At 70.9% G+C, this 230,686-nt stretch carries 183 protein-coding genes, 8 tRNA genes, 1 rRNA gene and 5 pseudogenes; 120 read left to right on the top strand and 77 right to left on the bottom strand.

The genetic code is table 11. The features are described 5' to 3' along the window. Positions 1-43 precede the first annotated feature (43 nt). Entirely contained in the window at positions 44-646 is a 603-nt protein-coding gene (locus AB0F88_RS00985) for a helix-turn-helix domain-containing protein (RefSeq protein ID WP_362675975.1), read from the top strand. 221 nt (positions 647-867) lie between these two features. Here the strand turns inward: AB0F88_RS00985 and pruA are convergent, their stop codons facing one another. Together pruA and AB0F88_RS00975 are read right to left on the bottom strand one after the other, a co-directional pair. Then, complete coding sequence (pruA, locus tag AB0F88_RS00980) at positions 868-2,493, bottom strand: L-glutamate gamma-semialdehyde dehydrogenase (RefSeq protein WP_362675973.1); 1,626 nt, start codon at positions 2,491-2,493, stop codon at positions 868-870. Beyond that, entirely contained in the window at positions 2,493-3,419 is a 927-nt protein-coding gene (locus tag AB0F88_RS00975) for a proline dehydrogenase family protein (protein ID WP_362675971.1), read from the bottom strand. The genes pruA and AB0F88_RS00975 overlap by 1 nt, the downstream gene beginning before the upstream one ends. Positions 3,420-3,513: 94 nt before the next feature. On the opposite strand from AB0F88_RS00975, the gene AB0F88_RS00970 reads away from it, so the two are divergent. After that, positions 3,514-4,584 carry a helix-turn-helix domain-containing protein gene (locus tag AB0F88_RS00970; protein ID WP_362675969.1) on the top strand — a complete coding sequence of 357 codons (1,071 nt, stop codon included), beginning with the start codon at positions 3,514-3,516 and terminating at the stop codon, positions 4,582-4,584. 7 nt (positions 4,585-4,591) lie between these two features. Here the strand turns inward: AB0F88_RS00970 and AB0F88_RS00965 are convergent, their stop codons facing one another. Continuing rightward, the gene (locus AB0F88_RS00965; RefSeq protein WP_362675967.1) at positions 4,592-5,341 is read right to left on the bottom strand and encodes a glycoside hydrolase family 16 protein; all 750 of its coding nucleotides are present in this window, start codon (positions 5,339-5,341) and stop codon (positions 4,592-4,594) included. 111 nt (positions 5,342-5,452) lie between these two features. On the opposite strand from AB0F88_RS00965, the gene AB0F88_RS00960 reads away from it, so the two are divergent. Then, positions 5,453-6,403, top strand: coding sequence for a hypothetical protein (locus AB0F88_RS00960; protein ID WP_362675965.1), 951 nt, complete (start codon positions 5,453-5,455; stop codon positions 6,401-6,403). A gap of 211 nt (positions 6,404-6,614) precedes the next feature. Here the strand turns inward: AB0F88_RS00960 and AB0F88_RS00955 are convergent, their stop codons facing one another. From AB0F88_RS00955 to AB0F88_RS00945, 3 genes are all read right to left on the bottom strand, one after another. Next, a complete protein-coding gene (locus tag AB0F88_RS00955; protein ID WP_362675963.1) occupies positions 6,615-7,769 on the bottom strand; it encodes a glycosyltransferase in 1,155 nt (384 codons plus the stop codon). A 140-nt stretch (positions 7,770-7,909) separates the two neighbouring features. Continuing rightward, a complete protein-coding gene (locus AB0F88_RS00950; RefSeq protein ID WP_362675961.1) occupies positions 7,910-8,863 on the bottom strand; it encodes an MEDS domain-containing protein in 954 nt (317 codons plus the stop codon). Positions 8,864-9,050: 187 nt separating this feature from the next. Next, on the bottom strand, positions 9,051-10,910 hold the full coding sequence (locus AB0F88_RS00945; protein ID WP_362675958.1) for a SpoIIE family protein phosphatase: 1,860 nt from the start codon (positions 10,908-10,910) through the stop codon (positions 9,051-9,053). Positions 10,911-11,035: 125 nt separating this feature from the next. Here AB0F88_RS00945 and AB0F88_RS00940 point away from each other — a divergent pair, with 125 nt between their 5' ends. Continuing rightward, positions 11,036-11,755, top strand: a complete 720-nt coding sequence (locus AB0F88_RS00940; protein WP_362675956.1) for a GAF and ANTAR domain-containing protein — start codon at positions 11,036-11,038, stop codon at positions 11,753-11,755. A gap of 90 nt (positions 11,756-11,845) precedes the next feature. On the opposite strand, the gene AB0F88_RS00935 is transcribed toward AB0F88_RS00940, so the two are convergent. Further along, the gene (locus AB0F88_RS00935; RefSeq protein ID WP_329093567.1) at positions 11,846-12,217 is read right to left on the bottom strand and encodes an STAS domain-containing protein; all 372 of its coding nucleotides are present in this window, start codon (positions 12,215-12,217) and stop codon (positions 11,846-11,848) included. Positions 12,218-12,412: 195 nt separating this feature from the next. Between AB0F88_RS00935 and AB0F88_RS00930 the strand changes: the two genes are divergently transcribed. Further along, a complete protein-coding gene (locus AB0F88_RS00930; protein WP_362675953.1) occupies positions 12,413-13,189 on the top strand; it encodes a SigB/SigF/SigG family RNA polymerase sigma factor in 777 nt (258 codons plus the stop codon). A gap of 74 nt (positions 13,190-13,263) precedes the next feature. After that, complete coding sequence (locus AB0F88_RS00925; RefSeq protein WP_362675950.1) at positions 13,264-13,764, top strand: ATP-binding protein; 501 nt, start codon at positions 13,264-13,266, stop codon at positions 13,762-13,764. Positions 13,765-14,268: 504 nt separating this feature from the next. Here AB0F88_RS00925 and AB0F88_RS00920 read toward each other — a convergent pair. The 4 genes from AB0F88_RS00920 to AB0F88_RS00905 all read right to left on the bottom strand — a co-directional run bounded on the left by AB0F88_RS00920 (position 14,269) and on the right by AB0F88_RS00905 (position 16,672). Then, positions 14,269-14,466, bottom strand: coding sequence for a hypothetical protein (locus AB0F88_RS00920; protein WP_350967358.1), 198 nt, complete (start codon positions 14,464-14,466; stop codon positions 14,269-14,271). Positions 14,467-14,468: 2 nt separating this feature from the next. Further along, on the bottom strand, positions 14,469-15,317 hold the full coding sequence (locus AB0F88_RS00915) for a hypothetical protein (RefSeq protein WP_362675946.1): 849 nt from the start codon (positions 15,315-15,317) through the stop codon (positions 14,469-14,471). Positions 15,318-15,323: 6 nt separating this feature from the next. Beyond that, positions 15,324-16,031, bottom strand: coding sequence for a hypothetical protein (locus tag AB0F88_RS00910; protein ID WP_362675944.1), 708 nt, complete (start codon positions 16,029-16,031; stop codon positions 15,324-15,326). 179 nt (positions 16,032-16,210) lie between these two features. Continuing rightward, positions 16,211-16,672, bottom strand: coding sequence for a hypothetical protein (locus tag AB0F88_RS00905; protein WP_362675941.1), 462 nt, complete (start codon positions 16,670-16,672; stop codon positions 16,211-16,213). A gap of 110 nt (positions 16,673-16,782) precedes the next feature. Here AB0F88_RS00905 and AB0F88_RS00900 point away from each other — a divergent pair. From AB0F88_RS00900 to AB0F88_RS00890, 3 genes are all read left to right on the top strand, one after another. Next, positions 16,783-16,859 (top strand) — tRNA-Pro (locus tag AB0F88_RS00900). A gap of 1,210 nt (positions 16,860-18,069) precedes the next feature. Next, the gene (locus tag AB0F88_RS00895; RefSeq protein WP_362675938.1) at positions 18,070-18,858 is read left to right on the top strand and encodes a hypothetical protein; all 789 of its coding nucleotides are present in this window, start codon (positions 18,070-18,072) and stop codon (positions 18,856-18,858) included. A 111-nt stretch (positions 18,859-18,969) separates the two neighbouring features. After that, complete coding sequence (locus tag AB0F88_RS00890; protein ID WP_362675935.1) at positions 18,970-19,791, top strand: APH(3'') family aminoglycoside O-phosphotransferase; 822 nt, start codon at positions 18,970-18,972, stop codon at positions 19,789-19,791. A 14-nt stretch (positions 19,792-19,805) separates the two neighbouring features. On the opposite strand, the gene AB0F88_RS00885 is transcribed toward AB0F88_RS00890, so the two are convergent. The 5 genes from AB0F88_RS00885 to AB0F88_RS00865 all read right to left on the bottom strand — a co-directional run bounded on the left by AB0F88_RS00885 (position 19,806) and on the right by AB0F88_RS00865 (position 25,129). Continuing rightward, the gene (locus AB0F88_RS00885; RefSeq protein ID WP_362675932.1) at positions 19,806-20,651 is read right to left on the bottom strand and encodes an IS5 family transposase; all 846 of its coding nucleotides are present in this window, start codon (positions 20,649-20,651) and stop codon (positions 19,806-19,808) included. Positions 20,652-20,688: 37 nt separating this feature from the next. Further along, positions 20,689-21,513, bottom strand: coding sequence for a hypothetical protein (locus AB0F88_RS00880; RefSeq protein WP_362675929.1), 825 nt, complete (start codon positions 21,511-21,513; stop codon positions 20,689-20,691). A gap of 494 nt (positions 21,514-22,007) precedes the next feature. Further along, positions 22,008-22,610, bottom strand: coding sequence for a hypothetical protein (locus AB0F88_RS00875; RefSeq protein ID WP_362675926.1), 603 nt, complete (start codon positions 22,608-22,610; stop codon positions 22,008-22,010). A gap of 594 nt (positions 22,611-23,204) precedes the next feature. After that, a complete protein-coding gene (locus AB0F88_RS00870) occupies positions 23,205-23,486 on the bottom strand; it encodes a hypothetical protein (protein WP_362675923.1) in 282 nt (93 codons plus the stop codon). 965 nt (positions 23,487-24,451) lie between these two features. Next, the gene (locus AB0F88_RS00865) at positions 24,452-25,129 is read right to left on the bottom strand and encodes a hypothetical protein (protein ID WP_362675920.1); all 678 of its coding nucleotides are present in this window, start codon (positions 25,127-25,129) and stop codon (positions 24,452-24,454) included. 426 nt (positions 25,130-25,555) lie between these two features. Between AB0F88_RS00865 and AB0F88_RS00860 the strand changes: the two genes are divergently transcribed. From AB0F88_RS00860 to AB0F88_RS00840, 5 genes and pseudogenes are all read left to right on the top strand, one after another. Continuing rightward, positions 25,556-26,227, top strand: coding sequence for a hypothetical protein (locus tag AB0F88_RS00860; RefSeq protein WP_362675917.1), 672 nt, complete (start codon positions 25,556-25,558; stop codon positions 26,225-26,227). 463 nt (positions 26,228-26,690) lie between these two features. Then, positions 26,691-26,849: a hypothetical protein gene (locus AB0F88_RS00855; RefSeq protein ID WP_362675914.1), complete on the top strand. Its 159-nt coding sequence runs from the start codon at positions 26,691-26,693 to the stop codon at positions 26,847-26,849. A 39-nt stretch (positions 26,850-26,888) separates the two neighbouring features. After that, positions 26,889-27,053, top strand: a complete 165-nt coding sequence (locus tag AB0F88_RS00850) for a DUF305 domain-containing protein (protein ID WP_362675912.1) — start codon at positions 26,889-26,891, stop codon at positions 27,051-27,053. A 187-nt stretch (positions 27,054-27,240) separates the two neighbouring features. Continuing rightward, positions 27,241-28,143, top strand: coding sequence for an IS982 family transposase (locus AB0F88_RS00845; protein ID WP_362675910.1), 903 nt, complete (start codon positions 27,241-27,243; stop codon positions 28,141-28,143). A 20-nt stretch (positions 28,144-28,163) separates the two neighbouring features. After that, positions 28,164-28,328 (top strand): annotated as a pseudogene (locus tag AB0F88_RS00840) (transposase); the annotation flags it as partial. Positions 28,329-28,479: 151 nt separating this feature from the next. Here the strand turns inward: AB0F88_RS00840 and AB0F88_RS00835 are convergent. The 4 genes and pseudogenes from AB0F88_RS00835 to AB0F88_RS00820 form a co-directional block, all read right to left on the bottom strand. Then, the gene (locus tag AB0F88_RS00835; protein ID WP_362675907.1) at positions 28,480-29,574 is read right to left on the bottom strand and encodes a hypothetical protein; all 1,095 of its coding nucleotides are present in this window, start codon (positions 29,572-29,574) and stop codon (positions 28,480-28,482) included. A 48-nt stretch (positions 29,575-29,622) separates the two neighbouring features. After that, the gene (locus tag AB0F88_RS00830; protein WP_362677881.1) at positions 29,623-32,163 is read right to left on the bottom strand and encodes a LamG-like jellyroll fold domain-containing protein; all 2,541 of its coding nucleotides are present in this window, start codon (positions 32,161-32,163) and stop codon (positions 29,623-29,625) included. 399 nt (positions 32,164-32,562) lie between these two features. Next, a pseudogene (locus AB0F88_RS00825) lies at positions 32,563-32,850 on the bottom strand (DNRLRE domain-containing protein); the annotation flags it as partial. Between the two features lie 18 nt (positions 32,851-32,868). Continuing rightward, positions 32,869-34,023 (bottom strand): hypothetical protein, encoded by a 1,155-nt coding sequence (locus tag AB0F88_RS00820; protein ID WP_362675904.1) that lies wholly within the window; start codon positions 34,021-34,023, stop codon positions 32,869-32,871. A gap of 925 nt (positions 34,024-34,948) precedes the next feature. On the opposite strand from AB0F88_RS00820, the gene AB0F88_RS00815 reads away from it, so the two are divergent. Both AB0F88_RS00815 and AB0F88_RS00810 read left to right on the top strand, forming a co-directional pair. Further along, positions 34,949-35,398 carry a hypothetical protein gene (locus AB0F88_RS00815; RefSeq protein WP_362675901.1) on the top strand — a complete coding sequence of 150 codons (450 nt, stop codon included), beginning with the start codon at positions 34,949-34,951 and terminating at the stop codon, positions 35,396-35,398. Positions 35,399-35,874: 476 nt separating this feature from the next. Beyond that, positions 35,875-36,021 carry a DUF305 domain-containing protein gene (locus AB0F88_RS00810; RefSeq protein ID WP_362675898.1) on the top strand — a complete coding sequence of 49 codons (147 nt, stop codon included), beginning with the start codon at positions 35,875-35,877 and terminating at the stop codon, positions 36,019-36,021. Positions 36,022-36,030: 9 nt separating this feature from the next. On the opposite strand, the gene AB0F88_RS00805 is transcribed toward AB0F88_RS00810, so the two are convergent. From AB0F88_RS00805 to AB0F88_RS00765, 9 genes are all read right to left on the bottom strand, one after another. Continuing rightward, positions 36,031-37,071, bottom strand: coding sequence for a thiopeptide maturation pyridine synthase (locus AB0F88_RS00805; RefSeq protein ID WP_362675895.1), 1,041 nt, complete (start codon positions 37,069-37,071; stop codon positions 36,031-36,033). Positions 37,072-37,076: 5 nt separating this feature from the next. Further along, on the bottom strand, positions 37,077-37,916 hold the full coding sequence (locus AB0F88_RS00800) for a lantibiotic dehydratase C-terminal domain-containing protein (protein ID WP_362675892.1): 840 nt from the start codon (positions 37,914-37,916) through the stop codon (positions 37,077-37,079). Then, positions 37,913-40,099, bottom strand: a complete 2,187-nt coding sequence (locus AB0F88_RS00795; protein ID WP_362675889.1) for a lantibiotic dehydratase — start codon at positions 40,097-40,099, stop codon at positions 37,913-37,915. Before AB0F88_RS00795 ends, AB0F88_RS00800 begins: the two co-directional genes overlap by 4 nt. 69 nt (positions 40,100-40,168) lie before the next feature. Next, a complete protein-coding gene (locus AB0F88_RS00790) occupies positions 40,169-40,342 on the bottom strand; it encodes a hypothetical protein (RefSeq protein ID WP_156046007.1) in 174 nt (57 codons plus the stop codon). 18 nt (positions 40,343-40,360) lie between these two features. Then, positions 40,361-41,689 (bottom strand): hypothetical protein, encoded by a 1,329-nt coding sequence (locus tag AB0F88_RS00785; RefSeq protein WP_362675885.1) that lies wholly within the window; start codon positions 41,687-41,689, stop codon positions 40,361-40,363. 8 nt (positions 41,690-41,697) lie between these two features. Continuing rightward, positions 41,698-43,518, bottom strand: coding sequence for a TOMM precursor leader peptide-binding protein (locus AB0F88_RS00780; RefSeq protein WP_362675883.1), 1,821 nt, complete (start codon positions 43,516-43,518; stop codon positions 41,698-41,700). Then, complete coding sequence (locus AB0F88_RS00775; protein WP_362675880.1) at positions 43,515-45,017, bottom strand: hypothetical protein; 1,503 nt, start codon at positions 45,015-45,017, stop codon at positions 43,515-43,517. The genes AB0F88_RS00780 and AB0F88_RS00775 overlap by 4 nt, the downstream gene beginning before the upstream one ends. Before the next feature lie 58 nt (positions 45,018-45,075). Further along, positions 45,076-45,381, bottom strand: coding sequence for a sulfotransferase (locus AB0F88_RS00770; RefSeq protein WP_362675877.1), 306 nt, complete (start codon positions 45,379-45,381; stop codon positions 45,076-45,078). Between the two features lie 18 nt (positions 45,382-45,399). Beyond that, positions 45,400-46,302, bottom strand: coding sequence for a phosphotransferase (locus tag AB0F88_RS00765; protein ID WP_362675874.1), 903 nt, complete (start codon positions 46,300-46,302; stop codon positions 45,400-45,402). A gap of 487 nt (positions 46,303-46,789) precedes the next feature. Here AB0F88_RS00765 and AB0F88_RS00760 point away from each other — a divergent pair, with 487 nt between their 5' ends. The 6 genes from AB0F88_RS00760 to AB0F88_RS00735 all read left to right on the top strand — a co-directional run bounded on the left by AB0F88_RS00760 (position 46,790) and on the right by AB0F88_RS00735 (position 52,207). Then, entirely contained in the window at positions 46,790-47,167 is a 378-nt protein-coding gene (locus AB0F88_RS00760) for a hypothetical protein (protein ID WP_362675871.1), read from the top strand. A gap of 374 nt (positions 47,168-47,541) precedes the next feature. Continuing rightward, the gene (locus AB0F88_RS00755; RefSeq protein ID WP_362675868.1) at positions 47,542-47,868 is read left to right on the top strand and encodes a hypothetical protein; all 327 of its coding nucleotides are present in this window, start codon (positions 47,542-47,544) and stop codon (positions 47,866-47,868) included. Between the two features lie 119 nt (positions 47,869-47,987). Then, on the top strand, positions 47,988-48,293 hold the full coding sequence (locus tag AB0F88_RS00750; protein WP_362675865.1) for a TraR/DksA C4-type zinc finger protein: 306 nt from the start codon (positions 47,988-47,990) through the stop codon (positions 48,291-48,293). A 53-nt stretch (positions 48,294-48,346) separates the two neighbouring features. After that, positions 48,347-49,921: a helix-turn-helix domain-containing protein gene (locus AB0F88_RS00745; protein WP_362675863.1), complete on the top strand. Its 1,575-nt coding sequence runs from the start codon at positions 48,347-48,349 to the stop codon at positions 49,919-49,921. A 150-nt stretch (positions 49,922-50,071) separates the two neighbouring features. Continuing rightward, complete coding sequence (locus AB0F88_RS00740) at positions 50,072-51,316, top strand: FAD-dependent oxidoreductase (RefSeq protein ID WP_362675860.1); 1,245 nt, start codon at positions 50,072-50,074, stop codon at positions 51,314-51,316. Positions 51,317-51,406: 90 nt separating this feature from the next. After that, positions 51,407-52,207 (top strand): HAMP domain-containing sensor histidine kinase, encoded by an 801-nt coding sequence (locus AB0F88_RS00735; protein WP_362675857.1) that lies wholly within the window; start codon positions 51,407-51,409, stop codon positions 52,205-52,207. A gap of 164 nt (positions 52,208-52,371) precedes the next feature. On the opposite strand, the gene AB0F88_RS00730 is transcribed toward AB0F88_RS00735, so the two are convergent. The 6 genes from AB0F88_RS00730 to AB0F88_RS00705 all read right to left on the bottom strand — a co-directional run bounded on the left by AB0F88_RS00730 (position 52,372) and on the right by AB0F88_RS00705 (position 59,345). Continuing rightward, positions 52,372-52,983, bottom strand: coding sequence for a DUF6461 domain-containing protein (locus AB0F88_RS00730; RefSeq protein ID WP_362675854.1), 612 nt, complete (start codon positions 52,981-52,983; stop codon positions 52,372-52,374). 298 nt (positions 52,984-53,281) lie between these two features. Then, positions 53,282-55,207 (bottom strand): beta-L-arabinofuranosidase domain-containing protein, encoded by a 1,926-nt coding sequence (locus AB0F88_RS00725; protein ID WP_362675851.1) that lies wholly within the window; start codon positions 55,205-55,207, stop codon positions 53,282-53,284. An 18-nt stretch (positions 55,208-55,225) separates the two neighbouring features. Then, on the bottom strand, positions 55,226-56,035 hold the full coding sequence (locus tag AB0F88_RS00720) for a carbohydrate ABC transporter permease (protein WP_362675848.1): 810 nt from the start codon (positions 56,033-56,035) through the stop codon (positions 55,226-55,228). After that, positions 56,032-56,988 carry a sugar ABC transporter permease gene (locus tag AB0F88_RS00715; protein ID WP_362675845.1) on the bottom strand — a complete coding sequence of 319 codons (957 nt, stop codon included), beginning with the start codon at positions 56,986-56,988 and terminating at the stop codon, positions 56,032-56,034. Before AB0F88_RS00715 ends, AB0F88_RS00720 begins: the two co-directional genes overlap by 4 nt. 2 nt (positions 56,989-56,990) lie before the next feature. After that, complete coding sequence (locus AB0F88_RS00710; protein WP_362675842.1) at positions 56,991-58,256, bottom strand: extracellular solute-binding protein; 1,266 nt, start codon at positions 58,254-58,256, stop codon at positions 56,991-56,993. A gap of 66 nt (positions 58,257-58,322) precedes the next feature. Continuing rightward, positions 58,323-59,345 (bottom strand): LacI family DNA-binding transcriptional regulator, encoded by a 1,023-nt coding sequence (locus AB0F88_RS00705; protein ID WP_362675839.1) that lies wholly within the window; start codon positions 59,343-59,345, stop codon positions 58,323-58,325. Between the two features lie 710 nt (positions 59,346-60,055). On the opposite strand from AB0F88_RS00705, the gene AB0F88_RS00700 reads away from it, so the two are divergent. From AB0F88_RS00700 to AB0F88_RS00690, 3 genes are all read left to right on the top strand, one after another. Then, positions 60,056-60,862 (top strand): endonuclease/exonuclease/phosphatase family protein, encoded by an 807-nt coding sequence (locus tag AB0F88_RS00700; protein WP_362675837.1) that lies wholly within the window; start codon positions 60,056-60,058, stop codon positions 60,860-60,862. Positions 60,863-61,271: 409 nt separating this feature from the next. Then, positions 61,272-61,565 carry a metalloregulator ArsR/SmtB family transcription factor gene (locus AB0F88_RS00695; protein WP_362675834.1) on the top strand — a complete coding sequence of 98 codons (294 nt, stop codon included), beginning with the start codon at positions 61,272-61,274 and terminating at the stop codon, positions 61,563-61,565. Continuing rightward, entirely contained in the window at positions 61,562-61,948 is a 387-nt protein-coding gene (locus AB0F88_RS00690; RefSeq protein ID WP_362675831.1) for a VOC family protein, read from the top strand. The genes AB0F88_RS00695 and AB0F88_RS00690 overlap by 4 nt, the downstream gene beginning before the upstream one ends. Positions 61,949-62,105: 157 nt before the next feature. On the opposite strand, the gene AB0F88_RS00685 is transcribed toward AB0F88_RS00690, so the two are convergent. Further along, positions 62,106-62,179, bottom strand: a tRNA-Glu gene (locus AB0F88_RS00685). Positions 62,180-62,181: 2 nt separating this feature from the next. Continuing rightward, a tRNA-Tyr gene (locus AB0F88_RS00680) sits at positions 62,182-62,262 on the bottom strand. A 194-nt stretch (positions 62,263-62,456) separates the two neighbouring features. Between AB0F88_RS00680 and AB0F88_RS00675 the strand changes: the two genes are divergently transcribed. From AB0F88_RS00675 to AB0F88_RS00665, 3 genes are all read left to right on the top strand, one after another. After that, a complete protein-coding gene (locus AB0F88_RS00675; protein ID WP_362675828.1) occupies positions 62,457-63,806 on the top strand; it encodes a lipase in 1,350 nt (449 codons plus the stop codon). Positions 63,807-63,860: 54 nt separating this feature from the next. Continuing rightward, positions 63,861-65,108 carry a histidine kinase gene (locus tag AB0F88_RS00670; RefSeq protein ID WP_362675825.1) on the top strand — a complete coding sequence of 416 codons (1,248 nt, stop codon included), beginning with the start codon at positions 63,861-63,863 and terminating at the stop codon, positions 65,106-65,108. 61 nt (positions 65,109-65,169) lie between these two features. Then, the gene (locus AB0F88_RS00665) at positions 65,170-65,787 is read left to right on the top strand and encodes a response regulator transcription factor (RefSeq protein WP_362675822.1); all 618 of its coding nucleotides are present in this window, start codon (positions 65,170-65,172) and stop codon (positions 65,785-65,787) included. Positions 65,788-65,877: 90 nt separating this feature from the next. On the opposite strand, the gene AB0F88_RS00660 is transcribed toward AB0F88_RS00665, so the two are convergent. The 3 genes from AB0F88_RS00660 to AB0F88_RS00650 all read right to left on the bottom strand — a co-directional run bounded on the left by AB0F88_RS00660 (position 65,878) and on the right by AB0F88_RS00650 (position 71,342). Continuing rightward, the gene (locus AB0F88_RS00660) at positions 65,878-67,566 is read right to left on the bottom strand and encodes a PQQ-dependent sugar dehydrogenase (protein WP_362675820.1); all 1,689 of its coding nucleotides are present in this window, start codon (positions 67,564-67,566) and stop codon (positions 65,878-65,880) included. A gap of 204 nt (positions 67,567-67,770) precedes the next feature. Further along, positions 67,771-69,630 carry an ABC transporter ATP-binding protein gene (locus AB0F88_RS00655; protein ID WP_362675817.1) on the bottom strand — a complete coding sequence of 620 codons (1,860 nt, stop codon included), beginning with the start codon at positions 69,628-69,630 and terminating at the stop codon, positions 67,771-67,773. A gap of 260 nt (positions 69,631-69,890) precedes the next feature. Then, a complete protein-coding gene (locus AB0F88_RS00650; RefSeq protein ID WP_362675814.1) occupies positions 69,891-71,342 on the bottom strand; it encodes a HAMP domain-containing sensor histidine kinase in 1,452 nt (483 codons plus the stop codon). A gap of 830 nt (positions 71,343-72,172) precedes the next feature. Between AB0F88_RS00650 and AB0F88_RS00645 the strand changes: the two genes are divergently transcribed. From AB0F88_RS00645 to AB0F88_RS00585, 13 genes and pseudogenes are all read left to right on the top strand, one after another. Beyond that, the gene (locus tag AB0F88_RS00645; RefSeq protein WP_362675811.1) at positions 72,173-74,323 is read left to right on the top strand and encodes a BTAD domain-containing putative transcriptional regulator; all 2,151 of its coding nucleotides are present in this window, start codon (positions 72,173-72,175) and stop codon (positions 74,321-74,323) included. Between the two features lie 212 nt (positions 74,324-74,535). Further along, positions 74,536-74,751 (top strand): annotated as a pseudogene (locus AB0F88_RS00640) (helix-turn-helix domain-containing protein); the annotation flags it as partial. 54 nt (positions 74,752-74,805) lie between these two features. After that, positions 74,806-75,363: an AfsR/SARP family transcriptional regulator gene (locus AB0F88_RS00635; protein ID WP_362677879.1), complete on the top strand. Its 558-nt coding sequence runs from the start codon at positions 74,806-74,808 to the stop codon at positions 75,361-75,363. A 377-nt stretch (positions 75,364-75,740) separates the two neighbouring features. Then, the gene (locus tag AB0F88_RS00630) at positions 75,741-75,881 is read left to right on the top strand and encodes a hypothetical protein (RefSeq protein WP_362675808.1); all 141 of its coding nucleotides are present in this window, start codon (positions 75,741-75,743) and stop codon (positions 75,879-75,881) included. Next, positions 75,878-76,399, top strand: a complete 522-nt coding sequence (locus AB0F88_RS00625) for a PaaI family thioesterase (protein WP_362675805.1) — start codon at positions 75,878-75,880, stop codon at positions 76,397-76,399. The genes AB0F88_RS00630 and AB0F88_RS00625 overlap by 4 nt, the downstream gene beginning before the upstream one ends. 26 nt (positions 76,400-76,425) lie before the next feature. Continuing rightward, on the top strand, positions 76,426-77,829 hold the full coding sequence (locus tag AB0F88_RS00620) for an acyltransferase domain-containing protein (protein WP_362675802.1): 1,404 nt from the start codon (positions 76,426-76,428) through the stop codon (positions 77,827-77,829). A gap of 6 nt (positions 77,830-77,835) precedes the next feature. Continuing rightward, positions 77,836-83,805, top strand: coding sequence for an SDR family oxidoreductase (locus AB0F88_RS00615; protein WP_362675799.1), 5,970 nt, complete (start codon positions 77,836-77,838; stop codon positions 83,803-83,805). Further along, complete coding sequence (locus AB0F88_RS00610; RefSeq protein ID WP_362675797.1) at positions 83,802-85,148, top strand: cytochrome P450; 1,347 nt, start codon at positions 83,802-83,804, stop codon at positions 85,146-85,148. The genes AB0F88_RS00615 and AB0F88_RS00610 overlap by 4 nt, the downstream gene beginning before the upstream one ends. A 5-nt stretch (positions 85,149-85,153) precedes the next feature. Continuing rightward, complete coding sequence (locus AB0F88_RS00605) at positions 85,154-87,580, top strand: KR domain-containing protein (RefSeq protein WP_362675793.1); 2,427 nt, start codon at positions 85,154-85,156, stop codon at positions 87,578-87,580. 23 nt (positions 87,581-87,603) lie between these two features. After that, positions 87,604-88,836 (top strand): cytochrome P450, encoded by a 1,233-nt coding sequence (locus AB0F88_RS00600; RefSeq protein WP_362675790.1) that lies wholly within the window; start codon positions 87,604-87,606, stop codon positions 88,834-88,836. A 38-nt stretch (positions 88,837-88,874) separates the two neighbouring features. Continuing rightward, the gene (gene asnB / locus AB0F88_RS00595; protein ID WP_362675787.1) at positions 88,875-90,704 is read left to right on the top strand and encodes an asparagine synthase (glutamine-hydrolyzing); all 1,830 of its coding nucleotides are present in this window, start codon (positions 88,875-88,877) and stop codon (positions 90,702-90,704) included. A gap of 749 nt (positions 90,705-91,453) precedes the next feature. Beyond that, positions 91,454-92,557: an AfsR/SARP family transcriptional regulator gene (locus tag AB0F88_RS00590; protein WP_362675784.1), complete on the top strand. Its 1,104-nt coding sequence runs from the start codon at positions 91,454-91,456 to the stop codon at positions 92,555-92,557. Beyond that, on the top strand, positions 92,554-93,501 hold the full coding sequence (locus AB0F88_RS00585; protein WP_362675782.1) for a hypothetical protein: 948 nt from the start codon (positions 92,554-92,556) through the stop codon (positions 93,499-93,501). The genes AB0F88_RS00590 and AB0F88_RS00585 overlap by 4 nt, the downstream gene beginning before the upstream one ends. A gap of 148 nt (positions 93,502-93,649) precedes the next feature. On the opposite strand, the gene AB0F88_RS00580 is transcribed toward AB0F88_RS00585, so the two are convergent. After that, positions 93,650-94,618 (bottom strand): helix-turn-helix domain-containing protein, encoded by a 969-nt coding sequence (locus tag AB0F88_RS00580; RefSeq protein ID WP_362675780.1) that lies wholly within the window; start codon positions 94,616-94,618, stop codon positions 93,650-93,652. A 242-nt stretch (positions 94,619-94,860) separates the two neighbouring features. Here AB0F88_RS00580 and AB0F88_RS00575 point away from each other — a divergent pair, with 242 nt between their 5' ends. From AB0F88_RS00575 to AB0F88_RS00565, 3 genes are all read left to right on the top strand, one after another. Continuing rightward, the gene (locus tag AB0F88_RS00575; protein WP_362677877.1) at positions 94,861-95,721 is read left to right on the top strand and encodes an alpha/beta hydrolase; all 861 of its coding nucleotides are present in this window, start codon (positions 94,861-94,863) and stop codon (positions 95,719-95,721) included. A 103-nt stretch (positions 95,722-95,824) separates the two neighbouring features. Beyond that, positions 95,825-96,160 (top strand): metalloregulator ArsR/SmtB family transcription factor, encoded by a 336-nt coding sequence (locus AB0F88_RS00570; protein WP_362675777.1) that lies wholly within the window; start codon positions 95,825-95,827, stop codon positions 96,158-96,160. After that, positions 96,160-96,906 (top strand): cation transporter, encoded by a 747-nt coding sequence (locus tag AB0F88_RS00565; RefSeq protein WP_362675774.1) that lies wholly within the window; start codon positions 96,160-96,162, stop codon positions 96,904-96,906. Before AB0F88_RS00570 ends, AB0F88_RS00565 begins: the two co-directional genes overlap by 1 nt. A 79-nt stretch (positions 96,907-96,985) precedes the next feature. Here the strand turns inward: AB0F88_RS00565 and AB0F88_RS00560 are convergent, their stop codons facing one another. After that, on the bottom strand, positions 96,986-97,906 hold the full coding sequence (locus AB0F88_RS00560; protein ID WP_362675771.1) for a LysR family transcriptional regulator: 921 nt from the start codon (positions 97,904-97,906) through the stop codon (positions 96,986-96,988). A gap of 71 nt (positions 97,907-97,977) precedes the next feature. On the opposite strand from AB0F88_RS00560, the gene AB0F88_RS00555 reads away from it, so the two are divergent. After that, positions 97,978-98,874 (top strand): dihydrodipicolinate synthase family protein, encoded by an 897-nt coding sequence (locus tag AB0F88_RS00555; RefSeq protein ID WP_362675768.1) that lies wholly within the window; start codon positions 97,978-97,980, stop codon positions 98,872-98,874. A gap of 16 nt (positions 98,875-98,890) precedes the next feature. Here AB0F88_RS00555 and AB0F88_RS00550 read toward each other — a convergent pair whose 3' ends face one another. Then, entirely contained in the window at positions 98,891-99,775 is an 885-nt protein-coding gene (locus AB0F88_RS00550) for an SDR family oxidoreductase (RefSeq protein ID WP_362675765.1), read from the bottom strand. Between the two features lie 164 nt (positions 99,776-99,939). Beyond that, positions 99,940-101,244 carry an MFS transporter gene (locus AB0F88_RS00545; RefSeq protein WP_362675762.1) on the bottom strand — a complete coding sequence of 435 codons (1,305 nt, stop codon included), beginning with the start codon at positions 101,242-101,244 and terminating at the stop codon, positions 99,940-99,942. 79 nt (positions 101,245-101,323) lie between these two features. On the opposite strand from AB0F88_RS00545, the gene AB0F88_RS00540 reads away from it, so the two are divergent. Continuing rightward, positions 101,324-102,223 (top strand): LysR family transcriptional regulator, encoded by a 900-nt coding sequence (locus tag AB0F88_RS00540; protein WP_362675759.1) that lies wholly within the window; start codon positions 101,324-101,326, stop codon positions 102,221-102,223. Positions 102,224-102,353: 130 nt separating this feature from the next. On the opposite strand, the gene AB0F88_RS00535 is transcribed toward AB0F88_RS00540, so the two are convergent. Then, positions 102,354-103,562, bottom strand: coding sequence for an erythromycin esterase family protein (locus AB0F88_RS00535; protein ID WP_362675756.1), 1,209 nt, complete (start codon positions 103,560-103,562; stop codon positions 102,354-102,356). Positions 103,563-103,639: 77 nt separating this feature from the next. Between AB0F88_RS00535 and AB0F88_RS00530 the strand changes: the two genes are divergently transcribed. Then, the gene (locus AB0F88_RS00530; protein WP_362675753.1) at positions 103,640-104,326 is read left to right on the top strand and encodes a MerR family transcriptional regulator; all 687 of its coding nucleotides are present in this window, start codon (positions 103,640-103,642) and stop codon (positions 104,324-104,326) included. Between the two features lie 249 nt (positions 104,327-104,575). Here AB0F88_RS00530 and AB0F88_RS00525 read toward each other — a convergent pair whose 3' ends face one another. From AB0F88_RS00525 to AB0F88_RS00510, 4 genes are all read right to left on the bottom strand, one after another. Continuing rightward, entirely contained in the window at positions 104,576-105,697 is a 1,122-nt protein-coding gene (locus tag AB0F88_RS00525; protein WP_362675750.1) for a sugar-binding protein, read from the bottom strand. 67 nt (positions 105,698-105,764) lie between these two features. Then, positions 105,765-107,054: a multiple monosaccharide ABC transporter permease gene (gene mmsB / locus AB0F88_RS00520; protein WP_362675747.1), complete on the bottom strand. Its 1,290-nt coding sequence runs from the start codon at positions 107,052-107,054 to the stop codon at positions 105,765-105,767. 5 nt (positions 107,055-107,059) lie between these two features. Then, on the bottom strand, positions 107,060-108,607 hold the full coding sequence (gene mmsA / locus AB0F88_RS00515) for a multiple monosaccharide ABC transporter ATP-binding protein (protein ID WP_362675744.1): 1,548 nt from the start codon (positions 108,605-108,607) through the stop codon (positions 107,060-107,062). Positions 108,608-109,366: 759 nt separating this feature from the next. After that, the gene (locus tag AB0F88_RS00510) at positions 109,367-110,380 is read right to left on the bottom strand and encodes a LacI family DNA-binding transcriptional regulator (RefSeq protein ID WP_362675740.1); all 1,014 of its coding nucleotides are present in this window, start codon (positions 110,378-110,380) and stop codon (positions 109,367-109,369) included. Positions 110,381-110,907: 527 nt separating this feature from the next. On the opposite strand from AB0F88_RS00510, the gene AB0F88_RS00505 reads away from it, so the two are divergent. Both AB0F88_RS00505 and AB0F88_RS00500 read left to right on the top strand, forming a co-directional pair. Then, the gene (locus AB0F88_RS00505; protein WP_362675737.1) at positions 110,908-116,598 is read left to right on the top strand and encodes a GH92 family glycosyl hydrolase; all 5,691 of its coding nucleotides are present in this window, start codon (positions 110,908-110,910) and stop codon (positions 116,596-116,598) included. A 128-nt stretch (positions 116,599-116,726) separates the two neighbouring features. Continuing rightward, positions 116,727-117,701 (top strand): NAD(P)-dependent alcohol dehydrogenase, encoded by a 975-nt coding sequence (locus AB0F88_RS00500; RefSeq protein WP_362675734.1) that lies wholly within the window; start codon positions 116,727-116,729, stop codon positions 117,699-117,701. A gap of 68 nt (positions 117,702-117,769) precedes the next feature. Here AB0F88_RS00500 and AB0F88_RS00495 read toward each other — a convergent pair. Further along, a tRNA-Met gene (locus AB0F88_RS00495) sits at positions 117,770-117,841 on the bottom strand. Between the two features lie 269 nt (positions 117,842-118,110). Here AB0F88_RS00495 and AB0F88_RS00490 point away from each other — a divergent pair. Then, entirely contained in the window at positions 118,111-118,452 is a 342-nt protein-coding gene (locus tag AB0F88_RS00490) for a hypothetical protein (protein WP_362675731.1), read from the top strand. 129 nt (positions 118,453-118,581) lie between these two features. Here AB0F88_RS00490 and AB0F88_RS00485 read toward each other — a convergent pair whose 3' ends face one another. Beyond that, positions 118,582-119,133 carry a calmodulin-binding protein gene (locus AB0F88_RS00485; protein ID WP_362675728.1) on the bottom strand — a complete coding sequence of 184 codons (552 nt, stop codon included), beginning with the start codon at positions 119,131-119,133 and terminating at the stop codon, positions 118,582-118,584. Between the two features lie 250 nt (positions 119,134-119,383). Here AB0F88_RS00485 and AB0F88_RS00480 point away from each other — a divergent pair, with 250 nt between their 5' ends. After that, positions 119,384-120,055 (top strand): DUF1524 domain-containing protein, encoded by a 672-nt coding sequence (locus tag AB0F88_RS00480; RefSeq protein ID WP_362675725.1) that lies wholly within the window; start codon positions 119,384-119,386, stop codon positions 120,053-120,055. After that, the gene (locus AB0F88_RS00475; protein ID WP_362675722.1) at positions 120,052-120,327 is read left to right on the top strand and encodes a hypothetical protein; all 276 of its coding nucleotides are present in this window, start codon (positions 120,052-120,054) and stop codon (positions 120,325-120,327) included. Before AB0F88_RS00480 ends, AB0F88_RS00475 begins: the two co-directional genes overlap by 4 nt. A 144-nt stretch (positions 120,328-120,471) precedes the next feature. On the opposite strand, the gene AB0F88_RS00470 is transcribed toward AB0F88_RS00475, so the two are convergent. The 5 genes from AB0F88_RS00470 to AB0F88_RS00450 form a co-directional block, all read right to left on the bottom strand. Next, positions 120,472-122,721: a hypothetical protein gene (locus AB0F88_RS00470; protein WP_362675720.1), complete on the bottom strand. Its 2,250-nt coding sequence runs from the start codon at positions 122,719-122,721 to the stop codon at positions 120,472-120,474. 174 nt (positions 122,722-122,895) lie between these two features. Then, a complete protein-coding gene (locus AB0F88_RS00465) occupies positions 122,896-123,825 on the bottom strand; it encodes a hypothetical protein (RefSeq protein WP_362675717.1) in 930 nt (309 codons plus the stop codon). A 216-nt stretch (positions 123,826-124,041) separates the two neighbouring features. Further along, a complete protein-coding gene (locus AB0F88_RS00460) occupies positions 124,042-124,248 on the bottom strand; it encodes a hypothetical protein (RefSeq protein ID WP_362675714.1) in 207 nt (68 codons plus the stop codon). 501 nt (positions 124,249-124,749) lie between these two features. After that, on the bottom strand, positions 124,750-125,853 hold the full coding sequence (gene manA / locus AB0F88_RS00455) for a mannose-6-phosphate isomerase, class I (RefSeq protein ID WP_362675711.1): 1,104 nt from the start codon (positions 125,851-125,853) through the stop codon (positions 124,750-124,752). Further along, the gene (locus AB0F88_RS00450; RefSeq protein WP_362675708.1) at positions 125,850-125,993 is read right to left on the bottom strand and encodes a hypothetical protein; all 144 of its coding nucleotides are present in this window, start codon (positions 125,991-125,993) and stop codon (positions 125,850-125,852) included. The genes manA and AB0F88_RS00450 overlap by 4 nt, the downstream gene beginning before the upstream one ends. A gap of 479 nt (positions 125,994-126,472) precedes the next feature. Here AB0F88_RS00450 and rfbC point away from each other — a divergent pair, with 479 nt between their 5' ends. Next, positions 126,473-127,075, top strand: coding sequence for a dTDP-4-dehydrorhamnose 3,5-epimerase (rfbC, locus tag AB0F88_RS00445; RefSeq protein WP_362677875.1), 603 nt, complete (start codon positions 126,473-126,475; stop codon positions 127,073-127,075). Between the two features lie 15 nt (positions 127,076-127,090). Here the strand turns inward: rfbC and AB0F88_RS00440 are convergent, their stop codons facing one another. Beyond that, the gene (locus tag AB0F88_RS00440) at positions 127,091-128,074 is read right to left on the bottom strand and encodes a TetR/AcrR family transcriptional regulator (protein WP_362675705.1); all 984 of its coding nucleotides are present in this window, start codon (positions 128,072-128,074) and stop codon (positions 127,091-127,093) included. A 254-nt stretch (positions 128,075-128,328) separates the two neighbouring features. On the opposite strand from AB0F88_RS00440, the gene AB0F88_RS00435 reads away from it, so the two are divergent. Further along, positions 128,329-129,873: an MFS transporter gene (locus AB0F88_RS00435; RefSeq protein ID WP_362675702.1), complete on the top strand. Its 1,545-nt coding sequence runs from the start codon at positions 128,329-128,331 to the stop codon at positions 129,871-129,873. Here AB0F88_RS00435 and AB0F88_RS00430 read toward each other — a convergent pair. After that, positions 129,779-130,831, bottom strand: coding sequence for a carboxymuconolactone decarboxylase family protein (locus AB0F88_RS00430; RefSeq protein WP_362675699.1), 1,053 nt, complete (start codon positions 130,829-130,831; stop codon positions 129,779-129,781). The two genes, AB0F88_RS00435 and AB0F88_RS00430, sit on opposite strands and share 95 nt — an antisense overlap. Before the next feature lie 239 nt (positions 130,832-131,070). Between AB0F88_RS00430 and AB0F88_RS00425 the strand changes: the two genes are divergently transcribed. Then, positions 131,071-132,276, top strand: coding sequence for a sensor histidine kinase (locus AB0F88_RS00425; RefSeq protein ID WP_362675696.1), 1,206 nt, complete (start codon positions 131,071-131,073; stop codon positions 132,274-132,276). 37 nt (positions 132,277-132,313) lie between these two features. Continuing rightward, entirely contained in the window at positions 132,314-132,985 is a 672-nt protein-coding gene (locus tag AB0F88_RS00420; RefSeq protein ID WP_362675693.1) for a response regulator transcription factor, read from the top strand. A 27-nt stretch (positions 132,986-133,012) separates the two neighbouring features. Here the strand turns inward: AB0F88_RS00420 and AB0F88_RS00415 are convergent, their stop codons facing one another. The 4 genes from AB0F88_RS00415 to AB0F88_RS00400 form a co-directional block, all read right to left on the bottom strand. After that, entirely contained in the window at positions 133,013-133,930 is a 918-nt protein-coding gene (locus tag AB0F88_RS00415; protein WP_362675690.1) for an NAD(P)H-binding protein, read from the bottom strand. Between the two features lie 323 nt (positions 133,931-134,253). Beyond that, positions 134,254-134,328, bottom strand: a tRNA-Val gene (locus AB0F88_RS00410). A gap of 14 nt (positions 134,329-134,342) precedes the next feature. After that, positions 134,343-134,413 (bottom strand) — tRNA-Cys (locus AB0F88_RS00405). Positions 134,414-134,440: 27 nt separating this feature from the next. Further along, positions 134,441-134,512, bottom strand: a tRNA-Gly gene (locus tag AB0F88_RS00400). A 153-nt stretch (positions 134,513-134,665) separates the two neighbouring features. Between AB0F88_RS00400 and hutH the strand changes: the two genes are divergently transcribed. Beyond that, a complete protein-coding gene (hutH, locus tag AB0F88_RS00395) occupies positions 134,666-136,213 on the top strand; it encodes a histidine ammonia-lyase (RefSeq protein ID WP_362675687.1) in 1,548 nt (515 codons plus the stop codon). A 64-nt stretch (positions 136,214-136,277) separates the two neighbouring features. On the opposite strand, the gene AB0F88_RS00390 is transcribed toward hutH, so the two are convergent. After that, complete coding sequence (locus AB0F88_RS00390) at positions 136,278-137,513, bottom strand: NAD(P)-binding domain-containing protein (protein WP_362675684.1); 1,236 nt, start codon at positions 137,511-137,513, stop codon at positions 136,278-136,280. 73 nt (positions 137,514-137,586) lie between these two features. On the opposite strand from AB0F88_RS00390, the gene AB0F88_RS00385 reads away from it, so the two are divergent. The 3 genes from AB0F88_RS00385 to AB0F88_RS00375 are packed head-to-tail and all read left to right on the top strand — an operon-like array spanning position 137,587 to position 140,325. Next, the gene (locus AB0F88_RS00385; RefSeq protein ID WP_362675681.1) at positions 137,587-138,474 is read left to right on the top strand and encodes a LysR family transcriptional regulator; all 888 of its coding nucleotides are present in this window, start codon (positions 137,587-137,589) and stop codon (positions 138,472-138,474) included. Positions 138,475-138,478: 4 nt separating this feature from the next. Then, positions 138,479-139,498 (top strand): chorismate-binding protein, encoded by a 1,020-nt coding sequence (locus AB0F88_RS00380; protein ID WP_362675678.1) that lies wholly within the window; start codon positions 138,479-138,481, stop codon positions 139,496-139,498. Then, a complete protein-coding gene (locus AB0F88_RS00375) occupies positions 139,495-140,325 on the top strand; it encodes an aminotransferase class IV (RefSeq protein WP_362675675.1) in 831 nt (276 codons plus the stop codon). The genes AB0F88_RS00380 and AB0F88_RS00375 overlap by 4 nt, the downstream gene beginning before the upstream one ends. Before the next feature lie 115 nt (positions 140,326-140,440). Here the strand turns inward: AB0F88_RS00375 and AB0F88_RS00370 are convergent, their stop codons facing one another. Beyond that, a complete protein-coding gene (locus AB0F88_RS00370; RefSeq protein ID WP_362675672.1) occupies positions 140,441-141,877 on the bottom strand; it encodes a hypothetical protein in 1,437 nt (478 codons plus the stop codon). 34 nt (positions 141,878-141,911) lie between these two features. On the opposite strand from AB0F88_RS00370, the gene AB0F88_RS00365 reads away from it, so the two are divergent. Next, positions 141,912-142,544: a DUF305 domain-containing protein gene (locus tag AB0F88_RS00365; RefSeq protein WP_362675669.1), complete on the top strand. Its 633-nt coding sequence runs from the start codon at positions 141,912-141,914 to the stop codon at positions 142,542-142,544. A gap of 164 nt (positions 142,545-142,708) precedes the next feature. Here the strand turns inward: AB0F88_RS00365 and AB0F88_RS00360 are convergent, their stop codons facing one another. Further along, positions 142,709-143,125, bottom strand: a complete 417-nt coding sequence (locus AB0F88_RS00360) for an SsgA family sporulation/cell division regulator (protein WP_184547867.1) — start codon at positions 143,123-143,125, stop codon at positions 142,709-142,711. A gap of 472 nt (positions 143,126-143,597) precedes the next feature. Between AB0F88_RS00360 and AB0F88_RS00355 the strand changes: the two genes are divergently transcribed. The 6 genes from AB0F88_RS00355 to AB0F88_RS00330 all read left to right on the top strand — a co-directional run bounded on the left by AB0F88_RS00355 (position 143,598) and on the right by AB0F88_RS00330 (position 155,706). Next, a tRNA-Val gene (locus AB0F88_RS00355) sits at positions 143,598-143,669 on the top strand. 503 nt (positions 143,670-144,172) lie between these two features. Beyond that, the gene (locus AB0F88_RS00350) at positions 144,173-147,076 is read left to right on the top strand and encodes an AAA family ATPase (RefSeq protein WP_362675666.1); all 2,904 of its coding nucleotides are present in this window, start codon (positions 144,173-144,175) and stop codon (positions 147,074-147,076) included. Positions 147,077-148,026: 950 nt separating this feature from the next. Then, positions 148,027-151,629: a discoidin domain-containing protein gene (locus AB0F88_RS00345; RefSeq protein WP_362675663.1), complete on the top strand. Its 3,603-nt coding sequence runs from the start codon at positions 148,027-148,029 to the stop codon at positions 151,627-151,629. A 251-nt stretch (positions 151,630-151,880) separates the two neighbouring features. Next, positions 151,881-153,782, top strand: a complete 1,902-nt coding sequence (gene recQ / locus AB0F88_RS00340) for a DNA helicase RecQ (RefSeq protein WP_362675660.1) — start codon at positions 151,881-151,883, stop codon at positions 153,780-153,782. 137 nt (positions 153,783-153,919) lie between these two features. Then, positions 153,920-154,582 (top strand): TrkA family potassium uptake protein, encoded by a 663-nt coding sequence (locus AB0F88_RS00335; RefSeq protein ID WP_362675657.1) that lies wholly within the window; start codon positions 153,920-153,922, stop codon positions 154,580-154,582. Between the two features lie 227 nt (positions 154,583-154,809). Then, positions 154,810-155,706, top strand: a complete 897-nt coding sequence (locus AB0F88_RS00330) for a TIGR03564 family F420-dependent LLM class oxidoreductase (protein ID WP_362675654.1) — start codon at positions 154,810-154,812, stop codon at positions 155,704-155,706. Positions 155,707-155,791: 85 nt separating this feature from the next. Here AB0F88_RS00330 and AB0F88_RS00325 read toward each other — a convergent pair whose 3' ends face one another. Together AB0F88_RS00325 and dapD are read right to left on the bottom strand one after the other, a co-directional pair. Next, on the bottom strand, positions 155,792-156,409 hold the full coding sequence (locus AB0F88_RS00325) for a hypothetical protein (RefSeq protein WP_362675651.1): 618 nt from the start codon (positions 156,407-156,409) through the stop codon (positions 155,792-155,794). A gap of 359 nt (positions 156,410-156,768) precedes the next feature. Further along, positions 156,769-157,746: a 2,3,4,5-tetrahydropyridine-2,6-dicarboxylate N-succinyltransferase gene (dapD, locus tag AB0F88_RS00320; protein WP_362675649.1), complete on the bottom strand. Its 978-nt coding sequence runs from the start codon at positions 157,744-157,746 to the stop codon at positions 156,769-156,771. A gap of 93 nt (positions 157,747-157,839) precedes the next feature. Between dapD and AB0F88_RS00315 the strand changes: the two genes are divergently transcribed. After that, positions 157,840-158,445 carry a glycoside hydrolase family 25 protein gene (locus tag AB0F88_RS00315; RefSeq protein ID WP_362675646.1) on the top strand — a complete coding sequence of 202 codons (606 nt, stop codon included), beginning with the start codon at positions 157,840-157,842 and terminating at the stop codon, positions 158,443-158,445. A 68-nt stretch (positions 158,446-158,513) separates the two neighbouring features. After that, the gene (thrS, locus tag AB0F88_RS00310; protein WP_362675643.1) at positions 158,514-160,481 is read left to right on the top strand and encodes a threonine--tRNA ligase; all 1,968 of its coding nucleotides are present in this window, start codon (positions 158,514-158,516) and stop codon (positions 160,479-160,481) included. Between the two features lie 101 nt (positions 160,482-160,582). On the opposite strand, the gene AB0F88_RS00305 is transcribed toward thrS, so the two are convergent. Then, positions 160,583-161,350, bottom strand: coding sequence for an Asp23/Gls24 family envelope stress response protein (locus AB0F88_RS00305; protein WP_362675640.1), 768 nt, complete (start codon positions 161,348-161,350; stop codon positions 160,583-160,585). Positions 161,351-161,650: 300 nt separating this feature from the next. Here AB0F88_RS00305 and AB0F88_RS00300 point away from each other — a divergent pair, with 300 nt between their 5' ends. Beyond that, a complete protein-coding gene (locus tag AB0F88_RS00300; RefSeq protein WP_362675638.1) occupies positions 161,651-162,202 on the top strand; it encodes an HIT domain-containing protein in 552 nt (183 codons plus the stop codon). On the opposite strand, the gene AB0F88_RS00295 is transcribed toward AB0F88_RS00300, so the two are convergent. From AB0F88_RS00295 to AB0F88_RS00285, 3 genes are all read right to left on the bottom strand, one after another. After that, on the bottom strand, positions 162,145-164,415 hold the full coding sequence (locus AB0F88_RS00295; RefSeq protein WP_362675635.1) for a hypothetical protein: 2,271 nt from the start codon (positions 164,413-164,415) through the stop codon (positions 162,145-162,147). The genes AB0F88_RS00300 and AB0F88_RS00295 overlap by 58 nt on opposite strands. 169 nt (positions 164,416-164,584) lie before the next feature. Beyond that, entirely contained in the window at positions 164,585-166,177 is a 1,593-nt protein-coding gene (locus AB0F88_RS00290; protein WP_362675632.1) for a family 10 glycosylhydrolase, read from the bottom strand. Positions 166,178-166,336: 159 nt separating this feature from the next. Then, complete coding sequence (locus AB0F88_RS00285; RefSeq protein ID WP_362675629.1) at positions 166,337-168,469, bottom strand: elongation factor G-like protein EF-G2; 2,133 nt, start codon at positions 168,467-168,469, stop codon at positions 166,337-166,339. A 289-nt stretch (positions 168,470-168,758) separates the two neighbouring features. On the opposite strand from AB0F88_RS00285, the gene pgsA reads away from it, so the two are divergent. The 18 genes from pgsA to AB0F88_RS00195 all read left to right on the top strand — a co-directional run bounded on the left by pgsA (position 168,759) and on the right by AB0F88_RS00195 (position 188,167). Then, positions 168,759-169,376, top strand: coding sequence for a phosphatidylinositol phosphate synthase (gene pgsA, locus AB0F88_RS00280; RefSeq protein WP_362675627.1), 618 nt, complete (start codon positions 168,759-168,761; stop codon positions 169,374-169,376). A gap of 12 nt (positions 169,377-169,388) precedes the next feature. Beyond that, entirely contained in the window at positions 169,389-170,330 is a 942-nt protein-coding gene (locus AB0F88_RS00275; RefSeq protein WP_362675624.1) for a phosphatidylinositol mannoside acyltransferase, read from the top strand. Then, complete coding sequence (locus tag AB0F88_RS00270) at positions 170,327-171,559, top strand: glycosyltransferase family 4 protein (protein WP_362675621.1); 1,233 nt, start codon at positions 170,327-170,329, stop codon at positions 171,557-171,559. The genes AB0F88_RS00275 and AB0F88_RS00270 overlap by 4 nt, the downstream gene beginning before the upstream one ends. Beyond that, entirely contained in the window at positions 171,556-172,095 is a 540-nt protein-coding gene (locus tag AB0F88_RS00265) for a hypothetical protein (protein ID WP_362675618.1), read from the top strand. Before AB0F88_RS00270 ends, AB0F88_RS00265 begins: the two co-directional genes overlap by 4 nt. Positions 172,096-172,225: 130 nt before the next feature. Next, complete coding sequence (locus AB0F88_RS00260) at positions 172,226-173,224, top strand: DUF3048 domain-containing protein (protein ID WP_362675616.1); 999 nt, start codon at positions 172,226-172,228, stop codon at positions 173,222-173,224. 152 nt (positions 173,225-173,376) lie between these two features. Continuing rightward, positions 173,377-174,291, top strand: coding sequence for a pyridoxal 5'-phosphate synthase lyase subunit PdxS (gene pdxS, locus AB0F88_RS00255; protein ID WP_362675613.1), 915 nt, complete (start codon positions 173,377-173,379; stop codon positions 174,289-174,291). A gap of 163 nt (positions 174,292-174,454) precedes the next feature. Next, the gene (locus AB0F88_RS00250; RefSeq protein ID WP_362675610.1) at positions 174,455-176,146 is read left to right on the top strand and encodes an alkaline phosphatase D family protein; all 1,692 of its coding nucleotides are present in this window, start codon (positions 174,455-174,457) and stop codon (positions 176,144-176,146) included. Between the two features lie 169 nt (positions 176,147-176,315). Next, complete coding sequence (pdxT, locus tag AB0F88_RS00245; RefSeq protein ID WP_362675607.1) at positions 176,316-176,906, top strand: pyridoxal 5'-phosphate synthase glutaminase subunit PdxT; 591 nt, start codon at positions 176,316-176,318, stop codon at positions 176,904-176,906. Positions 176,907-176,909: 3 nt separating this feature from the next. After that, positions 176,910-177,662: a YebC/PmpR family DNA-binding transcriptional regulator gene (locus tag AB0F88_RS00240; protein WP_362675604.1), complete on the top strand. Its 753-nt coding sequence runs from the start codon at positions 176,910-176,912 to the stop codon at positions 177,660-177,662. Between the two features lie 73 nt (positions 177,663-177,735). Further along, positions 177,736-179,019: a cation:proton antiporter gene (locus AB0F88_RS00235; RefSeq protein ID WP_362675601.1), complete on the top strand. Its 1,284-nt coding sequence runs from the start codon at positions 177,736-177,738 to the stop codon at positions 179,017-179,019. A 127-nt stretch (positions 179,020-179,146) separates the two neighbouring features. Then, on the top strand, positions 179,147-179,731 hold the full coding sequence (gene ruvC / locus AB0F88_RS00230; protein ID WP_362677873.1) for a crossover junction endodeoxyribonuclease RuvC: 585 nt from the start codon (positions 179,147-179,149) through the stop codon (positions 179,729-179,731). Beyond that, positions 179,728-180,348 carry a Holliday junction branch migration protein RuvA gene (gene ruvA / locus AB0F88_RS00225; RefSeq protein WP_362675598.1) on the top strand — a complete coding sequence of 207 codons (621 nt, stop codon included), beginning with the start codon at positions 179,728-179,730 and terminating at the stop codon, positions 180,346-180,348. Before ruvC ends, ruvA begins: the two co-directional genes overlap by 4 nt. A 111-nt stretch (positions 180,349-180,459) precedes the next feature. Beyond that, on the top strand, positions 180,460-181,518 hold the full coding sequence (ruvB, locus tag AB0F88_RS00220; protein ID WP_362675595.1) for a Holliday junction branch migration DNA helicase RuvB: 1,059 nt from the start codon (positions 180,460-180,462) through the stop codon (positions 181,516-181,518). Between the two features lie 225 nt (positions 181,519-181,743). Further along, positions 181,744-182,109, top strand: coding sequence for a preprotein translocase subunit YajC (gene yajC / locus AB0F88_RS00215; protein WP_362675592.1), 366 nt, complete (start codon positions 181,744-181,746; stop codon positions 182,107-182,109). 84 nt (positions 182,110-182,193) lie between these two features. After that, the gene (secD, locus tag AB0F88_RS00210) at positions 182,194-183,954 is read left to right on the top strand and encodes a protein translocase subunit SecD (protein WP_362675589.1); all 1,761 of its coding nucleotides are present in this window, start codon (positions 182,194-182,196) and stop codon (positions 183,952-183,954) included. After that, complete coding sequence (secF, locus tag AB0F88_RS00205; RefSeq protein WP_362675586.1) at positions 183,954-185,012, top strand: protein translocase subunit SecF; 1,059 nt, start codon at positions 183,954-183,956, stop codon at positions 185,010-185,012. The genes secD and secF overlap by 1 nt, the downstream gene beginning before the upstream one ends. 203 nt (positions 185,013-185,215) lie before the next feature. Further along, entirely contained in the window at positions 185,216-185,734 is a 519-nt protein-coding gene (locus AB0F88_RS00200; protein ID WP_362675583.1) for an adenine phosphoribosyltransferase, read from the top strand. A gap of 237 nt (positions 185,735-185,971) precedes the next feature. Then, positions 185,972-188,167 carry a bifunctional (p)ppGpp synthetase/guanosine-3',5'-bis(diphosphate) 3'-pyrophosphohydrolase gene (locus AB0F88_RS00195; RefSeq protein ID WP_362675580.1) on the top strand — a complete coding sequence of 732 codons (2,196 nt, stop codon included), beginning with the start codon at positions 185,972-185,974 and terminating at the stop codon, positions 188,165-188,167. A gap of 247 nt (positions 188,168-188,414) precedes the next feature. Here the strand turns inward: AB0F88_RS00195 and AB0F88_RS00190 are convergent, their stop codons facing one another. After that, positions 188,415-189,644 carry a DUF349 domain-containing protein gene (locus AB0F88_RS00190; protein ID WP_362675577.1) on the bottom strand — a complete coding sequence of 410 codons (1,230 nt, stop codon included), beginning with the start codon at positions 189,642-189,644 and terminating at the stop codon, positions 188,415-188,417. A gap of 65 nt (positions 189,645-189,709) precedes the next feature. Further along, on the bottom strand, positions 189,710-190,570 hold the full coding sequence (locus tag AB0F88_RS00185; RefSeq protein ID WP_362675574.1) for a peptidylprolyl isomerase: 861 nt from the start codon (positions 190,568-190,570) through the stop codon (positions 189,710-189,712). A 147-nt stretch (positions 190,571-190,717) separates the two neighbouring features. Between AB0F88_RS00185 and AB0F88_RS00180 the strand changes: the two genes are divergently transcribed. Genes AB0F88_RS00180 through aspS form a run of 3 tightly spaced genes read left to right on the top strand, consistent with a single transcriptional unit; the run spans position 190,718 to position 194,457 of the window. Continuing rightward, a complete protein-coding gene (locus AB0F88_RS00180) occupies positions 190,718-191,455 on the top strand; it encodes an MBL fold metallo-hydrolase (protein ID WP_362675571.1) in 738 nt (245 codons plus the stop codon). 3 nt (positions 191,456-191,458) lie between these two features. After that, positions 191,459-192,724: a histidine--tRNA ligase gene (gene hisS, locus AB0F88_RS00175; RefSeq protein WP_362675568.1), complete on the top strand. Its 1,266-nt coding sequence runs from the start codon at positions 191,459-191,461 to the stop codon at positions 192,722-192,724. After that, positions 192,721-194,457, top strand: coding sequence for an aspartate--tRNA ligase (gene aspS, locus AB0F88_RS00170; RefSeq protein ID WP_362675565.1), 1,737 nt, complete (start codon positions 192,721-192,723; stop codon positions 194,455-194,457). Before hisS ends, aspS begins: the two co-directional genes overlap by 4 nt. A gap of 610 nt (positions 194,458-195,067) precedes the next feature. On the opposite strand, the gene AB0F88_RS00165 is transcribed toward aspS, so the two are convergent. Next, positions 195,068-195,955: a peptidylprolyl isomerase gene (locus tag AB0F88_RS00165; RefSeq protein WP_362675562.1), complete on the bottom strand. Its 888-nt coding sequence runs from the start codon at positions 195,953-195,955 to the stop codon at positions 195,068-195,070. A gap of 200 nt (positions 195,956-196,155) precedes the next feature. Here AB0F88_RS00165 and AB0F88_RS00160 point away from each other — a divergent pair, with 200 nt between their 5' ends. The 18 genes and pseudogenes from AB0F88_RS00160 (at position 196,156) to AB0F88_RS00075 (ending at position 213,169) form a co-directional block, all read left to right on the top strand. After that, positions 196,156-196,617, top strand: a complete 462-nt coding sequence (locus tag AB0F88_RS00160; RefSeq protein ID WP_362675559.1) for a hypothetical protein — start codon at positions 196,156-196,158, stop codon at positions 196,615-196,617. An 83-nt stretch (positions 196,618-196,700) separates the two neighbouring features. Further along, on the top strand, positions 196,701-198,011 hold the full coding sequence (locus tag AB0F88_RS00155) for a replication-associated recombination protein A (protein WP_362675556.1): 1,311 nt from the start codon (positions 196,701-196,703) through the stop codon (positions 198,009-198,011). A 133-nt stretch (positions 198,012-198,144) separates the two neighbouring features. After that, positions 198,145-198,537, top strand: coding sequence for a DUF948 domain-containing protein (locus AB0F88_RS00150; RefSeq protein WP_362675553.1), 393 nt, complete (start codon positions 198,145-198,147; stop codon positions 198,535-198,537). After that, complete coding sequence (locus AB0F88_RS00145) at positions 198,534-198,788, top strand: hypothetical protein (protein ID WP_362675550.1); 255 nt, start codon at positions 198,534-198,536, stop codon at positions 198,786-198,788. The genes AB0F88_RS00150 and AB0F88_RS00145 overlap by 4 nt, the downstream gene beginning before the upstream one ends. A gap of 1 nt (position 198,789) precedes the next feature. Then, on the top strand, positions 198,790-201,459 hold the full coding sequence (gene alaS / locus AB0F88_RS00140; protein ID WP_362675547.1) for an alanine--tRNA ligase: 2,670 nt from the start codon (positions 198,790-198,792) through the stop codon (positions 201,457-201,459). Between the two features lie 52 nt (positions 201,460-201,511). Next, on the top strand, positions 201,512-202,012 hold the full coding sequence (gene ruvX / locus AB0F88_RS00135) for a Holliday junction resolvase RuvX (protein ID WP_362675544.1): 501 nt from the start codon (positions 201,512-201,514) through the stop codon (positions 202,010-202,012). Next, on the top strand, positions 202,009-203,046 hold the full coding sequence (mltG, locus tag AB0F88_RS00130) for an endolytic transglycosylase MltG (protein ID WP_362675541.1): 1,038 nt from the start codon (positions 202,009-202,011) through the stop codon (positions 203,044-203,046). Before ruvX ends, mltG (AB0F88_RS00130) begins: the two co-directional genes overlap by 4 nt. A gap of 163 nt (positions 203,047-203,209) precedes the next feature. Continuing rightward, positions 203,210-204,382: an endolytic transglycosylase MltG gene (gene mltG / locus AB0F88_RS00125; protein ID WP_362675538.1), complete on the top strand. Its 1,173-nt coding sequence runs from the start codon at positions 203,210-203,212 to the stop codon at positions 204,380-204,382. Then, positions 204,379-205,203 carry a shikimate dehydrogenase gene (locus AB0F88_RS00120; protein WP_362677871.1) on the top strand — a complete coding sequence of 275 codons (825 nt, stop codon included), beginning with the start codon at positions 204,379-204,381 and terminating at the stop codon, positions 205,201-205,203. Before mltG (AB0F88_RS00125) ends, AB0F88_RS00120 begins: the two co-directional genes overlap by 4 nt. A 335-nt stretch (positions 205,204-205,538) precedes the next feature. Next, positions 205,539-206,192, top strand: a complete 654-nt coding sequence (gene infC, locus AB0F88_RS00115) for a translation initiation factor IF-3 (RefSeq protein WP_362677869.1) — start codon at positions 205,539-205,541, stop codon at positions 206,190-206,192. Between the two features lie 130 nt (positions 206,193-206,322). Then, entirely contained in the window at positions 206,323-206,517 is a 195-nt protein-coding gene (gene rpmI, locus AB0F88_RS00110; protein WP_030920046.1) for a 50S ribosomal protein L35, read from the top strand. Between the two features lie 24 nt (positions 206,518-206,541). Then, a complete protein-coding gene (rplT, locus tag AB0F88_RS00105) occupies positions 206,542-206,925 on the top strand; it encodes a 50S ribosomal protein L20 (RefSeq protein ID WP_012892552.1) in 384 nt (127 codons plus the stop codon). A 72-nt stretch (positions 206,926-206,997) separates the two neighbouring features. Continuing rightward, positions 206,998-207,813 (top strand): RNA methyltransferase, encoded by an 816-nt coding sequence (locus tag AB0F88_RS00100; protein WP_362675534.1) that lies wholly within the window; start codon positions 206,998-207,000, stop codon positions 207,811-207,813. Positions 207,814-207,892: 79 nt separating this feature from the next. Beyond that, entirely contained in the window at positions 207,893-208,975 is a 1,083-nt protein-coding gene (locus AB0F88_RS00095; protein ID WP_362675531.1) for an ATP-binding protein, read from the top strand. A gap of 121 nt (positions 208,976-209,096) precedes the next feature. Continuing rightward, complete coding sequence (gene pheS / locus AB0F88_RS00090; protein ID WP_362677867.1) at positions 209,097-210,146, top strand: phenylalanine--tRNA ligase subunit alpha; 1,050 nt, start codon at positions 209,097-209,099, stop codon at positions 210,144-210,146. After that, a pseudogene (locus AB0F88_RS00085) lies at positions 210,146-211,456 on the top strand (phenylalanine--tRNA ligase subunit beta); the annotation flags it as partial. The gene pheS and the pseudogene AB0F88_RS00085, both read left to right, overlap by 1 nt. Before the next feature lie 147 nt (positions 211,457-211,603). Next, positions 211,604-212,749 (top strand): annotated as a pseudogene (locus AB0F88_RS00080) (phenylalanine--tRNA ligase subunit beta); the annotation flags it as partial. 174 nt (positions 212,750-212,923) lie between these two features. Then, positions 212,924-213,169 carry a hypothetical protein gene (locus AB0F88_RS00075; RefSeq protein ID WP_362675528.1) on the top strand — a complete coding sequence of 82 codons (246 nt, stop codon included), beginning with the start codon at positions 212,924-212,926 and terminating at the stop codon, positions 213,167-213,169. 105 nt (positions 213,170-213,274) lie between these two features. On the opposite strand, the gene AB0F88_RS00070 is transcribed toward AB0F88_RS00075, so the two are convergent. The 3 genes from AB0F88_RS00070 to AB0F88_RS00060 form a co-directional block, all read right to left on the bottom strand. Beyond that, positions 213,275-213,853, bottom strand: coding sequence for a Uma2 family endonuclease (locus AB0F88_RS00070; protein ID WP_362677865.1), 579 nt, complete (start codon positions 213,851-213,853; stop codon positions 213,275-213,277). An 83-nt stretch (positions 213,854-213,936) separates the two neighbouring features. After that, positions 213,937-215,241: an MFS transporter gene (locus AB0F88_RS00065; RefSeq protein ID WP_362675525.1), complete on the bottom strand. Its 1,305-nt coding sequence runs from the start codon at positions 215,239-215,241 to the stop codon at positions 213,937-213,939. Between the two features lie 212 nt (positions 215,242-215,453). Then, on the bottom strand, positions 215,454-217,115 hold the full coding sequence (locus AB0F88_RS00060) for a class I adenylate-forming enzyme family protein (protein WP_362675522.1): 1,662 nt from the start codon (positions 217,113-217,115) through the stop codon (positions 215,454-215,456). Positions 217,116-217,384: 269 nt separating this feature from the next. Here AB0F88_RS00060 and argC point away from each other — a divergent pair, with 269 nt between their 5' ends. The 11 genes from argC to AB0F88_RS00005 all read left to right on the top strand — a co-directional run bounded on the left by argC (position 217,385) and on the right by AB0F88_RS00005 (position 230,668). Further along, the gene (gene argC, locus AB0F88_RS00055) at positions 217,385-218,407 is read left to right on the top strand and encodes an N-acetyl-gamma-glutamyl-phosphate reductase (protein WP_362675519.1); all 1,023 of its coding nucleotides are present in this window, start codon (positions 217,385-217,387) and stop codon (positions 218,405-218,407) included. Continuing rightward, the gene (gene argJ, locus AB0F88_RS00050; protein ID WP_362675516.1) at positions 218,404-219,558 is read left to right on the top strand and encodes a bifunctional glutamate N-acetyltransferase/amino-acid acetyltransferase ArgJ; all 1,155 of its coding nucleotides are present in this window, start codon (positions 218,404-218,406) and stop codon (positions 219,556-219,558) included. Before argC ends, argJ begins: the two co-directional genes overlap by 4 nt. Continuing rightward, on the top strand, positions 219,555-220,517 hold the full coding sequence (gene argB / locus AB0F88_RS00045; RefSeq protein WP_362675513.1) for an acetylglutamate kinase: 963 nt from the start codon (positions 219,555-219,557) through the stop codon (positions 220,515-220,517). Before argJ ends, argB begins: the two co-directional genes overlap by 4 nt. Before the next feature lie 56 nt (positions 220,518-220,573). Next, complete coding sequence (locus AB0F88_RS00040; RefSeq protein WP_362677863.1) at positions 220,574-221,725, top strand: acetylornithine transaminase; 1,152 nt, start codon at positions 220,574-220,576, stop codon at positions 221,723-221,725. After that, entirely contained in the window at positions 221,715-222,800 is a 1,086-nt protein-coding gene (gene argF, locus AB0F88_RS00035; protein ID WP_362675510.1) for an ornithine carbamoyltransferase, read from the top strand. The genes AB0F88_RS00040 and argF overlap by 11 nt, the downstream gene beginning before the upstream one ends. Next, on the top strand, positions 222,797-223,303 hold the full coding sequence (locus tag AB0F88_RS00030; protein WP_362675507.1) for an arginine repressor: 507 nt from the start codon (positions 222,797-222,799) through the stop codon (positions 223,301-223,303). The genes argF and AB0F88_RS00030 overlap by 4 nt, the downstream gene beginning before the upstream one ends. A gap of 70 nt (positions 223,304-223,373) precedes the next feature. Then, the gene (locus AB0F88_RS00025; protein ID WP_362675504.1) at positions 223,374-224,582 is read left to right on the top strand and encodes an argininosuccinate synthase; all 1,209 of its coding nucleotides are present in this window, start codon (positions 223,374-223,376) and stop codon (positions 224,580-224,582) included. 53 nt (positions 224,583-224,635) lie between these two features. Continuing rightward, positions 224,636-226,033, top strand: a complete 1,398-nt coding sequence (gene argH / locus AB0F88_RS00020; protein WP_362677861.1) for an argininosuccinate lyase — start codon at positions 224,636-224,638, stop codon at positions 226,031-226,033. Between the two features lie 282 nt (positions 226,034-226,315). Then, positions 226,316-226,966, top strand: coding sequence for a DNA-3-methyladenine glycosylase (locus AB0F88_RS00015; RefSeq protein WP_362675501.1), 651 nt, complete (start codon positions 226,316-226,318; stop codon positions 226,964-226,966). 138 nt (positions 226,967-227,104) lie between these two features. Beyond that, a complete protein-coding gene (gene tyrS, locus AB0F88_RS00010; protein WP_362675498.1) occupies positions 227,105-228,373 on the top strand; it encodes a tyrosine--tRNA ligase in 1,269 nt (422 codons plus the stop codon). A gap of 770 nt (positions 228,374-229,143) precedes the next feature. Continuing rightward, positions 229,144-230,668: ribosomal RNA gene (locus tag AB0F88_RS00005) — 16S ribosomal RNA — on the top strand. Positions 230,669-230,686 lie beyond the last annotated feature (18 nt).

Raw genomic sequence — 230,686 nt, 5'->3', positions numbered from 1 at the left:
GCCATATAGCGGGTGTGAGTCATATTTCCGGTACGCTTGGGCGGTGCCTCTGACCCTTCGCCAGCGCAACCGGCTGGCCGCGATGCACCACATCATCGAAACCGCGATCGACCTGTTCGACGAACACGGCTACAGCGCGGTCACCGTCGAGCAGGTGGCCGCGGCCGCCGGAGTGTCGCCGCGCACCTTCTACCGTTACTTCGGCACGAAGGAAGGTCTGTTCACCACCGACACCCACGCCGCCGTCGGCCATGACCTGCTGGAGGAGCAACTCGACCTGGACGACCTTCCGGGCACGCTTCAGCGGATCGTCGCGAGCGTTCACGCGGCCGCGGCCCCGTCCGGCGAGGCGGCGGCGTACACCCCCTGGCGCGGCATGCGTTACGTGCTGGAGGAGTCGGCGGTACGGGAAGCCGTGTACACCGCCCTGGACGATCTCGCCGAGCGCCTTGTGCCCGCGCTGCTGTCCAAGGGCGTCACCCCGACGCGGGCACGCGTCACCGTCCGCGCCTACCTGTTCGGTGTCTACTTCGGGGCCTTGGAGCAGTGGCACCTCGACGGCCGGGTGCGCCCTCTGCCGGACTACGTTCACGAGGGCTCGGCGGCCCTCGCCGGTCCGCTCGCGGGCTCGGACTCCTCCCAGTGATCACGGGCCGGTACCGCTACGGGCGGCGTACGGGCCGGGCCGGTAGCGGCTGGATGCGAGCGGCGGCACGTCGTGGATGAGATCAGTGCCCTGGCCGCAGCCGGAAACGAGTGACGCCTGGGTTTCGCATGCGAAACCCAGGCGTCATCGCTTTTCACGGCCTATTCGGAATAGCCGAGCTTCTTGAGGTCAGGCTGCCGCGTCGCCCGGTCCGAGGAACCTCACCCCATGTGCGGGTAGCGGTGGTCGACCGGAGGCACGAAGGTCTCCTTGACGGTCCTGGCGCTGACCCAGCGGGTCAGGTTGAGGATCGACCCGGCCTTGTCGTTGGTCCCCGACGCGCGGCCCCCGCCGAAGGGCTGCTGGCCGACGACCGCGCCGGTCGGCTTGTCGTTGACGTAGAAGTTGCCCGCCGCGAAGCGCAGCCGCTCCGACGCCGAGGCGATCGCGTGGCGGTCCCTGGCGATGATCGAGCCGGTCAGCGCGTACGGCGAGACGCCCTCCATCTGGTCCAGGACCGTGTCGAAGTCCGCGTCGTCGTAGACGTGCACGCCGAGGATCGGCCCGAAGTACTCCTTGACGAAGATCTCGTCGGTGGGGTCGGCGGACTCCAGGATGGTCGGCCGCACGAAGTAGCCGGTCGAGTCGTCGTACGAGCCGGTCAGCACGTTGATCGAGTCGAGCGAGCGGGCCCGGTCGATCGCGGCCCTGTTCTTGGCGAACGCCCGCTCGTCGATGACCGCGCCCATGAAGGTCGACAGGTCCGCGGCCACGTCCCCGACGGTGAGCGACTCGGCGGTGCCCACGAGCTCGTCGCGGATCACCGACCAGACCGAGCGCGGCACGTACGCGCGGGAGGCGGCCGAGCACTTCTGCCCCTGGTACTCGAACGCGCCGCGGACCAGCGCGGTGGTGAGCACGGCCGGGTCGGCCGAGGGGTGGGCGAGCACGAAGTCCTTGCCGCCGGTCTCACCGACCAGGCGCGGGTAGGACCGGTACGAGGCGATGTTGGCGCCGACCGTGGACCACAGGTGCTGGAAGGTCGGCGTGGAGCCGGTGAAGTGGATGGCCGCCAGCTCCGGGTGGGTCGTCGCGACCTCGGAGACGGCCGAGCCGTTGCCGGTCACCATGTTGATGACGCCCGGCGGCAGCCCCGCCTCCTCCAGCAGGCGCATGGTGAAGTGCGCGGAGAACTGCTGGGTGGGGGAGGGCTTCCAGACGACGACGTTGCCCATCAGGGCCGGCGCCGACGGCAGGTTCGCGGCGATGGCGGTGAAGTTGAACGGCGTGATCGCCAGGACGAAGCCCTCCAGCGGCCGGTACTCCATCCGGTTCCACACGCCGGGCGAGGAGACCGGCTGGTCGCTGAGCAGCCGGCGCGCGAAGTCCACGTTGAAGCGCAGGAAGTCGATCAGCTCGCAGGCGGCGTCGATCTCCGCCTGCTGCGCGGACTTGGACTGGCCCAGGATCGTCGCGCCGTTCAGCGTCTGCCGGTACGGGCCGGCCAGCAGGTCGGCGGCCCGCAGGAAGATCGCGGCCCGCTCGTCGAACGGCAGGGCGCGCCACGCGGGCGCCGCCCCCAGCGCCGCGTCGATCGCCGAGCGCACGTCGTCGGCGGTCGCGTCCGCCGTGCGGCCCAGCACCGAGGCGTGGTTGTGCGGCTGGACCACCTCGATCGAGGCGCCGCCGCCCATCCGCTGCTCGCCGCCGATCGTCATCGTCAGGTCGAGCTGGGCCCCGGCCAGCTCCTTGAGGCGGTTCTCCAGCGCCGCGCGCTCGGCGCTGCCGGGCGCGTAGCCGAGCACCGGCTCGTTGGACGGGGCGGGAACGGTGGAGATGGCATCCATCACTTGCCTCCAAGGGCACGAAGAAAGAAGGCGATGTTCGCCGGGCGCTCGGCGAGCCGGCGCATGAAGTAGCCGTACCAGTCGTCGCCGTAGGGGATGTAGACGCGCACGGTGTGACCCGCTCCCGCCAGGGCCTGCTGCTTGTCGGCCCGGATCCCGTAGAGCATCTGGTACTCGTAGTCACCCTGCGACCTGGCGAACCGGTCGGCGAGAGTCTCGGTGATCGCGATCAGCCGGTCGTCGTGCGTGGCCACCATCGGGTAGCCCGCGCCCGACATGAGGATGCGCAGGCAGCGCACGTAGGCCTTGTCGACCTCGTTCTTGTTCTGGTGCGCCACCGAGGCGGGCTCGGCGTAGGCGCCCTTGACCAGGCGCACCCGCGACCCCTCGTACGCCAGGTCGCGGCAGTCGGCCTCGGTGCGGAAGAGGTAGGACTGCACGGCGACACCGGTGGAGGGGAAGTCCTCGCGCAGCGCCCGCAGGATCGCGAGCGTCGAGTCGACCGTGGTGTGGTCCTCCATGTCGAGGGTCACGCTCGCCCCGGAGGCGGCGGCCGCCTCGCAGATCCGCCGCGCGTTCTCCAGGGCGATCTTGTCGCCGTCGGCGCCGAGCGCCTGACCGACGGCGGAGAGCTTCACCGACACCTCGGCCCGGTCCCCGAGCCCCAGCCCGTCCAGCGCGCCGAGCAGCGTGACGTACGCCTTGGCCGTCTGGGTGGCGGCGGCGGAGTCCCGCGTCTCCTCACCCAGGTGGTCGACGGTGACGGCCAGGCCGGCGGCGGCGAGCCCGCGGATCGCCTCGACCGCCTCCTGGGGCGTCTCGCCCGCGACGAAGCGATCGACGACCTTGCGCGTCAGCGGCACGCCGGAGACCGTGCGCCGCACCAGCGGCAACCGGGATGCGCCGAGAAGGAGAGAACCGAGCATGTTCTCAGCCTAAAACCTCCGCTCCGGCGGCCGTCATGTGCATCTGCCACGATCAACGGGTGAGGCGTTCATACATATGTATGACAATGGTGAGGTGTTGCAGGAGACGGTAGACGAGATCGCCGCCAGGCTGGGCGCCTCGGCCACCCTGGAGGACCGGGCCTTCCAGCTCCTGGCCTACGCCGCGCAGAGCGGCGACATCGACGTGGTGCGCCAGGAGTCCATCCTGCGGCGCCGCGCGACGGACCAGGTGCGCGCCTACTTCGAGGGGTACGGCATCGCCGGGGCCCGCGGCCCTGTCCGCATCCCCGCCGACGCCGACCTGGGCGTGCTCGCGCGGGTGTGCGTGCCGCTGCGGCACCACGAGGTGACCTACGGCTACCTGTGGCTCCTCGACGACGGCACGCTCGGCGACGAAGCCCTCTCCTCGGTCGGCGACCTGATCTCCCGGGCCGCCACCGCCCTGGCGCAGGAGGCCCGCAGCCGCCAGGACCTGGGCGCGAACCTGCGGGAGCTGTTCTCCTCCGACGCCGAGGAACGCTCCCGGGCGCTGTCGCGGCTGGAGGACGTGCGCGGCCCGGTGGCGGCGGTCGCCGCCCGCACCTCCCCCGACCGGGTCGCCGCCCTCTGGACGCTCCCGCGCGCCGTGCTCGCCGACCCCGCGTTCCCGGTACGGGGCGAGCCGCTGGTCGCCCTCCTGGTCCCGGCGGGCCAGGCGGAGGAGCTGGCCGACCGGATCCAGGGCATGTACGCGACGGTGGTGGGCGTCGGCGCCCCCAGGGAAGAACCCGCGCAGGCCTGGCGAAGCTGGCGGGAGGCCGTGCACGCGCTCGGCGTCGCCGGCCGGGTGCCCGCGCTGGCCCCCGTCGCCACCTGGCCGGGGCTGGGCGTCTACCGGCTGCTCGCCCGGATGTCCCCGGCGGGGCTGCGGGAGCTGGCGGAGGAGATCGCCGGGCTGGGGGAGGACCCGGAGCTGGCCAGGACCGTGGAGGGCTACCTCGACCGCGCCGGCCACGTCCAGGAGACCGCCGGCGCGCTCGGCGTGCACCGCCAGACGCTCTACTACCGGCTGGCCAAGGCGGAACGGCTCACCGGCAGGGACCTGGCCGACGGTGAGGACCGCCTGCTGGTCCACCTCGCCCTCAAGGCCGCCCACCTGCTCTGACTCGCGCTCAGACAGGAGCCCGGTAGACCTTCACCCAGTCGACGTACATGCTCACCGTCGGGGGAGTGGAGCGGTTGCGGCACGGCGACCACTCGTTGCACGTCACGTCGTTCTGCAGCGTCAGGTGCATGGAGCGGCTCCTCGGCACGTTGGGCCCCCGGTAGTCCCACACCTTCCTGCCGTCCAGCCAGAACGTCAGCCGCCCGGGCAGCCAGTCGACCGCGACCGTGTGCCACCGGGTGAAGTCGGCCCGCATCTGCCGCTGGGCCTGGGGCCGGTCGCCGCGGTGCACGAAGATCCCGCCCGACCTGCGGCTCGGGTCGATGATCTCGGCGAAGTCGACCTCCGCGTACTCCCCGCCGCCCTGGTCGGACGGCCAGAGCAGCGCCACCGGGGTGTAGCCCGCGCCGCGCTCGGCCCGCAGCCGCACCTCCCAGCGCCCGTACCGCTGCGCGCTGCGGGTCGCGATGCCCCCCGACAGGTCCCTGCCACCGTAGAAACCGCCCTTGAGCCGCAGGACGCCGCCGCCCACGCTCGTGGCCCGCCCGGTGCGCGGGTTGGTCTCGGCACCGGGGGAGTGGTAGACGACCCACCTGCGGCCGTCGACGCGGGTGCCGTCGAAGTTCTCCACCAGGACCGGAGCGCCCCACCCGGGAGCGGCGGACGGGCTCGTCCGCGCGGACGCGCCCGGCGCGGTCAGCGAGGAGAACGCGAGGGAGAGGGCCAGGGCGCCCAGGAACGTGCCACGAATCGACATGGGGACATCAAAGCAACGATCGCACTCCAGTAACAGAGGTATCCCGTTTTCGCATACGTCCCACGGGTTCGGGGGATGCCCTCACGGCCCGGCTGTGCCACGATTCCGCACATGGACGACGTTGACGCCGTACGGCGGGCACTGGCCCGGCTGGTGGAGTCCGGTGAGCTCCGCGCCGAGCAGGTGGAGCCGGTCGCGCTCGCCGTCGGCGAGGCGCTGCGCGAGCCGGGAGCGGGAGACCGGGTCAGGTGGAGCGAGATCCTCGCGTACGTCGGCGGGGGGCTCGTCCTGGCCGGTGCCGCGGCCTTCGTCGGCCTGGGCTGGGACCGGATGACCCAGCCGGCGAGGATCACGGTCCTCGCCGTGGTCACGTTCCTCCTGCTGGCGGTGGCCGCGGGGCTCGGCGCGGCGGCGCGGTCGGCGACCGGCAGGACGGCCGCCGTGCAGGGCAGGGTCGCCGCCACGCTCGCCGCGCTGGGCTCGGGCACGGCGGCCCTGTGCGCCGGGGTGGCGGTCGACCGCCAGGAGGTGCTCGTCGCCGGCGTGGCCGGGCTGCTGGTCGCGGCGGCGGCCTACGCGCTGCTGCCCACCGCGATCGGCCTGCTGGCCTGCGGCGGGTTCGCCCTGCTCACGGTGACCGGCCTGATGGACGCCTCGGCGGGGGAGGGCCCCGCCTGGGGCCTGGCCTACGTCGCGCTGGGCCTGCTCATCCTGGTGGCCGCCCTCGCCGGGCTGCTCGTCCCGCGCGACCTCGGGCTGGGCATGGGCGCCGCCATCGCGATCCTCGGCGGCCAGTGGCCCGTCCTGTGGGACGGAGGCGCCTGGGGATACTGGCTGACCGCGGTGATCGCGCTGGCCTGCCTGGCGCTGTACCGGCGCCGGCGCACCTGGGTGTTGATCGTCAGCGGCGTGGCCGGGCTGACGCTCGCCGTCCCCGAGGCCGTCTGGGACTGGACGGACGGGGCCGTGGGCGGTGCGGTGATCCTGGTCGTGGCCGGGGTCGTCCTGCTGGCCGCCAGCGGTCTCGGCGTCGTCCTGCACCGCCGCGCGACCCGGTCGTAGCCGTCGCGGGAGCCGGTCGCGGGCGTCGCGGGAGTCGGTCGTAGCGGTCGCGGAAGCTGGTCGCGAGCGTCGCGGGAGCCGGTCGTGGACGTCGCGCGATCCGGTCGCCACGCGTCCCGCACGCGAAAGACCGAGGGCCCCTTTCGGGACCCCCGGTCTCGGGACGGGCGTTCCGCGCGGCCCGCGGTGCCGGCCGGCGCGGCGGGCGCGGTCAGCGGGCGGAGCCGGACAGCGCGTTCTCGTAGACGTGGACGAGCTCCTGGCTGATCCGCTCCCACGAGTAGCGGGACCGGGCGCGGTCGGCACCGGCGAAGCCGAGCGCGGTGCGACGGGTCGGGTCGGCGAGCAGCTCGCGGGTCAGGCGGGAGGTCTGCGCCGGGCGGTCGGCGGGAACCAGCAGGCCGGTCACCCCGTCCACCACGGAGTCGAGGTGGGCTCCCACCGCGGAGGCGATGACGGGGACGCCGCAGGCCATGGCCTCCAGCGCCACGACGCCCGCCGGCGCCTCCCTGGGCAGCGAGACGACCACGTCGGCGCTGCGCATCAGCTTGGCGACCGAGGAGTGCGGGATGTGACCGAGAACGGTGATCCGGTCGTCGACGCCGATCTCCTTGGCCAGCAGCATCATGCGGTGCGCGTCGGCGTCGTGCTCCAGGTCCACGGACTCGGGACCGCCGGCGATGATCAGCTCGGCCTCGGGGATGCCCTCCAGCGCGCGGATCGCGGTGTGCACGCCCTTGTCGGCCGTGAGCGGGCCGACGTGCAGCAGGCGGGGCCGGGTGCCGCGGGCGGCGGCCGGGCCCTGGCGGCGGAACCGCTCGACGTCGACGCCGCACGGGATGACCGAGATGTTGCGGCGCGGCACGCCCAGCCGGATCAGCGAGCTCTCCTCGTCGCCGCACCCGGCGATCACCGCGCTGGCCCGGCGCCCGATGGCCCGCTGCAGCCGGACCTTCTTGGCGTCGCGGGTGTTCTCGCTGCTGAAGGTCTGGGTGAACGGCACGTTGAGGCCGTTCGCGCCGGCGATCGCGGCCAGCCCGCCGGTCCAGGAGTGCGCGTGGATGACGTCCGGGCGATCCTGCCCCCAGCGGTGCATCAGCTGGTCGCCGAGGTCGGACAGGTAGGGCAGGACGCTGTCCTCGGGAAGGTTCTGCGCGGGCCCGGCGGTCAGGTTCTCCAGCGTGACGCCCTGCGACACGCGGACCTTGGACTTCTCCGAGTCGGAGTTCCTCCGGCTGTAGATCGTGACCTTGTGCTCGCGGCCGAGCTCACGGGCGACTGCCATCAGGTGAGCGCGCTGGGCGGCGAGGTCGGACTCGTCCTGGGTGGAGGAGAGAGCCTCGGAGGAGACGAATGCAATGTTCACGGCACACCTCTGGGAGGAGATTAGGCATGAAAAGCCTGTGATTCCTTCAGGGGTGCCTGCGTCTTAGGCACACGTCTGTATGGGGTCAACCATACCCCGATCTCCGCCAAAGCCAAACCCTCGGCGGGGAACCGGGCCCGCTAATAGGACCTGCTCTGCCGCGACTCCTCGGCCCTGGCACTCGGGACGTGCAGCTGGATCCCGCATCCGCGCTGGTCATTGTGGATGTCGAGGCGGTCGCACAGCTGCCGGGCGATCCACAGGCCGTCGCCGGGGCCGGCCGTCGAACCCGGCGGGAGGAAACCGGCGACCGGATCGGCGACACGCCCGCCCCGGCGGTCGACGTGACAGGTGATCGCGCCCAGCCGCTCCCACATCCGCACCGTCACGGGCGGCCCCAGCAGGGCGGCCACCTCGTAGGCGGCGACCGAGAGCAGTTTCGCGCGGTCGTGGCTCAGCCCCATGAAGGACGCGTGGCCGGTGACGAACACCCGCAGGGCGTGGAGTGTCTCCACGTGCGCGGCGGCCGAGTCGCCCGGCGGTTCGAGGGGCGGGAAGGAGTCGCACTCGCCGATGAAGCCCGCGGGATCGGTGTACTCGGGGCAGGGCGTCATCGAGACGCCGTCCTCGGAGAGCGTGGGGTGGGTGCGCCGCGCGGTCGCCACCACCCCCGGATCCGCCGTCCTCTCGTCGTACGGGCAGATCATCCACACGTTGGTGGCGCGCAGCAGCAGGTTCAGGCCCGACTCCATGCGTTGCCAGGCCCGCACGTCGGCGGGCGCGCGTCCGGCCCACACCGGCTCGGCGAGGATCCGCACGTGCCCGCCGCGCGGGGCCTCGGGCCCGCGCCGCTGCCAGTAGCGGTGGAAGGCGGTGGCACGTTCCACCGTCCGGCGGCCCAGGAACGCCGTCTCCGCGTAGTCGACCAGGCGGCCGTCCCTGCCCAGGGCATCCCCGAGAAGCTCCAGGTTGGCCGAGGTGGTCGCGACCATCACCGGGTCGCCCTTGGCCAGCCCGTCCCGGACGAACGGCAGCGCCATCGCCAGGAAGCGCTCGTCGGAGCCGTACACCGCGGCCTGGTGGATGGAGGTCATCCGGGCGTCCCGGACCCGGCCAGGCCGGGGAAGGAGGGGCGGGGGCGCTCACCGGGTTCGGTCCGGCCCGAAGAGGGCCGATCCTGAAGCGATCCCATACCCCGCCCCATTCCGTCGGACGCGGGCGCCGCCGGGCGCGGCCCCTCATCGCCCGGCGGGACCGACCGGCCCCACCGGGTTAGCCAAGCTATACGACACGGAGGGCGAGTATCACGATCTCATCCCAAACTCTCCCGCCGGAGAAAGCGTGCCGGTCCTCCTCCACGGTTTTGACGATCTCGGCGGGAGACTGCGCCACGCAGCGCGCCAGCACGTCCGCCAGCCTGGTCTCGCCGTAGGACTCGCCCAGCTCGTTCTGCGAGGCCACCAGGCCGTCGGAGTAGAAGATCAGGGTCTGGCCGGAGGTCAGCGTGAGCTCCTCGGTGAACATCTCCGCCTCGGGGGCGATGCCCAGCGGAACGCCGCCCCCGGCGGTGAACCGCACCCCGCCGTCGGGCCGCAGCAGCGCGGCGGGGTGGTGCCCCGCGCTGGCCAGCCTGATCTTGCGCGCCTTGATGAACCCGGTCACCGCCATCACGAACATGCCGTTGTGCTGGGCGGTCAGCGCCTGGTTCAGCTTGCGCATCACCTCGCCGGGGTCGGTCTCCCAGACGCTGAGCACGCGCAGGCCGTTGCGCACCATGGCGCTGACCGACGCGGCCTCCTCACCCTTGCCCGCGGCGCCCCCGAGGGCGAACCCCCAGCCCTCGCCGGCGCGGAAGACGTCGTAGAACTCGGCGCCGACCGGGCTGGAGCCCGCGTTGTAGATGGCCGCGGCCTCGAATCCCGGGATGTCCGGCAGGCTCCGGGGCACCACGCTGGTACGCAGCGCGTCGGCCGCCCGCGAGCGGGTCTGGAAGCTGCGCCGCGCGCGCAGCGCGAGCCCCAGGTGGACGCCGACCTCCTCCATCAGCCCGAGATCGGCCAGCGAGAACGGTTCGCGGTCGCGCAGCCGCACCAGGGTCAGCGAGCCCAGCACGCCCTCCTCGCCGCCGATCGGCACGATCAGCACCGAGGCGGCCCCCATCACCCGCAGCAGCGGCGGGCCACCGGGGACGTCGCCGAGCAGCCCGTCGTCCTCCAGCATCTCGTGCACCACGCCTGAACCGCCGGTCAGCACGTGCGCGACGGCCGGCGCGGTCAGCGGGTTCATCCCCTCGGCGAGGCGGACCAGCTGGGTCACCGGCTTGTCGCTCGGGCCGAGCACGCAGGCCCGCCTGGGCATGCCGTCGCGGACCACGTCGGCGATCACCCAGTCGGCCCACTCGGCGGCCAGCAGCCGGGAGGCCCTGGTGACGGTCACCGGCTGGCGCAGGCTCTCCTCGTCGAGCAGCAGGCGGGTCATCCTGGCCAGCAGCTCCTGCCGGCGTGCCGCGGCCATGACCAGGGTGGCGTCCGAGCGGTCGGCCGGGCCGGGGGGCGGCCCCGCCACCTGCGCCTCCAGCGGCAGGATCATGACCGCGACCATCTCCTGCGGCTCACCCGGCATCGTGAGCCGGGTGACGGCGAGCTGCACCGTGTGCGCGCGGCCCTGGTGGGCCAGCCGCGTCTGGAGGGTCGCGGTCTGGCCGCCCTGCTGGACCGCCGTCAGGTGCGAGCGGAACGCCGCCCGCCGGGAGACGTCGACGAACAGCGGGAACGAGCGGCCGATCAGGTATCCCGCGGGACTGCCGAGCATCCGGGAGGTCTCGGCGCTGATCCGCCGCACCACCCCCGAGGCGTCCAGCACCACCACCGGGATGGGGAAGGTGCGGAACACCTGCCGCAGTAGTTTGAGCTCCCGCTGCGACCCGCTCTCCCGTTCGCCCGAGCGTTTGGGCGCCTTGCGCAGCTCGCGCACCGAGGCGTCCAGCAGCTCGCGGGCGGTGTCGAGCTCCGCGAGCGCCGCGTCGAGTGTGGAGCGGGGGTCGGCGGGGTAGGCGGACTTCGCCTCACGCAGGGAGGAGATCCTGGCGGTCAGCGCGTTCAGCGCCTGCTCCAGGGTCTGAAGGCCAATGGCGTCGGTCAATGCTCGTCCTCGTCAGGGGCCGGAGTGGGCTGGTCCCGTCGTAGACGGTACGCCACCCGGTAGGTCTAATCGATGCGTGGTCGGATAGTGGTTAAGTTAGCGACACAGGTGAGGGGAGTCGCGAGATGGACATGGTCACCCCTGTTCTCGCCCGGGACCTCGCGGTCCTCGGCAGGGTCAGCGAGGAAACATCGACCGAGAGTGTGCTGCGCGGGCTCACGGCCACCCTCGCGGGCGGTGTGCCCGGTTGCGCGGGCGGCTCCGCCGAGCTCTGGCGCCAGGAGCGTATGGTCGTCTCAGCCTCCCACAGCGAGCTCATCGTGCTCCTCGACAGCGAGGAGGAACTCGGCGAGGGCCCCTCGTCCGAGGCCCGCGCCACGAGGCGCCACGTGATCGTCCAGGACGTCCTGCGCGAGCCGCGCTGGCCGGCGTACACCGGCATGGCCGTCCGCTGCGGCGTCCGCTCGGTCCTGGCGATGCCCATCGTCATCGAGCACGCCGTCCTGGTCCTCGGCATGTACGGGGTGCGCCCCGGCGTCTTCGCGGCCAGGAACGTCCCGCCGCTGGCCGAGATGCTCGCCGAGCAGGTGGGGGTGGCCCTCGCCAACATGTGGGACTACGACGAGGTCCGCACCGACGCGGCCCAGATGCAGGAGGCCCTCGCCGGCCGGGCGATCATCGACCAGGCCAAGGGCATCATCATGAAGTCCAGCGGCTGCTCGGCCGAGGCGGCCTTCGACGAGCTGCGCCGCATCTCGCAGCACCACCAGGTGAAGGTCGCCGACCTGGCCAAGCTGCTGGTCGAGGAGCACCAGCGCAACCGTGAGGCGAAGAAAGAGGGCTGAGACCCCTGCCGGCGGCCCCTGCCCCGGTGAGCTGTACTTGATCGTCCCGGCCGGCCGGGGCGGTCCCCGGCCGGCCGAGACGATCGGCCGCTAGCCGAAGGCGGCGATCGCGTCGTCGATCGTGTCGTACAGGGGCAGGCGCTGGGCCAGACCGGTGATCCACATCACCTTGGTCTTGGCGTACTCCACTCCGATCAGGGCGAACTTGGCGCCCGCGGTGGTGCTGACCTGCCAGTGGTGGACGATGAGTCCCAGCGCGCGTGAGTCCATGAAGGTCACCCCGCTCAGATCCAGCGCCATGTCGAGACCGTGCTCGCCGGTCTCCGCCGCCAGGTAGTCGGCGAACTGATCCCTCGTCGTCGCGTCCAGCAGACCCGTCACCCGGATCACGTTGATCCCACTGACGAGCGCCGACGTGAGAGTCAGGGCTGCCGATCTCTCGCCGTTCTCCGACACCGTCACTCAGGGCCTCCTCGTGCCATTCGATTAGCAACCTTACTGTTACCTGGGGGCGAGTAATACTCCAGGATTCCGGGCAATAATGGAACCAGAGGTCCAGCAGAGGGCCTCGCCTCGAAAAATAGGTCGAGGCGATGCCGTCTGCCCGGATGTTGCTTCCGTGGTCGGCTCGCCCGACAGTAATACCAGGGAGCAGCAATGTCTGTTCAGGCACTCGCACTCACCGACATGACCGCCGAGGAACTCCTCGCCGAGATGTCCCTGCCTGAGATCTCCGAATACCGCGCCGAGCGTCTGCGTGAGCGCATCGTCGAGATGCACCGCCACCTCGCCATGGAGATCGCCCGCCGCTACCGCTACCGCGGCGAGCCGCTGGAGGATCTCCTGCAGGCCGCGTACGTGGGGCTGATGAAGGCCATCAACGGCTTCGACCCGACTCTCGGGCACCCCTTCCGCGGCTACGCCGTGGTCACCATGACCGGTGAGGTCAAGCGCCACTTCCGCGACCGCACCTGGGCCATCCGCGTCCCCCGCGTCTACCAGGAGCGCAGGGCCGAGCTGAACCGCCTGGTCTCCGACCTCAGCCAGGACCTCGGCCGAGCCCCCACGGTCGCCGAGCTGGCCAAGAAGATGCACATCTCCGAAGAGGACGTCCTGCTCACCCTCGACGCCTCCGCCGCCTACAGCGCGCTCTCGTTGGACGCCCCGCTGGGCGCCGACGACGACGCCGCCGCGCTGGGCGACGTCATCCCCGACGAGGACGACGCGCTGGGCACGCTCGTGGACCGCGAGGCGGTCAAGCCGCTGATCGACAAGCTGCCGGATCGGGAGAAGAACATCCTCCTGCTGCGTTTCTTCGGCAACATGACCCAGGCCGAGATAGCGGCGGAATTCGGGATCTCCCAGATGCACGTCTCCCGTATCCTGCGGAAGGTGCTTGACCAGCTCCGCGAGGAACTTGTCGCCGAATGCTGAATACACCGCTCGTTACAGGGCACCCAAGTCGGCGACAACGGACGTGGCGTAAGGTGCGTTTGAATGGATCCCGGATGCTGAGGACAACGGCGGACTGGGACAGGGGAGGCGGATCTCGGGTGAACGAGGACGGTGTTCGTCCCGCTCGCTTCACGGCGAGTGGCGGCCGTTCCCCGATGATCCCGGCCGGAGCCGCTGTCGCCGAACTCGCTTTCTGCCTCCCTGACCTTCCCGACGTACGCGACTTCGCCTCGGCCCAGGCCGTGCGGAGCGGTATGTCCCAGGAGGGCCTCGCGGACTTCCTGGTGGCGCTGAACGAGGTGGCCACCAACGCGGTCACCCACGGTCACACCACCGCCAAGGCCGTGCTGCGGATGTGGACGGTCGGCCGCACCCTCGTCGTGGAGATCCACGACGAGGGTCAGTGGGACCCGGGGCCCAACCCGGGGGAGACGCCCCCCGGGCCGCACGCGACCAGCGGCATGGGCCTGTGGGTGGCCCGGATGGTCAGCTCCGACATCAAGTTCGAGACCGGGGCCTCGGGAACGTTCATCACCATGTCGTTCAAGGTCTGAATGTCGTTCGAGGTCTGAACCCGCCTCTCCGGGACGCGCCCGGACCCGTGCGGGGATCGTGGGCGGCGCTACGTGGCCACGTACGCCGCCCCCCGGCCTTTCCCCCTCACTTCTTCACCTTCGCCGGCGCGAGGCGCGCACATCGCCATCGACGCCGGTTTTCTCATGCCCCGCGCGGGTCCCCGCCGGCGTCGCCGGACGGCCCGCCGGGGCTTCGCGTGTCCTTCGCCCGCATCGCCCGGCTCCTGTCCTCCCGGGGTGCCCGTCCTTCCGGGAGTGTGGACGCCTTTGACCGGGCGGAGAAACAGGAGACGGGGGACGAACAAGAGACGGGGACGAAGGGGAGGCGGGGACGAGCAGGAGGCGGGCGGGCGGACGAAGGGAAGGGGAGAAGAAGGGGAAGGGCCCCGTCCGTGTGGACGGGGCCCTTCCCGTTTCGGCTCCCGTTTCGACAGCCGTCCCCGAGGCGGGCTCTCCCCGGCGCGGGGCCGCCTTGCGGAAGGTCTAGCGCCTACGGCGCCAGCCGCCCCCGCCACCGGTGGTGGTCCGCGGGCCGGCCGAGCCGATCCCGGCCTGGTGCAGTGCGAGCAGGAGAAGTCCGAGAAGCAGGAAGCCGGTCCCGGTGAGCGGGCCGAGCCTGGTGTTGATCAGGTCAAGCAGGAATCCAAGGCCGAAGACGACGGCGGCGGCGATTGCGAGCATGGTTACCTCGTTCCAGCGGAGATGTTCAGGAGCTGTTCCAAAGTCGCCCGGTAGTCACGCAGAGCGGTCCGGAGGTCTTCGGTGTCGTTCTTCTCGGTGTTCTTCCAACGCCCCTGGAGCTCGGTGGCCCGGGTCTCCAGCGCGTTCCGCAGGGAACTCGTGACCTCGTCGAGCAGGGAGTCCGCCCGTTCCACCGCGTCGCGCGGGTCGTCCACGAAACCGGCCTGGACCTCCTGCCAGCGCCGCCGTACGTCGTCGGCGTCCTGGTCGAACAGGGCTCCGGCAGGGGCGGGTTCGGTGGTGGCGGGCGTCTGCTCGGTCTTCGTGGGGGTGAAGCCCGTACCCTCGTCGAGCACGTCGTCCGGCCGGTCCGCGGTGTTCTCGGGGAAACCGGGGGTCACGGGGGAGTCCGTGCCGGGCACCGTGGCGTCGTGCGCGGCGGTGCCGGCCACCGGCGTGCCCGGCGTGCCCGGGGTCGCGGCGGAGGGCTGGGCGTGGGCGAACGGGCTGTCGTTCCTGCCGTCGTCGTCGAGATCACCCGGCACGCCAGGCCGGTCGTCGAGCGGGGCGTCCGAACCGGTGGCGGCGCGCCGGTCGTCGCTCGATTCGACGACGAGGACGTCGTCGCGGTCACCGATCAGAGGGTCGCGCGTACCGGTGTCCGGGTCGACGGGCGCCGTGCCCGTGCGGTCGGCGTCACCGTGGCGCGGCTCCTGGAACTCGGGGGTCACGTCCTGGCCGTGCCGCGGCGCGTTCAGCTCGTCCTCGTCGAACTTGCGGACCACCCGGTCGTCGTCCTCGTCCGCCTTGTGGACCAGCAGATCCTTATCGGGATTGAGTCGGTCGTTCATGTCGGTTCACCGTCCTTGGGTGTCGCGTCGGGAGGCTCGCCCGGCGTCGTCGGTGGTCTCGGGCTCGGTGGAGTCCGCCCTCGGGACGTCCCGATCGGAGGGAACCGTGGAACCCGTCCGCCCGGAGTCCCCGTCGACGGCCTCGGCCCGCCGGGAACCCCGGCCGCCGTCGGCCGAACTGCCGGGGGCCTCGAGCAGTTCCTCGAACAGGGCGCGGTAGTGAACCATGGCCTGCCGGAGTTCCTCGGTGGAGGCCTCCTTGTGGGCGGCCCGGGTGCTGATCTCGTGAGCCTGCCGGTAGTGGTCGAGAGTGCGGCCGTGCGCGACCGACAGGTCGGAGAGCCGCTGCTCGAAGTCCTCGGTCGGGTAGCCGCGCTCCGCCATCACGGAGGTGACCAGGTGGTCGGCCTCCGTCACCGCGAAGCCGGGAGCGTCCACGAAACGCTCCTGGACCTCCATCCACTTCTTCGAGTAGATCTCACGCGTCCCGGCGTCCAGGGCGCGGATGTCGAGAGAGCTGAAGCGCTGCTCGCGAGCGATGAGTTCCTGCTCGGCATCGCGCCTGTTCTCGCGCTCCTGAACGGTACGTTCGTACTCGGGGCCGAAGCGGTCGCGAAGCCGGTGTCGGCGCTGCTGCTGCAGCACGAAATAGCCGACTGCGACGATCGCCACCACCGCGACCACGACGACGGCCACCCAGATCACGGTGGACATGTCTGCCTCCGGTTGTGTAGGCGCTTGTACCCGTGCGCTGCCCTAGGGTCAAGGCTCGAAACCGGTTGCCGACATCTGCGGCATGCCACTACTCGGTCTGGATTTAACGTTTTACAGAGATTTATCGGGTAGTTGCCATTTCTTTTGTCGGGCCTTCGACGCGGCCCTCGCGCTCGAGCTCACTCCTTCGCGTGAGCCTCGACGTCGCCGGAGGTTCCGGCGGCGTCGATCGCCTTCCGGGCCTCGTTCACCAGCCTTTCGACCAGCCACTCCTCGGGAGAGGCGGGAACCTCCAGGAACCCCCTGCCGGGCTCGTACGAGATGTCCATGCCGGAGGCGACCAGCCGCCCGGCCCAGCGCAACGCCGTGTTCAGCTTCTCGGCGGGGATCGCCCGCCCCTGCGCCACGGACGAGAGGTTGCGCAGGTTCGTCGCGGGCCCGGACTGGTTGTGCGCGCGGTCCAGCTTCCACGGGATGGCCCGAGAGTGATCGAGCATCGGCTTCGAGAGCCCGGCCGCCCGCTTCGCCTGCAAGATCCCGGACTCGCTCACCCCGAACCGCGCGGCCAGCTCCGCGTTCGACAACCCCTGCCCGGCCAGTCGCCGCAGTTCCTCCTGGTCGATCAACGCCTTACGCCCCACGTGCCCTCGCCCTTCGCGCGATCGCCTGCCCTCGCGGGCGTCGCCGTGTGCGAAGCCCCCTCGATCTGCGCTAAGGTTATGACGTCCCGCCCGAGAGGGCGCAGGACAACCGGGACGTAGCGCAGCTTGGTAGCGCACTTGACTGGGGGTCAAGGGGTCGCAGGTTCAAATCCTGTCGTCCCGACCAGGTTTTAGCTGGTCGGCAAGGGTGTCACCCGAAAGGGAGGCACCCTTTCTTCGTTCTGGGTGACTAACTGAGTGACTATCGCTCTCGTCACGTGAAGATCCGGTCCATCGCCTCCGCCCCGCCGAGCAGGACCGGGCGGATCTGCTTCCGGCGCTCGCGCCTGGCGGCACTGCGCTCCGGGTCAGGTTGCCACCGGATGACACGGTTACCGGATCATGGTCATTGCTGGTCGGATACGGCAACGCGACTACGGGAAGGTGCGTTGCCGTACCCGACCAGTGGTCATCGGGTGTCGCCCGTTTCCGGTGCGTGTTTTCCGCGACTGCCTGAAGCGCGGTGGTGGACCTGGAGGCGAGCCAGCGCAGCATCGACCATGCGCCCCAGGTTGCCTAGTTCGTACAGCATCCGGTGGCGTTCAACGTCCTCCCATGCCCTGATGGCCACCCCGATGTCACCCGACTTACCGGCCGTGACAACGACCTCTTGACCGTTGACGCGCTTGGTTGCACGACGGCCAGCGCCCTGTCGTGGATCTCTACCGTCGCCTCGTCAACGACGGGTGGGACGGTTCTACAGTTGTCCATGGGTCGCACCTCCAGTGTGCGATCAAGGAACCCGTACGGCGTGTCCGCGCCTGCGGGTTCCGCTTTTTCACGGTCCTCCCATGACATCGCCCATACACGTGCTCGCACAGGAGTCGATAGGGGAGACTGGGGGAGACGGCAGGTCTCCCATGTCTCCCCCAGGGCGCGGTGATGGACGAGATTCCGGGTTGGGCGCTGAGGTTGCGTGCCGAGCGACGCGAGCGGCTGTGGTCGCAACGGCAGATGGCACGAGCACTCGCAGAGGTGGCCGATGAGAGCACCCGCGCTCACCTGCCGACCCGCGAGTCCCTGATCCGCATGATCAAGGACTGGGAGAAAGGGCAGGCACCAGCCCAAGGACCCCTGTCGGATGCTCTACTGCCGGGCGTTCGACCTTCCCGAGGCCGAGCTGTTCGACCTGGCGAACAAGACGGCCCGGAAGTCACCAGCCCAGGTGCTCGCTGCGATCATGCCCGAAGGTGATCCACTGTCCCGCTTTCCCGCCGGGGCGGGGCGAAGGGTCGGGATGGGTACCGTGCAAGATCTGGCGGCACGGGTTCACGGCCTGCGGCTCGCCGATGACGTCATCGCCGGAAGCGACCTGATCCGGCCCGCTTTCCAGGAGCTTGACGCGGCGGTGCGTCTTTACCGGTGCGGCACCCACACCGAGGGGGCAGGCCGGGCGCTGCTGGTCAACATCGGCGAACTGGCACAGATTCGTCGGATGGATCGCCAGCGACGCGGGCCAGCACGACCAGGCCGCCCAGACCTACCAACTGGGCATCAGCGCCGCCCGCGAAGCAGGAGACGGCTCCCCGGAGGCCAACCTCATCGGCTCCCTGGCCTACCAGATCGCCAACGTCGGCGACGCGCAGGAAAGCGTGGCACTGACACGCGCCGCTTTGGACGCGGCCGGACGGCACGCCTCACCGCGTATCCGCGCACTGACCTGGGACCGTCTCGCATGGGCGCATGCTCGCGCCGGGGAGGCCCAGCCCGCCATCAGAGCACTGGGTGAGGCGAGCGCAGCCCTGGCGAGCACGGCCGGAGCCGAAGAACCGTCGTACCTGTACTGGGTCAGCCCGGATGAACTCCAGATCATGGAGGCCCGTGCCTACACCGAACTGCGTCGCCCGCTGCGTGCCGTTCCGCTGCTGACCGAGGTTCTGACGCGCTACGACGCCACTCACGTGCGGGAAGTCGCGTTGTACCTGTCGTGGCTTGCCGTCGCTCTCGCCGACGCCAATGAGCCCGAGGAGGCGGCGCACACGGCGTCGCGGATGCTGGACATGTCCGCCGACCTCACCAGTGACCGCACCACCCAGCGCGCCCGTGTGGTTCTGGCGCGGCTCAAGCCCTACGCCGACGTTCCCGAGGCACGAGAGATGCTGACCCGCTATCCCATAAGTGCTTGAGCGAGCTAGGTCGTTTCGTTCGGATCACGCTTTGCCGCACGTCAGGTACGTAGTAACGGCAGAGGTCCTGCGGCCCCGGGCCGATATGCCGGGCTAGCTAAAGTGGTCGCCATGAGTGATCATTCCGGATCTCAGGCCATATCGCCGGTGCTGCTCAGCATGGGTGGTGGCGACTGGTTGCCTGTCACCGCGGGCGAGTCGGGAGCCGCTGTCTTTCGCAACGCGGACGCCACCCGGTATGCCAAGTGCGTGCCTGCTGCGGATGCAGCCGACCTGGAGGCCGAGCGTGACCGGGTCGCATGGCTGAACGATCAGGGTGTACCTGGTCCCCGGGTGCTCAACTGGCACTCCGGTGACGTGGGCGCCTGCCTGATGACCAGTGCCGTTTCCGGCATATCTGCTGATCAGATGCCCGCTGAGAAGCTACGGGTCGCTTGGGAACGCATCGCGGACGCGGTCCGCCGACTGCACGAGGTGCCGGTGCCGCTGTGCCCATTCCGCCGGGACCTGGACTCTATGGTCGCCGTGGCGCGCGGCGTTGTGGCCCGTGACGCCGTCAACCCGGAGTTTCTCCCCGTCGAGCAGCAGCACACGCCCCCTGGGGAACTACTGGACCGCCTCACCCGGCAGGTGCCACAGCGACGGGAGCAGGAGGCCGCCGACACGGTTGTCTGCCACGGGGACCTGTGCCTGCCTAACATCATCCTCGATCCGCGGACCCTGGACGTGTCAGGCTTCATCGACCTGGGCCGCCTCGGACAGGCCGACCGCTACGCGGACTTGGCGCTACTGCTCGCCAACGCGCGAGAGACATGGAAAGACGAGGAGCGGGGGCGGGCCGCGGACATGGCGTTCGCCGAGAGGTACGGCATCGCCCTAGACCACGAGCGCCTGCGCTTTTACCTCCATCTCGACCCACTCACCTGGGGCTAATCAATTTTTGGGGATCATCGGCCGGACCAGAGGAAGATGCCGGCGATATGGAGTCCGGCCAGGTAGATGGTCGCGGTCTTCTCGTAGCGGGTGGCGATGCCGCGCCACTGCTTGAGGCGGTTGATGCACCGCTCGACGGTGTTGCGCTGCTTGTACGCCTTACGGTCGAAGGACAGCGGCCTGCCACCCCGGCTTCCCCGACGCAGTCGGTGGCCCCGCTGGTCGGCCGGAACTGGGATCACCGCCCGGATGCCGCGTCTGCGCAGGTGCTCACGGATCGCGCAGGAGGAGTACGCCTTATCGGCCAAGACAACCTCAGGCCTGGTCCGAGGCCGGCCGCGTCGGCGGGGAACGCGCAGGCGTGCCATCACTTCGGTGAAGGCGGGCGCGTCACCGGCTTGGCCGGGGGTGAGGTGGAATGCTAGTGGCCGGCAGCGATCGTCGGCGGCGAGGTGGATCTTCGTGGTCAGTCCGCCGCGGGACCGGCCGATGGCATGGTCGCCTGGCTCATGGGCTGCGGCCCCTTTTTTGCGGGCTCCGCCCGCGTGCTGGTGAGCCCGCACGATCGTGGAGTCCACCGACACGGCCCAGGTCAGGTCCTCGTCCGCGTCGGCCTGGGCCACCAAAGTGATGAACACCCGCTCCCACGTGTCATCGACGGCCCACGTCCTCAGCCGGTTGTAGACACCTCGCCAGTTGCCATACCTGTCGGGCAGGTGGACCCGCTGGGTCCCGGTCTGGAACTTGAAGGCGATCGCATCGATCACCTGCCGGTGCTCCCTCCACCGGCCGCCTCGCTTCGGCGTCCGGTCCGGAAGCAACGGCTCAATCCGCGCCCACTGCGCGTCAGTCAACGGCACACCCGGACTAACGACCGGCTGATCCAAACGAAACTGCCTAGGTGTTCTCCCCGAGTCTGGCTTGGGCCTGGGCCACCACATCGGGATGGGGATCCTCGGAGAGAACTCGTAAGACGGTCTCCGGCGTCGTGGGCCATAGGGCCAGATACCACCGCACGTCGACCGACCGGTCATGGGCAAGCCGGTGTAATTCGTCGTGAGGGAGTTTTTCCGACGTTACTGCGGCTTTGCGCACGGTTGCGGACTTGTCGTTTGAGAGAAGGCGGTGCTGGTTCGTCGTGGTGATCGGATTCTCAGTCGCACCGGCACGAACCTTGGGGGTGGCGTCGGTTATCAGGGTGGCGAGGATGTCCGGGGCGTCGGTGTGAGCCGCCAGGCGCGCTCGGACGTTGGGAGAGGGGTCTGCGGCGAGTACCGAGTTTGTTTCCCCGTCCAACCCGTCTTGCTCGGCGAGCAACCCGCGCAGAACCTCATCCGCGGACCGGCAAATGGCGCGGCGGGCCTCGGCGTCGGCGGCCGGATGCTCCGGTACTGACCATCGAACCGACCAGTGAGGGTCTTCGACCATGTTGATCAGGACATCGGATGGGCAGGAGGGATTTTCGACAAGAGTCTGGCGGGTCTTCAAATCCGGGTCCTGAGCGAGCGCACGCAAGACTTTGCCCGGCGCGTCGGTCCGAGCCGCCAGAGCACGCCTGACTGTGCGGGAGGGGTCTGTCGCCATGGCTTCGAGAATCTCCGGGGGTGTGGCGGGATCGCTTGCCACGGCCAACCGGATCTGGACCTTCTTGTGATGGGCGCGTACGTCCAGATCGGTCTTCCTCGTGCCGCCATCCGTTCCCGAAGCGCCTGGTTTCTGCATCCGTCAGTCCTTCCTCCGCCATGTGAGTGGCATGATCGCAGCAAGCGCTGACAATGGAGCTTGGTCACCAAGCGGTGAGGGAACGCCTGACAGCATCGATGAGGACGCTTGTTGGCAGCCATTGTTTTCTGGGTGACTAACTGGGTGACAACCACCACGGACAGCGCTGGATGCCGGTGGACAGCCAGAGACGGTAACTGCAGGTCAGAGCTGGTATCAACCCTGGTCGGGGAACCGCTCGGGTTGCCTGGGGGTCAAGGGGCCGCAGGTTCAAATCCTGTCGTCCCGACCAGGTTTTAGCTGGTCGGCAGGGGTTTCGGAGTTTCTCCGGAGCCCCTTTTCCGATCTTCGGGAGCCAATCGGAGTCAAGTGCGCTCAGGATCTTACGTGGGTGGCAGGTTCCTCGTTCGACTCCGTCGGATCTATCCGGAACCTTGGCCTGTGAGCGGTGGTCAAGCATCGACGGCGCTGGCTGCCGCAGTCCGCTACATCCTTCAGAGACCTCGTGGGTGTGTGGACAGCCAGCCACGGTGCCGGTCCCTGAGGGCATCACGCTCGGTCGGCGTGGGCAGGATCACGTCGGCGCCGCCGTCGTAGGGGTGGTACAGCCAGCGGAGATCCGCAGGGCCAAGGAGCACGTTGCTGATCTCGTCGTCCGCGACCGCTCGAAGCAGGGCGTCGATGACGCCGGGTCCCCACAGTCGCGTCTCGGCGTAGAGCTGCGTATAGGTACGGAATTCGGGATCATCGTCGGGTTCTTCGATGAGGGTCTGCCAGTGCTGCGCCGCCGGCGCGACCTCTGATCGTCTCGGCCGCAGCTGAGGGGTGAGTGCTGGAGTGTCCGTCCATTCGGTCGTGATGACCAGGAGGTCTGGGCCTGGATCGAGTTCGGACAGCACGGTGTGGTGGCGGTTGAGCACGATGGCGTATTCCGCCTCATCGTCCGGGTAGCGCTTCGACTCCGGCAGGCTGTGAAATCTGATCCAGCGGTCCGGATAGTGACCGCGAAGCCAGTGGGCGACCGGCGGGCACTCGGGCCATTGCCGCTCCCAGAGTCGGCTCAGTGCTTGCGGATCGAGGGCGCCGTCGAGGATCACCGTGCCGTTCTATCCGATGGCCTGGTGGGCGGCCAAACGATTTGATCGCCCGGACAGTTGTCAGGTGTCTACAACGGGTGTTCCGGCGAGGCGGGGGAATTATTCCGCTCGACCCTGTGACGGGCTGCTGGATAGCTGAAGGAACGCGGCGACTACAGCGAGAACCGGTTTGCCCGGGCCAACGACACGGGCTCCTCGGCCCCAGGATGCGAGGCGGCGACGTCGTACCCTACGGCTGGGATGACGCGTTCATCGCCGTGGGGGGTTGCCCCTCGGCTACGGGCTGCGGCGGCTGCCACATGAGGCTCTGGAGGAGCACGTGCTGGCGGCGGTCGAGGGCAGGGAAGGCGACATGCTCGCGATGACGCTTCCGTACGAGTAGAGTGCCGCCCCCCGACAGCCAGGCAGCAGAACAGCTACGCCAGACGAACGTCAACCGGTCGGCGTCGACCTGGGCGGGCTCGTGGCCAGCCCTCAGATCGACCCGCATATGATCGAGGAACAGTTCCAGCAGCTATCGCCACGGTGCAGCCGCCCTGATGCTCGACGACGAGGCCGGCGCGGCGGGGAAGAAGAGTGACCGGGCGGGGGAGTTCACTCGCTGGAGCGGGCGGCCTTCCACAGCTGCATCCTGGCGGCGTACTGGTCGTCGATGTCTTGCAGCCACGGGTGCCGGTCGCGCTTCTCCTGCGCCTGCAGTCGCACCTCGCGGGCCTTCTGTACTTCGTCCTCCTGCTTATCGGTGGTCTTCGGTTTGCCGGTCATGATGTCTATCGTCGAGGGGAGAGCGGCGACCAGTTTCTCGAAGCGGGCGTCGGCTTGCTCGTAGTCGCGCTGAATCTCTACCAGGTCATTCGGAAATTCGTATGCAGACACGTGTGAATCCAATGGTTTACGGCATGTCGCCCGGAGGGGCCTCTGTGGTCGGCCTGGATTTGCGGCCGATGCCCTGCATGTGCCCGAGGACTGCCGTGCTAAGCGCGTGAAGCTGAATCGGGCACACGAGACAGCCGGGCGGCGAAGCCACAGAGCAGGCCGTACCGGCCGAGCCGCGTAGAGAGCCCCTATATAGACGTGTGCGCTTGACTGCGTCTACCCACCCCTTGACTCTCCGCGCATTTCCATGACCGTCCTGTGAACCCGCGACAAGGAATCGTTCATCCGCCGGAGTTTCGCTACCGGGCCGGACTCCCTCGGCCACGGCGCCGGAGTCGTCGGCGTCTGTGAAGGTGAAAACCAGTCCTTCCTCGGAGTCGTTGCCGAGCCGGAACGGCGCCCGCTCAGTGCCTCTCTGCTCAAGGACGGTGTACGTGCCATCCTTGTCGTTCCACCGAAGCCAAGCCGAAACGGTGAAACTCTGGCCGGTGCGGATCACAGGTCCGTTCGTTTGCGCGAGAGGCTCCTGCCGGGACGGCGAGGCAGGCCTTGCCCCAGAGGCGATGTTGTCCACGCCGCCGGCCCGAATCTGGCCGGTGCCCTGTCCCGTAATGGCAGGGTCGTGCTCGAACTCGAAGGTCTCCTCGGAGGAGGGGAAGACCCGGTAGTTTTCGGCGGTGCTGGCATTGTTGGAGTGCTAAACGTCATCTGTAGCCACCCTGAAAGCCATCGAGCTGTTAAAACGCCTACTCCATGTCCTGGGAGTCATGGGAGCCAATTTAGGGAGCCAACGCCTTCAAACCGGCTCCGACCACCTCCGACCTGGCCAGAAATTTCCCCAGGTAGAAGGCTCCCCGTCCGACTCCTTCAGATCGTCCCAGACACCCAACTCGTGGCTGGGAGTCAAGGGGTCGCAGGTTCACATCCTGTCGTCCCGACCAGGTTTTAGCTGGTCGGGAAGGATGTCACCCGAAAGGGAGGCGCCCTTTCTTCGTTCTGGATGGCTTGGCGAAGCACCGCAGCATCCAGATGTCATGATCTCCCCACCAGGAGTTGAGCTGCAGATGTACTGCCGTTTCGCCGTCGTACCACCAGAGATCGGCCGGTCCGGTGGCCTCCGGCACGACCGGCGGGAGCTCATCTGACGCGATCACAGGCATCTCGCCCGTATCGACTGTCATCCCAAAGGCACGATGCGGCCACGATCGCGCGACAGCGAGCAGTGCGTGGCTCTCAAGGCGCTGTTCAACTGACCGATTGATAATCTGGTACCGAATAGGTGGGGACAGCGCCATTGCGACCCGCCCGTCTTCTAGGACATCGACCTCCCACGTCCAATCGCCGTCGATGATCGCGGGGAACGCCCAGCCGTAGAGAGTTTCGCGAGCCTTCAGCTCACCCTCAAGGCCGTGGTTCATGCCGTTCTCTCCAGGCATGCCGTAGAAGAGACCGCCGTATCGCTCTTCGAAGCCGACCATTGCCTTGACCACGCTTGGCGGTATCGGGACCGGGGTTCCGGTTTGGTCAACCGCACAGCCAAGGGTTTTGATCTGCTCCGTCGGGATGGCAGTGATCCGCTTGCCGTACGTCAGGAGCAGGTTCCGCACTCGTGGCGAGACCGATGGATCGTCGAAGATGTGCACTTCGCCAACCTACGTAATGCATGATCACTCGTGTCGATGTCCAGTCGATGATCGTCGGGTTGGCTGTTGTGACCGACTGTCAGGGCTCACGATCTGTCACGCAGACCATGAGCCCTGACACCCGAGCTGGTCTCGTCGGCGTATGTTCAGGTCGATGATTCGTCCGAGGTCCGGGACCGGGACCCCAAACTCGTACACCACTTCCATGGACGCAACCCGCCCATGACGCGGTCCCGCGCAACTGCGAGCAGGAGATCTGGGCATGAGCCCGCCTCACCGGAGAAGCACCCCAACCTAGCGATACACCTGAACTCGAACCAGACAGCAAACGGGGGATCAAACCCTCATCAAGGGAACAACGGGGGCCGCGCACGCGTACCTTCGTGCTGATCGTTTGACACAAGCACGCGCGAAGGAGCCCGTCAGGTGACCAGCACTCTGACCTTGCAAGCACTGCGACGACTGAGGACCGCCCCTGGCGGGCAGCTCGACTGCCGGATCAGCTTCTCCGACGGACCGGGAACTTCGCGGCCGGTCGCTTATGTGGAACGCGAGGTGCTGCCTAACGGCATATCCGCCTACCTCGCGGCCCGGAAGAGCGGAGCCCGCTCCTTCGTCCTGTGGGCGGACGAGCATCGCCAGGCGCGGGTTGCCACCCTGGTCACCGTCTCCACGGGCGGCGGGCGGGCACAGTTCAAGGTGCTCGGCCCGCACGGCGAACCGCTCGGTATGTTCACGCGCGACAAGGCGTTCAGCCAGGGACTGCGCACACGCTGGACGGTGAGCCGTGCCGGCAGCCCCGACGCGGTGGGATACAAGGGCCGGCTGTTCTGGTGGTGCGTGTGGTGGCTCTGCTCGCCCCTGCTGCCGCTCATCCTCGTGGCCGCCCTGCTCGGCGGCGGCGGCGACTTCCCGCGCGGCCCACGCCGCATCAAGTGGCGCTCCGGCGGACAGGTCCCGCTTGAGTTCAAGTCGTCCGGGGACACGGTACGTCTGTACGCACCGGAGCTGGACTGGCGGCTCGGAGCCGCCCTCGTGGCTCTGATCCCCTCCTTCGACGGCTGGATCGGCGACCCCTGGGACAGCAGGAAGGACTGACAGGCAGGCGGCGCGCCCGTGACGCGGCGGGAGGCGCGGACGGTGGGTTCGGAGCGCGGAGGCCGCGTGAGCAGGATCTCGGCGAAGGGCAGGCCCGGGAATCGTGCGCCGGTGGAGGGTATCCTGCACCACGGGGTGCTCGCCGCCCCCCGTGTGCATGTGCTTCGTCAGGATGTCGGCGATCTCCTGGCCGGGGTGGCGGCTGCCGAGGAGGTCGCGGATGTCCTCCCGCGTGAACACCTTCTCCTCCTTGCTGCCTGGATCGCCACACGCCGAACCTCTACACGCCACGGCCGACCCTGCGGTACGGGGGGCCCACGCGGGCCGGTACAAATGCGGCATGAGTGAACTCGCTGGCTATCCCCCACAGCCGAACGTGCGGCCGACCCGGCGGGTCTACAGTCGGAGGACCGTGTATGGGCCCACGTGCTCCTGTGGACGCCGATCGCGATCACGGTGGTCGGTGTCATCCTCGGCCTGGGACTGTTCGCGGCCGCTGAGGCCGGAGACGCGGCGGCCCGGGATCGGGGTGCTGACCGGCTGGCTGACCCGGCCCGGCCGCGAGGCGGCCGCCGACCACGCCCACCTGACGGGCTACGGCATGCCTGCCTGGCGGAGATGAACCGGCTCCGGGCGGCCCGGGGCGCCGCCTTCGACCGGGTTGTTCCCGACGCTGATGATCCGCTATCACGAGGGCGCGATCACGATGGCGGGCGAACAGCTCAAGGGCGGACGCGGCCGGCTGATGCGCACCCTGGCCACCGGCATCGTCACGGGGCAGCAGAAGATCGAGGTCGGCCGCATGAAGGGCCTGCCGGCCAGGTGATCCGTCCCGCTAGACGAGTAAGTCCTAAGGCTGAGAACGGGTAAGGCGAGATGCGTCGGCTGATGAGCCCACCCGTGGAGCGTGTCCGTGGTGGGGCGGGCGTTGCCCACCCGGGCTGCGCCTCACGACAGACGAACCTGCCCTCAACGCCAGAGCGAAAGTGACGAAGGGTGTCGAGGATCGATGTGTGACCAACGACCTCAACACCCTTCTGACCGCACTCTATGTCAAGATCGATGACTGGCTCGGCGCTCCCGGTAGCCCCGCCCGTCTGGGACGGCCGCCCCAACTGACCGACGCCGAACTGCTCACCGTGGCCATCGCCCAGGCCCTGCTCGGTATCCGCTCCGAGACCCGCTGGCTGCGCTTCTTACCGGCGCATGTGCCTGGCGCCTTCCCCTACCTGCCCGGCCAGTCCGGCTACAACAAGCGCCTGCGCCGCGCGCTGCCCCTGCTCCAGCGCACCATCTGCGCTCTGGCCCGCGACAGCGACCTGTGGGCCGACCCGATCTGGGTCGTCGACTCCACCCCGGTCGAATGCGGCCGCTCGCGCCCTACCGCCCGACGCTCGGACCTGGCCGGGTGGGCCGGCTACGGCTACTGCCGTTCTCACTCGCGCTACTTTTGGGGTCTTCGCCTGCACCTGGTGTGCACTCCGGCAGGATTGCCCATCACCTGGGCCCTGGCCACCCCGAAGCTCGATGAGCGCCAGGTGCTGATGGTCCTGCTTGATCATGACCCCCAGCTGACGGCTGAGCGGCCCGGCCGGCTGATCATCGCCGACAAGGGATACGTCTCCGTCGAACTCGACGCCTACCTGGCCCAACGAGGTGTGCACCTGCTGCGACCGTCCTACCGCAACCTCGCCGCCCGGCCCGGTGAGCAGTTCCTCAAACCGATCCGCCAGCTGATCGAATCGGTCAACGACACCCTCAAAGGCCAGCTCGACCTGGAATTGCACGGCGGACGCAGCCCGAGCAGTGTCGCGGTCCGCGTCGCCCAGCGGATCCTGGCGTTGATCGCCGCGATCTGGTACAACCGCGCCACCGGCCAGCCCACCACCCGGTCACTGATCGCCTACGACCACTGACCGGACTCCGGACTTACTCGTCTAGCGAGCGGCTGGGCCGTCACCGCTGGGTGATCGAACGGACCATGGCCTGGTTGGCCGGCTATCGCCGATAGCATCGCCGCTACGAGCGGCGAGCCGACCATTTCCTGTCCTTCGTCGGCCTCGCCGCCGCGCTCATTTGCTACCGCCGCCTCACCAAATGAGACGACCTCTTAGCCCGCCTCCGCCCTGATCTACGACGATGGGCCGGATGTCGGGCTGATCGCCCCACGTCAGGTCCCACCGTCCTGCCCGCTGGCAGAGGCGCGGACAGTGGCGCGCCGCACGGGATGTCATCCATTCGATCAGCCTGGATCATCCCAGTCTCAACGAGGCCCTGATCGTCGCACGGAACGGCGGCCACTCAGACCCAAGAGCATGCCTTGCATAGGTAAGGGACTGGAATCTATCGGCTTGATCTCCCGCTTCGATAAGTGCATGCCTGACCGCCATCAAGGCGGCCAGGCGAAGCCTTGCGGGATCTGATTCAAATCCTTCTTGGACTAGAGGTCCGGCCGCCTCCTCGCCCCATTCGATCTGTGCGTCCAATAGGTCTTCTCGCGACTGTTGACCTAGCGGGTCGCCGTGCCGGACCTCTTCCATCGCAGATGCGAACAGCTCGCTATCTATATTGTGTGTTCCGCTGAGATGCTGGACCACGAGAAGCAGAACCTTGCGCCGAACGGCTTCGGGTGCCAGGCGGAGCCGTGAGTCGAGGTCGGGATCGAAATGTCCGAATGCCAATGGCTCCAATGGAACACGGATAGGTTGGTCTATTATAAAAGCTGACCGTGGATTACTCAGCCACTCCTCATCCAGTCGCATACCGGTGGAAAGTTCAACAACAGCCATCGCTGCCGTTTTGCGTGCCCATGCCTCTTTTAGAGTCGCTGCTTCGGTCAAGTCGACGGCTGCCGCCTGCTGCATCGGTCCGATCTCATCGACGAGAGCGCCGATATCCGTCCCGGTAATATTTCCCATATTCAGCTCCGGAACTCTTACCAGAGTTTGTCCGTATACCGCATGAGAGAACTTTCCGGAGCCGTTTGTCTGCCAGGAAACATTCCACACCCGGGCGTCTTCGCTCAGCCAATGCATCACTTCAGGGGAACTTGCGTATGATCCTCCGTCCGTCTGAAGTAGAATGATCAAACCATTGCACTGTCCAAAGAAGACAACTTCCATTGGGTAGAGATCCTGCCCTTGGACCTCTATTTTTCGAACTTCGGGATTGCCGCCGCCCGTTAGTCTTGATGATATCTCATGGATTGATGGGGTTGAGTCGCCTACGGGCTGGATAACGGTCCAGGAAAGACCGTTCCCCAGCCATCGATGCTGCTCAAGAAGTTGAAGATAGTGATCGCTTGCTTCATGCAGTTCCACTTTATTTTCTTTCCAGTCGGTTTTCAATGTCCGCCCGTTGCCGCAGGCCTACAGGCCTGCGGCAACGGGCGGACTCTAATGTTCGTACTCCGAGTTGGGGTCAGCAGTTCCGCAAAGCTGATTCCGCGTAGGTGCTGCCGGGCGTTCGTTTTGCCCGTCTAGGTGCGTGTTGAAACGTAGGAAGTATTCGTCGCCGGTTATGATGCGCTCGTTGAGATAAAATCTGTTCAGGGCTCGTCCGGCCACTCCGTTGTCATCCCCACCGGTCCCTGGGATGGTGCAGACGGAGAAGCGTCGCGCTTGGTCTGTGGCGGCGGATCGCTCCTTTGTCGAAGCGAAGGGGTATTCATCGCACTCGAGCCCGGGAGTAGTGTAGTTCGGCCATAGACTGTTGCAGCGCAATTGTGCTCTGGCGTTATTATTTCCTTGGTGCGGCTCGCGTACGCGATGCAGGCGACTATCGGAAGGTGGAGGTTTGTTGCTTGAGTAGGTGGCGCACCCTGGGAGCCCTTTAGTTGCCTCTGAAGAGTGAGGATATGTGTCCGCACTGTTGTAACAGGCTTTCCAGTAATGTGCATATGCCTTGTCGTAACCCTGCCCCCGTTTCAGGAGAACAGATGACAGTACGTCATTGAAGATGCAGCCGCCGTCGGAGTTGATGTCACTTGAAGAGTCACACCTGACAACCGCGTGATCGCCTCGATTGTAAGCCCTTATCAGTGGCCAGTTGGGATATCTTGCGTAGTGCTCGAACTTTGTTGCCACCATGAAGTGCCCATTGTCGGTGGGAGCGTGCTCAAGGTCGCAGTGAAGCCTGGCTTGGAAGGCGGGAACGATTGAACTCTTGCCCAGTTTCCAATCGGCGATCGTCTTGGTCCGATGGTTTGTGATTGGATTACCTTGCCACGTCTGGATGTGATTGCAGTGTGGCTTGTTGCCGATGTCCATCCCGAGCAAGAAAAGCTTGGTCGGAGGAAGCGGACCAGAAGTCTCGACGTCGTACACGTAAACGTCCACGACGATGTCACGACCGGTCGCTGCTTGGGGAGGAACATTTCTGGTGCCTGTGTTTCGGAATGTAGCACCAATCAGCATTACATTGATCTCTGAGTATTGAACCGGCTCCTGGGGGATCGCCCTGAAGGCAGTGTATTTGCCGATCTGACACCAGGCAAAACGGTTCTTGACCCAGCCTTCCTCACGGTCTGCCTGCTCCTGGTGCTCGAAGCACTCATGGGGAGTGATGCGGTCGCGCGGGGCCAATAGAGAGGTGCTGGCCGCGGACAAGGTCGCGTTGTCGGCGCGGAGGTCAGCCGGAGCCGACCGACGAGCCAGCGCGGCAACAACTTCGCCGATAGCGGTGTTCATGTCGGTTTGGATCTCTGTTTGGGATTGTGCCCGGTTGTAGATCCGTACCTCGTCCAGGGTGCCGGTGAAGTATTCGCCCCATACGCTGTTGCCGCCGATACGCAGTACGCCACCGTCGTCGTGGAGTGCGCCGCTGACAGGGGTCTGGCTGACCTGGGTTCCGTTGACGTGCAGTCGCGCGGTGGTGCCGTCGTAGGTCACCGCCACATGGTTCCAGGTGTTGACAGGCAATGCCGAGGGGCCGTCGACTCTCGTCACGTCCTCGGCGTTGGTCTGGAACCATCCTGATGGCGCGATGCCGTTGGAGGCGTATAGGCCGTAGGAGGCGCCGGAACCTGCTAGATGCTCCTTCAACACTATGGTGCGCCAGTTGGTGACCGTGGTGGGTCTGACCCAGGCCGACAGCGTTGTCGCGGTGGAGAGTCGCAGGGAACTGGCATCGGGGACGGTGACCCAGCTGGAGGTGCCGTTGAACGACAACGCCTTGCCGTACTTGCCGGCCGTCGCCCAGGTGACGGCGGTGGCCGCACCTGTGTTGCCCTGTCCGGAGGCATCGCCGATGACCGTACCCGTGCCCTCGTCCATGCCGTAGGCCGCAACAAGACCCGTCGGAGTCGGATCCGGATCCGGATCCGGAGGTGATGTGTTAACAGCGGTGTTCATGTCGGTTTGGATCTCTGTTTGGGATTGTGCCCGGTTGTAGATCCGTACCTCGTCCAGGGTGCCGGTGAAGTATTCGCCCCATACGCTGTTGCCGCCGATACGCAGTACGCCACCGTCGTCGTGGAGTGCGCCGCTGACAGGGGTCTGGCTGACCTGGGTTCCGTTGACGTGCAGTCGCGCGGTGGTGCCGTCGTAGGTCACCGCCACATGGTTCCAGGTGTTGACAGGCAATGCCGAGGGGCCGTCGACTCTCGTCACGTCCTCGGCGTTGGTCTGGAACCATCCTGATGGCGCGATGCCGTTGGAGGCGTATAGGCCGTAGGAGGCGCCGGAACCTGCTAGATGCTCCTTCAACACTATGGTGCGCCAGTTGGTGACCGTGGTGGGTCTGACCCAGGCCGACAGCGTTGTCGCGGTGGAGAGTCGCAGGGAACTGGCATCGGGGACGGTGACCCAGCTGGAGGTGCCGTTGAACGACAACGCCTTGCCGTACTTGCCGGCCGTCGCCCAGGTGACGGCGGTGGCCGCACCTGTGTTGCCCTGTCCGGAGGCATCGCCGATGACCGTACCCGTGCCCTCGTCCATGCCGTAGGCCGCAACAAGACCCGTCGGAGTCGGTGTCGGTGTTGGCTCGGGAGTCGGTGTCGGAGTCGGTGTCGGTGTCGGCTCGGGAGTCGGTGTCGGAGTCGGTGTCGGTTCCGGATCAGGGTCGAGCAGGTCATCCGTGGGAGTCACGACTTCCTGGCTCGTCGAAGTCCTTCGTGCTTGAGCTTCTTCAAGAGTTATTGTTGCGGGAATAGGCTGGCTTACTTCTGCCCGTGATCCGATTGGATCGTTGGCCAGCGCGCGGACTTCCTCGTAGGTGGTGGGTATGGGGGCATCCGCACGGGTATACGCCGTGGCATCTATCGGCGGCTCATAGTCCACAGTGAACAGAGGCTCGTGTGGAGTTCCTAAACATGCCTGGGCCGGTGGTGGATTGCACCCTCCATATTCTTTGGTACGGTAGCGGCGCCAATTACGGGCGTCCCCTTCATTTCCAGCCGTAAGTTGGAAACCATAGTTGGGTGCACCATCAGCCCAAGCCTGAGCGATGGCATTGACGGAGTAAGGGAGATCCCACTCTTTGCCGGCCCAACCGGCTGCCGAACTTGTGCAGTCAGGGCTGTATGCGGGGTATTCGGTGACGGCTCCCGTGTTGGTGACTGCTGGCTGGTTGCTCCACAGCAGCGTTAGCTCGTCCCAGGCCCCAGTTATGCGACGGATCTTCACGCCTGATCCGACGGAGGTTCAACAGTCGCTGGACAGGTGGTTCCACAGCGTTAGGTCTGCGTTTTGGACCCGAGCACCACGTAGCGGAGAGTCTGCGGGAATGTCCTCGAAGCGAATGTAGCTACGCCAATAAACCGATCCGCTGTTCGACTTGCCCGCCAGGATCCTGTCTATATTGAAGTTGTACCAGCTGTCGTTGTATTCGGCATTGTTGATGAACGTGTCCTCGACATAGGACGCCTCCCACCAGTCCGTGTCCACTGCGCTGATTGTGACTGGGTATGTGACGGACGGGTCGGAGAGGAACGCCTGATCCGGAGCAAAGGTTATGACGGCCTGTTGCCCTGCCTGCTTCACCGACAAGCCGGCCCTACCTACCTTGCCGGCATCGGGATCACTTGCGGGGTTGACTGCGACCGCGTCCTGAATTAATGCGGGGGGGACGGTGATCTTCTCGGTTTTTGTTCCCTTACCCCTTGTCAGTGTCAATGAGCCCGATGTCTTGCTGTTCTGCAGCGAGAACCCAATGGGTAACTGAAGGGGGACCTGTAGCGATAGAGGTCCGGTAGGGTGTTCTCTTATCAAGATCTGCTGAGAGAATCCAGTGGGGGTGGATTTGACAACCAGATCGATGTTGCGGCCGAATACCGAAGGATATTCGGCCTGACTTCCAGTTATTTTTGGGGTGGGCAACTCGGCCAGAGCGAAGACGGCGCCTTTCTGTCCGGGTGTCGCGCGTTTGTCAGCCGGTCCCAGTAGTTGTTTGCTCTTGCCGTTGGATAAAACCAGTCCTGATGTGGTGGAGCGGGGTCTGACAACCCCATTTTCGGATATAAGGGATGTGTCCACCGGATGCCACGTGCCATCCTTCTTTAATCGGATTGGCCGGGCGTGCATTTCGGTGCGAAGGGTTTTTCCATCGGGATTGGCATACGTGGTCGAGGTTTCAGTCCGTAGGCTCTCGATTTCGGCCCGTTTGTTCTGCTGCTTGGCCTCCATCTTGGAACCAACTATTGGATCGGCCGCCCGATGAGAAGGAGGATTTGTTTCCGACGGAGTTGGTTTGGCCAGCGCGGGAGCTGTCAGAAGCGATGCGGCCACTGTGAGGGCCACGAGGGAGGCGGTGCGGCGATAAGAAAGCCATGCTCCGCTGTTCTCCAGTTGTCTTGTCACTAACACCTTCCTGTTAGTCACGGAGTAATCAGACATGATCGTGACATAAGCGCGCCATAGCGGTCAAGAAGGAAGATCCCCTCGATTCGAGGAGGAAACACAGAGTAACTACCCTTGCTCCTGGCTCATCTCGGAGCAGCGGTAAGCTAACTTCAGGTTTTTAGCCTGGTGAGCCCTTATGGGTAAGTGATCGTCACGACTGGTAAGGGAGTTCAGATGGTTTGGGCGGTGCTCCACACGGAGAAGAGTGAACATCGCGGTGACGATCTCGGTGATGCGCTTGAGGGAAAACTCGCTCGGTGTAGCGCTTTGAACATGGTCTTGAGCAGGGAGTTCGCACGTTCAAACGCTATGGATGCTCTGGATGACCGCGTTGGAGGTCCGCTGAACTTCAGTGAGCTCACCACCTTTGGGCTTCTGACCGGATGTCGAAATCCTGCCCTGGCCTTCTTTGCCCCAAGTCCACCGGGGGAGTGGCCCGCTGGCGGCGACCTCGCTCAACACGGTCAGCAGGTTATGAACCCGATCACGGATTACGTCGTGCTTACGGCTGGGCCGTAACGGCGAAATTCCGATGGACCTTCGTCCGAAACCTGCAGCCCTTGGCGGTCGACCTTCGTTTCGCAAATTTGTTGCCACCAAAGGCTTTTGCTGCTCAGAAAAATCGAGGGCATCGCTCGCGACGGCGGTATCAACTCGATGGCAGATACGCTCAGCAAAAACAATTTACTGATAAACGTTCGCCAAGGACACATGGCGTCCGTACACAGTGGCAAGCAGTGTGAAACAACGGTCGCTTTTTTGTAGATCAGAAGCCATGTCGCCGGTTCCGGGGCAGGTCACGATCCTGTGAAATTAGAATCCGGCCCGCCGGCCAACCTTCATGAACCGTGACATTGACTGCTTCGCGAAGTATGGTCCAAACATGACCTATGCATCGAGTAAGCAGCAGGCCAATCTCAGGGCCGTGTTCTGCGTCGCCGCTGAGATCTGCCACCGCGGTGCATGGGCAGATGTAGTCATCAAGCCTCCTTCCCTTGTCATGGCAGGACGGGAGAAGGGCCAGCTTAAGGTCGCTATCCGCGTGAACATGAGACGGAGTGGGGACTGGCAGCCTGGTCTGCCGAAGGACAGTGATCCCAAAGCGGATTTCCGCATCCTCGTTGATACGGAAGGGGACAAGATTCCTGACGACGGCGACTACTACATCGTCTCTGAAACGGAGTTCAGGCGCTGGGTGCTCGACGATCACGAGCGGAATACCCGTCCCTATGGTGGACAGCGAGCCCTGGGCGGTAACTCCAACCACAAGAGGGTGACGATCTCGGACGCTCGTAAGCTGGACCGGGGGTGGGATGCTTTGGGGATCTTCTGACCGGTCAAGAGTCTACGAGGCTGATCGTCGCTGACGAGTGCGGCGGCCAACCGGGTCAAGCGGGCCAGTTTGGGAAGCCAACGCCTTCAAACCGGCTCCGACTGCCTCCGACCTTCCCGGAGGTTTTCCCAGGTAGAAGGCTCCCCGTTCGATGTCCTCAGATCTCCCCGGACACCCAACTCGTGGCTGGGGGTCAAGGGGTCGCAGGTTCAAATCCTGTCGTCCCGACCAGGTTTTTGCTGGTCGGCAGGGGTTTCGGAGGTTATCCGAGGCCCCTTTGCCGGTCTTCGGGAGCCAAACGGGGAACCAGAGGGTTACGCGGATGTCCTGCGCTTCTTGAAGATCTTGTTCATGGCCTGGACGTCCTTTGGTGAGGGCGGGCCCGATCTCGTGTCGGTAGACGTGCACGCCCGGCGACGACCGGCGCCCCGTGGTCGCCGGTTCGGGCCCGCCGGTCGTGTCGCCTCCTGACGGTGATGATCCGCCACCACGAGGGCGCGATCACGATGGCGGGCGAACAGCCCAAGGGCGGCCGCGGCCGGCTGATGCGCACCCTGGCCACCGGCATCGTCACGGGGCAGCGGATCGAGGCCGGCCGCATGAAGGGCCTGCCGGCCGGGTGATCCGTCCCGCTAGCCGGAGGCGTAGCGGCGCATCGACTCCAGGCCGGAGACGCCGTAGACCTCCTCGACCGCGTTCGCGAGCAGGTGGCAGGTGCGGAAGCGGTCGAGCGGGGTCAGGCCGAGCCTCGTCAGGTGCAGGTAGGTGTAGTTGAGCACCACCCGGTAGCGCAGGAAGTCGGGGCGGGCGAACATGTCGCGGCGGTAGCCGGGGGTGCCGAACATCAGGGTGTGCAGTTCGCCCCTCGTCTCGGCCGGGGTGTCGTCCATGGCCGGCAGCAGGTGCACCACGCGGTCGGCCCTCGCGCGGTAGGTCTCCACGAGCGCCGCCCACTCCCGGACGAACGGGCTGTCCCCGCCTGCGTCGATGGTGTCCACGACCTGCCTGACCCGTTGGGTGAGCAGGGCGCGGCGGGAGCCGTACACCTCGTCGAAGGAGCGCCGCGCGGCCTCGGGATCCCTGGACCACGTGAGGTAGCCCTCGGCGTGCACCCGGAACGACAGGTAGCTGCGCTCGATCGGGTGGGAGGTGTGCGCGACCGTCAGGAGCAGGGCCATGGCCAGGTCCGACTTGGTGTCGCGGCCGTCGCGGCAGTGGTCGAGCATCGCGAACAGGAGCGGGGTGCTGTCGCTGTAGAACGCGGTGAGCAGGTCGACGCCCTCGTCGCCGCCCAGGACGTGGCGGCGGTCGTCGAACGGGAACTCGACGATCGAGTTGTCGGCGGGCCACGGGGTGAGCGGGCCGTGTTCCTGCTCGCGCGCGGCCATGAGGCGGTGCCGCGCCAGGCTCTCGGCCTGGTCCACCACGTACGTAGACGGGTGGTCGCGCAACCATCCGCCGACGACCGTGCCGACGCGGGGACGCACCACCTCCTCCCACGTCCGCCGGTCGGTCTTCACGTTGATGCGCAGGTGGGGGCCCTGCCGCCAGTGGCGCACCACGTACGCCGCCTCGACGTGGTCGCGGATGTCGGCCAGCAGGGGCCGGACGGCGTCGAGGAGCAGGGGGTCCTTGTCCGGCTCGTGGTAGAAGACGTGGACGCTGTGCCACATGGCGGTCACCTCCGCAGCGCGGCCAGCGCGCGGGCCGCGAGAGTCGAGATGTGCGATTCCGGGCCGGGGCGCAGGCCGATCCGGTTGTGGAACAGGTGGGCGCAGCGCAGCAGCACGCGGGCCCGTTGTGCGTCGTCGCCGATGACGGCCAGGTGGGCGTGGGCGGAGCCCGCGTCGCCGGTCGTCGCAGGGAGGTTCGCGGCCAGGTCGTTGATCGAGGCGGCCCAGGCGCCGAGCAGGCCGGGGCCTTCCTTCAGGTGCCAGAGGCGTTCGGTCTGGGTGACCAGCGCGGCAGGGAGGTCGCCGAGGTCGCCGGGGTCGTGCGGGGGCAGGCGGCGGGCCGCTTCGGCGAGGTCGGGCTGGCAGGCGGCCATCGTCAGCGTGAGCACGGCGAGGCCGACGGCACTCCTGCGTTCCATCGCGGGCGCGCCGTGGAGGACGTCGAGCGCGAGGGAGCTGGAGATGCCGAAATGTCGTTCGACGGCGGGCATGTTTCCGTAGACGCGCTCTTCCGGCTCGTACGGGATGAACACCACGCTGCCGGCCGGGTGGAGGGCCGGGTCGTAACTCTCGCGGCGTTCCCCTTCCGCGAGCACGGCCGCCAGCCGCCGGTAGGCCGGGGCGTCGACGGCGGGCGACGGGTGGTCGGCGAACCACCGGGCGGCCCGGGCCCTGATCTCGTCGCGGGGCACCCCTTTCAGGCGCAGCCGCACGTGGGGCCCCGACTCCCAGTAGCGCAGGTAGAAGCAGGCCTTCGCCGACCGGGCCAGCGGGGTGACGACGTCGCGGATCAGGTCGTCGAGGTCGCCGGTGTGGAACAGGTGGGCGCTCTGCCAGGGGGTCACGGGGCGCTCACCTGGATGACGTACTCGGTGACGCGCGGACCGCCGGGGTAGACGGGGGCGTCCTCGGGGGTGGGCAGGGTCTCCTCTATGACCATCAGGGCGTCGGGGTTCCCGGCCGCGTGGCGCAGGCCGTCGAGCAGGAAGGGGTCGGTGACGTCGACGTACATGGGCTTGCGGTGTTTGCCGAGCAGGCCCGCGAGCAGGCCGTCGCGCAGGTCCAGGACCCGGGCGAAGAAACGCCGCGGCATGCCGTGGTCGCGCAACCACGACGCCAGCGCGGGCGGGCCGCCCGAGGGGAAGTCGGCGGCGCGCAGCCGCCAGCACTCGCGGGCCAGCGTGACCACGCCCAGGTCGAGGCGGGGCAGGTGGTCGATCCGGCCGCGCGGCGGCACCGGGCCGGGGCGCAACACCCAGCCGGGCACCATCGCGACCGACGGTTCGCCGAAGACCCTGACCAGGAACTGCAACCACGGTGGCAACCAGTGCTGGGCGGTCATGCCCAGGTGCATCGGGCGCACCTTGCCGCCGTCGGCCCACAACGCCAGCCGGGAACCGTCGAGCCGCACCGTCAACGCCGAGGGGTGCAGACCTCCACCCGTGGTGTACGGGTAGTCGATCGTCACATCGGCCGTGGCGGTGCGGAGGTTCAGGCCGCTGCCGAGGGCGCCCGTGACCTCGGCGATCCTGGTGTCGCGTTGCGGGGCCCGCAACGCCGACGCGTCCGGGGCGTGGCCGATCCGGCGCAGCTGGTGGTGGAGACGGGACAGTCCCTTCCCGTAACCGGCGGTGACGGTGTTGACGACCAGGCGGCCCTCCGGGAGCGCCTGGGCGTAGACGCAGATCGAACCCGGGGCGCGGAACCGGTCGTCGTCGGGGGGCTCGCCGGTCCGCAGGAAACGTTCGCGCAGGTCCGCGTGGCCGGGACCGGCCGCGAAGGGATCGCGGACCAGATCGCGCAGCGGGCCCGGGTCACTGTGGACGGCGCGGTAGAAGCTCATGACGGGGACGGCGGCGCCGGGGCCGTACCGGCGCAGGAAGAAGTCGGCGGCGGCCAGTTTCACCGGGAGATCGCCGTCGAACAGGGCCAGCCCCTTCCGCAGCCGGTTCAGGTCGTCGAGCGCCGGGCGCCACGCCTCCCGGCCGCACCGGCCCGCGTCGCCGGGGATGACGGCGTTGTGCCAGAACAGGTTCCGCTCCGGGATCTCCCTCGGGGCGAGCAGGTCGCGGATCACCTTCGCGTCCTCCTCGACGCCCAGCTTGGTCAGCGGGTCGTCGTCGTGTTCGCCGTACGGCGGCACGAGCTCCACCAGCCCGATGTCGGCCAGCGCCCTGGCCGGTTCCGCGAGCGCCGCCTTCACCGGCTCGGTCGCGGGCACGCTGAGCAGCGGTTCCGCCGCGGTCGGGCCGAGGAACCAGATGCGGCCGTCCTCCTCGAACGCGGTCGGGTTCACCCGCGTCTCCGCGGCCTCCGCGTGCCGCGACAACGTCATCCAGAGCGGGCGCAACACGGCGCGGTCGAGGTCGACGACCTCCCGCCACGTCAGGTCGGCGGGCGGGGCGGCCATGGGGCCGTCGTCGGTCCAGGTGCCGAAACCGCTCCACGCGAACGTCGCGTAGGGGCTGGTCTTCATGGTGGCGCGGGCCAGGTAGCGGGCCAGTTTGACCGCCTCCTGGCGCGAGGGGGACGTGCGCGCGGCCAGGATCGGGCTGCCGAGCGCGAGCCCCCGGCGGAAGGTCGCGTCCTCGGCCAGCACGCGCAGGAGCTCGGCCTTCTCCCGCCGTTCGGCCTCGTGGACGGCGGGCAGGCCGGCCGCCAGCGTGTCGTGGAGGTCCTTGAGGGCAATCCAGGCGAGGACCCGTACCCGCAGCTCCTCGGGGAGGGCGGCGAGCACCTGCGGCGCGGTCGCCCGCCGGTCCGGGCGGCGGCCCCGGAAGAGGTCGCGGCGCAGCGCCACCAGGACCGGCTTGAACACGCCCGCGCCGATCACCTCGTGCAGGGGGCCGGACATCGCCCGGCCCTCGTCCGCCAGCGTGCGGGCGACCTCGAGCAGCTCGTCGACGAGTCTCCACGTGCGCTCGCACCGCAGCCGCCGCAACCCGTCGGCGGGCAGCCCGGCCACCCGGATGGCGAAGATGGGCGCCACGACGTAATCTCGGTCGGCGGGCTGAGCTGTTCGCGACAAGGACACTCCTTCATCCCGTGGCCGAGGGCGCCCGTGCCGTGGGCGCCCTCGGCGTTTGGCGGGGACCTGCTACGCCTCCGGCGCCCAGCAGCTGTTCGCCTGCATGTACGACGAGCAGTAGCCCATCGCCGACGAGGCGCCCGTCTCGATGGCGCCGTGGCCCTCCATCACGATCGAGTCGGCCGACAGGACGTCGATCGCCTCGACCTCCAGGCCGGACAGGTCAAGGGGGAGCTTGTCCATGACGTTTCTCCTTCTCTTTCACTGATCGGTGTGTTGCGGACGTGCCTTCGGACCTCCTTCCTGCGGATCGGGGAACCGGAGGACCAGGTCTGGTCCCCGGGACCTGGGGACGCCGACGAGCAGGGACGACAGGCTCCGCGCCGGGCCCGTCAGGCCCAGGACGCGGTCCGTCGCCTCGTCGGCGCCGTCGGAGTGGATGCGGGAGGTGAGACCCAGCGCGGCGGCGGCCAGCGTCGCCCGCTGCAGCGACGCGCCGGTCTCCACGAGCTGGTCACGGTGGTCGCGCGCGGTGCCCGCCAGGGGGTCGCCCACGGGGACGATCACCGCGGCGGCCGTCTTCAGGGCCTCCCGGGTGTTCGCCACGAGGGGGGCCGCGCCCAGCTCCTCCAGCGGTGCGGCGCGGATCCGCCGGAGGTCGCCGTCGTAGTGGTAGGCGGCCCTCGGGAGGCCGTCGACGCGCAGGGCCAGCAGGTAGAGGTCCAGGCCGGGGCAGACGGCCGGGCCGGCTATCGCGACGATCTCCGTCAGCGGGACGGGCGCCGGGCGGAAACCGTCGACGGGGGAGTGACGTGCGCGCAGACCGTCGCGGAGATCCACCACTTCGGCCGGAATCCGGATGCCCCGTGCCGGTGGGTTCGGACGCCTCGCCCCCGAGGTGGCGTCCGCGGCCCGGTGCAGGTCGCGGGCCGCGCCCGGAGGAAACGGCCGGGGGAGAGGCCGGGTCTCCCGCGGCAGGTCGCCGGAGTTCCGCGGGGCGTCGGCGGGCTCCGGCGGAAGGACCCGTTCGTACGGCTCCACGTGCAGGACGGCCAGAAGGGATTCGCGAGATTCGTCCAGACCGAGGAGGGCGTCGCCGGCGTCGCCGGGGGTGACGGTCAGGCCCAGGGTGGCGGCGACCACCTCCGCCTGGGTGCGCAGGACGCCGATCTCCTGGCAGATCAGGCGGTAGGCGTAGTCGCCGTACTTGAACATGGAACGCCAGAAGACCGCCGTCAGGCAGATCCGCGCCGGGCCGTGGTCACCCGTGCGCAGCACCTCCAGGACCTCGTGGACCGGGTCGTAGTGGAACAATCCATCCGGGCAGGCGACATAGGCCTCGATCGGGTACAGGCCGCCCCCGGAGGGCGCCGGACGGCCCGGGATCGCCATCGGGCCCGCGTCCGTGTGCCGCCAGATCACGCGGGTGATGCCGAGCATGCCCCGGAGCAGCGCGCCCAGCGGGTGCCGTGGTTCGGCCCATTCGGCCGACGGATAGCGTTTGTGCCGGAGCGGCGCCAGGTCCCACCGGATGTCGAGCGGCCCGCGATCCGCCATCGCCGCCACGTAACGCGCTGCCGCGTCCGTCATCGCGCGCCTCACGGGAACGGGTGCGGATGGGGGCTGAGATCGCCCACCGCGAGGTCGCGGTCGAGGTAGCCGATCGCGCGGCCCCGCGTCAGCAGGCGGGGGAGGCCGTGCACCCGCCGGTGGTGGTGGCCGAACGTCATCGGCACCGCCCCCGGCACGATCACCTTCGCGCAGGCGAATCCGCCCGCCGCCGCCTCGGGCGAGGTGGTGTCGACGGCGATCACGTCCATGCCGCTGGCCAGGAACCGGGCCACCAGGTCACGCAGGTCGTCGGCCAGGTCGTCGTGGGCCGGCCACTGCGGCAGCTCGCCGACCGTCAGCTCGGCGCCGTCCGACAGGAACTCCAGCCGCTCGTACGCCTTCGGGTGCCCGTACACCATCGGGTGGTGTTCCAGCAGGCGCACCTCGCCGGGGTCGGCCACCAGCCGGGCCGCCTCGCTCTCGTCGTAACGGGCGACGTGATTGGCGAGCATCGGGCCCAGCTCGTCCAGGGCCCGGCGCAGGGCCCGTTCGGGGTCGAGGTGGGCAGCGCCGCCGCACATCGCCTTCGGCCGGTCCGGCCGCCCCGACCGGTCGACGGCGGTGACCCAGAAGACCGGCAGTCCCTGTTCGAGGGTGACCACATGGGCGTGGACGTCGTAGCCGAGCCGGTCACCGATCCGCTGGGCGGTCATCGGGACGCGCCGGTCGCGCGCCGAACGCAGGTCGACCCGGGGGAGCGGGAGGCGGGCGTACCAGGTGGTCAGGAAGGCGTCCCGTTCGGCGACCTCCAGCAGGCCGTAGAGGATCGCCTCCGCGAGCGACCCGCCGAGGGCGCAGCCGTTGGAACACTCGTAGGCGAAGCCCCGGTCGGGCCGGGGGCCGAAGTAGGCGAACGTCTCCGGCACCAGCACCGGCCCGCCCCGCTGGAACGAGTGGCCCCAGACCCAGGCGGTCTCCCGCGCCGGGTCGAACCGGGTGAACCAGAAACCAGGCCGGTCGTACCAGTCGTCGGGATACAACCCCAGGTGGCGCGGGTCGAGCGCCTGGTCGGCGATGTCGTCGAACGCGGCCCTGACGGTGGTCCGGCGCCCGCGCGGCGAGAACCCGGCCAGCCGTTCGAGTGCCTCGGCGACGGCGGTCGCCTTCGCGGCGGGCACGTCCTCGCACCGCCCGAACCCGTGGTGGCTCTCGTGGGCGGCCCGCGCGGGGTTCAGCCGCGCCACGGCGACCGCGCCGTCCCGCGCGTCGGCGGCCACCGAGCGCACGACGCCCGTCTCCGGGTCGACGTAGCGGCGTTCCAGGTCGGCGAGGTCGAGGGTGGCGACCCGGAAACCCGACACCTTCGGCTGCGGTGTGAAGACGAACGGGCGCGGCCCGTCGGGCGGCCGGTCGCCGCAGACCTCGCAGAACGGGTCGGGCAGGAACGGGTGGCGTTCCAGCGCGCCGGTCCGGACCGGCATCCGGAGCATCGCGCCGCTCGTCAGCGCGGCCGACGGGTCGGCCAGCAGGTTCTCGACCTCTTCGGCCACCAGTTCGCCGACCGTCCCGGCCACGAGGGAGGTGAGGAGGGCGGGGCGGTCGCGCAGACGTACCTGGAAGTGCTCCCGGTTCCCGGCGCGCCGCCGCTCCACACAGGTGGGACAGCCCGGCCTGCCGGGGAAGGCGGTGGGACCGATCACGACATGTCCTGCTTCGGTGTGCACGGGCAACCACGGCACCCCGTAACGCCGTCGCCCGACGTCGTCGCCGTCGCTGGCGACCACGACGACCCCGGCGACCCCGCCCGGCCGCACCCGCGCCCTGATCGCCTCGAAGAGCCGCCCCGACCCCACCACGTCGGCGATCACGACGTCACCCGCGCCACGAACGCCGGCCCGTCGACGGGCAACGAGACGGCGGTTCCGCCGATCGGATGTCCCTCGCTCGCCCACCGCACGGGCGGTTCGAGGCCGGTCTGCGCCCGCAGCAACACCCGCTCCAGCCCGTCGTGCAACCCGAGCGACACGATCGGCGGGCGGTCCGGCACCTCGAACCGCAACACCGCCGACCCCGGGATCTCCCGGACGACCGGCACCTCACCGGACGCCATGACCTGCCGCCAGAGCGGCCCGTCCTGCGGCACGGGCACCTCGCCTCCCGCCTCCACCAGTGCCGCCCCGGCTTCGAGCCGCTGCCGGTGGGCCGCGGAGACGGCGTCCTCCCAGGTCAGCCCCGCACCGACGAAACCGTCGCCGGAGTCCGCCGCGAACACCGCCAGCAGACACCGCAACCGCGCCGTGTCGTGATCCGCGCCCCACCCGACGACCTCGCCGTCACCGACCAGCGCCCGCACGACGGAGAGCGGCCCCTGCGGATAGGCACCCTCGTCGAGCACCGCGATCACCCCCATCCGGGGGTCCACCAGATCACGGCAGAGCGCGAAGAACCGGTCCCGAGCGCCCGCATCGCTCGAGGCATCGTGCCCGCCGAATCCCGCCGTACCTGGAAGCTCCGGGCTCCCATCGCCGACGTTACGGTCCCCCCCGCCCGCCGGTATCCGCGACGCGCGGGTGGCTCCGGACACCTCCGCCGGGTCCCGGCGCAGCCCCGCGAAACGGTGGATCGTGCTGTCCAAGCTGCGCAGGTCAACGCGTGTGAACGCGCGTCGCGCCTCCGTGATCCCCGTCACCGCAGAGAAGACTCCCAGGGCCACCTGGGACGCCAGCACGCGGGGGACCGCGCCGCGCAACCAGTCGCCCCGCGTCCCCTCGCGGAGGGACAACCGCCTCCACCCGGTGGCCGCGTCGGTCTCCCCGGGCGGTCCCGCGGAGGTCAGCCAGGCCTCGTCGTCGCAGATCAGCACCTGTGCGAGCACCGCGTCGGCGGGGCAGGCGAGCGCCCCGGCCAGAAGTTCCTCCCGGGAGGTGCTGACCTGCACCAGAACGTCCCCGCCCGAGGCCACCACCTCGCGCCAGCCCACCGACCGGAGACACTTGACCAGCGCCGGGACCAGCACCCCGGTCCCCGTCACGCGCAGCGCCGAGTTCCGCACCCGGGCGAACCGCCCCGGGTGCCCGGCGAACGCGATCTCGGCCGCGTAGGTCTCCAGCTCCTCGGCGGACAACCCGTGAGCCTGAGCCCCGGTGTCGTCGACGACGAACCGCAGGTCGGCCAGCCGTCCGACCAGGCCGGTGACCAGGTCGCGCTGGGCCTCGGGCAGGCCCGAGGTCAGCTCGCCCAGGGTCAGGGCCCCGTCGAGGCGTGGAGCCAGCCGTTCCAGCAGGGCCAGCGCGTGGGGTCCGCGCAGTGTGGCCGCCCCGTGATCCCCGTGAACATGAACCCCCCCGGGGAACTCGACCCACCGCACGTCAGCGCGTAATCGGGGCCGAAACATCTCCACATTTAGTGGGAGCGCTCCCATGGGCTCAGAATACCGGCGACCGATTTACCTCGCAAGGCCTATGTTTCAGGCGTATGACATTTCCTCGACCCCGGATGATTAGCTTCAACGGCCGACGTGGCATTTTCCGGTGAAACGCGGCCCCTTCATTCGCCTGAGGAAATGGCATATCCGGAATCGGCACGCCCAGGAATTGACAGGGCGGCTCCCACCCGTCCTCGCCCCTGAACGAGGGCAGCCTTTCCGCCGGAATGGTCGCCCGCGCCTTCTCGACGTGGGCGCGGAACACCTCCAGGCAGTGGTCGCGGTCCTCCGGTCGCCCGCCGAACACCCGGTCGGCGATCTTGGCTCAGCCCGGCGCGTCCATCAGGGCGGTGACATAGGCATCCAGCCGCTCCTCCACCGCTCGCGTCGTCAGCTCTGTCCTCCCCGCTTCCCGCCACGGCCGCGCCACCGACTGCAATTCCTCCGAGAACGCCGGCCCTTCCCGGACCTGCCAGTACAACCGCTCGCTCGCGGCTGCGGCCAGCAGCCCGCCGGCCTCCTGATACGCCTCGGCGAACCGCAGGCCCCACGCGGGGCCGTGCAGCAGCGCGAGATTGACGGAGCAGTGCGCCACATCAAGATCCGCCGGGCCCCAGGAGGTGGCCGCCCAGTCGACGACGCCGGTGATCCGGGCACCCGCCGGCTGCGAGGGCGGCACGTCGAACAGCACGTTGCCGGGCTGGAAGTCCCGGTGCAGGAATCGCCCTTCATAGGGCGGGACGGGCCTGCGGATCACGTCGATCGCCGCGGCCCATGCCGCCGCGTCCGCGCCCTTGGGAATCACGACGGTGTCGGCGGTCGTCAACGCCGCATACTTCCGGGGCCGCTCGGCGGGCCGCAACGCGTGGATCGCCACGAGTTGACGGGCCAGCAGAGGGACGCGCGCTTCCAATCCCTCATCATCGAGGACCGCCCGGCCCGCCAGATGTGTCATGAGGAGCGACGGATGCTCGCAGTGCGCGGCGGTCGGATCGACCGCGACCAGTCCGGGAGCCGGCACGCCGGTCCCCGGGAGCATGGTCAGGGCGCCTGTCTCCCTGTCCAGCCAGTCCTCGGCGTGCTCCACGTTGACGAAAGTCCGTAGCACCAGGTCACGGGTGCCTCCGTCCCGCGCGCCGATGGTCAGCCTCCGCATTTCGGCAGTGATGCCACCGTGCAGTGCCTCGGCTCCGACGATCCGCTCGCCGGCCTCCAGGTGCCGGCTCACCCAGGCCAGTGTCAACGGTCGGACGGCCGCCACCTCAGCATGGTCGGTCACCGTGCCACCTCATCATCCGGGTGGCGGCACGCGCGACGGCTTTACCGGACTCGAACATGGGCGAGTCCCGGTTTCCGAAGACAGGTTGCGTGCCGCCGCGCAGGTCCAGGACCGAACGTGGCGGTACGGTGACGGTGGGTAGCGGTGCGGTGAGGGAACGTCGCCACCGCGCCGGGAGGGCGCGTGACATGCCGGAAGGGCGCGTGGCATGCGGAAGGGCGCGTGACACGCCGGGAGAGCGCGTGGCATGCGGAAGGGCGCGTGACACGCCGGGAGGGCGCGTGGCATGAGAGCCCTCACGGGCTGCCGGAAGAAACGGGCTGCCGGAAGAGACGGCGGGTATCGGCGGCCACCGTTCCCGAGCCGTCACGGGTGCGCCCACCACCGGCGATGCCGTGAAATGCCTTTTCCGGTGGGGTGGGCTATGGTCGGCCCCATGACGGGACCGTGGAGAACTCCACAGGGGTCCATCGCGTTCGCCGGCGTGATGGGCCTGGTTCTGTTGTCCCTGGTGCTGGCCGGCGCTTCGTGCAAGGCGAGCTACGGCGGCCCGACGGTTGCGCAGAGTTCGACCTCCGGCCCGGCGTGGGAGCTCGGCGGATGGGACGCCGACCTTTCCAGCCTGCCGCCGCAGGCGGGCGGCGCCCGCGCGCACCACGTGCTGTCCCTGTGGCCGCCCATGCGCGGCGAACGCCACGGCGAATCCGCACATCTGGCGCTGCTGCCGTCGCCGGGCTCGGACGCGGACGCGCTGCGCGAGCCTCAGCAGCCGGCTCACCGCGCCACGGGATCGCGCAGCCCGCCGCTGACCTAGCCGACGTCTTCCCGTCGGGCTCCGCGGCCACGCGCGCTGCGGAGTCCGACAACGCGCACCCGACGCACCCCCGCGCCCGCATCCAGGTTTTCCCCTGGCGCCGGGCCGGGCATGCCGTCGCGCCCTGAAGACGTCATGCGATCGTCCCCTTGGCAGGGGAGGCGGCAGGCCGTCTTCGTCTGAAGCCCGCTCCTTTGTTCGAGCTGCTTTCGCCCTGCCATCTTTCCTACCGGCGTCAGCCAGGAGCCGATCATCGTCATGGCCGTTGTCGCATCAGTCCACGCCCGTTCGCGGCCGGAGCCTCCGCGCCGGCCCGCCGCCTGCCGGTCCGCCGCTCCTGCCGCGCGACCCCGCGCGGCAGAGGGGAGCACGAAATGAGTCCGACCCGTCGCTTGATGGCGCTCGACCTGGGAACCGCCCGTACCCGGTCGCTGACCGTGTGCGGGCCCACGATCGCCGACCGGCCCTCGAGCATCGTGAGGCGGTCGTCCACCTCCGGTGGGAGGGACGTGGTGCAGCCCATTCGGCACGGCATGGTGGCCGACCCGGATGCCTGCCTGCGGCTGCTGCGCCGGCTGCGCGCCGCCCTGCGGCTCCCGGTCAGCGCGGCGCCCCAGCCGCAGCACGCCACCGTCCGCGGCCTGATGCGGCTGTGCCTGCAGCCGGCCCTGGCGGCCGGCCTCGCCCCGTCCGCCCGCTGACGCGCTGCGACGCGAAGGAGACCCCGCGCGAGGCCTCCATCCCCGACACCTTCCTGATCAATCACGGAAAGGATCACATGATCATGGCCGACGGTCACACGACATCACATCTCAGTAGTGTGCAGCTCCAGTCTCTGCGCCAGGACCTGCGAGAGCAGCTGGAGCAGCGCAGCAGGCAGCTGCGCGGCCTGCGGGCCCAGGAACAGGACAGCAACGGCGCCGACGGCACCTGGCAGGAACTGGCCGTCTCGATCACCGCTGCCGAGCGCACCGTCGCGGAGCTGTCCCAGGCCTGCGACAGGCTGGCGGCCGACACCTACGGCCGCTGCGCCCACTGCCAGGGGCCCATCCCGTTCGAACGGCTCAAGGTCCGGCCGCTGGCACGCACCTGTATCGACTGCCAACGACGGCACGAGGCCGCCTGACACCATGAAAGGGGCGGAGCGGTCTGCCCCTCTTCGACCACCCGGAGCTGACCATGATCACATTGGACCGTCTGGTGAATGTGCTCGGCGGGTACGGCGTGCGGCTGTGCGGCCATCCTGAGGCGCGCTCGACCTGGCTGCGCAGCGTGGCGATACCGGACGCCACCGACCACCACGTCGCGGGAGACGTGCTCCTCGCCGTCGGAACCTCCTCACTCGCCGAGGCGGTCCGGTGGGCGGTCGCGGCCAAGGCCACGGCGGTCCTGGTACGCCCCGCCCGAACCGGCACCAGCGGCGAGAGCGGGAGCGGCGCGGACGCCGAGCGGGAGGCCGCCGCGATCGCCGGCCGGTACGGGGTGGCCGTGCTGCTGGCCGACCCCGCCGTCTCCTGGAGTCAGCTGGCCGGCGTGGTGTACGGGCTGGTGCTGGAGAGCCGCGAGACCGCCTCGGGACGCGGCCCCACCGACCTGTTCGCCCTGGCCGACAACCTGGCCGACGTCATCGGCGGTGCGGTGACCATCGAGGACCGGCACTCGCGGGTACTGGCCTACTCCCGCTCCCAGCAGGCGGGAGATCCGGCCCGGCTGGAGACCATCCTCGGACGGCGGGTCCCGGAACGGCTGCGCGAGCTGTTCCGGCAACAGGAGGTGTTCGCCCGCCTGGCGGCGACGGACGAGCCGGTGTTCGTCCCCGCCGATGCCGGGCACGGCCTGACCGGGCGGATGGCGGTGGCGGTGCGGGCCGGCCGCGAGCTGCTCGGTTCGGTGTGGGTCAGCTGCGCCGGCCCGCTGACGGGCGCCCACCGCCGCGCGCTGGCCGACGGCGCGCGCACCGTCGCCCTGCATCTGCTGCGCTCCCGGGCCAGCGCCGACCTGGAGCGGCAGGTGGAGTCCGACCTGGTCATCCGGTTGCTGGAGGGCAGCGCCGACGCCGCGACGGTGATCAGCCGGCTGGGCCTGGCCCCGCAGGCGATACGCGTCATCGCGGTCCGCGCGTACACCCCCGACGATCGCCACGCTGCGCTGCTGCTGGCCCTCGAGCAGGCCACCACCGGCTTCGGCTGGTCCCGGCCCGGGCGCAGCGCGCTGCTCGGCGACACCCTCTACACCATCCTGCCGGCCGAGCGGGCCGAGGCGGCCAGGCAGTGGATCGCGGCCCTGCACTCCGAACTGCCCGCCCGGGTGCGCGTCACGGCCGGGATCGGCGCACCCGCCGAGGCGGCGGACCTGGCCGCCGGCCGCCAGGAGGCCGACGAGTGCCTGGCGCTGCACGAGAGCGCCGAGCCCGGCGCCGTCCCGCCCGCCTACGACGAGTCCTGGGACGACATCCTGCTGCGACGGCTGCGCGCGGCCGCGCGAACCGGCCGGGCTCCGGCCCGCGGGCCGGTGAGCGCGCTGCTGCGGCACGACACCCGTCACGGCACGCGCTTCGTCGCCACGCTGCGGGCCTGGCTGGAGAGCCAGGGCGACCTCACCCTGGCCGCCGAGCGGCTCGCGGTGCATCCCAACACCGTCCGCAACCGGCTGCGCAAAATGGGCGAGCTCGGCCCGCTGGACCTGGACGACACCCGCCAGCGCCTGGCCATGACCATCATGCTGGCCGCCCTGGAGGACGAACCCCGCCGATGACCTGCCCAGGACCCGTCACCGTTCCCGGTGCCGGCGTTGTGCCGGATCCACAACAGTGGCGCCGCGATTGTCGTCCGCTCACAACGTCGCTGGTCGCCGCCCGGGCGATGCTGGACATGACATCGACATTCGTACTGGTTGGAGGTTGGCATGGTCGGCAACTGGCCACGATCGGTGATCGTGGTGGGGGCGGGCATCGTGGGCCTGTCGACCGCGTGGTTCCTGCAGGAGCGCGGCGTCCAGGTCGACGTGATCGACCGCGGCGGGGTGGCGGCCGGCGCGTCCTGGGGCAACGCCGGCTGGATCGCGCCCGGTCTGGCCATCCCGCTCAACGAACCCGCGGTCCTGCGTTACGGCCTGCGCTCGCTGCTCAACCCGGCCGCGCCGCTGCACGTGCCCGCGAGCCTCGATCCGGGTCTGTGGAGTTTTCTGGCCCGCTTCGCCGCCAACAGCCACTGGCGGTCGTGGACCCGCGCCGCGCACGCCAACCTGCCGCTCAACGACGAATGCGTCGAGGCCTACGAGGTGCTCGCCGCCAACGGTGTGTCCGCACCCGTCATCGCGGCGCCGATCACCGCGGCGTTCCGTACGCCGCGCCAGGCCGAGAGCCTGCTGCGCGAGCTGCGCAGGCTGCAGGCGGCCGGGCAGCGGGTCGAGCACACCGTGCTGGACGGCGACGGGCTGGCCGAGCAGGTACCGCTCGCCGGCGAGGCGCTGACGGCGGGGGTACGGATCGACGGCCAGCGTTACGTCGACCCGGGCGCCTTCGTGCACGCCCTGGGAAAGGCCGTCATGCAACGCGGCGCGACCATGTACGCCGTCGAGGTCGACGAGGTGCGCACCGACGACAGGAAGGTGATCGTCCGCTCGGCCAAGGGCACCGTGCTGTCGGCCGACGCGGTGGTGCTGGCCACCGGCGCCTGGCTGCCCCGCCTGGCCCGGCAGTGGGGCGTGCGTGTCCCGGTGCGGGCGGGCCGCGGCTACTCCTTCACCGTGCCGGTCGACCATCCTGTCCCCGGCCCCGTCTACCTGCCCGAGGAGCGGGTGGCGTGCACGCCGTACCGCGACGGGCTGCGGGTGGCGGGCACCATGGAGTTCCGAGACCCGGACGCCCCGCAGGTGCCCGCCCGGCTGAAGGCCATCGTCGCCTCCGCCCGGCCGCTCCTGCGAGGCGTGCGCTGGGAGGAGCGCACCGACGTCTGGGTGGGGCCCCGCCCCATCACCCCGGACGGACGGCCGCTCGTCGGCGCGACGGTGGCTCCCACCGTCTACGTGGCGGGGGGCCACGGCATGTGGGGCCTGGCCCACGGCCCGATCACAGGCAGGCTGCTGGCCGAGCAGATCACCACCGGCAAGCAACCCGCCGCCCTGGCCGACCTCGACCCCCTCCGCTGACGCGGACCGCGCACGAACCGTCCGTCCGCCCGCCGTGCCGACACGGCGGGCGGACGGACGGCGCAGAGCTGGAGAGAGGAGAAGTGCAAAATGTATCGGGACCGGTCCGGATCTCACCTGAGGTGCGTGACCGATCACGCGGAAGACAGTGTCCAATCATCTGGCGGCCCGTCGTCGCCGAGTGCCACAGCGGCCCGGCGGACGGCTCAGGCCTGGCAACGTCAGTTCGTCGCGGACGCCTCGCACGAGCTCCGGACGCCGGTGGCCGGGTTACGCGTGGAACTTGAGGAAGCTCTCATGCATCCTGAGCAGACCGACCTCCACGAACTGGCCACCCGGGCGCTCAGAAACGTCGACCGCTTGGAGTCGATCGTGAGCGATCTGCTCGCCCTGGCGAGCCTGCGGGCGGGCAAGCGGGAGGAATGCGAGGACTTCGACCTGTCCGACCTGGTCGGCCGCGAAGTCCTGCGCCGGTCCGACCGCCTTCCGGTCCAGCTGCGGCTGATGCCCGGCGTCATCGTCAGGGCCGTGCCCCTCCAGATCGTCCGCGCCCTCACCAGCCTCCTGGACAACGCCCAGCAGCACGCGACCCATGGCGTACGGGTCGAGGTCGACGATGACGGCGGTCACGCCGAGCTGGTCGTCATCGACGACGGAGAGGGTGTCGCGGAGACGGACCGGGCACGAATCTTCGAGCAGTTCGCGCGCGCCGACAGCGCCCGCGGCCGCGATCAGGGAGGCGCGGGACTCGGCCTGGCCGTCGCGCGCGAGATCGCCCTGGCCCACCGGGGAAGCCTCGACGTCCGCGAGACCGCCTCCGGTGGCGCGTGCTTCACCCTGCGTCTGCCCTCCCGTCCCGACCGGGGCGGGGCGGGAATGCGGCCGGCCTGACTCCGTCGAGGAGATCCCCACCGGCGATGGACCTGCCCCTGCCGGCTTCTCCGGCCGGCGCGCGCGGGTGGCCGGGCGCCCACTCGCCGTTCGGGCTGCTGTCCGCCCCGATCCGGCGACGCGCGCAGAACCATCGCGGCACATGGTCCCGGTTCACATTCAGCTCAGTCCTCCACGAGTTCCGCGCCGAGGAATCGCAGCTCCAACATCTCCGGACAGAAGGGAAGAGCGGTGATCCTGCTCGCCAGGGCGAACGAGCGCTCTATCGGGGAGTCGATGTGCGAGTCGTCGCTGTCGATGTCGTAGTCGGGGTCCAGGCCGACTTCGCACATCTCCTTGACGAAGCGGTCCGGATCGTTGCCTGACCGCGCGTCCGGAAGCATCGGGTCGAACCAGACGACCGGCTGCCCGTCGACGACGTAGGCGAAGGCGTCCGAGGCGTAGTTGTGACAGCAGACCGACACGACCTCGGTTCCCCGCGAGACCCGAGCCATGATCTCGGAGTCGGCGGCGAGCTTCCATCCTCCGGGTTCGACGACCAGGGTCCAGTCACCGACCTTCACGGCACCGATGCAACCGGCGGCGTCGCCCATCATGCTCTCCATCGAGCGTTCGTCCAGTTCGTCGAACGTCACCTCCTCCACGGTGCTTTCGTCGACGCCGAACCGGCGGAGGACCTCCTCCGGGGAGAGATCCCGGACGAAGGACACGCAGTAGATCTCGCCCAGTGGTTCGTGTTCGGAGAGCCAGGGGAACTCTTCGGGGGTCTCTGTCATCGCCACTCCTTCGATCAAGTGAGCGGCATGATCGCAGTAGTCACCGACAAGAAGGTTCGGCTCCCGGCCGGCGAAAGAACGCCGAGTGATGTTCCTGAGTGACCGACTGAGTGACAACGGCCCCCGGACAGGGCCGGACGCCGGTGGGCCTGACCTCGTGACGGCAGACCCTTCCCGTCACACGCGTGCCGGCGTGGCCCGCGAGATCGCTGACGTCTTCCACCGGCACGCGTGGGCGCTCAGGATGGGTGCGAAGCCGTGGCGGGGCACATCGGAGTCTCCGTGAAACCGGCGTGGTTCAGCGGGGGGTGGACACGGGCAGCCAGATGCGCATGCCCGAGGGGCCTCGCCGGGCCCAGGAGTGGTAGGGCCGCAGCGAAACGTCGAACCATCCGGCGTCCCCGGCGGGGGCGGCCGGATGTGCGGGATCGATGACGGGATAGGGCCAGGACCGGTCCGGCCGGGCGGGCAGCAGCGCGCGGCCCCGGGCACCGCCGGGCTCGGCGCGCAGGCCCGGCGAGGGGTCGATCACGAGGGTGTCGAGTCCGGCGGCGCCGGGGAGGTCGTGGGACTCGACACACAGGACCTCGGGGCCACGTTCGACGGCGACGCAGCCGCGTACGGCGTCGATGCGGGGGTCGGGCCAGGTGAAACGCGGCTCCATCGGCAGGTCGAGGACGATGACGTCGCCTGCGCGGAAGGTCCGTGTGATCTCGGCGGTGCCGGGGGCGACCTCCCGGGTACGGCCCTCGTCGGTCAGCGTGGCGCCGGCCGCCCAGGCGGGGACGCGCAGGGTGAGGGTCCAGGGGCCGGTGGCGTCGGCGGCGACGCGGACGCGGACGGTGCCGGTCTCGGGGTAGCCGGTCTCGATGTCCACGGCGACCTGCCGCCCGCCGGGCAGCTCGGCGCGGATCTCGCCGGGGGCGTACTGGTGGATCTGGAGGCCGTCGTCGTCGGTGGTGGCGAGATACCCCTGGAGGCCGGCCAGAGTACGGGCGACGTTGGTGGGGCAGCAGGAGACGTCGAACCAGGCGGCCCGTACGCCTGCCTCGGCGCGTGGGCTGACCTCGTCCGGGTCGGTGGGCCGGCCGGGGGTGCGCTGGTGGAGCGGGTTGGCGTAGAAGAACGCCCGGCCGTCCGGGCTCGGGGAGGCCGCGATGACGTTGTAGAGCGTGCGCTCGATGAGGTCGGAGTAGCGGACGTCGCCGGTAGCCAGGAAGAGGCGCCAGGACACCATGATGGAGGCGACTCCGGCGCAGGTCTCGCAGTAGGCGCGGTCCGGCGGCAGCTCCCAGTCCTCGCCGAAACCCTCGTCCTGGTGGCGGGAGCCCATGCCTCCGGTGATGTAGGTGCGGCGGGCGACCGAGCGCTCCCACTGCCGCTCCACCGCGCGCAGCAGCTCGTCGTCGCCGCGCTCGACGGCCACGTCGACCGCGGCGGCGCTGAGGTAGAGGGCGCGTACGGCGTGGCCGCGCCAGACCTCGGCCTGGCGGATGGGGATGTCGTCCTGGAAGTAGGCGCGCCCCAGCGGGATGTCCTTGAGCGTGCCGTGGCCGCGGCGGTCGAGGAACAGGCGGGCCTGCTCGATGTAACGCTCGTCGCCCAGCGCCCGGCCGAACTCGGCCAGGCCCACCTCGATCTCCGGGTGGCCGCAGATCTTGGTCAGGCCGTCCGGGCCGAACGTGTGACACACGTGGTCGGCGGCCCGGCGGGCGACCCGTACCAGGTCGTCCTCACCGGAGGTGCGCAGCCGGGCGACGGCGGCCTGCAGCAGGTGGCCGATGTTGTACAGCTCGTGGCCGTCTTCGAGGTCGCTGTAACGGGGCTGCTGGCCGCCGTGGCCGAAGCAGGTGTTGAGGTACCCGTCGGGATCCTGGGCGCGGGCGACGCGCGCCGTGAGCCGCTTGATCGCGGCCTCCGCGTCCGGGTCGCCGGTGCGCCCCGCTTCCCAGGACAGGGCCTCCAGCAGCTTGTAGACCTCCGAGTCCGAAAACGGCCAGCCCGGCCGGCCGGGGCCGGTCGTACCGTCGGCGACACGATCGAAGTTGGCCAGCCAGCCGAGGCGCTCCATCCACGACTCGCAGTGGGCCAGCGTGGCCGTGGCGTTCACGGCCTGGCGGGCACCCCAGAAGCCGCCGGTGACGGAGACCTGCGCGAGCCCGAGGGGGCGCATCCGGCCGTGGGAGGGCAGCACGGGACAGCCGCCCGTCGTGCCTTCGGTCATGTCGTTGAGCCTTTCTGGTCAGTCCTTGACCGCGCCCGCGGTGACCCCGGCGGCGATGTAGCGCTGCGCGAGGATCAGGAGGAAGGCCGCGGGAACGGACGCGATCACGGCGGTCGCCATGATCGAGTTCCATTGGGTGGTGTTGTTGCCGATGTAGCGGAAGATGCCGAGGGTGATCGGGATCGTGTCGCTGTTGCGGTTGAGGGTCGAGGCGAAGACGAAGTCCGACCACGCCCACAGGAACGTGAACAGCGAGACCGTGATCACCGAGTTGCGGCTCAGCGGCAGGACGATGGAGCGGAACGTGCGCCAGGTACTCGCCCCGTCCATCTGCGCCGCCGACAGCAGCTCATGGGGGATGCTCGCCATGAACGCCCGGAACAGAAGCACGGCGAACGGCACGGCCAGCGTCGAGTCGGCGAGGATCAGGCCGGCGACGGTGTTGAGCATCCCGAGCCTGAGGTAGATGGCGTAGAAGCCCATCGCCATGACGACCGCGGGGATCATCTGAGCGACCAGCAGCAGGAAGTCGATGGTCCGGCCGCCACGAGGCCGCAGCCTGGCCAGCGCGTACCCGGCGGGCAGGGCCACGACCAGCGTGAGCGCGACCGTGCCCAGGCCGATGAGCAGGCTGGTGGCCAGGGCGGGCAGTTGCTGGCCGAGCGCGGCGGCGTAGCCCTCGAACGTGGGATCCCAGGGGAACCAGTGGGGCGGGTCCGCCCGCATGTCGCTCGTCCTGGTCAGCGAGACGTTGAACATCCAGTAGACCGGGAAAAGCATCAGCGCCACCAGGACGACGCCTACCACGGTCTGCCACGAGCGCTTCATCGATGTTCCTCCCTGCGCTGCAGGCGCACGTGCACGAGCCCGGCGGCGAAGGCGATGAGGATGAGCAGGTTGCCGACCGCCGCCGCCGGGGAGAAGTCCGGCTGACCGGTACCGAACGCCTCGCGGTAGGACCAGACGGCCAGCGTCGTGGAGGCGTCCGCCGGGCCGCCCCTGGTCATGATCCAGATGATGTCGACGACCTTGAGCGTGTAGATCAGGCCGAGCAGAAGGGTGATCGCCGACACCGGGCGCAGCAGGGGGAAGGTGATGTGCCGGAACCGCTGCCAGGCGTTGGCGCCGTCCAGCCCGGCGGCCTCGTACAGCTCGGCCGGGATGTTCTGCAACCCGGCGTAGAGGATGACCAGGTTGAACGGGACTCCCAGCCAGATGTTGGCGACGGTGACCGCCAGCAGCGAGGTGTCCGGGGAGGTCAGCCAGTTGATCTGGCCGATCCCGAATGCCTGCAGGGCCGCGTTGACGATGCCGTTGTCGCTGTTGAGCATCCACGACCAGGTCGAGGCCGAGACGATCAGCGGCAGCAGCCACGGCACGAGGAACATCGCGCGCAGCACGGCCGACAGGCGGAATCTGCGGTGGAAGAAGACCGCCAGGGCCAGGCCGAGGACGTACTGGGCGGCGATCGACGCCAGCGTGAACAGGGCGGTGTTGCCCAGCGCGCGCAGGAAGGCGTCGTCGGAGACGATGGCCAGGTAGTTGTCCAGCCCGGTGAACTCCGGATCGCCCTGGATGAAGGCGCGCGGCGTGTAGTCGTGCACGCTGAGGTCGATGTTGCGGTACAGCGGATAGGCGTAGAAGAGCAGCAGGTAGACGATCAGCGGCGCGAGGAAGGCCAGGGCCGTCCACCGGCTCGTCCGCCGGCGCCGGGGCGCCGGCCGGGCGTGCCGGTCGGCCGGCCGACCGGCACGCGCCGTGCCCGTTCGGGGTGTCGCCATGATCAGTTACCGGTCGCCTGCTCGGCCTGGGCCTGGGCGTCCTTGAGCGCGTCGGCGGGACCGGCCGAGCCGCTCAGGGCCTTCTGCACGCCGGTCCACAGGGCCTCGGAGATCTTCGGGTACTTGGTGCCGAGGTTGTCGCTGGTACGGCCCTTGGCGCTGCGGACGGCCTCCACCCACGGTTTGAGGTCCGGCTCCTTGGCGAGGATCGCCTCCTGTCCGCCGGTGGTGGAGGGGATGTAGTACGCGAAGGTGGTGCCGGTCTCCACCAGGCCCTCCGGCGTCGTCATGCACTCAAGGATCTTCTTGGTGGCGTCGTAGCGCTTGGTGTCCTTCTGGATAGGCACCGTGATGAACTCGCCACCGGTCGGCGTGGGCGCGGCACCGCCGTTTTTGGCGGGGATCTGCACGATGCCGGTGGGGAAGTCCGCCTTGGCGGCGCTGTCGATCTGCCAGGTGCCGTTCTCGGCGAAGGCGAAGTCGCCGGTCAGGAACTCCTCCCAGGTGGTGTTCTGGGAGTTGCTGATGACGGAGTTGGGCGCGAGACCGTCCTTGAGCCAGGAGTTCCACAACTCCAGCGCTTCGACGGCCTGCGGCGAGTCGAGCTGGGTGAGCTGCGCGCCGGCGCCCCAGAACCAGGGCAGGAACTGGAAGGAGCCCTCCTCGGTGCCGATCCCGGCGAAGGTGATGGGTTTCTTGCCGACCGCCTTGACCTTCTTCAGTGCCGCGGTGAGCGAGTCCCAGTCCTTGATCGACTCGGGGTTCACGCCGGCGTCTTCGAGGATCTTCTTGTTGTAGTAGAGCGCCAGTGTGTTGGCGCCGATGGGGACGCCGTACGCCTTGCCGTCCAGTTCGCCGGCGGCGATGAGGTTCTTGTCGAAGCGCGCGGTGTCGAGCCCGAAGTCCGACATCGTGGCGAGCATGCCCGCGTCCGCCAGGGTGGAGACGACAGGGTTGTCGAGGAGGATGACGTCGGGTGCGTTGCCCTCCTGCCCGGCCAGCAGCGCCTGGTTGGTCAGGGCGGTGGTGTCGTAGGCGGTGCGTTTGATGGTGACGCCGGCCTGCTGCCCGCAGGTGTTCACCCGCTTGGCCCACGCGGAGTTCGCGTCGTGCTGCGGGTAGGGGTCCCACCAGGTGTGGGCGCTGTCCGCGGCGTCTTCCACGGGACTGCCCGGCTGCGGGGCGGAGGCGCAGGCGGTCAGGACGGACAGGGCCAGAAAGGCGGTTCCGAAGACCGCCACCCTGGTGGGAAGCGAGGTACGGGTCATCTGAATTCTCCTGTGTTAGCGCTCACATCGAGCGCCCTCGTCGGTGATGGGCGGTCGTCCGCGTGACTAGCGCGGACGGGGGGGTGCGGTGCTCTTCAGGGACACCAGCTCAGGGGAGATGAAGCGCACGACGAACGGCTCGTTGCGCGCCGCCGGGGATTCCACGCGGCGCACGAGCTGTCGCACCGCCATGGAACCGAGGCGGTCGGGTGCGCTCTCGATGAAGGAATAGGGCAGGGAGAAGGTCGCGGCGAACTCGGCCGAGTAGCGCCCGATGACCGACAGGTCTTCGGGCACACGCAGCCCGCGCTGGTAGGTGACCGAAGGCAGCGCGGCCGCGACCGCCTCGTTGTTGATCAGCAGGCCCGTCGCGGAGGGGTGAGCGTCGAGAACCCCGTTGAGCAGGCGCCCGACGGCGGGCTGGCGCGACTCGCCGTACACGGCGTGCAGGGTGACGCCGAGAAGCCGGGCCCGTTCGAGCGCGGCGTCGCGCAGCCGCCACACGTACGCGCCGCCGCGCTCGACCACGTGGTCGGGTTGCGAGATGAGGACCAGCTCGCGGTGGCCGAGCCGGTGCAGGTGGTCCACCATGACCCGGCCGGCCTCCTCGAAGTCGAGGTCGAACACGTCGAGCCCGGAGCAGTCGCCCGGCAGGCCGACCAGGGCACCCGGCTGCGGCGCGGCCCGCAGGATGGGCAGTCTCGGGTCCTCCTGTGCGATGTTCATGAGCACGACGCCGTCCACCATCCGCGAGTCGGTGATGCGCCGCAGCGCCCGCGCCCCGTCGGCCTCGGTGACCAGCAGCGTGTCGTAACCCAGGTCGCGTGCCGTGTCGGTGACGCCCAGGATGTACTGGAGCATCGCGGGCGCGAACTCGTCTTCGTGGAACTGCGCGAGCAGGCCGAGAACCATGGTTTCGGAGGTGGCCAGCGCCCGGGCGCCCGCGTTCGGCGTGTACGCCAGTGCTTCGGCCGCCGCCAGAACGCGCCGGCGGACCTCATCTGAGATGGGCCGCTTGCCCGACAACGCGTATGACGCCGTGCTCCGGCTCACCCCTGCCTCCCGGGCCACGTCTCCGATCGTCGACACTTTCAGCTCCAATCGTCGAACCGGTTCGATACATTGCCGCGAATTTTACATAGCTATTTTCAGGGGGACACGTTGAACAGCCTCTATTCGGCCGCGGCTCGACGCCGTCGCGGAATGGTGTCCTGGAAGAAGAGGCGAACCGGTTCAACGAAGTTGCTCGACTTTGGCCCGAGCGGGAGGTGCGTGTCAAGACGGAAAGTTATCGGCGATACCGAATCGTAACCTGCCGGAAAAGGGGCGTTGACGGGACGCGCGCGGCTACGTAACCTGCGCGGAACTCACATCGCGGTGCGGGTCGACCCCGAAGCGTTGCCTGCGTTCACGTGTGCGAAGCGGGACCGGCACCGCCCTCTCCCGTCCCCGAGGTGGCCGGGCATCGACGCTCCTTGCCGTCCGCGATTCGCCGTGCCCTTTACCGATCGCCTCAGGATGAGCTCCTGGGACGACGGACTGCTGGTCGGCGTCCCGCCGCATCTCCCGCCACATCATCGGCTGGATAAGGTTTTCGCCCTGCCGCACCGCCTGGGGCCGACACCATCGGACCTCCCGGCCGCGACCCCGCCGCGGTCCGCCCGCGTGACGCCCGGGAAAGAGCCCGTAGGCAGGGTTCGTACCACCTTCTGATCCGTCGGGCGGGACTGTACAGCGGGAGGTGGTTCCCGGAGGATGGGGTCTTCGCCGGCGGGCCGAAACGGTGGGGGAGGAGACGGATGGCCGACGACATCGCCGAACCCTACGGACCGCTGATCACGACGACGTTCCGGCTCGTCACCTGGAACGTGTGGGGCAGGTACGGCCCTTGGGAGCGTCGCGAGGCCGCGATCCGCGCCACCCTGGAGCGGCATGACCCCGACGTGGTGGGGCTGGTGGAGGCGTGGGACGGGCAGGGCGCCCGGCTCGGCCTGCCGTACCACGTGTTCGAGGGCGACTACGAGGTCGACGGCGTGCGCTCCGGTCTGGCCGTCCTGTCGCGCTGGCCGATCGGCGCGCACGAGTCGCGCAAGCTGACCGGCGGGCCGGACACCGGCGGGCAGGTGCTGTACGCCGGGATCGACGGCCCGCGCGGTGTCATCCATGTCTACGTGGCGGCGCTGACCTGGCGGCCGGAGCACAGCGGCGAGCGCCAGCGGCAGGTGCGCGAGATGGCCGCCTTCGTCGCCGAGACGCGGCAGCGCCGGCAGCCGACGGTGCTGTGCGGTGACTTCAACGCCGACCCCGACAGCGACGAGCTGCGCATGCTGACCGGCAAGTCCGCCGCGGCCGCGCCCGGCCTGGTGTTCTACGACGCCTGGGCCACCGCCGGAACCGACCCGGCCGGCGGGCACACCTGGGCCGGGGCCAACCCGTGGGCGGCCCCGGCGCTGTGGCCGGACCGCAGGATCGACCACGTGCTGTCGGCCTGGCCGCGCCGGGGCGGCGCGGGCCATCCGGTGCGCTGCGAGGTGATCGGTGACGAGCCCGTCGGCGGCGTGGTGCCGTCCGACCACTACGGCGTCCTGGCGGATCTGCGCTACTGACGCGGGCGCCGGGCCTCCGCCTCTTCGGGTCGCCGACGCCCTGGCGACGCCTCTGCCCTCCGGGCGGGGCGCTGTCGCTTCAGCGGTGTTGCCGTTTCCAGAAACGGACGACCAGACCGGCGGCGGCGAGAAGCAGGAAGACCAGCAGGATGTCCAAGGGGTTCACCATGCGGGCCTCCCTGCCCCGCGGTCGAGGGACTATCCGTCCCGGCGCGCAGATATCCGCCCACGGAGAGGAACGGCGTCCGGGTCCGGCCGGCCGGGGGCGGGCCGCCCTTCGGATTCGGCGCACGGTTCCCGTCAGGTGGAGCCCGCCCCTTCGAGCGGGTGACGCGAGGATGGCCGACATGACAGGCAAGTCACTACTTGCCTCTTGATAGGCAAGTAGTGACTTGCCTATGCTTGGGGTGTGGCGGAGGACGTCTTCAAGGCGCTGTCCGACCCCACCCGCCGGCGCATCCTCGATGAGCTGGTGGAACGGGACGGCCAGACCCTGTTCGAGATTTGCGCGCGGCTGGTGGCCAAGCACGGCCTGGGGCTGTCCCGCCAGGCGATCAGTCAGCATCTGGCCGTCCTGGAATCCGCGGGTCTGGTCCGTTCACGGCGCCAGGGCCGCTACAAGTTCCACGACCTGAACACCGAACCGCTTGAGCACATCGTGAACCGGTGGCTCAGGCCAGAAAAACCAGAGGGCACCCCATGAAGATCCACCTGTCCAGCGTCTTCGTCGACGATCAGGACAAGGCCCTGCGCTTCTACACCGACGTGCTGGGATTCGTGAAGAAGACCGAGGTCCCGCTGGGCGAGCACCGGTGGCTGACCGTCGTCTCGCCGGACGACCCCGACGGGACCGAACTGCTGCTGGAGCCCGACGAGCATCCGGCGGTGAAGCCGTACAAGACGGCACTGGTGGAGGACGGCATCCCGGCCACCGCCTTCGCCGTGGACGACGTGCATGCGGAGTTCGGGCGGCTGCGCGAGCTCGGGGTGCGCTTCACCCAGGAGCCGCTGGAGATGGGCCCGGTCACCACCGCGGTCCTGGACGACACCTGCGGCAACCTGATCCAGATCGTGCACCACAGGTAGGACCCGCTTTTTGCGGCAGTCTTGCCGACGCCGACGCCGACGCCGACGCCGACGCCGACGCCGACGCCGACGCCGTCCGGCGGTCGCCGCGGTCCAGCCGCGCCGAGCCGGGGGGACGCACGTCTCGTTCGTGCTCGGACCGGGTGCGGTCCGCCGGTGCTCTCGGCCGGATTCGAACCGGCGCCCGCCGCCTCGAAAGGCGTGTGTCCTCGGCCGCTGGACTACGAGAGCGGTGCAGGGGGACGGAGTCGAACCGCCACAGCCGAAGCGTCCGGGTTACAACCGAGTGAGCTCACCACGTGCTCAGCCCCTGCGTGTTGGGATGAGACTACCGAGGGAGCCCCGGCGGTCTCACCTCGTTTTCGCGGGCGGGCCCGGTCCCGGAAGGCGAGCCTCACCCGCGCCGCCCGTGAGATTTGTCATCGGCCGGCGAGGAGGGACGCACCTGAGCCGGTGAGGACCTGCACTACTGCACGGCCGGGCGGCGCCGGAGGCTGGGATCATGATGATGCCCGATCGACTCTCTCTCATCTTCCGGCCCCGACCGGCCGGTGCTGCCCCACGACAGTCCGGCTCGCCCCGGCGAGGAGTCGCGACGCTCCGCCGCGCCGCGCTGGCGTCGGTGCTGGGGGTGGCGCTGGGGGTGGCGCTCGTGGCCGGTCCCGCGTTCGCCGGCCCCGGCGTCACCCGCCCCGCACTCGCTGGAACGACGCCGGCCGGGGCCGGCCCCGGCCTCGGCGCCGGCCAGGTGGCACCCGTCCGGCTCACGCTGCCGCGACCCACCGGCCCGCTGCGGGTCGGTACCGTGTCGCTCCACCTGGTCGACCGTTCACGGCCCGACCCGTGGGTGCCCGCCATGCGGTCCCGGGAGCTCATGGTCCAGCTGTGGTATCCGGCCCGGAAGGCGGCGGCGTACCCCCGGGCGCCCTGGCTCACGCCCAGGCTCGCGGAGGCCGTCCTGGCGGGTGTTCCGGCGGGAACCGTACGCCTGCCGGTCACGCACGGGCGAGTGGGGGCGCCGGTGTATCGAGGGCGGGGGCCGCTGCCGGTGGTGCTCTTCTCGCACGGCTTCGGCGCCGACCGTGCCTCCGGCACCGCCCTGGTGGAGGATCTCGCCAGCCACGGTTACGTGGTCGCCGCCATCGACCACACCTACGACGCCGGAGCGGTGGAATTCCCGGACGGGCAGGTGAGGATCCACGCGGCGAGCTCACCGCCGCCGGACTTCGACGACCACGACGATCCCGTCGCCACCAAGGCGGTGGCCGCCCGCCTCGCCGACACCCGTTTCGTCGTGGACCGGTTGACCGCGCTCAATCGCGGACGTGTCGTCGACGCCGAGCGCCGGTCCGTGCCCGAGGGGCTGCGCGGCGTGCTTGATCTGTCCCGTGTCGGGATGTTCGGGCATTCGCTGGGTGGCGCCACCGCCGCCGCGACCATGCACGCGGACTCGCGGGTCAGGGCCGGCGTCAACCTGGACGGCGCGATGTTCGGGCCGGTCCTGCGGGAAGGGCTGGACCGGCCGTTCATGCAGGTCGGAAGCTCGGAGCACGGCCGGGGCGACGACCCGAGCTGGGCGGCGCTGTGGGCCCGCCTGCGAGGCTGGCGGCTGGAGCTACGGCTGGACGGTGCGGGCCACACCTCGTTCACCGACCTTCAGGTGCTGCTCCGGCAGCACCCGCTGGGACTGCCGCCGGACCAGGTCACCGGGATGATCGGCGAGATCGACGGCCCTCGTTCGGTGCTGATCCAGCGGGTCTACATTCGCGCGTTCTTCGACCGCCATCTGCTGGGGCGGCCGGGCGCGTTGCTCGCCGGGCCGTCCAGGCGCTGGCCGGAGATGCGGTTCGCGCCGTAGCGGGCCGTAGGAGCGTCCCGCGAGAACGGGTGCGATCATGACGGGGTGGGTGGGATGGGAAACGGACTCGCGGACCGGTCGCGGCGCCGGCGTGGCCAGGCGGAACGCTGGGACCTGTGGACCCGCGTTTCGCTCTCCGGGGCGTACGTCCTCGAACCGCTGTGGGCCGCCGTCATGATCGGTCCGACGGTGGGGCCGGTCGCGCGGTGGGTGATGACGGCCTGCGTCGCCCTGCACGCCGTCACCTGCGCGCTGCTCGTTCACGCGGGCCTGGACCACTATCTGGGGCGTCGGTCCCGGCCGGTGCGGCTGATCGCCCTCGCCGCCGGGCTCACGGTCGTGGGCGTGGTGGCCGGGGCCGTGGCCTACCCCGACGCGCAGCCCGGTCACCCCGACGGCCCGGCCTCGGGCCTGGTGGTCGTCCTCGCGACCGCGTTCGTCGTCGCCGTGTCGTCGGCGGTGCCGTTCCCCGTCACCGCCGGTGTGCTGGCGGCGGCCGTGGCGACGAAGTTCGCGGTGTCCCGGATGGAGGGCGCTCCCGTGCCGATCGCCGTCCCGGCCGCGATCGGCCTGGGCGGCCTGGTGCTCGCCTGGCTGCTCACCTCCCGCGTCTCGATGTGGGGGCTGAAGGGCGTCTGGGAACTGGACCACTCCAGGAAGGTGCACGCTCGGCTGGCGGTGGCCGAGGAGCGGCTGCGCTTCGCCCGCGACCTGCACGACGTGATCGGCCGCAACCTGTCGGTGGTGGCCCTCAAGAGTGAACTCGCGGCACGGCTGGTCGAGCGTGGCCGGTCCGGGGCGGTGGACGAGATGCGCGAGGTGAGCAGGATCGCGCACGAATCGCTGGCCGAGATGCGCGCGGTGGTGCGCGGATACCGTACCGCCGACCTGGACACGGAACTGGCCGGTGCCAGGTCGGTGCTCGCCTCGGCCGGGGTGCGCTGCCAGGTGATCGGCGACGGGCGCGGCCTGTCCGCCGAGGTGCAGAGCACGCTCGGCTGGGTGGTGCGAGAAGGGACGACGAACGTGCTGCGGCACAGCGAGGCGCGGATGTGCACGGTCTCCCTGCGCCGGTCGACGACCGGCGGCACCGATCGGCTCACGCTGAGCATGGAGAACGACGGGGTGACGGGTCCGGAGTCTCCCGACGGCCGGCGGCCGATCGGCAACGGGTTTCCCGGCGTGGCGGAACGTCTCGCGGCGCTCGGCGGGAGTGTCGTCACCACGCGGGAGCCGCCCGACCGGTTCCGTCTCACCGCCGAGCTGCCCTTGCCCGTGGCCGTCCAGGAGGAGACCCGGTGACCGCTGTGGCGCCGCCGCGCATGACCGCCGGGCGGTTCCCGGCTCGGTGGAAGGACGTCCGGTGAGCGGCGCGCCGATCCGGATCCTGCTCGCCGAGGACGAGCACCTCATCCGGGGTGCCCTGGTGGCACTGCTCGCCCTCGAAGAGGACCTGAGCGTGGTGGCCCAGGCGGCCACCGGCGCCGAGACCCTCGCCATGGCCCGCGTCTTCCGGCCGGACGTGGCGATGCTCGACCTGCAACTGCCCGACCTGGACGGCGTGACCGTGGCCCGCATGATCCATGAGGAGGTGCCGGGGTGCCACACCATGATCGTTACAAGCCATGGCCGCCCCGGGCACCTGAAGCGGGCGCTCTCCGCCGGCGTACGGGGTTTCCTGCCGAAGACCGTCTCCGCCGCCGTGCTGGTCGACGTCGTGCGCACGATTCACGGCGGCGGCCGCTACGTCGATCCGCAACTCGCCGCCGAGGCGATCGGCGCGGGCGACAGCCCTCTCACCCCACGCGAGGCCGACGTGCTGGAACTGGCCGCCGAGGGAGCGCCGGTGGACGAGATAGCCCGCAGGGCGGCGCTGTCGCCCGGCACCGTACGGAACTACCTTTCCTCCGCGGCCGGGAAGATCGGTGCCGCGAACCGTCACGAGGCCGCGCGCATCGCCCGCCAGTACGGCTGGATCTGAGCACGGCCCCGGATGCTCGAGGCGGCCGCCGGCGCGGCAGGGCCCCCGCGATCAGGGGGCCGCGGCCGGAGCGGGCCGCGCCGCCGGGACTCAGGTGCTCGTGCACCGGTAGCCGGACGGCGTCTGGACGTCGCCGTTCGGACGGCTCGCCTGGAAGCCGAAGGTGGTGCTCTGGCCGGGGCCGAGCGCGCCGTTGTGCCCGGCGTTCCGCGCCGTGACGGTCTGCCCGCTGACGGCGAGGGTGGCGTTCCACGAGCCGGTGACGGCGTGGCCGCCCGGCAGCGTGAAGGTCACCGTCCAGCCGTTGGTCGCGGACGTGCCGGTGTTGGTGACCGTGACCGGCTGGGTCACGTACCCGGTCCCCCACTGCGTCTGGACGGTCGCCGTCACCGAGCATCCGCCGGGGCCCCCGCCGCCCGGGGCGGTGGTGACCGTCGCGGTGTTCGACACCGGCGAGAGGTTGCCCGCCGCGTCGCGGGCCCGGACCTGGTAGCGGTACGTGGTGCTCGCGGTGAGCCCGGTCTCGGCGAACGAGGTGGTGGCCGAGGTTCCCACCTGCGTGAAGGCGCCGCCGGACGCGCCCGGCGCGCGCAGGACGTCATAGCCGCTCACGCCCACGTCGTCGGTGGAGGCGGTCCAGGCCAGGGTGGTGCCGGTGGAGGTCGTCCCCGACGCGGCGAGGCCGGCCGGCGCGGTCGGCGGGGTGGTGTCGCCCCCGGTGGTGGCCGGCGGGACGCGGACGATGCGGTCGTCCTGCGCCACCGGGGTGCCGCGGCCGTCCCGGTTGCTGGTCGCCACCCAGAGCCAGCCGTCCGGCCCGACCGCGACCGTGCGGAGCCGCCCGTAGGCGGACTGGAACTCGGCCAGCGGCGTGCCGGGCGCACCGGCGCCGGTCAGCGGCACCGTCCAGAGCCGCTGGCCGCGCAGCGCGGCGACGAAGAGCGTGTCGTTTGCCCAGGCCAGCCCGCTCGGCGACGCCTCGGCGGTGGTCCACGTGACGATCGGGTTGCGGAAGGAGGGGTTGGTGCAGGTGCCCTCGCACGTCGGCCAGCCGTAGTTGGCGCCCGCGACGATCTGGTTGATCTCGTCCCGGGTGTTCTGCCCCAGCTCGGCGGCGTACATCCTGCCCTGGGAGTCCCAGGCCAGGCCCTGGACGTTGCGGTGGCCGTAGGTCCAGACGCGGGAGCCCGCGATCGGATTGTCCGCGGGCACGCCGCCGGTGGGCGTCATGCGCAGGATCTTCCCGGCGAGGCTGCTGAGGTTCTGCGCGTTGGCGGTGTTGCCGGCGTCGCCGGTCGCCACGTAGAGCATGCCGTCCGGCCCGAAGGCGATGCGGCCGCCGTCGTGGAAGGTGTTGCCCGGCACCCCGGAGAAGATCACCGTCTGCGTCTGAGGTGCGGTCAGTTGCAGCCTGACCAGGCGGTTGTCCCCGGCGGTGCTGGTGAAGTACGCGTACACCCAGCCGTCCTGGGCGTAGGAGGGCGACACGGCGATGCCGAGCAGGCCGCTCTCACCCGAGGCGCTCACCCCGCTGACGGTGGCGACCGCGGTGGGCGTCTGGCCCGGCCGCACCCGCAGGATGCGTGCGGTGTTGCGTTCGGACACCAGCGCGCTGCCGTCCGGCAGGAACGCCAGGCCCCAGGGCACCTGAAGGCCCGTGACGGAGACCTGCGCCCGGGAGAAGTCGAAGCCGCCCACCACCTGGGCGCGGGCCTCGGGAGCGGTGACGACCAGCGCGAGCAGCGCCAGAATCAGGGCCGGGACGACGCGGGCGCGCATGCTGGACTCCTCGGGACTCCATGGCCGGATCACTGTGCGGGTGCCAGCACCGTAGGCACGCGGGCCGCGGAACCTCAAACACCGCGATCGGCCCGTCCTGACGATCTGGGAGGACGACACCGCGACGGTGAAACTTTCATGTACGGGGCGAAAGTTGCGGATGGATTCCGCGGGACCGGGGGGGAGGCCGGGGGCGCCCGCGGGTCAGCGGTGGACGGCGCCGGAGGTGTCCTCCTCCAGGAGGGCGGCGCCGGAGGTGTCCTCCTCGAGGAGGAAGCCGCCGGACTGGTGGTGCCACAGGCGGGCGTACGGCCCCTGGGCCCGCAGGAGTTCGTGGTGATCGCCCTGTTCCACGACGCGGCCCTGGTCGAGCACCACCAGGTTGTCCATGCGGACGACGGTGCTCAGCCGGTGCGCGACCACGAGGGCGGTGCGGTCGCGCATCAGGCCCCACAGGGCCTCCTGGACGAGGGTCTCGCTTTCGGAGTCCAGCGCGCTCGTGGCCTCGTCCAGCAGCAGGATCGGCGCGTCGCGCAGGATCGCGCGGGCGAGGGCGACACGCTGCCGCTGGCCGCCGGAGAGCTTGACGCCGCGCTCCCCGACGAGCGTGTCGAAGCCGTCCGGCAGGACCTCGGCGAACTCCGTGACGTGCGCCGCCCGCGCGACCCGATGGATCTCGGCGTCGGTGGCGCCCGGCCGGGCGAAGGCGATGTTGTCGCGCAACGACCGGTGGAACAGGGCGGGCTCCTGGGGGACGTAGGCGATCAGGCTGCGCAGGTCGGCCTGGCGGAGCCTGGCGATGTCCTGGCCGCCGATCAGGATCCGGCCGCCCTCGATGTCCATGAGGCGCAGCAGCAGCCGGGTGAGGGTGCTCTTGCCGCCGCCGGACCGGCCGACCAGGCCAAGCTTGGTGCCGGTGGGGATGTGCAGGTCCAAGCCGTCGAACAGGGGTGGGGCGCCGGCGTGCGCGAACGTCACCCGCTCGAACCGCACGCCGGAGTCGGCGGGGCGCAGCGGTTGCGGGTCGTCCGGGTCGGTCACTCCCGGCGGCGTGAGGAGGAGCTCGGTGAACTGGGCGGACTCGGTGAGCACGCTCTCCATGCGACGGTAGATCTGGTTGAACTCGAACATGATGCCGATCGAGGTCGAGTAGTAGCTGAACGTCACCACGATCGCCTCCACGCCCAGGCCGCCGCGGAGGGTGACGGCGAGCAGCAGGCCGACGGTGCTGGTGAGGATCGACAGCGGTGCGATGACGGTGTCCACCCGGAGGTTGCCGTAGTCCCAGGAACGGAGCGTCAGCCTGCGCTGCTCGGCGACCTGGGCCCGGTGCTGCGCGGCCTCGCGGCCCTCGGCGGCGAACGCGCGGACCGTCTCCATGTTGGCCAGCACGTCGGCGACGTGCCCGGACACCCGTACCTTGGCGGCCTCACGCCGGTCCACCAGCCTCTGGCGGCGGCGGATGAGCGGGGCGACGAGGAGACAGGTGACGATGATGAGGCCCACGAGCACGAAGACCAGCATCGGGTGGTACCGCCACAGCACCACCGAGGCGAACGCCAGCGGCACCAGCTTGGCGATGATCGAGAACGTGAGCGTGTCCACGAAGCTCTCGAACCCGCCGGAGAAGCTCAGCACCCGTTTGGTCAGCGAACCGGCGAAGTTGTCGTGAAAGAACGCGGCGTCCTTGGCCAGCAACTCGTCCATGCCCTTCACACCGAGATGCTCGATGCCCCGGGCGTCCGTACGGTTCAGGAAGTGGATGCCCACCCGCCACAGGATCTCGCCCGCGAGCAGCACCGCCCCGAAGCCGAGCACGTACGGCATGAGCGCGGCGACGGTGGCGTCCCCGCCGTCGGCCAGCCGCCCCACGATCGCGCCCACCGCCAGCGGCGCGAGATAGAACAGGCAGGTGTTGCCCAACGCCGGCAGGATCAGCGCGGGCGCGGCGATCCGCCACTGGGTCAGCAGTTCCTCGTTGTAATAGCGCAGCGCCAGCAGAACGGCCGACCTGCGGGGGGACGGTTTGTCTCCAGGGGAATCGAGTAATTCCGGCATGGTCATCCGCCCCTCCGCGCACCCGTGATTATGACAATGGTGGCGCAGGGCGGGTGGAGGAGGCGAATGATTTTCCCGGGAGCGGGACGGTCGAGGCGCGCGGTTCCCGGGCCGGACACCGGGGAAATTCCCCGCCGGGTCACGCCGGATATATCGCTGGTGGGCCGATCGGCATTATCGCCAGGCCTGACGTCCCCCGAAGGGGACTTTTTATGTCATATCTGCATTACCGGGTCTGACGTCACTCGAATAGCACGCGTTTCCCGTCATGCCGCCTCATGCGTACCTGGTGACGCGCTCCTCAGCGGCAGGCCGGGGCCTCGAGGTGGGGTGAGCGCGGCGTCCCCGTGAAGCGGGAGGCGGAGCACGAAACGCGCGCCGCGGGGGCTGTCCTCGACCCGCAGGGTGCCTCCGCTCGTCTCGGCGATCTGCCGGGCGATCGGCAGGCCCAGCCCGGTGCCTCCGGCGTCCTTGTTGCGGGCGGTGTCCAGCCGGGCGAACCGCTGGAAGACCAGCTCCCGCTTGTCCGGATCGATGCCCGGCCCGTCGTCGATCACTTCCAGCACCGCGATGCCGTGCGGAAACCGCCGGCCGTCGTCCTCGTCGCCCGGCGCCCGCCGCACATTGATGACGATCTTGCTGTCGGCGTGCCGCTCGGCGTTGTCGATGAGGTTGGTGAGGAGGCGGCCCATCCGCAACCGGTCGCCGATCACCACCACGCCGGGCTCCAGGGAGAACTCACAGCTGTTTCTCATGTGGCGGCGCATCCGGCACTCCGTGGCGACGAGTTCGGCCAGGTCGATCTCGTCGTGGACGCCCGGGCTCCCCGCGTCCAGCCGCGCGATGGTCAGCAGGTCGTGCACGATCGCCTGAAGCCGCTCCATGCTGCCCAGAACGGTGCGCCCGAGCTTGGTCACACTGGTCTCCTGGGGCGCGCGCAGGGCGTCCTCCACCTCGGCACGGATGGCGGCGATGGGGCTGCGCAGGTCGTGGGAGGCGTCCGAGGCGAACTGGCGCTGCTGTTCCACCGCGGTTTGCAGGCGGCTCAGCGTGTGGTTGATGCTGACGGCCAGATCGTGGATCTCGTCGTCGCTGAACGGCACGGGCGCCCGGCGGCTGAGGGAGGTCTCGTTGATCTCGTCGAGTTCCGCCCGGATGGCGGTCACCGGCTTGAGGGACGCGGTGGCGATCCGGCGGCCGAGGTAGGTGATGGCCACGGTGAGCACCACCGCGGCCCCGCCGACCAGCCCGGCCAGCCGCGGATCGACCCACAGGGGAAGCGTGGGGGTGGCGCAGTAGACGATCCAGTTCCCGCCCTCCCGGTAGGCCCACTGCGCGACCACGATGTCGCATTCGCCGGGAGGAAAGACCCCGCCGCACACGACGGAGCTGGTGGCGGCCCTGTTGCCGGGGGTGAACGTCGCCATGCGCGGCTTGCCACGCATTTTCGGGGTCGAGACGACGACCCGGTTCTGCGAGTCGACGACCTGGATGTGGCGGAACGGGTTCCGGGCGAGGGGGTAGGCCACCTTGTCGCCCTCCACCTGCATGGCCACCCGGCCGCCATCCGCGACGATCTCCGCGGTGAGCGACTCCGTACCGAAACGATGGATGGCGACCATGAGCACTGTGGCCACCAGCGTGCACAGCAGGGCCGCCGTTGCAGCAGTGAACAGGGTGATACGCGTTATAAGGGAAATGGAGTGTTTGACGCTCATTTTTCACTCCCTCAAGCGGGGAGCACTTGATCGATGGGCGCTCAGCGTCGCGGGCGCTGACGGGCCCGGGCCGTTTCTCGGACGATCGCCAGGCCGGTACCGGCGCGGTCGCGCCCGCGGGTGGTGTCCGGCCGGATGAAACGTCCGAAACGGATGGACGGTCGTGAGGGGTCGGCATCGGGAGTACAGCGTCATCACCTCTGTCCACGGCAAGCCCGGCATGTTGCCCAGGTAAATCGGCATCCTTGGTGAGCGCCAATAAGGGTCATCTTAAGTCGATCATCTGAAGAAACGGAAAAGTCACGACAATGTGGAGTGCGGGTTGGTGCAAAACCTTGAATGAATCTCCCTGTGGCCTACCGCTTTCAGGTGGTCCGATTACTTTCCCCGGGCGGACCGGACCGGGAACGCCGGCCGGATCACCGCGAGGCGGGCAGGATCTTCGTCCTGGTGGCCCCCGGTGGACTTCCCGCCCGGCCGGGCGATCCGTCATCCGGCCGCCGGGCCTTCCGGGCGCCGTCGCCCGCGGCCGCCGCCCTGCTGAGGCACATCATCTGACGTCAGCCGGAGGACGCATCGCCCGCAGTGGACCGTGCCACGGCGCGGGGTGACGGGGCCCGGGCCGTCCGCGTGTCCGCCCTCGGTGGGGAGAGATCAGGACGGAGTCAGGCCGGGGTCAGCGGCGTAGGGAAATATGAGGGCAAAGCGCACCAAAAGCAGTAGGGGGTTGGTCACGACACCAGGTCCGCTCACGGCGAACATCCATGTGGGGAATCCGGGGTGTGGCCCTTTGTCTGGGGGAAGCGATGCGGTTTCACATGCTAGGCCCGTTGGAGGCCGTCGACGGCGATCAGCGGCTCGCGTTGGGAGGCATCAAGCAACGAGCGACTCTGGCGTTCCTGCTGTTTCACGCGAACAGGGCCGTGCCCATCAGCCAGCTGATGGAGGCGCTGTGGTCGCTGGAGCCTCCGGTGACGGCGCGGAAGATCCTGCAGAACGCGGTGTGGAGCCTGCGCGGAGCACTCTGTTCGCGCGCCTACGCCGACGAGTCCGTGGAGTTGCTGACCCAGCCACCCGGATACATGCTCCGCGTGAACACCGACGAGATCGACCTCTACCTGTTCAACCGGTGGGTGTCGGAGGGGCGGGCCGAACTGGCCGCCGGCTCGGCCGCCGCGGCGGCCGTACGGCTGCGCGAGGCCCTCTCGCTGTGGCAGGGGTCCGTGCTGGCCGACCTGGTCGAGGCCGGCATCACCTGGCCCGAGATCACCTCCGCGCAGAACGCCAGGCTGGACGCGACGGAGGACTGCTTCGAGGCGGAACTCGCCTGCGGCCGTCACCAGTCCGTGCTGGGCGCGTTGACGGCGATGGTCCGGACGGAGCCCCTGCGCGAGCGCCTGTGCGGCCAGCTCATGCTGGCCCTGTACCGGTGCGGTCGCCAGGCCGACGCGCTGAACGTCTACAGCCGCGTGCGCTCCGCCCTCGTCGAGGATCTCGGGCTCGAGCCCTGCCGGGAACTGCAGGTGCTGCAGCAGGCCATCCTCGCCCAGGACGCCGGGCTGGATCTTCCCGACACGCAACCGCAGGCGGAGCCGATCACGCTGACCACGGTGGACACCTCAACCCCGGCTCCGCCCCCACCCCCGCCCGCGAGGCCGGAGACCGAGTGCCGCCAGGTGAGCGTCCTGCTGGTCCGCGCCCAGCCCGAGCTCGGTGACGGGCACCGGGTGCGCGAGGGCCTCACCGGCTTGATCAAGGACGTCGTCGCCTCGATGGACGGGACCACGGTCGCCTCCATCGGATCGGTGACGCTGGCGCTGTTCGGAGCCACCGGGGACCGTGCGGTGGACGTCCGGCACGCGGTGCGCGCCGCCGCGGCGATCCGCGGCGGTCTCGACGCGGTTTCCGGTGCGGACGGCGGGAACGGCCCGTCCACGCCACGGGTCACCGTCCAGGCGGCGGTGACCACGGGGGAGGCGATCGTCCGCTACGACCCGAACGGAACCGGTGCCCTGCTCTCGGCCGACGGGCCCCTGCTGGACGAGTGCGACTCCCTGCTGTCCCTCGTCCCGCCCGGTGAGATCTGGGCGTGTGACGAGACCAGACGGGTCACCGCCGCGACGATGACCTACACGGCGGTCGGCGAGTCGCCCGCGCGATGGCGGCTCGAGGCGGCGGATCCGCGCCCCGTGGCGCCCGTGGCGCCCATGACGTCCGTCGCCGATCACGAGCTCGAGCTGAGCGTCCTGCTCGGCCTGCTCGAACGGGTACGGCATCGCCGGGTGCCGCACGTCGTGACGTTGCTGGGCGAGGCCAACATCGGCAAGAGCCACCTGATCATGGAGTTCGAGCGCCGGGTCATGGGGCAGCCGGAGCGGACGCAGTTTTTGATCGGCCACGCGCCGCTTTTCGCCAGGGACAACGTGCTGGCCATCCAGGAGGCGATACTGGCGTCGGTCGGCGGTCTCATGCGGGGAGATCCGGCGAGGACGGCGGGAGACAGGGTCGCCAGGGCGCCGTGGAACCTCACGGCGGGCGAGCAGAAGTCCAACAGGCTGATCTCCCTGCTGGGCCCGCTCGTGGCGGCGGATACGGAGCGGGAGCCGCCCTGCACCGTCGGCGACTCACGGGCCGCCGCGCTGCGGTTCTTCGGGGAGATCGCCCGGACCTGCCCGCTGGTGATGATCGTGGAGGATCTGCACCGGGCCGACGACGTCGTGCTCGACTTCGTTCACGACCTCGCCGACCACATGGAGCCGGTGTCCCTGCTGGTGATCGCCACCGCCCGCCCCGACCTGTTCACCCGCCGCCCCGGATGGGGCGGCGGCAAGCGACGATTCACCACGATCACCATGGACCCCGCCGTGGAGACCGCCTCGTCGCGGGCGGAGGAGTTCCTGCAGTTCGCGACACGGAACGACGCGGTCGATTCGCGGAGCTGGCTGCGCGGCAGCCTGCTGCGCAGCGCGCCGTACAGCTGAGCCGTACAGCTGAAGCGCGGCCCGCGCTCGGGGAGCACCGCCTCCGCCCGGTGTCCGGAACGGCCCGGTCCCGATCACGGTCCTCGGCGACGGATGAGACGGCCGGCCGATTCCGAATTCGAGGCTGTTGACAATCGCGACCAACCTGGCCTCCACTTACCAAGGAGTGAACAAGGTGGGAAAGATCGGGGTCCAGGGTATAGGGGAGTCGAATGAAGATAGCTGTGCTCGGCACGCTTTCGGCATGTGAGGCGGGGATATCCTTCATTCCGACGGCGGCAAAACCGCGCCAGGTTCTCGCTGTGCTCGCCACGCGCGCCGATCGTGTCATTCCGGCCGCGACCCTGGTGAAAGAACTGTGGGGGGATACGCCTCCGCCGAGCTTTCAGACAACGCTGCAGACATATATCGCCCACATCCGCAGCCATGTCAGGGCCGCGCTGTTGCAGTCCGGCCAGCTTCACCGTCGCAGTCCCAAGGATGTGCTGATCACCCGGCCCGGAGGTTACCTGCTGGCCCCCACGGGCGGGTCGGTGGACATGTGGGAGTTCGAGCGCCAGGCCTTCGCCGGCTACCGGGCCATGGACTCCGGGGACCACGTGGCGGCCTCGCGGAAGCTGCGGTCGGCGCTCGCCCTGTGGAGGGGGCCGGCGCTCGCCGACATCGGCGTCGGTTCGATCCTGCGACTGGAGATCGAGCGGCTGGAGGAGGCCAGGCTCTGCGCCCTGGTGCGGCGCATCGAGGCGGACCTGCATCTGGGCCGGCACCAGGAGGTGCTCAGCGAGCTCACCGTTCTCGTCCGGCAGCACCCGGACAACGAGAGCCTCTGCAGGCACTTCATGATCGCTTTGTACCGCTCGGGACGCTGCGGCGACGCGCTGGCGGCCTACCGCCGGCTGCGGACCACGCTCGTCCGCGAGCTCGGCATCGAGCCCTCCGCCATGGTACGCGAGCTGCACCAGGCGATGCTCGCCGGCCTGCCCGAGCTTGACGTCACGGAGGTCAGGGCCGCGAGGCCCGGACTGGCCCACACCGGCTGACGCCGGCGGCGTCCGCCGGAAGGCGGGGCTGCACGGAAACACCCGGCCTGGCTCGCTCGCGGTTCGCCGGCGTCCCCGGATCGCGTGGGAGAGCCGGTGATCGCCACGTGAGGCCCCGCCGCCACAGGGCCCGGACCCTGACCGACCGCCTCTGCGCGTGGTCCCATCCTCGCCGGGTGTTCCCCGCCGGTGCGCGCGGTGACTCCCGCCGCCCCGTCTCGACGGAAGAACCTCGTGGACCGCGAGGTCACCGGCCCGAGTTGACGGGCGATGAATGGCCCGTGAATCACAAATGAGTGCCAGGTTATTGGCGGCCGATATTTTCGGAATCATCCACACAGGTGGAACTCGGATCCAATCCATAGGAGAAGCGGAAAATGGATCTGCGACTTTCCGGAAAAACGGCGGTGACCGGCGGGACCGGTCTCCGGGTCGCCGGCGACCCGATCGCCGAAGGCGTCACCTTCCTCGGCGCCGGCCCGAAGGTCGGCCACGCACCGGGGGAGAGCGGGCGATGAGCCGGGCGGCAGGCGCTCGCGAGCACGTCATCTCCTGGGAGGACCCCGGCATCCTCGCCCGCGAGGGGCTGTCGATGAGCGGCCTGGACTGCATGAACGCGCTGATCGAGGGGAAACTGCCGCCGCCGCCCGCGTGCTCGATGATGAACTTCCGCCTCACGGAGGTGGCGGAGGGGCACGCGATCGGCGTCATGAAACCCGCCGAGTACCACTACAACCCGTTCGGCGGTGTGCACGGGGGCGTGCTCGTCACGTTGATGGACACGGTCATGGGCTGCGCGGTCCACACGATGCTGGCGGCCGGAGTGCTCTACTCGACACTCGAGGTCAAGAGCAACTTCGTCCGTCAGGTGAGCGTGCACTCCGGGACGCTCCGATGCCTCGCCTCGGTCATCCATCTGGGCGGCAGGACGGCCACCGCCGAATGCAGGGTCACCGACGCCTCCGGTGACCTGTGCGCGCACGCCACGACCACCTGCCTGATTCTGCGACCGCCGAACAGCGGCAACCAACGGTGAGAACCAACCAGGGGAGTTGAATCACGATGAAGGGTCGCGCGGCGAAATCGGCCGGGCTTTTCCCCGGACAGGGCGCCTTCGACGGCAGGGCACTGCTCGCCGCCGCGGAGCGCTATCCGGCCATCGGTGCCGTCTTCGCGGAGATCGACACGGTGACCGCCCCGGAGGGCGGTCGCAAACTGTCGGAGATCGTCCTCGGCAGTGAACCGGCGACCATGGCGGGGCTGCTGGCCGACGACCACTGGGTCTCGCAGCTGGCGGTCTACGGCGTGGACGTGGCGGTCTTCCGCGCCCTCTCCGAGCTGGGCTGGCGGCCCGACACGCTGGCCGGCCACAGCCTGGGCGAGATCGCGGCGCTGGCGTGCGCGGACGTCTACACGGTCGCCGACGGCGCCCGGGTGATCTGGCAGCGGGTGCGGGCGGTGGAGAGCCTCGACCTGCGCGGGGGCTACATGGCGGCGCTGTCCGCGGACCCCGCCCGCGCGCGGCTGCTCATCGACCTCATCGCCGACGGGTCGCTGGCGGTGGCGGCCGAGAACCATCCGGCGCAGAGTGTGGTGTCCGGGTCGGAGACGGCGATGGACCTCCTCCGGCAGGTCGCCGGGTCGCTGAACGTCTCGTTCGGCAGGCTGGACTCCGCGGTGCCGTTCCACTCCCCGCTCCTGCGGGGGGCGGTCGCTCCCTTCGCCGCCGCGGTCAGGAGGATCCCGGCGCGCGCACCGAGCCTGCCGGTCTACTCGGCGATCTCCGGCCGCTACTACGGGCGGGACGAGGACCTGGGCGGCGTGCTGGCCGCCCACCTCGTGGAGCCGGTGCGCTTCGCCGACGCGGTGCGCGCCCTGCACGCCGACGGGGTGCGCACGTTCGTGGAGTGCGGCGCGCTCGGCGTACTCGGCAAGCTCGTCAGGCGCAACCTCGCGGAAACGGACCCCGTCGTGGTGCCCGGTGTGGGCGACGCGGACCAGTCGATCGACAGCGCCGCCGCGCGGCTGCGCGGTCTGGGCCTGCTGGGCGCGGCTCCGATCATGCCCGGCGGCCTGCTGCCCGACGCGGACCCTGAGCGGCTCACCGCGTTCTGGGCGGAGCGGGGCGGCGCCATCCTCGACCGGATCCGCCAGGAGTTCGCCCAGTACGGCCCGGCCGAGCCCGCCCCGGCGGCGGACTCGACGGCCGACCTCGGCGACGAGCTCCGCGAGCTGTACGCCGAGGCCCTCGAATACCCGGTGGAGGTGTTCACCGACGACGTCCTTCTGGAGGCAGAGCTCGGCATCGACTCCGTCAAGCAGGTGGAGCTCCTCGCCCGGGTCTCGGAAAGGTACGGACTGCCCGCCAGGCCGGGAAACTTCCGGCTGGACGAGGTCGCCACCATGGGCAAGGTCATCGGCTACGTGCGCTCCATGCTGGACGAGCACGCCACGGCCGGGCGTTGAGCGGCCATGTCCATGGGAGAGCTGAACGGCAAGGTGGCGCTGGTCACCGGGGGCGCCAGGAACGTCGGCAAGGCCATCGTGACCGAGCTGGCCAGGCGTGGCGCGCACGTGATCGTGAACTACTTCCACGCCCGGGAGCAGGCCGAGGCGACGAGGGCGGAACTGACCGCCGTCGGGTACCCGGTGGACCTGATCAGAGCCTCCGTGGCCAGGCCCGAGCAGGTCGAGCGCATGTTCGCCACGATCGGGGAACGTCACGGCGGCCTCGACATCCTGGTGAACAACGCGGCCTCCGGGGCACTGCTGCCGCTCGCCGAGGTGACGGCGGAGCACCTCGACAAGGGCTGGGACACCAACGTCAAGGGGGCGCTGGAGTGCGCCCGCCACGCGCTGCCGCTGATGGAACGGCGGGGCCGCGGGTCGATCGTGAACGTCTCGGCCCTCGGCGGTGCCCAGTTCGTCATGGCCAACTACTTCGCCTGCGCGCCGGCCAAGGCGGCGATGGAGGCGCTGACCCGGTATCTGGCGGCGGAGTACGCCCCGCGCAACATCCGCGTGAACACGGCCTCGGCCGCCATGCTGGTCAGCGAGGTGGCCGATCGGTTCCCCGACGCGGCACGGATGCAGGAGGCCGTCAGGCGCGCGACGCCGATGGGCCGCCTCGGCACGCCCGAGGAGTTCGCCGAGGTCGTGGCCTTCCTGGCGGGTGAGCAGTCCCGCTGGATGACAGGCCAGGTCGTCCTGGCCGACGGCGGTCTGTCCCTCGGGACGAGCATGCTCGCCGCGCCGCCGGTGGAGCCGGTCGCGGAGGACGAACCGGACGGCGTCGTGCGGGATGAGCCGGACGGTGCCGTGCGAGATGAGCCGGACGGTACCGTGCGGGATGAGCCGGACGGTACCGTGCGGGATGAGCCGGACGGTGTCGCCATCGTCGGCATGGGCCTGGCGGTGGCGGGCGCCAACAGCCCCGAGGAGTACTGGAGGCTCCGGCTCGACGGCGAGGAGCTGTTCGTACCGGTGCCGGCCGACCGCTGGGCCAGTGAGGAGTTCCACTCCGACGACCTCGCGGCCGAGGACAAGTCGTACCAGGACCGCTGCGTCTTCATCACCGGCTTCCAGCCCGGCCCCGGCACCTTCGACGAGACCGGCGGCGCCGAGGAGCACGAGCTCACCACGGCGTGGCTGCGCCACTCGATGGTGCAGGCGATGCGGGAGGTCACCACCCGGCCGGGCGACCGGTTCTCGTGCAGCATCGGCTACACCCCCGACGGCAACCAGCACCTGGAGGAGGCGGGCGTACTGGCCGCGGTGGCCGCCAGGGCCGAGCGGCTGCTCGCGGGCCTGGACCTGGCGGACGCGGAGCGCGAGAGCCTGCTCGAGGAGCTCGACGGCACGCTCGCCGGACGCTACCGCCGGGGCGCCGGAGCGGATCCGTCGCGCTTCCTGCCGTACCAGGTGGGGCGGCTGGCCGTGGAAGGGGTGCTCCCGCCGGAGACCAGGCTGCAGATGGTGGACACGGCCTGCTCCTCCTCCCTCTACGCGGTGGACATCGAGGCCAAGACGCTGCTCGCCGACGACGCCGACGTGGCGGTGTGCGGGGGAGCCTTCGCGCTGGGACCTCGCGGCACCGTGCTCTTCTCCAAGCTGCAGGGCCTTTCCAAGCGGGGAGAGGTGCGCGCGCTGGACGCCGACGCGGACGGCGTCATCTTCGCCGACGGCGCCGCCGTGGTCGTGCTGAAGCGCCTCAGCCGGGCCCGCGCGGACGGCGACCGGATTCACGGGATCATCAGGACGATCGGCACCTCCTCCGACGGCAAGGGCAAGGCGGTCTACGCGCCCAACCCCGACGGCCAGGCCCTCGCCATGGAGCGGGCGCGACCGGACGGCGTGGACTGGATCATCGCGCACGCGACCGGCACCCCGGCCGGGGATCTGGCCGAGTTCACCACGCTGCGCGGATACCACGGCGACAGGACCTGCGCGGTCACCTCCAACAAGTCCCTGGTCGGGCACACGGGGTGGGCGGCCGGTCTGGTGTCGGTGATCGAGGGCGCGCTGGGCATGCGCCACGAGACGATCGCGCCGCAGTTCCGCTTCACCGCGCCCCCCGAGGACTTCAGGATCGAGGAGTCCGGCCTGTACATCCCCACCGAGGCACGGCACTGGCCCGCGCGCCCTGGCCGCAGGCGCGCGCTGGCGGTCTCCGGATTCGGGTTCGGCGGCACCAACGCCCACCTGGTCGTCGACGAGCCGCCCCCCGCCGCCGCGAGGACGGTCCCCGCCCCGCGCGCGGACCGCGATCGCCTCGCGATCGTGGGCTGGGCGGCACACCTGCCGGGACTGCCCGACCGGGACGCGGTGACGGCCTGGCTGCGCGGTGACGGCGCGGGTCCCGACGCGAGCTTCGGCGACGTCTACCCCGTGCCGGGATTCGAGAAGGTGCGCCTGCCCCCGCGCACGGTGCGGACCATCGACCGCTGCCAGCTCATGGTCCTCGAATGCGGCCACCAGCTCCAGGCGCAGCTGGGCGGAGCCTGGACGGACCTGTCCGAGCGCACCGCGGTGTTCGTCGGGCACCTCGGGCCCACCCGCGCGGGCATGCTGTACGCCAACCGGTGCTATCTCGACAGCATCGACCGCACCCTGTCGGCCAACCCCCGCCTGGTCTCCTCCGCGTTGCTCCCGGCGCTGGTCGACGGCCTGCGCGAGGACACGGGCCGGCTCATCCCGCCCGCCAACGAGGACTCCTTCCCGGGCATGATGCCCAACATCGTCTCCGCGCGCGTGGCGAACTACTTCGGCTTCCACGGCCCCAACCTGGTGATCGATTCCGGCCTGGCCTCCGCGCTGTCCTCCTTCGACGTCGCCTGCCGCTACCTCCGCACCGGAGACGTCGACCTGGCGCTGGTCGGCGGCATCAACGGCAACAACCTCCCGGAGTTGCTGCCCCTGCTGGTCCGCGAGTTCGCGGGCGCGGGGGAGCCGGTGGCCGCGGAAGGGGCCTTCCTGTTCGCGATCACCCGTGAGCGGGTGGCGGCCGAGGCGGGCCTGCCGGTCCTCGGCTGGATCGACACCTCGACCGGCGGCCCTGCCGAGGACCGGGCGGGCGCCGTGGCCGACGGGTCCGTCAACGGCCGGGCAGACACCTCGGCCGGCGGATCCGTCGACGGCCGGGCAGACGCCCGCACCGATGTGGACTGCGGTGCGGGCGCGCCGGACAACGCCCGCTACCTCGGTGCCTCCGGGGGCATGGCGATCCTGCGCGCGCTGCACTCCGCCGACGCCGCCGCCGTGCGCGTCGCCTGCTCCGGCGAGCCGGGGGCACCCGCCGTCCACCTGACGCCCGCCGTGCGGGACGCGGAACCCGTGCTCGCCGTGCGGGACGCGGAACCCGTGCTCGCCGCCGGGTTCTCCGACCCGGGGCGGTACGCCCCCGGCGCCGCCGTGGAGGTGCGACGGCACGTGCCGGAACTGGTGGCGGCGCCCGCGTCCGTGACCGGGGAGTGCGAGCCCTTCCTTCCCGACGGCGTTTTGGTGCTCGTCGACCGGCCGGAACTCGCCGAGAGCCTCTCCTCCCTGCCCCCCGGCGCGCGCGTGGTGTCCTGCGCCCCCCTCACGGCGTCCCGGCCGGGGTGGCACCATCTCGCCGAGGTCACCGCCGAGGCCGTCGACGCCGTCCTGGGCGAGCGGGTCCCCTCGCACGTGCGGGTGCTGGCCGATCTGACGGCCTCCGCGCCGCCCGCCGAATGCGTCGCCGCCGGTGCGCCCGGCCTGGAGGCGCTCCACGAGCTCACCTTCCTGGTGTTGCGCCGCTGCCCGGCGGCCTCCGTCACGACGGTGCTGCTCGGCGCGGTGCCCGGCGGCGTGCCGCACCCCTACACCGGCCTGTTCTCCGGGCTGACGAAGGTCGCCCATCTGGAGTCGCCGGACTCGGCCCGCTTCATGCTCGCCACCGGCACCCGGGACGTCCGTACGGCGGTGCGGGCGGCGGAGCGCGAGTCGGGCACGGAGCGCGCGCTGCCCGTGGTCTTCGACGTCGACGGGGAACGCCGCGTGTTCACCCTGGTCGAGCGGCCGGCCGAGGTGGGCGACGGGACCGCCGTCCGGCTCACCGAGGATTCGGTCGTCCTGGCCGTCGGCGGCGCCAGGGGGATCACCGCCGAGCTGATGAAGGCGCTCGCCGAGCGGTTCAGGCCGAGGCTCTACCTGGTGGGGAGCAACCCGATCGACGACTACCCGCCCGAGGTGTTCGAGGCGAGCGAGGAGGAGTTCGCCGCGGGACGGAAGGCCTACCTGCGTGCCCAGCTCGGCGCCCGCCCCGGCACGCCCGTCGGGGTGCTCAGCCGGGAGTACGACCGGATGGCCGACGCCCGGGCCGCGCGCGGCAACCTCGACGTCATGATCGAGCACTGCGGGCCGGACCGGGTGCGCTACCTGACCTGCGACGTGACCGACCCGGACGCGGTCCGCGCGGCCGTCGGCACCGTTCTGGCGGACGGCGGGCACATCGACCTGCTCGTCAACGCCGCCGGGCGCAACGGGTCGGCGCTGATGCCCGACAAGGACCTCGGCACCTTCAGGGCCGTCCGTGACCTGAAGCTGGTCTCGCACCGCAACCTCAAGCGCGCCCTCGCCGGGCGGCCGCCCGGCCTGTGGTGCAGCTTCGGCTCGCTCCTGGGCTTCTTCGGCCAGCGCGGCGAGGCCGACTACGCCTCGGGGAACGACCACCTGGCCGCCGCGTCCGCCTACGCGGCGGCCGCCGAGGGCGCCGCCGAGGTCACACTGGCCTGGACGCTGTGGGGCGGCGTCGGCATGGGCGCCTCACCCCTGGTCAGCGACTACTACGAGCGGCGCGGCTTCTACACGCCCATGACGGCGGCCGAGGGCGTCCACCACTTCGTCCGCGAGCTGCACACCGGAACGCCGGAGGCGCACGTCGTCTACCTGGGCGAGGCGGAGCGGCGCACGGTCGGGGAGTTCTACCCCGCGTTCTTCGCCGGGCCGGAGAGCTCCTCTCCCTTCTACCTGCGCAGGCTCGTGGCGCGGGAGAGCGACGCGGTGACCTACGAGTGCCGGTTCGACCTGTCGAGCGACGGCTATCTGCGGCACCACGCCGTCAACGGGCACCCCACCCTGCCCGGCACGTTCATCACCGAGATCGCCGCGGAGGCCGCGCGGTCCCTGCGGCCAGGCCTGCGGGTCATCGGCTTCACCGACCTCCGCTTCGAGAGGTTCCTGCGGATCTTCGAGAGCGTGGACCCCGTCCCCAAACGGATCCACGCCCGTGTCGCGCACGCGACCGGGGACCTCGTCACGGTCGACGTGCGGCTGGTCACCGACGTCGTCGCCCCGGGCGGGGTCGTCCTGAGCACCGGCAGCGTCCACTTCAGCGCGCGCGTCCTGCTGGCGGCGACCTTCGGCGTGACGCCGCGGATCACCCCGTGGGCGCCCGACGCCGCGGAGGTGGCCGTTCCCGACCCGTACCACGTGCCGAACGCCCCCGTCCTGCTCACCGGGCCGTTCGTCACCACCGCCGGCACCCGGCTGCACCCGAGGGGCAAGCGCGCCAGGTTCGCGCCGTCCCTCCGGCGGGACGACCCGGTGTGGTCCCGCTTCGCGATGCCGAGCCTGCTCCTGGACGGCATGGCCCGCATGGGCGTGCTGAACCTGATCGGCGGGCACCTGGTGCCGGTGGCCGCCCCCCTGTCCATCCGCCGCATCGACCTCTACCAGGAGGCCAACGACCTGTCGCTGGCCGGCTCGGGGCCGATCGAGCTCTACGCGACGCCGGCCGGGTTCGCCCTGGAGACGGACGGCCCGGTGGAGAACCGCTTCGTGGCCGCCAGACCCGACGGAAGGGTGGTGGCGCAGATCAAGGACATCACCGCGACCGTCCTCGGCTACCTGAGCGTGGACACCGGAGAGTTCCACACACCCGACTCGGCCCTCGCGGCCATTGCAGGAGATGGACGATGACCGCACCTCCCGCGCCAGGGCCGGAAGGTCGCCACCTGATGGGCGCGCTCAGCAGCTTCAAGCGCGACTCGCTGAGCCTGATCACCGAACTGCAGGGATACGGGGGCATCGCCCGCGTGCGGCTCGGCCCGTACCTGGTCCACCAGCTGACCGGGCCGGAGTTCATCAAGCACGTCCTGCAGGACAACCCGGACAACTACCGGCGTGGCCGCTTCTACCAGGGCTTCAACCTCTTCATGGGCCGCGGCATGCTGACCACGGACGGCGCCGAGTGGAGGGCGCGCCGCGATATCAGCCAGCCGTTCTTCCAGCGGGCCTGGCTGCACGGCGCGTCGGGCGTGATCACCTCGTGCGCGGAGGAGCTGATCGCCCGCTGGGAGGGGCCGGCCGAGCGCGGGGAGGAGATCGAACTCGTCGACGAGATGATGTGGCTGGCGATGGGCGTGCTCAGCCGGATGCTCTTCGGCGTCGACCTGCGTGACAGGTACGCCGAGCTGGCACCGGCGGTCCGCTTCTCGCTCAAGGCCATGATCCTCACCGGTGAGGTCAGCCAGATGCTGCCGCGGTGGGTGCCGACGAGGTACCGCCGTGACCTGAGGCGCCACCAGGCCGTGCTCAACGGGGTGATGGACGACGTGATCGCCCTGCACCGCGCCGGCGGCGGGGATCCGGACGACCTGGTCAGCGCGCTGCTCAAGGCCACCGACGCGGAGACGGGGCGGCCGTGGCCGGACCGGCAGATCAGGGCCGAGCTCAAGACCCTGTTCATGGCCGGGCACGAGACGACGGGCTGCGCCCTGGCGTGGACCCTCTACTCCGTCGCCCAGCACGCCGACGTGCGCCGCAAGCTCGAGGCCGAGCTCGACTCGGTGCTCGGAGACCGGGCGCCGACGCCCGGCGACCTGCCCGGCCTGCCGTACCTGCGCCAGGTGGTCGACGAGTCGCTGCGGCTGCACCCGCCGATCTGGGTGTTCCCGCGCGACGTGGTCGAGGACGACGTCATCGGCGGCCACCACATCCCCGCGGGGACGACCCTGCTCATCCCGCCCTACGCCGCCCATCGCGACCCCGGCGCCTGGGAGAACCCCGAGGCGTTCGACCCCGAGCGGTTCTGCCCGGCCGGCCGCGGCCCGGCCAGGTACACCTACCTTCCCTTCGGCGGCGGGGCGCGGCGCTGCGTCGGCTACTACATGGCGCTGCTGGAGATCCAGTTCACCGTCGCGATGCTCGTCCGCCGCTACCACCTGAGCCTCGTCCCCGCCCAGCAGGTGACGCCGGTCGGCCTGGTGTCCCTGAGACCGGCGCGCGGCATCCGCATGCGGCTCGTCAAGAGGGGTGCGTGAGGCTCATGACACGCACCACGCCCGTCCACCGCTACGTCTGGGAACCGGCCCCCGCCCCGCCGCTTCCGCCGTGCGGGCCGCGGCACCTGGCGGGCCGCCGGATCGCGGTCGTCGGCGGCCTGGACGGCACGGCCGAGCGGGTCACGGCCGGCCTCGCAGGGGCCGGCGCGATCCCCTGGCAGCCGGGCGACCCCGGCGTGCCGGACGCCGTCGTGGACCTGACGCTGGCCGACCCGTTCGATCCCACCGACGCGGCGAGCTGGGAGAAACCGCTCACCCGCACGCTGGCGGTGCTCCGGCACTGCTACGACGACTGGGCCGCGGAGAGCGACAGCCGCCGCCTGGGCTATCTGGCCGTGACCTACCAGGGCGGTCACATGGGGTACGGCGAGACGGCCGCCCACCAGCCGCTGGGCGGGATCTGGGCGGGCCTGGCCAAGACGCTCCACCGGGAGATTCCCAACGTCAACGCGCGGGTCGTCGACGTCGCCGACCCGAGGCAGCCCGACCTTCCGGACATCGTGGCCCGGGAGCTGTACCGGTGGGGGCTCTGCGAGGTCGGCTACGTCGACGGCGTGCGCCACACGCTCGCGCCGCGTGTCCGCGAGGCGCCGCCCGCCACCGCGGCACCGGGCCCGCGAGACGTCGTCCTGGTCTGCGGAGGCGGGGTCGGCATCGGCTACGCGCTGGCCACCGAGCTCGCCAGGCGGCACGGCTGCGAGGTCGTGGTCACCGGGCGCCGCGCCGCGCCCGAGGGAACGGAGGAGTGGTTGCGCCTCGATCCCGAGGGCTTCGACGACCACCGTCACGACCTGATGCGCCGGGCCGCGCGCGACGGCACGCTCCGCGAGACCAGGAAGCGGCTGGCCCGGCTGTCCCGGCTGCGGGAGCTGGCGCGGAACCTGCGGGCGGCCGCCGAGGAGGGTCTGCGCGTCAGGTACGAGCCCTGCGACCTCGGCGACCCCGCCGCGGTGTCCGCCCTGGTGGACTCGCTGGGCCCGCGGCTGACGGGCGTGGTGTACATCGCGGGCGTGGACCGCCCCGCCAGGCTGCCCGCCAAGACCGACAGGGATTTCCTCGCGGGCGTCTCGGTGAAGGTCACCGGCTTCCTCCGCGTGTTCGACGCCGTCCGTGACCGTGACCTCGCCTTCTTCTGCAACGCCGGATCCCTCACGGGCCGGCTGGGCGGCATGGTGGGCGAGCTGGACTACGCGGCGGGCAACGAGGCGCTGGCGCGCCTGGGCCTGTGGGCCCGGCGGGCCGGCGGGTTCCGTGTGCTCACCACGTGCTGGCCCCTGTGGCAGGAACTGAGCGCCTCGACGAACGTGGACGCCGCGCTGCGGTACATGACGGCGCTGGATCCCGCCCAGGGCCTGGACCTGTGGTGCCGCGAGCTGCTGTCCTCCTCCGGCGAGGTGACGTTCCTGGGGCGGCTCGGCAGGGAGCTGCGCCCGGTACAGGCCGGCCAGTTCGTGATCGAGCAACCGCTCCCGGGGTTCGACCTCGCCTACGGGAGGATCTTCCACCTCGGGCGGCCGGCCGACTACCGCCCGCCCGCGCGGCTGGTCGCGCGGCTGCGGCTGGACGGCGAAGCGGTGCCCGCCCTCGGCGACTTCCTGGTCGACGGCAGGCCGGCGCTCCCGGTGAGCCTGCTGATGGAGAACGCGCTGCGCTCGGCGGAGTGGACGGTGCCCGAGCAGGGACCGGTGCTCGTCCCGTGCGAGCTGCGTGACGTCCGGATCGACCTGCGGGGCCTGGCGACGGACGGCGGCGAGCTGGTCCTGGACCGGGAGTGCGCCGGCGCGGAGACCGGGGGCCGCTGGAGCACCTCGGTGGTCTTCCGCAGGCCGGGGGACGGCGCGGTGGTGGCGCGGATGGTCGTGGGATACGACCCGGCGGGGTACGACGCGCAAAGCGTGCCCGCCGTGCCCGTGCCCGTGCCTGTGCCCGTGGCCGGCGACGCGCAAAGCGTGCCCGCCGTGCCCGTGCCCGGCGACGCGCAAAGCGTGCCCGCCGTACCTGTGCCCGTGGCCGGCGACGCGACGGCCGCGACGGCCGCGACGGCGGGGCCCGTGCAGGGCGCGCGCCCGCAGGGCCTGGACTGGCGGGGCACGCTCATCGCGGCGGGCGGGTGGCGGCGCGACCGCGACGGCACGCTGAGCGCGGAGGTACCGCCCTGCCCGCCGGCCGACCTGTGGATCGCCGACCTGGTGCCGGGCAACCGGCTGCCCGTCGCCGCGGTGGAGAACATCGTCCGGGCCGTCGCGACGGGCCCGGGCCGGCGGCTGCGGATCGGCCGCGTCGCCCTGCACGCCGACGCCTCCTCGGCCGGCCTCGTCGTCGGCCTGCCCGGCGGGCGCGAGTGGCACGTCGTCGACAGCGGCACGGCACGGGTGGTTCTGACACTGCGCGAACCGGAACTCGGCGCCTGACGGGGAGAGAGGGCACGATCCCGATGAAGATCACGATGGCGGACATCTACCGCCAGGAGCACATAGACGACCCGTATCCGCTGTACCGGCGGGTGCGCGAGGCCGACCCGGTCTACTGGGACGACAAGATGGGCGACGACGGGGCCTGGATGGTCACCGGCTACGCCGCCGCCCAGACCGCGCTCATGGACCCCCGGCTGTCGGCCAGGCGGCCGCACTGGGGCCCGGACCGGCTCCCCGCGGACCCGGAGCTCGCCTCGGCGCAGCGCGCGATCGACCAGCAGATCGTCGTCAGCGACGCGCCGGAGCACACCCGCCTGAGACAGCACCTCACCCGGCCCTTCCTGCGGCGCCGCGTCGACGAGATGCGCGAGGACGTGGTCAGGCTCACCCACTACCTGCTGAAGGCGGCCGTGGCCGGTGAGTCGGGCGAGCTGGACGCGATGGACCGCTTCGCCTTCGCGCTCCCGGCCGTCAGCCTCGCCGGCGTGCTGGGCATCCCCGCCTTCGACGAGCGCTACCTGTCCTGGATGCTGAGCCTGGGGCTGCTCATCGACGACGGGCCGCTGAGCCGTACGCACCACGAGAAACTGCTCGGCGGGGTCGTCGAATACCTCCGCTTCTTCGCCGGGCACGTCGCGGAACGGCCGGGAAAGGGGGCGGCGGGCAGGCGCCAGGACCTGCTGCAGACCCTGGCCGACCACTACACCGGCGGCGGATTCGCCGACGCGGAGGAGCTGAACGGCAACCTCGCCTTCCTGCTCACCGCAGGCCAGATCAGCACGGCGCACCAGATCGGCAACACCCTGCTCCACCTGCTGCGCCACCCCGACGTGTACGACCGGCTGCGGGCGGACCCCGGCGCGGTGCCCGCGGCCACCGCCGAGTTCATGCGCTACGACGCCTCCATCCAGCTCACCAAGCGGCGGGTGCGCGAACCCTTCGAGCTCGGCGGCCACGAGATGGGCCCGGGGCAGGAGATCTACGTCTGGATCGGCGCGGCCCACCGCGATCCGGAGCAGTTCGCCGACCCCGACCGGCTGGACCTGGACCGGGCGGGGGTCAGGCACATCGCCTTCGGACACGGCGCCCACTACTGCCTCGGGGCGCGCCTGGGGCAGCTCGTCCACGACGTGGCCGTCCAGGCGTTCGTCGAGCGCGTTCCCGCGCCCCGCCTGCGGACCGACAAGATCGAACGGTCGGTCATGCCGACCTTCCGCGGGCCGTACAAGCTTCCTGTCGGTTTCGGCCGGTAGGCGCCTGCCCCAACCGCTCACCAGAAGGAGGACCCGGTATGTGTGGCATAACCGGATGGGTGGATTTCGACCGTGACCTCACGAGGGAACGAGACCTGCTGCGCGCGATGACCGAGACCATGGCCTGCCGGGGGCCGGACGACGCGGGCGTGTGGGCCGACACCCACGCGGGCATCGGGCACCGCCGGCTCGCGGTCATCGACATCGAGGGCGGCGCCCAGCCCATGAAGGCCGAGCGGGACGGCCGCGTGGTGGCCGTCCTGACCTACTCGGGCGAGGTCTACAACTACCGCGAGCTGCGCGAGGAGCTGAAGGCCAGAGGGCACCGCTTCCACACGGCGAGCGACACCGAGGTGGTGCTCGCCGCCTACCTGGAGTGGGGTGAGAACTGCGCCGACCGTCTCAACGGCATGTTCGCCTTCGGCGTGTGGGACGTGGAGCGCCAGGAGCTGGTGCTCGTCCGCGACCGCCTGGGCGTCAAGCCGCTGTACTACCACCCCACCCCGGCGGGCGTGCTCTTCGGTTCGGAGCCCAAGGCCCTGCTGGCCAACCCGCTCGTGCGGCGCGGCATGGACATCGACGGGCTGCGCGAGGTGCTGACCTTCACCAGGATCCCCGGCCGGACGGTCTACCAGGGCATGCTCGAGGTGCTCCCCGGCCAGGTGGTCAAGGTCGGCAGGAACGGCCTGATCTCCAGGCGCTACTGGAGGCTGGAGGCACGCCCGCACACCGACGACCTCGAGACCACCGTGGAGACCGTGCGAGGGCTGCTGGAGGACATCGTCGAGCGCCAGCTCGTCTCCGACGTCCCGCTGTGCGTCCTGCTGTCGGGCGGCCTGGACTCCAGCGTCCTGACCGCCCTGGCGGCCAGGAAGCTCGGCGCCCGGGGGGAGCTCGTACGCTCCTTCGCGGTCGACTTCGTCGGCCAGGGGGAGGGCTTCACGGCGGACGACATGCGCGGCACGCTCGACGCGCCGTTCGTGGCCGAGGTCGCCCGCCACGTCGGCTCCGAGCACACCGACATCGAGCTGGACGCCGCGCGGCTCGCCGACCCGTCGGTACGACGGGCCGTGCTGAACTCGCGCGACGTGCCGATCGGCCTGAGCGACATGGACGCCTCGCTGTACCTGCTGTTCAAGGCGATCAGCGCGCACTCCACGGTCGCGATCTCCGGAGAGTCGGCCGACGAGCTGTTCGGCGGATACATCTGGTTCCACGACCCGAACGTGATCAACGCCCCCGTCTTCCCGTGGGCCGCGTACGGGTCCATGGACCACACCGCGCTGTTCGACCTCGGGCTGCTCCAGAAGCTCGACCTGCAGAACTATCTCGCCGAGCGCTACCACGAGGCCCTCGCCGAGGTGCCCCGTCTGGAGGGCGAGACCGGCCTGGAGCGCCGGATGCGCGAGATCAGCCACCTTCACCTGTCCCGCTTCCTCCAGCTCATGCTGGACCGCAAGGACCGCACCAGCATGGCCTGCGGCCTGGAGGTGCGCGTCCCGTTCTGCGACCACCGCCTCGTCGAGTACGTCTTCAACGTCCCCTGGGCGATGAAGACGCACGACGGGCGGGAGAAGAGCCTGCTGCGGGCCGCCACCGCGGACCTGCTGCCGCGGTCGGTCCTCGACCGCCGCAAGAGCCCGTACCCCTCCACCCAGAACCCCGCCTACGACCAGGCCGCCAACGAGGAGCTGGGCCGGGTGCTCGCCGACCCGAACTCGCCGCTGTATCCCCTGCTCGACCAGGAGAAGGCGCGGCTCAGGGCGGACGGCAGGGGCCCCGGCGGGCGCATGGAGCGCAACCTGCTGGACAACACGCTGCAGATGAACACCTGGCTCGACTCCTACGGCATCACCCTGGACGTGTAGGCCGGCGGGCCGATGCCGGTGTCGCCGGACGGCGTCCGCGAACGGCCGTCCCCGTCGATGAGTTTCCCGGTCCTTGTCAGGTGCGCGCGTTACGCGGGGAGCGTCCTGTGGAAAGGGAATCGCCCGGGTCCTCCGGTCCCTTCCAGGGCCGGCGGATCGCGATCGACGCCGGATCGACCCGGCGCGGGCCGTGAAAGACGGGGCGACCCGATTACTCCGGCCGCATAACGATCGCCCGACAGGTGAAGGTGGATTCTTGTCACCGGACACGTCGCAACCCCTGATCCGTCGCTCGTGGCGAGACCGCGCGAATTCGGGACGGGTCTGGGACTCGCCGGAGTCCCGCGCGCCGGCACCCGGTCCGGCCCGGGTTCCCCCAGGCCGGGGCCGAATTTCTCGGAAACGCTCATGGCCGGCCTTTCCCGGTGATGGCGCGTGGTCATTCCTTTGTGTTTCTGAATCCTTTGCCGATGTACGGAACGGGGAAAGAGGAATGCGTGTCCAGTGATTTCCCGTGGCAGGTGGTCGTCTCAGGGTCCGGTGTTTTCTTCGACCTTCGGGAACGCCTTCCAGGGAATTGTTCTTACGGGCTGTCAAATCACGAGTAAGTTTTCTGCGGGTGAGGTGGCGCGCGCGCTCGTCTCGTCGGGTGAGCGGGCGGCGGCACGGGCCCGGTGAACGTGAGCAGGCGTCGGAGATCGTGGTATCCGTCCAGCTCACGCCGATTTACCTGGAGCGAGGCTGGAGGAATGGTCATCGATCGAAGTCTCGGCGTGCAATTCAGAGCCGTGATGACTACCGTCGTCACTGCAAGGAACGACGAAGAATCCTTCGTGCCGACCGGCGCGAAAACCAACGGGGAACGTCCGAACTCTTTCAGAGAGTGGCAAGAGATGCAGTTTCGCATTTTAGGCCCGGTAGAGATCTGTGACGACAAACGACATCGCCGCTTCGTTCCGCCGGGGCGGAAGCAGCGCGCATTGCTGGCGACGCTGGTCATCAGGGCGGGACAGGTTCTGCCGGTGGACCGGCTCATCAACGAACTGTGGGGCGCGAACCCGCCGGCCACCGCGGTCAACTCGCTCCAGGCCACGATCGCCCGGCTCCGCCGCCTCATGGACGTGCCGAAAACGGGGGACGACACCGACTGGGTGATCCTCACCCAGGATTCCGGATACGTGATGCGGCCGGGGCGGCAGGCCACCGACGCGGACCGGTTCGCCGAGCTCGCCGACGAGGGCAGGGCCGTCGTCGCGATGAACCCTCACCGCGCCGTGGCCCTGCTGCGCCAGTCACTGGCCCTGTGGCGCGGTCCCGCGCTCGAGGACGCCGTCTGCGGCGACATCTGCGCCACCTTCGCGATCCAGCTCGAGGAGAAGCGGCTGGCCGTACTGGAGGCACTGTACGACGCGAGCCTGCGCACCGCCCGGCACGCCGAGATCATCGGTGAGCTGGAGGCGCTCGTCGGCGAGCACCCCTTCCGGGAGCGGTTCCACGACCTGCTGATGGTCGCGCTGTACCGCAGCGGCCGGCAGCCGGAGGCTCTGGCGGTCTACGAGAGGCTGCGCGCGCGGCTGTCGCGTGAGCTCGGCCTGGAGCCCAGCCCGGCCCTCCAGCAGCGGGTGCAGGAGGTGCTGAACCGGGCGGCGGAACTCGACGGTGCCGCGCGCCCCGGCCGGCGGGCGACGCCGCACGGCACGCCGGAGACGGACCTGATCGTTTCCGGGCTCTTCCGGGAGGTCGGACATCTCCGGCACCGGCTGGAGCTGCTCACCCGCGAGTACAACGCGCTCCACGACCGGTTCGACGCCCTGGTCGCGCCGCTCGCCAGGCCCAAGGCGGTGGGAGAGTGAAAGCCCTGCCCAGGCCGCGCGGCTACAAGTGGCTCGACCGGCACATCGACCGGCTGGACCCGGAGACCGACTACCACGAGATCGTGCGGCTGACGGCGGTCTTCCGGCTCAACGAGTTCCTGCTCAACATCGGGTACGTGGTCAACTTCATGGACGTGACCATGCCGACCCACGGTGGTGACGCGCTCATCTTCGGCGGCAAGGTCGTCCACCAGCCGCAGCGGCGCTTCGAGGACAGCGCGTACTTCCTGTGGACGTGGTACCTGTACCCGCCGGACAGCGAGCCGGTGAAACGGTCGATGGACCTGCTCAACCGGATTCACGGGGCGGTCGCGAAAGGGATACCGGGCGCGTTCGCCCACAACGAGGACTACGTGCAGGGCCTGTGCCTGCTGGCCGTCCTGCCCCATCGCCTGCAGCAGCTGTGCGGGCTGCCCGGATACCCCGAGCGCGTTCAGATCGCCTACCACAACTGGGCCCGAGCCCTGTCCGAGCACGTCACCGTCGAGGGCGGCGCCGCGGTCAAGGACTTTCCCGAGGACTTCTACCAGATGGTGAACTTCGCCGACGAGTACGACGCCCGCCAGTGGCCCAGGACCAGGAACGGCCACACGGCGAGCGACGCCTTCATCCGGCAGTTCTGCGAGCGCTGGTTCCCCCGCCCCCTGCGGGGCGTGGGCCGCACCCTCATGCTCACCGTCATCCCCGAGAACATGCGCAGGGTGCAGCAGCTGGAGGACCCCCACCCGCTGGGGCAGCTGCTGGTCAAGCTCGGGATGCGTGCCATGTTCACCCTCCAGGGGCTGCTGCCCGACCCCCGGACCCCCGTCTACCGCCGCAAGGTCAGCAGGTCCGACAGCCCGAGCATGCGGCAGCTCAAGGAGACGGGGGAGATGCCCAGCGGACCGCCGAAGCGGCGACCGGCGCCGGCGGGAGGTTCCTAGCGCTCGGGACGGGCGAGGGGGCCGGTTCCCGCCGTGCGGACCTGTGCGGACCCGTGCGGACCATCGGAGGGGACCGGCTCCGGTGCCGTACGGGCCACCGGGGGACCGGCGGCGGTCGAGGCGGGCCCGCACCCCGTCCCGGGATCCCTCAGCCGGAGCCCTTGGCCCGGGCCTGGCGGTAGCGGGCGGGGGAGAGGCCGAACTCGGTGACGAACGACTGCCGAAGGCTCTCGGTGGAGCCGAACCCGCAGCGGGTCGCGATGTCCGCCACCGAGAGCGACGACGAGACGAGGAGCCGCTCGGCCGCCTGCGTGCGCGCGTGCCTGATGAAGCGACCGGGCGTCCTGCCCAGGTACTCCAGGCTGAGCCGGGTCAGGTGGCGCTCGCTCACGTTCAGCTTGGCGGCCAGCGTCGCGGGGCTCAGATCACCGTCGAGGTTGCCGACGACGTGGTCGACCACCTGCCGGATCAGCGGATGCTCCGGCGGCGGCGCGCCCACGAACATGCTGATCTGCGCCTGGTCGCCCGGCCGCTGCAGGTAGGTCACCAGGGCACGCGCCACGATGCGGGCCAGGCGGGGGCCGTGGTCCTCCTCGACGAAGGCGAGCGTCAGATCCAGGGCGCTGGTGACGCCGGCCGCGGTCGACACGTGGCCCTCGCGGATGTAGAGCGGGCCCGGGTCGACGGTGACGTTGGGGTGGTGGGCGGCGAGCGTTCCCGCGTACCTCCAGTGCGTGGTGGCGCGCCGCCCGTCCAGCAGCCCGGCGGCGGCCAGCAGGGTCGCGCCCGTGCACACCGACGCCACCCGCCTGCTGACCGCGGCCAGCCGGCGTATGTGCGCCAGGAGCACGGGATTGCCCGCGGCGGCCTCGTGGCCGATCCCGCCGGAGACGACCAGGGTGTCGAGCGGGCCGGTGACGCGTTCGAGGGCCACCTGGCTCTCCAGAGTCAGGCCCGAGTCGCAGGGCAACGGCCTGCCGCCCGAGGTGGCGAGACGTGTCCGGTAGGGGGGAGCCGCCCCCAGCTGGTTGGCCATGTGGAGCGGCGTGGTCACCGAGGCGATGTCCAGCAGCTCCGACTGCGGATACCCGATCACGACGGTCAACCGCTCGTTCATGGTGCCCATCCCGTCGGAGAGCCGACACGGACCCCAAGTTTACCGGCCGGGCCGCGACCGGCCATGGTCCGCGCGACCGGCCATGACCGGCGCCCGGCGTCACTCCACGGGAAGAGTCTCCACGGGAGGAGTAAGGGATCGATTTCTCGGTAGGTTCACGCCGTTGCGAACGTCACGGTTCACGCCGTGGCGTACGTCACGGGGCGATGATCGTCGAGCACTACCAGGGAGACACCGAGGCGATGTTCGAAGGTTTCGAGGCAGGACCGATCGAGGTCGAGGACGCGTCCATCTTCGTCCGCCGCGGCGGGGAGGGGCCGCCGGTGCTGTTGCTGCACGGCCATCCCCGCACCTCCGCGACATGGCACCGCGTCGCGCCGCGGCTGGTCGAGCGCGGCTTCACGGTCGTCTGTCCCGACCTGCGGGGATACGGCCGCTCGCGCGGCCCGGCGCCCACCGCCGACCACTCCGGGCACTCCAAGCGCGCCGTCGCGAACGACATGGTGGCGGTGATGCGCTCCTTGGGGCACGCCCGGTTCGCTCTCGCCGGACACGACCGGGGAGGCGCCGTGGCGTTCCGCCTCGCCCTGGATCACCCCGACGCGGTGTCCCGGGCGGCGTTCGTCGACTGCCTGCCCATCAGCGAGCACCTGTCCCGCATCACCGCGAAGTTCGCGACGCAGTGGTGGCACTGGTTCTTCTTCGCGCAGCCGGACATCCCGGAACGCGTCATCAACGCCGACCCCGGCAGCTGGTACCGCGGCGACCCGGAGAGCATGGGCCGCGAGAACCACGACGAGTTCCGCGCGGCCACCGGCAATCCCGACGTGGTGCGGGCCATGCTGGAGGACTACCGGGCCGGCCTCACCGTCGACCTGCGCCACGAGGAGGCCGACCGGGCCGCCGGCGTGCGGCTGCGGTGCCCCGTTCTGGCCCTGTGGTCCCTGCGCGACGATCTCGAGGATCTGTACGGTGACCCGCTGAGAATCTGGCGGAACTGGGCCGGCGACCTGCGTGGCCACGGGATCGACTCCGGCCACCACGTGGCCGAGGAGGCCCCGGACGCGCTCGCCGCGGCCCTGGGCGACTTCTTCGGCGGCTGATCCGAAACGGGACAGGCCGGCCGCTCGCCCGAGGCGACACCGTCATCCCGCCCCCGGAATATACAGGACTTCCTGAATTCAGGATTCTGTGTACTCTGAGGACATGCTGACGATCGCTTCCGAGATCGAGGTGCTCGCACGGTTCGGCCGGGCGCTGGCCGACCCGATCCGCTGCCGGATCCTGCTCGCGTTGCGCGAGGCCCCGGCCCACCCCGCCGACCTGGCGGAGCGGCTGGGCGTCTCCCGCACCCGGCTGTCCAACCACCTGGCCTGCCTGCGCGACTGCGGCCTGGTGGTCGCCGTGCCGGTCGGCCGCCGTACCCGTTACGAGCTGGCCGACGTGCGGCTCGGGCACGCGCTGGACGACCTGCGCACCGCGGTGGTCGCCGTCGCCGCCGACGGCACCTGCCCGGACGCGAGCGAGAAGGGCTGCTGCTGATGGTCACCGCCGCGCTCGGCCCCGGCCCGGCCCGTCGCGCCCTGCTGGCCCGGCGGATCCGGCTGCTGGTGGCCGCGACCATCACCTACAACGTGATCGAGGCGGTCGTGGCCGTCACGGCCGGGACCGCCGCCTCCTCGGCCGCGCTGATCGGGTTCGGGCTGGACTCGGTCGTCGAGGTCGCCTCGGCCGCCGCGGTCGCCTGGCAGTTCAGCGCCGCCGACCCCGAGCGGCGGGAGAGGAGCGCGCTGCGCGTGATCGCGGTCTCCTTCTTCGCGCTGGCCGCCTACGTCGGCTTCGACGCCGTACGCGCCCTGCTCGGCGAGGGCGAAGCCGAGCACTCCACCCCCGGTCTCGTCCTCGCCGCCCTGTCACTGCTGATCATGCCGTTCCTGTCCCACGCGCAGCGCCGCGCCGGCCGCGAGCTCGGCTCCGCCTCCGCGGTGGCCGACTCCAAGCAGACCCTGCTGTGCACCTACCTGTCGGCGGTGCTGCTGATCGGCCTGGGGCTCAACAGCGCCTTCGGCTGGTCCTGGGCCGACCCGATCGCCGCCCTGGTCATCGCCGCCGTGGCGGTCAGGGAAGGCCGCCAGACCTGGCGCGGCGACGCCTGCTGCACCCCCGCCCCGCCGGCCGCCGCCTCCGCCGCCTCCGCCGCCTCCGCTGCCTCCGCCGGCTCGGCCGGCTCGGCCGGCTCGGCCGCGAAAGCCTGCCCTGACGGCTGCTGTCCCGCACCGCGGGGGTAGCGCGCGGCAGGACGACGCGGCAGGACGACAGGGCCGATCGCGTTTCCCGCCGGTGACGCCGGGCGGCCGCCCGGGATGCTCACCGGCCGAGGTAGGCCTCGGTGGAGGCGCGGAGGGCGGTGACGCACGCGGCCACGGCCGGATGGGCGGCCGCGCCCTTCCGGTAGGTGACGCGGGTTCGCCGGCGGGTGGCGAGCGGGACGAGGCGCACCCCGGCCGGTGGCCGCGCCGCGGCGAGCTGCGGTACGAGCGAGACGCCCTGGCCGGCCGCCACCAGGGCGAGCACCGCGGCGAAGTCGTCGGCGTGGTGCCGCACCAGCGGGCTGAAACCGGCGGTGCGGCAGACCTGCAGCGCGACGGCGTGGCAGGCGGTGCCGGGGCTGCCCACGATCCAGGCGGCGTGCCGGGCGTCGCCGACCGGGTCGGTGCCGTGGTCGGCGTCGGGTTCGGCGCCAGGGCCTGTGCCGGCGGAGGGCATGGCGAGGAACACCGTCTCGTCCAGCAACGGCACCGCGTCGAGCGTGTGGCCGGGCTCGACCGGCATGATGTCGTAGTCGTTCACCAGGGCCACGTCCAGCCGCCGTTCGCGCAGCGCCTCGGGCATGGCGACAGGGTCGAGTTCGGTCACCATCAGCTCGAGGCCGGGGTGGTCGAGACCCAGCGTGACCAGCGCGGCCGGCAGAAGGGTGCGCACGGCGGTGGGGAACGCGCCGATGCGCAGCGGACCGGCGGGCTCCCCGCGGGCCGCGGCCAGCGCGGCGCCGGCGCCTTCGAGGGCGGACAGGACGGTCTCGGCGTGCCGCACGAGGACGACACCGGCCGGGGTCAGGACGACCCGGCGCCCGGTCCGCTCCAGCAGCGGCACGCCCGCCTCGCGTTCCAGCGCGGCCAGCTGCTGGGAGACGGCCGAAGGCGTGTACGTGTGCGACCTGGCCACGGCGGCGATCGTGCCCAGCTGCGCCAGGTCGCACAGCAGGCGCAGTCGGCGGACGTCGAGCATCAGTTCAGCTTACGGGTGTGCGTAGAAAGCTGAACTGGACCTTGCCGATCCGGGCGGCGCACCCTGGACGCATGACGCTCACCGGACTGTACGTGCCCTTGATCACCCCGTTCGACGACGCCGGAGCCGTGGCTCTCGACGCGCTGGAAGCCCTCGCGCACCGGATCCTGGACGCCGGGGCGACCGGGGTGGTCGCGCTGGGCACCACCGCGGAGCCGTCCGCGCTCAGCGGCCCGGAGCGGCGGGCCGTGGTGGACCTCGCCGCCCGGGTCTGCGCGGAACGCGGCGCGTGCCTCCTGGTGGGCGCCGCCACCCCGCAGGCGCTGGACGCGCTGCGGGACCGGCCGGAGGCGGTGGCGGCGCTGAGCCTGGTCCCGCCGTTCACGCGGCCGGGCGAGGCCGGGGTGCTGGCCCATTTCCGCCATCTCACCGAGGCCAGCCCGGTACCGCTCGTCGTCTATCACGTTCCCTGCCGGACCGGGCAGTGCCTGTCGGCGGACGCGTTGCGACGGCTGGCCGCCCTGCCCGGCGTGGTGGGCGTCAAGTACGCGGCCGGCGGGATCGACGAGGACACCGTCGCGCTCATGGCCGACCTTCCGGAAGGCTTCGCGGTGCTGGGGGGCGACGACCTGTTCGTCTCGCCGCTGCTCGCCCTCGGCGCGCACGGCGCGATCGTGGCCTCGGCGCACGTGGCCACCGCGCGGTTCGTGGAGCTGGTCGAGGCGTGGCGGGCCGGCGACGTGGCCCGGGCGCGACCCCTCGGGCACCGCCTCTCGGCCCTGTCCGGAGCGCTGTTCGCCGAGCCCAACCCCGCCGCGATCAAGGCGGTCCTGCACGCCCGCGGCGTCATCCCCACCGCCGCGGTCCGGCTGCCGCTCCTGCCGGCCCGGCCGGACACCGCGCGGACCGCGCTGCGCCACGCCGACGCGCTGCGCCACGCCGACGCCCCGCACCACGTCCCGGCCTGACCGGCGGGCCGCGATCTCAGCCGTCGCGGGCCGGGATGAACGCCGGGGCGTGGTCGCGGGCGAAGCCGGCGATGTCACGCGGGGGGCGGCCGAGAAGCCCGGCGAGAGTGTCGGTGGTGAAGTCTCCCCAGCCGGAGGCATACGCCCGCGCGTACTCCTCGAGCATGTCGGCGATCCATTCCGGGACGCCGTGGCCGAGCAGCGTCCTGCGCTTGGCCTCGTCGCCGACCGGCAGGTACGTGACGGGCCTGCCGAGAGCGAGCCCCAGCTCGCCCGCGACCTCGTCGAACGTGAGCGAGCGCGGGCCGGTGAGGGTGTACGTCTCGCCGTGGTGGCGGTCGGGGTCGTCGAGAAGTACGCGGGCGGCGCACTCGGCGACGTCGCGTACGTCGATCATGCCGATCCGCGCCGAGGCCATGTTCAGCGAGAACGTGCCGGTGGCGGCGATGTCGCCCGCCTCGTTCAGCAGGTTCTGCATGAACCAGTGGGGACGCAGGATCGTCCAGCGCATGCCGCACCGTTCGATCTCCCGGTCCGACAGCGCGTGCAGCCTGCCGCTGCGGTTCGGCGCGTCGTGTGCCGCGCCGACGACGGACAGGCGCACGACACGCTCCACACCGGCCTGGCGCGCGGCCCACACGGCGTTCATGGCGTTCTCCGGGGCGCGCGGGCCGTTCGGGGTGAGCAGCCACAGGTCCCGCACGCCCTCGAAGGCGGGCGGCAGCGACCGGGCGTCGCCGAGGTCGCCGGCGAAGACCTCGGCGCCTCGCTCGCGCGGGCCGTCCGCCGCGGACCCGTCGCGGACGAGAGCGCGAAGGTCCACCTCGGCCCCTCGCAGCGCGTTCATCAGCGCGGTGGACACGGTTCCGGTGGCTCCGGTGATCAGTACGGTGCGCGACACGCTCGTTCTCCTTCGGTGACGGTGACGGTGATGGTGACGGTGATGGTGACGGTGATGGTGATGGGGACCAGGTCGCGTACCGCGGCGGTGACCCGGTCACCGCGCGGCCTCCCGCGTCTCCCGCCGTCGCGAACACGGCGACGCGCGTGGTCCGGCCGTCCGGATCAGCCGGCCGAAGTGGCCGAAGTGGCCGAAGTGGCCGAAGTGGCCGAAGCGGCCGGCGTGGCCGGTGCGGGGGCGCCGACGTGGCGAACCGGGGACTCCGGGGGCCCGCCCGCCGCCCGGCCGGCGGTGACGCGCTCCAGGATCCAGAGCACGACGGTCCCGGCCGAGAGGGTGGCGCCCAGGACGCACACGCCGGTCCAGCCGCCGTGCGCCCAGACCACCGAGGTCAGCGCGGAGCCCACCGCGCCCCCCAGGAACAAGGAGGTCATGAAGGCGGAGTTGATCCGGTTACGGGCCTCGGGCCGGATCGCGTAGAGGACGTTCTGGCTGCTGTTGAGCACCGCCTGGTGCGCCAGATCCAGCACGATCACGCCGACGAGCAGCCAGAGCAGCGAGTGCGCCCCCGCCGCGATCGCCGGCCAGGACGCCACCAGCAGGACCGCCCCGGCGCCGGTCACGAGCTGGACGCGCCCGCGGTCGGCCAGCCGCCCCGCCACCGTGGCGGTCAGCGCACCCGCGACACCGGCCAGGCCGAACAGGCCGACGGCCGACTCCGACCAGCCGTACGGCGACCGCACCAGCAGGAAGGTCAGCGCCGTCCACAGCACGCTGAACGAGGCGAGGCTCAGCGCGCCGACACCCGCCCGCCACCGCAGCAACGGCTCGTGGCGGAACATCGCGGCCGTCGAGCGCAGCAGCCCGACGTAGGACAGGCGCCCGCCGTCCTCGCCGAGCCGGGGCAGGAAGGTGCGCAGCAACACCGCCATCAGCGCCATCAGCGCCGCGTTCACCCAGTAGACCGTCCGCCAGCCGCCCAGCTCCGACAACGCTCCGGACGCGGTCCGCGCCAGCAACAGGCCGAGCATCAGCCCGGTCATCACCGTGCCGACCACCCGGCCGCGCTCGGCCGGATCCGCCAGCGTCGCCGCGAACGGCACCACCACCTGCGCTCCGACCGAGGTCAGCGCGGTCAGGGCCGTACCGGCCAGGAGCACCGTGCCGTTGGCCGCGGTGGCCGACACCAGCAGGAAAACCGCGGTCGCGGCGTAGAGCGACACCGTCAGCCGCCGCCGCTCCACCAGATCGCCGAGCGGCACCAGCAGGACCAGCCCCAGCGCGTACCCGCCCTGCGCGGCCGTCACCACCAGCGCCGCCGCAGACGGCCCGACCCCCAGCTCCCGGCCGATCAGGTCGAGCAGCGGCTGCGCGAAGTAGTTCCCCGCGACCGCCAGCCCGGTCGCCGCCGACATGAGCAGCAGCAGCCCGTGCGGCAGGCCGCCGTCCGTACGAGGTCTCATCGTCATGCGCCCAGCTTCGGCAACGAACGATCAATGAGTCCAACACATGTTTGTCATCGGACCGATCGTGCATCACGATTGATCCGTGGAGCTCCAGCAAATGCGCTATGTCGTCGCCGTCGCGGAGACGAGCAACTTCACCCGCGCCGCCGAGCGGTGCCTGGTCGTCCAGTCCGCGCTGAGCCACCAGATCGCCCGCCTGGAACGCGAGCTGGGTGCCAAGCTGTTCGAGCGCACCAGCCGCCGCGTCCGGCTGACCCCCGCCGGCGAGGCGTTCCTGCCCGCCGCCCGCCAGGCCCTCGACGCCGCCGAACGGGCCCGCGCCGAGGTGGCGGCCGCCACGGGCGAGATCCGGGGCCGGCTCGCCGTCGGCGCCATTCCCACCGTCGCGGCGGTCGACCTCCCGACCGTGCTGAAGCGTTTCCACCTGCGGCACCGGCAGGTGCGGATCACCCTCCGCTCGGGCGCGAGCGAGGAGCTTGTCGAACGGGTGCGGCAGGGCAGCCTGGACGCCGCGTTCCTGGGGCTGCCGGTGGGCGCGCGCCCCAGCGGCGTCCGCGGCCGCGAGCTGGCGCGCGGCGACCTCGTCGCCGTGGTGGCGCCCGGCCACCCGCTGGCGGGCGAGGAACGCGTGGACCTGCGCCGGCTGTCGGACGAACCGTTCGTCGACTTCCCCCCGGGCACCGCCGCACGGGCCCAGACGGACGAGGCGTTCGCGGCGGCCGGGGTCCGGCGCGAGGTCGCCTTCGAGGTGACGAACATGGACTTCATGGCCCGCCTGATCCGGCAGGGCCTGGGCATCGGGATGCTGCCCGCCGCCTTCGCACCCGAACTTCCAGATCTGCCCGTCCTGCGGCTTCGCGACGCCCCTGCCCGCATGGAGCACCTCGTCTGGAGCCGCTTCCCGCCGTCCCCCGCCGCCGCGGCGTTCCTGGCCGCCCTCGGCATCCCGGCGGCGGAATCCTCGGGGTCGCCGGACCCGTGACCTCGTCGCCTCCGCCGTGCGGGCGGTGCCGCCGCCCGCGGTGATCGTCACGTCGGCGCCGGGGCGAGGGCCCCCGGCCCGGGTCGCCGCGGCCGCGTGACCTCCCGCCCGCGCCGCCGCCGTGGGCGGCTCAGATCTCCCTGACGAAGATGATGGCGTCGGTCCGGCCGGTGGTGGCCGGGTCGAGAGGGAAGTAGGTGTGGTCGGCCGGGACGCGGGGCACCGGCTCGCGGTCGAGGGCCGCGGCGAGAAGGCCGGGATCGACGACGGCGCGGTCGTGGGGAAGGGGTGACAGGAGCCCTTCGAGGGTGTCGGGCGGGGGGACGTCGGAGCCACGGGTGCCGAAGGTGGCGGCGGCGAAGGCGTACCGGTCGCCGAGGCGTGTGTCCACGATCGCCCCGGCGCTCCACCACTCCAGCGTCCGGCCCGCCAGAGGGCCCCAGCCCTCCGGCAGCAGCCAGCGGCTCCTGTCCTTCTGCAGGTGACGGTTGTGGGCGAAGGCGAGGGTGGGGCCGCGACGGGCCTCGCGACCGACGATGGCGTCGAGGTTGTCGGCCATCATCGCGTCGCGCAGGCACATGAGCGAGCCGACGCGGTCGGGCGAGGTGTCGGCCACGCCGGCGTGGTAGCGCAGGAGCCCGGCGGCGGTACGGGCGTGCAGGTCGGCGCGCCACCAGGCGTCGGGGGAGGTGGCGGCCGTCAGGTGGGGGGCGTGCGCGGTGAGCAGCGCGCGCAGGTCGTCGGTGATCAGGCGCAGTTCCCTGGCCTCGGGGGTGCGGCCGACGGACTGGGCGGGATCCGCCCAGAGGGCGGCCGGGTTGGTCCAGCGCTCGTCGGGACCGAGCAGCTCGTCGAGGCTCTCGCGGCTCCAGGCCAGGTCGAGGTGGGCGGCGAGGTAGTCGTGCAGCGCGGTCAGGGCCGCCTGGGGACCGGCGGGACCGGTCATCTCCAGGGGACCGTCGAAACCGTAGAAGCGGAGCCGCTCGTGCGGGGGACGCCGCTCGTTGTAGGCGCGCATCCAGCGCAGGAGCTCGCGGTTGGCGGGTGAGGCGCCGAGGCCGTGGCTGAGGCCGCGGCCCACCGCGTCGTCGAGGGTCCCCGTGCCGTCGGTGACGTACGCGTCGGCGGCCAGGGCCGTCAGGCAGTCGCTCTCGATGGTGATCGAGCGGTAGCCCTCGTGCTCGACGAGGTGGCGGAAGATCTCGTTGCGCAGCTCGGGGAAGGCTTCGACGCCGTGGGTGGGCTCGCCGAGGCCGAGCAGGCGGGTGGCGGGGGACAGGAGCGCGGTGAGGGCGCCACCGGTGAGGGGGCGGGCGGCGTCCCGGATCGAGATCGTCATATCTTCGACTGTATCGTTGAACCTTCTGTGTAAACTTTGGCGATATTCACGGCTGTCGAAGAGGAAGAACCTTCAAAATGCGGTTGCGGCCCATCGACCTGGCGCGCCGGCACGGCCTGTCCACGCAGGCGGTGCGCAACTACGAGGAGGCGGGGATCCTGCCGCCGTCCGAGCGCTCGGCGCACGGCTACCGCGCCTACGCTCCGCGCCACGCGGCGGCGTTGCGGACGTTCCTGGCGCTGATCCCCGCGCACGGCCACGCGACCGCGACGGCGATCATGCGGGCCGTGAACGACGGCGCGGTCGAGGAGGCGCTGCGGCTGATCGACGAGAGCCACGCGCAGCTGGCCGAGGACCGGCGCACGCTGGAGGCCGTGGAACGGGCGCTGCGCGACCTGGCGCCGCCGCGTGAGCCGGCGCCGGGGATGACGTTCATCGGGCCGCTGGCGCGCAGGCTCGGCGTCCGGCCGGCGACACTGCGCAAATGGGAGCGGGCCGGGCTGATCACGCCCCGGCGCGACCCGCGCACCGGCTACCGCGTCTACACCCCCGCCGACGTGCGCGACGTGCTGCTGGCCCACCAGCTGCGGCGGGGAGGGTACGGGCTGGAGCCGATCGCGCGGGTGCTGGAGCGGGTGCGGGCGGCGGGCGGGCCGGAGCCGCTGCAGGCGACGCTGCGGGAGTGGCACGACCGGCTGACGGCGCGGGGCCTGGCGATGCTGGCGGGCGCGGCCGCGCTCGACACCTGTCTGGGGACGCCGTAGCCCGGTCGGTGCCGGTCGTGTTCGACACCTGCCCGGGGACGCCGTGGCGCCCGGCCGGTGCCGGTCGTGTTCGGCTCATGTCTGGGGACGCCGTAGCGCCCGGCCGGTCCCGGCCGCGTTCGGGTCCGGGCCGCCTGGAAACGGCTGTGGTCGTCTGGAAACGACCGTGGCCGCCCGGAAACGACCGTGGGCCCCCGGTCGTGAAGCTTCCGGGGACCCACGCGTGTGGCTGACTTCAGCCGGGCGTCACTACTTCGTGAGCGGGGCCAGCTTGGGGTCGTTGGCGTACGCCTCCACGACGTTCTCCTTGGTCACGATCAGCGGCTCGAGCAGGTACGACGGGACGACCTTCACCCCGTTGTTGTACGACTTGGTGTCGTTGACCTGGGGGGCCTTGCCGGCCTGCAGGTCCTTGGCCATCTGGATGGTCTGCTTGACCAGCTCGCGGGTGTCCTTGTTGATCGTCGAGTACTGCTCGCCGGCCACGATCGACTTGACCGACTCGACCTCGGAGTCCTGGCCGGTCACCACGGGCAGGTCCTTGCCGGCACCCTTGACCGAGGTGATGATGGCGCGGGCCAGCGTGTCGTTGGGGGAGAGCACACCGTCCAGGGTCTTGCTGCTGTAGGTGGAGGTCAGCAGCGAGTCCATGCGACGCTGGGCGTTCTCGGCCTTCCAGCCGTCGGTGGCGGTCTGCTTGACGTCGGTCTGGCCGGAGCCGACCACCACGCTGCCGTCGTCGATCTTCGGCTTCAGCACGTCCATCGCGCCGTCGAAGAAGACCGCCGAGTTGTTGTCGTCCGACGAGCCGGAGAACAGCTCGACGGTGTAGGGGCCGTCGGCCTTCTTCGCCTTCATGCCGTCCAGCAGGGCCTGGCCCTGGAGCTGGCCGACCTTGAAGTTGTCGTAGGCGATGTAGTAGTCGACCGCGTCGGTGTTCTTGATGAGCCGGTCGTAGGCGATGACGGTCGCGCCGGCCGCCTTGGCGGCCTCCACCTGGGTGCTGAGCTGCGCGGCGTCGGTCGCGCCGATGACGATGACCTTGGCACCCTTGGTGACCATGGCCGAGATCTGCGCCTGCTGGTCGGCGACGGTGGTGGAGGAGCCGGCGTACTGGACGTCGGACTTGAAGCCGGCCTCCTTCAGGCCGTCGGTGAACAGGCCACCGGCCAGGACCCAGTTCTCCGAGGTCTTCGACGGCAGCGCGACGCCGATCAGCGAGTCGGCGGGGAAGCCCTTCGCGCCCTCGGAGGCGCCCGCGGAGGCGCCCGTGCCGGCGGCGGGGGTCTGCGAACGCTCGGAGGCGCAGGCGGTGAGCGACAGAAGCGCGATGGCCCCGGCCGCCACGCCCTTGACGAGGATATTGCGCATTTTCAGAGGTGCCCTTCTTCAAAGTGTGACGGGGCGGAGGTCTCCCGCCCCGCCGAACGGCGGCCGGTCAGCCGGCCACCGGACTCTTGCCGCGGTCCTGGTCCGTCTCCGTGCCGGACGCCGGGCCGCTCGGTGTCTCCCGGCGGAACGGGCGCGTCAGCGATCCGATGACCGAGAAGCGCCCCTGCTTCTTGTTGTAGACGTCGAGCGCGACGGCGAGCAGCAGGACCAGGCCCTTGATGATCTGCACCCGGTCGGAGCCGACACCCATCAGCTGCAGGCCGTTGTTGAGCACGGCCATCACGAGGCCGCCGACGATGGAGCCGCTGATCGTGCCCAGGCCGCCGGAGACCGCCGCGCCACCGATGAAGACGGCGGCGATCGCGTCCAGCTCCCAGCCGATGCCGTCCTGCGGCCCGGAGGCGGCCGAACGGGCAACGAAGATCATGCCGGCCAGGGCCGCCAGGACCGACATGTTCATCATCACCAGGAAGTTGACCCGCCTGAGCTTGACGCCGGACAGCTCGGCGGCCCGGGCGTTGCCGCCGACCGCGTAGATGTGCCGGCCGCCCGCCGTGTTGCGGGTGATGAACGCGTAGATCACGACCAGGACGCCGAGGATGATCCCGGAGATCGGGAAGCTGGTCCCGATCCGCCCACCGGCGAACTGCAGGGTCGCGAACACCACCACGACGATCGGGACGGCGACCCGGATCGCCGAGATCCACATCGGGGCGACGTCGGCCGCCATCTCCCGCCGGGTCTGGCGGGCCCTCCACTCCCGGACCACGATCGCCACGCAGACCACCAGGCCGAGCAGGAGCGTGAGGTTGTTGTAGCCGGTGTCCGGGCCGACCTCCGGCAGGAAGCCGGCGCCGATGATCCTGAACCCCTCGGGCACCGGGATGGTGTCGGCGTTGCCGATGTACTGGTTGCCGCCCCGGAACAGCATCATGCTGGCCAGGGTGACGATGAAGGCCGGCACCCCGACGTAGGCCACCCAGAAGCCCTGCCAGGTGCCGATGACGACACCGACCGCCAGGCCGATCAGGATGGCGAGGAACCACGGCACCGAGTAGTCCTGCATGACCTTCGCGACCACGATGCCGACGAACGCGGCGATCGAGCCGACGGAGAGGTCGATGTGCCCGGCGACGATGACCATCAGCATCCCGATGGCCAGGATCAGGATGTACGAGTACTGGCTCACCAGCGAGATGAGGTTGCCGGAGTTCAGCGTCAGGCCGTCGGTCAGGACCTGGAACAGCAGGACGATCGCCACCAGCGTGAAGATCATCCCGAACTGCCGGGCGTTGGAGGTCGTCCCTCCGAACAGGGACTTCTGGAGTTCTTTCACGCGGCTCATGATCGACGTGCCTTCTTCGCTGAGGTCATCTGCTTCATCAGTAGTTCGGGGTCGGCGTCTCGCCGGTCGATGTTGCCGGTGATGGTCCCCTCGAACACCGTGTAGATCCGGTCACAGAGGCCGATCAGCTCGGGGAGCTCCGAGGAGATGACGATGACGCCCTTCCCCTGGTCGGCGAGTCGCTGGATGATGCCGTAGATCTCGTACTTGGCGCCCACGTCGATGCCGCGGGTCGGCTCGTCGAGGATGAGCAGATCGGGATCGGTGAACATCCACTTCGCCAGCACCACCTTCTGCTGGTTGCCGCCGGAGAGCTTGGTGACCCCCTCGTCGACGGTGGGGGCCTTGACCCGCAGGCTCGTCCGGTAGCCCTCGGCCGCCCGATGCTCCCGCACCGGGTCGACCACGCCGCGGGTGGAGACCTTGGACAGCTTGGCCGACACCATCGAGGTCTTGATGTCGTCGAGCAGGTTCAGGCCGATCGACTTGCGGTCCTCGCTGACGTACGCCAGGCCGTGCGCGATGGCGTCCGACACCGACTTCAGCACGATCTCCCGGCCGTCCTTGAAGATCTTCCCGGAGACGTAGGTGCCGTACGAGCGGCCGAAGATGCTCATCGCCAGCTCGGTGCGCCCGGCTCCCATCAGGCCGGCGAACCCGACGATCTCGCCGCGGCGCACGGTGAAGCTGGAGTTCTTGACCACCAGGCGCTCGGCGGAGATCGGGTGCCGGACCGTCCAGTCGCGCACCTCGAAGAAGACCTCGCCGATCTCGGGAGTGTGGTCGGGGAAGCGGCTGTGCAGCTCCCGGCCGACCATGCCCCGGACGATCCGGTCCTCGTCGACGCCGTCCGCCTTGATGTCGAGGGTCTCGATCGTCCGGCCGTCCCGCAGGATGGTGATGCTGTCGGCGATCTGCGCGATCTCGTTGAGCTTGTGGGAGATGATGATCGAGGTGACGCCTCGCTGCTTGAAGTGGCGCAGGAGGTCCAGCAGGTGCTGGGAGTCGGCCTCGTTCAGGGCGGCGGTGGGCTCGTCGAGGATGAGGAGCTTCACGTCCTTGGCGAACGCCTTCGCGATCTCCACGAGCTGCTGCTTGCCCACGCCGATGTCCTTGATCAGCGTGTCCGGGTCCTCTTCCAGGCCGACCCGGGCCATCAGCTCCAGGGCCTGGCGGTTGGCGGTCTTCCAGTTGATCACGCCGCCGCGGCCGGGCTCGTTGCCGAGGAAGATGTTCTCGGTGATGGACATGCCGGGTACCAGGGCGAGCTCCTGGTGGATGATCACGATGCCGGAGTTCTCACTGGCCCGGATGTCGGAGAACCGGCTCTCCGTGCCCTGGTAGAGGATCTCGCCGGAGTAGGTGCCGTACGGATGGACCCCGCTGAGCACCTTCATCAGGGTGGACTTGCCGGCGCCGTTCTCCCCGGCGATCGCGTGGATCTCGCCGGCCCGCACCACCAGGTTGACGTCGGAGAGCGCCTTGACGCCGGGGAACTCCTTGGTGATCGAACGCATCTCCAGCAGGACGGGTGCGTCGCTCATGACCGGCCCGCCCGGGTCCGGACCCGTGCCGGGTACGGCCTCGGAACGGCGACGTCGCCGTCTCTGGGCCGGCAGCGGGATCCGCGCGCGTCCGGCTGCAGGGGACCGCGCCAGGTCACCACCGACATGGTTGCCTCCGGGAGGTTCGTCATCAGTTCGTTTGCCGTGCTGTGGTCTGAACCACGGTTCGTTCGCCGTGCTGTGGCCTGGGCCACGACTGGCGGACGGGGGGCTTTCCGCAAAATCTAAATTAATTCATTCTTCGCATGATTCGCCCGGTGAGCGGTGGTGTGTGCCGCCGCCCGGGCCGTACGTGGTCGCGTGCCGCGGCCTGCCGCCGTCGAGGAGCGAGCCCGGCCGCCCCGTCGTGGGGGCCGGTGGCGAAGTCCGCCGGGGGCGCCCGCCGCGGGTGTGGCCGTGCCCGAGCGTGGTTCCCGGCTAGACACGACGTCGTGGGAGGCAGAAGTCAACGATCATAACGATTCCGGTTCCCTCCGATCGGCCGTGACATCGTTGTCAGGCAGGCAGCGGGTAGAGACTCCACCCGCGTTACAGGCATGTCAATTGGCCCCCTCCCAATGTGGCCATTTTGTAACGTATCGTGACGCCTAGTGAGTTTTGTCGCACATGATCCTTTGAGTGGTCCCCGGGCGGCCGGCGCGACGCGCACCGGACCGCCGGCGACCGGCCGTGGCGGCGCGGTCGCTTCTCGCGGTCACCCGGCCCGGCCCGGCTCAGCGCGGCTCAGCGAGGCGCGGCTCAGCGAGGCGGCAGGCCCCGCTCGACCAGCTCGGTGGGAAGCACCACGGTGCGCGGCCACGACCGCTCCCCCCCGATACGCCGGAACAGCAGCTCGGCGGCGGTCCTGGCCAGCTCGCGGGTGTCGTAGGCGATCACCGTCAGCGGGTACGGCACCAGGCTGGACATGTCGAAGTCGTCGAACCCGAGCACCGCGGCGTCGCTGCCGCGCCGGTGCAGCTCCTCGATCACGCCGAGGGTGATCCGGTTGTTCAGGCTGAAGAAGGCGGTCGGCGGATCCGGCCGGTCCAGCAGTTCGGAGACGACCCGGGCGGCCGCCGCCGGATCGCGGACGCCGTCACGGACCAGCCGGGTGTCGTACGGCGCTCCGGCCGGGCCGAGCGCGTCCTGGGCGCCGTCGAGCCGCTCGCGCATCGTGTAGACGCCGATCGAGTCGAGCAGGATGGCGATCCGGCGGTGGCCCGCCTCGACGAGCCGGCGCACCCCGGCCCGCGCGCCCCCGCGGTTGTCGAGCAGCACCGTGTCGGCGAGCAGCCCGCCGGCCGGCCGGTCGAGGAAGACCACCGGGGTGCCGAGCTCGACCTCGGCGCGCATGAACGAGTGGTCGTCGCCGGCCGGCACCACGAGCAGCCCGTCGACGCGGCGGGCGCACATGTCCCGCAGCAGCTGCTGCTCGCGGGCCGGATCCTCCTCGGAGCTGGCGATGATGAGCATCGTGCCGTGTTGCCGGGCGACCTCGGCGGCGGCCCCCGCGATCGTCGCGTAGAACGGGTTGGCGATCTCCTCGATCAGCAGCCCGACCGTGGCGGTCGTCTGCCCCGAGCGCAGCGAGCTGGCCAGGTGGTTGCGGCGGAAGCCCAGCTCGGCCACGGCGGCGAGCACCCGCTCGACCAGCTCGGGCTGCACGTGCGGCGCGTTGTTCACGACCCGCGAGACGGTCTTCAGGCTCACTCCGGCCCGGGTCGCCACGTCCACCATGGTGGGCCGCCTCGTACGGCCGCCGTCGCTGGTCATACCACGAACCATACCGACACGCCGTCCGTCGTGGTGACAACGTTGTCCGAATCGCCGCCCTGGTCACCGCCGGGACGACCCCGCCGGAGGCCGGGCACGACAGGCGACCACGCACGGCGGTCACGGCGCCGCCTCTCCCGACCGACCCCGCCGGGCGGCCCGGGGGAACGCACGGTTTCCGGGAGGTTACCCGATCAGCTCTTGACAACGTTGTCTTGCGAGGGAAACGTTGGGCCGCGATCCACACCTGGGTGCGCCCCTCCGCGCGCCCACCGCCCCCTCACGCCCCCCCATGGAGCTTCCCGCCTGGTCTGAGACCCATGTCCCCGGCACCGACGACGGCGCCGCACGCCGTCGCGGACATCGGCGCCCGCGACGGCGTGCGGCGGGCCGTCCCGCGTGCCCGCGGGCAGACGCACCCGCGCTCCGTACACGGCCGATCGGCCGCGGCGGAGCGCGGCGGCCACGGTTCTCACTCCCGGCGTCCGACGCTCTCGACCCCCCTAACGAGTCAAAAGGCACCTGCCATGTCGCATCCCCCCTTCGCCCGCATCCTGTCCCTCCGGCGGTTCGCCGCGACCGCGGCACTGCTGCTGCCGGCGTGGCTGCTCGTCGCCACACCCCCGGCGAGCGCCGCGGCCCCTCCCGGCGACTTCGGCTCCTCGTTCGAGTCGGCCGACCCGCAACCCGCGGCGAGCACCGTCGAGATCGGTGCGAACGGCGAACCGATCCAGGCGAACCTGAGCGGATCGAGCCCGACCGGACTGCCCGGCAGCCTGCTCGGCCAGGTCGGCGCGGTGTCCGCGAGCGCCGAGAACCCGCCGAACGAGACCGCCGCGACCCTCAAGGACGGCAACCCGTCGACCAAGTGGCTGGCGTTCGCCCGGACCGGCTGGGTGACCTACACGCTGGCCAAGCCCGCGGCGGTGGTGCGCTACTCGCTCACCTCCGCGGACGACGCGCCGGGCCGCGACCCCAGGGACTTCACCGTGCAGGGGTCGGACGACGGCGACACGTGGACCGACCTGGACAGGCGGACGGGGCAGAGCTTCGGCGGGCGGTTCGCCACCAACGTCTACGAGTTCACCAACACCACCGCCTACGAGCACTACCGGCTGAACGTCACCGCGAACTCCGGTGACTCGATCGTCCAGCTCGCCGACTGGAACATCAGCGACGGCTCCGACGTCAGGCCGCCGGTCACCCCGATGGTCAGCGTCGTCGGCAGCGGCCCGGTCAGCGGCCACACCATGAAGCCGCAGGCCGGATTCACCGGGACGGCCTCGCTGCGCTACTCGGGCGGCGCGGAGGCGGCCGGCCGCTCGTACGCGACCAACAGGCTGTTCGACGTCGACATCCCGGTCGGGCCGAAGACCCGGCTGTCCTACAAGGTCTTCCCCGAGTTCACCGGCCAGGACGCCCGCTACCCGTCCACCCACGTCGCCGTCGACCTGCACTTCACCGACGGCAGCTACCTGAGCCGGCGCTCGCCCGTCGACCAGCACGGCTACCCGCTCACGGCCGCCGGGCAGGGCGCGTCGAAGGTGCTCTACGCCGACCAGTGGAACGCGGTGCGGTCCGAGATCGGCGCGGTCGCGAACGGCAAGACGATCGACCGCATCCTGCTCGCCTACGACGACCCCCAGGCGACCGCCTCGACCCGCTTCCAGGGCTGGCTCGACGACGTCACCCTGACAGGCGTCCCGGTGCCGATCGACGGCTCGCGCCTGACCAACTACGTCGACACCCGGCGCGGGACCAACTCGACGGGCGGGTTCTCGCGCGGCAACAACCTGCCGATCACCGCGGTGCCGAACGGCTTCAACTTCTTCACGCCGGTCACCGACGCCACGTCCAACTCGTGGGAGTACGACTACCAGCGGGACAACAACGCGGACAACCTCCCCACGCTGGAGGGGCTCGCGATCTCGCACGAGCCCAGCCCGTGGATGGGTGACCGCAACCAGATGTCGATCATGCCGGTGCCCGCGGGCGGGCCGCTCACCGGAGCGCCCGGCGGCCGGGCCCTCGCCTTCGGCCACGACGACGAGATCGCGCGGCCGGACCTCTACCGGGTCACGCTGCGGAACGGCCTGATCGCGGAGATGACGCCCACCGACCACGCCGGGATCATGCGGTTCACCTTCCCTGACGGCCAGGCCACCGGAAGCCTCGTCTTCTACAACGGCACGTTCACCATCGGCACGGACGGCACGTTCACCGGCTGGGTCGACAACGGAAGCGGCCTGTCGGCCGGTCGCAGCCGGATGTTCGTGTCCGGCACCTTCGACCGGGCGCCCGCGCAGTCCTCCGCCACGTCCGCCACCTTCGACACCTCCGGGAAGCGGCAGGTGACGCTGCGCCTCGCGACGTCGTTCCTCTCGGTCGAGCAGGCACGCCGGAACCTCGACATGGAGGTCGGCGACAGGAGCTTCGACCAGATCCAGGCCGCCGCCGCCGCGGAGTGGAAGGACCGGCTCGGCCGGGTCGAGGTGCGGGGCGCGACCGAGACGCAGCTGGTGACGCTGTACTCGAACCTGTACCGGCTGAACCTGTACCCCAACTCGCAGTCGGAGAACACCGGCACCGCCGCCGCCCCGCGCTGGCAGTACGCGAGCCCGGTGTCGGCGCCGGCCGGCACCTCGACCGCCACCCAGACCGGCGCGAAGATCGTCGACGGGCAGATCTACGTCAACAACGGGTTCTGGGACACCTACCGCACCGTGTGGCCCGCGTACTCGCTGCTCTACCCGGACGTCGCGGCCAGGATCGCAGACGGGTTCGTCCAGCAGTACCGTGACGGCGGGTGGGTCGCCCGCTGGTCGTCACCCGGCTACGCGGACCTGATGACCGGCACCAGCGCGAACGTCTCGCTGGCCCAGGCCTACCTCAACGGCGTCAAGCTGCCCGACCCGCTCGGCGCGTACGACTCGGCGGTGAAGGACGCGACCGTCGCGTCCGGGCGCGGCGAGGTCGGCCGCAAGGGCATCGAGACCTCGCTCTTCCTCGGCTACACGCCGACCTCCACCGGCGAGTCGGTGTCGTGGGCGCTGGAGGGCTTCATCAACGACTACGGCCTCGGCAACATGGGCGCGGCCCTGGCCAAGGACCCGGCCACCCCGAAATCGCGGCGCGACGGGCTCAAGGAGGAGTCGGAGTACTTCCTGCAGCGGGCCCGCAACTACGTCCACCTCTTCGACCCGAGCACGAAGTTCTTCCGGGGCCGCGACGCCGCCGGCAACTTCCTCGCCGGCGACCCGCTGGACTGGGGCGGCGTCTACACCGAGACCAACGGGTGGAACTTCGCGTTCACCGCGCAGCAGGACGGCCGGGGACTGGCCAACCTGCACGGCGGGCAGAAGGCGCTGCGGCAGAAGCTCGACGAGTTCTTCGCCACCCCGGAGAACGCCGACAGGCCCGGCGGGTACGGCGGCACGATCCACGAGATGCTCGAAGCCCGCGCGGTGCGGATGGGCCAGCTCGGCATGAGCAACCAGCCCTCACACCACATCCCGTACATGTACAACTACGTCGGGGCGCCGGCGAGGACGCAGGCGATCGTGCGGGAGATCCTGCAGCGCCTCTACGTCGGCGGCGAGATCGGCCAGGGCTACCTGGGTGACGAGGACAACGGCGAGATGTCGGCGTGGCACGTCCTCAGCTCGCTGGGCATCTACCCGCTGCAGGCCGGCTCGTCCAACTGGGCCGTCGGCTCGCCGCAGTTCACCCGGATGACCGTCCACCGCGAGAGCGGCGACATCGTCGTCAACGCGCCGGACAACAGCACGAAGAACGTCTACGTGCAGAGCGTGAAGGTCAACGGCAAGCCGCAGCGCGAGGTGTCCGTCGACGCCTCCCGGCTCGCCCGCGGTGGCACGATCGACTTCAGGATGGGCCCGAACCCGTCGTCCTGGGGCACCGGCGAGAAGGACGCGCCGCCGTCGCTGACCGAGGGCGGAACGGTGCCCAAGCCGTTGCGGGACATCACCGGTCCCGGTCTCGGCACCGCGACCGCGAGCGGCGGGCAGGACGCGTCGAAGCTGTTCGACGACTCGTCGACCACGCAGATGACCTTCACCTCCGGCACGCCGCAGATCGGCTGGACCTTCCGCGGCGGCAGGCAGAAGCCGGTGTACTACACGCTCACCTCCGGTGCGAGCACCGGCGCCCCGGCGGCCTCGGGGAACTCCGGGGAGAGGAAGGGTGCCCCGGCCTCCGGGGACCCGGTCTCCGGGGCGACCACGGGCGACCCGGCGGACTGGCGGCTGCAGGGCTCCGACGACGGGATCACCTGGACCACGGTCGACTCCCGCGAGGACGAGGTGTTCTCCTGGCGCAACCACACCCGGCCGTTCAAGATCAGCCGTCCGGGACGGTTCACGCAGTTCCGCCTGGCCGTGACGAAGGCCGTCGGGGGCGAGCGGACGAACCTCGCCGAGATCGAGTTGCTCGCCGGCGGCGACGTACAGCTCGGGGGCGGAGACGTCACGGTCACCCCCGCGAACAGCGTGCACGCCACGTCCGGCGTCGAGGCGTCGGTGACACTCGCCTCCGTCACCGGGGGCACCGCGAGCGGCTACCGGGCCACCGTCGACTGGGGTGACGGCTCACCGGTCACCGAGGGCACCCTGACCCTGAGCTCGCGGAGCGTGTACGGCGTCAGCGGCTCGCACACCTACGCCAAGCCGGGCCACTACCAGGCGAGCGTCACGGTGACCGACGGCACCGGCCAGGGCTCGGGAACGGCCGGCGTCGACGTGGCCTACGCGCCGGAGTCCGGCCTCGCCGCGGCGTTCGACACCGTCTGCATCGGTGACGAGGGCGTCCTCGCGGCGAACTGCGACGCCAAGTCGTGGGCGTACTCTCGTGCGGCCCTCGAGGCGGCCGGCGTGATCCAGGGCAAGCGGCACGAGGTGCCGGGAACGGCGCTGAGCTTCACGCTGCCGGCGATCCACGCCGGGCAGCCGGACAACGCGACCGGCAACGGCAAGAAGATCGTGCTCAACCTGCCGGACGACGCGAAGAGCGTCTCGTTCGTCGGCGCGGGCACGCAGGGCAATCAGAGCACCACCGGCAAGGCCGCCTTCGACGACGGCAGCACGGCCGACATCCCGATCCAGATGAGCGACTGGACGCTGGGCGGCAACCCCGACGGCACGCCGTCCTACGGCAACATCGTCGTCGCCAAGACCGCGTACCGGCTGCTCGGCACGAGCCGGAACAGCGCGCAGCCGTTCCTGTTCGCCACCGCGCCGTACCGGATCCCGGACGGGAAGAAGCTCGTGTCGGTGACCCTGCCGGCCCAGACCGGCGAGCCGGGCTCGGCGGGCAGGATCCACGTGTTCGCCGTCGCCGACGACGGCACGCCGGGCGCCGCGCTGGTGAGCACCGCCGCCAAGGACCAGAAGGCCGTCGCCGGGCAGGCCCTGTCGGCCGACCTCGGCTCGGTGACCGGCGGCGTCACCGGCTCGGCGGGCTACCGCGCCCGCGTCCAGTGGGGCGACGGCATGGTTCCCGCCGACGCCACGGTCGGCCCGTCCGGCGCGATGAGCGGTCAGCACACGTACGAGCGTGAGGGCACCTACACGGTGCGCGTCACCGCGTGGGACACGCTGTCGAGCGTCACCACGGCGTTCACCGTGACCGTGACGCGGGCCGGGGCGCAGCCGTCGATCTCGGTGTCGGCGTCCGCCCCCGTCACCGCCGGCGACCCGGTCACCGTCAAGGGCAGCGGGTTCGCCGCCGGCGAGCGGGTGACCGTCAGGCTCGGCGCCGGTCCGGCGGACGGCACGACGGTCGTGGCCTCGGCGAAGGGAGAGGTGCAGGCGTCGATGAAGGCTTCCGACGACGCGGAGCCCGGCCGGTACGCGGTCACCGCCGTCGGCGCGACCTCGGACACGGCGGCGGCGGCGACCGTCCAGGTGATCGAGGAGCCGGTGGCGCGCACGTACCGGCCGGAGGTGCTGCTGTCGGCCACCTCCGGGCCGCGCGGCACGGCGATCGTCGTCGACGGTTCCGGCTTCGCGCCGAACGAGACGGTCACGATCGGCTTCGGCGACGGCCTCGCCTCCGCCACCGTGCGCGCGAACGGTGACGGCGTCGTCTCCGGCGAGACCGTCAGCGTGCCGGGAACGGCGAAGCCGGGTGCGACCGGCGTCACGCTGGCCGGTGCCGGCTCGAAGACCCGGATCGAGCTGACCTTCACGGTCACCGGCTAGAACCGGGACACCGAGGCCGCCGGCGGGCGGGCCGTGCCCACGGCCCGCCCACCGGCGGCCGACCGGCGATGGCGGACGGTGAGTGAGAGATTCTCACCAGATACCCACATGATCGGTACAATTCAGTTATGAAGGCTGCGGTCCGCACCAGATATGGCCCACCGGAAGTGGTTCGTTTCGCGGAGGCGGAGAAGCCGGTGGTCAAAGACGGCGAGCTCCTCATCAAGGTCCACGCGACGACGGTCAATCGCACGGACTGCGCGTTACGCGCGGCGAAGCCCTTCATCTGGAGATTCTTCACCGGGCTTGTCAGGCCGAAGCTGAGAATTCTCGGAAACGAGTTCGCGGGAGAAGTCGAGGCGGTGGGCGCCGGTGTCACCTCCTTCGAAATCGGCGACAGGGTGTTCGGATACAACGACCGTTCGTTCGGGGCACACGCCCAGTACATGTCGATCCCCCAGGACGGCGCGCTGGCGATCATGCCGGAGGGCCTGACCTACGCGGAGGCCGCTCCCAGCACCGAAGGTTCGCACTACGCCCTCACGATCATCAGGACGGCGGGGATCCGGAGCGGGCAGGACGTCCTCGTCTACGGCGCGAGCGGGGCGATCGGCTCGGCGGCGGTGCAACTCCTGAAGGGGCTCGGCGCCGGCGTGACCGCGGTCTGCGACACGAGGAACCTCGAGCTGGTCAGGGGACTGGGGGCCGACAGGGTCGTCGACTACACGGCCGAGGACTTCACGAAGGACAAGCGGAAGTACGACGCCGTCATCGACGCGGTCGGCAAGAGCTCGTTCGGCCGGTGCAGGCGGCTGCTGAAACCGCGCGGGATCTATCTCGCGTCGGACCTGGGCACCCTGTCGCAGAATCTGATTCTGGCGCTTGTCACCCCGCTGTTCGGCGGCAGGAAGGTCATGTTTCCCATCCCGAAGCAGGACGAACCGGAGATGGCGCGCTATTTCAAGGGGCTCATCGAGTCCGGCGATTTCAAGCCGGTCATCGACCGCCGATATCCACTGGACGAGATCGTCGAGGCGCACCGGTACGTCGAGACGGGCCAGAAAACGGGAAATGTTGTGATCATCGTCGAGCATTCCGGCTAGAGCCGGAATGCGCTCGATCGTCCTGGGCCACCGAACACGCGGGAGCGGTGGCCGCCGCGTGTCGAGAGTATCGGGAGCAGGATTCGAACCTGCGACCTACGGATTATGAGCCCGCCGAGCTACCGCTGCTCCATCCCGACCTGATGAAATGAGAACACCGATCGGCTTCGGCGGCCTCATCCCGTTTTCCGGGGCGGCCGGGACCGGCGACATGGACGGGGCCGAGCCGGAAGCGGCCGGGCGGAAAACCCCGCCGGGGCGGGAAAAGACGGGCCGGGGCCGCGCCGCCGTACGGGCGGATGGTTCGCCGCACCTTTCGCTGGTTTGCCGCACCTTTCACGGGGCAGGCGGCCGAAGCTGGGAAATGCCGTTTCCGCTCACCGTCGGCGGCGAGGGAGGTGCGATCCCGATGAGCGTTCACACACTGTCGGTCGCGTTCAGCTGGGCTCTTTTGGCGACCGGATGCGTGCTGGCCGCGCACGGCGTTCACGTGCTGGTGACGGGCCGGGCTCCGCGCGCGATCTCCGGACCGGGCAAGGTCCTGCAGGTGAGGCCGTACGCGTGGTCCATGCTGTTCTTCGCGTTCTTCGCCGTCTCGACGGCGTCGCCGCGGCTGCTCGGCTGGACGGACCAGCTGTCGCTCACCGCCTTCACCTTGCTCGCGCTCGCCTTCGTGGCGGTGGCGCTCACGCTGATGGCGAGGGCGAAGAAGGTGCTGATCCCCACGACCTCGCGCGACCGGGAGATGTGACGGCGCCTCGCCGGGTCCCTCGCCGGGTCCCTCGCCGGGTCCCTCGCCGGGTCCCTCGCCGGGCTCCTAGACGGGACGGGTCCCGCGACGGGACGTGGGCGACCGGCCGCGGGAACCGGCGGGCGCGAATCAGGGGGCGGGAACCTCGGCGACGAGCTTGGAGCTCCAGGGGCAGAAGACGCAACCCGGCAGGAAGGCGCCGCACGCCTCGTCGAGGTGGTCCTCGACGTAGGAGAGCGTCGCGTCGCAGACCTCGATGGCCATCTCGAAGAAGTCGATCGTGTTCGGGTCGAGGTGGAAGCCGTAGGCGGGGTTGTACGGGGCCGGCCTCTTGATGATCCGGCCCATGACGTGCGTCCTCGAGGTCTCCTGGCCGCTGATGATCCGCCGGGCGTGCTCGATCTTCGCGGGGTCGGTGAGCTTGATGACGAGCGGCTCGCGGGAGCCGACGGTCGTCATCGTGAAGTAGGCCGACTCGGTCGCGGCGGCCGGCGAGGGCGCACCGGTCCCGGCGGGGCCGGCCTGGACGGAAAGGGGAGCCGCGCAGGCACGCGGTGTGGGCGCGGCCTGAGCGGGCGCGGCCATCATGGTGGCGAGCATCGCCACGGCAGCCAGACAGCCGATCCTGGTGAAGAAGCGTCGCACGGGTTCCTCCTGGGCCCTGCGGGCCGTGACCGTCACGGCTCCAACGCTCTTCTAGGACTCCTCTCCTGCCGATCACCCGGCCCCACACCGCGCTTGATCAATAAATCTCCGCCCCTTGCCGGGACTTTCCCCGCCGTCGACCCCGTGCTCACGATCGCCGGACGCGGTGAGCCCCCGGCCGGCCGTCCCCGCGGGGAGGGAATGTTCTCTCACAGATCCAACACTCTCCGTGTCGGCGGCGGCGTTTCTCGTCACTCATGGCGATCACTGCTGGTAGTGGTGGCACATGCCGACACGACAATGGCGCCGCACGGCCGCCGCTCTCACAGCCCTGCCCGCCCTCCTCGTCACCCTCGCCGGGCCGGCGGCCGCCGCGGTCAAGCTGCCCGAGCCGTCAGTCCCGCCGATCGCCCGCGCCGAGCTGAACCTGCTGACCGTCGCGGAGCCGCGGTCGACGGCCGGCTACAGCCGGGACCGCTTCCCGCACTGGAGTACGCGCGCCGCGGCCTGTGACGCCCGCGAGACCGTGCTGGCGCGCGACGGCCAGAACGTGCAGCGCGACGACGACTGCCGGGCGGTGTCGGGCTCCTGGTACTCGGCCTACGACGGGCGCACCCTCAGCTCGGCCGACGACGTCGATGTCAGCCACATCGTGCCCCCGGCCAACGCCTGGCGCTCCGGCGCAGACACCTGGACCGACGCCGAGCGCGAGAGTTTCGCCAACGATCTGGAGCGGCCGCAGCTGCTCGCCGTCTCCGCCGCGTCGAACAAGGACAGGGACGACCGGGGGCCCGAGTCGTGGAGGCCGCCGCTCGCCGCCTCCCGCTGCATGTACGCCCGGGCCTGGGCGGATGTGAAGTACCACTATCGCCTCACCGTCACCGCCGAGGAGAAGGCCGCCCTCGCCGAGATGCTCGACACCTGCCGGCCCCAGCCGGCCGGCGAGGGTCGTAGGTGAGCGACGTGACGGGCCGCGAACACTACGACAACCAGGTGCTCGCCGGGCCCGGCGGGGTGATGACCGACGAGGTGGGGGTCATCGCCGGTGATCTCGTCGTCCGCACCGAGGTCCACGACGACCAGGCCCACGTCGCGGTGCAGTACCTCGGCGCGGAGGAGTGGTACACCCTGACCGGCAGTCCCGCCCCGCTGGCCGGGCACACCGGCGAGGAGGTGCACGAGGCGGTGCTGGCCGCCATCCAGGCGGGCCTGCCCGGCGGGCTCGGCTGATCAGGTCCCTGCCGATTCGACGGCCCCGGTCACGTGCCGGGGCCGGGCCGGGGACAGTGCCGGGGGGACAGTGCCGGGGGGACAGTGTCGGGGGACAGTGCCGGGGGACAGTGCCGGGAAACAGGGCCGGGGCCGCTCCGGGGCTCACGCCGGTCTGGCGAGCCGGGCGAAGGAGAGCACGACGACCGTCGACAGCAGCCAGCCCAGCAGGCCGGCCACGTTCAGCAGCGCCGAGGCCAGCGCTCCCGCCCGGCTGCGCGTCTCGGGGTACCACGTCGCGCGCTGGCCCAGCGAGATGAGCGGTACGACGGTGTCCACCGTGTAGAACAGCGGGTCGAAGCAGCGCACCTGCCCGTCCCCGCACGGCCCGGGACGGGCGCCGCGCCCCGCCGCGGTCGCCGTGCCGTCCGCCGGCGCCGCCACGTCGTCCACGGTGACCAGCCTGCCGTCCACCGCGTAGACGTTCCCGCGCGGATCGGTGGCCCGCAGGGTCTCCTGGACCGCGGGGCTCAGCATCATGACGCCGACCAGGGCGAGCAGGGCGCCCAGCAGCCACAGCACCCGGCCCGGCCGGTAGCCGTAGCCGACGGTGAGCCCGTAGAGCAGGTCGCGGGCGTTCCTGACCATCCGGCGCGGCGATCGGCCCTCCGGCGACGGCGCCCGCCTGGCCTGCCGGCGCTGCTCGATGAGCAGCCGTTCGGCCTCCGCGGGGTGGCCGTGCTGGCGGAACACCCTGGCCGCCTGCTCGTACGGGCCGGCGTCGAAGGGGACCATCCCGCGCAGCCAGTCGCGGCGGGCCCGCCAGTCCCAGGCGCCGTCGAAGCGGTCGTAGACGAATCCCGCGATCATCGAGTTTCGCGGCCACCCGGCCGGGTCGTCGGCGAGAAGCGTGGTGGACGCGCCGGTCAGGTCCACCAGCGGCGGGACCTCGGCCCAGCGCAGGCGCATGCCGCCGCGCGCCGTGGCCGACACCGCCTCGATCCCTCCGGCGAAGGTGCCGCGCTCGCAGTCGATCCGCCCCTCCACCGCGCACCGGTTCAGCAGCACCCGGCCCTCGGCGACGAAGCCCTCCTTGAGCAGGATCGATCCCCGTACCACCGCCTGCTGGAGCAGGAGCGCCTCGCCGCCCGGGTTGCGCAGCCGGGCGTGGTGGGCGTCCAGGGCGCCGCCGATCGTCGCGGAGCGGAACCGCAGCCTGCCGCCGACGGCCTCCATCTCCCGCAGGTCCACCATGCTGTCGACGACCACGCCCTGGGCCGCGATGAGCGAGTTCCTCTCCGGCAGGCTCCACCGGGTTCCCCGGAGAACGAGGCCGCCCCTGATGTGCGCCCCCGCCAGGCGCAGCGTGCCCTGGACCGCCGTCCCCTCCTCGATGACGAGGCTGGAGCGCACCTCGGCGTTGGTCAGGTCGAGGGCGCGCCCTCCGCCGACCGTGAGCTCGCACCCCCGGTGGATCCGCACGGTGCTGAAGGAGCCCATGGAAAGGTCCACGCCGCCGCCGATCCGGCACTCGCCCTCGACGCTGAGATCCCCGCCCACGAAAAGGCCGGGGGCGCTGATCGCGGTCCCGCCGTCGCGCCTGCTGGAGTATCCGGCGCCGCTGATCGCCCCGGTGGGCTCGAGGGTGGCGTCGCGGATCAGGAACTGGCCGGAGATCCGGGCGTTGCCCAGGTCGACGCGGCCGCGGATCAGCGGGCGGCGGCCCGTCTGGTCGTCGATGAGGAAGACGCTGCCGCCGATCTGCGCGTCGCCCAGGTCCAGGGCCAGCCCGCGGTCGGGACGGGTCAGCCGGGCGCCGGTCAGGTCGAGCGAGCCCGCCACCTGGACCCCCAGCAGCCGCATCCCGCCGCGTGCCTCGAAGCCGTGCAGCAGCCGGATCGTCCCGCCGACCCGCATCCGGTCGGCCTGGACCGCCCGCATCGCGGAGTCGATGACCGTGTCCAGGCAGAGCAGGCGCCCGCCGATCTCCGACTCGCACAGCCAGACGGCCGCGCTGCGGGAGGTGCTGGCCGAGGTCCACAGGTCACCGGTGACGCGCGACCTGGACAGGTCCAGGTCGCGGCGGACCCGCAGCCCGTTGGCCAGGATGCCCGGCACCGTGCAGCCGTCCAACACCAGCAGGTGCAGGTCGGCCCCCTCCAGCAGAACGGGCCGGTCGAACACGCAGCCGGTGAAACGCAGGGGGAAGGGCACCTCCATCCCGCTCAGGTCGAGGTCGCCGGCGATTCTCGCGCCGTGGATCGCCGGCCCGCGCGGGTCTATCTCCTCGCGGCCGCGCCGGCACAGCTCACGGACCAGGCGGCCCTCGACGACGAGTTCCTCGCCGTCTCGCGCCCGCAGGACCCGGCCCTCCACGCAGGCCCGCAACAGGGTCACCTCGTCGATCACGGTCACGCCGCGCGGCCTCCCGCCGGTGCACGAGAAACAGGGGGAAACCGGCTCCTCGGCGGGAGCCGGCCCGGCCACCCTATCCAGGGGCCCGGGGTGTGGTCTCGACGCGGCGACGGGGACGCCCGCCCCCTCGTCCGCCGTCGCGCCCGGTGCGGCGGCCGGTGTCCAGGTCGGTGTCTAGGCCGGTGGCGCGAGCCGTTTCACCTGGTCGCGGGCGTTCGCGTCGAGGTTCGCCTGGAGCAGCCCGTTGTCGACACCGGGGTCGCAGGCGGTCAGGATCCGGACGGCCGCGGGCGGTCCTTCCCGGTAGCCGAACAGGAGCAGGAGGGTGTCGCCCTGTGCGACCTCGCCTCCGCGGCACACGTTCTCGCCCGGCCGGGCGTCCAGGGAGTTCAGTGCCGCCGCCAGGTCCTCGGCCGCCTGCCTGCCGTGTTCCAGCCGGGGAGACCGCCCGTCGTACGGGGCCTGCCCGCAGACCAGGACCGAGACGGGTTCGCCGGGCACCATCCGCCCGTCCTGGCCCCGGCGCCCGGGGAACCCGTGGCAGGGGTCGTCCGGCCGCGCGGGGTTCCACGTGCCGGTCCGGTAGGCGGCGGTGATGTCCGGCCCGACGTACGAGCGGCTGCCGACGGTGCCGTTCGTCGTCGTCACGCAGGAGTTGACCTCCTCGGCGCTGCCCACCCACAGGGCTTCCCCGCGGGGATAGGCGAACCTGATGAGGTAGTTGGTCGTCGCCCCGCCCATCTGCGTGCACGGGCCGCCGGGATCGGCCGTGGTCACCGGGAGGTAGTCCAGGTCGCGGGCCATGGCCCCGGCCTCGGCGGTCAGGATCCGGGATCCGGCGAGCCGCTCGCCTCCCGGGCGCGCGTTGTCCCCCGGGTAGGCGCAGATCATCGCCGTGACCGGCTCTCCGGGGACGAGCGACTCCTCGACCCCTTCGAGGTCGGCGGCGGCGGGCACCCATCCGCCGGGCCTGTCGCCGCCCCAGCGTTCCGGGCACGACGCGGGCACGGACGACGGGGCGCGCACGGCCTGCGAGATCAGCGCGGCCGCCGCGCATACCGCGGTCACGGCCAGGGCGATGCGGACACTGCGGAGAAGTCTCACGATGCTGGAACGTCAATCCCCTGAGAAAGGTTCGAACGGTGGTGGGAGGGAGCCGTGCGTCTCGCCGGCCCGGGGACTTCTCGCGAGATCTCCGCGCGCGCGTCAGGTGCCGGGCGGCGTTCCGTCCTCCCGCGGGACGTGTCCTCCCGCGGGACGTGTCCTCCCGGGGGGAAGCGGACGGGAACGCCGGGAGATCCCTCACGTCCTGTCTCCCGGTCACTTCCTGGGAGCGAATCCGTGCCTGACCTCGCCCTTGTTGCAGCGCGGGCAGGGGCGGTACTGGCGAGGGAAGAAGGTGGCCTTCAGCGTGCCAGATCCGCTGCATTTGCGGCATTTTGATAGGTAGTTACGGATCCAATCGGAAATAACCCATATGGCGAGAACAGCGATGATGAGCAGCGCGGTTTCCACGGTGAACTCCACCTGGTGAGGGTTCCATGAGGCCTTCCCTCATAACACCCCGCGTTCGCGCCAACGCGTTACGTTTCGATGGGCGGTATATCGCCTGCTCATATCAGTTGCGGCGACAGCCGAAATTGTGATTGCCCCTCTTGCGGTGTTTTGGGGTGGGGGCGTGAGGTGCAGGCCGGTCGGCACCGGAGAAACCGGACGGCACCCCTTCATCCCCGCGCCCGCCCCCGGCTCCCCCCGTTGGAGCCGGGACCGGGACGCTCAGCCGGTCGCGAGGTGCTCGGCCTCGTGGTGCAGTACCTCGACCAGGATCAGTTCCAGACGGAGGTCCGGATCCGTGAGGTCGTCGGACGGTGTCATCGAATACCTCCAGCCTCGCTGGTGGGGACGCCCCGCCTGCCTCGGGGGTGTATCCGCCATACCAGGCCGGTATGAACCCGAGAGCCCCGCCCGGTGTCCCGCGCGGTCCCGCCCTCCGGCCCCCGGCGCCCTCAGGGACGGCCGGGGAGCATGTCAGTCGATTCCGGGTTCGGCCCAGAAGACCGTTCCCGAGCCGTGCAACCCGACGGGCCCGTGGGCGGCGGGGACGAAAACGGACTCGCCGGGACGCAGGGTGTGCTCGCCGGTCTCGATCTCGCCCTCGGTGCACAGCAGGATGCGCGGCACCCCGCCCTCCAGGGTGAGGCCGGAACCCGGGACGGCCGTACCGAGACGGAACTCGGGGACGGGGGTCCGGTAGAGGTTGCCGGCCGGCTCGACCCGCAGGGCCGGGGCCGAGGGGTCGGTGACCCGCAGCAGCTCCTCCACGTCCATCGGCTTGCCGGTCAGCCCGGCGCGCAGCACGTTGTCGGAGCCGCCCATGATCTCCACACCGAACCCGCTCAGGTAGCAGTGCAGGACCCCGGCGCCCAGGAAGAGCGCCTCGCCGGGCCGCAGCTCGTGGCGCCGCAGGAACAGCGGTGCCAGGCAGGCGGGATCTTCCGGGTGGATCCCCGCCAGGCGTACGACCAGCTCGTTGTCGGGGCCGCCGACGGCCGAGGCGGCCCGCGTGACGGCGGCCACGAGGTCCGCCCTGCCGTCCTTGGGCCACTCCACCAGCGCGCGCAGCGCGGCGGAGGCGTCTCCGGCGGCCAGCGGCGCGACGACCGGCTCCAGCTCCGCGACGCCCAGGGCGCCGATGAGAGCCGCCGCCTCCCGGGGAGGACGGAACCCGGCCAGCGCGGTGAACGGGGTCAGCGCGCAGATCAGCTCCGGCTTGGGGAACGGGTCGACGTAGATGCCCCGGGCGAACCCCTCTCGCGCCTGCTCCTGCGAGGGGTGGACCTGGAGCGAGAGCGGCAGGTCCACGGCGATCAGCTTCAGCAGGTACGGCAACCGCGCCCCGAACCGCTCGACCGTCTCCTCGCCCAGCTCGGACACCGGGTCGGCGGCCACCGTCTCGGCGAGGGAGTGCCACGTCCCCCGGCGCAGCACCGACGAGGAGCCGGACGGGTGGGTGCCGAACCACATCTCCGCCTCGGGCAGCTCCGCGGGGGAGGGTCGCCCGGCCAGCGTGGCGATCGCCGTGCGCGAGCCCCAGTCGTAGTTCTTCACGGGGTTGCGAAGGAGGTCCGTCATGACGCCTCCACCGATGCGGGCGCGGCGGTGCCGGGCCGCCCGGGGCCGTTCTCCGGCCGTGAGGACAGCCGCGCGCGCGTGCCGCCGGGCCCGGCCTTGCCTGCCGCCGCGCGGGCGGCGGGGATGAAGGAGTCGTTCATGATCCTCTGTGTCCGTGTGAGTCCGTGAGCAGGAATCGAAATGCCGCAGAACGCCGATGTTACGCGTCCTCGACGTCGTACGGCCGCCGGGGCGTGCCAAGACACCGTACGGCCGGCAGGGCGTGCCAAGACCTGGTGCCGGATCGCGGACCGGCACCCTGGAGCCCGCCCGTACGGGTGGTGCCCTGGGCCGGGGACGGTCGCGTACCGGCGGGAGCGTGGCCCCCTTCGCCGTCTCCGGTGGCCGGAAGTGGCCAGACCGGCCGGTCACTGGCCTGACGGGGGCCCACCTGGGACAACCCGGCCACGGGGCCCCGAACGGGTCCCGCGGAAGGCCGTGCGCGCCCTCACGGCGCACGGCGGCGGGTTCACAACGGGCCGGCGGTCCTGAAGACTCCGCTGGGGAGCACCCGCCACGCGTGCCGTTCCTCCGGGAGCCGCCCCAGGACGAGGCGGGGCCACGGAAGGGTGAGGTGAGCATGCGTTCGCTCGGCATCGAGGGTGCGTGGGTGTTCGAACCGAAGGTCTTCCTCGACGACCGGGGCGGTTTCCACGAGTGGTTCCGGCTGGAGGCCTTCCGCGAGACCACCGGCCAGACCCTGGCCCTCTCGCAGGCGAACTACTCGGTCTCACGCCGGGGGACGTTGCGCGGCGTACATTTCGCCGACGTCCCACCCAGTCAGGCTAAATACCTTAAATGTGTCAAAGGTGCGGTTTTTGATGTGGTCGTGGACATCCGCGTCGGGTCGCCCACCTTCGGGCAGTGGGACTCGGTGATCCTGGACGACGAGGACCACCGGGCCGTCTACGTCTCCGAGGGACTCGGCCACGCCTTCATGGCGCTGACCGACGACGCGGTCGTGGTGTACCTCTGCTCCGAGGGATACGCGCCGGGGCGCGAGCACGGGGTCGATCCGCTCGACCCGGAGCTGGGGATCGAGTGGCCCTCGGGGGTGGCGCCGCTGCTGTCGGACAAGGACGCGAAGGCCCCCACCCTCGCCGAGGCCCGGCGGCAGGGCCTGCTCCCCGCGTACGAGGAGTGCAACCGGCTCTACGCCAGGCTCCGGGGCCTCCGGGGCTGAGGGGGCGCCTCGCTGTCACGGGGGTTCGGCGGCCGGGGCCTCCGGTCCTCTCCGGTGGCCCTCTATCAGGACGGCGAGACCGTCGAGGAGGCGCCGCAGCCCGAACTCGAACCACTCGTCGAGGTCGATCGCGTCGCCCCGCTCCCCGTGGAGCCTGGACAGCATCGGGAACCGGCCGGACTCCAGGATCTCCTGGAGCATCGGGGCCTGCAGGGCGCGCCACTGCCTCGTGGTGACACCGGTGCGCCGCTCGCTCTCCACCTCGTTGACGAGCAACAGGGCCCAACCCTGCACGTGGGCGCTCACCATGATGGCCACCCGGTGCGTCGTCATCAGGTCCAGGCCGAGACCGTCGACGGCCCGCATCGACCGTTCGACGTCGGCCAGCACGTTCGGCCCGAGCGGCGGGTGGGGCGTGGCGATGACCCGCAGCACCCACGGGTGCCTGGAGTACATCGCCCACTCCCGCCTCGCGGCGAGCTCGAGTCCCGCCCGCCAGCCTCCGGGGAGGGGGACCGGGGGCGGGCTCTCGCCGAACACGGCCTCGACCATCAGCTCGATCAGGGTGTCCTTGCCCGGTACGTAGCGGTACAGCGACATCGTGCCCGCCCCCAGTTCGGCCGCGACGCGGCGCATCGACAGCGCGTCCAGTCCCTCGGCGTCGGCGACGCGGATCGCGGTGCGGACGATGCGCCCGGTGCTCAGCCCGTCCCGCGGCTCACGGCGCCCCGGCTCGGTCTCCGCCGTTGGCTCGGTCTCCGCCATCGGCTCGGTCTCCGCCGCCCGGCCGCCCCCTTCGGCGGGCTTCGCCCCCTCGGCCCGTGCGAGCGTGCCGGAGGCGTCGCGGGCGGGCGCGGGGGAGGTCCCGGGCGGGGTGGCGGCCCGCTCGGCCGCCCTGGTCCGGTACGCCCGCGCCTGGCACGCCCGCGAGCAGTATCGGGGACGCCGCCCCCGGCGCGCCGCGTTCAGGGGTTCCCCGCACTGTACGCACGTCGACATGCGTCGCCCTCGCTCTATTACGTCACTTCCGGCTGTTGGTGACGAAATCCTAGCACGCGTTTTTGTGACGTAATTACCGTGGCCGGATGAGGTGGACGTGACGAAATTTCCAGCGGAATGAAAAGGCAGCCCTATCCATGCCAGCTTGAAACGCGAATCTTGAGCGCCGATCGAATCATTGATGGATTTCGATATCCGTGCGTACGATGTATGCGTCCAAGTGCGTATGTTGTACTCGCGGAAGGTCGGGATTCATGCTGAAAGGTGCGGCCGGGAGGCGGGAGTGGCTCGGGCTCGCGGTGCTGGTGCTGCCCGTGCTGCTCGTCTCGGTGACGGTGACGGTGCTGTACTTCGCGCTGCCCTTCCTGAGCGCGGACCTCGCGCCCACCGGATCCCAGCTGCTGTGGATCGTCGACGTCTACGCGTTCCTGCTGGCGGGTCTGCTGGTCGCGATGGGCGCCCTGGGTGACAGGATCGGCCGCCGCAGGCTGCTGCTGATCGGCGCGGCCGTCTTCGGCGTCACGTCCGTCGCCGCCGCGTACGCTCCCAGCGCCGAGCTGCTCATCGCGGCCCGCGCCCTGCAGGGGGCCGCGGCGGCGAGCCTGATGCCGCCGACCCTGGCGCTGATCCGCGACATGTTCCGCGACCCGCGGCAGCGCCGGACGGCCGTCGCGCTGTGGGCCGCGAGCTTCGCCGGGGGAAGCGTGCTCGGGCCGATCGCGGGCGGGTGGCTGCTGGAGCGCTTCGGGTGGGGCTCGGTCTTCCTGATCAGCGTTCCGGTCATGGTCCTGCTGCTGGTCCTGGGCCCCTTCCTGCTGCCCGAGCACCGGGCCCCGGCCTCGGGAGGGTTCGACCTGCCCGGTGCCGCGCTGTCGCTGGCGGCGGTGCTGCCGGTCGTGTACGGCATCAAGCAGCTCGCCACCGGCGGCCCGGCTCCGGCGGCGGTGCTCGCGGTCACCGCGGGGCTGGCGCTCGGCGCCGCGTTCCTGCGCAGGCAGCGCGGCCTGGCCGACCCCATGCTCGACACGCGGCTGTTCGCCGACCGGGGTTTCACCCTGCCGCTGGTCACGAGCACGCTCGCCGTCTTCGCGCTGGTGGGCCTGTTCTACTTCGTCGCGCAGTACCTGCAGCTGGTGCTCGGGCTGCGGCCGCTGGTGGCCGGACTGCTGACGCTGCCCGCGGCCGGCATGGCACTCGTCGGCTCGCTCCTGGCCGCGGGGATCTCGCGCTGGATCCGCCCCGGGCACATCCTGGGCGCGGGCATGGCGCTCGCCGCCGCCGGTTTCCTGGTGCTGAGCACCCTCGACGCGGACTCCGGCCGGTGGCTGCTCGTCACCGGACTGCTCCTGCCGGGAGCGGGGATCGGCGCGGTGCAGGCCCTGGCCTCCGGGATGATCGTCGACGCCGCCCCGCCGGAGCGCGCGGGCTCGGCCTCGGCGGTCCTGGAGGCCGCCACCGAGCTCGGCGGGGCGCTCGGCGTCGCGATCATGGGCAGCGTGGGCCTGGCCGTCTACCGGGACCGGTTCGCCGCCACGGCCCCCGGAGACCTGCGCCCCGGCGACTCGGGGGCGGCCGGGGAGGGACTGGGCGGGGCGGCCGGGGTGGCCGCCCGGCTGCCGGAACAGGCCGCGGCGGAACTGCTCGACGTCGCCCGCACCGCCTTCACCGGAGGGATGCAGGTCGCCGCGCTCCTGTGCGCCGCCCTCATGGCGACGGCGGCGGCGTCGGCCGCGATCCTGCTCCGGACGGTGCGGGCGGATCCCGGAGAATCGACGCCTCGACGCCTTCGACAGCGGTGATCGCGCCGTACGCGAGCAGCCGTACCAGGTCGGCGTCGTCCGGGTGACCGGCGCGCCAGGCCGCGACGTCGGCGTCGGTGACGCGGTACGGCGCCAGCGCGGCGAGCAGGGCGAGCCGCGCCCCCGGCCGGTCGGCGCCGGGCAGGCCCGCCGACGGCCCGGCCGGCCACCCGCCGCCCATCGCGGGGTGCTCGCCGTCCCACCCGCCGACGGTCTCCAGCACGGCCGCGCGGGCCCGCTCGCCGAGCAGCGCCCGGCCCGCGCCCGCCGCCTCCCGCAGCGCGGCGAAGGCGACGCCCACCGGCGTGCCCGCCGCCCAGGCGGGCTCCGGGGTCGTGGCCGGCCCCGCCAGCAGGGGAAGGCTCTCACCGGCCGGCCGCCGCCTGCGTACGGTCCGGGCCAGAACCCTGCCACCCAGGCTGCGGACCAGCCGGGAGTCCTGCAGCCTGCCGGGCAGCATGCTGTCGGCCAGCAGGGCCGAGGCGATGCGGTTGATGAAGTGGAAGGCCAGGGCGGTGCCGACGTACTCGGCGGTGTGCTCCTCGGGGAACGGCCACCCGCGGGGCGGCCGCGCAGTGCCCGCAGTGCCCGCCGTGCGGGTGGCCGTGGCCCAGCCGAGGAGCGCGGCGTGCCCGGGGTCGGCGGGCGTGCCGCCGCGCGCGACGACCTCGGCCAGTTCGTGGTCGCCGGTGGCGTGCAGGAGGGTGGTGTGCGCGGCCACGCAGTACGGGCACCGGTTGGCCACGGACACGCCGAGCGCGACCACCTCCCTGCCCGTCCTGGAGGCGGGCCCGGCCACGAGCGACTCGCGCAGCAGCGCCCAGGTGGCGGCGAGCAGGTCGGGCGCGGGGGAGAGCGTCATGAGGACGGGCATCCTCGCGAGGCCGAAGTCGGTGGCCGCCTGGCCGTAGACATCGGCGATCCGGCCGGTCGCGGCCTCGGGCGTGACGGGAGTCACGTATCGGAAGGTGTTCGCCATCTACCGTCGTTCCCATCGTGGTGGGTGGCCGGAATTCCGCCGACCGGTCCGGTGAGCCGATGGTCGCCGACCCGCCCGTCGCCGGGCGTCGCACCGGCGGATGCTCCCGGGCCCGGCACCGGGGGCGTAGCGACCCCGGGACTACTTCACCGGGAGTAGCCCCGGCCCCCTCTCCGCGGAGGAGGCGGCGAACGCGGCGCCCGGTCTACTGTTCGAACATGAGTCGCATGCGCGGATGGCGCCGTCACGTGCGCGGGTGGCGGGGGCGCGCGCACGGATGGCGCGTTCGGGTGCGCGGACGGGGTGATCGCGGGCGGGTGCCGGACGCGGCGCTCGCCGGGGGGATCGCCCTGCTGCTGGTGGCGGGCACGCTCGCCGGGCCCGCGCAGGGCGCCCCGCACGGGCCGGCCGAGTACGCGCTGCTGCTCGCCGGTGCCCTGTCGCTCGCGGTCCGGCGCCGCTTCCCCGCCGTGGTCGCGCTGGTCACCGCGGTGTGCATGACCGCCTACTCCGTGCGGGCCGGCACCGGGCCCCCGGCGGCCTTCCCGGTGCTGGTGGCCGTCTACACCGCGGTCCTGACGGGCCGCCGCGCCGCCGCGGTGGCCGCGAGTGCCGTGTTCCTGGGCGGCGACCTGGCGGCCGGCCTGTCGTCCGGATCCGGAGGGGTCTCGCGGGACTCCACCGGCCTGCTGGTCGGCTGGTTCGTCGCCGCGGGCGTCATGGGCGTGGTCTCCCGCCACCGCGGGGACGACCTGAGACGGGCGGAGGACCGCGCCGCCGAGGCGGAACGCACCCGCGAGGAGACGGCCCGCCGCCGCGCGGACGAGGAACGGCTGCGGATCGCTAGGGAACTGCACGACTCGCTCACCCACAGCATCTCCGTGATCAAGGTGCAGGCCGGGGTCGCGGTCCACCTCGCCCGCAAGCGGGGTGAGGAGGTGCCCGGGCCGCTGCTCGCCATCCAGGAGGCCAGCGGGGAGGCCATGCGGGAACTGCGCGCCACTCTGGAGGTGCTGCGGGACGACGGGCCGCCCGGCAGCGGGCTCGACCGCCTCGCCGAACTGGTCGAGCGGTCGCGGGCGACGGGCCTGCCCGCGACCGTGGTCGTGGACGGGGAGCGGCGGGCGCTCTCGGCGGACGTCGACCGCACCGCGTACCGGATCGTCCAGGAGGCGCTCACCAACGCCGCCAGGCACGCCGGTCCCGCGGTGGCGTCGGTGCGCATCACCTACGGGACGAAGGAGCTGACCGTGCAGATCGACGACGACGGCAGGGCGGCGCCCGGCACCGACCCGGTACCCGGGGTCGGGCTGAGCGGCATGCGCGAGAGGGTCACCGCGCTCGGCGGACGGCTGCGCGCGGGCCCCCGCTCCGAGGGCGGCTTCCGCGTCCGCGCCGAGCTCCCCGTGGACGGTCCCGCGTGACGCGCGCCCGCGCCGGGCTCTCACCGGAGGGCGCCCCGTGATCCGCATGCTGCTCGTCGACGACCAGGCGCTCATCCGCGCGGGATTTCGCGCCCTGCTCGACGCCGAGGACGACATCGAGGTGGTGGCCGAGGCGGCCGACGGGCTGCGGGGCGTCGCGCTGGCCGTCCGGCACGTCCCCGACGTCGTGCTCCTCGACATCCAGATGCCCGTACTCGACGGCATCGAGGCGACCCGGCGGATCGCCGCCGACCCGGGCCTGGCCGGGGTGCACGTCGTGATCCTGACCAACTACGGGCTCGACGAGTACGTCTTCGACGCCCTGCGCGCGGGCGCGGCCGGTTTCCTGGTCAAGGACACCGAACCCGAGGACCTGCTGCACGGTGTCCGGGTGGCCGCGCGGGGGGACGCCCTGCTCTCGCCCGCCATCACCCGCAAGCTGATCGGCCAGTACGTCTCCCGGCCCCCCGGCGTGGACACGGACGACGCGCTGAAGGTCCTCACCAGGCGCGAGCGGGAGGTCGTGGCACTGGTCGCCCGGGGCCTCAGCAACGACGAGATCGCCGCGCACATGGTGATCAGCCCGTTCACCGCCAAGACCCACGTCAGCCGCGCCATGGTCAAAACCGGTGCCCGCGACCGTGCCCAGCTCGTCGTCCTCGCCTACGAGTCGGGCCTGGTCGCGCCCCGGTCCGCGGGCGGCCCGTAGCCGGCCGGACCCGGGCGGCGCGGGTGTTCACCGGGTGAAGTCGGCGGCCCGTTCCGCGACGAACTCCTCCACCGTCGTCGCGGGCCTTCCGGTGACCGCCTCGACGTCCCTGGTCGCCCGGTCGTAACGGTTCAGGCGGTGCAGGCGCGCCATGGTGATGATGTGCTCCTCGGTGTGCGAGGGGAGCCCGGCGGGGGAGAGGACCTCCTCGACCCAGGTGTCGAGCGGGACGTCCACGTAGGTGATCCTCCTCCCCAGCGCCCGGGAGTACTCCTCGGCGACACCGGTCATCTCCTGGGACCGGGGTCCGGTCAGCTCGTAGACGTTCCCGATGTGCGGCCGCGGGTCCTCCAGGATCGTGGTGACGACGGCCGAGACGTCGCCGGCCGCGACCGGTGACGTGCGGCCGGTGCCGAAGGGAAGCCGGATGGTCCCGCTGCCGGCGATGGAGCGCGCGGCCAGCGTCGTGAACATCGGGTTCTCCAGGAAGGAGGTGGGCCGGACGTGCACGACCGGAAGCCCGGACCAGTCGAGCACCTGCTCCGACAGCCAGTGCAGCCGCTGCTGGTGGGACTCCTCGGTGCTCAGCGCGTTCATCTGGGACACGGTCATCTGCGAGATGCCGATCAGGACCTCCAGGGCGCCCACCGCGCGGGCGACCGTCGCGACGGTGGCGGCGGCCTCCAGGTACGACGGCGACACGCTCATGCTGAAGAACATCCGGGAACAGCCGTCGAGGGCGCCCGCCACGTCGCCGGGCCGGGTGAGGTCGCCGATCACGACCTGGGCCCCGAGGGCGCGCAGCGCGTCCGCGCGCTCGTCGTCGCGGTGCGCCATCGCCCGGACGGGCAGGCCGTGTCCGCGCAGCAGCCCGACCACGGCGCGGCCGACGCCGCCGATGGCCCCGCCAGCGCCGGTGACGAGAATGGGATCGTCGTCGGCCATCGCCGTGCCCCCTTCGCTCCGAAGCGGTGGCGCCGGGCGCCCCGACCGTGGATCACGGAGTGCCCGGCGTCCTGACGTACCGTGCCTGAGACGTTACTCCAGGCCACGGTGTCGCCCGGTCACCGGGTCGCCGGGCCGGGCGTCGGGGGCGCGACGCGGCGGGCGACGCCGGTGGAGGTGATCCGGGGACGTCCGCCCCGGCGGATCCGGCGGCCGAGCGCACCGCCCGGCCGGTCCGAGCCGCGGCGGGCGGAGGGGGACGACCTTCCAAAAGATCAAAAGGGTCCCGGAGGAACTCCGGAACCCTCTTGCCAGTTGAAACGTGGTGGACGATACAGGGATTGAACCTGTGACCTCTTCCGTGTCAGGGAAGCGCTCTCCCGCTGAGCTAATCGTCCTCGCTGAAAACCAGAGGTGGAGACGGGATTTGAACCCGTGTAGACGGCTTTGCAGGCCGTTGCCTCGCCTCTCGGCCACTCCACCGAGTGGGGGGCGCATGCCCCTTTTCCGAGCGGAAGACGGGATTCGAACCCGCGACCCTCACCTTGGCAAGGTGATGCTCTACCACTGAGCCACTTCCGCGTGTCTCCGGGACCGGCCCGGACTCACGGTGAGAACTCTAGCGAATACCCGGCGACTCCCCAAACCGAATACGACCGGTATCTTGAGATGTAAGGAGCCAGCAAGGGTTTCACCAGTTACCAGTGCTCCCCCCTACGCGAGAGAGTTGGCAGCATGCGCGACGACGAGGTCGTGAACATCGGGCCGGAGCCGCTGAGCTTCGAGGAGGTCGTCAGGGTCGCCAGGCACGGTGCCCCCGTACGCCTCGGCGACGACGCCGTGGCCGCCATGGCGGCGGCCCGCACCCGGGTGGACGAGCTGGCCGAGAGCCCCACCCCCGCCTACGGCGTCTCCACCGGGTTCGGCGCCCTCGCCACCCGGCACATCGACCCCTCGCTCCGCGCCCAGCTGCAGCGATCCCTCGTACGCTCGCACGCCGCCGGGTCGGGACCCGAGGTCGAGACCGAGGTCACCCGGGCGATGATGTTGCTGCGCCTGCACACCCTGGCCACCGGTCACACCGGCGTGCGCCCGAAGACGGCCAAGGTGCTGGAGAGCCTGCTCAACGCGCGGATCACCCCCGTCGTGCACGAGTACGGAAGCCTCGGCTGCTCCGGCGACCTCGCGCCGCTCTCCCACGTGGCCCTCACGATCATGGGCGAGGGCGTCGTCCGCGACGCCGCGGGGGAGCGGGCCGACGCCGCGGAGGCGCTCAAGCGGGCGGGCATCGAGCCCGTGGAACTGGTGGCCAAGGAGGGGCTCGCGCTCATCAACGGCACCGACGGCATGCTCGGCATGCTCATCCTGGCCATGGACGACCTCTCCCGCCTGTTCAAAACCGCCGACGTGAGCGCGGCCATGAGCGTGGAGGCGCTCCTGGGCACCGACCGTGTCTTCGCCGCCGACCTGCAGGCCCTGCGCCCGCACCCCGGGCAGGCGGCCAGCGCCGCCAACCTCAGGGCCCTGCTCGGCGGCTCGCAGATCATGGAGTCCCACCGGGACGGCACCTGCACCCGCGTCCAGGACGCGTACTCCCTCAGGTGCGCCCCGCAGGTCGCCGGGGCCGCCCGCGACACCCTGGCACACGCCGCCCTGGTCGCCGGGCGGGAGCTGGCCTCCGCGATCGACAACCCGGTGGTCCTGGCCGACGGCCGGGTGGAGTCCAACGGCAACTTCCACGGAGCCCCCGTCGGCTACGTGCTCGACTTCCTGGCCATCGCGGTCGCCGACATGGCGAGCATCTCCGAGCGCCGCACCGACCGCATGCTGGACGTGGCCCGCAGCCACGGCCTGCCCGCCTTCCTCGCGGACGACCCCGGCGTCGACTCCGGCCACATGATCGCCCAGTACACCCAGGCGGCGGTGGTCTCCGAGCTCAAGCGCCTGGCCGCGCCCGCGAGCGTCGACTCCATCCCGAGCTCCGCCATGCAGGAGGACCACGTCTCCATGGGCTGGTCGGCCGCGCGCAAGCTGCGCCGCTCGGTGGACGGCCTCACCCGGGTGCTCGCGGTGGAGGTCCTCACCGCCGCGCGGGCCCTGGACCTGCGCGCTCCGCTGCGGCCCGCCCCGGCGACCGGGGCCGTGGTGGACGCGCTGCGCCAGTCCGTCCCCGGCCCCGGCCCCGACCGCTTCCTCGCACCGGAGATCGAGACGGTGGTCCAGCTCGTCGCGGCCAACGCGGTCGTCACCGCCGCCGAGACGGTCACCGGCCCCCTGTCGTAGGCCTCCGGCACCCGGCGGGCCCGGTACGGCGGCACGGTGGCCCCGCCGCCGCGGCCCGCCGCCGTCACCGGCCCGCGGGGAGGGCGGCGATCACCTCCACCTCGATGAGCAGCCCCGGCCGGAACAGCCGCGAGACCTCCACGGTCGTGCTGGCCGGGGGTTCGCCGGTGATGAAACGCTCGCGCACGGCCCCGTACTCCCGCAGCAGCGACATGTCGGTGAGGTGACTCCGGATGTGGGTCACGTCGTCGAACGTGCAGCCCTGGTCGGCGAGGACGCGTGACAGCAGGTCCATCACGTATTCGGACTGGCGCGTCATGTCCCCCTCGCCGACCACCCTTCCCTCCCCGTCCAGCGCCACCTGCCCCGAGACGAACAGCAGGCCCGCGGCCCTGGTGGCGTGGGAGTAGAGCCCGTTGGTGGCGGGAACCGCGGCCGGGTTCAGTCTCTCCACGCCGGTACGGCCCCCCGGCCGGTCCGCCCCGGTGGGACCGGCCACGGCGACGTGCGTGAAGATCGCTGTCAGGTCCGCCCCGCCGAGCCCGGCCGCCACCGCGCCCGCCAGCCTGGCCCCGGCCGCGGCGGCGAGCGTCTGGGTCCCGTGCGCGGCCAGCTCCATGTCCTTGGCCGCCAGGCCGAGGGCGTAGCGCGTCCCGTACGGGCCGCTCTCGACGGCCGGGCGGACCCGTTCGACGAGCGGTCCCAGCGGCGTGCCGCCGAGCACGTCCAGCAGGATCGCGGTGTCCACCCCGGTCGCCTCCGCGTACGCGACGGTCTCGGCGAGCAGCACCTGGGCGGGCACCAGCGCGCTCATCACGGCGAGTTTCATCGCCGCCCCCGCCCCGGGGCCGCCGACCTCGATCACCCGGCCGAACACCTCCAGCGCCTCCCGGCAGCGGGCCAGATCCTCGGGCAGGCCCCCGGCCAGCACGGTCAGGGTGCCGTCCACGGCCGGCCCCACGCTGCCCAGGACCGGCGCGTCGACCAGTCCCACCCCCGGGGGAAGCAGGTCGCGCAGCCCGGCCACCGCCTCGGGCCCGATCGTCGACATCTCCGCGACCACCGTCCCGGGCCGCAGCCCCGGTGCCGCGTCCGCGATCACCCGCCTCACCGCCGCGGGGTCGGCGAGCATCGTGACGACCAGCTCCGCGCCCGCCACGGCCTCGGCGGGCGACGCCGCCGTGGCGGCCCCCTCGACCGCGCGGGGGGTGCGGTTCCAGGTCGTCACCGCGTGCCCGGCGGCCACGAGCCGCCGGGCCATCGGGGCGCCCATGCGCCCCAGACCGAGAAAGGAGATCATGCGCTCCACGTTATGGACCCGGCAGGCATTCCACCAGCGACTAGATTGCATATGAGCCATGCGAGGGAGGAATGTGTTCGACGTCGAAGGTCTGCGCCTGCTGGACACCGTGGCCCGCACCGGGTCGTTCACCGCGGCCGCCGCCAGGCTCAACTACACCCAGTCGGCCGTGTCCCGCCGCATCGCCACCCTCGAACACCGCGCGGGCGGCCCGCTGTTCGAGCGGCTGCCGCGCGGGGTGCGGCTCACGCCCGCCGGTGAGGCGCTGCACCACCACGCCCAAATCGTCCTGAACCGGCTGACCAGGGCGGAGGAGGAGCTGGCCGGGATCCACGGCGGCTACCGGGGGCGGCTGCGGGTGGGGGCGTTCGCCACCGCCAACGTCGCGCTCGTGCCCGGCGCCCTGCGCGCGTTCCGCGAGGACTTCCCCGAGGTCGAGCTCGTCCCGATCGAGGGGCCCAGCGGGAGCCTGCTGCGCCGCATGCGCGAGGGCGGCCTGGACGTCGCGGTGGTCAGCGACTACCCGTCCGAGCTGCCCCGCGAGGAGGAGGTCGAGATGATCGAGCTGGCCGGCGACGAGCTGCTCGTCGCGCTGCCCCGCGATCACCGGCTGGCGGCGGAGGAGGTCGTCGACCTGCGCGAGCTGCGGGAGGCGACCTGGATCGAGGCGCCCCCGCCCGGCCGGGCCACCGCGCTCGCCGCGGCCTGCGCCCGCGCCGGGTTCGCGCCCCGCGCCACGGTCAGGATCGCCGAGTGGACGGGCAAGTTCGGGTTCGTCGCGGCCGGGCTCGGCGTCACGCTCGTGCCCGCCATCGCCGCCTACGCCGTACCGGCGGATCTGGTGCTCCGCTCCCTCGGTGACCTCGCCCCGCGCCGGACCGTCTACGCGGCGCTGCCGCCCACCCCGCTGCCCGCCGCCCGCACCCTGGTGCGGATGCTCGCCGAGCGGGCGGGACAATAGGGCGGTGCATGACTCTTTCGCGCACGTCACCGGATATCTGGCCACCGGCCTCCGGGACCTCACCACCGATCTCTCCGCGCTGGACGGCGAGGGATGGTGGGCCGTCGTGGTCGACTACGAGGGCAAGGTGACGTGCGCCAGGTTCGGGGACGTCCGCAGGGCCCCGCTGCCCGCGCCGCGCGGCCCCTGGCGCGGGCCGCACCCGTCGTCGTGGCGCTCCTCCCTCGACCGGGCCGCGTACGAGGACGGCGTGCGGCGCGTCCGCGCCTACATCGAGCAAGGTGAGGTATACCAGGCCAACCTGTGCCGGGTGCTGAGCGCGCCGCTCCCCCCGGGGCGGGATCCGGACCCGCTCGCCCTGGCCGTACGGCTGGCGGAGGGCAACCCCGCCCCCTACGCCGCCACGGTGAGCCTGCCGGGGCTGAGCGTCGTGTCGGCCTCCCCGGAGCTCTTCCTGTCCAGGGACGGCGACGTGATCGAGTCCAGGCCGATCAAGGGGACCGGGGTGACCGCGGCGGACCTGCTGGAGAAGGACTACGCGGAGAACGTGATGATCGTCGATCTCGTCCGCAACGACCTGGGCAGGGTCGCCGCGGTCGGTTCGGTGAGCGTGCCCGCCCTGTGCGAGGTGGAGGAGCACCCCGGTCTCGTGCACCTGGTCTCCACGGTCCGGGCGCGCCTGGCGCCCGAGTACGGGTGGCCGGAGCTGCTCTCCGCGACCTTCCCGCCGGGATCGGTGACCGGCGCCCCGAAATCCTCGGCCCTGCGAATCATCGATGAGCTCGAACCCGAGCCGCGCGGGCCCTACTGTGGAACCGTGGGCTGGGTCGACGCCGACCGCAGGCGGGCGTCCCTGGCCGTGGGGATCCGCACGTTCTGGCTCATCCCCGGCGAGATCCGCTTCGGTACGGGCGCGGGCATAACCTGGGGGAGCGATCCGCGACGCGAGTGGGACGAGACCGAGCTGAAGGCCTCCCGGCTCATCGCGCTGGCATCAACATCAGGCTCAGAAGGAGTCGCATGAACGTACCCATATGGCTTAACGGGGCACTGATCTCTCCGGATCAGGCCGTCGTCTCGGTGTTCGATCACGGCCTGATGGTCGGTGACGGGGTGTTCGAGACGATCAAGTGCATGGACGGCGCCACGTTCGCGCTCACCCGCCACCTCGACCGGCTCACGCTCTCGGCGCGGCGGATGGACCTGCCCGACCCCGACGTGGCCGCGATCGCCGACGGGATCCGCGCCTGCCTGGCCGAGGCTCCGCCGTGGCCGCTCGGCCGCGTCCGGGTCACCTACACCAGCGGCCCGGGGCCGCTCGGCTCCGACCGGGGCGACCAGGGCTGCACGACCGTGGTGATCGCCGACGAGCAGAAGGCGTTCCCGGCCACCGCCGACGTCACCGTCGTGCCCTGGCCGCGCAACGAGCGCGGCGCGCTCGCCGGGGTGAAGAGCACCTCCTACGGCGACAACGCCAAGGCGCTGTTCTTCGCCAAGGCGAGGGGCGGCGGCGAGGCGATCTTCGAGAACCTCGCGGGAAACCTCTGCGAGGGCACCGGCAGCAACATCTTCGTCGTACGCGACGGGCGGCTGCTCACCCCCACGCTCGCCTCGGGCTGCCTGGCCGGGGTCACCCGCGCGCTCGCCCTGGAGTGGTGCGGGGGCATCGAGGAGGACGTCCCGCTCTCGGCCCTGTACGAGGCCGAGGAGGCGTTCCTGACCTCCACCACCCGTGACATCCAGCCGATCCGCGCGGTCGACCGGACCGTGCTGCCCGCCGCGCCCGGCCCGATCACCGCCAAGGCCATGCAGGTCTTCGCCGAGCGCTCCGCCGCCGACCTCGATCCCTGAGCCCGGCTCCCCGCGCTCCGTTCCCGGTTCCGCGTTCCCGGCTCCGGTGAGGGCGTGCCCCACCGGAACCGGGAGCCGGCCGTCCGGCCGGTCACGGACCGGCCGGACCGGCGGGCTAGTAGGACACCTGGGTCTGCGCGTTCAACTCCTCGATCCTGACCTTGGCGGCCGGGTCGGTCAGCGGGTCGTCGATGCGGAGCACGTCCAGGCCCTTGGTGATGTCACTCGAGTAGATGTGGCCGTTGTAGTAGTACGCCGACCAGGAGCCGCCGACCCCCTGCACCGGGCCCCGCTCGAAGAAGCCGATCTCCCGGGGCTTGGCCGCGTCGGTGAAGTCCCAGACCGACACCCCGCCCTGGTACCACGACTGGACCATGATGTCCTTGCCCGGCACCGGCAGCAGCGATCCGTTGTGCGCGACGCAGTTCTCCTCGGGCGACTGCTCCCTGGGGATCTTGAAGTAGCCGCGGAGCGTGAGCCTGCGGTCCTTGCCGAGGTCGTACACGGCGTTGGCGCCCTTGGTCTTCGGGGTGTTGGCGTCGCAGGTCGCGCTCACGCCGCCGCCCAGCTCGTCCCCGAAGACGATCTTGGTGGCGTCGTTGTTGAACGTCGCCGAGTGCCAGATGGCGAAGTTCTCCTTGTCGCTCACGTGCTGGAGGACCTTGGGGTTGACCCGGTCGGAGATGTCCATCAGGATCCCGTCGCCGAAGCAGGCGGCGGCGGCGAGGTCCTTCTCCGGGTAGACCGTGAGGTCGTGGCAGCCGCCGATGGCCCCCTCGACGGCCTGATCGGAGAGGGCCGGCTGCGAGACCACCTTCGCGGTCTTCGGGGCCTTGACCGGCACCTCGACCACGGAGATCTTGTTGTGCGGGGGCGGGCAGGTCGCCGTGCCGGGCTCGGGGCCGGGGGAGGAGATGTAGAGGTAGACCTTGTCCGGGCTCTTGCCGGGGACGAGCGTGTGGGTGTGCGAGCCGCAGTCGGTCTGGACCGCCGAGACGAACTTGGGGTTGGCCTTGTCCTCGATGTCGAAGATCCGGATGCCCTCCCAGGCGTCCGACTCCGGCTCGCCGCGCTGGGCGTCGCACTCCGGGCCGACCCGGGCGGAGTCGATCGACAGGAACAGCAGGTTCCCGCTCACCGAGATGTCGTTCTGCTCGCCGGGACAGAGGACCTGGCTGGCGATCGAGGGCTTCGACGGGTCGGAGATGTCGAAGACGCTGAAGCCGTCGAAGTTGCCGACGAACGCGTAGTCGCCCTGGAAGGCCAGGTCGGTGCCCCACGCCTGGGGCCCGTCGAGCGGGGCGCTGGGAGGCACGTTGGCCAGGTGCGTGATGTTGTCGCTGTGCGTCCCGTCCCCCGAGGTCCCGGCGGCGGGGGTCTCCGCCGCCTGCTCCGAGGGGCTCGGGCTCGCCGGGGCCGGGGTGGACGCGGCCGCCGCGGACGGTGGTGAGGCCGAGGGGGTCGGATCCGCCCCGCACCCTGCCACGAGAAGTAGCGCCGCCAGGACGAATGCCACGATCGGTCGCACGTTGCCCCCATTACGTCGGTCCACTTGCCCCATTATTGGAGCTATGCGGAGGATGCGTGTGCCGAGTCAGGGTATCGCGGTGATCATGATGGCAGCGGTCCTCGGCGGATGCGCGGAGGCGGGATCGGAGCGGTCCACCCCGCTCGTCGCCGAGTCCGGCGCGCCTGTGATCATCCCGGGTGGCCCGGGGGAGGCCGGTCGCACGGCGAGGCCCGGCGAGCGCCTCGGGGAGTCCGAGGCGCGCGTCACCGCGGCCGACGTCAGGTTCGCCGAGGGCATGATCCCGCACCACCGGCAGGCGCTGGAGATGGCGGCACTGGTGCCGGCCCGGTCGTCCTCGCCGGTCCTGCGGAAGCTCGCCGAGCGGATCACCGCGGCGCAGCGGCCGGAGATCGCGGCCATGACCTCGTGGTTGAAGGCGGCCGGACGCCCCCCGGGCGAGCACGGCGGTCACGACGACCACGCTCTCCCGCTGGAGGAGATGAACCGGCTCAGGGCGGCCAGGGGGGCGGCCTTCGACACCCTCTTCCTGACCCTCATGATCACCCATCACGAGGCGGCGGTGACGATGGCGGGGCTCCAGCTGCGCGAGGGCACCGACCGGGTCATGCTGGCCACCGCCAAGGACGTCGTCTCCGGGCAGGGCATCGAGATCGCCCGGATGCGGGCCCTGCTCAAGCCCGGGACGTAGCCCCGAACCTGGGACGCGGCCTCAATCCGGGACGTGGATCTTCATCCCGTGACGGGGCCTTCGACCCCGGGGTGGGGCCTCAGGCGGTGGGGCCTCAGGCCGGGAACGGGGCCCGGCGGCCCCGCGGGGAGGCCGTCACCGCGCGACCCGGCGGCCGGGACCCGTCACGAACTCCAGAGCATGTTGCTGAGCTCGGCGTCCAGATCCATGAAGTCGGTCTCGCGACCGGCGGGGACCAGCTCGTACGTCCGGTGCAGGAACTCCGTGAGCGGGGCCAGGGGCACCTCGAACAGGGCCTGCCCGAACGGCGACGTGAGGCTTATGTGCAGCGTGCGCTCGCCGTCGGCGCGCGCCGGCCACACCTGCACGTCCCCGTCGCCGACCCGCCGCACGATGCCGACCGTCAGCAACTCGCGAGCGAAGATCCACTCGACCGGTTCGTCGTTGCCCACGTGGAAGGCCATCCTGATCGCGTACGGATCACCGGCCGTGTAGCTGAGCCCGGCGAGCAGGGGGACGGTGGTACGGTCGGGGACCACAAGCCGAAGGCCTAGCTCGGCAGAGACGGTGGCGCTGTTCATCGTCAGCCAAACCTTTTTCGTCGTCGGTCCCCTCTGCGGGGCTTTCACTGCTCTCACTGCTTCGAAACGGCCTCGTTCCTCGCGAGCTACCACGCGGAACAAAGAAACCTGTAGGAAAGATTCCGCCTCCACGCCCTTCTGTAACACACATCACAGCGCGACATTTGGGCATCTACCTGGCTAAACATCACCAACAGGGCCGTATTTGCAAGGGTTTTGCGTCTCGTTTTGGTCACCGTCGACTCCCTGGCGGGGCGTCTCGGGTGATTCGGGTCGAGCGCGGGTCGTTCGGTGCTTCTACGGATCAGGACGATGCTATGACACCGTAGCCCCCCGCCGGATGCATCCTTGGACCTTTGCCTCCCGACCGTGTCGTCTTCCAAGATCATTTCGTTGGCGGATACCGCTTCGCGAGCACTCCCGGATTGCTGTATGGTTTTCCACGTCGGCACCGTGAGGGGCCGCACAGGGCGGGCGATTAGCTCAGCGGGAGAGCGCTTCGTTCACACCGAAGAGGTCACTGGTTCGATCCCAGTATCGCCCACACTAGCAAGTCGCAGGTCAGAGCCTCCTGGTTGACGTCAACCGGGGGGCTTTTTCCGTGATCGGGCATCTCGTACGGCGGGAGTCTCCGGGGCGGGCTCGGGGCGGGGCGCGTCCTGCTCCGCGCGAGGCCTCGAAGGCACGGGTGGAGGCGCCCTGATGCCCATAGGACGCCGGAACGGACTCCTGCCCCGTTACGGGCTCCGTGAGAGCGCGTTCAGGACGCTGCGGCGCCCTCAGGGCCGAGCCGGGCCGGCCGGTGACCCCGCCCCCCCGGGCGCGGGGCGGCGGGCCCTCCCAGGAGGACCGCGGAAAGCTCCAGGACTCTCCGAGACTCCGGGGCGACCGGATGCGGCCAGGAGGCCTCGGGCTTCGCGACTCCGGTGACGGCCGGGGGCGGCGGGGAGGGGCCTCGGGCTTCGCGACCTCGGTGACGGCCTGGGCGGCGGGGAGGCGTGCCGAGTGAGACGCCCGACTGTCGGTGGCCGGTGGCATCCTGGGGACGTGAGAGCCCACGCGGTAAGCCCCCTGTTCGTCGGCCGCGCCGACGAGCTCGCCGTCCTGGAAGGCGCGCTCGCCAGGGCCCGCTCCGGATCGGCGTCGACCGTGTTCGTGGGAGGCGAGGCCGGGGTCGGCAAGACCCGCCTCGTCCGCGAGTTCACCGAGCGCACCGACGACGCCCTGGTGCTGGTCGGCGGGTGCCTGGAGCTGGGCACCGACGGCCTGCCCTTCGCCCCCTTCACCGCGGTGCTGCGCAAACTCGCCCGCGACCTGGGTCACGACGGCGTCGCCGCGCTGCTGCCCGGCGGGGCGACGCGAGGGCTCGCCCGGCTGCTGCCGGAGTTCGGCGAGCCGGAGAAGGAGGGCGCCGAGGCGCGGGCCCGGCTCTTCGAGCAGATCCTGGGCCTGCTGGAGCGGCTCGCCGAGACCCGGCCGACGATCCTGGTCGTCGAGGACGCCCACTGGGCCGACCGCTCCACCCGCGACCTGCTGTCGTTCCTCGTCCGCTACCAGCGTCCCGACGTGCCCCTGCTGACCCTGGTCACCTACCGGGCCGACGAGCTGCACCGCACGCACCCCCTGCGCCCGCTGCTGGCCGAGCTGGGCCGGGTCGACTGGGTCACCCGGCTCGACCTGCGCAGGCTGAGCCGCCGGGAGGTGGGCCAGCAGGCCGCGAGCATCCTCGACGGCGGGCCGATCGCCGACATCGATCTGGTCTACGCGCGCAGCGAGGGAAACCCGCTGTTCGTCGAGGCGCTGCTCAGCGGGGGCGAGGGCGAGACACTGCCCGACTCGCTGCGCGACCTGCTGCTGGCCAGCGTCGAGCGCCTGCCGGAGGAGACCCAGGAGCTGATGCGGCTGGCCGCCGCCGGCGGGGCGAGGATCGAGCACGCGATGCTCTCGGCCGTCGCCGGGGCCGACGACGGCGAGCTCTCCCGCCTGCTGCGCCCGGCGGTGGCGGGCAACGTGCTCGTGGTCGACGGCGAGACGTACGCCTTCCGGCACGCCCTGATCCGCGAGGCCGTCCACGACGACCTGCTGCCCGGTGAGCGCACCCGCCTGCACACCCGTTTCGCCGAGGCCCTGGAGGGCGACCCCGGAATCCTGCCCGCCCCCCGGTCGGCCATCGAGCTCGCCCACCACTGGCACGCCGCGCACAACCCCCTCTGGGCGCTGATCAGCGCGTGGCACGCGGCCGCGGCCGCCAGGAAAGCTGCGGCCTACGACGAGCAGCTGCGCATGCTGACCCGGGTGCTCGAGCTGTGGGAGGCGGTGCCCGACGCCGCGGAGCGGATCGCCGCCGACCACGTCGACGTGCTCCGGCAGGCCGTCACCGTGGCGCACCTGGCGGGGGAGTTCGAGCGGGGCATCTCCCTCGCCAAGGCGGCCCTGCGGGAGATCGACACCGCCACCGACCCGATCCGCGCGGCCCGGCTGCTGCGCCAGCGCGGGCTCGTCAGGTACGACCTCGGCAGGGACGGGTTCGTCGAAGATCTCCGCACCGCCGCCGAGATCGTCCCGGCCGAGCCGCCGACCTCCCTGCGCGCCCAGGTCCTGGAGAACCTGTCGCGCGTGCTCAGCCACCCCGCCGACCGGGCCGAGAAGGAGTCGCTGGCCGAGGAGGCGATGCGCATCGCCCAGGAGGTCGGCGACGCCGACACCGAGGCCCACGCGCTCGTCACGCTCACCTGGGCCGGTTGCCATTGCTCCCGGACGGAGGAGCAGGTCGTCGCGTTCGCCCGGGCGCGGGAGATCGCGGGCCGGGCCCGCACCTACCACGCGCTGATGCGGGCCGTCATCTCCGAGTCCGACGCCCTGGAGGGGGCCGGATGGCACGAGCAGGCCGCCGAGGTCGCCCGCGGCGGCATCGCCGACGCCGAGGCGTACGGCCTGGCCCGCACGTCCGGCGCCTTCCTGGCGATCAACCTGGTCGAGCCCCTGGTCTCCCTCGGCCGCTGGGACGAGGCGTCCGAGGTGGTCGAGCGCGGCCTCGAGGTCACCCCGCCGGCCCCCTACCGCGCGAGCCTGCAGGCACTGGCCACCGACATCGCGCTGGCCCGCGGAGACCTCGACCGGGCCGAATCGCTCTTCCGGGCCTCGCGAGCCGTGTTCTCCAGGGGCATCTACCGGGACCAGACGACCCTGCCCCAGCTGCGCAGAGAGATCGAGCTGCTGGTGGCGCGCGGCAGGCACGACGAGGCGTCCGCGCTCGTCGACCGGATCCTGGACGAGCAGGACCTGGAGGCCACCCCCCGCTACGTCTGGCCGCTCCTCCTCGCCTGCCTGCGAGTGGTCGCGCCCTCGCTGCCCTCGCCGCCCCCGCCGCCCCTGCTGCCCCGGCTACGCGCCGTGGCCGGGGGGATCGGCGTGGAAGGGGAGCTCCAGAGGGCGCACAGCCTCACCTTCACGGCCGAGGCCGCCCAGGCGGAAGGGGTGCTCGACCGGGGGGCGTGGGACGCGGCGGCCGCCGCCTGGGCCGCGCTCCGCCAGCCCTACGCCGAGGCCCGCGCCCTGCTCGGCGCGGCACGGGCCGCCGTCGCTGCGGGGGAGCGCGACGAGGCCGCGCTGAGCCTGCCCCGGGCGGCGGAGCTCGCGGCGCGCGTCGGGGCCCGGCCGCTCGCCGCCGAGATCGGCTCCCTGGCCAGGAGGGCTCGGATCCCGCTCTCCGGGGAACCCGCCTCCGCCGAACCGGTCTCCGAAGAGGCCGGGCTCGGGCTCACCGCGCGCGAGCACGAGGTGCTGGGCCTGGTGGCGACCGGCCGCAGCAACCGCGAGATAGCGGGGGAGCTGTTCATCTCGGCGAAGACCGTCAGCGTGCACGTCTCCAACATCCTCGCCAAGCTGGGCGCCGCCTCGCGCGGCGAGGCAGCGGCGACGGCACACCGGCTGCGCCTGTTCGAACGGTGAACGGCGAAGGGTGAAACGTCGTCACGTCTCACCGCGCTATCCGTTAAGCCACATATTTCAGGCTAAATAGTCCAAATAGTCCAAAACGGCTCCTGCTTCGCGTCCTCCGTGTTCGCGGCCGAGCCGCACTTCCCCTGCCTCGGCGGGGTGCCCTCCGCCCCGCCGCGCGGGACCTCCCCGAGGGGTTCGCCCCCCCCCTCGCGCACCGGCCCGGAACGGGGCCGGAAGGCCCCCGTAGCAGGCAGATCGGCCGGATCGCACACGGGGCCGTACGGCGAAGCAAGCCGCCTTTCTCGACCCGTTGACGCGGCCGTAGCACGTATGTAACATTTGGCCAGCGCAATGCAAAAATATTGCAAAGTCCTGTTAAATTCTCTCTGTTCTCCGCAACTTACGGCAGTGATGTGCTGCGCCGGCACGTCCCTCCCACTCCTCCGGAGAGGCCCCAGGTGATGTCGTTCTCGGCATTGCGCGGCCGGTCGCCGCCACGGCGGCCCCGGTTGCGGCATTCGTCGCCCCCGCGCCGACGCTGACCCGTAGCCGGCGGCAGGGCCGCCACGGCCCGCGCCCGGCGGAGCGTCCCGCGCCGCCGCGGCCGGTCAGGGGCCCGCGGTTCCGGACGCCTTCCATCCGGGGCCCTATCGACAGATCCGACAGATCCGACAGATCCGACGTTCACCCATCGCTCGTCCCGCCGGTCGCCTCCACAGGAGGAGCACCGGCGCACACGGCGACCAGCACCCCCCAGCGACGAACGAGGCACGGCCCGCGGATCGGCCCGCACAGACCGTCCGGCCGGCCCGCCCGCCGGATTCCGGGGACCCGGAAGAGGCGGACCGGGGATCCGCGCCTCGTGGGCGAGGCACTCCCGGGTGCCGAGCGCGTCGCGTGACGGAGGCCACGGCCTCCCTCCCGACCCTGTCGTTCCAGACGAGAGATAGAGGAACGCGATGAGAAAGCAGTACCTGGCGTTACGGCTGATGGCGGCGATGGCCGCGACCAGCCTGCTCGCTCTGGCCGGGGCGGTCGTCGCACCGGCCTCGGCGGCCGCCGGCCCCAACCTGGCGGCGGGCAAGTCGGCCTCGTCCAGCAGCGTCAACGCCCCCTACGGCGCGGGCAACGTCACCGACGGCAACGCCACCACCTACTGGGAGAGCAACAACAACGCCTTCCCGCAGTGGGTCCAGGTGGACCTCGGAGCCGCGGCCAGCGTCAACCAGGTCGTCCTGAAGCTGCCGCCCGCGACGGCCTGGGAGACCAGGACGCAGACCCTGTCGGTGCTGGCGGGCACGAGCGCCACGCCCACCACGACGGTCGTGGGCTCGGCCGGCTACACCTTCAACCCGGCGACCGGCAACACGGTGACGATCGACTTCGCCGCGACCAGCGCCCGCTACCTGCGGCTGAACCTCACCGCCAACACGGGCTGGCCCGCCGGTCAGATCTCCGAGTTCGAGGTGTACGGCCCCGTCAGCGGCGGTGACACGACGCCGCCGAGCACGCCGTCGAACCTGGCCTACACCGAGCCCGGCTCGGGCCAGATCAGGCTGACCTGGAACGCCTCGACCGACACCGTCGGCGTGACCGGTTACGACGTCTACGCCAACAACGCCCTGCGCGGCAGCGTGGCGGGCAACGTCCTGACCTACACCGACACCCAGCCGGCCACCGCGACGGTGTCCTACTACGTCAAGGCCAAGGACGCCGCGGGCAACCAGTCGGGCAACAGCAACACCGTCACCCGCCAGGGCAGCACCCCGACCGGGACGAACCTGGCCGTCGGCAAGGCGATCACCGCCTCCTCCTCGGTCTTCACCTTCGTGGCCACCAACGCCAACGACAACAACACGGCGACCTACTGGGAGGGCAACGGCGGCAGCTACCCCAACACGCTGACCGTCGGCCTCGGCGCGAACGCCACCCTCAGCTCGGTCGTGCTGAAGCTGAACCCCGACAGCGCCTGGGGAACGCGCACGCAGAACATCCAGGTCCTCGGCCGCGCGCAGAGCTCCAGCACCTTCACCAGCCTGGTGGCGGCGGCGAACTACACCTTCAACCCCGCCTCCGGCAACACGGTGACGATCCCGGTCAGCGGCGCCTACGCCGACGTCCAGCTCAGGATCACCTCCAACACCGGCGCCCCCGCCGGTCAGATCGCCGAGTTCCAGATCATCGGCACCCCGGCGCCGAACCCGGACCTGACGATCACCGCTCTGACCGCGTCCCCCGCCTCCCCCGTCGAGACCGCCTCCGTCACGCTCTCGGCCACGGTGCGCAACGCCGGCTCGGCGGCCTCCGGCGCGACGAACGTCGACTTCTACCTGGGCACCACCAAGGTCGGCACCGCCGCGGTCGGCGCGCTGGCCGCCGGGGCGTCCGCCACGGTGTCAGCCGTCGCCGGTCCGCGTGACGCGGGCAGCTACGCGCTGAGCGCCAAGGTCGACGAGGCCAACAGCGTCATCGAGCAGAACGAGTCGAACAACACCTTCGCGAGCTCCTCCCCGCTCGTGGTCACGCCGGTCAGCACCTCCGATCTGGTCGCCACCACCAGCTGGACCCCCGGCAACCCGTCCAACGGCGCCGTCGTCACCTTCTCCGTGGCGATCAAGAACCAGGGCACCCTGGCCTCCGCGAGCGGCGCCCACGGCATCACGCTGACCGTCCTCAACGAGTCGGGCAGCGTCGTCCGTACCCTGACCGGCTCCCACACCGGCGTGATCGCGCCGGGCGCCACCGCCGGTCCGGTGAACCTGGGCACCTGGACGGCGGCCAACGGCAAGTTCACCGTCAGGACGGTCCTCGCCGACGACGCCAACGAGCTCCCGGTCAAGCGGGCCAACAACACCAGCACCCAGCCGTTCTTCGTCGGCCGCGGCGCCAACATGCCGTACGACATGTACGAGGCCGAGGACGCCGTCGTCGGCGGCGGGGCGACCGTGGTCGGCCCCAACCGCGAGATCGGCCACGTGGCGGGCGAGGCGTCCGGCCGCAGGGCCGTGACGCTGAACAGCGCGGGCAGCTACGTCGAGTTCACCACCAAGGCCAGCACCAACACCCTGGTCACCCGCTTCTCCATCCCCGACGCCCCGGGCGGCGGCGGCATCGACTCGACGCTGAACGTCTACGTCAACGGCACCTTCCTCAAGCCCATCAACCTGACGTCCAGGTACGCCTGGCTGTACGGCCCCGAGGCCGGTCCCAACAACTCGCCCGGCTCCGGCGGCCCGCGTCACATCTACGACGAGGCCAACGTCATGCTCGGGACCACCGTCCCGGCCGGCAGCAAGATCAGGCTCCAGAAGGACCCCGCCAACAGCACGACGTACGCGATCGACTTCATCAACACCGAGCAGGTCTCGCCGATCGCGAACCCCGACCCCGCCAGGTACACGACCCCCACCGGCTTCACCCACCAGGACGTGCAGAACGCCCTCGACCGGGTGCGGATGGACACCACCGGCAACCTGGTCGGCGTCTACCTGCCGGCGGGCACCTACCAGACGTCCAGCAAGTTCCAGGTCTACGGCAAGGCCGTCAAGGTGGTCGGCGCCGGCCCCTGGTACACCCAGTTCCGGGCGCCCGACAGCCAGGACAACACCGACGTCGGCTTCCGCGCCGAGGCCAGCGCGAACGGCTCGTCCTTCGCGAACTTCGCCTACTTCGGCAACTACACCTCGCGCATCGACGGCCCGGGCAAGGTGTTCGACTTCGCCAACGTCGCCGACGTGGTGATCGACAACATCTGGAACGAGCACATGGTCTGCCTCTACTGGGGCGCCAACACCGACCGGGTGACGATCAAGAACTCCCGCATCCGCAACATGTTCGCCGACGGCATCAACATGACCAACGGCAGCACGGACAACCTCGTCAGCAACAACGAGGCCCGCGCCACCGGTGACGACAGCTTCGCGCTGTTCTCGGCCATCGACGCCGGCGGCGCCGACATGAAGGGCAACGTCTACGAGAACCTGACGTCCATCCTGACCTGGCGGGCCGCGGGCGTCGCGGTCTACGGCGGGTACGACAACGTCTTCAGGAACATCTACATCGCCGACACGCTGGTCTACTCCGGCATCACGATCAGCTCGCTGGACTTCGGTTACCCGATGAACGGCTTCGGCGCCAGCCCGCCTACCAGGTTCGAGAACATCTCGATCGTCCGGGCCGGCGGTCACTTCTGGGGCCAGCAGGTCTTCCCGGCGATCTGGGTCTTCTCCGCCTCCAAGGTGTTCCAGGGCATCCGCGTCAACAACGTGGACATCGTGGACCCGACCTACGGCGGCATCATGTTCCAGACCAACTACTCCGGAGGCCAGCCGCAGAACCCGGTCACCGACACGATCTTCACGAACGTCTCGATCACCGGTGCGAGGAAGAGCGGCGACGCCTTCGACGCCAAGTCCGGCTGGGCCATCTGGGCCAACGAGATGCCCGAGCCCGGTCAGGGCCCGGCGGTCGGCTCGGCCACGTTCAACAATCTCCAGATGAGCAACAACTTCCAGAACATCAAGAACACGACGTCGACCTTCACGATCAACGTGATCCCGTGATCCCGTGATCCCGTAGGAAGAGCGCGGGAGAACCGCGGTGCCGGTGCCGCCGGGAGGTCCGACCCTCCCGGCGGCACCTTTCCCGTTCGGTTCCCCGGCGGGCGCGGGTGTCCGGGTCCCGCACGGTCCCGGCGGGCGCCGGTGTCCGGGCCCCGAACAGCCCCGGGCGGCCCCGAACAAGCCCCGGGCGGCGTCCGTGCTTCCGGCCTGTTCGCCGCCGACCAGCAAGAAGATCCTCGTACAATGTCCCGATGGCTTCCCCCGAGAACGGCCCCGAGGTGAGCGACGCGTCGCGGGTCCTGCAGCGCGTCTTCGGCTACGACTCGTTCCGGGCGGGCCAGCAGGAGATCATCGAGCACGTCGTGTCCGGTGGCGACGCCCTCGTGCTCATGCCGACCGGCGGCGGCAAGTCGCTGTGCTACCAGATCCCCGCTCTCGTGCGGAAGGGCACCGGAGTGGTGATCTCGCCGCTCATCGCGCTCATGCAGGACCAGGTCGACGCCCTGACCGCGCTCGGCGTGCGGGCCGGGTTCCTCAACTCCACCCAGGACTTCGAGGAGCGCCGCGCCGTCGAGTCGGCCTTCCTGTCCGGCGAGCTGGACCTGCTCTACCTGGCGCCGGAGCGCCTGCGGGTCGACGCCACGCTGCGCCTGCTCGACAGCGGGGTGATCTCGCTGTTCGCCATCGACGAGGCGCACTGCGTGGCCCAGTGGGGACACGACTTCCGGCCCGACTACCTCGCCCTGTCCGCGCTGCACGAGCGCTGGCCGGACGTGCCGCGCATCGCGCTGACCGCGACGGCCACCGAGGCCACCCACGCCGAGATCGCCTCCCGCCTGAACCTGGAGGGGGCCCGCCACTTCGTGGCGAGCTTCGACCGTCCCAACATCCAGTACCGCATCGCCCCCAAGAACGAGCCCAAGAGGCAGCTGCTGGAGCTGCTGCGCACCGAGCACGCCGGGGACGCGGGCATCGTCTACTGCCTGTCGCGCAACTCGGTCGAGAAGATCGCCGAGTTCCTGGTGCAGAACGGCATCGAGGCGCTGCCCTACCACGCGGGGCTCGACGCCCGTGTCCGCGCGGCCAACCAGGCGCGCTTCCTGCGTGAGGACGGCCTCGTCATGGTCGCCACCATCGCGTTCGGCATGGGGATCGACAAGCCCGACGTGCGCTTCGTCGCCCACCTCGACCTGCCCAAGTCCGTCGAGGGCTACTACCAGGAGACCGGCAGGGCCGGGCGTGACGGCCTGCCCTCCACCGCGTGGCTCGCCTACGGCCTCCAGGACGTCGTGCAGCAGCGCAAGATGATCGACACCTCCGAGGGCGACGACGCCCACCGCCGCCGCCTGGCCTCCCACCTCGACGCCATGCTCGCCCTGTGCGAGGCGGTCGAGTGCCGCCGCGCGCGGCTGCTCGCCTACTTCGGCCAGCAGGGCACCGCCTGCGGCAACTGCGACACCTGCCTGTCGCCGCCGGAGTCGTGGGACGGCACGGTCGCCGCGCAGAAGGTCCTGTCGACCGTGTTCCGGCTCATGCGCGAGCGCCGCCAGAAGTTCGGCGCCGGCCAGATCATCGACATCCTCCTCGGCAGGAAGACGGCCAAGGTCATCCAGCACGACCACGACGGCCTGACGGTCTTCGGCATCGGCACGGACCTGAGCGAGGCCGAGTGGCGCGGAGTGGTGCGCCAGCTGCTGGCCCAGGGTCTGCTCGCCGTCGAGGGCGACTACGGCACGCTGGTGCTGACCGAGGCGAGCGCGGAGGTCCTGGGCCGCAAACGCCAGGTCCCGCTGCGGCGCGAGCCGGAGAAGGCGCCCAGGGCCGCCAGAGCCTCCACGTCGTCCAAATCCTCCACCTCACGCCGGGCCGAGCCCGTCGAGATGCCGGAGGAGGCGATGCCGGTGTTCGAGCTGCTGCGTGCCTGGCGTGGAGCCACCGCGAAGGAGCAGGGCGTGCCCGCGTACGTGATCTTCCACGACGCGACCCTGCGCGAGATCGCGACCAGGGCCCCCTCGTCGCTGGCCGAGCTGGGCACGATCAGCGGGATCGGGGAGAACAAGCTGGCCAAGTACGGTCAGCAGGTCCTCGACACCCTCGCGGGATCCGGCCGGGAATCCGGTGGCGGCGAGGAAGCCCTTCTGGAGTTCCCCTGAGGTAGAATCAGGCGAATTCGGGCTTGATGGCCCGCGCAGTGAGACGCATATAGGAGCCTGGAGGCTGTCGTCCGCCTCCGGGCTTCTCGCGTTGGCGGATCCCCCCGTGGCTGCGAACTCCCGAAAGAGGACGATCGTTGGCTGACAGAAGGAACGATCCGGTGGTGGTCGTCGGCCTCGGCCGCTTCGGCAGCTCCCTCGCGGTCGAGCTGTTCCGCAGGGGCACCGAGGTGCTGGCCATCGACAGCCGCCCCAAGGTGGTGCAGAGCCTGGCGGGAAAGCTCACCCACGTCGTCGTCGCCGACTCCACCGACATCGAGGCGCTGCGGCAGATGGGGGTGCCCGATTTCTACCGGGCGGTGGTCGCCATCGGCACCGATCTGGAGGCCAGCATCCTCACCACGTCCCTGCTCGTCGAGCTGGAGATCGATGACGTCTGGGCCAAGGCGATCAGCCGCGAGCACGGCCGCATCCTGGAGCGGGTCGGCGCCCACCACGTGATCCTCCCCGAGCACGACATGGGGGAGCGGCTCGCCCACCTGCTCAACGGGCGGATGCTCGACTACATGGAGGTGGACGGCGACTACGCGGTGGTCAAGACCCGTCCGCCCCGCGAGTACGTCGGCGTGCCCCTGGGCGAGTCCAACCTGCGTCGCAAGTACGGCGTGACCGTGGTCTGCGTGAAGGGCCAGTACGACGAGTTCACCTACGCCGACGCCGGAACCGTGCTGGGGTACGGGGACGTGATCGTCATCGCGGGCAAGATCGAGCAGGTGGAGCGGTTCACCGAGCTGCCCTGAGCCTCCCGGGCCGTGTCCCTGCCTGTCCCTGCCTGTCCCTGCCTGTCCCTGCCTGTCCCTGCCTGTCCCTGCCTGTCCCCGCCGTGTCCTCCCACGTCCTGCCGTATCCTGCCGTGTCCTGTCGTGTCCTGTCGTGTCCCCCGAGGTTTCCCGCGGCTTCGGGCCTCCCTGCCGCCCCGTGATCGTCCTAGACTGGGCCGAACTTACTAGAATGGAGTTCGGTAGCGATGCGATTCGGACTGTTCCTCAATGAATCCCAGAAGCCGGACGCGCTCGGCCGACTGCGGGAGCGCATCGCCCGCGGGGCCGACGACGGCTTCTCCTCCGTGTGGATGTCCCACACGTTCGGCCTCGACACGCTGACCGCGCTCGCCGTGATCGGAAGCCAGGTGCCCGGGATCGAGCTCGGCACCGGAGTCGTCCCGACCTACCCGCGCCACCCGGCGGCCCTCGCCCAGCAGGCGCTCACCGTCAACGCCGTCCTGGACGGGCGGCTCGCCCTCGGCATCGGGCTCTCGCACCAGATCGTGATCGAGGGCATGTACGGCATGAGCTTCGACCGGCCCGCCCGCCACATGCGCGAGTACCTGTCGATCCTGATGCCGCTCGTGCGCGGGGAGAACGCGGCCTTCGAGGGGGAGACCCTCACGGGACGGCTGGGGCTGAACACGCCGGGGCCGAGGGACATGCCCGTGCTCATCGCGGCCCTCGCCCCGAGGATGCTCAAGCTGGCCGGGGAGGTGGCCGACGGCACCGTGCTGTGGATGACCGGCGCCAGGACGGTGGCCGAGCACGTGGCGCCCGCCGTCACCGAGGCCGCCCGGGCCGCCGGGCGGCCCGCGCCGAGGATCGTGTGCGCGCTGCCCGTCTGCGTCACCGACGACGCCGAGGCGGCCAGGGCGCTCGCCGCCGAGCGGTTCGAGATCTACGGCCAGCTGCCGTCGTACCGGGCGGTGCTCGACAGGGAGGGCGCAGAGGGTCCGGCGGACGTGGCGATCATCGGCGACGAGGACGAGGTGGGGGCGCGGATCGAGGCGCTCGCCAAGGCCGGGGTCACCGACTTCGTCGCCGCCGAGTACTCGCCGGACACCCGGACGCGGGACTTCCTCAAGAGCCTTCTCTGAGGCTCTGCCGCCCCTGAGAGCTGCTCCTGGGAGCGGTCTCTGAGAGCCGTCTCCGGGAAACTGCCCCCGAGATCGCCCGCCCCGCTCAGACGCCGAAGGCGCTCAGGGCCGCCCAGGCCGTTCCCGCGCCGGTGACGGCCCCGGCGGCGACCTGGGCGGGCGTGTGGTGGGTGAGCCTGACCCGCGCCCAGCACACCATCGCCACGACCAGCGCGCCCGCGACCAGCGTGGGCACGGCGGGCAGCACGTGAGCCAGCACCACCACGGTCCCCGCCGACACGGCCGCGTGGAAGGAGATCTTCCACCAGAGGGTGATGGGGACGGTGACCGCGAGCGCCGCCAGCATCGCGGTCACCGTGGCCACCAGGAGCCGGGGCGCGCCCAGGAGGATCAGCAGCACCAGCGCGACGACCACCGCCGCGACCGCCACCAGCAGCGGAACCGTCCGGCTCGCCCGGTCGACCAGGTGATGGGAGTCGAGGCGCCCGGAACGGACCCCGTTCAGGATCACCAGGGCCGGGATCCCGCCGCACAGGGCCGAGGCCACCAGGCCCCAGGCCGCGCCAGGCCAGCCGTCGGCCATCAGCCCGACGAGCGGGGGCAGCCCGATGACCAGCACCTGTGGCGCGAACAGCCCGGTCACCCACCGGGCCGCCGCCCCCGCCGTGCTCTCACCGTCGCCCGCCATCTCCTGACCGGTCATCTGAGTCCTTCCAGCGCGGAGACCCCGCTCCCGAGCCTTCCGGTGAGGGGTCGGCCCGCCCGCGTCCGACATGAGGGCCGTGAGGCCCGTGGGGCCACCCTGTCAGCTGAGGGGTCCGGGGACGAACATCCACGGGCCCCCACGGCCTCAGGGTCGTGCCGGGCGGCCGGGGCGGCGGCCCGGCCGGTGACCCCCGTACAGCGCGGCCCCGGCAGTGCCCGGCAGTGCCCGGCAGTGCCCCGGCAGTGCCCCGGAGGGTGACCCGGAGGGTGACCCGGTGCTCCGTGAGCGCGGCGGGCCGCGCTCACGGAGCGCTCACGGGCGCGCTCAGGGGTGCCTTCCCGGGTGGGAGGCGGCGGTCAGTCGTTGGCGTGCAGGGTGCTGTTGAGCTCCACGCCCGTCCCCTTGCGGGGAACGGCCTCGACCGCGCCCGAGGTGGAGTTGCGGCGGAACAGCAGGCCGGAGGCGCCGGAGAGCTCGGCCGCCTTGACCACCCGCCCCTCGGGCAGGGCCACCTTGGTCCCGGCGGTGACGTACAGGCCCGCCTCCACGACGCAGTCGTCGCCCAGGGAGATGCCGACGCCGCTGTTGGCGCCCAGCAGGCAGCGCCGCCCGATGGAGATGACCTGCTTGCCGCCGCCGGACAGGGTGCCCATGATCGAGGCGCCGCCGCCGACGTCCGAGCCGTCGCCCACGACGACGCCCGCCGAGATACGGCCCTCGACCATGGAGGTGCCGAGCGTCCCGGCGTTGAAGTTGACGAAGCCCTCGTGCATCACGGTCGTGCCGCTCGCCAGGTGCGCGCCGAGACGGACCCGGTCGGCCTCGGCGATCCGGACGCCGGTGGGCACCACGTAGTCGACCATCCGGGGGAACTTGTCCACGCCGTAGACGGTCACCTGCCCCCGGGCGCGCAGGCGGAGCCGCACCTCCTCGAAGCCCTCGACGGCGCACGGGCCGTGGTTGGTCCACACCACGTTGCTGAGCAGGCCGAACAACCCGTCCAGGTTCTGGCCGTGCGGCTGGACGAGACGCGCCGACAGCAGGTGCAGGCGCAGGTAGGCGTCGTGGGCGTCGGCCGGTGCCTCCGACAGCTTGGTGATGCCGGTGCGTACCGCGACCACCTCCACGCCGCGGTCCTCGTCGGGGCCGAGCAGCGCGGCGACCCCGGAACCGAGTTCCTCGACCGCCTCCTGTTCGGTCAGCCGCCTGGTGCCCGGCGAGGAGGGCTCGCCCAGCTGTGGGGACGGGAACCACGTGTCGAGCACGGTTCCGCCGGAGGTGATGGTCGCGATGCCGGCCGCGTGCGCGCCGGAGATCTGGGCTGCTGCGTTCACGCCGACCAAGCCTAGCCAAAGTGGCCGCAATGGCAGTACGCCCAGGGAGCGTCGGACGTGTGCCCGCGGTGCCCGCTGGCTAGCGTGGCCGCCATGTTGCAGGGGATCGACGTGTCGAACTGGCAGGGCGCCGTGAACTGGGGCGCGTACGCGAGGGGCGGGGTCTCCTTCGCCTTCGCCAAGGCGAGCGAGGGGAGCACCTTCACCGACAAGTGGTTCGGCACCAACTGGAACGGCATGCGCGAGAGCTGGATCGTCTGCGGCGCCTACCACTTCGCCCGCCCCGCGGGGGACCCCGAGGCGCAGGCGGTGCACTTCCTGCGGATCGTGCAGCGGGCCGGTGGGCTGCGCCGGGGGGACCTGCTCGCCCTCGACCTGGAGACCAACGACCACCTCCCGGCGCCCCGGGTGGCGCGGTTCGCCCGCAGCTGGTGCCAGGCGATCGTCGCGCTGTCGGGGGTCAGGCCGGTGATCTACACGTTCCTGTCGTTCGCGCGCAACGGCAACTGCGCCGGGCTGGAGCCCTACCCGCTGTGGATCGCCGCCCCCGACCACCCCCAGGGCAGACCGGAGGTGCCGAGGCCGTGGAACAAATGGACGATCCACCAGCACTCGAACAAACCCGTTGATCGCAACGTCTTCCGCGGCACCCGGGCCGAGCTGACCTCCCTGGGCTACCGCCGGAGCCGCAAGGCCTGAGAAATCGCGTTGCCGACACCGGTAGCATCGATCCCAGACCATCCATCGACGTCTCCCAGGGAGCAACCGTGTCCGCCGTGCCAGAACTTCGTATCACCCTCGCCGGAGCCGCGCGTGTGGTGGCGGGAGGCACGACGTACGGGGAGGCGCTGGAGGCGGACGGCCGCTCGGTGGTCGCCGCCCGCGCCAACGGCGAGCTGAAGGACCTCGCGGCCCCGGTGGCCGAGGGCGACGTGATCGAGCCGGTCCCCGCGGGCAGCCCCGACGGGCGCGCCATCGTCCGCCACTCCACCGCGCACGTCATGGCCCAGGCCGTCCAGGAGATCTTCCCCGAGGCCAGGCTGGGCATCGGCCCGCCGGTCGAGAACGGCTTCTACTACGACTTCGACGTCAAGGAGCCGTTCACCCCCGACGACCTCAAGCGCGTCGAGAAGCGCATGCGCGAGATCGTCAAGCAGGGGCAGCTCTTCTCCCGCAGGCCCGTCTCCGACGAGCAGGCCGCCGAGGAGCTCGCCGCGGAGCCGTACAAACTGGAGCTGATCGGCCTCAAGGGCGGCGCGGCCGACGAGGAGAGCGTCGAGGTGGGCGGGGCCGAGCTGACCATCTACGACAACCTCGACGCCAAGACCGGCGAGCTGCGCTGGAAGGACCTGTGCCGCGGCCCCCACGTGCCGACCACCCGGTCCATCCCGGCGTTCAAGCTGATGCGCTCGGGCGGCGCCTACTGGCGGGGCAGCGAGAAGAACCCGCAGCTCCAGAGGATCTACGGCACCGCGTGGGAGTCGCGCGAGAAGCAGGACGAATACCTCCACCTGCTGGAGGAGGCCGAGAAGCGCGACCACCGCAAGCTGGGCGCCGAGCTCGACCTGTTCTCCTTCCCCGACGAGCTGGGCTCGGGCCTGCCGGTCTTCCATCCCAAGGGCGGCGTGATCCGCCGCGTGATGGAGGACTACTCGCGCAAGCGGCACGAGGAGGCGGGATACTCCTTCGTCAACACCCCGCACATCACCAAGGAGGGGCTCTACAAGCTCTCCGGCCACCTCGACTGGTACGCCGACGGCATGTTCCCCCCCATGGAGCTGGAGGGGGCCAAGTACTACCTCAAGCCGATGAACTGCCCGATGCACAACCTGATCTTCCGGTCGCGCGGGCGCTCCTACCGCGAGCTGCCGCTGCGGTTGTTCGAATTCGGGACGGTCTACCGCTACGAGAAGTCCGGCGTGGTGCACGGCCTGACCCGGGTGCGCGGTCTCACCCAGGACGACGCGCACATCTACTGCACCCGCGAGCAGATGCGCGACGAGCTGAAGTCGCTGCTGCGCTTCGTGCTCGACCTGCTGCGCGACTACGGTCTCGAGGACTTCTACCTGGAGCTGTCGACCAAGGACCCGGTCAAGTTCGTCGGCAGTGACGAGGACTGGGAGGAGGCGACCGAGACCCTGCGCGAGGTCGCCGAGTCGGAGAAGCTGGAGCTGGTGCTCGACCCGGGCGGCGCGGCGTTCTACGGGCCGAAGATCTCCGTCCAGGCCCGGGACGCGATCGGCAGGACCTGGCAGATGTCGACGATCCAGCTCGACTTCAACCTGCCGCAGCTCTTCGATCTTGAGTATCAGGCGACCGGTGGCTCCCGGCAGCAGCCCGTCATGATCCACCGGGCACTGTTCGGCTCGATCGAGCGCTTCTTCGGCGTCCTGGTCGAGCACTACGCGGGCGCGTTCCCCCCCTGGCTCGCGCCGGTCCAGGTGGTCGGCATCCCGATCGCCGAGGCCCACGCGCCCTACCTCCAGGACCTGGCCAAGAAGGCCCGCGAGCGGGGCATCAGGATCGAGATCGACGCCTCCGACGACCGCATGCAGAAGAAGATCCGCAACGCGCAGCGGTCCAAGGTGCCCTTCATGCTCCTGGCGGGCGACGACGACATCGCCAACGGCGCGGTCTCCTTCCGCTTCCGCAACGGCGAGCAGAAGAACGGGGTGCCGGTCGACGAGGCGATCGCCGAGATCGTCGACGCGATCGAGCGCCGGGTCCAGGTCTGAACCTCCCCGTGGGCGGCTGAGGCCGCCCACGGGTGCGTACGGGGGGCTTCACGGCCCCCCGTACGTCGTTCCGGGGCCCTTTCGCCGGGGCCCTCGGCGTTCTACGCGTCGTCTCCCGGTTCGGCGGGAGCCTCGGGGCCGGTCTCGCCCGGCATGCGGACGTCCTCCACGTCGACGTTGACCTCCACGACCCGCATGCCCAGCATCCGGCTGATGGTCCGGGCCACGTTGGTCTTGACCTCGTTGGCCACGTCCATCACCACGTGCCCGTACTCCGCCACGATCGTCACGTCCACGGCCGCCGTACGGTCCTGCACGTGGGCGTTGACGCCCCGGGGGCCGCGCCTGGCGATGCCCGCGCGCTCGCGCATCGGCTCCACCGCGTGGGCGGCGTCGCCTCCCAGCTCGGCGACGCCCGTGACCTCCAGCGTGGCGAGGGCCGCGACCTTCTCCACCACCTCGTCGGCCACCTTGATCCGGCCCTTCACCACGGCCGAGGACACCGGGGAGACGGGAGACACCGGGGACACCGGGGACGACGGGGATGTCGTCCCGGTCGTGGTGGCCGGCACAGTCCGGGAGAGGGTGGGGCGGGGCGTGTCGTCCGGCGTCTCGGACACGGGTGAGGGCTCGGGGAGCGCCTCGACCACGGCCAGGAAGGGCTCCCCCGTGGAGGAGACCGGCTCGCCGGGGGACGGGACCGACAGAAGCGGCGCCGTCGGCTCCGGCGGCTCCGCGGACAGGGACAGGGAGAACGGGCGAGCGGGCCTGCCGCCCGTCTCGGCGAAAGACGTGGAAGACGTGGAAGACGCTGGGGACCCGGGGGACGCGGTCTCCTCGGTCGGCTCCTCGACGGAGACGTCGGTCATGGGGGTACTCCTCGGCAGTCGATGATCGTGCTTGGGGGATTCTGCCGGAAATTCGCCGCATTCGTCCGTCAATGCCGTGTGACATACGCCGCCCGTTCCGTACCGGCAGCGGATCCGGGCGGTGGATCCGGGCGGTCCGGGCACCGAGTGGCGGCGCGGGCGCGGGTCCGGGCGCGGGTCCGGGCGGGGTCCCGAGCGGTGCGCGGGCTCGGGCGCGGGCGGGGAGGAGGGCGGGGCGGCGGGGCGGTGCCGGGGGAGGCGCAAGAACGCGGGGATCGGCGTGGCAATATGCTGGCGACCATGAGCAACGAGCCGGAGGCGCAGCACGGAGCGGGGACACCGGACGCGTTCCAGAGACTCTGGACTCCTCACCGGATGGCCTACATCAAGGGAGGCGGCAAACCCACCGGTTCCGGCCCGGAGGACGGCTGCCCGTTCTGCGAGATCCCCCGCATGAGCGACGAGGACGGCCTGATCGTCGCCCGGGGCGAGACGGTCTTCGCGCTGCTCAACCTGTACCCGTACAACTCCGGCCACCTGATGGTCTGCCCCTACCGGCACGTGCCGGACTACACGGACCTGGACGAGGCCGAGACCTTCGAGCTCGCCGACTTCACCCGGCGGGCGCTGGTCGCCCTGCGCAAGGCCAGCGGCGCGCAGGGCTTCAACGTGGGCATGAACCTGGGCGGCGTGGCGGGCGCCGGGATCGCCGCCCACCTGCACCAGCACGTGGTGCCCCGGTGGGGCGGCGACACCAACTTCATGCCCGTCGTCGGACAGACCAGGGTGCTTCCTCAGCTGTTGCGCGACACAAGGGAGCTGCTCGCCGGCTCCTGGCCCGGGTCGTCGTAGCGCGGGGCGCCGTCGTCCAGGGCCCGGATGCCCGCCGACAGCGTCAGCGGCACGGCGAGCGCCAGCGCCATGGACAGCACCGCGGCGCCCGAGTCGTTGACCAGCATGCCGACCACCCCGCTGACCAGGGTGCCGATCAGGCCGGCCTTCAGCGCGGGGGAGTGCGCGAACGCGGCGGGCAGCACCCCCGCGGTCGCCTGATCGGGGCGCAGCAGCGCGTAGACGAGGAACGCCGTCGCGGCGACCACGACCGGCATCAGGTTGGGGCTGAGCAGCGTGCCCAGCATCGCGCCGAGCTTGCGGCCGATCACCTCCATGGCCTCGCCGGTGAACACCTGGCCGACGAAGCGGCCCAGGTGCGTCTGCGAGCCCGGCGGGCGCAGGTAGTCGAGGTAGGCGATGGACATCACGATGACGCCGCCCGCCACGCAGAACGCGCCCAGCTTGACGATCGAGACCCGCCTGCCCGCGATCAGCAGCGCGGTCACCGCGATGCCCGGCACGAACGCGATCACCCCGCCGAAGTCGCTGCCCACGCCCGGCCAGCCGCCCAGGATCATCGCGAAACCGCCCAGCACCGCCACGACGGCGGCGGCCGCGACGCTCGCGCGGCTCCCGCCCGCCGGCCGATCCGCCGCGGCGTCGCCCGCCGAACCCGCGCGGTCGCCGGGCGCCGTCCGATCCGTCACGGCGCCCGCCTGGCCGCCGGGCGCCGTCCGCTCCGCCGGGGTGGCGGCCGGTGCGCCCGCGCGGTCCCCGCGCGTCAGCCGGTGCGCGATCGTGGCGGCCAGCAGCAGCACCGAGGTGGCGAAGAGCGCGAACGGGATGTTGCCCAGGCCGTAGTAGCGGGCCCCGACCACGGCGCTGTAGCCCATCACGCTGTTGAGCTGCAGGGTCGTCCCGGTCAGCAGGTCGCCCGCCAGCACCGTCGCGGTCACCCCGGCCACCACCGCCAGCGGCCCGAGCGGCGCGCGGCGCCAGGGCCCCGCCAGCGCCGCCGCGGCCAGCAGCAGCGCGCATCCGGCGATCCCGCCGACCAGCGCGAGCACCGGCGATCCCGCGTGGTGCCAGGGGGTGAGGTTCACCAGGTACGTCGACACGGGCACCGAGGCCAGCACCACCGCGGCCACCCGGATGCCGGTCAGCCCCCGCCTGCGGCGCAGCAGCAGGAACGCGGTCAGGTAGAAGGCGACCTGCAGCACCGCGACCGCGGTGAAGAAGATCCCGCCCACGTTCCTGATCGTCTCCCCGGCCACGTCGGCCCGCTCCAGCTCGACGCGCGCCGCCTCGGTGCCGCCGGTGCGCCTCTCGCTCGCCTGCCAGGGCACCCCGATCACGCCCGGCGGCGTCGCGATCCCCGTCAGGGAGAGCATCGTCGCGGTGATGTCCGGCAGGATCGTGGTGTCGTCGCGGTGGGTGGAGGCCGCCCCCAGGAAGCGGCCGGAGACGTCTCCGCCGCGCATCATGGCCACCCGCAGGTGCGGGTTGCCGCCGTGGTCGGACAGGCCCGCCAGCAGCACGCCGACGTCCCCCGGCAGCACGGCCAGCATGGTCAGCACCGCCCCCGCCTTGGCGTCGGCCAGGCGCAGTGCCGCGGCCCGCTCCTGCGCGGTGAGCGCGTCCTCGTCCGGCGACAGCCGCTCGCCGGTCACGTACGGCCGGATCAGGTCGTCGACGTCGACGGCCATCACCCGGCACCTGGTGAGCACGTCGGAGCGGATCTGCGCGGGGGAGGGGGCGTACACGTCGACCCTGCCCGAGCGGTCGGCCAGCGCCAGCGCGGCTCCGGGGCCGATCGCCAGCGTGCAGTCACCGGCGGCGTGGACGGCCTCGCCGAGGGCGCCCGCGTTGCGCTGGCCGGCGACGTCGTGCAGGTACCCGTAGTCGGGGATGACCGCGCCCGCCCGGTCGGACTCGGGCAGCGGCGGCAGCCCGCAGCCGTAGCCGACCGCGGACCTCACCCCGGCCGACACCGTCAGCCATCCGTCGTAGGGGCAGGTCACCCTGCCCACCGCGCGGACCGACAGGGATCCGACCGCGCTCAGCCCGGCCAGCCGCCACAGGTTCGGGGTGCCGGTGGGGCTGAGATCACTCCACCGCAGGCCGGGAACGCCGATCAGCATCACCCGCCCGTCCGCCTGCGTGGCGGAGTGCGCGGCCCCCGGCCACAGCAGGCCCAGCACCATCGCAAACGCGACAAGCGTCCGCTTCACGAACGACCTCCCCTTCAGCTCCTGCCAAGTGCTGGCACCGTAGGGGAAGATCGTGCCACGGGTCCAGCCGTCCAGGGGACCGGCGGGTCGCCGCGCCCGGGGCCCGGGTCCTCGCGGCGCGCCCTCGTCCGCCGTCCGCGTGGGGCGCCCGGGGCGCCCGGGGCGGGGCTCAGGTCCCGGCGGGCGCGCTCTCGTTCTGCAGGCGGTCGAGGGCGGTGACCAGGTAGGTGCCGCCGCCCGCCGCGGTGAAGGCCTGGCGGTCGCCGGCCACCGCGGGCACGATCGCGACCAGGTTGCGGGCGTCGGCGGTGGCGCACTCTCCCGGCTTGCCCGAGGCGATGCGGTAGACCGCGTACGAGCGGGCGTCCGGGGAGCTCTTCCAGCTCAGCGAGGTGCCCTGGAGCCGCACGTCGGCGGGCTTGGCCGGAGCCTGACCGCCGCGGTCCTTCATCGGCGGCAGCAGCGCCGGGCGGCCGTAGTGGTCCTTCACGACGCGGTCGAGCGCGCCCAGCGGGTTGGTGGAGAGCTGCTTGGCGCTGAAGTAGACGTCGCCGGAGACCTGCCCGTACTTACGGTTGAGCGTGAGGTGGGAGGACATCTCGCCGGGCCTGGTCCAGGCGGCGGTGTCGGTGGCGCCGACCCGGTACAGGCCCTGGCCGATGTAGAGCTGCACCCCGGTGCCCTTGACCTCGTTCGCCCACCAGCGCGTCAGCACGTCGTAGTCGGCGATCTTGAACCCGCGCGGCCAGTACAGCTGGGGGATGACGTAGTCGACCGTGCCCTTCTTGATCCAGTGGCGGGCGTCGGCGTAGATGGAGTCGTACGCGGACATGCCGCCGGTGGCCGAGCCGGTGGGGTCGTCGGACTTGTTGCGCCAGATCCCGAACGGGCTGACGCCGAACTTCACGCTGTTCCTGACCTCGTGCACGGTCTTGTCGACCTGCGCGATCAGCTTGTCGACGTTGGCGCGGCGCCAGTCGGCGAGCTTGGTGCCCTTGCCGTACTTGGCGAAGGCGGCGCCGTCGGCGAACTTCGCGCCCGCGACGGGGTAGGGGTAGAAGTAGTCGTCGAAGTGGACCCCGTCGACGTCGTAGCGGGTCACCACGTCCTTGACGACCTTGGTGACGTAGTCGCGGACCGCGGGAAGGCCGGGGTTGTAGTAGGCCAGATCCCCGTATTTCACGATCCACTCGGGGTGCAGCCGGGCGGGGTGCCTCGCGGGCAGCTTGGACAGGTCGCCGTCGGCGGACGCGCGGTAGGGGTTGAACCACGCGTGGAACTCCAGGCCTCGCCGGTGGGCCTCGGCGACGAGGAAGGGCATCGGGTCCCAGCCGGGGTCCTTGCCCGCCGTGCCGGTCAGATACTGCGACCACGGCTCCAGGTCCGACTTGTACAGCGCGTCGGACGCGGGGCGGACCTGGACGAACACCGCGTTGAACCGCCGCTTGACCGCGTTGTCGAGGATCTTGACGTACTCGGCTCGCTGACGGGCCGGGGACAGGCCGGTCCGCGAGGGCCAGTCGATGTTCTTGACGGTGGCGATCCACACCCCGCGCAGCTGCCGCTTGGGATACCTCGCGTCCACCTCGCACCGGGCCGACGCGGAGGCGGCGGTCGTCGCGCCGGCCGTCTCGGCCGAGACCGCCGGGCTCTTCGCGGCCTTCGGCCGGGCGGGCGCGGCGTCGGGGCCGAAGGTGTAGGCGGCTCCCGTGGTCAGGACGGCGAGCGCGGCAGCGGCCAGGAGAGGGCGTCCGTATCGCATGGTTCCCCAGTGTGGCACCAGCACCGGTGTGCTCTGACCGGAAAAACGAAATCCTTTCGTGATGACTCTGTTACATGTGTGCATGCTGGGAGACATGCGCCGGACGGTGCGCGTTCCCCGGGAGGCGGGGCTCCGTCCGGCGCGCGTCTCACGGCCCCGTCAGCCGGTGACTTTGTCCATCAGATGCGAAGGAAGCGGCTCGTAGCGCAGGAAGACCCGCCGGAACGTCCCCGTCCCGTGTGACATGGATCTCAGATCGATCGAGTATCGCGTGATCTCCAGTGCGGGCACCTCGGCCCTGACCAGGGTACGTCCCACGCCCACCGGCTCCGTGCCGAGCACGCGGCCCCTGCGCGAGGACAGATCGGACATCACCGCGCCGACGTGGTCGTCGGAGACCAGGATGGACACCTCGTCGACCGGTTCGAGCAGCAGCGTGGGCACCTTGGCCGCGGCCTCCTTCAGCGCGAGCGCCCCGGCGATCTGGAACGCCATGTCGGAGGAGTCGACCGAGTGGGCCTTCCCGTCGTACAGCGTCACCCGCACGTCCACCATGGGGTACCCGGCGAGCACCCCGCGCTGCATCTGGGTACGGACCCCCTTCTCCACCGAGGGGATGAACTGGCGCGGCACCACGCCACCGACGATCTTGTCCACGAACTCGAAGCCGCCGCCGGACGGCAGGGGCTCGACCTCCAGGTGGCAGACGGCGAACTGGCCGTGGCCGCCGGTCTGCTTGACGTTGCGGCCCAGGGCCTGGCAGCTGCCGCCGAAGGTCTCCCTGAGCGGCACCCGCAGCTCGGTCTTCTCCACCTCCACGCCGTGCCGCCTGCTCAGCCGGTCGAGCAGCACGTCGGTGTGGGCCTCGCCCATGCACCACAGCACGAGCTGGCGGGTCTCGGGGTTGTTCTCCAGCCGGAGCGTCGGATCCTCGGCGACCAGCCGCTGCAGCGCCTGGCCCAGCTTGTCGTCGTCGGCCTTGGACCGGGGCTGGATCGCCACGGGCAGCAGCGGCTCCGGCATGCTCCAGGCCGTCATCAGCAGCGGGTTCTCCCGGTCCGACAGGGTGTCGCCGGTCTCCGCGCGAGACAGCTTGGCCACCGCCGCGATGTCCCCGGCCACGCACTTGGCGGTCGTCCGCTGGTGCTTGCCCAGCGGCGAGGAGAGCGCGCCGATGCGCTCGTCCACGTCGTGGTCCTCGTGCCCGCGGTCGGACAGGCCGTGTCCGGAGACGTGCACCGTCATGTCCGGGCGCAGCGTGCCGGAGAAGACCCGTACCAGGCTGATCCTGCCCACGTACGGGTCGCTGGTGGTCTTGATGACCTCGGCGACCAGCGGCCCGTCGGGGTCGCAGGTGATGCCGGAGACGGGCCGGCCGTCGATCGACATGATCTCCGGCATGGGGTGCTCGGGCGGGGAGGGGAACCCCTGGGTGACGAGCTCCAGGACCTCCAGCGCGCCCACGCCGGTCCCCGTGGCCAGCACCGGGTAGAAGCCGCCGCGCGCGACGGCCTTCTCCAGGTCCTCGATCAGGGCCTTGGTGTCGATCTCCTCGCCGGAGAGGTAACGGTCCATCAGGGACTCGTCCTCGCTCTCCTGGATGACGCCCTCGATCAGGGCGCCCCGGTAGACCTCGATCTGGTCGGCGTAGGCGGGGCCGGGGGAGTTCTCGCTCCGGGTGCCGGTCGCGTAGTTGTAGAACTTCTGGCTCAGCAGGCCGATCAGGCCGTTCACCTTGCCGTTGGTCACCACCGGCAGGTACAGCGGCGAGACGCCGTCGCCGAAGGCGTCCTGGCAGGCGGCGAGGGCTTCCTCGAAGTTCGCCCGCTGATGGTCGATCTTGGTGATCACGACCGCGCGGGGCATCCCGACCGCCGCGCACTCCTCCCAGAGCATCCTGGTCAGGCCGTCCACGCCCTCGACGGCCGAGACGACGAACAGCGCCGCGTCGGCCCCGCGCAGCCCGGCGCGCAGGTCGCCGACGAAGTCGGCGTAACCGGGGGTGTCCAGCAGATTGATCTTGATGTCGTTGTGGACCAGGGGGGCCACGGTCAGGTTCACCGAGCGTTGCTGACGCACCTCGACCTCGTCGAAGTCGCTGACGGTCGTGCCGTCCTCGACCCTGCCGGGCCGCTGGACGGTCCGTGTCGCGGCCAGCAGCGCCTCCACAAGTGTTGTCTTCCCGGCACCGGAATGGCCGACCAGCACGACGTTCCGTATCATGCCCGGCCGGTCGGCCGCGGGTGCCCTCCCCGCGGCTCCCGCTGTTCCGCCGGTTGCTCTTTCCGCCACATCGCCTCCCGCGTCGTTGCCGAAGGGGCGCGGCCTGGTGGGGCCACACCCCCGGGGTCCGCTGCCGAGCTCGCGCACCGCGCGGACTCGGTCTGTTCACCAAATACCCATGTGGCGAATATCACAAGAGGGATGTGACGATCCTCTTGCGATAGGCGGACCTGATCGCTAGTAATCCGGGCCGTCCCGGCGGCTCCGCGCGACCCTCGCGAACGCCGTTCCCCCGTGGCTCACCGCTCCCCGTCGCCGATGCGCGCCCGCAGGCCCGGTGGCCTACGATCGGAGCGCCATGCTGAAACTTCTGCGCCCCGCCGTCACCAGGCTCTTGACCCCGCTGGGCAGGGCACTGACCCGCCGCGGGATCAGCCCCAACGCGGTCACCGCCGCCGGCACGCTCGGCACCGTCGCCGCGGCCCTGTTCTTCTACCCGCGGGGCCAGCTGTTCGTGGGCACGTTGGTGATCACCTTCTTCGTGCTGGCCGACCTCCTCGACGGGGTCATGGCCAGGATGACGGGCCCGGGAAGCACCTGGGGCGCCTTCCTCGACTCCACCCTCGACCGGGTCGGCGACGCGGGCATCTTCTCCGGGCTGGTGTTCTGGTTCGTCGTGAGCGGGCAGCGGGTGCTTGCGGGGGTCGCCCTGTTCTGCCTCGTCGCGGGGGCCGTGGTCTCCTACGTCAAGGCCAGGGCCGAGGCGCTGGGCATGACGTGCGACGTCGGCCTCGCCGAGCGGCCGGAACGCCTGGTCGTCGGCCTGGTCTCCGCCGGTCTCGGCGGCCTCGGCGTGCCGTACATCCTGGCCGCGGGGCTCTGGCTGCTCGCCGCGGCCAGCGCGGTCACGGTCGGCCAGCGCCTGCTGCACGTGCGCCGGCAGGCCGTTTCCCACCCGCCACGGACCCTCCGCTGATCGGAAAGATCGATGACCGACAAGCCCTCCCCCCAGGATCGTCTCGTCGCCGCGGCGTTCGGCGCCGGTTGGACGGTCGTGCCCCGCCTGCCCGAGAGGCTCACCGCCTGGGCCTTCCGCGCCGCCGCCGACCGGCTGTGGAGGCGCCGCGGGAAGTCGGTGCTCAGGCTGGAGGCCAACCTCGCCAGGGTGAAGGGCACCTCGCCCGGCGATCCGGCGATCAGGGCGCTCAGCCGCGACGGCATGCGCTCCTACTTCCGCTACTTCCACGAGGTGTTCCGGCTGCCCTCGATCCCCATCGAGGAGATCGTCTCCCGCATGCGGGTGGTCGGGGCCGAGTCCGTCTACGACAACCTCGCCAGGGGGCGTGGCGTCGTCATGGCCCTGCCGCACATGGGCAACTGGGACCAGGCGGGCGCCTGGTTCGCCGGTACGGGCCACCCGTTCACCACGGTCGCCGAGCGGCTCAAGCCCGAGTCGCTGTTCCACCGCTACACCGCCTTCCGCGAGGGGCTCGGCATGGAGGTGCTGCCGCTCACCGGCGGTGACGGCCACACCTTCGGCACCCTGGCGCAGCGCCTGCGCGCCGGCCTGCCGGTAGCGCTGCCCGCCGAGCGCGACCTGACCGCGAACGGGGTCGAGGTGCAGTTCTTCGGCGCGGCCACCCGGATGCCCGCCGGCCCGGGCCTGCTGGCCGTGCACACCGGGGCCGCCCTCATCCCGGCGATCCCCTACTTCGAGCCGGACGGCTGGGGGCTGCGGTTCCACGAGGAGATCCCGATCCCGGCCGAGGGCACCAGGAAGGAGAAGGTGGCCGTCGTCATGCAGAGCCTCGCCACCGTCTTCGAGAAGGGCATCGCCGAGCACCCCGAGGACTGGCACATGCTCCAGCGACTCTGGCTCGAGGACCTGGAGCCCCGGGAGGCCCGGAAGTCCCAGGAGTCCAGGTCATGAGGATCGGCATCGTCTGCCCCTACACGTGGGACGTGCCGGGCGGCGTCCAGGTGCACATCCAGGACCTGGCCGAGGCGCTCATGGCCGACGGCCACCACGTCTCGGTGATCTCCCCGGCCGCGGAGAACGCCGAGCTGCCCCCGTACGTGACCTCGGCGGGCCGCGCCGTCCCGGTGCCGTTCAACGGGTCGGTGGCCAGGATGTCGTTCGGGTTCCTGTCGGCGAACCGGGTGCGCCGCTGGGTGCGCGAGGGCCGCTTCGACGTGCTGCACGTGCACGAGCCGGCCATCCCCTCGCTCGGGCTGCTCGCCTGCTGGGTCGCCAGGGGGCCGATCGTGGCCACCTTCCACGCCTCGTACGGCAACTCCCGCTCCTTCTCGGTCGGGGTGCCGGTGATCATGAGCGCGCTGGAGAAGATCGGCGGCAGGATCGCCGTGTCCGACGCCGCCAGGAAGACCCTGGTCGAGTTCATGGGCGGCGACGCCGTGCTCATCCCCAACGGGGTGACGGTGAGCCGCTACACCGAGGGCGAGCCGCTGCCCGGCTGGGACGAGGGCGAGGTGATCGGCTTCCTCGGAAGGATGGACGAGCCGCGCAAGGGCCTGCCGGTGCTGCTGGAGGCGTTCGCCCTGCTGGCCGCCGAGCGGCCCGCGCTGCGCCTGCTCCTGGCCGGGCCCGGTGACGCCGACGAGGTGCTGGAGCGGGTGCCGCCCGCCTTCCACGACCGGATCGGCCTGCTCGGCATGGTCAGCGAGGAGGACAAGGTACGCGCCTACCACACGGTCGACGTCTTCTGCGCGCCCAACCTGGGCGGTGAGAGCTTCGGCATCGTGCTGACCGAGGCGATGTCGGCCGGCGCGGCGGTCCTGGCGAGCGACATCCCGGCCTTCCGCAAGGTGCTCGACGACGGCCGGGCGGGGGCCCTGTTCGAGACGGGCGACGCCAGGTCGCTCGCCCGCGAGGCCGCCGCGCTGCTCGACGATCCCGGGCGCCGGGCCAGGCTGTCGGAGGAGGCCCGCCTCGCCGTGCGCAAGTACGACTGGTCGACGGTCGCCCGCGACGTCCTGCGGGTCTACGAGACCGTGGCGAGCACGGCCGGGGTCGAGGAGGACTCCGCGGCGGACTCTGCGGCGGACTCCGCGACGAGCACGGTGCCGGACGCGGCGGGGGCCGTCGCCGGGACCGGGAGGGCCGGGGAGGGCACGGCCGTGAGGGGCGACACGCTGTGACGACCACGCTGATCCTGGTGGTGGGCGCGATCGTCGTGCTCCTCGCCGTCTACATCTCCTGGCGGGCCGGGCGGCTCGACCGGATGCACATCCGGCTGGAGCTGGCCCGGGAGTCCCTGGACGCCGCCCTGGTGCGGCGGACCGCCGTCAGCCTGGAGCTGGCGGCCTCCCGGCTGCTGGACCCGGCGACGAGCCTGGTGCTGGCCGCGGCCGCCCACGAGGCCCGTACCGCGGGTCCCGAGGAGCGCGAGCACGCCGAGAGCGACCTGTCGCGCGCCCTGCGCGCCGTCGTCGACCAGGAGCGCTTCCGCGACCGGCTGGCCGACACCCCGGCGGGGTCCGACCTGCTGGAGGAGCTGGACGCGGCGGTGGCCAAGGTCCTTTACTCCCGCCGGTTCTACAACAACGCGGTGGGCGTCACCCGGACGGCGCAGCGCCGCTGGCTGGCCCGCACGCTGCGGCTCGCCGGGCACACCGAGTATCCGGCCTTCTTCGAGATCGACGACGCGCCCCCGAAGGCCCTAGCCGCCGAATAAGGATGATTAAGGCGTACATGAACCGGAGTATCTGACAAGTCGGACACCGGTAAGCTCTTGGCGATTCATGACTGAGTGGCCGAGTGACCGAGTGGCCGACTTGAGGAGATGAGCCGTGCGGGTGTCCCGGATGATCGCCGTCACACTGGCGGGAGTCGCGGTCCTGGCGCCCGCCGCCGCCTGTTCCTCCGACGATCCGGCCCCGGGCAGCCCCGCGGGCGCGGCCGGCGAGCCCAGCGCGGCCCCGACGCCCACGCCCGAGCCGACGCACCCCTTCACCGGCCTGCCCGGCGCGGCCCGCAGGGCGGTGCTCGCGGTGAAGATCGAGAACACCTCGGCGGGCAAGCCGCAGCTCGGCCTGAAGAGCGCCGACGTCGTCTACGTCGAGCAGGTCGAGGCGGGCCTGACCCGCCTGATGGCGATCTTCTCCTCGAAGATCCCGGCCAAGGTCGGCCCGGTCCGCAGTGCCCGCATCTCCGACCTGCACATCGTCCCGCAGTTCGGCAGGCCCGCCTTCGCCTACTCGGGCGCGCAGACCAAGATGCTCCCCTTCATCGCCGAGGCGCCGCTCTTCGACGTCTCCGACAGCAGGCAGCCGGGCGCGTACTTCCGCCAGCCGGGACGCTTCGCCCCCTACAACCTGTTCGCCGACACCAAGCGGCTGCTGGCCGGGGCGCCCAAGGCGAGCAGGGCCAAGGACATCGGGTTCACCTTCGGCGACCCGCCCGAGGGCGGCGTGCCGCGCAAGATGTACAGCGTGAAGTACCCGGCGGCGCGCTTCACCTTCAGCTGGTCGGAGGCCGCGGGCAAGTGGCTGATCTGGCAGGACGGCAAGAAGGACATGGCGGCCGAGGGCGGCCAGCTCGGCGCGCCCACGATCGTCGTGCAGTACACCAAGACGGAGCGCTCGCAGTTCCACGACAAGAACCAGAGCTACACCCCGCTGGTGCACAGCACCGGCAAGGGCAGGGCGATCGTGCTCCGCGACGGCCAGGCGTTCAAGGCCCGCTGGTCGCGGCCCAAGGAGAAGGACGGCACCGTCTTCACCACGGAGGCGGGCGAGGCGATGAACTTCGCCCCGGGACAGGTCTGGGTCGTGCTCGCCTCGGCGAAACCCGTCATTCCCTGACGCGCGAGCCCTACATCCTGTCCAAGAAGATCCCCCGACAGCGACAAGGCGTCGTGTAAGGGGGCGGGCCGCCAGCGCCTACGATGGAAGCGTAGTGGCCGTCCTCCGCGGACGGCCCGTGATCCGCAGCCAGCCGTCGTGAGGTAGAGACCGTGTCCAGCAGCACGCCCGAAGTCAGCGAGCCCACCGTCACCGGAACCGCCCGGGTCAAGCGCGGCATGGCAGAGATGCTCAAGGGCGGCGTCATCATGGACGTCGTCAACGCCGAGCAGGCCAAGATCGCCGAGGACGCCGGCGCCGTCGCCGTCATGGCCCTCGAGCGGGTGCCCGCCGACATCCGCGCCCAGGGCGGCGTCTCCCGGATGAGCGACCCCGACATGATCGACGGCATCATCGCCGCCGTCTCGATCCCGGTCATGGCCAAGGCCCGCATCGGCCACTTCGTCGAGGCCCAGGTGCTCCAGTCGCTCGGCGTCGACTACATCGACGAGTCCGAGGTGCTCACCCCGGCCGACTACGCCAACCACATCGACAAGTGGCAGTTCACGGTGCCCTTCGTCTGCGGCGCGACCAACCTGGGCGAGGCGCTGCGCCGCCTCACCGAGGGCGCGGCGATGATCCGCTCCAAGGGCGAGGCCGGCACCGGCGACGTCTCCAACGCCACCACCCACATGCGCAAGATCAGGGGCGAGATCAAGCGCCTGGGCTCGCTGCCCGAGGACGAGCTCTACGTCGCGGCCAAGGAGCTCCAGGCGCCGTACGAGCTGGTCGCCGAGGTCGCCAGGACCGGCAAGCTGCCGGTCGTGCTGTTCACCGCCGGCGGCATCGCCACCCCGGCCGACGCGGCGATGATGATGCAGCTCGGCGCCGAGGGCGTGTTCGTCGGCTCGGGCATCTTCAAGTCCGGCAACCCCGCCGAGCGCGCCTCCGCGATCGTCAAGGCCACCACCTTCTACGATGACCCCGACGTCATCGCGAAGGTCTCCCGAGGTCTGGGTGAGGCCATGGTCGGCATCAACGTCGACGACATCCCGGCCCCGCACCGGCTCGCCGAGCGCGGCTGGTAGAGCGGGCGGGGCCGCCGAGGCCCCCTGGGAACTCCGGGAAACCGGAAGAAGGCGATCTCCGTCATGGAGATCGCCTTTTTCCTGACAGGAGGAGTTAACTCCTCGGTCATGGTGCCCCGCGAGGCTGACGGGCGTTCGAGCCCGATCACCCGGGAGGTTTCCCTTGTCGAAGTTCACCCGCCGGTCCTTTCTCGTCACCGGTATCGCGGCCGGCGCGGCGGCCGGCATCCCCGCCGCCGCCCACGCCGATCCCGGACCCGTCCAGGAGAGCGCCGACTCTCTGGCGGCCCTGGCCTCCCGCGGCCTGCGCTCGGACCCCTTCACGCTCGGCGTCGCCTGCGGGGACCCCGACTCCGGCGGCTTCGTGATCTGGACCCGCCTGGCGCCCCAGCCGCTCGCCGAGGACGGCCTGGGCGGCATGCCCTCCCGGCCCTTCGCCGTCGAGTGGCACGTCTACGGCGACGAGAGGGGCCGCCGCCCGCTGCGCCGGGGCGTGGCCACGGCCGCTCCGGAGTGGGGCCACAGCGTGCACGTCGAGCTGAACGGGCTGCCCTCCGACAGGGACTACTGGTACCGCTTCAAGGTCGGCCCGTACGTCTCGCCGATCGGCAGGGCCAGGACGGCCCCGCACGCCCTCTCCCACGGTTCGGCCCTGGCGATGGCCTTCGTCTCCTGCGCCCAGTACGAGCACGGCTACTTCACCGCCTACCGGCGCCTGGCGGAGGAGCGGCCCGACCTGATCCTGCACCTGGGCGACTACCAGTACGAGTACCGGCGCGACACCTACACCATCCCCGGCGGCAACATCCGCCACCACGAGGGGCCGGAGACCGAGAGCCTGGCGAACTACCGCCAGCGGCACGCCCAGTACAAGACCGACCCCGACCTGCAGGCCGCGCACGCAGCCGCCCCCTGGCTGGTCGTCTGGGACGACCACGAGCTGGACAACAACTGGGCCGACGAGGTGCCGGAGAAGCCCGAGGTGCCCCAGCCGAACTTCCTCGCCCGGCGAGAGGCGGCCTTCAGGGCGTACTACGAGAACATGCCGCTGCGGCGCGCCTCCATCCCCCGGGGCGTCGACATGCAGCTCTACCGGCGCGTCCGGTGGGGGAGGATGGCCACCTTCCACATGCTCGACACCCGCCAGTACCGCAGCGACCAGGGCTGCGGCGACGGCTACAAGGACTGCCCCGCCGCGGTCGACCCCGCCCGCTCGATCACCGGAGAGGCGCAGGAGCGCTGGCTGCTGGACGGCATGCGGCGCTCGGAGGCGCGCTGGGACGTCATCGGCCAGCAGGTCTTCTTCGCCCAGCGCGACAACAACGCCGGGCCCGCCAAGATCACCAGCCAGGACGCCTGGGACGGCTACGTCGCCTCGCGGCAGCGCATCACCCAGGGCTGGGTGGACGCCGAGGTGCGCAACCCGGTGGTGCTCACCGGCGACGTGCACGCCCACTGGGCGAGCGACCTCAAGCTCGACTACGACGACCCCACCACCCGCACGGTCGGCTCCGAGCTGGTCGCCTCGTCCATCACCACGGGCGGCGACGGCCTCGACTCCGACCCGGCGACCCACCCGTACCTGACGATCAACCCTCACCTGAAGTTCTACAACAACCAGCGCGGCTACGTGATGACCAGGATCGAGCGCGACCGGCTCACCGCCGACTTCAAGGTGCTGCCGCAGGTGACGCAGCCGGGTGCGGCGGCGCACACCAAGGCGACCTTCGTGATCGAGGACCGGGTCCCCGGCGTGCAGCGGACCTACCTTCGCCCGGTCGACCCCTCGGCGGCCAGGACCCCCGGGATCGACTGGATCCAGGAGACCGTGGACCTGGAGACCAAGCGTCCCTGAGTTCTCGGCGATCACCTGCCGTCCACCGGCACGGGCGCCCCGGCGGATCCTCGCAGGGGCGCCCGTGCCGCGTTCTGACGGGGTTTTCCCGGGGGCGAACCGGTTTGGGAACGCCCGGCCGGTGGCCATACGCTGAAGGGGCACTTCACCCGCACGGGAAGGACCATCGGTGACCATCGTCCCCACGATCGGCGTCTTCGCGCTGCAAGGAGACGTGCGCGAGCACGTGCGCTCCCTGGAGGCGGTGGGCGCCAGAGCGGTCACCGTACGGCGTCCCCATGAGCTGGAGGCGGTCGACGGCCTCGTCATCCCGGGCGGCGAGTCCACCACGATGTGGAAGCTCGCCGAGACCTTCGAGCTGCTCGAACCGCTCCGGATGCGGATCAAGGCGGGCATGCCCGCCTACGGCTCCTGCGCCGGAATGATCATGCTGGCCGACCGGATCGAGGGCGGGATCGAAGGTCAGCAGACGATCGGCGGCATCGACATGGTCGTCCGCCGCAACGCCTTCGGCCGCCAGGTCGACTCCTTCGAGGCCGACGTCGACTTCGCCGGCCGCGGCGGCATGCGGGCCGTCTTCATCCGCGCGCCCTGGGTGGAATCCGTGGGTTCGGGGGTCGAAGTGCTGGCGCTGGCCGAACCTGGGGATAGGATCGTCGCGGTCCGCCAAGGACCGCTGCTCGCCACGTCCTTCCACCCGGAACTTACCGGGGATGTCGGTGTGCATTCATATTTCGCTGAGATGGTGAGGGAGCTCTAGGCGATGTCCGGCCACTCCAAATGGGCGACGACGAAGCACAAGAAGGCCGCGCTCGACTCCAAGCGCGGCAAGCTGTTCGCCAAGCTCATCAAGAACATCGAGGTCGCGGCCCGGACCGGCGGACCCGATCCGGACGGCAACCCGACGCTGTACGACGCCATCACCAAGGCGCGCAAGAGCTCGGTCCCGATCGACAACATCGAGCGTGCCCGTAAGCGCGGCGGCGGCCTGGAGGCCGGCGGCGCCGACTGGCAGACCATCATGTACGAGGGGTACGCCCCCGGCGGCGTCGCGGTGCTGATCGAGTGCCTCACCGACAACCGCAACCGCGCCGCCTCCGAGGTCCGCGTCGCGCTGACCCGCAACGGCGGCTCGCTGGCCGACCCCGGCTCGGTGTCCTACATGTTCAACCGCAAGGGCGTCGTGCTCGTCCCCAAGGGTGAGCTGGCCGAGGACGACGTGCTGGTCGCGGTCCTCGACGCGGGCGCCGAGGAGGTCAACGACCTGGGCGACCAGTTCGAGGTCGTCTCCGAGGCCACCGACCTCGTCCCGGTCCGCAAGGCCCTGCAGGAGGCCGGCATCGACTACGACTCGGCCGAGTCCGGCTTCATGCCGACGATGAACGTCCCGCTCGACGAGGACGGCGCGCGCAAGGTCTTCAGGCTGATCGACGCCCTCGAGGACAGCGACGACGTGCAGAACGTCTGGGCCAACTTCGACGTCTCCGACGAGGTCATGGAGAAGCTCGACGCGTAGCTCGGGCTGCTCGGTGTGATCTCGTGTGGTCTGCGAGGTTTGTCCGCGTGGTCGAGGGCATATCACGCGGACAATGGGCAATCCTGACCTGATTTTTGCCGTGGCGGGCGTCGCCGCGCTGCTCGCGGCCACGCTGCCGCGGCTCCTCAACCGCCGCCCCTTCTCGCTCCCGCTGGCCTGCCTGCTGGGCGGTCTCCTCCTCTACGCCCTGCCGCTGGAGCTGCCCGATCCCGATCCGGTGGCCCACCGGGCGCTGGTCGAGCACGCCACCGAGATCTGCGTGCTGATCTCGCTCATGGGCGCCGGGCTGGCCATCAACCGGCCCTTCGGGCGGCGCGACTGGTCCTCGACCTGGCGCCTGCTGGGGTGGACGCTCCCGCTGACCGTCCTCGCCGTGGCCGCCGCCGCGTACGGCCTGCTCGGCTGGCCCCTGGCCGCGGCGCTGCTGCTGGGCGCGGTGCTCGCGCCGACCGACCCGGTGCTCGCCTCCGACGTGCAGGTCGGTGAGCCCGTCGACTCGGAGAAGGCCGACGACGAGGTCCGCTTCACCCTCACCTCCGAGGCGGGCCTCAACGACGGCCTGGCCTTCCCTCTGGTGTACGCGGCGATCACGCTGGCCGTTGCCGGGGGTGTCGGCTGGATCGCCGAGTGGACGCTGGTGGACCTGCTCTACCGGTGCGCCGCGGGCGTGGTGTGCGGCCTGCTGATCGGCAAGGGACTGGGGCGGCTGTTCTTCCGCGCCCAGAAGTCCGACCTGCGGCTGGCAGAGCACCGCGACGGCTTCGTGGCGCTGGCCGCGACGTTCCTGGCCTACGGCCTCACCGAGCTGCTGCACGGTTATGGCTTCATCGCGGTGTTCGTGACCGCCTGCACCATCAGGGCGGCCGAGCGCAGCCACGGCTACAACGGGGTGCTGCACGGCTTCATAGAGCAGATCGAGCGGCTGTTCACCGCCTGGCTGATCGTGCTGCTCGGTGGCTTCGTCGCGATGGGCGGCCTGTCCGCGCTCACCTGGCAGGGCGCCGCGGTCGGCCTCCTGCTGCTGCTGGTCATCCGGCCGCTGACCGGCTGGCTCGCCGAACTGGGCGGCAGGGCCGGGCCGCGCGAGCGCGTCGCGACGGCGTTCTTCGGCATCCGCGGCATCGGCTCGCTGTTCTATCTCGCCTACGCCCTCGGTCAGGCCGACTTCGGCGTGCCCGCCGAGGAACTCTGGGCCGTGGTCGCCTTCACCGTGCTGGCCTCCCTGGGGATCCACGGCATCTCGGCCTCGCCGGTGATGAACCGCCTGGACCGGCTGCGCGACAGGAAGAGCGACGAGGACGACGAGGACGCGGAACCCGCCGCCCAGCACCTGTGAGCCCGGGCCCGCCGGCGGCCCCCGCGGCGGGCCGGGGAAGAGCCGTGCGCGGGCCGCTCCCACGCGGTAGAGTCTGCCACCGAACAGGTGTTCGGCGAGCGGAGGCGTGTCGGTGCGGTTGCCCGAGTTGCGGGTGATGGGGGTCGATCCCGGGCTTACCCGATGCGGGCTCGGCGCCGTCGAGGGGCGCCCCGGCGCGCCGCTGAGCCTGGTCAAGGTCGGGGTCGTCCGCACCCCCGCCGACGACGAGATCGGCGCCCGGCTGGTGGCGATCGAGGCGGGCATCGAGCGGTGGCTCGACGAGGTCCGGCCCGACGCGGTGGCCGTGGAGCGGGTCTTCGCCCAGCACAACCTCAGGACCGTGATGGGCACCGCGCAGGCCTCCGCCGTGGCGATCCTGTGCGCGTCCCGCAGGGGCCTGCCGGTCGCGCTGCACACGCCGTCCGAGGTCAAGGCCGCCATCACCGGCAGCGGCACGGCCGACAAGCAGCAGGTCGGCACGATGGTGACCCGCCTGCTGCGGCTGGACGCCATGCCCAAGCCCGCCGACGCCGCCGACGCGCTCGCCCTCGCGATCTGCCACGTGTGGCGGGGCGGGGCCCAGAGCAGGCTGGCCGAGGCCGCCGCGAAGGCGGCGAGCGCCACCACCACCCCCGCCGCCTACTTCCGAGGCCGTGGCAGGGCCGGACACCCGAGAGGAACCGCGAAGTGATCGCCTCGGTGCGAGGGCAGGTGACCGCGATCGCCGCCGACGGTGCGGTCGTCGAGGTCGGCGGGGTGGGAGTCCTGGTGCACTGCACGCCGGGCACGCTGGCGACGCTCAGGGCGGGCGAGGAGGCCAGGCTCGCCACCTCGCTGGTGGTCCGCGAGGAGTCGCTCACCCTGTTCGGCTTCGTCACCGACGACGAGCGCGGCATCTTCGAGATGCTGCAGACGGCGAGCGGGGTCGGCCCCAAGGTCGCCCTGGCGATGCTGGCCGTGCACACCCCCAACGCGCTCCGGGTGGCGGTGGCCTCCGCCGACGTCAAGGCGCTGACCAGGGTCCCCGGGGTGGGTCCGAAGGGCGCCCAGCGGATCATCGTCGACCTCAAGAACAAGCTCGGCACGCCGGAGGAGGCCGTCAACGCGGCCCTCGACGGCCGCGTCGCCGCGCCCGCCTGGCGCGCCCAGGTCCACTCCGGGCTGGTCGGTCTGGGCTACTCGGGGCGGGACGCCGACGAGGCGGTCGCCGTCGTCGAGCCGCAGGCCGACGCCGAGCTGGCCGAGGGCCGCACCCCGCAGGTGGCGGCCCTGCTCAAGGCCGCGCTCCGCGCGCTGAGCGTGCGATGAGGGACGGGCGCGCCGTAGGGGACGTGTGCGGCGAGACGGTGGGCGGGGCCGCCGCGCGGTCCCCGGAGGGCTCCGGCGGTTCCGCCGCACGGCGAGAGGGGGAGGGGCGGCGTGGGTTCCGACCGTGATCTGGTGTCGCCGGACGCCGAGGGCGACGAGAGATACATCGAGGCGGCGCTGCGGCCCAAGCGGCTGGAGGAGTTCATCGGCCAGACGCGGGTGCGCGAGCAGCTGTCGCTGGTGCTGCAGAGCGCGCTGCGGCGCAACCGGCCGCCGGACCACGTGCTGATGAGCGGCGGACCAGGGCTGGGCAAGACGACTCTCTCCATGATCATCGCGACCGAGCTCTCCGTGCCCCTCCGGATCACCTCGGGGCCCGCGCTGGAGCGGGCCGGCGACCTCGCGGCGATCCTGTCGACCCTCTCCGAGGGCGAGGTCCTGTTCATCGACGAGATCCACCGGATGGCCAGGCCCGCCGAGGAGATGCTCTACCTCGCGATGGAGGACTTCCGCGTCGACATCGTGGTGGGCAAGGGGCCGGGGGCGACCGCGATCCCGCTGGAGATCGCCCCGTTCACCCTGGTCGGCGCCACCACCCGGGCCGGCATGCTTCCCGCGCCGCTGCGCGACCGCTTCGGTTTCGTCGCGCACATGGACTTCTACGCGGTCGCCGAGCTGGAGGAGGTGCTGCACCGCTCCTCCCGCCTGCTGGGCGTCACGCTCCCCGGCGACGCCGCCCGCGAGATCGCCGGCCGCTCCCGGGGCACCCCCCGCATCGCCAACCGGCTGCTGCGCCGGGTCCGCGACTTCGCCGAGGTGCGCGCCGAGGGCGTCGTCACCAGGGATGTCGCCTCCGCCGCGCTCAACCTCTACGAGGTCGACGCCGAGGGGCTCGACCGGCTCGACCGGGCGGTGCTCGGGGCGCTGCTGCGCAAGTTCGGCGGCGGGCCGGTGGGACTGTCGACGCTGGCGGTCGCGGTGGGGGAGGAGCCGGAGACGGTCGAAGTGGTCGCCGAGCCGTTCCTGGTGCGGCAGGGGCTGCTGGCCCGCACCCCCCGTGGCCGGGTGGCGACCGCCGCGGCCTGGACCCACATGGGGCTGGTGCCCCCGCCGGACGCCTTCGGGGCCTCGTTTCTCATCGATCTTGAGGATGACCCCGGGGCCGTCTAGCGTTGGGAGTCAGTAGGGAAGTCGTACAGGATTGATCACAGATCGATGACAACTGTATCGAAATGGGAACTTCCCTGCGCGCCAAAACGTGACTTCGTTGCCGCGCTCTTAACAGCTCGCCTAAACTCCGAGCCTTGGCTGGCTGTGTAGGCTGACGTGCTGAGCGGCGTGGCCGTATGTGACGTCCGGCTTCCGCCGGTCAATCTCAAGAGAGGGAGCGGCCCTGTGGGCGGCAACTATTCGAGCCTGATCATGATCGCTCTCATGGTCGTGGTGTTCTACTTCCTGCTCATCCGGCCGCAGCGCAAGCGGCAGCAGGAGCAGGCCAAGATGCAGAACAGTCTCACGCCGGGCACCGGTGTCATGACCACGACGGGTCTTTTCGCGACCGTGGTGGCCATCGACGCCGACGACGTGATCCTGGAGATCGCCCCCGGCGTGGAGACCCGCTGGGTCAAGGCGGCCATCGGCCGTGTCCTGGTTCCCGTTGACGACGCGGAGGAGGAGAATGTCAAGGCTGTCGACCACGGTGTCGTGGAGACGGCGGAACAGCAGGGTGCAGACCACGACACGACGAGCAAGAAGCCGTGAGTAGCCTCACCTCCAACCCCCTATAACCGAAAGAACTGACGACCAGTGGCCCGACCGACCAGCGGCCAGAGCAGACCGGGGCGCATGCTCCTGGTGCTTCTGGCGATCATTCTCGCCATGGGCGGGGCGATGCTCCTCAACAAGGCGTACACGCCGGAGTATGGCCTCGACCTCGCCGGCGGCACGACCGTGACGCTGCAGCCCGTCACGCCGAACGGGAGCGCTCCCTCGCAGGAGAGCCTCGACCTCGCCGTGAACATCATCCGCGAGCGGGTGAACGGCAGCGGCATCTCCGACGCCGAGGTCGCCAAATCCGGCGACAACATCGTCATCTCCGTTCCCGGAGCCGGCCAGGAGGAAGTCGTCAAGCTGGTCGGCACCACCGCGGAGCTGAGGTTCCGCCAAGTGCTGGCGATCGGGGCCGGGTCGCCTCCGCCCCCGGGTCAGCTCTCCACCCAGGCGCCGACGCCGACTCCCTCGCCCACCGCCTCCGGGCGCAAGGGCAACAACAAGGAGTCCAAGCCCGCCGAGTCGGGGACCCCGAAGCCCGGCGCGACCGCCGCGCCCGACACGGGGGCCTCCCCGGCCGGCCGCGCCCTGTCGTCGGCGCTGACCAACCCGAGCCCCGGCGCCACTCCCGCGCCCTCCGCCGAGCCGAGCGGTGACAAGCCCGCCAAGCCGGGCAAGAGCGCGGCCCCGGACGCCAGCGCCGCGCCGACGGCCCCGCCGACGGCGCCCGACGACCCCATGGCGGGCGTCGACCCCACCGGGATCGACCCCGCGGCGCTCAAGCGGTTCGAGACGCTCGACTGCGCCAAGGACGCGGGGGTGGGCGCCCAGGACGCGCCGGACAAGCAGTACGTCGGCTGCAGCCAGGACGGCAGCACCAAGTTCGTGCTGGACAAGGCGGCCGTGACCGGCACCTCGATCGACAGCGCGTCCTCCGGCGTCGAGCCGCAAACCGGTGAGTGGCTCGTCCAGCTCGCCTTCAAGGGCCAGGGCCCCGACCAGTGGTCGAAGGTCACCACCACGGCCTTCAACTCGCAGGCCCCCCGCAACCAGGTCGCCATGGTCCTCGACGGCGTGGTCATCTCCGCGCCCGTCATCCAGGAGCCCATCACCGGCGGCCGGGCGCAGATCTCCGGCAGCTTCACCCAGGTGACGGCCGACGAGCTGGCCAACCAGCTCAAGTACGGCGCGCTGCCGCTGAAGTTCGAGAAGAGCTCCATCGAGGAGGTCTCCTCCACGCTGGGCGCCGACCAGCTGCGCGGCGGCCTCATCGCGGGCGCGATCGGCCTCCTGCTGGTCGTCGTCTACTCGATGCTCTACTACCGGGGTCTGGGCATCGTGTCGGTGCTGAGCCTCCTGGTGGCCACGATCGTGACCTACCAGTCCGTCGTGCTGCTCGGCGCGTTCGCGGGCTTCCGCCTCTCGCTGCCGCACATCATCGGACTGATCGTCTCGATCGGTATCACCGCGGACTCGTTCATCGTCTACTTCGAACGCATCCGTGACGAGATGAAGGAGGGTCGGCGCTCGCTGCGCACGGCCATCGAGGTCGCCTGGGTCCGCGCCCGGCGGACGATCCTCATCGCCGACGCCGTCATGTTCATCGCCGCCGTGGTCCTCTACTTCCTGGCGGTCGGCGGCGTGGCCGGATTCGCCTTCGCCATGGGCCTGACCACGCTCATCGACATCGCGGTGGTGTTCATGTTCACCAAGCCGTTCGTCGCGATGCTGGCCAAGCTGAAGTTCTTCGCCAAGGGGCACAAGCTCTCCGGGCTCGACGCCGAGCGCATGAGCGAGGCCCCCGTCACGCCCAAGACCGTTCCGCAGGAGGCCTGATGTCCGGCATCGCGCGCCGGCTGTACCGGGGCGAGGTCGACGTCGACTTCGTCGGCCGCAAGAAGCTCTGGTACTCCCTTTCCGCAGTCCTGCTGGTGATCTCCATCGCCGGTCTGGTCTTCAACGGGCTCAACCTGGGTGTGGAGTTCAAGGGCGGGTCCGTCTTCTCCTTCAAGGCCCCGGCCGCCAACATCGAGCAGGTGCGCGCCACGTTCAGCGACGCCGGTGCGCACCAGGTCATCGCGCAGACGACCCAGAACGGCTGGCGGGTCACCACGGAGAGCCTCCCGGCCGACCAGGTCACCGCGGTCCAGAAGGCGGTGGCCACCGAGTTCAAGATGCCGGCCGACCAGGTCAACCTCCAGGTCATCGGTGCCTCGTGGGGCGGCCAGGTGGCCAACAAGGCCATCATCGGACTGATCGTCTTCATGCTGGCGATCATCCTGTACCTGACGATGGCCTTCGAGTGGAAGATGGCGCTGGCCGCCGTCGTGGCGCTGCTGCACGACCTGGTGATCACCGCCGGCGTCTACGCCTGGTCCGGCTTCGAGGTCACCCCGGCGACCCTGCTGGGCTTCCTCACGATCCTCGGATACTCGCTGTACGACGCCGTCGTCGTCTTCGACATGATCAAGGAGGTCACCGCCAAGCTCGGCACGACCTCCAAGCTCACCTACACCGAGGCCGCCAACAACGCGCTGAACCACACGCTGATCCGGTCGCTGAACACCACCCTGGTGGCGATCCTGCCGGTCGCGGCGATCCTCTTCATCGGCACCACGCTGTTCGGCGCGGGAACGCTGAAGGACCTGTCGCTCTCCCTGTTCGTCGGCATGATCGTCGGCACCTACTCCTCGCTGTGCGTCGCGACGCCGCTGCTGGTCACGCTGAAGGAGCGCGAACCGCGCTACCAGGCGATCGCCCGCAGGCTCGCCGCCCACGGGGGAGGCTCCGGCATCAAGACGGTGCGTCAGCCGGTCACCGCGGGAGCCTCCAACGGCGCCGCCACGATCACCGGCGAGACCACCTCCGTCGGCGACAAGCGGAAGAAGAAGTAAGTACGAGCACGTCCGCGCCTCCGCTCCCCGCACAGGGAGCGGAGGCGTTTTCCTTACTTTTCTCCCGCTTCCCGGCTTTTCTCCCTACGCCCTTTCGCCTCCGCCACCACTGCCACCGAGCCCCTCCAGCACTCTCCGACCCCCCAGCTCTCCAGGCACCCCCGGGTGTCCTTCGTCCCGATACCTCCACAGGAGCGCCGACCATGACCGAGCTGAGCAGACTGATCCTCGACCGCATCCGCGACGTGGCCGACTACCCGCAGCCCGGAGTGCTGTTCAAGGACATCACCCCCCTGCTCGCCGACCCGGTGGCCTTCACCGCGGTGACCGAGGAGCTGGCCGGGCTGTACGAGGTGGACAAGATCGTCGGAATCGAGGCGCGGGGGTTCATCCTGGCCGCCCCGGTGGCCATCCGGGCGGGCGCGGGCTTCGTCCCGGTGCGGAAGAAAGGCAAACTGCCCTCTGAGACGCTTGAGGCGTCCTACGATCTGGAGTACGGCTCCGCCACCATCGAGGTTCACCGGGACGCCTTCACCCCCGGGGAGCGCGTCCTCATCGTCGATGACGTGCTCGCCACCGGAGGTACGGCGCGCGCGGCGGTGGAGCTGGTCCGCAGGGCGGGCGCCGACGTCGTCGCGATCGCCGTGCTCATGGAGCTGGCCTTCCTCAAGGGCCGCGAGCGCCTGACAGACGTGGAGCTGCACCCCCTCGTCGTCGTCTGATCGACCCCGCGGACAAATGCACACAACCCTGTCTGGATACACTGAGGGATCTGGACTCGAACGTAAGGAGTCTGAGTGCCCCGTGATGTGGTCGTCCCCGACGCGACCGCCGGCGGTGGCGGTCCCGAGACGGCCGTCCCAGCAGGCGATGCCGGTTCCGCCATGTCCGGAGCCGCCGAGGAGAAGCCGGCGGTAAGGCGAAGGCTCGCACGTTTTGGGGGGCAATGGGGTGGCGGCATGAATCCGGTCCTGGAGCCGCTGTTCCGGACGGTCCGCGCGACCCACCCGAAGGCGGACCTGCGGCTCATCGAGCGCTCCTACGACGTGGCCGCCTACCACCACCGCGACCAGAAGCGTAAGAGCGGCGACCCGTACATCACCCACCCGCTGGCGGTGGCCACGATCCTGGCCGAGCTCGGCACCGACGACGAGACGCTGTGCGCGGCGCTGCTGCACGACACGGTCGAGGACACCGCCTACGGTCTCGACGAGCTGCGCTCGGACTTCGGCGACAACATCGCGCTGCTGGTCGACGGCGTCACCAAGCTCGACAAGGTCAAGTTCGGCGCCGCGGCCGAGGCCGAGACCGTGCGCAAGATGGTCGTGGCGATGTCCCGCGACATCCGGGTGCTGGTGATCAAGCTCGCCGACCGGCTGCACAACATGCGCACCATGCGCTACCTGCCCGAGCACAAGCGGCACCAGAAGTCGCGGGAGACGCTGGAGATCTTCGCGCCGCTCGCCCACCGGCTGGGCATGAACACCATCAAGTGGGAGCTGGAGGACCTCGCGTTCGCCATGCTCTATCCCAAGCGGTACGACGAGATCGCCCGGATGGTGTCGGAGCGGGCCCCGCGCAGGGACCTGTTCCTGCAGGAGGTCATCGAGAAGGTCTCCGGAGACCTGCGTGACGCCAAGATCCGCGCGGCCGTCAAGGGCCGCCCCAAGCACTACTACTCCGTCTACCAGAAGATGATCGCCAGGGATGTCGCCTTCGACGACATCTACGACCTGGTCGGCATCCGGGTGCTGGTCGACTCGGTCCGCGACTGCTACGCGGCGCTCGGCACGATCCACGCGCGATGGAACCCGGTCCCCGGCCGGTTCAAGGACTACATCGCGATGCCCAAGTTCAACATGTACCAGTCGCTGCACACCACGGTCATCGGCCCCGAGGGCAAGCCGGTGGAGCTGCAGATCCGCACCCACGGCATGCACCACAGGGCCGAGTACGGCGTGGCGGCGCACTGGAAGTACAAGGAGGACATGACCGTCTCCGGTCCTCCCGGGACGAAGCTGAAGCCCGCCAGCGACATGGCGTGGCTGCGCCAGCTCCTCGACTGGCAGAAGGAGACCGCCGACCCGGGCGAGTTCCTCGAGTCGCTCAGGTTCGACCTGTCGGTCTCGGAGGTCTATGTCTTCACCCCCAGGGGACAGGTCATCGCCCTGCCGGAGAACGCGACGCCCGTCGACTTCGCCTACGCCGTGCACACCGAGGTGGGCCACCGCTGCATCGGGGCCAGGGTCAACGGCCGCCTGGTGCCCCTGGAGTCGCGCCTGGGCAACGGCGACACGGTGGAGATCTTCACCTCCAAGTCGCCCGACGCGGGCCCCTCGCGCGACTGGCTGAAGTTCGTCAAGTCCGGCCGGGCCCGTAACAAGATCCGGCAGTGGTTCTCCAAGGAGCGCCGCGAGACCGCGATCGAGGCGGGCAAGGAGGCGATCGGCCGCGCCATGCGCAAGCAGGGCCTGCCGCTGCAGCGCCTGATGTCCGGAGAGTCCCTCCTGGCCCTCGCCAGGGACCTGCGCTACCCGGACGTCTCCGCGCTCTACGCGGCCGTCGGTGAGGGCCACGTGGCCGCGCAGACGGTCGTGCAGAAGCTCGTGACGTCCATCGGGGGAGTCGAGGGCGCCGAGGACGACATCGCCGAGACCTCCGTACCGACCAAGCTGCGCGGGCGGCCCCGCGGCAGCGGCGGCGCGGGAGTGGTCGTCGCGGGCGACTCCGACGTCTGGGTACGCCTGTCGCGATGTTGCACCCCCGTACCCGGCGACGAGATCGTGGGCTTCGTCACCCGCGGGCACGGCGTGTCGGTGCACCGCACCAACTGCCCCAACATGGACCAGCTCCAGTCCGAGCCCGACCGCCTGGTCGAGGTCGCCTGGTCCGCCGCCGACGACTCGGTGTTCCTGGTCGCGCTTCAGGTCGAGGCGCTCGACCGGCCCCGGCTGCTCTCCGACGTGACCCGCACCCTCTCCGACCAGCACGTCAACATCCTGTCGGCGTCGGTGACGACGTCCAGGGACAGGGTGGCGATCAGCAAGTTCACCTTCGAGATGGGCGATCCCAAGCACCTGGGCCACGTCCTGAAGGCCGTCCGCAACATCCAGGGCGTCTACGACGTCTACCGGGTCAGCGGCGCCGGTTCCTGAGGGGCCGGTTCTTGAGGGGCCTGAGGGGCTCCCGCCCGCTCCGTCCCGTACGGCGGGCCTCTCCGGCGACCCCGCCCCGCCCCGCCCCGTCCCGTACGGCCTCTCCGGCGACCCCGCCCGTCTCGCGACCGGCTCGGGCGTGCCCGTCCGCCCCGCCACAGGCGGCGGGGCCGCGGGGAGCACTCCCGTGGTGGGAGTGTCCCCGCGGCCCCGGGGTCGCGTCGTCAGCCGGTGACGGCGCCGGGCGTCAGGAGAACTCGGCGAGCGTGCGCTCCGCCTCCTCCAGCCAGGAACGGCGGGCGGCCAGGGCCTCCTCGGAGTCCTTGACGTCCTTGTCCTTGCCCGCGTCCCTGGCCTTGGCCAGGCGGCCCTCCAGCTGCGCGATCGACTTGCGCAGCTGGTCGACCGTGTTCTGGGCGCGGGCGCGGGCCTCGGGGTTGGAGCGCTTCCACTCCGTCTCCTCGGCCTTGCGGACCGCCTCGTCGATCTTGCGCAGGCCACCCTCCAGGCGGTCGCGCTGTTCGCGCGGGACCGGGCCCGCGGCCTCCCAGCGCTCCAGGAGGTTGCGCAGGGCACCCCTGGCGGCGCGGGCGTCGGTGACCGGGAGGATCTTCTCCGCCTCGACCAGGAGCTGCTCCTTGATCTCGGCGTTGGCCGCCAGCGAGGCGTCGCGCTCGGCGAAGACGGCCGACCGCGCCTGGAAGAACTGGTCCTGGGCACCCTTGAAACGGCCCCAGAGCTCGTCCTCGACCTCGCGGGAGGCCCTGCCCGCCGTCTTCCACTCCTGCATCAGCTCGCGGTAGGCGGACGCGGTGGCGCCCCAGTCGGTGGACGAGGCCAGCGTCTCGGCCTCGGCCACGATGCGCTCCTTGGTGGAACGCACGCCCTCACGCTGCTCGTCCAGCCCGGCGAAGTAGGCCTTGCGCCGCTTGGCGAAGGCCGTACGGGCCGCCGAGAGGCGCTTCCACAGCGCGGCCTCGGTCACCCGGTCGATGCGCTCGGCGGCCTTCCACTCCTCGATCAGCTGGCGCAGCCGCTCGCCACCGGTCTTCCAGTGGGTCGTGTCGTCGGCGATGCGCTCGGCCTCGGCGACGATCCGCTCCTTGACGCCCTTGGCCTCGGCCCTGGCCACGTCGCGAGCCGCCTTGACCTCCTCCCGGCGCTGGGCGACCAGCTCCGTGAGGGCGTTGAGGCGGTTCAGCAGCGCGTCGAGATCGCCGACCGCGTGCGCGTCGGTGATCGCCTCGCGAAGCTTGACGATCGTCGCCTCGGCCTGGGCGGGTGGCAGGTCGGTGCCGCGGACCCGCTGTTCCAGCAGGGCGACCTGCCCGGCCAGCTCGTCGAACTTGCGATGGAAGTAGGCAAGCGCCTCCTCCGGTTCGCCGGCCTTCCAGGACCCGACGGCCCGCTCTCCCTCAGCCGTACGTACGTAGACGGTGCCGTCGTCGTCTACCCGGCCCCACGGGTCGGTGCTCACCGTGTCCTCCCGCACTTTCATCAGCCTTTCGGGACTTACCGCCCCTTGTATGTATTACGTCAGCTCTAACTGGACATTGTCACGTCTTTGATTTCGACGGTTTCCTTCGGCGCCCCGGTGCCGCCGTCCCCCGGGGGGATGAAGCCCGCCTTGTTCACCTTGTCGAGGATCTCCAGGCCCTTGGTGACCGTACCGAACGGCGTGTATTGCGCCGGCAGCTGGGTGTCGCCGTAGACCATGAAGAACTGGCTGCCGTTGGTGTCGGGACCGCTGTTGGCCATGGCCACGACGCCGCGGGTGTACTTGGCGCCCTCCAGGTTCTCGTTCACGAAGCGGTAGCCGGGCCCGCCCTGGCCGTCGGTGGGGTTCTTTCCGTCGGCCTTGGCCAGCGGGTCGCCGCACTGAAGCATCGGGAACTGGTCGGAACCCAGCCGGTGGCACTTGGAGCCGTTGAAGTACTTCTTCTGCGCCAGGAAGGCGAAGGAGTTGACCGTGCACGGGGTCTTGTCGGCCGCCACCTTGATGACGATGTCGCCCAGGTTGGTCTTCAGGGTCATCTTCTTGGGCGTCAGGTCGGCCTTCTCCGGGGGCAGGCCCACGTTCTTGGCCGGGCCGCCGCCCGCCTCCGCGACGTAGCCGCAGGTGCCGCTCGCCGGGTCGAAGGCCTTGGGCTGCGGGCCCGCGGCCTCCGAGGCGGCCGGCGAGGCGTTGTCCGACGGGGCCGGATCGGTGGTCGCGGTCGCCGTCGTGTCGGAGCCCCCCCACAGGGTCGTCGCGGCGATCACACCCGCCACCACGACCACACCGGCGAAGGTGCTGGCGACGATCGCGTTGCGCTTGGCCTTGGCCTCGCGTTCGACGCGTCGCTGCGTCTGCCGCTCGTAGTGCTCGCGCGCCAACTGCTTCTGACGCTCCTTGCCGCTCACCGCTTCGCCCTCCCGAGTGCCGAGTAGTACTTAATGAGGTGGGCGAATCGTATCGGCCAATGGGTAATGGTTCGCAGCCCGCCGACCCGCACCGGTACCCTTCGGTTACATTCCCATCCGCATTCTTGACGAGATCAGCTGAGGCAGATGCTCATCGCCGGCTTTCCCGCAGGGTCCTTCCAGACCAACTGCTACGTCGTCGCTCCCGCCGCGGGCGAGGAGTGCGTGGTCGTCGATCCCGGTCAGAACGCCGTCGGCGACCTCGACGACCTGCTGCGCGAGCACCGGCTCAAGCCGGTCGCGGTGCTGGTCACCCACGGGCACATCGACCACATGTGGTCGGTCGCCCCGGTCTGCGGCGCGCGTGACGTTCCCGCGTGGATCCACCCGGAGGACCGCGACCTGCTGTCCGATCCGGGCAAGGGGCTGTCGCTGTCGACGAAGCAGCAGATGTTCGGCGGTCTCACCTTCACCGAACCCGACGACGTGCGCGAGCTCGCCGACGGCGAGGTGCTGCGGCTGGCCGGCCTGGAGCTCACCGTCGACCACACCCCCGGCCATACCAGGGGGTCGGTGACGTTCAGGCTGCCCGGCACCGAGGAGATCCCGGACGTGCTGTTCTCGGGCGACCTGCTGTTCGCCGGCTCCATCGGCCGCACAGACCTTCCGGGCGGCGACTACCCGACCATCCTGCGCAGCCTGGCGGCCAAGTGCCTGCCGCTGCCGGAGGACACGGTGGTCCTGCCCGGCCACGGACCACAGACCACGATCGGTCACGAGCGTGCCACCAACCCGTACCTCGCGGAGGCGAAGGCGGCCGCGGGCGCGGAGCCCGCGGGTTCCGCGGACGCCGGGCACGACCGCGGCCCCGGCAGGGGACTTTAGACAATGACTTTGCAGGCGCCCAAGGGCACCTTCGACTGGCTTCCGCCGCGCTCCGAGCGGGCGCTCGCCGTGCGCGAGGCGCTCACCGCGCCCGCCCGCCGGGCGGGCTACGGCTACATCGAGACCCCGGTCTTCGAGGACACCGCGCTGTTCGTGCGCGGTGTCGGCGAGTCGACCGACATCGTCTCCAAGGAGATGTACACCTTCGAGGACAAGGGCGGGCGCTCCATCACGCTGCGCCCCGAGGGCACCGCGTCGGTGGTGCGGGCGGTCCTGCAGCACGGCCTGCACAACGGGCAGCTTCCGGTGAAGCTCTGGTACTCGGGCAGCCAGTTCCGCTACGAGCGGGCCCAGAAGGGCCGCTACCGCCACTTCTGGCAGGTCGGCGCCGAGGCGCTGGGCTCCGAGGACCCGGCGCTGGACGCCGAGCTGATCCTGCTGGCCGTCGAGGGCTACGCCGCCCTGGGGCTCACCGGGGTCCGGCTGCTGATCAACACGCTGGGCGACAGGGAGTGCCGTCCCGTCTACCGGGCCGCGCTCCAGGACTTCCTGCGTGGCCTGGACCTCGACGAGCCCACCCGGCAGCGAATCGAGATCAATCCGTTGCGCGTGCTCGACGACAAGCGCCCCGAGGTGCAGGCGCAGCTGGCCGGGGCGCCGCTGGTCGTCGACCACCTGTGCGAGGCGTGCAAGGCCTTCCACGAGGAGGTCCGCGCGCTGCTGACCGCCTCCGGCGTCGCCTACACCGACGACCCCCGGCTGGTCCGCGGCCTCGACTACTACACGCGCACCACGTTCGAGTTCGTCCACGACGGGCTCGGCTCGCAGTCCGCGGTGGGGGGCGGGGGCCGCTACGACGGGCTGAGCGAGATGCTCGGCGGGCCCGCCCTGCCCAGCGTCGGCTGGGCGCTGGGCGTCGACCGCACGGTCCTGGCCATGGAGGCCGAGGGCCTGTTCGGGGACGAGAGCGCCGAGGCGCGCGTGCAGGTGTACGGTGTGCCGCTGGGCGAGGAGGCGCGCCGCCGGATGTTCCAGCTCGTCACCGAGCTGCGCCGGGCGGGCCTGGCCGCCGACATGTCGTTCGGCGGCAAGGGCGTCAAGGGCGCCATGAAGGGTGCCGACCGCTCGGGTGCCGGCTACGCGGTGATCCTCGGCGAGCGGGACATCGCCGCCGGGGTCGCCCAGGTCAAGGACCTGGGCAGCGGGGACCAGAGCGCCGTACCGCTCGCCGAGATCGTCACGATGTTGAAGGAGAGACTGGACAAATGATCCGCACGCACGAAGCGGGATCACTGCGCGAGGAGCACACCGGGCAGCGGGTGACGCTCGCCGGGTGGGTGGCGCGGCGCCGCGACCACGGCGGCGTGGTCTTCATCGACCTGCGTGACGCCTCGGGCTCGGCCCAGGTGGTCTTCCGCGAGGAGGACGACGCCCACGGCCTGCGCGCCGAATACTGCGTCAAGGTCGTCGGAGAGGTGCGGGTCCGCCCCGAGGGCAACGAGAACTCCGAGCTGCCGACCGGCGCGATCGAGGTCGTCGCCTCCGAGGTCGAGGTGCTCAGCGAGTCCGCGCCGCTGCCGTTCCCGATCGAGGGCACCGCGGGCATCTCGGAGGAGGCGCGGCTGAAGTACCGCTACCTCGACATCCGCCGCCAGCAGGTCGCGCACGCCATGCGCATCCGCTCCCGGGCCACCTACCTCGCCCACGAGGTGATGAACGAGCAGGGGTTCACCTACGTCGAGACCCCGACGCTGACCCGCTCCACCCCGGAGGGCGCCCGCGACTTCCTCGTCCCGGTCCGGCTCCAGCCGGGCAGCTGGTACGCCCTGCCCCAGTCGCCCCAGCTGTTCAAGCAGCTTCTCCAGGTCGCCGGCCTCGAGCGTTACTACCAGCTCGCCAAGTGCTACCGCGACGAGGACCTGCGCGCCGACCGGCAGCCGGAGTTCACCCAGATCGACGTCGAGATGTCCTTCGTGGACCAGGACGACGTCATCGCGCTGGGCGAGAGGCTCATCGGCCGCATCTGGAAGGAGACGGTCGGCTACGAGCTGCCGGTGCCCCTGCCCCGGATGACCTACCGGGACGCCATGGCGCGCTACGGCTCCGACAAGCCCGACCTGCGCTTCGGCCAGGAGCTCGTCGAGATGACGGACTTCTTCGCCGACACCACCTTCCGGGTGTTCCAGGCGCCGTACGTGGGCGCCGTGGTCATGCCGGGCGGCGCCTCGCAGACCCGCAAGGAGCTGGACGGCTGGCAGGAGTGGGCCAAGTCGCGCGGCGCCAGGGGCCTGGCCTACGTGCTGGTGGGCGAGGACGGCACGCTCGGCGGGCCGGTCGCCAAGAACCTGTCGGAGACCGAGTCGTCCGGCCTGGCCGCCAAGGTCGGCGCGGCCCCCGGTGACGCGATCTTCTTCGCGGCCGGCGCCGCCTCCGCCTCCCGCGACCTGCTCGGCGCGGCCCGCCTGGAGATCGGCCGTCGCTGCGGCCTGATCGACGAGTCGGCCTGGAACTTCCTGTGGGTCGTCGACGCCCCCATGTTCGAGGAGGACGGCGAGGGCGGCTGGACCGCGGTCCACCACCCCTTCACCGGCCCCAAGCCCGAGTGGGCCGACACCTTCCAGGACCACCCCGGCGAGGCCCTGGCCTACGCCTACGACATGGTCTGCAACGGCATGGAGATCGGCGGCGGCTCGATCCGTATCCACCGGGCCGAGATGCAGCAGCGCGTCTTCGACGTGCTGGGCATCTCCAAGGAGGACGCGGAGAGCAAGTTCGGCTTCCTGCTGGAGGCGTTCAAGTACGGCCCCCCGCCGCACGGCGGCATCGCCTACGGCTGGGACCGGATCTGCATGCTCCTGGCGGGCACCGACTCCATCCGCGACGTCATCGCCTTCCCGAAGACGGCCTCCGGGTTCGACCCGCTGACCGGCGCGCCCACCCCGATCACGGTGGAACAGCGCAAGGAGGCGGGCGTCGACGGCAGGCCCAAGGCCGACGCCTGATCCGGGTCCTCCCGGATGTTCCGGGTCCTCCCGGATGTGAGGCAGCGTGAGCCGGCTGTAAGCCAGGTGTGACGAGGGCCCCCGGACGGTGTTCCGGGGGCCCTCGCCGTGCCCGGGGCCCGGAGTCGCGGGAGGTGAGCCGCGACGACCCCCGCAGTGCCCCCGCAGTGCCCCCGCAGTGCCCCTCACGCCCCTTGGCGCCCTCAATGCCCCGCAGTGCCCCTCAGCGTCCCGCAGCACCCCTCAGCGCCCCTCAGCGCCCCTCAGCGCCCCTCACGTGCCTCCTGGGCGACCGTCGGTGGGCGTCCGATCCACAAGGGCGGGGAGGTGTCGCGGCCCGCGCACGGCCACGCTGGGGTCTGTGCCGTCCGGGGCGGGTGAGGCGGGACCTGTCCGGGATGTGCGGGGCCTCTGAGATGTGCGGGGCCTCAGGGATGTGCGGAGCCAAGGCCCGGTGCGAGTGCGCGAGTGCGAATGCGTGGGGGCGAGTGCGAGTGCGAGTGCGCGGGGGCACGGGGGCATGGGCGTGTCCGGGGCGCGGACGCGAAAACGCCCCGCCGGTCGTCCGACCGGCGGGGCGTCCTGCGGCGGCGGGCCGCCGCGGTTCCGGCTAGGAGAGCCGCACGTTCTTGATGATCACCGGGATCTTGGGGGCGTTGGAACCACCGTCACCGGTGATGTCCTCGGGGTTGCTGATCCACCCGCCCTTGGCGATCTTCTCAAGGATCTCCATGCCCTGGGAGACGACACCGAAAGGCGTGTAGGCCTTCTCCACCTGCTCGGTCTCGTTCCCGAGCGAGATCCAGAACTGGCTGCCGTTCTGGTTGACGGCGTCGACGGCCTGGGCCACCGCGACCGTGCCCTTGGTGTACGGGATCCCGCCGAGGTTCTCGCTGTCGTAGACGTAGCCCGAGCTGCCCTGGCCGTCGGTCCGGTTCTTCCCGTCGGCCTTGGCCTGGGGGTCGCCGCACTGCAGCAGGCTCAGGCCGGAGTTCTCGGGAGTGGCCAGGCGGTGGCACTTGGTGTTGTCGAAGAAGTTCTTCCTGGCCAGGAACGCGAAGGAGTTGACCGTGCAGGGGGCCTGCGCGGTCGCCAGGTCGATCACGACGTCACCGTGGTTGGTGGTGATCGTCATGGTCTTCAGCTTCAGGTTCGGCCTGGTGGACGGCATGCCCACGTTCTTCGCCGGGCTGCCGCTGGTGTCCTTGCGATAGGAGCACTTCGTGCTGCTCGGATCAGCTGTGAAGGTCGGCTCCGGCGTCGCGGCCGCGGTCTCCGAGGGAACCGGTGAACTGGTGGCGGCGTTCTGGGCCTTCACGTTGTCACCGTCGTCTCCAAGGAGGGTGACCCCGGCGAACAGTCCCCCCGCGACGACGACCACCGCGGCGACGGCTCCGATCACGACGTTGCGCTTCGACGCGCTCGCCTGCTCGGCACGCTTCGCCTGCCGCTCTTTGTGTTCCCGAGCCAGCTGGCTCTGGCGGTCCTCGGCGCTCACCGCTATGTCCTCCAAGATTGATGTTCCATGGTTACGGGCTGGCGAAAAGAGTACCGGCCCCGACATGTGCTGTACGTAAGTGGAGGAATTCATCAGATGGGGACAGAGGGGAAGAGGGGATCTCTTCACACTCCCCATAACCCGCCCATGGTGGGATCCGTACTTGCTGATGATGAACCACGCACCACCGGAGCGCCCCCATGTTCGACGAGATCCTCGGTCTGCCCCTTCACCCCCTGATCGTTCACGCGGCCGTGGTCCTGACGCCGCTCCTGGCGGTGCTCGCCGCCACGTACGCGCTGGCGCCGCGCACGCGGCCCGTGCTCACCTGGGCCGTGGTCGGGCTCGCCCCGGTCGTGCCGGTGAGCGTCTTCGCGGCGCGGCAGAGCGGGGAGGCGCTGGAGGAGGGCCGCTTCGCCTCCGTCGAGGGACAGCTCGGCGAGCGCATCGCCGAGCACGCGGGCTTCGCCACCCCTCTGCTGCTGGTCACCCTCGCCCTCGGAGTGGTCTCGCTGGCCCTCGTCCACGTCACCCGCGGCGACAGGTTCGGCCGCCCGGCCGGGCTGGCGGTCTCGGCGCTGACCGTGGTCCTTGCCGCCGTGGCGCTTTACTACGTGGTACGGAGCGGGCACAGCGGCGCCGTCGCGGTCTGGGGAAGCTGAGCCCCTGCGGCCCCCGCTCCTCGTACGGCGCCCGAACGCCACGGGCGTCCGGCACGCCGCCGGGCGGCGGTACTGTCTCAGGCGTGGACAGCCTGTTCGACTCGGCGGCGGAGGAGGCCCATCGCGGCCAGGAGCCCCTGGCGGTGCGGATGCGCCCCCGGAGCCTGGACGAGGTGATCGGCCAGCGGCACCTGCTGGGCCCCGGCACGCCGTTGCGCCGCCTCGTCGAGGCCGAGGCGCCGATGTCGCTGTTCCTCTGGGGCCCTCCGGGCACCGGTAAGACCACCCTCGCCTACGTGGTGGCGGGCGTCACCAAGCGCCGGTTCGTGGAGGTCTCCGCGGTGTCGGCGGGCGTCAAGGAGGTCCGTGCGGCCATCGAGCAGGCCCGGCGCGAGCTGGGCATGTCCGGCCGCCAGACCGTCCTGTTCGTCGACGAGGTGCACCGCTTCAACAAGGCGCAGCAGGACGCCCTGCTGCCCGCCGTGGAGAACCGCTGGGTCACCTTCATCGGCGCCACCACCGAGAACCCCTTCTTCTCCGTCATCTCGCCCCTGCTGTCGCGCTCGCTGCTGCTGACCCTGGAGTCGCTGTCGGAGGACGACATCCGGGTGGTGCTGGAGCGCGCCGTCACCGACCCGCGCGGCCTGGACGGGAGGGTGAGCCTGGCGCCGGAGGCCGCCGAGCACCTGGTGCGGCTGGCCGGTGGCGACGCCCGCAGGTCGCTCACCTACCTGGAGGCCGCCGCGCTGATCGCCGACGGCGAGGTCACCGTCGAGGTGGTGGAGCGGGCGGTGGACAAGGCGGCCGTGCGCTACGACCGCCAGGGCGACCAGCACTACGACGTGATCAGCGGTTTCATCAAGAGCATGCGGGGATCCGACGCCGACGCCGCGCTGCACTACCTCGCCCGGATGATCGAGGCGGGGGAGGACCCCCGGTTCATCGCCCGCAGGATCGTCATCTTCGCCTCGGAGGACGTCGGCATGGCCGACCCCACCTGCCTGCAGGTCGCGGTGGCCGCCGCCCAGGCGGTGGAGTTCATCGGCCTGCCCGAGGGGCGGCTCAACCTGGCCCAGGCCGTCATCCACTGCGCGCTGGCGCCGAAGTCCAACGCGGTGATCAACGCCATCGGCGCGGCCGCCGAGGACGTGCGGCGCGGCAACATCGGTCACGTCCCCAACCATCTGCGCGACGCCCACTACGCCGGGGCCAAGCAGCTCGGCCACGGCAGGGGTTACAAGTACCCCCACGAGTTCGAGCACGGCCTGGTACGCCAGGAGTACGCCCCCGAGGAGCTCAGGGACCGGCGCTACTACCAGCCCACCCGGCACGGCGCCGAGGCGGGTATCGCCGACCGCTGGTCCAGGATCCGCGCGTTCCTGCGCGGGGAGTAGCCGCGGGGAGTGGTCCCGCGCCCGGGGGCGCGCGGTAAGCGGGGATGAGTGGTACCGGGCACGATAGGGTTTTGCAATCCGCCCGACCATGGCCGGGGTCACCTATGAACCTATGAGGGGAGCGGGTCCGCAGATGCTTACCGCAGGAGAGGTCGCGGGGCTGATCGCCGCGATGGCCTGGGCGATCCTGGTCTCCTTCATGGCCGTCGTCATGGTCAGGCTGGCCCGGCTGCTCACCGAGACCACCAAGATGGTCTCCCAGTTGGGCGACCGCGTCGTGCCGCTGCTGGAGGACGTCTCGGCCGCCGTCGGCGAGACCAACCGGCAGCTGGTCGCGATCGAGGCCATCACCCGCGACGTCAAGCAGGTCAGCGGGCACGTGGCCAAGGTCAGCGACGTCACCCAGAACCTGGTCACCGGGCCGATGATCAAGGTCGCGGCCCTCACCCACGGCGTTCGCAGGGCCCTGGGCTCCCGCAGGCGGGCCAGGCCCGCCGCGCAGGCTCTGGAAGGGCGTCCGCGATGATCCGCAGGCTGTTCTACATGGGGCTGGGCGCGTTCGGCGCGGTGTGGGTCATGCGTAAGCTTCAGGCACTGCACCCGAACCACCTGGCCAGGAGGGCCGCGCACAACGCCGCCGGCGCCCTGGATCAGGCACGCGACCTCGCCGCCGACGCCCTGCGGGGCGCGGCCGAGCGGGAAATCGAGTTGCGGTCCAGGTTCGGGCTCGACACCGTGGAAAACCCCTATCACTCCAACGTAAAGGATGGCCGCTGACATGGAGTCGGCAGAGATCGCCCGCCGCTTCCTGCGCTTCTTCGAGGAGCGTGGGCACACCGTTGTGCCCTCGGCCAGCCTCATCGCCGAGGACCCGACGCTGCTTCTGGTCAACGCGGGCATGGTGCCCTTCAAGCCCTACTTCCTGGGCCAGCAGAAGCCGCCCTACAAGCGGGCCGCCAGCGCGCAGAAGGTCGTGCGGACCCTCGACATCGACGAGGTCGGCAAGACGACCAGGCACGCCAGCTTCTTCCAGATGCTCGGCAACTTCTCCTTCGGCGACTACTTCAAGGAGCAGGCGATCCCGTTCGCCTGGGAGCTGCTGACCAGGCCCGAGTCCGAGGGCGGGTTCGGCTTCCCCGAGGACCGCCTCTGGGCCACCGTCTACCTCGACGACGACGAGGCCGCCGACATCTGGCGCAAGGCCGGGGTGCCGCAGGAGCGCATCCAGCGCCGCGACCTGGCCGACAACTACTGGCACATGGGCGTGCCGGGCCCCGGCGGCCCGTGCAGCGAGATCTACTACGACCGCGGCCCCGAGTACGGACGCGACGGCGGCCCGGTCGTCGACGAGAACCGCTACCTCGAGGTGTGGAACAACGTCTTCATGCAGTACCAGCTCAGCGCGGTACGCACCAAGATCGACTTTGACATCGCCGGTGAGCTGCCCGCCAAGAGCGTCGACACGGGCATGGGCCTGGAGCGCATGGCGGCGATCCTGCAGGGCGTCGACAACATCTACGAGATCGACACCACGTACAAGATCCTCGACCGGGCCGCCGACCTCACCAAGACGCGCTACGGCCGCGACGAGCGCGCCGACGTGTCGCTGCGGGTGATCGCCGACCACGTCAGGACCGGCGTGATGCTCGTCGCCGACGGGGTGCTGCCCTCCAACGAGGGCCGGGGCTACGTCCTGCGCCGCATCCTGCGCCGCGCCATCCGCAACCTGCGCCTGCTCGGCGCGGGCGAGGAGCGCTACATGCACGAGCTCACCGCCGTGACCGTCGACGTGATGGGCGAGCAGTACGCCGAGCTCAGGTCCGACGCCCCGCAGATCCACGGCGTCATCGACGCCGAGGAGGACTCCTTCCTGCGCACCCTCCGCACCGGCAGCGCGATCTTCGACGTGGCAGCCGAGGAGACCAAGCGCAAGGGGCGGGCCACGCTCCCCGCGGCCCAGGCCTTCCAGCTCCACGACACCTACGGCTTCCCGATCGACCTCACCCTGGAGATGGCCTCCGAGCAGGGGCTGCAGGTCGACGAGGAGGGCTTCCGCCGGCTGATGAAGGAACAGAGGGATCTGGCCAAGGCCGACGCCGCCTCCAAGAAGACCGGCAACGCCGACATCTCGATCTTCGGCACGCTCCTGGAGAAGACCGGCAAGGTCGAGTTCCTCGGCTACGACCACGTGACGGCCGAGGCCGAGGTCGTCGGCCTCCTCGTCGACGGCGCCTCCGTGCCCGCCGCGGGCGCGGGCACCTCGGTCGAGGTCGTGCTGGGCCGTACCCCCTTCTACGCCGAGGGCGGCGGCCAGCTCTCCGACCAGGGCGTCATCCGCACCGGCGGGGCCGAGGTGGAGATCGTGGACGTGCAGTCCCCGGTCTCCGGCGTCGTCGTGCACCGGGGCAAGGTCCGCTCGGGAGAGATCAGGGTGGGCGACCAGGCCCAGGCCGAGATCGACGTCGAGCGGCGCCGAGCCATCTCCCGCAGCCACACCGCCACCCACCTGGTGCACCGCGGCTTCCGCAACGCGCTGGGCGAGACCGCGGCGCAGGCCGGCTCGGAGAACTCGCCGGGACGCTTCCGCTTCGACTTCACCGCCGCCGGCGCCGTGCCGCCCAGCGTGCTGCGCGACGTCGAGGACGAGGTCAACGCCGTCCTCATCAACGACCTGCGGGTCAACGCCTTCCACACCTCCCAGGCGGAGGCCCGCGCGATGGGCGCGCTCGCCCTGTTCGGCGAGAAGTACGGCGACACCGTCCGCATCGTCGAGGTCGGCGAGTACTCCCGCGAGCTCTGCGGCGGCACCCACGTCGCCAGCTCCGGGCAGCTGGGCCTGGTCAAGGTGCTCGGCGAGGCCTCGATCGGCGCGGGCGTGCGCCGGGTGGAGGCCCTGGTCGGCCTCGACGCGTTCCGCTTCCTGGCCAGGGAGAGCGTGCTCGTCGCCCAGCTGTCGGAGCAGCTCAAGGCCCGCAGGGAGGAGTTGCCCGAGCGCATCGAGGGCATCGTCACCCGGCTGCGGACCGCGGAGAAGGAGCTGGGCGCGCTGCGCTCGGCCCAGGTGCTCGCCGGGGCGGGGCAGATGGCGGAAAGTGCCGTCGACCTGCACGGAGTGTCCGTCGTGACGCACCGCGCGCCTGATGGCACCTCCCCCGACGACCTGCGTAAGCTCGCGCTTGACGTGCGCGGCCGGTTCCCGGGTGATCGCGCCGCGGTGGTCGTCGTCGCCGGTGTCCCCGGTGACCGGCCGGTCGTGGTGGCCGCGGTCAACGAGGCGGGACGCGGCCGGGGCCTGAAGGCGGGCCGCCTGGTCGGTGTCGCCGCGAAGGCGCTCGGAGGTGGCGGTGGCGGCAAGGACGACGTCGCTCAGGGAGGCGGGGTGCGTCCCGAGGCGATCGGCGAGGCGCTCGCCGCCGTCGAGCAGGCGATCGCGCAGACGCTCACCTGACGAGGAACGACGCCCTCGCGCCGCGTCCGGCGCGCGGGCGGAGACGGGAACGATGAGAAACGGCATTCGGCTGGGCGTCGACGTCGGTTCGGTCCGCATCGGCGTGGCTCGCAGCGACCCCTCGGGGTTGCTGGCCACGCCGGTGGAGACCGTCCGGCGCGGTAAGGGCGACCTCGACCGGCTCGCGGAGATCGCGGCCGAGTACGAGGTCGTCGAGGTGGTGGTCGGCCTGCCGACCTCGCTCTCCGGGCGCGAGGGGCAGGCGGCGGAGGCCGCCCGCGACTTCGCGAACCGGATCTCGCTGCGGCTGGCACCCGTCCCGGTGCGGCTGTTCGACGAGCGGCTGACCACCGTCACCGCCCAGCAGGGCCTGCGGGCCAGCGGGGTGAAGGCGAAGAACCAGCGTGGTGTGGTGGACCAGGCGGCCGCCATCGTGCTGCTCCAGGCCGCGCTGGACGCCGAGCGCGCCACCGGCAGGCCCCCCGGGGTGCCCGTCGGCTCTCCTCCGGGTGGGGGGAACGCCGAGCGGCCGGGCGGCGGGACCGTTCGGTGAGCCGTCTGCGGCCGGTATGGCTGTGGGTGGCCGGGACGTCCGTGCTCGCCGTCGCCACCGGGACGGCCGGGCTCTTCGTGATCCGCCCCTATCTCGTGCCCGCCGACTTCGAGGGACCGGGTTCGGGCACGGTCGTCGTCGAGATCCCCCGGGGGGCGAGCGCGAGCCAGATCGGGCTGGTGCTGGCCGACGCCGGGGTGGTGGCCAGTGCCGGGGCGTTCGTCACGGCGGCGAAGGAGCAGTCCAGGGCGGGCACCCTGCCCCCCGGCCGTTTCAGGCTCCGCAGGGGCATGGACGCCCGGTCGGCGCTCGGCATGCTGGTGGCGCCCGGGTCGCGGGTGGTCCGCACGGTCACCGTTCCCGAGGGGCTCCGCCTGCCCGAGCTGCTCGACCGGCTCGCCGAGGCGACCGGCATGCGCCGGGCCGCCCTGGTCAGGGCCGCGGCCGACGGGCGGGCGCTGGACCTGCCCCGGTACGCCGGGAACGCCGAGGGCTTTTTGTTCCCCGCCACCTACGAGATCGAGCCGGGCACGACCGCTCCGGCCCTGCTCGCCGCGATGGTGGAACGTTACAAGCAGGCGGCGGCCCAGCTAAACCTCAGGAAACGGGCCGCGAAGAAAGGCCTGTCGCCCCGGGAGGCCGTCACGGTGGCGAGCATCGTCCAGGCGGAGGGCGGGCGGGACCCGGACTACCCGAAGATCGCTAGGGTAATCTACAACCGGATCAGGGCCCGGACGCCGCTCCAGATGGACACCACGGTGCTGTACGCACAGGGGCGCAGGACCCTGGAGGTTTCGGAGAGGGACACAGAGGTGAGGTCTCCGTACAACACCTACCTCAGGTCCGGCCTGCCGCCCGGGCCCATCGCGAACCCCGGAGAGAAGGCGTTGATCGCGGCACTCCAGCCAGATCAAGGTGATTGGTTCTGGTTTGTCACTACCGATCCGGAGCATAGAATCACGAAATTCACTGACAAAGAGAGTGAGTTTGTGAGATACCGGGAAGAGCTGAACAGATACCTCGGGAAGCGTTGATGCCCGGCGGAATACCCCCGGTTCCGCCGCAGGCGGCGACCCGCACCCGCGGTTCAGACGACGGCTCCCGGAGCACCGGGACGTCCGGCCGGGTGCCCTCCTTCGGTTCGGCACACCCGCTTGACGCCAGGCCGTCTCTAGCGGGAGATTGGCCAGCGACGCTATGAACGATCTCGATATGGACTTCCTGGTCGGTTCCGACGACGAAGGTCGGCCGCGCCGAGGATCCAACACGTCCCCAGGCCGTGACTCCGGCCGGCGTGGCCGGCGCAGGAAGCGCCGCCGCAACCGGGGCGGCTTCGTCGCCCCCATGCTCGCGATCATCATCCTGCTCGGCGGCATCGGCGCCGCCGGCTTCTACGGCTACACCTGGGTCCGCGACGTGATGACCCCCGACGACTACACCGGCCAGGGGTCGGGCGAGATCGTCGTGGAGATCAAGGACGGCCAGAGCGCCTCCGACATCGCGCAGACCCTGCAGGAGCAGGACGTGGTGAAGAGCGTCAAGGCCTTCGTCAACGCCGTCGGCGCGGCGGGCAAGAGCTCCTCCCTGCAGCCGGGCGAGTACACCATGCGCAAGCAGATGGCGGCCGCGGAGGCCGTCAAACTCCTCGACCCGGACAAGCGGCTGCGGGAGAAGATCACCCTTGAGGAGGGGCTGCGCCTGAGCGTCACCCTCCAGCGGCTCGCCAAGCAGACGGGCAAGCCGCTGCGGGAGTTCCAGCAGGCCGCCAGGAACGTCCGCGAGCTCGGACTGCCCCCCTACGCCAGGGGCAAGCTGGAGGGGTACGCCTTCCCGGCCACCTACGAGTTCACGCCCAAGATGACGGCCTCGGAGATCCTGACCAAGATGGTCGACCGCTTCAACGAGACCGCCGACAAGGACGACCTCAAGGGCAAGGCCAAGGCCCTCGGGCACACCCCGCACGAGATCATGACGATCGCCAGCATCGTCCAGGCCGAGTCGGGCACCGAAGACGACATGGGCAAGGTGGCCCGCGTCATCTACAACCGGCTCGACCGCGATCCGCCTCTCAACCTGGCGATGGACAGCACGGTGATGTACGCGCTGAACAAGGTCGGCATCGAGGCCTCCCACAAGGACCTCGAGAGCACCTCGCGCTACAACACCTACAAGTTCGCGGGCCTGCCCCCCGGGCCGATCGCCAACCCGGGCGACGACGCCATCCAGGCGGCGCTCAACCCCACCAAGGGCGACTGGCTCTACTTCGTCACCACCTGCCCGGGCAAGCGCATCACCAAGTTCGCCTCGGCGGAGTCGGACTTCTTCGCGCTCAAGCAGGAATACGAGAGGAACAAGGTGAACGGGTGCTGAGGGCGGCGGTCCTGGGATCGCCGATCGTCCACTCGCTCTCCCCGCACCTGCACCGCGCCGCCCACGAGGGCATGGGACTGCACGACTGGCACTACGAGGCGATCGAGTGCGACGAGGCCGGTCTCCCCGGCCTCCTCGACGGGCTCGACGGCGACTGGGCGGGGCTCTCGCTCACGATGCCGCTCAAGCGGGCGGTGATGCCGCTGCTCGACACCGTGTCCGAGCTCGCTGTCCAGGTGGGCGGGGTCAACACGGTGATCCTGCGCGACGGCGCCAGGCACGGGGACAACACCGACGTGTACGGCATCGTCCAGGCGCTCGCCGAGGCGGGCGTGGCCCCGCCGCGGGCGGCGACCGTCCTGGGCGGCGGCGCCACGGCGGCCTCCGCGCTGGCGGCCCTGCGCGAACTCGGCCTCGGCGAGGCGATCCTCGTGGTCCGCGACCCCGCCAGGGCGTGGGAGACCGCGGAGGTCGCCGAGCGGCTGGGCATGGACCTGTCGGTGCGGACCCTCGACAAGCTCGACACCGCGCTGGAGGTCGACCTGGTCGTCTCGACCCTGCCCTCCGGCGCGGCCGACGCCTTCGCCGGGACGCTGGCGGGCGTGCCCGCCCTCCTCGACGTGGTCTACGCGCCCTGGCCCACCCGGCCGGCCGCGGCCGTGGCAGAGCGGGGCGGGATCGTCGTCGGCGGCTTCCCGATGCTCCTGCACCAGGCGGTCCGGCAGGTCGAGATGATGACGGGCCGCGCGGACGTGCCGGTGGAGGCGATGCGCGAGGCGGGGAAGGCCGAGATCGTCAGGCGTGCCGCCCCGGCGGGGTGACCGCCGCCGCCGGGGCCGGGATGATTCTGTGTGAACGCGCTGTTGTGGTAGAGTAACGACTCGATCGGTCCGGCGTGCCTGCTGGACGCGCAAGCGGAGGTCGTCCTCCCACCTCGTCGGCCGCAAGGCTGACAGGTCAGGATCACAACCGGGGTTAGGTCCCCGGAGAGCTTACGGCGTGAAGCCTTCGAGTTCATGTGGCCCCGCATGCGTGACGTGCGGGGCATCTTGCGTTCGAACGCCCTCAACAGGGTGTGCGTTCTACGACCTCCCGGCACGATCGAGCATGTTGCGGCCTCCTCCCGGAGGCCGCGGATCGCAACCTAGGAGGCCCCATCAGCGCCGAGCCCCGCATCAATGACCGCATTCGCGTGCCCGAGGTCCGCCTCGTCGGCCCGAACGGCGAGCAGGTGGGCATCGTCTCCATCGGCGATGCCTTGAAGCTGGCTCAAGAATCCGACCTCGACCTGGTCGAGGTCGCGGCAACGGCCCGCCCGCCAGTGTGCAAGCTCATGGACTACGGCAAGTTCAAGTACGAGTCCGCGATGAAGGCACGTGAGGCGCGTCGTAACCAGGCGTACACCATCATCAAGGAGATCAAGCTTCGGCCGAAGATCGACCCGCACGACTACGAGACCAAGAAGGGTCACGTGGTGCGGTTCCTCAAGGCCGGCGACAAGGTCAAGGTCACCATCATGTTCCGCGGTCGGGAGCAGTCCCGGCCCGAGCTGGGCTTCCGGCTCCTGCAGCGGCTGGCGGAGGACGTGACGGAGCTCGGCTTCGTCGAGTCCCAGCCCAAGCAGGACGGCCGAAACATGATCATGGTGATCGGCCCGCACAAGAAGAAGGCCGAGGCCAAGGCCGAGAAGGCGGCGGCCAAGGCGCGGCATGACGAGAACCCTTCGGGTGACGGGTCACCGGCCGCCGACGAGACGCGCGTCAACGACGAGGTGTCCGTCAGTGGAGCGGTGGCGGCTCCGCAGGAGTAACTCGCATAGCCTGGATCGTCAGGTAGTCGCGAGATCAGTCCGAGACCGGGTCCGGTCTCGTAGTCAGGCACGCCCTTGACTTGGGTTACCGGCCCGGGACATCGGCACGATCGAGGGAGAGACGGCTGAGATGCCGAAGATGAAGACGCACAGCGGTGCGAAGAAGCGGTTCAGGCTCACGGGTTCCGGCAAGCTTGTGCGCCGTCGCGCCAACCGTGCGCACTACAACGAGCACAAGCCGTCCACCTTGACGCGTCGTCTCAAGCCCGAGGTCGTGCTCTCCGACGCCGACTCCAAGAAGATCAAGAAGCTGCTCGCTAAGTAACCGCCCCCGGGGAGATAGATACACATGGCACGCGTGAAGCGGGCGATCAACGCCAAGAAGAAGCGCAAGGTCGTTCTCGAGCGGGCGAAGGGCTACCGGGGTCAGCGATCCAGGCTGTACCGCAAGGCCAAGGAGCAGATGCTCCACTCGATGACGTACGCCTACCGCGACCGCAAGGACCGCAAGGGCACCTTCCGCCGTCTCTGGATCCAGCGCATCAACGCCGCTGCCCGCCAGAACGGCATCACCTACAACAGGCTCATCCAGGGCCTGCGGCTCGCCTCCATCGAGGTCGACCGCAAGATCCTCGCCGACCTCGCGGTCAACGACGCCGCCACGTTCGCGACGCTGGTCGAGGCCGCCAAGAAGGCGCTCCCGGCCGACGTGAACGCGCCGGTCGCCGGCTGAGCGAGGCACTGACGACCATGCGGCCCGCAGCGATCACGCTGCGGGCCGCATTCGCATTCTTGGGGGACGGGCATGGCCGGGTCTGAGCTGACCAACATCAAGTCGCCGCGGGTCAAGGCCGCGCGGAGGCTGACGAAGCGGGCCTTCAGGGACCGCGACCGTTCCTTCCTGGCGGAGGGGCCGCAGGCGGTCCGCGAGGCGCTGGCGCTGGACGGCGTCGTGGTGGAGCTTTTCACCACGGCCGAGGCCGAGCTGCGTCACGCCGACGTCGTCACCGCCGCCACCGCCGCGGGAGTGCCCGTCCACCGGGCCAGCGGCGAGGTCATGGCCGAGCTGGCCCAGACCGTCACCCCCCAGGGGCTGCTGGCCGTGTGCCGCTTCGTGCACGTGCCCCTGGACGCCTCCGTCGTCTCCGGCTCCACGCTGGTGGCGGTGCTGGCCCACGTCCGCGACCCCGGCAACGCGGGCACCGTGCTGCGTACGGCCGACGCCGCGGGCGCCGACTCCGTCGTCTTCACCGACGCCTCGGTCGACCCCTACAACGGCAAGTGCGTGCGGGCCAGCGCGGGCAGCCTGTTCCACCTTCCGGTCAGCACGGGCGTCCCGGTGGCGCGGGCCGTGGAGCACCTGAAGGGGGCCGGGCTCCGGGTGCTCGCCGCCGACGGCGCGGGCAAGCAGACCCTGGACGACGTGGACCTGTCCGGGCCGACGGCCTGGATCTTCGGCAACGAGGCGTGGGGGCTTCCCGAGGAGATCCTGAAGCTGGCCGACGAGGTCGTCAGGGTTCCCATCTACGGACGGGCCGAGAGCCTGAACCTCGCGACCGCCGCCGCGGTCTGTCTGTACGCATCTGCCCGTTCTCAGCGCACCGGTCCCGGCTCCAGGTGAGGCTCCCCGCCCGGCGAGGCTGCCGTACGGTGCGGGAAACCCGCTATTGTCGGCCATGTAGCGTCGAGGAGGCGGGGTCGTGCACGGCGAACACACCGGCGAGCGGAGCACCGATGCCGCTTCTGTGATCGACGTCGACGAGCTTCCCGACGGCCTCGTGGTCACCGACGGTGACGGCCACGTGCTGACCGTCAACCGGGCCGCGGCCCTGCTGACCGGCGTCACCCGCGAGCGGGCCGTCGGGCGGCACCTGCGCGACGTGTTCTCCTTCCGCGACCACGACGGGCGCGACTGGTGGAAGTGGCTCGACACCTACGGCGGGCTTTCCAGCCGCGCCCGCCATCCCGAGCTGCCGCTGCGCACCCCCGGTGGCCAGGAGCTGCTGGTGGCCGCCCGGCTGGTGCGCGAGCCGCGGCGGGGCGGAGAGGTCGTCCGGGTGGTCATCACGTTGCGTGACGCCGGGGCCCGCGCCCGCCTGGAGCGCAGCCGCGCCGACCTGGTCTCCACCGTCGCCCATGAGCTCCGCTCCCCGCTGACCAGCGTCAAGGGATTCACCGCGACCCTGCTGGCCAAGTGGACCCGCTTCACCGACGACCAGAAGCTCGTCATGCTGGAGACCGTCAACGCCGACGCCGACCGGGTGACCCGGCTGATCACCGAGCTGCTCGACGTCTCGCGCATCGAGTCGGGGCGGCTGGAGATCCACCGCCAGGTGGTCGACGTCCCGGCCAGGGTCGCAAGGATCATCGCGGGACGGGTGGCCGCGGGCGAGCCGGAGGACCGCTTCGTGCTCCAGGTTCGCGGCGAGCTGCCCGAGACCTGGCTCGACCAGGACAAGATCGACCAGGTGCTCGCCAACCTGATGGAAAACGCGGTGCGTCACGGGCGCGGTACGGTGACAATAGTCGTCGAGCCGAGCGAATGGGGAGTGACCGTGTCCGTCCGCGACCAGGGGGAGGGCATCCCGCCCGAGCTGGTCACGCGCGTCTTCCGGCAGTTCTGGCGGGGCAACGCCCGCCGCCGCGGCGGCACCGGGCTCGGCCTGTTCATCGTCAAGGGGCTGATCGAGGCGCACGGCGGCACCATCTCCGTGCAGCGCGGGCCCGAGGGCGGCGCCGAGTTTCGATTTATGGTGCCCACCGGCACCCCCGACTTCGTCTGATCGCGAATGTCGGCCCGGTGGGCTCATCCGACTAGACTCATGGCCGCTCAAGCCCTGGATTCGGAGCTCTCTCTTGTCAAACTACGACCCGGTCGAGGTGACCCCGCTGCACGCCGACGAGATGGCGCGCATGCAGGCCGAAGCGCTCGACGCCGTCAAGGCGGCGCGCGACCTCGAAGAACTCAAGCAGGTGCGCCTCGCGCACGCCGGTGACCGCTCACCGATCGCCCTGGCCAACCGCGAGATCGGGGCTCTGCCCCCGGCGGCCCGCTCCGAGGCGGGCAAGCGCATCGGCGGCGCCCGCAAGGCGGTCGCCGACGCCCTCGCCGAGCGGCAGGCGCAGCTGGAGGCCGAGCGCGACGAGCGGGTCCTCGTCGAGGAGACCGTCGACGTCACGCTGCCCTCCGCCCGCACCCCCCGCGGCGCCAGGCATCCGCTGACCACCCTCCAGGAGCGCATCGCCGACGCCTTCGTCGCGATGGGCTACGAGGTGGCGGAAGGCCCCGAGCTGGAGGGGGAGTGGTTCAACTTCGACGCGCTGAACATCTCCGCCGACCACCCGGCGCGCTCGGAGCACGACACCTTCTTCGTGGAGTCCGTCGACTCCGGCAAGGTGCTGCGCACCCAGACCTCCCCGGTCCAGATCCGGGCGCTGCTCAGCAGGGAGCTCCCGGTCTACGTGATCTCGCCGGGCAAGGTGTTCCGCACCGACGAGCTCGACGCCACGCACACCCCCGTCTTCCACCAGGTCGAGGGGCTGGCGATCGACGAGGGCCTGACCATGGCCCATCTCAAGGGCACCCTCGACCGGTTCGCCGAGGTCATGTTCGGCGAGGGCATCACCACCCGGTTCCGGCCCAACTACTTCCCGTTCACCGAGCCCTCCGCCGAGATGGACCTGAAGTGCTTCGTCTGCCGCGGCGCCTCCGCGGTGCCCGGCAACCCGCCCTGCCGCACCTGCAAGTCGGAGGGCTGGATCGAGTGGGGCGGCTGCGGCATGGTCAACCCGCGGGTGCTCATCGCCTGCGGCGTCGACCCCGCCCGCTACAGCGGCTTCGCCTTCGGCATGGGCGTCGAGCGCACCCTGATGTTCCGTCACAACGCCGAGGACATGCGCGACATGGTCGAGGGAGACGTCCGCTTCACCCTTCCCTTCGGAATGGAGGTCTGATGAAGGTCCCGCTTTCATGGCTGCGGGAGTACGTCGATCTCCCCGCCGTCACGGCGCACGAGATCGCCGAGAAGCTCACCGCCGCCGGGCTCAAGCTCGAGTCCGTCACCTCCTACGGCCACGACATCAAGAACGTCGTCGTGGGCGAGGTGATCTCCATCGAGACGCTGGAGGGGTTCAAGAAGCCCATCCGCCACTGCCAGGTCGAGGTGGGGGAGGCCGCGCCGCGCGAGATCGTCTGCGGCGCGACCAACTTCGAGGCCGGCGACCGTGTCCCGGTCGCGCTGCCCGGCGCCGTGCTGCCCGGCGGGTTCGAGATCGCCTCGCGCAAGACCTACGGGCGGCTGTCCGACGGCATGATCTGCTCGGAGGCGGAGCTCGGCGTGGCCGAGTCGTCGCCCGGCATCCTCGTGCTGCCCGGCGGCACCCCGATCGGCGCGGACGTGGTCGAGCTGCTCGGCCTGCGTGACGACGTGATCGAGCTGGAGATCACCCCGGACATCGGCTACGCCCTCTCCATCCGGGGGGTGGCCCGCGAGGCCGCCACCGCCTTCGACTCGGCGTTCCTCGACCCCGCCGACGTCTCCCCGCCCGCCGCGACGGGCCCGTCCTACCCGGCCTCGATCGCCGACCCGTCGGCCTGTGACCGCTTCGTGCTCCGCGAGATCCGCGGGTTCGACCCGTCGGCGCCGAGCCCGCTGTGGATGCGCGCGCGGCTCTCCCGCGCCGGCATGCGCCCGGTCTCGCTCGCCGTCGACGTCACCAACTACGTCATGCTGGAGCTCGGCCAGCCGCTGCACGCCTTCGACGCGGCCAAGCTGACCGGCGAGATCGTGGTGCGCAGGGCCGAGCCGGGCGAGACGCTGGAGACGCTGGACCACGTGGTCCGCAAGCTCCACCCGGACGACATCCTGATCACCGACGGGTCGGGCGCGATCTCGATGGCAGGCACCATGGGCGGCCTGCACACCGAGATCTCCGACGCCTCCGCCGACATCGTGATCGAGGCGGCCCACTTCTCCGCCAGCGGCACCGCGCGGATGTCGCGCCGGCACAACCTGGTGAGCGAGGCCTCCAAGCGCTTCGAGCGGGGCGTCGACAGGGAGTTGCCGCTGTACGCCTCCTGGCGCGCGGCCCGGTTGCTGGCCGAGCTCGGCGGCGGCACGATCCAGCCGGGCGTCACCCACGCCGAGGTGGAGGTCGAGCCGGTCCGCGTCGTCGTCCCGAGCGGCTACCCCGGCAGGGTCGCGGGCACCGCCTACGACCGCGAGACGGTGATCCGCCGCCTGGAGCAGGTCGGCTGCGTGGTCGAGAGCACCACCGCGACCGGCCCGGTGACGGGCGGCACGGCAGGCGGCACTGTGACCGGCACTGTGACCGGCGCTGTGACCGGCACTGTGGCCACCGGCGACCCGGCCTCCGCCGGGATCGCCGCGAGGCTCACGGTCACCGGTGACGACATGCTGGCGGTCACCCCGCCCTCGTGGCGGCCCGACCTGACCGACCCGAACGACCTCGCCGAGGAGGTCATCAGGCTGGAGGGCTACGAGAACCTGCCCTCGATCCTGCCGGCGGCCCCCGCGGGCGCGGGTCTCACCGAGAGCCAGCGCCTGCGCCGCCGGGTCGGCCGCGCCCTGGCCGCCGCGGGCTACGTCGAGATCCTCGCCTACCCGTTCAACGGGGAGCGTGACTTCGACAACCTGCAGCTGCCCGCCGACGACGCGCGCCGCCTGGCCGTACGGCTGGCGAACCCGCTCAGCGAGGACGAGCCGCTGATGCGGACGACCCTGCTGCCCGGCCTGCTCAAGACGCTGGTCCGCAACGTGGGCCGGGGCTTCGGCGATGTGGCGCTGTTCGAGGCGGGCCTGGTCTACCGGCCCTCGCCCGGCGCGCCCGCCGTCGCCCCCGTGCTGGGCGTCGACCGCAGGCCGAGCCCGGAGGAGCTCGCCTCGATCGAGTCCGCGCTGCCCGCCCAGCCGCTCCGGGTCGGGGCGGTGCTGGCCGGGGAGTTCGAGCCGTCCGGCTGGTGGGGCAAGGGCCGGGCGGCCGGCTGGGCGGACGCCGTCGAGGCGGCCCGGGTGGTGGCCGCCGAGGCCGGAGTCACCCTCGATGTCCGCGCGGACCGGCACGAGCCCTGGCACCCGGGCCGCTGCGCCGCGCTGTACGCCGGTGACGTGCTCGTCGGTCACGCCGGTGAGCTGCACCCGCGCGTCGTCGAGGCCTACGGCCTGCCCCCGCGCACCTGCGCGATGGAGCTGGAGCTGACCCGGCTGGAGCCGCTGACCGCGGGTCCGCCGCAGGCCCCGGCGATCTCCGCGTACCCCGTCGCGGGTCAGGACGTCGCGCTCATCGTCGACGCGGCCACCCCGGTGGCCGCGGTGGAGGCGGCGCTGCGCGAGGGCGCGGGCCCGCTGCTGGAGTCGATCCGGCTGTTCGACGTCTACACCGGCGCCCAGGTCCGCGAAGGCGGGAAGTCCCTCGCCTACTCGCTGCGCTTCCGGGCGCCCGACCGGACGCTCACCGTGGAGGAGACCACCGCGGCCCGCGACGCGGCCGTGGCCCTGGCCGGGGAGCGCACCGGGGCGCGGCTGCGCGGCGTCTGACCGGTTCACGAGGGGCCCGGGGCGTGTCCCGGGCCCCTTTTTTCGCCGTACCGGGCCGGGATCGTTCGCGTCCCGGGTGATTCTCCATCAGGAGGCGACGATGACGTACCCGCCGGTCGCTCAGGGCGGATCGCTCGCCCGGAGCGGAGAAGAGTCTTTCCCCGGGAGGGGGAGATGAGGCATCTGCTGGTGTTCGCCGAGCGCGACGACGCCGAGGAGGTCGCCGAAACCGTGGCCGGAGAGTTTCCGGTGATCGGCATGCCCGCGGTGGTCAGGGAGACCCTCGCGGGCGAGGACGACGCCGAGGACGCCCAGTGGCTGGTGGTGGTCGAGGATCCCTCCGGGATGTTGCCGCCGGAGGACGTGGCCCGCCTGGAGGCGCTGGCCGAGGAGTATGACGGCTGGCGCGAGAACGGGTGAGGCGCGGCCTCGTCCTACGGACTTCCGCGCGGGGAGGCGAGGTCCGTGACGGGCGGTGGGGCGTCTGGAGGTGTCCGGGCGGTGAGCGCCGCGCGAGACCGGGCCTTAGAGCCGGTCGATCCCCGTCAGGTCGATGTCGATGTCGAACGGCGCCGAGATCTTGAGCCGGTCGTGGTGGATGCCGGTGAGAACGTAGGTTTTGGCGACCGGGTCGAGCTCGTAGACGTAGATCGCAGGCTTTCCCGACTGGTTCTCGACCAGCCAGAAGTGCGCGATGCCCGCCTCGGCGTACAGCACCGGCTTGCGGTCGCGGTCGCGCGCCCTGGAGTCGGGGGAGATGACCTCCACGACCAGCACGACGTCCTCGGCCCGGTAGAAGGTCTGCTCCGGGCTGTGCTCGGCAGAGGCGTGGATGACGCTTATGTCGGGCTCGGGCCGCTGCCGTGTACCCAGCACGACGCTCATCTCCCGGCGCGCTCGAAGATCTTCCGGAATGGTCCGGTGAAGACCCGCCTCCAGGAGAAACATGGTGCGCGTATGAAAAGAAGCCTGAGGACTCACGAAGACAAGGCTTCCATCGATTAACTCTGTGTGTGCGGGCAATTGCGGAATGCGATCGAGGTCTTCCGCGACGAACCCCTCCGGCGGGGGAAACGCCCAGTCGGGCAGCGAGGACTCCGTCATCTCGGGGCTCCGTACGTCGACCGTCATGTCCTCAGAGTAGCAATGGGATTCCGTTCGGTGAGGATACTTGCCGCTGCCCGGTGTCAGGCGGGGGCGGTCTCCTCGCGGCGGGCGCGCTCCCTGATCGCGTGCTCGTCGGTGCGGGCGTCGTAGGTGCGGAACTTCGGCAGCAGCGCGGCCATCGCGGTCACCGCGCCGACGCACAGCAGGCCGCCGGCGCCCAGGGAGAAGCGGGTCCCTCCGAGGCCGGCCATCAGACCGGCCCTGGCGTTGCCGAGCATCGGACCGCTGGTGTAGGAGAGCAGCTCGATGCCCGCCAGGCGGCCGCGGAACTCGTCGGGGATGGTCTGGTTCCAGATGGTCGAGCGGAAGACGCCGCTGATCATGTCGGCGGCCCCGGCCACGGCCAGGAAGGCGAAGATGCCCCAGACGCTGGGCATCAGCGCCGCCAGCGCCACCGCCACCCCCCAGACGGCCGCCGCGACGATCACGCCGAGGCCGTGCCGGTGCACGTGCGCGGTCCAGCCGGAGGTGACCGAGGCGATCAGCGAGCCGATGGCCGAGGCGGAGAAGAAGAGTCCCAGGGCCTCGGGGGCGCCCAGCTCGTCGGCGAGGAACGGATACAGCGCGGTGGAGAACGCGAAGATCATCGCAGCGATGTCGACCAGGTAGGTGCCCATCAGGTCGGGACGGCCCACGGCGTAGCGGACCCCCTCGACCAGGGATCTGATCGAGGCCGAGGGAGTGTCCTCCGAGCGCGGCTGGGCCCGGACCATCCAGAGCAGGATCAGGGACGCCAGGAAGGTCACGACGTTGATGCCGTACGCGACGGCGACGCCGAACCAGGCCGCGATCAGGCCGCTGAGACCCGGGGCGACGATGGCGCCCAGATTCCACCGGAAGGCGCCGAGGGCGGCGGCCGCGGTCAGCTGGTCGTGCCTGACCACGCGCGGCATCAGCGACTCCAGGCTGGGCCGCTGCAGGCTGCCCAGCCCGGCCGAGAGGGCGCCGACCACGTAGAGCACCCAGACCTGCGGTTTCGGCAGCAGCGCGTTGACGGTCAGGATCGTGACCGTGAGGCAGAGGCCGACCTCGGTGAGAAGAATGATCTTGCGCCGGTCGAGGGCGTCCGCGATCGCCCCGCCCCAGAGCCCGCACACCACCATCGGGACGAATTCGGCCACGCTGACCAGGCCGACCGCCAGGTAGGAGCCGGTGAGCTCCTTCATCTGCAGCGGCACCGCGACCAGTGTCAGGAAGGTGCCGAACATCGTGATGACGCCGGAGCCGAAGAGCAGCCGGAAGTCGCGCGAGTCGCGGAGAGGACTGAGGTCCATCGCCAGACGGCGGAGCAGGGTCTTGATCGGTCGATCGGCGTTTTCCGGCACGAACAGCTAGTTTCGATGGTGATCTTCGCGATGGCAAATCATTTTCCGGCAGGTCACGGCCGGGCCGGGCGCGGGAAGCCGCCCCCGGTGCCGGGCGCCCGCGGGGGTGACCGGGCGCCGGCGCGGGGGACGGTGACGGGGCGGCAGGGCGGGGTGACGGCGACGATGAAAGGGCGGCGGCGGCGGCGGGGCGGGGCGTCGTCCGGCGGGCGTCAGGGGCCCAGGACCTCCTGGCGCAGCCGGGTCTTGAGGATCTTGCCGCCGGGGTTGCGGGGGAGTTCCGTCTCGCGTGTCCAGAACCTGACCGGCACCTTGAAGGAGGCGATCCGCTCGCGCAGGAAGGCCTGCAGCTCCTCGTCGGTGACCGGGGACGACAGCCGGAGCACCGCGCCGACCTCCTCGCCCAGCTCGTCGTGGGGGATCCCGATCACCGCGGCGTCCTCGACCGCCGGGTGTTCGAACAGGGCGGCCTCGACCTCGGCGCAGTAGACGTTCTCGCCGCCGCGGATGACCATGTCCTTGGCCCGGTCCACGATGAACACGAACCCCTCCTCGTCCACCCTGGCCAGGTCGCCGGTGTGCAACCAGCCGCCGACGAAGGTCTCCGCGGTGGCCTCCGGCCGGTTCCAGTAACCCAGGATGACGTTCGGGCCGCGCAGGCAGAGCTCGCCGACCGTGCCGACCGGCAGCTCGCCGCCGAGGGGGTCGGCGATCTTCACCTCGACCACGGCCATCGGCAGGCCGATGCTGTCGGGCTTGGCCAGGTAGTCGGCTCCGGCGTTGCTGATGGCGAGCGCGGTGGTCTCGGTCATGCCGTACCCGTTGGAGGGGGCGCGGTTGGGCAGCTGTTCGGTGATGCGCTCCAGCAGCTTCGGCGGGGCGGGGGCGCCGCCGTACCCGAGGCCGCTGAGGCTGGAGATGTCGTACTTGTCAAGATCGGGGTGGGACAGGAGCTGCCACACGTTGGTGGGCACGCCGGTGAGCCCGGTGATCCTCTCGCGCTCGATCAGCTCCAGCGCGCGGCCCGGGTCCCACTTGTACATCAGCACCAGGCCGCCGCCGGTGAACATGGTGGTGGTCATCACCGCGAAGCAGCCGGTGACGTGGAAGAGCGGCACGGTGAGCAGGGTGACCCGCCGCTGCCCGGCCGCGTCGCCCGGGTCCTTACCCGCCTTGATCACGCTGCGGTACAGGCCGTAGGCGACGGTCATCGGCGACTGGCCCAGGTTGCGGTGGCTGCCGAGCGCGCCCTTGGGACGGCCCGTGGTGCCGGAGGTATAGAAGATCGTCGCGGGGTCCTCGGGGGAGAGGTCGACCGGCGGCAGCGTCACGCCCGCCTCCACCTCTCCCAGCACGTCCGCGTAGGAGCGGGCGCCCTCGGGCACCGCGCCGCGGGTCACGATCAGCGCCGGGCCCAGGCCGGCGAGCCCGGCCGCCCGCTCGCCGTCGGCGATCAGCACCTTGGCCCCCGAGTCCGACAGGCCGTACTCCAGCTCCTGCGGCGTCCACCACGCGTTGAGCGGCACGGCTATCGCCCCGGCGGCCAGCGCGGCCGAGAAGGCGATCACCCACTCGGGGTAGTTGCGCATGGCGATGGCCACCCGGTCGCCTTTGACCACGCCGTACTCGTCCACCAGGCGCCGCGCGAGCGTGGCGGCCCGCCGGAAGTGCTCCTCGTAGGTGATGTGCTCGTCCTCGTACGTCAGGAAGACCTTGTCGCCGTGGAACCTGCTCGTCTCCAGAAGGGCCCGGAAGTCGCGAGGCGCGTGCTTCCAGGTTTTGACGGTCCCGCCGTGGCTGGGGACCTCTTCCGTCTCGAAAAGCTGCCCGGGGCCGGTGAGCTGGGCCTGGACCTGGTCGTGGGTGACAGTCATGCGTTCGTACTCCCGGAGGTGGAGGGGCCGGAAACGTCACGATACCGACCGGTAGGTACGTGCAACAGTGCCGAAACACGGCCGATGGCTTCGTGCCCCCGTTCGCAAGCCGATAAAGCACGGGCTTCGCGGTTTTTCCTGCCCGTGGTGTGCCTCTGGACGGCCAGGGGTGCGTGTTACCGGCTTGCATGGCAATCCTCCAAGATGCATAATCTTTCTAGTAAGTCCATGAGTAGCAATGCATGAACATGCAGACATCGGGGGGACGCATGAGAGCGGCGATCGCGGGTGCCAGCGGCTATGCCGGAGGTGAGCTCCTGCGCCTGCTGCTGTCCCACCCCGGCATCGAGATCGGCGCGCTGACCGCGGCCTCGAGCGCGGGCACCGCCCTCGGCGCCCACCAGCCACACCTGGCCCCGCTGGCCGGCCGGATCCTGCTGGAGACCACGCCCGAGACCCTCGGCGGCCACGACCTCGTCTTCCTCGCCCTGCCGCACGGCCAGTCGGCCGCCGTCGCCGAGCAGCTCGGCGACGGCACCCTCGTGGTCGACTGCGGCGCCGACTTCCGGCTCGCCGACCCCGCCGCGTGGGAGCACTTCTACGGCGGCGTCCACGCGGGCACCTGGCCGTACGGGCTGCCCGAGCTGCCGGGACGGCGTGAGGAGCTGCGGGCCACCCGGAGGATCGCCGTGCCGGGGTGCTACCCCACGGCCGTCACCCTGGCCATGTTCCCCGCCTTCGCCGCCGGCCTCGTCGAACCCGACGTGGTGGTGGTCGCCGCCAGCGGCACCAGCGGGGCGGGCAGGGCGCCCAAGCCGAACCTCCTGGGCAGCGAGGTGATGGGCTCCGCCAGCGCGTACGGCGTCGGCGGCGTCCACCGGCACACCCCGGAGATGGAGCAGAACCTCTCCTCCCTGGCGGGCGGGCCGGTCACCGTCTCCTTCACCCCCGTGCTGGCGCCGATGAGCCGCGGCATCCTCGCCACCTGCACCGCCCCCGCCAGGCCCGGCCTCACCACGGCGGTCCTGCGCGAGGCCTACGAGGTCGCCACCAAGGACGAGCCGTTCCTGCGGCTGCTCCCCGAGGGCCAGTGGCCCGCGACCTCGATGACCCTCGGCGCCAACACCGCCGCCCTCCAGGTCGTCCTGGACGAGCGCGCGGGCCGCGTCGTCGCCGTCGTCGCCATCGACAACCTCACCAAGGGCACCGCCGGCGGCGCGATCCAGAGTGCCAACCTCGCCCTCGGCCTGCCGGAAGAACTCGGCCTTCCTCTCAACGGAGTCGCCCCATGAGCGTGACCGCCCCTCTCGGCTTCCGTGCGTCGGGTGTCGACGCCGGGATCAAGTCCGGCGTCGACCGCGACCTGGCACTGGTCGTCAACGACGGCCCCTCGCGCGCCGCCGCCGGGGTCTTCACCGCCAACCGGGTGAAGGCCGCGCCCGTCCTGTGGTCCGCGCAGGTGCTGGCCGGGGGCCGGGTCCACGCCGTCGTCCTCAACTCCGGCGGCGCCAACGCCTGCACCGGGCCGCTCGGCTTCCAGGACACCCACGCCACCGCGGAGAAGGTCGCCGCGGCCCTGGGAGACTCGGCGGGGGAGGTCGCGGTCTGCTCCACCGGCCTGATCGGCGAGCGGCTGCCGATGGAGCCGCTGCTGGCCGGGGTCGACCTCGCGGTCTCCCAGCTCGCCAGGGACGGCGGCGTGGCCGCCGCCGACGCCATCCGCACCACCGACACCGTCTCGAAGATCTCCTTCAGGAAGGGCGCGGGCGGCTACATGGTCGGCGGCATGGCCAAGGGCGCGGGCATGCTCGCCCCCGGCCTCGCCACCATGCTGTCGGTGATCACCACCGACGCCGACCTGCCCTCCGAGCAGCTCGACGCGGTGCTCCGCAAGGTGACGCGGGTCACCTTCGACCGGCTCGACGCCGACGGCTGCATGTCCACCAACGACACCGTGCTGCTGCTGGCCAGCGGCGCCTCGGGAGTCGTCCCCGACCTCGCCGAGTTCGAGCAGATCCTCCTCGCGGTCTGCGCCGACCTCGCCCGCCAGCTGCTGATGGACGCCGAGGGCGCCTCCAAGGCGATCGCCGTCGAGGTCGTCGGCGCCGTCTCCGAGGACGACGCGGTCGCCGTCGGCCGCGCCGTCGCTCGTTCCAACCTCTTCAAGTGCGCCATGTTCGGCGAGGACCCCAACTGGGGCCGGGTGCTGTCGGCCGTCGGCACCACCGACGCCGTCTTCGAACCCGACCGGCTCAACGTGGCCATGAACGGCATCTGGATCTGCCGGGGCGGCGCCGCGGGCGACGACCGCTCCAAGGTCGACCTCACCCCGCGCGAGGTGACGATCACCATCGACCTGTCGGCGGGACCGCACTCGGCGACGGTCCACACCACCGACCTCACCACGGCGTACGTCCACGAGAACTCGGCGTACTCCACATGAGACGCGCCGAGGCCCTGAAGAAGGCCACCACGCTGATCGAGGCACTGCCCTGGCTCGCGAGCTTCCACGGCGCGACCGTCGTCATCAAGTACGGCGGCAACGCGATGACCGAGGAGCACCTGCGCGAGAAGTTCGCCGCCGACGTCGTCTTCCTTCACTACGCCGGGCTCAGGCCGGTGATCGTGCACGGGGGAGGGCCGCAGATCAACGCCCAGCTCGACCTGCTCGGCATCGAGTCCACCTTCACCGCCGGGCTCAGGGTCACCACCCCCGAGGCCATGCAGGTCGTCAGGATGGTCCTCGTCGGCCAGGTCAACCGCGACGTGGTCGGCCTGATCAACCGGCACGGACCGTTCGCGGTCGGCATGTCCGGCGAGGACGCCCACCTGCTCACCGCGGTACGCAAGCACGCCGTCGTCGACGGCGTCGGCGTCGACATCGGCCAGGTCGGCGACATCGTCAAGGTCGAGGCCGGAGCCGTGCGGGCACTGCTGGACGACGGCCGGATCCCGGTGATCTCCTCCATCGCGCGCAGTGACGACGGCACCGTCTACAACGTCAACGCCGACACCGCCGCCGCCGCGCTCGCCGTGGCCCTCCAGGCGGCCAAGCTGATCATCCTGACCGACGTCGAGGGCCTGTACCGCGACTGGCGCCCCGACGCCGAAGAGAACGAGATCATCGAACAGTTGTCCGCCACCGAGCTGGAGAAGCTCCTGCCGGGACTGTCCAGCGGCATGATCCCCAAGATGGAGGCGTGCCTGACCGCCGTCCAGGGCGGCGTGCCACGGGCCCACGTGCTCGACGGCAGGGTGCCCCACTCGGTGCTGCTGGAGATCTTCACCGACGAGGGCATAGGAACCATGGTGCTGCCGGACGCCCCCGAGGCGGCGGCCGCGCCGGAGCCGGTCAGGCGGCGGCCCGCGGCCCCCGCCCAGCTGAAGGGGAACGACCAGTGAGCCCGCAGGAAAGACCCGCAGGAGAGGCGCTCGCCAGGCGCTTCGAGGCCGCCTTCATGCCCAACTACGGCGTGCCCCCGGTGGCGCTGGCCCGAGGCGAGGGCGCGAGGGTCTGGGACGTCGACGGCCGCGAGTATCTCGACCTGATCGGCGGCATCGCGGTCAGCTCGCTCGGCCACGCCCACCCCGCCCTGGTCGAGGCCGTCTCCCGGCAGGTCGCCACGCTCGCCCACACCAGCAACCTCTTCCTGCACGAGCCCGAGGTGCTGCTCGCCGAGCGCCTGCTCGGCCTCCTCGGCGCCCCGGCCAAGGTGTTCTTCACCAACTCCGGGACCGAGGCCAACGAGGCCGCCCTGAAGCTCTCCCTCAAGTACGGCAAGGCGAACGGCCGCACCTACTTCGTGGCCGCGGAGAACGCCTTCCACGGCCGTACCCTCGGCGCGCTCGCCCTGACCGGCAAGCGCTCCATCCGCGACCAGTTCGGGCCGTTCCCGATCGATGTCCGCTTCGTCCCGTACGGTGACGCCGAGGCGCTCAAGAACGCGGTCACCGCCGAGTGCGCCGCGGTCTTCCTCGAACCCACCCAGGGAGAGGCGGGGGTCGTGCCCCCGCCCGAGGGCTACTTCACGGCCGCCAGGGGGATCTGCGACGCCACCGGCGCGCTGCTGGTCGCCGACGAGATCCAGTCGGCGATCGGCCGCACCGGGCACTGGTTCGCCCACCAGCACGAGGGCGTCCTGCCCGACGTGCTCACCCTGGCCAAGGGCCTCGGCGGCGGCATGCCGATCGGCGCCTGTGTCGGCTTCGGCGAGGCGGCCACCGTCTTCGCCCAGGGCGACCACGGGTCCACCTTCGGCGGGAACCCCGTCTCGGCCGCCGCCGCGCTCGCCGTGCTCGACACCATCGACAGGGACGGCCTGCTGGAGCACGTCCACACCGTCGGCACCGAACTCGCCAAGGGCGTCGCCGCGATCGACCACCCGCTGCTCGCCGGCGTCCGCGGCCGTGGCCTGTGGCGGGCCGTCGTGCTGACCGCCGGCCGCTCCGCCCAGGTCCAGGCGGCCGCCCAGCGCGCGGGTTTCCTGGTCAACGCCCTCCAGCCCGACGCGGTACGGCTCGCGCCCCCGCTGGTGATCACCTCCGCCCAGGTCGCGGCCTTCGTGGCCGCGCTTCCCGCCATCCTCGACGAGGCCGCAGATGCCCAGTAATCTCGCCGGACAGGCGCACGTCAGGCACTTCCTGAAGGACGACGACCTCTCGCCCGCGGAGCAGGCCCAGGTGCTCGACCTGGCCGAGACCGTGAAGAAGGACCGCTACGGCTACCGCCCCTTCGAGGGACCGCAGACCGTCGCCGTCCTCTTCGACAAGCACTCCACCCGCACCCGCATCTCCTTCGCGGTCGGCATCGGCGAGCTCGGCGGCCTTCCGCTGATCCTCGACGCGGGATCCTCCCAGATGGGCCGGGGCGAGTCGATCGAGGACACCGCCCGGATCCTGGAACGCCAGGTGGGCGCCATCGTATGGCGCACCTCGGGCCAGGAGAGGATCGAGGCCATGGCCTCGGCGTCCTCGGTACCGGTGGTCAACGCCCTCACCGACGAGTTCCACCCCTGCCAGATCCTCGCCGACCTGCAGACCGTCAGGGAGCACTTCGGCAGGACCGCAGGGATCACGCTGGCCTATTTCGGCGACGGGGCCAACAACATGGCCCACTCCTACCTGCTGGGCGGGGCCGTCGCCGGCATGCACGTGCGGGTCGCGGCCCCCGCCGGATACCTGCCCGACCCGGAGATCCTCCGGCGGGCCGGCGAGGTCGCCGCGCAGACCGGCGGCTCGGTCGCCGTCCTCGCCGACCCGGCCGAGGCCGCCGCGGGCGCGGACGTGCTCGCCACCGACACCTGGGTCTCCATGGGCCAGGAGGGCAAGGAGCAGCGGATCGCCGACCTCATGCCATACCAGGTCAACGCCGCGCTGGTGAGCCGGGCGGCCCCCGGCGCCGTCGTCCTGCACTGCCTGCCCGCCTACCGCGACCTGGAGATCTCCGCCGAGGTCCTCGACGGCCCGCAGAGCCTGGTGTGGGACCAGGCGGAGAACCGGCTGCACGCCCAGAAGGCCCTGCTGTACTGGCTGGTCGCGGTGGCGGGCCGGGACGCGCCCCCGGACGCCGGGCCGGGCAGCGGCTCCTCGGGTGACGGCTCTTGGCGGGACGGCTCCTTGGACGGAGCCTCCGCAGGTGGCGATCCCGAGGGCGGCGAGGCGTCCGGCGGCGGGGAATCCCCATGACCATCCCGATGACCAAGGTCGCCCGCCAGGCACGGATCACCGACCTCCTGCAGCGGCAGCCGGTCAGATCCCAGCCCGAGCTGGCCAAACTCCTGCTGGAGAGCGGTGTCGAGGTCACCCAGGCCACCCTCTCCCGCGACCTGGACGAGCTCGGCGCGCTCAAGCTGCGCGCCGAGGACGGCTCCCTGGTCTACGCCCTGCCGGGGGAGGGCGGCGACCGGATCAGGCGCGCCAGGCTCGGCACCGGCGAGTCCCCGGCCGCCAGGCTCGGCAGGCTCGCGGAGGAGCTCCTCGTCTCCGCCGAGGCCTCCGCCAACCTGGTCATCGTCCGCACGCCGCCGGGCGCCGCGCAGTTCCTCGCCTCCGCCATCGACCACGCCGACTGGGAGTCCATCCTCGGCACGGTCGCGGGAGACGACACGATTCTCGTCATCAGCCGCGACCCGCTGGGCGGGGCGGCGGTCGCAGAGGGACTGCTCCGGCACGCCGATCGACGTATTTAGCCTGCTCAGGCGGGCTATTACCGGCAGCATCCGACACCTGTGACCAATGAAGATCCTGGAGATATCCATCATGACCGATCGGGTCGTACTCGCGTTCTCCGGAGGCCTGGACACCTCCGTCGCCATTCCCTTCCTCGCCGAGAAAACCGGTGCCGAGGTCATCGCGGTCGCCGTCGACGTCGGCCAGGGCGGCGAGGACATGGAGGCCATCCGCAAGCGCGCCATCGACTGCGGCGCCGTGGAGTCCGTCGTCGTGGACGCCCGCGAGGAGTTCGCCACCGACTTCTGCGTGCCCGCGCTGCAGGCCAACGCCCTCTACATGGACCGCTACCCGCTGGTCTCCGCCCTGTCGCGGCCGCTGATCGTCAAGCACCTGGCCGCGGCGGCCAAGGAGTTCGGCGGCACCCACGTCTCGCACGGCTGCACCGGCAAGGGCAACGACCAGGTCCGGTTCGAGGCCGGTCTGGCCGCCCTCCACCCCGAGCTCAAGGTCATCGCCCCGGCCCGCGACTACGCGTGGACCCGGGACAAGGCGATCGCCTACGCCGAGGAGAAGAGCCTGCCGATCGAGACGACCAAGAAGAACCCGTACTCCATCGACCAGAACATCTGGGGCAGGGCCGTCGAGACCGGTTTCCTCGAGGACATCTGGAACGGCCCGATCGAGGACGTCTACGCCTACACCGCCGACCCGGCGCAGCCGCGCGACGCGGACGAGGTCATCGTCAGCTTCGTCAAGGGCGTACCCGTCGCGCTGGACGGACGGCACCTCACCCCGTTCCAGATCATCGAGGAGCTCAACCGCCGCGCCGGCGCCCAGGGCGTCGGCCGCCTCGACATGGTCGAGGACCGGCTCGTCGGCATCAAGTCCCGCGAGGTCTACGAGGCGCCCGGCGCCATCGCGCTGATCACCGCCCACATGGAGCTGGAGAACGTCACCGTCGAGCGCGATCTCGCCCGCTTCAAGCGGTCGGTGGACCAGCGCTGGGGCGAGCTCGTCTACGACGGCCTCTGGTTCTCCCCGCTCAAGAAGGCCCTCGACACCTTCGTCGCCGAGGTCCAGGAGCACGTCACCGGCGAGATCCGGATGACCCTGCACGGCGGCCGGGCCACCGTCACCGGGCGCCGCTCCGAGGCGTCGCTGTACGACTTCAACCTCGCCACCTACGACACGGGCGACACCTTCGACCAGTCCCTGGCCAAGGGCTTCGTCGAGCTGTGGAGCCTGCCCTCCAAGATTGCCTCCGCCCGGGACGCCCGGCTGGGCCGATTGGGCTAAGGTCGCGGATTGAATGGGGAGGGAGAACAACGGTGACTGATGGTGGAAAGCCCATGCGGCTGTGGGGCGGCCGGTTCGAGGGAGGTCCGGCCGACGCGCTGACCAGGCTCTCGGTGAGCGTCCACTTCGACTGGCGGCTGGTGCCGTACGACCTGCTGGCCTCGCGCGCGCACGCCAGGGTGCTGCACCGCGCGAACCTGCTGAGCGACGACGAGCTGGCGCGCATGATCGGCGCCCTGGACGACCTGGAGCGTGCCTGCAAGGCGGGCGAGTTCCGGCCGACCGTCGCCGACGAGGACGTCCACACCGCGCTGGAGCGCGGCCTGCTGGAACGCCTCGGCACGCTCGGCGGCAAGCTCCGAGCCGGTCGCAGCCGCAACGACCAGGTCGCCACCGACCTGCGGCTCTACCTGCGCGACCATGTCAGGCACATCGTGTCCCGGCTGGTGGAGCTGGAGACCGCGCTGATGAGCCAGGCCGAGGAGCACGCCGAGACGGCCGCCCCCGGCATGACCCACCTGCAGCACGCCCAGCCGGTCTCCTTCGGCCACCAGCTCCTGGCGCACGTGCACGCCTTCGCCCGCGACATCGACCGCCTGCGCGACTGGGACAGGCGCGCGGCCGTCTCCCCGCTGGGCGCCGGGGCGCTGGCCGGATCCTCCCTGCCGCTCGACCCGCAGGCCGTGGCCGGGGAGCTCGGCTTCGACTCCGCCGCGCCCAACTCGATGGACGCCGTCGCCGACCGCGACTTCGCCGCCGAGTTCCTGTTCGACGCGGCGATGATCGGCGTGCACCTGTCGAGGCTGGGCGAGGAGATCGTCCTGTGGGCCTCGCAGGAGTTCCGCTGGATCGAAATGGACGACGCCTACTCCACCGGCTCGTCGATCATGCCGCAGAAGAAGAACCCCGACGTGGCCGAGCTCGCCCGGGGCAAGAGCGGCCGTCTCATCGGCAACCTCATGGCGCTGCTGACGACGCTCAAGGGCCTGCCGCTGACCTACAACCGCGACCTGCAGGAGGACAAGGAGCCGGTGTTCGACTCCGTCGACAGCCTGCTGCTCGTCCTTCCCGCCATGGCCGGGCTGGTCGCGACCATGCGCGTCAACACCGCGAAACTGGAGGCCTCGGCCCCGGACGGGTTCGCCCTCGCCACCGACCTGGCCGAGCTGCTGGTCCGCCGGGGTGTCGCCTTCCGCGAGGCCCACGAGGCGGTCGGGCACCTGGTCGTCTGGTGCCAGGTCAACGACAAGGACTTCGGTGAGCTCACCGACGAGGAGCTGGCCAAGGTCTCGCCGCACTTCACGCCCGACTCCCGCGAGGTCCTCTCGGTGCCCGGCGCGCTGGCCGCCCGCAAGGCGCACGGCGGCACGGCACCCGACCGGGTCCGTGACCAGCTCATCGCGCTGCGTGAGATCGTCGACGCCCAGGCCGCCTGGGCGAGCGGAAGCTGATGTCCGGCGACGGCCGTCCCGAGGTCGCCGAGATACCGGGTGACGCTCGCCGGGTCGTCCGGAACTCAGGCGATTGCCGCCCGGTCACCGGAGGTCCGGGTGACGGCCGCTTGATCGCCCGGGATCCGGGGGACGGTCGTTCGGTCCCCGCAGGGCCGGGTGGTTGCCGCCTGGTCACCGGGGGTGCGGGGGGTGGTCGTCCGGTCATCGGGGGCCTGGGCGATTCCCGCTTGGTCATCGGGGGCCTGGGCGATGGCCGCTTGGTCATCGGGGGCCTGGGCGATGGCCGCTGACGAGAACGGCGGGCGACCGCCCGCCGCGTCCGTGCCGCTGGCACGCGACTTCTTCGACCGGCCCGCACACGAGGTAGCCCCCGATCTGCTGGGACGGGTGCTCGTGCACGGGCCGGTCGCGTTGCGGATCACCGAGGTCGAGGCGTACGGGGTGCCGGGCGAGGATCCCGCGTCACACACCTACCGGGGCCGGACGCCGCGCAACGCGGTGATGTTCGGCCCGCCGGGCCATCTGTACGTCTACTTCACGTACGGCATGCATTTCTGCGCCAACCTGACCTGCCTTCCCGAAGGGATCGGCTCCGGGGCGCTGCTGCGGGCCGGAGAGGTGATCTCCGGTGTCGAGACCGCCCTGGCCCGCCGGAGCGTTGGAAGCGCCCGTCCCGTCAGGGAAAACGACCTGGCCAGGGGGCCGGCGCGACTGGCGGTGGCGCTCGGCCTCACCCGCGAGCACAACGGGCTCGACGCCTGCGGCCCCGGATCGCTCTCCGTGGTCGAGGGCGAGCCGGCCAAGCAGTCGTCCATCCTGTCGGGACCGCGCACCGGGGTCTCGTCGGGGAAGGAGACGCCGTGGCGCTTCTGGATCGACGGTGAGCCCACGGTCTCTCCGCACCGCCCGCACGTCCCGCGCCGCCGGTAGGTCGCGTGCGCCCTCTCCTCGCCTCTTCCTCGCCCGTCCTTGTGCGCGAGAAGGGTTTCGAGTGGCGCGACGGTGCCGTGATCGGGCAGGGTGTACGAGAGCGCTAAATGTCCCTTCGAGCATTGGAAAGCAAGGATCGTGACCGACATTCTGGATGACCTCGCCTGGCGCGGCCTGATCGCGCAGTCCACCGACATCGACGCCCTGCGCGCGGCGATGGCCGAGGGTCCGATCACGGTCTATTGCGGCTTCGACCCGACCGCCCCCTCCCTGCACGTCGGCAACCTGGTCCCGTTGCTGACCCTCACCCGCCTCCAGCGGGCGGGTCACCGGGCCATCGGTCTGGTGGGCGGCGCGACGGGCCTGATCGGCGACCCCAGCGGCCGGAGTACCGAGCGCTCGCTCAACTCCTCCGACGTCGTGGCCGAATGGGTGGCGCGGATCCGCGTCCAGGTGGAGAAGTTCCTCGACTTCTCGGACGAGAAGACCGGGATCCTCGTCAGCAACCTCGACTGGACGGAGGGCATGTCCGCGATCGACTTCCTGCGCGACGTCGGCAAGCACTTCCCGGTCAACCGCATGCTCGCCCGCGAGTCGGTCTCGGCCAGGCTGGGCGGTGAGGGGCTCAGCTACACCGAGTTCAGCTACCAGATCCTGCAGGCCAACGACTACCTGGAGCTGAACAGGCGCCACGGCTGCACGCTCCAGATCGGCGGCAGCGACCAGTGGGGCAACATCACCGCGGGAACCGATCTCATCCGCCGGGTGACGGGTGGCCACGTGCACGCCCTCACCGTGCCGCTGATCACCAAGGCCGACGGGACCAAGTTCGGCAAGACGGCCGGCGGCGCGGTCTGGCTCAACCCGGAGATGACCTCCCCGTACGCGTTCTACCAGTTCTGGCTGAACGCGGACGACCGTGACGTGGTGAAGTTCCTCAAGATCTACAGCTTCCGGTCTCGTGAGGAGATCGAGGAGCTGGAGAAGGCGGCCGCCGAGCGGCCCGCGGGGCGCGAGGCGCAGCGGGCGCTCGCCGAGGAGTTCACCACGCTGCTGCACGGCGCCGACGAGTGCGCCGCGGTGATCGCCGCCTCGGCGGCCCTGTTCGGTCAGGGGTCCCTGGAGGAGCTGCCCGCGCGCACGCTTGGGGAGGCCCTCGCCGAGGTGCCGCGTGCGGAGGTGCCCGCTCTGGGGGCGTCCTTCGTCGATCTGCTCGCCGAGAGCGGCCTGGTGAAGTCGAAGTCGGAGGCGCGCCGCGCGGTCAAGGAGGGTGGCGCCTACCTCAACAACGTCAAGGTCACCGACGAGGCGTACGTGCCGGCTGGCGATGATCTGCTCCACGGACGCTTCCTGGTGCTGCGCCGTGGCAAGCGTTCCGTCGGCGGTGTCGAGATCGTCACTCCCTGACCCTTCCTCCGCTTGCTGCGCTGTTCCTGGCGCTTCCCGGTTCCTGGTGGTTCCCGGTGTCGTCCCGGTCTTCCGCGAGGTGCTGTCCTTCCGGTTTTTCGGTTCTTCCGGCAGGTCAGCGGGATGCTCCAGGTCGGCTGGACGCCCCGGCTCGGGCCGGGGCGTCAACCGTCTCACCACGTAACATTCCGGTAGCGAACGTTCCTGGTTTCCTTAAGGAACCGCTCTGACCTGCGGTTTTGCCAAGCGTGGCTGATTTGACGATGCCCCGAGGGGCGCATAATCTTTCCAATGCCCCGGAGCGAGCCGGACGCCGATCGGCGGACGGGCCCAGGGCCACTCCACCTGAAACGAACCTGAGCGTTCGGACTCCGCGTAGATCACCGGAAAATCGGTTGATTCGCTGTGGCCTGGATGACACGGTAGGTTCAGGGGGCCGCCTCGGAAGCGAGGCGGTGGGAATCCTAGCAAGTTTGCAGGTTTTGTGACAAACGGCTGATAGCTAGCAATTTGACACAATCTTGACAGGCCTGTACGGTTTAAATACGAAATGGAACGCCCCGGAGTTGTGGCCGGACCGCTTGGTCGGGTCAGGGCGATGGTGTACGCGTCCGTTTCTTGAGAACTCAACAGTGTGTTAAAAGCCAGTGCATGAAGCACAATCCCGTCCAACCCATCCTATGGGTGGGGGACGGATTCCTTTGGTTGAATATCCGCCACCGTTTTTGGATGGTGGTGGGCTTTCAGCTGGGTAAGGACTGTTCAGACATTGTTTGGAGAGTTTGATCCTGGCTCAGGACGAACGCTGGCGGCGTGCTTAACACATGCAAGTCGAGCGGAAAGGCCCTTCGGGGTACTCGAGCGGCGAACGGGTGAGTAACACGTGAGTAACCTGCCCCTGACTCTGGGATAAGCCCGGGAAACTGGGTCTAATACCGGATACGACACCTCCTGGCATCGGGTGGGTGTGGAAAGTTTTTTCGGTTGGGGATGGACTCGCGGCCTATCAGCTTGTTGGTGGGGTAATGGCCTACCAAGGCGACGACGGGTAGCCGGCCTGAGAGGGCGACCGGCCACACTGGGACTGAGACACGGCCCAGACTCCTACGGGAGGCAGCAGTGGGGAATATTGCGCAATGGGCGAAAGCCTGACGCAGCGACGCCGCGTGGGGGATGACGGCCTTCGGGTTGTAAACCTCTTTCAGCAGGGACGAAGTTGACGTGTACCTGCAGAAGAAGCGCCGGCTAACTACGTGCCAGCAGCCGCGGTAATACGTAGGGCGCAAGCGTTGTCCGGAATTATTGGGCGTAAAGAGCTCGTAGGTGGCTTGTCACGTCGGGTGTGAAAGCTTGGGGCTTAACTCCAGGTCTGCATTCGATACGGGCTGGCTAGAGGTAGGTAGGGGAGAACGGAATTCCTGGTGTAGCGGTGAAATGCGCAGATATCAGGAGGAACACCGGTGGCGAAGGCGGTTCTCTGGGCCTTACCTGACGCTGAGGAGCGAAAGCGTGGGGAGCGAACAGGATTAGATACCCTGGTAGTCCACGCTGTAAACGTTGGGCGCTAGGTGTGGGGACCTTCCACGGTTTCCGCGCCGTAGCTAACGCATTAAGCGCCCCGCCTGGGGAGTACGGCCGCAAGGCTAAAACTCAAAGGAATTGACGGGGGCCCGCACAAGCGGCGGAGCATGTTGCTTAATTCGACGCAACGCGAAGAACCTTACCAAGGCTTGACATCGCCCGGAAACACCCAGAGATGGGTGCCTCTTCGGACTGGGTGACAGGTGGTGCATGGCTGTCGTCAGCTCGTGTCGTGAGATGTTGGGTTAAGTCCCGCAACGAGCGCAACCCTTGTTCAATGTTGCCAGCACGCTCCTTCGGGGGTGGTGGGGACTCATTGGAGACTGCCGGGGTCAACTCGGAGGAAGGTGGGGATGACGTCAAGTCATCATGCCCCTTATGTCTTGGGCTGCAAACATGCTACAATGGCCGGTACAGAGGGTTGCGATACCGCAAGGTGGAGCGAATCCCTAAAAGCCGGTCTCAGTTCGGATTGGGGTCTGCAACTCGACCCCATGAAGTCGGAGTCGCTAGTAATCGCAGATCAGCAACGCTGCGGTGAATACGTTCCCGGGCCTTGTACACACCGCCCGTCACGTCACGAAAGTCGGCAACACCCGAAGCCCGTGGCCCAACCAGCTTGTCTGGGGGGAGCGGTCGAAGGTGGGGCTGGCGATTGGGACGAAGTCGTAACAAGGTAGCCGTACCGGAAGGTGCGGCTGGATCACCTCCTTTCTAAGGAGCACCGGCCTT

Source organism: Streptosporangium sp. NPDC023963 (assembly GCF_040639135.1).
In the GTDB taxonomy this organism is placed as follows: Bacteria; Actinomycetota; Actinomycetes; order Streptosporangiales; family Streptosporangiaceae; genus Streptosporangium.
This window is presented reverse-complemented; position numbering and strand designations above follow the sequence as displayed.

What these genes read in the sequence shown, in the direction of transcription:
- pruA (WP_362675973.1), bottom strand. Translation starts at nt 2,493, where the DNA reads ATGGATGCCATCTCCACCGTTCCCGCCCCGTCCAACGAGCCGGTGCTC.
- AB0F88_RS00975 (WP_362675971.1), bottom strand. Translation starts at nt 3,419, where the DNA reads ATGCTCGGTTCTCTCCTTCTCGGCGCATCCCGGTTGCCGCTGGTGCGG.
- AB0F88_RS00965 (WP_362675967.1), bottom strand. Translation starts at nt 5,341, where the DNA reads ATGTCGATTCGTGGCACGTTCCTGGGCGCCCTGGCCCTCTCCCTCGCG.
- AB0F88_RS00960 (WP_362675965.1), top strand. Translation starts at nt 5,453, where the DNA reads ATGGACGACGTTGACGCCGTACGGCGGGCACTGGCCCGGCTGGTGGAG.
- AB0F88_RS00950 (WP_362675961.1), bottom strand. Translation starts at nt 8,863, where the DNA reads ATGACCTCCATCCACCAGGCCGCGGTGTACGGCTCCGACGAGCGCTTC.
- AB0F88_RS00940 (WP_362675956.1), top strand. Translation starts at nt 11,036, where the DNA reads ATGGACATGGTCACCCCTGTTCTCGCCCGGGACCTCGCGGTCCTCGGC.
- AB0F88_RS00930 (WP_362675953.1), top strand. Translation starts at nt 12,413, where the DNA reads ATGTCTGTTCAGGCACTCGCACTCACCGACATGACCGCCGAGGAACTC.
- AB0F88_RS00925 (WP_362675950.1), top strand. Translation starts at nt 13,264, where the DNA reads ATGCTGAGGACAACGGCGGACTGGGACAGGGGAGGCGGATCTCGGGTG.
- AB0F88_RS00920 (WP_350967358.1), bottom strand. Translation starts at nt 14,466, where the DNA reads ATGCTCGCAATCGCCGCCGCCGTCGTCTTCGGCCTTGGATTCCTGCTT.
- AB0F88_RS00915 (WP_362675946.1), bottom strand. Translation starts at nt 15,317, where the DNA reads ATGAACGACCGACTCAATCCCGATAAGGATCTGCTGGTCCACAAGGCG.
- AB0F88_RS00910 (WP_362675944.1), bottom strand. Translation starts at nt 16,031, where the DNA reads ATGTCCACCGTGATCTGGGTGGCCGTCGTCGTGGTCGCGGTGGTGGCG.
- AB0F88_RS00890 (WP_362675935.1), top strand. Translation starts at nt 18,970, where the DNA reads ATGAGTGATCATTCCGGATCTCAGGCCATATCGCCGGTGCTGCTCAGC.
- AB0F88_RS00880 (WP_362675929.1), bottom strand. Translation starts at nt 21,513, where the DNA reads ATGCAGAAACCAGGCGCTTCGGGAACGGATGGCGGCACGAGGAAGACC.
- AB0F88_RS00830 (WP_362677881.1), bottom strand. Translation starts at nt 32,163, where the DNA reads ATGGACGAGGGCACGGGTACGGTCATCGGCGATGCCTCCGGACAGGGC.
- AB0F88_RS00815 (WP_362675901.1), top strand. Translation starts at nt 34,949, where the DNA reads ATGACCTATGCATCGAGTAAGCAGCAGGCCAATCTCAGGGCCGTGTTC.
- AB0F88_RS00810 (WP_362675898.1), top strand. Translation starts at nt 35,875, where the DNA reads ATGATCCGCCACCACGAGGGCGCGATCACGATGGCGGGCGAACAGCCC.
- AB0F88_RS00805 (WP_362675895.1), bottom strand. Translation starts at nt 37,071, where the DNA reads ATGTGGCACAGCGTCCACGTCTTCTACCACGAGCCGGACAAGGACCCC.
- AB0F88_RS00790 (WP_156046007.1), bottom strand. Translation starts at nt 40,342, where the DNA reads ATGGACAAGCTCCCCCTTGACCTGTCCGGCCTGGAGGTCGAGGCGATC.
- AB0F88_RS00785 (WP_362675885.1), bottom strand. Translation starts at nt 41,689, where the DNA reads ATGACGGACGCGGCAGCGCGTTACGTGGCGGCGATGGCGGATCGCGGG.
- AB0F88_RS00760 (WP_362675871.1), top strand. Translation starts at nt 46,790, where the DNA reads ATGACGGGACCGTGGAGAACTCCACAGGGGTCCATCGCGTTCGCCGGC.
- AB0F88_RS00755 (WP_362675868.1), top strand. Translation starts at nt 47,542, where the DNA reads ATGAGTCCGACCCGTCGCTTGATGGCGCTCGACCTGGGAACCGCCCGT.
- AB0F88_RS00745 (WP_362675863.1), top strand. Translation starts at nt 48,347, where the DNA reads ATGATCACATTGGACCGTCTGGTGAATGTGCTCGGCGGGTACGGCGTG.
- AB0F88_RS00740 (WP_362675860.1), top strand. Translation starts at nt 50,072, where the DNA reads ATGGTCGGCAACTGGCCACGATCGGTGATCGTGGTGGGGGCGGGCATC.
- AB0F88_RS00735 (WP_362675857.1), top strand. Translation starts at nt 51,407, where the DNA reads ATGTATCGGGACCGGTCCGGATCTCACCTGAGGTGCGTGACCGATCAC.
- AB0F88_RS00730 (WP_362675854.1), bottom strand. Translation starts at nt 52,983, where the DNA reads ATGACAGAGACCCCCGAAGAGTTCCCCTGGCTCTCCGAACACGAACCA.
- AB0F88_RS00725 (WP_362675851.1), bottom strand. Translation starts at nt 55,207, where the DNA reads ATGACCGAAGGCACGACGGGCGGCTGTCCCGTGCTGCCCTCCCACGGC.
- AB0F88_RS00720 (WP_362675848.1), bottom strand. Translation starts at nt 56,035, where the DNA reads ATGAAGCGCTCGTGGCAGACCGTGGTAGGCGTCGTCCTGGTGGCGCTG.
- AB0F88_RS00715 (WP_362675845.1), bottom strand. Translation starts at nt 56,988, where the DNA reads ATGGCGACACCCCGAACGGGCACGGCGCGTGCCGGTCGGCCGGCCGAC.
- AB0F88_RS00710 (WP_362675842.1), bottom strand. Translation starts at nt 58,256, where the DNA reads ATGACCCGTACCTCGCTTCCCACCAGGGTGGCGGTCTTCGGAACCGCC.
- AB0F88_RS00700 (WP_362675837.1), top strand. Translation starts at nt 60,056, where the DNA reads ATGGCCGACGACATCGCCGAACCCTACGGACCGCTGATCACGACGACG.
- AB0F88_RS00690 (WP_362675831.1), top strand. Translation starts at nt 61,562, where the DNA reads ATGAAGATCCACCTGTCCAGCGTCTTCGTCGACGATCAGGACAAGGCC.
- AB0F88_RS00675 (WP_362675828.1), top strand. Translation starts at nt 62,457, where the DNA reads ATGCCCGATCGACTCTCTCTCATCTTCCGGCCCCGACCGGCCGGTGCT.
- AB0F88_RS00670 (WP_362675825.1), top strand. Translation starts at nt 63,861, where the DNA reads ATGGGAAACGGACTCGCGGACCGGTCGCGGCGCCGGCGTGGCCAGGCG.
- AB0F88_RS00660 (WP_362675820.1), bottom strand. Translation starts at nt 67,566, where the DNA reads ATGCGCGCCCGCGTCGTCCCGGCCCTGATTCTGGCGCTGCTCGCGCTG.
- AB0F88_RS00655 (WP_362675817.1), bottom strand. Translation starts at nt 69,630, where the DNA reads ATGACCATGCCGGAATTACTCGATTCCCCTGGAGACAAACCGTCCCCC.
- AB0F88_RS00650 (WP_362675814.1), bottom strand. Translation starts at nt 71,342, where the DNA reads ATGAGCGTCAAACACTCCATTTCCCTTATAACGCGTATCACCCTGTTC.
- AB0F88_RS00630 (WP_362675808.1), top strand. Translation starts at nt 75,741, where the DNA reads ATGGATCTGCGACTTTCCGGAAAAACGGCGGTGACCGGCGGGACCGGT.
- AB0F88_RS00625 (WP_362675805.1), top strand. Translation starts at nt 75,878, where the DNA reads ATGAGCCGGGCGGCAGGCGCTCGCGAGCACGTCATCTCCTGGGAGGAC.
- AB0F88_RS00620 (WP_362675802.1), top strand. Translation starts at nt 76,426, where the DNA reads ATGAAGGGTCGCGCGGCGAAATCGGCCGGGCTTTTCCCCGGACAGGGC.
- AB0F88_RS00615 (WP_362675799.1), top strand. Translation starts at nt 77,836, where the DNA reads ATGTCCATGGGAGAGCTGAACGGCAAGGTGGCGCTGGTCACCGGGGGC.
- AB0F88_RS00610 (WP_362675797.1), top strand. Translation starts at nt 83,802, where the DNA reads ATGACCGCACCTCCCGCGCCAGGGCCGGAAGGTCGCCACCTGATGGGC.
- AB0F88_RS00605 (WP_362675793.1), top strand. Translation starts at nt 85,154, where the DNA reads ATGACACGCACCACGCCCGTCCACCGCTACGTCTGGGAACCGGCCCCC.
- AB0F88_RS00600 (WP_362675790.1), top strand. Translation starts at nt 87,604, where the DNA reads ATGAAGATCACGATGGCGGACATCTACCGCCAGGAGCACATAGACGAC.
- asnB (WP_362675787.1), top strand. Translation starts at nt 88,875, where the DNA reads ATGTGTGGCATAACCGGATGGGTGGATTTCGACCGTGACCTCACGAGG.
- AB0F88_RS00590 (WP_362675784.1), top strand. Translation starts at nt 91,454, where the DNA reads ATGGTCATCGATCGAAGTCTCGGCGTGCAATTCAGAGCCGTGATGACT.
- AB0F88_RS00580 (WP_362675780.1), bottom strand. Translation starts at nt 94,618, where the DNA reads ATGAACGAGCGGTTGACCGTCGTGATCGGGTATCCGCAGTCGGAGCTG.
- AB0F88_RS00575 (WP_362677877.1), top strand. Translation starts at nt 94,861, where the DNA reads ATGTTCGAAGGTTTCGAGGCAGGACCGATCGAGGTCGAGGACGCGTCC.
- AB0F88_RS00570 (WP_362675777.1), top strand. Translation starts at nt 95,825, where the DNA reads ATGCTGACGATCGCTTCCGAGATCGAGGTGCTCGCACGGTTCGGCCGG.
- AB0F88_RS00565 (WP_362675774.1), top strand. Translation starts at nt 96,160, where the DNA reads ATGGTCACCGCCGCGCTCGGCCCCGGCCCGGCCCGTCGCGCCCTGCTG.
- AB0F88_RS00560 (WP_362675771.1), bottom strand. Translation starts at nt 97,906, where the DNA reads ATGCTCGACGTCCGCCGACTGCGCCTGCTGTGCGACCTGGCGCAGCTG.
- AB0F88_RS00555 (WP_362675768.1), top strand. Translation starts at nt 97,978, where the DNA reads ATGACGCTCACCGGACTGTACGTGCCCTTGATCACCCCGTTCGACGAC.
- AB0F88_RS00545 (WP_362675762.1), bottom strand. Translation starts at nt 101,244, where the DNA reads ATGACGATGAGACCTCGTACGGACGGCGGCCTGCCGCACGGGCTGCTG.
- AB0F88_RS00535 (WP_362675756.1), bottom strand. Translation starts at nt 103,562, where the DNA reads ATGACGATCTCGATCCGGGACGCCGCCCGCCCCCTCACCGGTGGCGCC.
- AB0F88_RS00530 (WP_362675753.1), top strand. Translation starts at nt 103,640, where the DNA reads ATGCGGTTGCGGCCCATCGACCTGGCGCGCCGGCACGGCCTGTCCACG.
- AB0F88_RS00525 (WP_362675750.1), bottom strand. Translation starts at nt 105,697, where the DNA reads ATGCGCAATATCCTCGTCAAGGGCGTGGCGGCCGGGGCCATCGCGCTT.
- mmsA (WP_362675744.1), bottom strand. Translation starts at nt 108,607, where the DNA reads ATGAGCGACGCACCCGTCCTGCTGGAGATGCGTTCGATCACCAAGGAG.
- AB0F88_RS00510 (WP_362675740.1), bottom strand. Translation starts at nt 110,380, where the DNA reads ATGACCAGCGACGGCGGCCGTACGAGGCGGCCCACCATGGTGGACGTG.
- AB0F88_RS00505 (WP_362675737.1), top strand. Translation starts at nt 110,908, where the DNA reads ATGTCGCATCCCCCCTTCGCCCGCATCCTGTCCCTCCGGCGGTTCGCC.
- AB0F88_RS00500 (WP_362675734.1), top strand. Translation starts at nt 116,727, where the DNA reads ATGAAGGCTGCGGTCCGCACCAGATATGGCCCACCGGAAGTGGTTCGT.
- AB0F88_RS00490 (WP_362675731.1), top strand. Translation starts at nt 118,111, where the DNA reads ATGAGCGTTCACACACTGTCGGTCGCGTTCAGCTGGGCTCTTTTGGCG.
- AB0F88_RS00480 (WP_362675725.1), top strand. Translation starts at nt 119,384, where the DNA reads ATGCCGACACGACAATGGCGCCGCACGGCCGCCGCTCTCACAGCCCTG.
- manA (WP_362675711.1), bottom strand. Translation starts at nt 125,853, where the DNA reads ATGACGGACCTCCTTCGCAACCCCGTGAAGAACTACGACTGGGGCTCG.
- AB0F88_RS00450 (WP_362675708.1), bottom strand. Translation starts at nt 125,993, where the DNA reads ATGAACGACTCCTTCATCCCCGCCGCCCGCGCGGCGGCAGGCAAGGCC.
- rfbC (WP_362677875.1), top strand. Translation starts at nt 126,473, where the DNA reads ATGCGTTCGCTCGGCATCGAGGGTGCGTGGGTGTTCGAACCGAAGGTC.
- AB0F88_RS00440 (WP_362675705.1), bottom strand. Translation starts at nt 128,074, where the DNA reads ATGTCGACGTGCGTACAGTGCGGGGAACCCCTGAACGCGGCGCGCCGG.
- AB0F88_RS00435 (WP_362675702.1), top strand. Translation starts at nt 128,329, where the DNA reads ATGCTGAAAGGTGCGGCCGGGAGGCGGGAGTGGCTCGGGCTCGCGGTG.
- AB0F88_RS00425 (WP_362675696.1), top strand. Translation starts at nt 131,071, where the DNA reads ATGAGTCGCATGCGCGGATGGCGCCGTCACGTGCGCGGGTGGCGGGGG.
- AB0F88_RS00415 (WP_362675690.1), bottom strand. Translation starts at nt 133,930, where the DNA reads ATGGCCGACGACGATCCCATTCTCGTCACCGGCGCTGGCGGGGCCATC.
- hutH (WP_362675687.1), top strand. Translation starts at nt 134,666, where the DNA reads ATGCGCGACGACGAGGTCGTGAACATCGGGCCGGAGCCGCTGAGCTTC.
- AB0F88_RS00390 (WP_362675684.1), bottom strand. Translation starts at nt 137,513, where the DNA reads ATGATCTCCTTTCTCGGTCTGGGGCGCATGGGCGCCCCGATGGCCCGG.
- AB0F88_RS00375 (WP_362675675.1), top strand. Translation starts at nt 139,495, where the DNA reads ATGAACGTACCCATATGGCTTAACGGGGCACTGATCTCTCCGGATCAG.
- AB0F88_RS00360 (WP_184547867.1), bottom strand. Translation starts at nt 143,125, where the DNA reads ATGAACAGCGCCACCGTCTCTGCCGAGCTAGGCCTTCGGCTTGTGGTC.
- AB0F88_RS00345 (WP_362675663.1), top strand. Translation starts at nt 148,027, where the DNA reads ATGAGAAAGCAGTACCTGGCGTTACGGCTGATGGCGGCGATGGCCGCG.
- recQ (WP_362675660.1), top strand. Translation starts at nt 151,881, where the DNA reads ATGGCTTCCCCCGAGAACGGCCCCGAGGTGAGCGACGCGTCGCGGGTC.
- AB0F88_RS00330 (WP_362675654.1), top strand. Translation starts at nt 154,810, where the DNA reads ATGCGATTCGGACTGTTCCTCAATGAATCCCAGAAGCCGGACGCGCTC.
- AB0F88_RS00325 (WP_362675651.1), bottom strand. Translation starts at nt 156,409, where the DNA reads ATGACCGGTCAGGAGATGGCGGGCGACGGTGAGAGCACGGCGGGGGCG.
- AB0F88_RS00315 (WP_362675646.1), top strand. Translation starts at nt 157,840, where the DNA reads ATGTTGCAGGGGATCGACGTGTCGAACTGGCAGGGCGCCGTGAACTGG.
- AB0F88_RS00305 (WP_362675640.1), bottom strand. Translation starts at nt 161,350, where the DNA reads ATGACCGACGTCTCCGTCGAGGAGCCGACCGAGGAGACCGCGTCCCCC.
- AB0F88_RS00300 (WP_362675638.1), top strand. Translation starts at nt 161,651, where the DNA reads ATGAGCAACGAGCCGGAGGCGCAGCACGGAGCGGGGACACCGGACGCG.
- AB0F88_RS00290 (WP_362675632.1), bottom strand. Translation starts at nt 166,177, where the DNA reads ATGCGATACGGACGCCCTCTCCTGGCCGCTGCCGCGCTCGCCGTCCTG.
- pgsA (WP_362675627.1), top strand. Translation starts at nt 168,759, where the DNA reads ATGCTGAAACTTCTGCGCCCCGCCGTCACCAGGCTCTTGACCCCGCTG.
- AB0F88_RS00275 (WP_362675624.1), top strand. Translation starts at nt 169,389, where the DNA reads ATGACCGACAAGCCCTCCCCCCAGGATCGTCTCGTCGCCGCGGCGTTC.
- AB0F88_RS00270 (WP_362675621.1), top strand. Translation starts at nt 170,327, where the DNA reads ATGAGGATCGGCATCGTCTGCCCCTACACGTGGGACGTGCCGGGCGGC.
- AB0F88_RS00260 (WP_362675616.1), top strand. Translation starts at nt 172,226, where the DNA reads ATGATCGCCGTCACACTGGCGGGAGTCGCGGTCCTGGCGCCCGCCGCC.
- AB0F88_RS00240 (WP_362675604.1), top strand. Translation starts at nt 176,910, where the DNA reads ATGTCCGGCCACTCCAAATGGGCGACGACGAAGCACAAGAAGGCCGCG.
- AB0F88_RS00235 (WP_362675601.1), top strand. Translation starts at nt 177,736, where the DNA reads ATGGGCAATCCTGACCTGATTTTTGCCGTGGCGGGCGTCGCCGCGCTG.
- secD (WP_362675589.1), top strand. Translation starts at nt 182,194, where the DNA reads ATGCTCCTGGTGCTTCTGGCGATCATTCTCGCCATGGGCGGGGCGATG.
- secF (WP_362675586.1), top strand. Translation starts at nt 183,954, where the DNA reads ATGTCCGGCATCGCGCGCCGGCTGTACCGGGGCGAGGTCGACGTCGAC.
- AB0F88_RS00200 (WP_362675583.1), top strand. Translation starts at nt 185,216, where the DNA reads ATGACCGAGCTGAGCAGACTGATCCTCGACCGCATCCGCGACGTGGCC.
- AB0F88_RS00195 (WP_362675580.1), top strand. Translation starts at nt 185,972, where the DNA reads ATGAATCCGGTCCTGGAGCCGCTGTTCCGGACGGTCCGCGCGACCCAC.
- AB0F88_RS00180 (WP_362675571.1), top strand. Translation starts at nt 190,718, where the DNA reads ATGCTCATCGCCGGCTTTCCCGCAGGGTCCTTCCAGACCAACTGCTAC.
- hisS (WP_362675568.1), top strand. Translation starts at nt 191,459, where the DNA reads ATGACTTTGCAGGCGCCCAAGGGCACCTTCGACTGGCTTCCGCCGCGC.
- aspS (WP_362675565.1), top strand. Translation starts at nt 192,721, where the DNA reads ATGATCCGCACGCACGAAGCGGGATCACTGCGCGAGGAGCACACCGGG.
- AB0F88_RS00160 (WP_362675559.1), top strand. Translation starts at nt 196,156, where the DNA reads ATGTTCGACGAGATCCTCGGTCTGCCCCTTCACCCCCTGATCGTTCAC.
- AB0F88_RS00150 (WP_362675553.1), top strand. Translation starts at nt 198,145, where the DNA reads ATGCTTACCGCAGGAGAGGTCGCGGGGCTGATCGCCGCGATGGCCTGG.
- AB0F88_RS00145 (WP_362675550.1), top strand. Translation starts at nt 198,534, where the DNA reads ATGATCCGCAGGCTGTTCTACATGGGGCTGGGCGCGTTCGGCGCGGTG.
- alaS (WP_362675547.1), top strand. Translation starts at nt 198,790, where the DNA reads ATGGAGTCGGCAGAGATCGCCCGCCGCTTCCTGCGCTTCTTCGAGGAG.
- ruvX (WP_362675544.1), top strand. Translation starts at nt 201,512, where the DNA reads ATGAGAAACGGCATTCGGCTGGGCGTCGACGTCGGTTCGGTCCGCATC.
- mltG (WP_362675538.1), top strand. Translation starts at nt 203,210, where the DNA reads ATGAACGATCTCGATATGGACTTCCTGGTCGGTTCCGACGACGAAGGT.
- rpmI (WP_030920046.1), top strand. Translation starts at nt 206,323, where the DNA reads ATGCCGAAGATGAAGACGCACAGCGGTGCGAAGAAGCGGTTCAGGCTC.
- rplT (WP_012892552.1), top strand. Translation starts at nt 206,542, where the DNA reads ATGGCACGCGTGAAGCGGGCGATCAACGCCAAGAAGAAGCGCAAGGTC.
- AB0F88_RS00100 (WP_362675534.1), top strand. Translation starts at nt 206,998, where the DNA reads ATGGCCGGGTCTGAGCTGACCAACATCAAGTCGCCGCGGGTCAAGGCC.
- pheS (WP_362677867.1), top strand. Translation starts at nt 209,097, where the DNA reads ATGGCGCGCATGCAGGCCGAAGCGCTCGACGCCGTCAAGGCGGCGCGC.
- AB0F88_RS00075 (WP_362675528.1), top strand. Translation starts at nt 212,924, where the DNA reads ATGAGGCATCTGCTGGTGTTCGCCGAGCGCGACGACGCCGAGGAGGTC.
- AB0F88_RS00070 (WP_362677865.1), bottom strand. Translation starts at nt 213,853, where the DNA reads ATGACGGAGTCCTCGCTGCCCGACTGGGCGTTTCCCCCGCCGGAGGGG.
- AB0F88_RS00060 (WP_362675522.1), bottom strand. Translation starts at nt 217,115, where the DNA reads ATGACTGTCACCCACGACCAGGTCCAGGCCCAGCTCACCGGCCCCGGG.
- argC (WP_362675519.1), top strand. Translation starts at nt 217,385, where the DNA reads ATGAGAGCGGCGATCGCGGGTGCCAGCGGCTATGCCGGAGGTGAGCTC.
- argJ (WP_362675516.1), top strand. Translation starts at nt 218,404, where the DNA reads ATGAGCGTGACCGCCCCTCTCGGCTTCCGTGCGTCGGGTGTCGACGCC.
- argB (WP_362675513.1), top strand. Translation starts at nt 219,555, where the DNA reads ATGAGACGCGCCGAGGCCCTGAAGAAGGCCACCACGCTGATCGAGGCA.
- AB0F88_RS00040 (WP_362677863.1), top strand. Translation starts at nt 220,574, where the DNA reads ATGCCCAACTACGGCGTGCCCCCGGTGGCGCTGGCCCGAGGCGAGGGC.
- argF (WP_362675510.1), top strand. Translation starts at nt 221,715, where the DNA reads ATGCCCAGTAATCTCGCCGGACAGGCGCACGTCAGGCACTTCCTGAAG.
- AB0F88_RS00030 (WP_362675507.1), top strand. Translation starts at nt 222,797, where the DNA reads ATGACCATCCCGATGACCAAGGTCGCCCGCCAGGCACGGATCACCGAC.
- AB0F88_RS00025 (WP_362675504.1), top strand. Translation starts at nt 223,374, where the DNA reads ATGACCGATCGGGTCGTACTCGCGTTCTCCGGAGGCCTGGACACCTCC.
- argH (WP_362677861.1), top strand. Translation starts at nt 224,636, where the DNA reads ATGCGGCTGTGGGGCGGCCGGTTCGAGGGAGGTCCGGCCGACGCGCTG.
- AB0F88_RS00015 (WP_362675501.1), top strand. Translation starts at nt 226,316, where the DNA reads ATGGCCGCTGACGAGAACGGCGGGCGACCGCCCGCCGCGTCCGTGCCG.